The following is a 204298-nucleotide window of genomic DNA, read 5'->3' as shown; positions in this document are numbered from 1 at the left end:
GTGCGGCGGGGGTGATTTTGCGCGAGTAGCCACGCCAGTTGGCCTCGGGCAGGGTGGGGGTGTTGGAGTTTCTGTTTGGCAACGGCTGGGACCTGCTGCAGCGGGGGGGTTCGTGGGGGCGCCTGTGCGGCCGCACGCGGCCGCAGTGGCGCCGATCGATCAGCCAAGCATCTTCAGCAGCGCCTGCGCTGCCGGGGCGGAGGAGGCCGGGTTCTGGCCGGTGATCAGCAGGCCGTCGGTCACCACATATGGCTGCCAGTCACCGGCCTTGCTGTAGCTGCCGCCGTTCTGTTTCAGCATGTCCTCGACCAGGAACGGTACCACCCGGGTCAGGCCAACCGCCTCTTCTTCGGTATTGGTGAAGCCGGTGACCGACTTGCCTTGCACCAGGGCGTTGCCATCGGCCGACTTCACATGGCGCAGCACGCCCGGCGCGTGGCATACCGCGGCCACCGGCTTGCCTGCCGCCACGGTGGCTTCGATCAGCGCGATCGATGAGGCGTCTTCGGCCAGGTCCCACAGCGGGCCGTGGCCGCCCGGATAGAACACGGCGTCGAAATCGGCGGCTTTCACGTCCTGCAGTTTGTGCGTGCTGGCCAGTACGACTTGCGCTGCCTGATCATCCTTGAAACGACGCGTCGCGTCGGTCTGCGCCGACGGATCATCGCTCTTGGGATCAAGCGGCGGCTGCCCGCCATGCGGCGAGGCCACGGTGATCTGCGCGCCAGCGTCCTTGAACACGTAGTAGGGCGCGGCGAATTCCTCCAGCCAGAAACCGGTCTTCTGTCCGGTCTGGCCAAGCTGGTCATGCGACGTGAGCACCATGAGAATTTTCATGCGGGTTCCCGATTGATTGGCAGGGGCGATGGCGGATGCAGGCCCCGTGATCAGCTGAGATGGGGATGGCAGACGCGCAGGCCAAGTGGTTCACGCCGCGCGGGTGCGTGTGCGTCGGGCCGGGAGCTCGCTTGCGCAGGGCGAGTGGCAAAGGCGTGCGCCGTGACGAATGTCCCGCGCGATCGATCACCGGGACCCAAGGCTGCGCTACCGTGCTGGCCCGGGATTGGAGTAGACGATTCGGCCGCCGGGTCCAGGTCCATCGCGCGCGGCAGGTCAGCTGATCGAGCGCCGCGATGTCCGCCAGCACGCGCCTGGCACTACCAGATCAAGTCATCCGGCACTTCGAACTGCCTGTAATACTCATCATCAGCGGCGTTGCCGCTGACGGTTTCGGTGCGGCCGTGGTCGAGCACGATCATCGTGGCGTCGCGCTCGACCACCTTGTCTGCAGCGACCCGCGGCAGCAATTCGTAGCCCTGGCCATGGCGCACGATCACCAGCGTGCCGCTGGCGAGCTGGGCACGCAGGGCTTCGTTCACCAGTACGTCGCGGATCCTGTCGTCGTCGGTGAAACGGTAGGGGATCTCGCCTTCGCGCTTGATCTTGTGGGCTTCGACGATCTGCTGGATCTGCGCCCGCGCCTCGTTGGCCCGCGCCAGCGCATTGCGCTCGGCCGCGATGGCGCGATCGCGCTCCGCCTTCTCCGCCTGCAGCCGGCGCGCCTCCATCTCTTCGGCGCTCGGTGCCGCCGGTCCCTTGCCCTTGTGCTTCTTCGCCTGCTCGCGCACGACTTGCGCGGCCTTGGCCTTGTTGACCAAGCCGGCCTTGAGCAGTTGTTCCTGCAGCGGATTGCGCATGGGGCGGGCTATTCGTTGTGCGTAGGGGACCAAGTTTAACGCAGGCGTCGGAAGCGCTGACGAAGGTGCCGGCATCGGTCTCGCGAGCCGTGGCTCAGTCCGCGTTGTCCGGTTCGAAAAAGCTCCATTTCACATCCTCGAACTCCGCCTTCATCGCCGCCTCGACGGTGTTGATCGCGTCGATCAGCGCGCGGTCGCTGGCGACCTGCCGCATGCGCGCCTTTACCGCGACCATCACGTCGGGGCCCATCTGCAGGGTGATCAGATTGAGCACTTCGGCGACTTCGGGGCGATTTTTCAGGAAGCTCATCAGCTCGTCGCGGCGGCGCGGCTCCATGCCCTGGCCGATCAGCAATGCCTTGACCTCGATCGCCACCAGCACGGCCACCACGATCAGCAGGGCGCCGATCGCAATGGTGCCGGCCGCGTCGAACATCAGGTTGCCGGTGAGCATGGTCAAGCCGATCGCCAGCGCGGCGAGGCACAGGCCGATCAGTGCGGCCAGGTCTTCGCCGAAAATCACCAGCAGTTCGCTGGAGCGGGTTTCGCGGAACCACGTCCACAGGTTCTGGTCGCCACGCGCCTTGTTCACTTCCTGCAGGCAGCCGCGCATCGAGATGCCTTCGACGACGATGCCGAACACCAGCACGCCCATCGCCAGCCACGGCCACTTCAGTGGCTCGGGATGCGTCAGTTTGTGCACGCCTTCGTAGACCGAGAACATGCCGCCCACGCTGAACAGCAGGATCGCCACGAGGAACGACCAGAAGTACAGCGCGCGGCCCCAGCCCAGCGGGTATTCGTCCGACGGTGGGCGTTTGGTCTGACGGATGCCCAGCAGCAGCAGGCCCTGGTTGCCGCAGTCGGCCAGCGAGTGCACCGCTTCGGCCATCATCGCGCCGGAGCCGGTGATCACGGCGGCGACGAGCTTGGCCACGAAGATGGCGAAGTTGGCACCCAGCGCGAGCAGGATGGCCTTGATCGGGTTGGCGGCGTGGCCGGACATGTGCGGCTCCTTCGACAATGGCCGTGAAGTTTAAGGCACCCGACGCCGGAATGATTCGCTGCAGGGTTGGCTCAGTGGATGCCGACGCCCACACCGAGGCCGAAGTGGACGTTGTTGCGGCCCTTGTTCATCTCCTCGGTGGTCCACACGTGCGACTGCGCCACGCTGACCAGCGGGAACACGTAGTCCGCCTCGCCGACCTTGCCGGCACGGCTGCCGCTGAGCTTGCCGTTGACCGTCATCAGTGCACCGGACGGATAATCCAGCGGCTCCACGTAGCCGGGCATCACCGCGACGAAGCGGCCATTGCCGCTGTCGTTGGCCTTCGGCCGCTGCGAGGCATCGAGCGGGTAGGCCAGCACTTCGATCTCGCTGTGGTCGGCAAAGACCTTGACCTGCACGATGCGGCCACCCCAGACCACTTGGTTGCCGGTGAACTTCTCCGGTGTCTGGGCGACCTGGAACGGCGCGGCCGTGACCGCGCCGGTGGTGGTCTTGTAGATCGGCGCAGGGGCGCAGGCCGCCAGCAACAACAGGGCGGCGGGCATGGCGAAGCGGGTCAGCAGGAAAGCGGGACGGATGCGCATGGACGTGCTCCTGAAGGAAGCGGGATGGACGCCCGGAGCTTAGCGGCGACCCGGCGGCCGCGGTAGTCGCGAGGCGGGCAGCGGGCTGGGTACGTTCAGCTGGCTGCCCGCTTCGTCCAGCAGCCATTCGAGTTTCACCTCAGCCGGGCGGTCTTGCGCCAGCAGGCTGGCCAGTGCGCGCAGCGGCTCGCGCAGCGTGTCGTCGAGGTTCCAGGGCGCGTTGAGAATGACCATGCCCGACCCGTTGAGGCGCAGCGGTGAATCGTCCGCATGCACCAGCAACTCGGCGCGCAGGATGCGCTTGACGCCGCTGTGCTGCAGCTTGCGCAGGAACGGCTGCACCTGGCTGCGCAGCTTGATCGGATACCACACGGCATAGATGCCGGTGGGCCAGCGCAGCAGGGCCGACTTCAGCGCCTGCTCGATCAGCTTGTACTCGGCTTCCTGCGCTTCGTACGGCGGGTCGATCAGCACCAGTCCGCGCTTCTCCTTCGGTGGCAGCAGCGCCTTCAGCGCTTCGTAGCCATCGCGCTGGTGCACATGCACCTGCGGGTTGCCGCGGAACAGGTCGCGCAGCTTGGAGGCTTCCTCGGTGTGCAGTTCGCACAACTGGGCGCTGTCGTCCGGGCGCAGCAGCCGGGCCACCTGCAACGGCGAGCCGGGATACTGCTTCAGCCCCTGCTCGTTGCCTTCGCCGCCGAGGATGCTTGCACGCCAGCGCTGCAGCAGCGGCGGCACCTTTTCGGCCGGGTGCAGGCGTGTGATGCCGTCCTTGTGCTCGCCGGTCTTCTTCGCCTCGAAACCATCCAGCGGATAGTTGCCGCTGCCGGCGTGGGTGTCGATGTAGCAGAACGGCGCGGGCTTGGTCTGCATCGCCTCGATCAGGGCGAACAGCACGGTGTGTTTCAGGACATCGGCGAAATTGCCGGCGTGATAGGCGTGGCGATAATTCATGGCGGTCACGGCGGGCGGGGTGGTCAGTATAGATGCGCCGGTGCTCCGCTTCCGGCGCCGTATCACACAGCCATAACCTTTCCTGTACATCTGACGGCGCAGGGTCGCGCTGTTGCGCAGCTGCAACCGGTCAGGCATTCGCCCGACTGTCCCTCAAGCGGAGCACCGTCATGAAGTTTTCGCCGAAAATCATCGCTGCAACGGCTGCACTGGGCTTGTGCATGGCTGCCGCTACCGTGACAGCACAGGATACAGGCGGCATGAAGCCCGCGCCGGCTTCCAGCAGCATGGGCCACATGGACATGGGCATGATGCACAAGATGCATCACCCCAGGAACGGCAGCATGCACAAGATGGCGGCCTCGGTGACCTCGGTCGACGCCAAGACCGGGATGGTTGGTGTGGATGCTGGCGGGATGGCATTGACCGTGCATTTTCCGCCCAAGTCGATGACGAATCTCGAAGTCGGCGACAAGATCACCCTGCATATGGGCTTCACCAAGCCGTGAGGCAGCTGAACCCTCGTCCAGAGTTGAGGGTGTCCGGTCCGCACCGGTAAGCTCGCCGGATGGTCTTCTCGCTACGGCTGCTCGCGCGTTCACCTCGTCTTCGGACGATGGGCGTGCTGGCGTGGGTGATGCTTGCCTTCAACGCATTGGCCGCTGCACCGATGGGCACGACGGGAATGGCACCTTTCCACCCCGTCCAGACAGCGGTAGCGGCGGCTGGTGCGCGCTGTCACCACGACATGGCGGTCAAGCAACCTCCGCCGTCTTGTTGTCCCCAGGTCGGTTGCCACGGTGGCATGACTGAAGGCAGCTGCCATTGCGCAGCGGTGTGCAGTGCCACGCTGCCCGCCGCAACGGCCGTGGTTCCGGCGCCGTCCGCGATCAGCGTCAGCTATGCACCGCCGCCGCCGCGCAGCGCGCCCTTCGTGCATGGCTCCCCTCCGTTGCGGCCACCAGCGGTCTGACTCTCCCTGGTTCCTGATCGGGGCCTGCCCGTCGTGGTCGCGTGTCGACCACCGGCAGCCGGCCTTTTGTCGGTGTCCACACGGATATCGCTTGCCTCTGGAGAGTATTGATGTCTTCCTCATCACGATTCGTGATTGACCCGTCGCGGCGGCGCTTCGTCCAGGGCCTGGCCTTGGGGGGTGTGGCTGCTGCCGGCATGGGCTTGCCGCTCGGGCCGGGCGCGTGGGCGGCAGGCCGTGCGGACGCGTTGACCGGTGTCCACCACCCCAACGTGCTCAGCGGCACCGATTTCGCGCTGGAGATTGGCGAAACCCCGATGAACTTCACCGGGGTGCGGCGCTTGGCGACGACCGTCAACGACGGTCTACCCGGCCCCGTGCTGCGCTGGAAAGAGGGCAGCAGCGTCACCTTGCGTGTCACCAACCGGTTGCGCGTGCCGAGCTCGATCCACTGGCACGGCATCCTGCTGCCCTTCCAGCAGGATGGCGTGCCAGGCATCAGCTTTGACGGCATCGCGCCGGGTGAGACCTTTGTCTATCGCTTCCCGGTGCGCCAGTCCGGCACCTACTGGTATCACTCACACAGCGGTTTCCAGGAGCAGACCGGCCTGTATGGCCCGATCGTGATCGAGCCGGCCGGGCCGGAACGCTATCCCAGTGATCGCGATTACGTGGTGATGCTCAACGACTGGAGCGACGACGACCCCAAGCACATTTTCGCCACGCTGAAACGGCGAAGCGACTACTACAACTTTACCCAGCCGACCGCGCCGGAGTTCTTCCACGATGTGCGCGAGATGGGCTTGAAAGAGGCGCTGGCGAAACGGCGCATGTGGAACCGGATGCGGATGAGCCCCGGCGACCTCAGTGATGTCAGCGGTGCCACTTATACCTACCTGATGAATGGCAACGCGCCGGCCGGCAACTGGACCGGACTGTTCCGCCCGGGCGAGAAAATCCGCCTGCGCTTCATCAACGGTTCGGCGATGACGTACTTCGACGTGCGCATTCCCGGCCTGAAGATGACTGTGATCGCTGCCGACGGGCAGGATGTCCAGCCGGTGGCGGTGGACGAATTCCGTATCGGCGTGGCGGAGGTCTACGACGTGCTGGTCGAGCCGCAGGAGGACCGCGCCTTCACCGTGTTTGCCCAGTCGATCGATCGTACCGGCTACGCGCGCGGCACGCTGGCGCCGCGTGATGGCATGCAGGCCGAGGTTCCCGCGATGGATCACCGCCAGCGTCTGGCGATGACTGACATGATGGGTGCGATGACCATGGGCGCCGCGTCCGGCGTGCATGGCGGCATGCAGGGCATGGATCACGCGACCATGAAACATGGCGAAATGAGCGACGACACGATGACCAAGGTGCGCCATGCGCGCACCGAATACGGCGCCGGCGTGGACATGCGGGTCGACATGCCGCGCAGCAATCTCGACGATCCGGGCGTGGGACTGCGCGACAATGGACGCCGAGTGCTGAGCTATGCCGACCTTCACACGATAGGTGGCCCGATCGATAACCGCGAGCCATCGCGCGAGATCGAGCTGCACCTGACCGGCAACATGGAACGCTACATGTGGTCGTTCGACGGGGTGAAGTTTGCCGATGCGAAGCCGGTGCACTTCAGGCACGGCGAGCGGCTGCGCATCGTGCTGGTCAACGACACCATGATGAATCACCCGATCCACCTGCACGGCATGTGGAGCGAGCTGGAAAATCCGCAGGGTGCGTTCCAGCTGCGCAAGCATACGGTCACGGTGCAGCCGGCACAGCGCGTCAGCTACGCGGTGACCGCGGACGCGCCGGGGCGCTGGGCCTATCACTGCCACATGCTGTATCACATGGACGCGGGCATGATGCGCGAAGTGGTGGTGTCATGAGCGTGTCGACCCGGCTCCTTCGAGCACGCATTCGGCGTGTCGCCGTGGCCGCGACCATGCTGGCGATGTGGCCATTCGCGTGCCTCGCGCAAAGTGCTCCGGCTGTATCGGGCACGTCCATGTCGATGGACATGGGGGCGATGCCGGGCATGGATCACGGCAGCATGCCCGCAGCTGCAACGACGGTGGCGACGCCTGCAGCAGCTGCTGCCAGTGTCAAGCATCAGGCGGGCCACCACCCAACTGCTCCGATCAAGCCGGCCGCTCACATGCATGGCATGGATCGCGCGGGCATGCCTTCCGGATCGATTCCCGCCTTGCAGAGGCCGGCGCGCACGGCCAGTGCCGCGGCGGAGCCGGCAACGATGCCCGCGGTGGACGATCATGCCACGATGCCCGGCATGGATCATGCGGGCATGGATCACGCGCCGATGACCGGCATGACCGAAGCTGCGCCGCCGAGGCGTGACTCGATGTCCGACATGGACATGCGGGCGATGCAAGGCGGCAGCCCGCCAGCGGATGCGCGCAGCCCGGACTATTCCGGCGGCGTGGCGTATGGGCCGATGACGCCACACATGCACGGCGAGGGCGCCACAGGCATGCTGCTGCTGGATCAACTCGAAGCGGTTCACGGCCGCAGCGGCAACGCGCAGGCGTGGGAGGTCCAGGCTTGGTACGGCCGCGACGAGGACAAGCTGTGGCTGCGCAGCGAGGGCGAAGTTGGCAAGGGCAAGGTCGAGGAGGGTGACGTCGAAGCCTTGTGGAACCGCGCCATCGCCGCCCATTGGGGCAGCCAGCTTGGTGTCCGTCACGATTTCGGTGCCGGCCCGGCCCGCGACTGGGTGGCGTTGGGCGTGCAGGGGCTTGCACCCTACTGGTTCGAGCTGGAAGCGACCGGTTACGTCGGCTCCTCCGGCCGTACCGCGGCACGCTTCCGGGCCGACTACGAGGTGCCGTTCACGCAGCGGCTGATCCTGCAGCCGGAGCTGGAATTCAACCTGTACGGCAAGGACGATCCGGCGCGTGGCATCGGCAGCGGCCTGTCCGATGTGCAGTTCGGCCTGCGCCTGCGCTACGAGGTCCGGCGCCAGTTCGCACCCTACGCGGGCATCAACTGGGTGCGTCGCGTCGGTACCAGCGCAGACTACGCGCGTGCCGACGGGCAACCCGTATTCGACCAGCAGTTCGTTGCCGGTTTCCGCATCTGGTTCTGAGGAGATACGCCATGAAACAGCAAATCCGGCATCACGGCATCACGGTGGCCATCGTTCTGGGCGTGTTGGCTCTCGGCGCGGGGGCCTTCGTCTATTCCGGCACTTACAACATCGGCGCCGACGATCACCACAGCAAAGCGGTGTCCGTGGTGCTGCAGACTCTGCGCGATCGCTCGATACATGTCCGCTCGGAAAATATCGTGGTGCCGAATCTCGAGGATCCGCAGCTGATCCTCAAGGGCGCCGGCCAGTACGCGGCGATGTGCACGCAGTGCCATCTCAAGCCCGGCATGAAGGACTCGGAAATCCGCCCGGGGCTGTATCCGCAGCCGCCGGACCTGGCGCAGCTGCGCGTCGATCCGAAGGATGCATTCTGGGTGATCAAGCACGGCATCAAGATGAGCGCGATGCCGGCGTGGGGCTTCAGCCACGACGACCCCACGATCTGGAGCATGGTCGCCTTCCTGCAGAAACTGCCCGGCATGACGCCCGAACAGTACAAGGACATCGTGGCCAGGGCGCCGCCGGACGACGACATGGACATGGATGGTGCACAGCCGCCCGCACGGCGGTGACCGCGCCAGGCACGCACAGGTGACGCCGGACTGACCTGCCGGCGCGAGGCCCCTGCCATGGCGATAGCGTCGACCGTTTCCCGCTGCCGTTCCGGGCGAAGCATGGCGTGCCGCAGGGAATGCGCTTGACGGCAAGCCAGTGCGAACTCCGTTGCATGGCTGGTTGCGTCCTCGTCACTGGTCGGATCGTGGGCAGGGACCGCGCAGGCGCGGGCGGTGCGCGTGACCCGATCCAGCGTGTCGACCCATGCCCGCGTGTTGACGTATAACGATGCAAGTGCCGCGCATGGCAAGGGGCGTGTCGGCAGCATGAGCAAGCAGGCTTCGACCGGACAAGACGGAGAGGGGCTTCATTGATGTTGAGCAAGAGCCAGGCGCTGCTGCTGACGGCCGTGGTGCTGGTGCTGACCTCGCTGTCTGCGTCGGCGCAGCAGTATTCGCTGACCACCTACGACCGCAAGTCGGGCCTGGAAAGCCAGGTCATCAATGTGCTGCTGCAGGACCGGCGTGGCTTTGTCTGGGCCGGCACCGAGATGGGCCTGTACCGCTTCGACGGTGGCAACTTCGAGCGCATGGGACTCGCGCAGGGCTTCAACCAGGGCGAGTACGTCACCGCGATGGCGCAGAACCCGCGCAGTGGCCGCCTGTGGGTGGCCACCCAGTCGGGGTTGCGCGTCGGCGATGGGCTGCGCTTCCGCGAGGTGACACCGGCGGGAAAGCCGCTGGTGGTCGACGTGGGCCGCCAGATGCTGGCGCTGGACGATGGCCGGCTGCTGATCGTGAAGAACGACCGCCTGCTGCAGCTTTCCGGCGACGGCGCGCGGCAGCCCTGGCAAGTGCGACCGCTGTTCGACGATGCGCAACTGGCGCGCGTGCCGCAGTTGCGCAAGGTCACCGTGGTGCTGTCGGCGGCCGACCGTCTGTGGATCGGCTGCGACGGTGCGCTGTGCAGCGTCGATGCCAACGGCAAGGTGCTGGTGCACGGGAGTGCCGAGGGCGTGCCGGCCGACGCCTGGACCGGCCTGCTGCTGGATCGGCAGGGAACCTTGTGGTTGCGCGGCGTGCATCACGTACTGGCCTTGCCGCCCGGCGCGACGCGTTTCGTTGCGCGCGACCTGCCGGCGGGTGACATGGGTGTGGTCAGCGACAATGAAGTCCTCGTCGAGGACGCGCGCGGGCGCGTGCTGACGCCGACCAATCGTGGCCTGGCGCGCTGGGATGGTACCGGCTGGACGTCGATGGACAGCAGCAACGGCTTGCCCGACATCGAGCTCACCGCCTTGCTGTTCGATACCCATGGCACCCTGTGGCTGGGCACCTACGGGCGAGGCATCTCGCGCTGGAATGGTTACGGCCTGGTCGAGGGCTGGGGTCGCGGCCAGGGCTTTGAAAGCGTGCCCAACTGGTCGATCCTGCGCTTCGACGCGACGCACCTGTGGTTCGCCAACGAACTGGGCGGCAGCGTGCTGACGGATGGCGAGACCCGGCTGCGCTCATGGCCACTCCAGTTCACGCCGGCACCGCGGCAGATCCTGAGCATTGCCAAGGCCGCCGACGGCGCGATCTGGGCCGGCTTGTACGACCATCGCGTGCTGCGCTACGACCCGGCCAGCGGACGCACCGCGCTGGCGGCGCAATTGCCCGCGTTCGTGAAGTACCTGCATTTCGATCGGGAGGGTCGCTTGTGGATCGCCACGGTCAACGGGATTTACCGCATCGATCGCGCTGGCGCCCCGCCCGAGCGCATCCCGGCGGCGGCAACCACCGACCTGCAGTGTTCGGACATTGTCGACGGCGCGGATGGCAGCTTGTGGTTTGCCTGCAACAGCGGCGTGCTGCATTACGCCAACGGGCAGTGGACGCGGATGCTGACGGCGAACGCGTCGATCGCTTCGGGCTTCAGCGCCATCGCGGTGGACAGGGATGGCAGCCTGTGGCTGGGCGCCAACGAGCCGGGGCTGTTTCACGCGGCGGTGCATGGCGATCAGCTGGCACTCTCCCGCGTGGTGGACAACTGGCTGGACAACACGCTGGTCTACTTCGTCCGGTGCGATCATCGCGGCTGGATCTGGGTGGGCGGTGGTGGCGGCGTGGACGTGTTCGACGGCAAGCGCTGGGCGCACCTGTCGCAGGCCGATGGCTTGCTGTGGGACGAGACCAGCCAGAACGGCTTCTTCGAGGATCCCGACGGCTCGGTGTGGCTCGCCACGGCGATCGGCGCCAGCCACATCCTCAATCCGCAAGCCATGCTGGCCAGCGATCCCGGCAAGGTCCTGATCACCTCGGTGATGCACGGCAGCGAGCCTGTCAACCCGGGGGACAGCGTGCGTCTGGGTGGCCAGTCGGCTGCGCTGACCGTGCGTTACGCGCTGCTGGGCCTGGCTTCCGGCGGCAGTCCGCGCTATCACTATCGCCTGCAGGACTCCGGCTGGATCGAAACCGCCGCGAACGTGATCAACCTCACCGGCCTGCCGTCGGGTGACTACCGCCTGGAAGTCCAGGCGATCGATGACGACCATCGTACCGTCTCCGCGTCGGCGCATTTCGATTTCCGTATTCCGCCGCCATGGTGGCTGACCCGGTGGGCCGGCCTGTTGCTGGTGTTGCTGCTGATCCTGCTGGTGGGGTTCAGCTGGCGCTGGCGTTCGCGTCGGCTGCGCCGGCAGAACCGCCGTCTGGAAGCGATGGTTGCCGGACGCACGGTTGAACTCACCGAGGAAAAGCGCGAGCTGGAGCTGGCCCGCGCCGAGCTCTATCACCAGGCCACGCACGACAGCCTGACCGGACTGCACAATCGCCCGGCCATCCTCGAACAGTTGGAAGCGCTGCTGGAACCGGGCCAGCGTCCGCAGCCCGGTCTGGCCGTGGGGCTGATCGACGCCGACCATTTCAAGCGCATCAACGACACCCTCGGCCATCAGGCCGGCGACGCTGCGCTGCTGGCGATCGCGCGTTGTCTGCAAGCGCATGTGCGTGAGGGCGACCGGCTCGGGCGCTATGGCGGCGAGGAAATCCTGCTGTTGCTGCCGGGCATTGCCCGCGCTGATGCCGAGCAGCGCACGCGCGACATCCAGAGTGCGGTGAGCGCGATGTCGCATCAGTGGAACGGACATGCCTTTGCCGTGAGCCTGAGCATCGGCATGGTGTGGATCGGGAGCGAGGCCGCCTCGGTCGAGGATCTCATCCGTCGCGCCGATGCGGCGCTTTACCAGGCCAAGAGCGGTGGCCGCGACCGTGTCGTGGTCGAGCCGCCCGGCGCCGGCGCGGCCCGCTTCGCCCAGGTCCCGGCCGGCAAGCTTCAGTAGGCGACGCTGACGCGCTGGCGCAACGCATCGTGCTTTTCGATGCGGTCCAGCACGGCTGCCGCGTAATCGGCGACCGTGATGCGACTCACGCCGTCCGCATCGGCCAGCAGCTGATCACGGCCGAGGCGATAGCTGCCGCGGCGTTCGCCGTCCTCGATCAGTGCGGCGGGGCTGACATAGGTCCAGTCCACCTCGGCCCTGCTGGTGCGAAAGATCTCCAATGCCTTGCCCTGGGCTTCGGCCTCCGGCTTCCAGGCGTCCGGGAAGTCCGGATCGTCGAGCACCCTCACGCCGGGCGCGGTCTCCAGCGAGCCGGCGCCACCGACCCAGAGCAGGCGCTTCACGCCTGCTTCGGGCAGGCTGTCCAGCAATACGCGCGCGTTGGCCGGCAGGCTGTCGTTGTTGCCATCGCGACGGGCCGACAGGCTGGCCACCACGGCATCCGCGCCACGTACCGCGTCGAGCCAGCCGGCGGGTTGTGCCACGTCGCCAGTCACCACGCGCAAGCTGTCGCTGCGCCGGGTCAGTCGTGCGGGGTCGCGCACGATCGCGGTGACCTCATGGCCGCGCAGCAGCGCTTCTTCGAGGATGCCGTGACCAAGGTGACCGGTAGCGCCAAACAGTACGATTTTCATGCAGAGCTCCATGGGGAAGGTGCCGCGCGATCGCTCGCAAGCGGCTGGTGGGAGCAAGCATGCGCGGGGTCATTGGTTTGATAAACAGGCCAATGCATAATTCACTGTAAATCCATAGTTGACAGTGTCCTGCATGCCCAACGACGTCAATCTCAATCGGCTCGCCGTCTTCGTGGCGCTGGTGCGCGCCGGGTCGTTCACGGCGGCGGCGGAACAGCTGGGGCTGACCAAGGCGATGGTCAGCCAGCACCTCGCGCGGCTGGAACGCGAGCTGGGCGTCACCTTGCTGGTGCGTACTACGCGGCGCATGTCGCTGACCGAGGCCGGCACGCACTTCCACGCCGATTGCATGCGTATTCTCGCCGATGCCGAGGCGGCGATCGCGCGGGTTGGCGGCAACCGCGATACCGTCACCGGCACGCTGCGCCTTGCCACGTCCACCGATTACGGCATGGCGGTGGTGGCTCCGGCGCTGGCGGGTTTCTGCCAGATGCATCCGCAACTGCAGGCCGATCTGGTGATCGACGACCGCATCAGCGACCTGATCGCCGAACGCTTCGACCTGGCGATACGCGTGGGATGGCTGCGCGACTCCAGCATGCATGCCGCGCGGCTGGGCAGTTTCCGTCAGCTGGTAGTGGCCGCGCCGGCGTATCTGTCGCTGCACCGCGCGCCGCGTCGACCAGAGGACCTGGCCGATCACGGCTGGATCGCGATGTCACTGTTGGCAACGCCACTGCGCTGGACCTTCGTCAGCAGCGGCAAGCGACACGTCGTCCGCGTGCGGCAGGTCGCGCAGGCCAACAATGCCGCGGCGGTGAGGGCGATGGTGCTGGCCGGCGCCGGCGTGGGCGTGCTGCCGGACTACCTGGTCGAGGAAGATCTCCGCAGCGGTCGGCTGGTGGTTCTGCTGGCGCAGTATCGCTTGCCCGAGGGCGGCATCCATGCGGTCTATCCCGGCAAGCAGGCGCCGGCGAAAGTGCGCCGATTCATCGACCATCTGCGCGAGCACCTGGCACGCAACTGAGCCAGGTGTCAGTCGACGATGCCGTGGCTCTCGGAGGTGCCCAGCAGCTCGGGCTGTCCGGGAGCACGTTGGCGACGATGCAGCAGCGGGTGCACGAATACGGCTGCCAGGATCACCGTCACGCCGGCGTAGAACCAGCGGTCGAGCTGATGCTGCTCACCGAGCAGCACGACCGCCAGGATGATCGCGTAGACCGGTTCCAGATTGGTCACCATCTGGGTGCCGAAGGCACTCATGTGACGCAACGCGACCAGCGCCAGCGCGAACGGCAGCAGGGTGCAGCCGAACGACAACGCCAGCAGCAGCCAGGTGTCGTGCAGGTCCGGCAGCACGAACGCCGGCCCGACATGTGGCAACAGCGGCGCGAGCAGGCTGAGGAACACGGTGCCGGTGCCCAGTTCGATGAAGGTCACCGTGAGCGGATCGCCGTGCTCCACCAGCCGCTTGTTGAGCGAGCCGAAGAACGCCACGAACAGCGCCGACAGCACCCCCACCGCGATGCCCAGCCGCATGTCGTGCGGTACCCCGCCAACCACCATCACCACTCCCGGGATCACCGCCACACCGATCAGCAGTTCGCGCGGATCGAATTTCCTTTTCGCGATCCACGGTTCGATGAAAGCCAGGAAGACCGGGCCCAGCGCGATGCAGGTGGCGCCAACCGAGGCGTTCGACAGCTTGATCGCCGCGTAGAAACTGAGCCAATGCAGCGACACCAGCACGCCGATGCCGGCATACGCCCAGATCAGCCGCGCCGGCATGGCGCGCAGCCCGCGCCAGACTCGCGGCACCAGCAGCAAGGCAACGGTGACCAGCGCCATGCGCCACAACACCAGCGGCAGCGCGGGCAGGGTGATCAGCTTGCCGAGGATCGCGGTGAAGCCCCACAGCAACACGCAGAAATGGATCTGCAGGCGGGCCTGGCTGACGGGTTGCATGGAGGGCATCGCGCGGGGAGATGGCCCATTCTAGCGCCGCACATGGCCCGTCACCGCCGCAGCCCGCCCGCGAACGGGCGGCTACCGGGACTTCCGTTTGCTGGTCGCGGGCATCATTTTCCCGGACTGGCGTAGCTGCTGCAGCACGGTGCGGCAGGTGTTCTCGTCCTTGTCCTCGTGGCTGGGCGCCACCAGCGCGAGCAGGGCGACCGCCGGCGCGGCCACGATGCTGAGCGCCACCGCGCCGGCGCCGCGTGCAATCAGCGGGCCGGGGTGCACGCCGACGTTCGGATTCTTCAACGTGCCATTGATGTACAGCGGCGAGCGCAGCGAGAACACGCGGAAGCCCTTGGTGTGCGGTGTCACGTCGAGATCGAGCTTCTCGCTGGCGAGGTTCACCGTGCCGGTGACGTTGATCACCGCATCGTCGGTGTCGAACACGAACAGGCGCATGTCGAACACGCCGTTGGTGGCGGTCATGTCGCTGGCTGCGCAGTTGATCTGCACGGTCTTGTCGCCGAACAGCTTGCCGATCACGATGTTGCCGACGTTGAGGCCGGCCGTTTCCAGCAGGGTCTTGCTGATCGCGCCGTCATTCATCAACAGCTTCAGCTCGCCATTGGCGCTGCCCAGCAGCGCGGCGACGGAATTGCCGGTGGCGTTGAGCTCGGCGTCGCCGTTGATCTCGCCGAAGCTGGTATGCATCGGCTCGAAGGTGGGGAACAGCTGTTTCAGCTTGAGGTGGCGCGCGCTGAGCTTGAGCAAACCGTGCATCGGCGTGCGGCTGCCGTCCAGCGTGATGTTGCTGCGCACCTGGCCGCCGGCGACGCCGAAACTCAGCGGGTCGAGGTAGAGCGCGCCGTTGCTCATCACCAGATGCGTGCTCAGCGAATCGATCGGCAGCGCTTCGCCGTGCAGGATGCGTTCGCCGGTGAAGTTCACGTCGGCATCCATGGTCTGCCAGCGCGCGGTGCGGAACGGCGCTGCCGGCAGCAGCTTGTCGGCCGGCTGCGCGGTGCCGTTGCCGGATTTGGCGGTAGCCGAATCGCCCCCGATCAACGGCGCGAGATCGGCAAACTGGAGCAGTTTCGAGTGCAGGTCGCCGCTCAGCTTCGGCCGTTCGCCGCCGGTGACGAACAGCAAGTTGCCGGAAAGGTCGCTGCCGCCGACCCGGCCGCGAAAGTTCTGGTAGTGGTAGCGGCTGCCCTTGTGGTGCAGTTCGGCGGTGAGGTGGCCTTCGGTGGCATACGGCGGGGTGTCGGGCAGGGTGATGCCGGTGAGCGGATACAGCTTGGCCATGCTGGGGCCGGAAAGCCACAGTTGCACGTCCAGCGCGCCAAGATGCAGCGGATCGGTCAGCGTGCCGACCAGCGCAATGCGGGTGTCGCCGAGGTTGACGTCCGCCTGCAGCGGGAACGGTCGATCGGTGTCCTGCAGCGCCAGCACGGCACCGGTCTTGCCATGGCCCTTGAGCGCGCTGCCCTGGTAGCTGCCTTCGGCGGTCCAGCCGAACTGGTAGGTGATCGCTGCTTGCCGCTGGTCGCTCTTGGCGGGGGCGCTGGCTGTTTCCGCCGGCAATGCCTTGCCGGTGGTCTTGCCCGCCTGCTCGCGGGCGTCCGCGGTTTGCTGCGCCACGATCTGGTCATAGGGAATGGCGTTCTGCAGGGGTTCGACAGTCGCCTTGAGTTTGGTGCGGCTCGGCGCGTCGTTCAGCGTGACCAGCCCCCGATCGAAACCGACCGTGCCGACGTCAAGAGTCCAGCTCGACCGCCGCTCGCCTTGCGGAAAGCTGAAATCCCAGCTGGCCCGACCCTGCGTGTCGCGTTCCAGGTCGACGCTGGGCTGTACCAGCTGCAGCGAGGGCACTTCGATGCGATGCGCCAGCAAGGGCAAGGGCGACAGCCGGAAGCGCAGCGCCTGCAACGTGGCGAACTGCGGCTGCTGCGACCACGCGGGGTTGGCGATGCTGATTTCGCGTGCGGTGAACTCCGGCCACGGCAGCAGCGAGGCCAGCCAGCTGCCATCGCGGTCGCGCTGCCAGTCGACGGTGAGATCGCCGTTGATCGTGAACGGACGTCCGATCGCCTGGCTCACCCTGTCGCTGATGAAGGGCCGCATCCGGTTCCAGTCGAAGGTGGCGATCACCACCACCAGGAGCAGGATCAGCGCAAGCACGACTCCCACGATCCATGCGAGGACTTTGCGGCTGCGCTTCATGCTGGGCTCCTGTCACGGTTCGCGATGTCCATGCATAACCCCTTGCGTGACAAGACGTGGTGAACACCCGGCTGTCGTCAGCGGGTGTTCATGCGCCAGCCAGCGGCGCCGTTCCTCGTGTCGAACGCAAGCCGCAAGCCCGGCAGCCTCAGTGCCCCGGTTCGGACACCTTCACCGGCACGTCCATGCCGCACAGCTCGACCTTGCCCGGCGGGTGCGCATAGAACGCACTGCGACCGTTGCGCCTGGCTTCCACCAGGGCGGCGAAGGTCATGCTGTCGGTGCGCAACACCTTGACCGAGGGGCGTTCCGCGGCCGGGATGTCGGCCGCCAGCCGCACCGACTGGATGGCGACACGCTGGGCGGGGTCGGCGTAGAAGCCCATCGGCTCGGGTCCGCGCGGCAGGCCCGACAGCAACGGCATGCCATCGAGCACGCGACCGGCAACAGCCAGCGCGTGATCCAGTCGGCGTGCCTGGCCGATCACCGCGTACAGCGAGCTGCCACTGCCGCTGTCCGGCGCCACGTCGCGTGCCACGCCGACGGTGCCGTAGCAGTGCGCCACCCACTCCTGCCCGCTGGCCGGATCGCGCGCGACTGGAAAGCCTTCGGAAAAGCCGACCTGGGCTGCATAGACATCGCCGTCGGGCAGGGCCGTCCACGGCAGCTTCGGATCGATCGGGCGGGTGAATTCCGGCGGCAGGGTTTTGCGGGCCTTGCCCAGTGAGCGGATCTTGCTCTTGTCGCCGTTCTCGTCGTCGTTGGGGTCGCCCCACTGGGTGACGAAGTTGTCCTGCACGCGGATGATCGCCAGCCCGTCGAAGTAGTGCGCGCGCACCATCGTGCGGATGTTCGCCGCGTGCAGCGGGCTGAAGTCCTGCGCCAGCTCGATCACCACGCGGCCTTGCGGCAGCTGCATGAAGAGCAGGTTTTGTGGATCGGGCGTGCGCCACTCGGCCGGTGTGGACTTGGCCAGGATCTCCTTCGCTGTGGGGGTGGCCCTGGCCTGTTCGGCGGCGAGGGCGGGAAACGCCAGCAGAGTGCTGGTCAGCGCGAGCACGGCAACGAGAGGGCGACGAAGCATGGTGGTTCCCCTGGGCAACGACATGGCAAGACAGGCAACTTAGCAGGACAGACCCGGGCATGGCACCCAGCGGCAGGCATGTGCGGATATCCGCGGCCGTGGGGCTGGCGTGTGCGCGGCGGAGGTTGGGCGCCCGGCGCAGCGCGTCATCCCGAAAACCGGGAGAATCGGATATGGAATAGTCCGCAGAAGGGAAAGTGACGCGCCGTGACCCCCAATGATCGAAAAATCGAGAAGCTGCGCCAGCGCATTCCTTCCTTCACCTGCGTCGTCGGCTGTCACGACTGCTGCGGCCCGGTGACCGCGTCCGCGGAGGAGGTGGCAAGGCTGCCCGTAAAAACCGAAAGCGAACATGCCGCCGCGCTGGACCAGCTGAACTGTGTCTACCTCGGCCAGCACGGTTGCGAGGTCTACGGCCAACGCCCGCTGATCTGCCGACTGTTCGGAACCACCCCGCGCCTGGCATGCCCCAATGGCAAGCGGCCGGTGTACATGATCGATCCGCGAACCGAGCAGGACATACACCATTTCCTGGCCAATACGCGGCAGGTGTTGCTGTGAGTGCTCGTGGTTGAGGCTTCTTCGGCAGGATCACGCGCGACCGCATTCGCCATCGCCACGCGGCTGTGATCGAGGCACGGTCAGGCGTCCTTGACTACATCGAAGCTTCTTCCATTCCCGCATACGCGGATTTGCGAGCTGGCAGGCTATTCCCCGACACCGAACTGCCGACGCAATTCCATCTCCCCCAAGGCCGAGAAGGTCACCACGCGCGAATTCCTCGCGCGCCTGGCCCAGCCGAGTTCAAAGAAGCGGTCGAGCAAGGCCGCGCCGAGTGCGCCGGCCAGATGATGACGGCGCTCGCTCCAGTCCAGGCACGTACGGCACAACGCGCGACGGTGCTGCGAGAGAGCGGCAAGGTCGATGCCAAATGCATCGAAGTGATCCACGCCACGCCTGCTGAGTCCGACGCCGTCGTCAGCGTAGCGAAAAAATTTGCGCCGCTCGAAGCTGGCGAACATCTGCACGGCAGCCTCTCCGGCCAGATGGTCGTAGCAAACACGCGCAGCGCGCATCGCTGAAGCGCGTGGCCCGGTGCGCACTTCGGGGGCACCCCTGCGCGAGGCGATGCCCATCAAATGCTCCAGCAAACGCGCGACATCGCGCCCCGCCAGTCGGAAATAGCGGTGCCGGCCCTGGCTTTCCACCGCGATCAACTGCGCCGCGACCAGCTTGGCCAAGTGCGAACTGATCGTCTGTTTGGTCACGCCAGCCACGCCCGCCAGCTCGGTCGCGGTCAGGGCGCGGCCGCCGATCAGTGCCGCCAAAAGTTTCGCACGGGTCGGGTCGCCAATCAGTGCAGCGACACTGGCAATATCGGGCATCTCGTCCATGGTTCGATGGTAGGCGAACCATTGGCACGCCGCAACGGACTATGTTGAGCGCCCACTCTGCTTGAGCGTGCCGCCATGACCATCGCCTGTTTCATCCGCTACCGGATCGATCCCTTCCAGCGTGAGGCGTTCAGGGAATATGCCGAAAACTGGGCCCGCATCATCCCGCGGTGTGGCGGCGATCTGCTCGGCTATTTCCTGCCGCACGAAAGCAGCAACGATGAGGCTTGGGGCATCGTCGGCTTCGCCAGTCTGACGGCGTACGAAACCTACCGGACCACATTGAAGTCCGATCCCGAAGGTCGCGCGAATTTCGCGTTCGCGCAGGAGCATCGCTTCATCCTGCGCGAGCAGCGCACGTTCCTGAAAACCGTCACATCCACCGTCAGTCCCGCCAAGATCCATCAGGAGCCGTCGCGATGATCGTGGTGATCTTTGAGGCACTGCCACGCCCTGGCCGGAAAGACGCCTATCTCGATGCCGCCGCCCGCTTGCGACCCCTGCTGGAGGGGTTCAACGGGTTCGTCTCGATCGAACGCTACGCGAGCCTGACCGAGCCGGACAAGGTGCTGTCGTTGTCGGTCTGGCGCAACGAGGAAGCCGTCCGGCAATGGCGGAATGTCGAGATGCACCGCAACGTCCAGGCAGAAGGGCGGGATTCCATCTTCGCAGACTACCGTCTGCGCGTTGCTCAGGTTCTGCGCGACTACGGCATGGACAATCGCCGCCAGGCACCGCCGGACTCGTGTCGCGCACACGGATCGGGCGAGCGGACGGCTCTGGACGCCTATCTCGATCGACATTACCTGTCGGCCGAACCATTCGCTGCGGCGTGCGGAATCTCCACGGACGAGCTCTTCGTACTGATCAAGGATCGGCTTGTTCCGGCCCCGTCGTACGTAGTCACGGGATCCTCGGAGGTCACTTCACACGTCTTCGGAACCTTGTCGGCCCCCGGGGCGATTGACGGCAGCTACTTCCATCCCGATCACGTCCAATGGGTCCATCGGGCGCAGCGCGTGATCGCCGAGGCCGGGTACGAGCAGGCCGGCAACGCGCTCAAGGCGATGTTCGCCACGAACTTGCAGATCGCCCTTGGCCAACTCGATCGCAGCCTCTGGCGCCTGCACGACAGCTTCGACGCGGATGGCGCCCCCATCGAAGCAGGCCTTCGTGCGCGGATCGTCGCGATCTGGGCACATTTTCTGCAGGGCACCTATGGTTTGTGCGTCGCCCATCCCGACTGCGAAGCTGCGATCGCAAGAAAGGAAGTGCTGCAGGAAAAACTGGTCGCATTGACCGACAACGGCAGCACCGCCAGTTACCCGAATGACAAGGCGCAACAAATCCTCGAGCTGATCGATGCCTTTGCGCAGTCGGCCATGCCTTTTTCGCCTGTCGACTACGCGCTTGGCAGCCGCAAACGTCTGGTCGATGACCTGCGACAGCGTGTCGTTGCGACTGCGAAAAATTGAATGGGTGACGCCCATGCTGGTGTGCGCTTCTCTGGATAACGATCAGAGCGTTGCTCCCTCCGTCATCCGCATTCGGTTGCCGAACGGCGCGAATGGGTCGAATACGATCGTTCCAGCTTAGCCACTTGCTCGCAAGGCCAGCTGATCGCCGAAGGCAAACACCGCTCAGGCCTGCATGGCTATCTCAGCAACACCAAATGTCGGCGCCAGCTGCATCTGCTGAGACCCATGTTTGTCCGACGTGTGCATGCGTTGCTGCCATGCCCACCAGTCGCCTGCGCGCGCAGGCATGACTTCAGGCCCATGCACTAGTGTCAACTTCGTACTATCGTTCACTCAAGTCTAAGTGGCAGTGCAGGTGAGCGGGATGGAAGACAGTGCCAGCCAATTGAAGAAGTTCCAGAAGGAGCTTTCCAGCGGCACCGTGTCACTGGTGCTGCTGGCGGTGCTGGCCCAGTCGCGCCAGCCGATGTACGGCTACCAGATCGCCAAGCGGCTGGAGGAGACGGGCGAAGGCGTGCTGGCCGGCAAGCAGAGCGCGTTGTATCCGGTGCTGCGCAATCTTGAAGCCGCCGGGCTGCTGGCCAGCGAGGTCGAGCCCTCGGTCAGCGGGCCACCGCGTCGTTACTACCGCATCACCAAACACGGGCGCGAGTCATTGCGGGAGTGGACTGTCGCATGGAACGCCACCCGTGATTCCGTCGATAACGTCTTGCAAGGAGGGGTCTCATGAACGCGCCACGCAGCATCGCCGAATATCTTGAACAACTGCGCGGCGCCTTGCGCGGCGCCGATCCCGCGCTGATCCAGGACGCGCTGTACGACGCCGAGGAACACCTGCGCGCCGAGCTGGCCGAGCAGCCGCAGCGCGGCGAGGCGGCGATGCTGGAACACGTGGTCGGCAGCTACGGCGCGCCGGACGAGGTGGCCGAGATCTACCGCGACCAGGAGATCCGGATCCAGCGCGCGATCCGTCCGCCGCCACAGCCGGCGCGGCGCTCGCTGGCCGGGCGCTTCTTCGGCGTGGCGGCCGATCCGCGCACCTATGCGGCGCTGTTCTACATGTTGCTGTCGCTGGCCACCGGCATCTTCTACTTCACCTGGGCGGTGACCGGCCTGTCGCTGTCACTGGGCCTGTCGGTGCTGATCGTCGGATTGCCGTTCATCGTGCTGTTCTTCGGCAGCGTGCGCGTGCTGTCGCTGGTGGAAGGACGCATCGTGGAAGCCATGCTCGGCATGCGCATGCCGCGGCGGCCGGTCTATCCCACCACCGGGATGACCCTGCTGCAGCGCATCGGCCGGATGTTCACCGATGTGCACACCTGGACCACGCTTTGCTACATGTGGCTGATGTTGCCGCTGGGCATCGTCTACTTCACGCTGGCGGTGACCTTGCTGTCGGTATCGGTGGCCTTCATCGGCGCGCCGCTGATGCTGCTGTTCCACCCCGGCTGGATGCCCGGGCTGTACGTGGACCAGCAGGTGCTCGTGGACTGGGGTTTCGGTGCCCATGCGCCGGGCTGGGGCGATGCGATCGGGATGTGCCTGATCGGTATCGCGCTGTTGTTTGTCACCTTGCACCTGGCGCGGGGCCTGGGCCGGATGCACGGGCAGATCGCCAAGCACATGCTGGTGCCGCGGGCCGCCTGAGCGGAGCGGCCTGCATCACACCAGCCGCAGATCCCGCGGTTGCGCCTGCGGAAAGACCTGCTGCAGTTGCGCGCCGGACAATCCCCAGATGCGCGCCAGCAATCCGCCAAGAACGTCGCGGTAGTTGTTGAGCACCGGATAGTCGCGGTCCTGCAGCAGGCCGGCGGCGTTCACCGCCGCCTGCTCGCCGGCGATGCGGCCGCCATTGACCCTGCCGCCCAGCACCCAGTGCACGCTGCCATGGCCATGGTCGGTGCCCTTGTCGCCGTTCTCGCGGAAGGTGCGGCCGAACTCGGACAGCACCACCACGGTGGTGTTGTTCCACTCGTCGCCCAGCGTGTCTGCATAGGCGGCCAGTCCTTCGCCGAGGTTGCGCAGGTTGTTGGCCAGGCCACCGGCCACGCTGCCCTGGTTGACGTGGGTATCCCAGCCGCCGACGTCGACGAAGCCCAGCCGGTACTGGTCGCGCATCAGGGTGGCGATGCGCCGCGTCTCGGTGGCGAAGCTGCGGGCACTGGGCGCGCCCGCGCTGGCCTTGATCATTTCGTTGCGCAGGTCGTCGGAGATCGAGCCTGGCAAAGCCAGCCCGTCGGCGGTGGCGGCGGCCAGCGGCGTGCCCTTGTACATGTCGCTGAGGATGGTCGACTGGCGCGGATTGAAACGCGCCTTCGGCTCGGCCTTCATCGAGATGTTCGGGATGTCCTTGCCGGCGCCCTGGAAACTCAGCGGCAGGTTCTTCGTGAACGCGATCGCCGGCACGCCGGTGAGCTGGCCGGACAGACGTGCCAGGAAGCCCGAACGGAAGCTGCCGCGCTGCGCGGTAGGCTGGCCGGATTCGATATGGTTCTGCGTTTCGAAATGGCTGCGCGACAGGTCGTCGGTGCCGGCGAACGGCACGAACGCGAGCTGCTTCTTTTGCCACAGCGGCAGCAGCGAATCGCGCAGTACCGGGTTCAGCCCCCACTGCGCGTCCAGCGGAATCGCGCTGTCCGGATTGGCCGGGTCGGGTCGGGCGATCGCCAGGGTCGGTCGCGACTCATGGTAGAAATCACTGGCGTAAGGCACCAGCAGGTTGTTGCAGTCGTAGCCGCCGCGCAGGAACACCAGCAGGAACCGCGGTGAGCTGGTCGGTGCGGCAAACAGCCTGCCGCTGAAGGACAGGGCGGGCAGCGCGGCCGCGGCGGAGGTGGCGGCGAGCAGGAATTCGCGACGGTTCATGGTGGGCCTCGTGGACAGCTCAGCGGTAGTTGAAGTCAGGCGACGACAGCAGATAGGTGTTCCATTCCGCCGCCGAACCGGCCTTGCCCAGCGCCAACCGGGTAGCCGGCGACAGATGCGGTGCGATGACCGCGCGGTAGAGCGGCGAATCCAGCGCGGGCGCGGCAGGGCGTTCCCGCGGCATGGCTGGGTCCGAAGCGTCGGTATCCGCCATGAACAGCTTGTTGCGGCCGCTGCCGATCGCGCGAGCCACCTCGAAACGTGCCGCCAGCTGGCCCGAGCCCGACCAGCTGGCGCCGTCGAGTGGCCAGCCGTCGGGCGTGATCCGGCCGAACACCGGCTCGCCCATCTGGTTGAGCCAGTTGAGCAAGGGTCGCGCATTGCCGATCGGCTGGCCGTCGTAGGCCAGCTTCATCGCGGAAACCAGGAACCGGGTGGGATCCTTGAACTTGCGCGCCTTGCCGGCCACCAGGTCGGCGGAGTCGAACATCGTGCGCAGCACCGCGGCGATGTCGCCATCGCTGCGCAGGAAGGTTTTTGCCATCGCATCGACCAGCGCGGGCGGCGGTTGGTCGGCCACGAAGTATTCGGCCAGCTGGCGCGAGACGAATTGCGCGCAGGCAGGTTGCCGGCTGATCAGGTCCACCGCCTGCTCGATCTCGGCGTAACCGCTGCCGCGGATGGGCTGGCCGAGCAGAGTCTTGTCGCTGAAGTCGTGGCGGTCGGGGTTGAACACGAACAGGCCGTCGCGCACGAAGCCCGGCCGCATGCGGCCAAAACGCCCCGCTCGCCGAGGTGCCTTCGGCGCGATGCCGGCGCCGGTGAGGATCAGCGCCAGCTGTTGCACATCCTGCTGGGTATAGCCGGAGCCGACGCCCAGCGCATGCAGTTCCATCAGCTCGCGTGCGTAGTTCTCGTTGGTCTTGCCCTTGACGTTCTTCGCGTTGTCGAGGAACTCCAGCATCGCCGGGCTTTTCAGCGTGGCCAGCAGCAGGTCGCGGAACTTGCCCAGCGCATGCGGCCGGATCACGTGTTCCTCATAGTCCGCGGCGACCAGCCGCACGCGGCCCTTGGCGGCATACACGCTGAAATGGTTGAGCCAGAACCAGACCAGCTGTTCCTTCAGCGAGTTGCTGCCGTAGATCGCGTGCAGCAGTTCGGCCTGTTGTGCCTGCTGTGCCAGTTCGCGGGCCTGCTTCTGCAGATCCTTCTTCGCGGCGATCTTGGCGTCGCCATCGGGCATTGCCTTCAGCTGGCGGCGGGCCTCCACCTCTTTCGCCAGCAGTTCTTCCGGGGGCGTGCTGATCGCCGGGTAGCTGGCGATCAGCTGGGCAATGGCTGGCGGCAGCGCATCGTCACGGTCGGTCAGTTGGATGTCGAGCCAGCGCTGGCGGCCAAGCTGGCGGTAACTGGCCAGGCTGGCCGAGTCGATCCCGAACGTGGCCCGCTGCAGCCACTGGACGTCGCCCGGCGCCAACACCCGAACCGCGGGATCCGCTGCGCGGACGGATGCAGAGCAGGCCAGCAGCAAGGCGGCCATCAACGGAATCAGCCGCGGATGCCAGTGGAAACGCAAGCGCGAGAGACGGGCAGAGGCGAGGTTCATGGGCGCAGCCTGGCTGGTTGGAGCGCCGACTACCGCGGCGCCACAGACCGGATCAACGCAGAGCCCGGCCAGCGGATGACAAGCTTGCGCAGGAATCTTTGCCGCTGTTCAGAACTCGTCGACGAATTCAATGCCTGTGCCGGACTCGCTGGCCGCTTCTTCCGCGCGGGCCCGAACGTCGTCGGCCACGCTGTCGCCGGGCGCGTCGACCTCGATGCAGTAGACGTGGCCTTCGCCGTCGCCGGCCGAGTCGCTCGAGCTGGAGTCGTCACGCATCCCGGGCACCAGGTCGTCGATTTCCTCGACGTGTTCGATCTGGTCCAGGCCATGCAGGGTGGCGATGACGGCGTCGGCGTCGGCGCGACTGCCGATCAGGCGGAAGCGGACCATGGGCATGCGGTTCTCCTTGGACGATGGGTTCGGGTTCGCCAGAATGCTTGCATCGGCCACGCATGCAGAAGGTGATGCCGACCGAACCCCTGCCGCACTGGGGCTACCATGGCCACTGCTTCCTTTCGCGCAAGAATCCGCATGCCCAAGACCTACGACCGCGCCTATTTCGACAAGTGGTACCGCGATCCGCGACATTCCGTGGCTTCGCCGGGCGAGCTCAAGCGCAAGGTGGCGATGGTGGTGGCCCAGGCCGAGTACTACCTCGGCCGGCCGATCCGCAACGTGCTCGACGTGGGCTGCGGCGAGGCGACCTGGCGCGCGCCGCTGCGTGCGCTGCGACCCGGCATCGTGTATCGCGGCCTGGATGCCAGCGAGTACGTGGTGGCGCGCTACGGCCGCAGCCGCGGCATCGGGCTGGCCCGGTTCGGGCAACTGGAACAGCTGCGTTTCGACGAACGTTTCGACCTGATCGTGTGCACCGATGTGCTGCACTACCTGAAGCCTGCGGAAATCCGCGCCGGCCTGCAGGGCATCGGCGAGATGCTCGAGGGCGTGGCCTTCCTCGAAGTGTTCACCAGCCGCGATGATGTCGCTGGCGATCATCATGGGTTCGTGTCGCGTGCACCGGCCTGGTACCTGCGCACGTTTGCCGAAGTCGGCCTGCTGCCGTGCGGCTCGCATTGCTACCTGGGGCCGCGGCTGGAACGGCACATCGCGGCGCTGGAGCGGGCGCAACTGCCGACCTGATCGGACGACGTTCCGCGGTCAGTCTTCGACGGTCTTGTCCCTATAGCGGCACAAATCGCGGATCACGCAATGCGGGCAATCCGGCTTGCGTGCCTTGCACACATAGCGGCCGTGCAGGATCAGCCAGTGATGGGCGTCCTGCCTGAATTCGGCGGGCACCACCTTTTCCAGCTTGTCCTCCACCGCACGCACGTCCTTGCCCGGTGCCAGCCCGGTGCGGTTGGATACGCGGAAAATGTGCGTATCCACCGCGATGGTCGGCACGCCGAAGGCGGTGTTGAGCACCACGTTGGCCGTTTTGCGGCCGACGCCTGGCAGCGCTTCCAGCGCTTCGCGAGTGCAGGGCACTTCGCCGTCGTGCTGTTCGATCAGCAACCGGCACAGCGCGATCACGTTCTTCGCCTTGGCGTTGAACAAACCGATGCTGCTGATGTAACGCTTCAGCCCGTCTTCGCCCAGCGCAAGGATGGTCTGTGGCGTGTTCGCCACCGGATAGAGCTTTTTCGTGGCCTTGTTGACACCGACATCGGTGGCCTGCGCCGACAGCACCACCGCCACCAGCAATTCGAATGGCGTGGTGTAGGCCAGTTCGGTGGTGGGGTGCGGGTCCAGTTCGCGCAGGCGCGAGAACAGCTCGATCACGTCCGCACGCTTCATGATGGCCGCTCCTGCTGCTTCGCCCTGGCGCGGGCCAACGCCGCCAGCACCGGGTTGACCGGCCCTGCAGTCATTTCCACCGCGGCCTTGCGCGCGGCCAGTTCGGCGTCACGTTCGTCGCGCTGACGTTGCAGCCGCCGTTCGCGGCGCAAGAAATGGTCACGCGCGGCATCGGCATGTGCGACATCGACCTGCTCGATCGGCATCGGCTCGAGCACGATGCAGTCCACCGGGCAGGCCGGCACGCACAGCTCGCAGCCGGTGCAGTCGTCGGCAAGCACGGTGTGCATCAGCTTCGACGCACCGACGATGGCGTCGACCGGACAGGCCTGGATGCACTTGGTGCAACCGATGCAGTCGGCCTCGACGATGCGCGCCAGCATGCGCGGATGTTCGATGCCGTGGGCGGGATCCAGTGGCAGCACGGGTCGATCGAGCAGGGCCGCCAGCTTCCCGATGCCCGCGGCACCTCCGGGCGGGCAACGGTTGATCGGTGCCTCGTTGCGCGCGATCGCTTCCGCATACGGCCGGCAGCCGTGATAGCCGCATTGCTCGCATTGGGTCTGCGGCAGCACGGCATCGATACGGTTGCTCAGAAGGGTGACGGGATCACTCATGCGTGGTGGCGGGAACGGGCGATGATCGACGTCCATTGTCCCGCAATTGTCGTCGCTTGTCGGAGTGCTGCCATGAAATCGTCGTTGCTTGCTTCGTTATTGCTGGCTGCCGTGCTTGGCGCAGGTGGTTCGATCCTGTTGGGCCACGCCGCTCCGGCGCAGGCCGAAACGCCCGTCGCTTCGGGCGATACCGTGACCGTGTTTGTCGATGCCACATTCGGTTTCCGCAAGAAGCACATGGCGAGCCAGTTGACCAAGTCGCACGCCGACTATGCGGCGCGCGGCTATCGTTACATGGACATGGCACCGTACACCGAGAACGGCGATCTGGTCGGCTTCTTCGTGACCTATACGAAGCAGTAGCGGGTCGCTTCGCCGGCGGGGGAGGGCCCGACCTTGCCAGCCTCAGCGGACGGTGGCGCCGGGCTTCGCGCCCTGGTCGGCGTCAAGCAGGAACAGGTCGCTGCCGCCGTCGCCGGCGGACAGGATCATGCCTTCGGACAGACCGAAGCGCATCTTGCGCGGCGCCAGGTTGGCGATGAACACCACGTTGCGGCCGATCAGCTTTTCCGGCTCGGCGTAGGCGGCGCGGATGCCGGAGAAGATCTGCCGCTTGCCCAGTTCGCCGGCATCCAGTTCGAAGCGCAGCAATTTGTCCGAGCCTTCCACGAACTCGCATGCGCTGACCTTGCCGATGCGCAGGTCGAGTCTGGCGAAGTCATCGATGCCGATCGTGGCGCTGTCGTGCTGTTGCGGGTCAGGCGTCGTTGCGGTGGGCTGGGTGTTTTCGGTCATGGGCTTTTTCTTCGGGGCTTTGGGTGCCTCGGCGGGTGCGCCGAGTGAATCTTTCGAGGATTCGATCATCGCTTCGATGCGCGCGGGATCGATCCGACCCATCAACGCCTCGAAAGCCTGGATGGTGTGGTTGTGCAGCGTGCTGCGGGCGTCATCGAAATCGATGATGGGTGCAGCGAGAAAGCTTTCGGCGGCGGCCGCCGTACCGGGCAGAATCGGCTTGAGCATGCCCGCCAGCAGGCGGAACGCCGCCAGCGCGAACGAGCAGACATGGTGCAAGGCCTCGCGCCTGCTTTCGTGCTTGGCCATGGTCCACGGCGCGGTCGCCGCGATGTGCCCGTTGACGATGTCGGCCATCAGCACGAAACGGCGGGTGACTTCGGCGAAGTCGCCGTTGTCATACAGCTCGGCGATGCCGTCGTAATGCTCCAGCAAGCTGTTCCACAGCACGCCTTCCTCGGCGCCGAACTGTGATGAAAGACGACCCTCGAAGAATTTGTGCACGAAGCCGGCGGTGCGGCTGGCGATGTTCACCCACTTGCCGACCAGGTGCGAGTTGACGCGTTCCTCGAAGGCCTTCAGGTCGAGGTCGACGTCGACCGGCGTCTCGTTGAGCATGCTGGCGAAGTAGTAGCGCAGGAACTCGGGGTGCAGACCCGCATCCAGATAGGTGCGCGCCTGGATGAAGGTGCCGCGCGACTTGGACATCTTGGCGCCATTCACGGTCAGGTAGCCATTGACGTGCAGCGCGGTGGGCGTGCGGAAGTTCGCGCCATGCAGCATCGCCGGCCAGAACAGGCCATGGAAGTTGATGATGTCCTTGCCGATGAAGTGGTGCATCTCGGCGCGGCTGTCGGCGGCGAGGAAGTCGTCGAAGTTCAGGTTGCCCTGGTCGCACAGCGCCTTGAAGCTGGCCAGGTAGCCCACCGGCGCGTCCAGCCAGACGTAGAAGAACTTGCCCGGCGCGTCGGGAATCGGGAAGCCGAAATACGGTGCGTCGCGCGAGATGTCCCAGTCCTTCAGTCCGCCGTCCAGCCATTCGCGCAGCTTCGCGGCCACGCCGCTGTTGGCCACCGGCTTGCCGTCGGTGAACTTGCCGGCAAACCAGTCGCGCAGCAGCGGCTCGAACTTGCCCAGCTCGAAGAAGTAGTGCTCCGAATCGCGCAGCACCGGGGTGGCTCCGGACATCACCGAGTAGGGGTTGATCAGGTCGGTCGGAGCGTAGGTGGCGCCGCAGTTCTCGCAGTTGTCGCCGTACTGGTCCGGCGTCTTGCAGACCGGGCAGCTGCCCTTGATGTAGCGGTCCGGCAGGAACATCTGCTTTTCCGGGTCGAACAGCTGCTTGATGCTGCGCCTGGCGATGCAGCCGCTGTCACGCAGGCGCGTGTAGATCAGCGTGGCCAGTTCGCGGTTCTCGTCGGAATGGGTGGTGTGGTAGTGGTCGAACGCCACGCCGAAAGCCGCGAAGTCGGCCTCGTGGCCCTGGCGGATGCCCTCGATGTAGTGTTCCGGCGTCATGCCGGCTTTTTCCGCCGCCAGCATGATCGGGGTGCCGTGGGCGTCGTCCGCGCACACGTAAGCCACCTCGTTGCCCATCATTCGCTGCGCGCGCACCCAGATGTCGGCCTGGATGTAGCCCAGCAGGTGACCCATGTGCAGCGGGCCATTGGCATAGGGCAGGGCGTTGGTGACGAGCAGGCGGCGACTCATGGTGGGCGGGTACTCCGGAAAGACTGCGCATTATGGCATGGCCGTCCAAATCCCCGATCCGCGGGCCAGCGTGGCCCCCAACGAAAAAGCGCGCCGTAGCGCGCTTTCGTCGAGCACTTCGATGTGAGGCTCAGGGCTGGCGTTCCCACACCTGCGAACGGCCCACCCAGGAAAAGCCGATGTAGCCGCGCACGTTGAGCTTCTGCCCGCCGTCGAGCATCGACAGTTTCACCTTGTAGACCTTGCCGGACTTCGGGTCGAGGATCTTGCCGCCATCCCAGACATCGTCGTCCTGGTGCACGCCCCACATGATGTTCATGCCTTCGACCGGCTTGTCCTTGCGCTCGCCGTCGCACTTCTTGCACAGCGCCACGGCGCCGTCACGGGCGATGTCTTCCGCGCTGCGGTTGAGCAGCTTCACGATATGGGCCTGCAGCTCACCGTTGTTGCTGGTGATCTCCACGATCGACTTGGCCTGGCCGGACTCGTCGTCGATGGTCTTCCAGGTGCCGACCGGTGAGTCATTCGCTGCCATCACGGCACCCGTGGCGAGCAGCAGACCGGCGGCGATCACTAAACGAAACGCGTGCTTCATGGTGTTTCTCCCGTACGAAAGCGTATGGATGCAGACTGGCGAGGATCGGTGGGGGCGTCAAGCTGCATTGCGCAAACCCTTGCGGTGGCAGGCGGCAGAGCCTTGCCTGCTGATCTGGGTCAGCCGGCCGGCGCGGTCAGGCTGGCATAATGGCGGCCCCGCAGATCCCCCGAGCAGACATGACACAGGCGAATGAAGCCCTGGTCCGCCAGATCCTTGGCGACCTCATCGACACCCATACCGGCGCACCGCTGGCCGAGTCCCTGCGTGCCGTCGGCGTGGACGGTGCGAAGGTGTCGGTGGACTTGCAACTGGGCTATCCCGCGGCCGGCGCGATGGATGCGATCGGCGCGCGCGTGCGGCAGGCGCTGGAGCGCGATCCGGCGATCGAGTCGGCCACGGTGTCGATCACCAGCCGTATCCATGTGCACAAGGTGCAGGGCACGCTGGGCCCGCTGCCGAACGTGAAGAACATCATCGTGGTGGCTTCCGGCAAGGGCGGCGTGGGCAAGTCGACGGTGTCGGCCAACCTGGCGCTGGCGCTGCAGGCCGAGGGCGCCAAGGTGGGTGTGATGGATGCGGACATCTATGGCCCCAGCCAGCCGACCATGCTCGGCGTGCACGGCAAGCCGGCCTCGCCCGATGGCAAGAGCATCATCCCGATGCAGGCGCACGGCATGCCGGTGATGTCGATCGGTTTCCTGGTCGAAGAGGACACGCCGATGATCTGGCGCGGCCCGATGGTGACCCAGGCGATGATGCAGTTGCTCACCGATACGCGCTGGGAGCAGCTCGATTACCTGATCGTGGACCTGCCGCCGGGTACCGGCGACATCCAGCTCACGCTGTCGCAGAAGGTGCCGGTGGCCGGCGCGATCATCGTCACCACGCCGCAGGACATTGCCCTGCTCGATGCGCGCAAGGCGCTGAAGATGTTCGAGAAGGTCGAGGTGCCGGTGCTCGGCGTGGTGGAGAACATGGCCACGCATGTCTGCTCGAATTGCGGCCACGAGGAAAACATCTTCGGCGAAGGTGGCGGTGAGCGGATGGCCAGCCAGTACGGCGCGGCCTACCTGGGCTCGCTGCCGCTGGACATCCGCATCCGCGAGCAGGCAGACAGCGGCAATCCCACGGTGGCGGCGATGCCCGATTCCGACCTCGCCGCGCGCTATCGCGAGATCGCGCGCAACGCGGCCGGCCGCCTTTCGCGGCAGCCGCGCAACAAGTCGCTGGGGCTGGGCAAGATCGTGGTGCAGGGCGTGCCCGCGGCATGAGGGTGGTGGCGCAGGTGTTGTGCCTGTCCGGCAGCCTGCGTCGCGTGTCGTCGAACTCGGCTGCCCTGGAAGCGGCGTACCGGCTGGCGCCGTCCACGCTGGAATTCCTGTTCTATCGTGGGCTTGGCGAGCTGCCATTGTTCAATCCCGACGCGGATATCGATCCGTTGCCGCCCGCAGTTTCCGTGCTGCGCGAAGCGGTGGTCTCGGCGGACGTCCTGTTGATCGCCTGTCCCGAGTATGCGCACGGCGTGCCCGGCGCCTTCAAGAACCTGCTGGACTGGTTGGTGGGCAGCCCGGACTTCCCGGGCAAGCCGGTGCTGCTGCTGAACACGGCGGCGCGCGGTTCGTATCACGCACAGGAGGCGCTGGCCGAAATCCTGTCCACCATGTCGGCGCAGTTGCTGACCGCCCGGCCGCTGCCGGTGGCGCTGCCGGGGGCTGGCTGTTCGGTGACGCAGGTACTGGCAAGTGTCGAACGATGCGCCGAGTTGCAGGCGGCGTTGCAGGTGCTGGTCGAGGCATTTCCGGCGGCCTGAAGACCTTGGCTGGCGCCGCCATGCCCTGACCGTGTATTTTTGCCGTCTTGTGTCCGGTTGATCCGGTCCGTCCAGCCATCCAGCGGAGACAGCGTGAGCATCAAACCCGACAAGTGGATCCGGCGCATGGCCGAAAGCCACGGCATGATCGAGCCGTTCGAGCCGGGCCAGATCAAGTTGCGCGACGGCAACAAGCTGATTTCGTACGGCACGTCCAGCTATGGCTACGACGTGCGCTGCGCACGCGAGTTCAAGATCTTCACCAACATCAACTCCACCATCGTCGACCCGAAGGCGTTCGATCCGTCGAGCTTTGTCGACGTGGAGGCGGACGTCTGCATCATCCCGCCGAACTCGTTCGCGCTGGCGCGCACCGTCGAGTACTTCCGCATTCCGCGCAAGGTGCTGACGATCTGCCTGGGCAAGAGCACCTACGCGCGCTGCGGCATCATCGTCAACGTGACGCCGCTGGAGCCGGAGTGGGAAGGCCATGTGACGCTGGAGTTCTCCAACACCACGCCGCTGCCCGCAAAAATCTACGCCAATGAGGGTGTGGCGCAGATGCTGTTTCTCGAGTCCGACGAGGAATGCGAAACCAGCTACAAGGACCGCGGCGGAAAGTACCAGGGCCAGCAGGGCGTCACCCTGCCGCGCACCTGAACGCCCGGCTGAACGGGGGTTTTCTGCGCGCGTGGCCGCGTCAGTCCGCGTTACACTTCCGTCGATCCGGCCGTTCGATGGCTTCCACGTTTGATTGCTTCCAGGAGACCCGCATGATCCGTTTTTCCACGATGCTGAAGCGAGCCACGGCCGCGTTCATGCTGGGCGGCGTGCTTGTGCTCGCCGGTTGCCATTCCGGCAGCACCAAGAGCGACATCAGCACGGCCTCGGTGAAGGGCCAGTTCGATGCCACCATCGAGTCGTACAAGGATGGTCAATTCCTGCTGGACGGCGCGGTGCTTTCCGCTCTGGATGTGGGCAGTCATTTCGCCTATCTGAAGGACCAGGGCAAATTGCCCAGGACGGTACTCCTGTTGCCCAGCGACGATTCGAAGATCCGCAAGCGGCACCTGGAATACATGGCGCGCATGCAGATGGATTACGGCTTCACCGTGTTCTACGACAACAAGGGCACGCTGACCAAGATCAATCCGGTCGAGACCAAGGCTCGCGAGCTGGAAGATCATCGCGCACCGACGCAGTTGCCTGATTCGCAGAAGGGCAAGGACGCCAGCAGCGGCGGTTTCGATCCCCAGAATCAGCAACAACAGCAATACTGACGGTTCGCAGCCAGGTCGGCTGTTGCCGTTGAGCGCGGTTGCATCGGCAGTTCGGCGCCGTCGCTGGAATCGGCAAGAAGAAGGGCTGCAGCTTGCGCTGCAGCCCTTCTTTTATCCGGTGACCCGGTTCAACCCGCGAGTGTGTTGCGCAGCTCGGCGATCAATCGCTCGCGTCGCGCGTGGTCATGATCGAGCGCGCTGCCATGCCCCCACACCGGCCCCGGCCATGCCGCATCGCCCTCGCGACGGCCGACCAGGTGCACATGCAGTTGTCGCACGATGTTGCCAAGGGCGCCCAGGTTGAGCTTGTCGAACGGGACTGCCGCACGCAGCGCGGCTGCGGCAAGGTTGGCCTCTTGCCACAGCATGGTCTGCTCGGAGCTGCCAAGGTCGGCGATCTCGACCACACCGGCACGTCGTGGCACCAGGATCAGCCACGGGTAGCGCGCATCGTTCATCAGCAAGACCTCGCATAGCGGCAGCGAGGCCACCGGATACGTGTCTGCCGCCAGCCGCGGATCGAGGATGAAGCCCGCCTCGCTCATGCCAGGTATTGCTCGAAGAAGCCGAGCGTACGTTGCAGCGCCAGCCTGGCACTGGCCTCGTCGTGGCTGGGGCTGCCATCACGGTTGAACGCGTGGTCCGCCGGATAGGTGAAGACATCCATTTGCGGCAGCGCCTGGCGATGCTTGGCCACCGCATCGGCCGTAATGCTGTGGTCCTTCTCGCCGAAGTGGAACATGACCGGAGCCTTCGGCGTTTCATGCAGGAATGGCAGGTTGCGCGCGCCGTAATAGCTCACCGAAGGAAGGCCCAGCCGCAGCGCAGCGAGCAGGGCCACGGTACCGCCCCAGCAATAGCCGACCGTGCCGATCTTTCCCGCCGAGCGGATCGACTCGGCGGCACTGGCCACGTCCTCGAGTGCCCGCTCCAGCCCCAGCTCGGCCACCAGTTGCTTGCCGCGGTTGACTCCGGCCATGTCGCAGGACAATTCCACGCCGCTCTCGAGGTGATCGAAGAACGCAGGCGCGATCGCGGTGTAGCCATGCTCGGCAAAGCGGTCCGCCACGCTGCGGATATGTGCCGTGACGCCGAAAATTTCCTGGATCACCACGAGGCCGCCCCTGGGTTTGCCGGCGGGCTGGGCCAGATAGGCTCCAATGCACTGCGTGCCGGAGGTCGGAAGATTGATGGACTGGCCCATGCTGCGGCTCCTGCAGGTAAACAACTGATTCTAGGCAGTGCGGAGGGCGGGGGATAGCGACGTTACCGCGTGGCGACCGGCATGCGCCGGACCCTGGTCGGCCCGACTTGCGGATGTTCCCCTATAATCAACCGTTTACCCACCTGATTTCCGGTAACCCGCGCATGTCCACTCCCGCCCACAAGATCGGTTTTGTCAGTCTCGGCTGCCCCAAGGCGCTGGTCGATTCCGAGCGCATCCTCACCCAGCTCAAGGTCGAGGGTTACCAGATCGTGCCCAGCTACGGCGAAGCCGATGCAGTGGTGGTCAACACCTGTGGCTTCATCGATGCGGCGGTGCAGGAGTCACTCGACTCGATCGGCACCGCGCTGCACGAGAACGGCAAGGTGATCGTCACCGGCTGCCTGGGCAAGCGCGAGGCGCTGATCCGCGAGGCGTATCCGGACGTGCTGTCGATCAGTGGCCCGCAGGACTATGCCAGCGTGATGACGGCGGTACACAAGGCATTGCCGCCTCAGCGCAACAAGTTCATCGACATCGTGCCGGACACCGGCGTGAAGCTCACCCCGAAGCACTATGCCTACCTGAAGATTTCCGAAGGCTGCAATCACCGCTGCAGCTTCTGCATCATCCCGTCGATGCGCGGCAACCTGGTCTCGCGCCCGGTCGACGAGGTGTTGCTGGAGGCCGAGCGACTGGTCAAGGGCGGCGTGAAGGAGCTGCTGGTGATTTCGCAGGACACCAGTGCCTACGGCGTGGATCTGAAATATGCCGAGCGCGAATGGCGTGGCAAGGCGTATCGCACGCGCATGACCGAGCTGTGCGAAGGGCTGTCCGAGCTCGGCGTGTGGGCGCGCCTGCATTACGTCTATCCGTACCCGCACGTGGACGAAGTGATGCCGCTGATGGCCGCCGGCAAGCTGCTGCCCTACCTCGACATCCCGTTCCAGCACGCCAGCCCGCGCATCCTGAAACTGATGAAGCGCCCGGGAAATATCGACAAGACGCTGGAGCGCATCCAGAACTGGCGCAAACAGGTGCCGGAGCTGACCATCCGCAGCACCTTCATCGTCGGTTTCCCCGGCGAGACCGACGCCGAGTTCGAGGAACTGCTGGACTTCCTGCGCGAGGCCGAGCTTGACCGCGTCGGTGCGTTCGCCTACTCGCCGGTCGATGGCGCCAAGGCCAACGAATTGCCCGACCCGGTTTCCGAGGAGCTGAAGGAAGACCGGCTGGAACAGTTCATGGCGGTGCAGGCGGAGATTTCCGCGGCGAAATTGCAGCGCAAGATCGGCCGCACGATCAAGGTGCTGGTCGACGAGGCCGGCGCCGACGGTGCGATCGCGCGCTCGGCCGCCGATGCGCCGGAGATCGATGGCAGCGTGCTGATCGCCGATGGCCAGAAGCTGCGCCCCGGGCAGTTCGTCGAGGTGCTGGTCGAATCGGCCAGCGAGCATGACTTGCATGCACGCCTGGCCCATCCGCAGCTCCAGGTCGTGTAGAACCGGTCATGCGTTACGTCGCGCCGCCTCGCGAGATGGTCGATCCGGCGGTGTTCGCGCGGCCGCCGCTGGCCGCCTGGCGCGAGTATGCCGCGCTGCTCGAGGGCGCGGCATGGCCGTCAATCGACGCACTCAACCGTCATTGGCCGGCGGGGGCGCTCCGTCGTTTCGTGGCGCAGACGCCCGCCTTGTTGGCCGATGGCCTGCATTACGAACAACGCATCGCCGAGCGTGGCCAGATCGCCACTCGCGAACAGAACTGGCACGACCTGCTGAATGCGCTGGTCTGGCTGCGCCATGCCGACGTGAAGCAGGCGCTGAACCAGCGGCAGATGGACGAAGTGGCGCGGATGGGGCCGAAGCGGCGTTCCCGTGCCCAGTACGCATTGACCCATTTCGACGAGGGCGGCGTTATCGTGGGCGTCAGCGATCCGTCCCTGCTGGCAGCGTGGGATGCGCATGACTGGCACGAATTGTTCTGGCGCCGGCGGCAGGCCTGGCTGGATGGATCGATCCGGCTGGAGCTGTTTGGCCATGCTCTGCTCGAACTGGCGCTGAGTCCCGGCAAATTGCTGGTGGCCAAGGCACTGGTGTTCCGCGCCGATGCCATGGTTGACCTGGCATCGCAATGCGCCGCGGCGATTGGCTCCGGCCAGCTCTTGAACGATCCGCTGGAACTGCGACCGCTGCCGTTGTCCGGATTGCCCGGCTGGCATGCCGACAATGCCGATGAAGCCTTTCATCGCAGTACGCCTTGCTATCAGCCGCGTCGCGCCGGACGCGACTATCCACCCGCGTTCGCGGCGTCCTGAGCCAGTCACGCCTTGCCCCGCTGGTCGATCGCGACTATATACAGTGCTTCGGGACGTGCATCAGGGAGTGCACCGCATTGGCCGTCGCAAGATCCGGGTGGTGCCGTCGGCATGGCGGATGCTGGAGCGCGTCGCTTGTCGTTGCGCTGTGCTTGGTACTGCTTGGCATCGGCAGTGCGGCGGCCGCCGACCGGCCGTCCGCGCGGGAGACCCCGATCCGCTTCGGCATCCTGCCCATTGGCAGCGCAGCGGAATCCCTCGAACAATGGCGCCCGCTGCTGGAAGACCTGCAGAAGCGACTGGATCGACAAGTGACCACCGTATCGGTGGGCAGTTACGCCAGCCTGTCCAGTGCGATCGGCGGGCAGCGCGTGGACGTCGCGTTCCTTTCCGGCAAGCTGGCCGTTGAAGCGGTGACCCGCCAGAACATGCGGGTGTTTGCGCAGTTCCTCCGCAGCGACGGCGCGCCCGGCAACGTGGCCACCCTGGTGGTGCGCAATGACAGTCCGATCCGCAATCTCGACGATCTGCTCTCCACGCCCGGACAGGGCTGGCGCTACGCGCGCAGCGAGCAGTTGTCGGTGACCGGCTACATCGCACCGGAGGCTTATGTCTTCGCGCCCAATGGGCTCAATTCGGATACTTTCTTCGCCAGCGTGCGGGTAGGCGATCATCAGAGCAACCTGCTGGCGGTGGTCAATCGCGAAGCCGATGTGACCAGCAGCAACAATCCCGACATGGATCTGTTCCGGCGCAATTTCCCCAGCGAGGCGGCCCAGCTCAGGGTGATATGGCGCTCCCGGCTGATTCCCTCCGGCGTGCTGGTGATCCGCGAAGGCATGCCCAGGCAGCTGCGTCAGAAACTGACCAGGATCCTGCTCGACTACGGCAAGGCGCGCGGCGCGGGGGGCGAGCGCGAGCGCACCATACTGGCCCGCATTCCGGATCTCGGTGGCTTCGTGGCGGTGGACAGTCGCGTGCTGAAGCCTTTTGTGGACATGCAATACACGCTGTTGCAGCAGCAGGCCAGCCACGGTCAATGGGTGAGTCCGCGCGCCCTGCAGGATCAACTCGCCAGGATCGAGCGCGAACACCAGCAGACCTTGCGCCTGCTGTCGCCACGCGAGGATGCGGGCCAATAGACGTGGATCGATCGGTCTGCCGCGCTCTCGGCACGGGCCGCGCAAGCCGTCGTGAACGAGCTAGCGGGCGGTCCCGGCATCGTCGGTGTACGTCACCCCGACAATGGCAAACTCCGCCGGCCCCGCGGGCAATTCCGCCACGAATTCGTCGTCGACATGCCGTTTCAGGATTGCCCGCGCCAGCGGTGAGTCGATGCTGATCCAGCCTTGCCTGGCATCGGTCTCGTCGGGACCGACGATGCGGTAGCGCAGGACTTCGCCGGTGTCGACATTCTCCAGCTCGATGCGGGCGCCGAAGAACACCTGTCGGCGATCGCCTGGCGCGCCTTCGGCGACCTTCAATGAGGGTATGCGTTTGGTCAGATAGCGGGCGCGCCGATCAATTTCGGCGAGCTGCTTCTTGCGGTAGATGTATTCCGCATTTTCCGAACGATCACCTTCGGCGGCGGCGGCGGTGATTGCCTTGACCACTTCGGGGCGCACCGTATGCCACAGGTGGTCGAGTTCGGCCTTGAGCCGCTCGAAGCCCTCGCGGGTGATGATCGCGGTCGAGCCGGGTGAGGGTGGGCGCCAGCGGCTCACGCAACGAAACCCTTCAACGCTTGCCGCCGAAGATGCCGCCGAGCACGCCACGCAGGATCTGCCGGCCGAGCTGGCTGCCGGCCGTGCGCACCATCTGCTTGCCCATCGTCTCGATCATGCCCTGGCGACGCTTGGTGCCGAACAGCGCATCGTGCACGGCGCCGCCCCAGCCGCCCGCTTCCGTCGGCTTGTCGCCGCCGCTGGCAGGTGCATTGGCGGCGACCGTGGTGGCGTCGGCAGCCTTGTCTTCGGCGCGCTTGGCGAGCATCTCGGCGGCCGACTCACGATTGACCGTGGTGTCGTACTTGGCGCCGACCGGTGAACGCTGGCGGATGGTGGCGCGCTCGGCGTCGGTGATCGCGCCGATGCGGCAGCACGGCGTGGTCACCAGCACCTGTTCCACCGGCGTGGGCACGCCGCCATTGGCCAAAGTGGAGGCCAGCGCCTCGCCGACCGCCAGCTTGGTGATTGCCTCGGTGACGTCGAGCTTCGGGTTGGCGACGAAGGTTTCGGCAGCCGCCTTGACCGCTTTCTGGTCGCGCGGGGTGAACGCGCGCAGCGCGTGCTGGATGCGGTTGCCGAGCTGGCCGAGAATCACGCCAGGCACATCGTCGGGATTCTGCGAGCAGAAGTACACGCCGACGCCCTTGGAGCGGATCAGTCGCACCACCTGCTCCACCCTTTGCAGCAGTGCCGGCGAGGCGTCGTCGAACAGCAGGTGCGCCTCGTCGAAGAAGAACACCATCTTCGGCTGCTCCGGATCACCCACTTCGGGCAACTGTTCGAACAGTTCGGACAGCAGCCACAGCAGGAAGGTGGAATACAGCCGCGGCTTCATGATCAGCTGGTCGGCGGCGAGCACGTTGATGATGCCGCGCCCGCTCATGTCCTGGCGCATCAGGTCGGCCAGTTCCAGTGCCGGCTCGCCGAAGAACTGGTCGGCGCCGTCGCCCTCGAGTTTCAGCAGGGCGCGCTGGATCGCGGCAATGCTGGTCGTGCTGATCAGCCCGTACTGGGTGGACAGCGCCCTGGCGTTCTCCGCGGCGTAGGTGAGCAGTGCGCGCAGGTCGGCCAGGTCCAGCAACAGCCAGCCCTGGTCGTCGGCGGCCTTGAACACCACCTCCAGCACGCCTTCCTGGGTGTCGTTCAATTCCAGCACGCGGCCGAGCAGGGTCGGGCCCATCTCGCTGATGGTGGCGCGCACCGGATGGCCGAGCTTGCCGTAGATGTCCCAGAACACCACCGGGTTGGCCTGCGCTTTCCAGTCGCCGAGCTTGAGCTTTTCCAGCCGCGCCTTGAGCTTGTCGCCCGGCTCGCCAGCGGCCATCGCCAGGCCGGCCAGGTCGCCCTTGGCATCGGCGAGGAAACACGGCACACCCAGTCGCGAGAACCCTTCGGCCAGCACCATCAACGAAACCGACTTTCCGGTACCGGTGGCGCCGGCGATCATGCCATGCCGGTTGCCGTAGTGCGGGTCGAGGTTGACGCTGGTGCTGTCGTTGCGGCCGATCAGGATCTCGGTCATGGCGTTCCATCCGGTGGTGATCAGCCGATTGTAGCCAAGACCGCGCGACTGTCGCGCCGGTGCGATGCGTTGAGTCGAACCCCCGCGCCCGCTATGGTGGGCGTTTTCAAGGGGTGGCGTTTGTGATGTCGTCGTGTTCGGTGATTCGTTCCATCCGCCTGGTGTCGGTTGCCGTGGCGGTCAGTCTGTTGGGGGCCTGCGCCAGCACCGGTCCAGCCAGACCTTCGGCCCAGGTCAGCGCGCTGTACAGCGAGCTCGACGTCGCCAGCAAGGGGTACGAAACCGCGCTGCAGCAGTCGCGTGAAGGTGACCTGCAGGCTTCGCAGGCGACCCTCACCCGATCGCTCGATCGGCTGAAGAAGGCGTCGGCACAGTGCGGCAATAGCCCGGGCTGTGATCCCCAGCGTTTCTTCTCGACCTTCGATCATCTGCTGCGCCTGAAGGACGGCGACTTCGGCGGCGCGCAGGATCTGGACAGCGATGTCGATCCTGCGCAGGCGAGCCTGGCGATTGCCGGCAGGACCGGCGCGGCCAGCCTGCCGCAGGCCCAACGCAGCGTGACCCTGCTGCATGGCCAGAAGCTGTCGCAGCTGATCGCGATGAATGGCCCGGTCAAGGCCGCGCTGGAGATGTGGCTGACCCAGTGGCGACCGCAGCTGATGGATGCGTACGTCAATTACCAATACATGCGCTACCAGATGTGGCCGGCGTACGAGAAGGCCGACCTGCCCGAGGCGCTGCTGTTCGGCATCATGGCCAAGGAGTCCGGCGGCAAGGTCCACGCGGTGTCGCGTTCGGGTGCCGCAGGCCCGCTGCAGTTCATGTATGCGACCGGCATGCGCTTCGGCCTGGTCAGTGACGACGGCTTCGACACCCGTTTCGATCCGGCGGCATCGGCGCGGGCCAATGCCGAGTACATCAACCAGCAGTTGCGGATCTTCAACGACAACCTCGAGCTGACCATCGCGGCGTACAACGGCGGCGAGGGCCGCATCCGTCGGCTGGTCGGAGACGATACCTCGGTGAGCTTCTACGATCCGCGCATCTACAACGAGTTGTCGCAGGAAACCCGCGATTACGTACCGGCCGTGCTGGCCGCGGCCTGGCTGTTCCAGCATCCGGACAGCTACAACCTGCGTTTTCCAAGACTCGACATCGTGCCTGGCTCGATCACGCTGAAGCGGCCCGCTTCGCTGTCGGAGTTGACCGTCTGCCTGGGCTCGGCGGGCGGCATGAACGACGGCTGGTTCCGTACCTTGCGCAACCTCAATCCCCGACTCGATCCGCAGGTGAGTCAGCCGGCCGGTACCCGGTTGCAGCTGCCGAAATTGCTGGAGCAGGCCTATGCGTCGCGCTGCGTCGACGGTCCGTGGCCGATCCTGGCCGGCGATCTGCACAAGGCGGTCATTCCGGTGGTCGCGGCCCCGGTAGCCAGCGCACCGGTCAAGAGCCGTGGCACGAAGAGCTATCGGGTGCGGCGCGGCGATACCCTGATCAGCATTGTGCGCAAGCTGCAGTGCTCGAGTGTGCAGGAGATTGCCGAGATGAACGGGCTGCGCCACCAGCATCTGCGCATCGGCGAGAGGCTGAAAGTGCCGGTCTGTCGCTGAGCGACGCGACCGGAGCCTGGTCAGGCAACGGCGGTCTGCTGCATCCAGCTGTCGACCGTATCGCCTTGGCTGTGCACTTCCTTCAGTTCGCGCAACAGTTGCATCAGCTGGCGGTATTGCGGTTGCAGGCTCGGGTACGGGGAATTCTTGGTCTCGTGATAAGCCACCGCCAACCACAGCGCAACGCCGCGCATCGCCACCTCGGCATTGCCGGAGCGGGCGCGTTCGTAGCCGGCCTCGGTGCCCTGGCCCCACGGCAGGTAGCGCGCTTCCGGTGCCGTGCCGTGCAGGTGGGGGAAATCGCTGCGTGATGCCTGGCCGATTTCCCGCAGGGTGAGCGTGCTGAGGCGCTCGCGGCTGCGCTTGGGCAGCGCCCGCACGGTGCGTTCGATGTCGCGGAATTGGCGGCCAAGCTGGCGCGCGCGCATCATCACAAGCAGTGGCGTGAGTAGTTGCATGAGATCCCCTCGGCGCTTGAATTCGACCGTGCCCCCCGCACGACTCCGGCGCGAAGTATAGGCGGTGAGATCGAGCGATTGCGCGCAGGGCGTCACATACTGACGTGCCGCGTCAGGTCGGGTGGGCCGGTGAAAGGCGTCGCGACCGGCCGAGCGGGTCAGGCCAGCTGCTGGAAAAGCTTGGCAAGCACTTGATCTTCAAACCCATTGCAGGTGCAGTGGCCGCTTCCGGCAGCGTGGGCGCCGGGCCGGCTCACGCCGACTGACGGCCGAGCCGCTGGCCCACCTGCACAGCTTGCTGAGGGTCGAGCTGGTCCAGCTCGGTCGACCCTTCGGGCAGCAGCAGGATCACGGTGGAACCCATGTTGAAGCGCGCCATCTCGGCGAAACGCTCCAGCGTGATGTTCTGGCCGGCGAACGACTTGCGCCGGATCGAGGAGGCGTAGGGCGGTATCACCAGGCCGTCCCAGACGGTAGCCACTGAAGAGACCAGGATGGCGCCCACCATCACCACCACGAACGGGCCGTGCGCGCCGTCGAAATGGCAGACCAGCCGCTCGTTGCGGGCGAACAAGCGGGGGATCGCGGCCACCGCGAATGGCGCCACGCTGAAAATCCGCCCGGGTACGTGCACCGTTTCGCGCAGCGTGCCTTGCAGCGGCATGTGCACGCGATGGTAATCGCGCGGCGACAGGTAGACGGTGATGAATCGGCCGTTGCGGTAAGGCGCGGCGGCGGCCTGGTCGCCGCCCAGCAGTTCGGCGGCAGTGTATTCCTGGCCCTTGGCCTGGAAGATGCGTCCGTCGACGATCGCGCCAGACTGGCTGATGCGTCCGTCGGCGGGAGAGAGCAGGGCGGTTGCCTCGGCATCGGCCTGGCGCGCGCCTGGCTTCAGCTTGCGCGTGAAAAACGCGTTGAAATGCTGGTAGGCCAGCGGATCGGGCTGCGCGGCCTCGGCCATGTTCACGTTGTAATTGCGCACGATGGTGCCGATCAACCAGTTCTTCCACGGCGCGAAGGTCCAGCGTGTGGCCCAGTAGACGATCCGCGACAGGAAGCGGTGCGGCAGGATGTACTGCAGGAATACGTTGAAAGTCATCCGCCCAGTATACGGGCTGGAGTGCCCGCAGGCCTTATAATCGCCGGCCATTCCGTTGCACTCTGGATCGCCGTGACCGCCGAGCTCGCCACCATCATCGACTTCATCCGTTATGGCGCCAGCCGCTTTTCGGCCGCGGGGCTGACCTTCGGGCATAGCCACGACAACCCGATCGACGAGGCGACCCACCTGATTCTGGCCAGCTTGCACCTGCCGCCGGACATTCCGCCGGCCTACGGCGCGGGCAAGCTCACCGCGGCCGAGCGCGAAAACGTGTTGGCGCTGATCGAGCGCCGCGTGACCGAGCGGTTGCCGGTGGCCTACCTGGTCGGCGAGACCTGGTTCGCCGGGCTGAAATTCAAGAGCGATCGGCGCGCGCTGGTCCCGCGCTCGCCGATCGCCGAGCTGATCGAGTCGGGCTTCGCGCCGTGGCTGGACGAGCGCCACATCGAGCGTGCGCTGGACCTGTGCACCGGCTCGGGCTGCATCGGCATCGCGATGGCCGAATACAACCCCGCGTGGCGGGTCGACATCGTCGACATCAGCGAGGAGGCACTGTCGCTGGCGCGGGAGAACATCGTGTTCCAGCACGTCGAGCGGCGGGTCGAGGCGATCCAGTCCGACCTGTTTGCCGGGGTGAAGGATCGTCGCTACGACCTGATCGTCTCCAATCCGCCGTATGTCACCGAAGACGAATACGCGGCGCTGCCGGGCGAATATGCGCACGAGCCGAAGCTGGGCCTGACCTCGGGCGTGGATGGCCTGGATTTGTGTCTGCGCATGCTGGACGAAGCGGCCGATCAGCTCACCGAGGATGGCCTGCTGGTCGTCGAGGTGGGCGAGAGCGAGCACGCACTGGCCGCCCTGCTGCCGGAGGTGCCGTTCATCTGGATCGAGTTCAAGGTCGGCCAGATGGGTGTGTTCGCGCTGGAGCGTCGCGACCTCATCGAGCATGCGTCGGCGATCCGGGCGGCTGCCGCGGCGCGTCGCGCGGGCTGAATGGAACTGGTCACCGCGCGCCTGCACATCGACGCGCTGCGGCCAGCGGACGCGGCAGGACTGTTTGCCTGTCGTGCCGATCCTGCGGTGGCGCGCTATCAGGGCTGGTGTCCGGCGGATCTTGCCGCTGCCCGCGAGTTCATCCAGGCGCAGCCCCGGCATCCGTCGCACGGCTGGTTCCAGCGGGCGATCCGGCGCCGTGGCGACGGCACGCTGATCGGCGACCTCGGCGTGTGCCTGCCGCAAGATCCGCATGATTCGGTTGAATTCGGCATCAGCCTCGCACCCGCCTGGCAGGGCCATGGCTATGCCCGCGAGGCCATTCATGCGCTGCTCGCCAGCGTCTTTGGCGAGCTCGGTCGCCATCGCATCCATGCCTCGGTCGATCCGCGCAACCTGGCCAGCCTGGCCATGCTGCGTGCGCTCGGCATGCGCCAGGAGGCCCATCATCGCGAGAGCCTGTGGTGCAAGGGCGAATGGGTCGACGACGTGATTTTCGCGCTGCTCGACCACGAATGGCGCGCCCGGCAGGCAAGCAGGCCCCATCACGGTTAAGCTGTGCCGGTTATCCTGTGGACGTCCAAACCCCGTGTCCAGCAATTCGTTCGGCAAACTCCTTACCGTCACCACCTTCGGCGAAAGCCACGGGCCGGCGATCGGCTGCGTGATCGACGGTTGCCCGCCCGGGCTGGCGATCGCCGCGGACGAATTCCGCCATGACCTGGAACGCCGGGCCACCGGTCGCAGCCGCTACACCTCGCAGCGGCACGAGGCGGACGAGGTGGAAATCCTCTCCGGCGTGTACGAGGGCAAGACCACCGGTACGCCGATCGCGCTGCTGATCCGCAACACCGACCAGCGCAGCAAGGACTACGGCGACATCGCGTCGAGCTTCCGCCCCGGCCATGCCGATTACACCTACTGGCAGAAGTACGGCATCCGCGATCCGCGCGGGGGCGGGCGCTCCTCGGCGCGCGAGACGACCATGCGCGTGGCCGCGGCGGTGATCGCCAAGAAGTGGCTGGCCGAGCGCCACGGGGTGAGCGTGCGCGGCTGGCTGGCGCAGATCGGTGACCTCAGGCCCGATGCCTTCGATCGGGACGCCGTGGAGCAGAATCCGTTCTTCTGGCCCGATGCGGCGCAGGTGCCGGCGCTGGAGAACTACATCAACGCATTGCGCAAGTCCGGCGATTCCGTAGGCGCGCGCGTCAACGTGGTCGCCGAGGGGGTGCCGCCGGGCTGGGGCGAGCCGATCTATGGCAAGCTCGATGGCGACCTGGCCAGTGCATTGATGTCGATCAATGCCGTCAAGGGCGTCGAGATCGGTGATGGTTTCGCGGCGGTCGCCCAGCGTGGCAGCGAGCATCGCGACGAGATGCGTTTGGACGGCTTTACGTCCAATCACGCCGGCGGTATCCTCGGCGGCATCAGCAGCGGTCAGCCAGTGACGGCGTCGATCGTGCTGAAGCCCACCTCCAGCATCCTGATTCCCGGCCACAGCGTGAACCTGGGCGGTGAGCCGGTGGACGTGGTCACCAAGGGGCGCCACGATCCCTGTGTCGGCATCCGCGCCACGCCGATCGCCGAGGCGATGATGGCGTTGGTGCTGATGGATCACGCGCTGCGTCATCGCGCGCAGTGCGGCGACGTCGGTACCGTCGAGCCGCGCATCGCCTGACCTTCAACCGCAGCAACCGGAACCACGTTGATGACCGACAAGCCGCGCGTCTGGGTTTCCCGTCCCACCTTTCCCGGGGTCATCGCCCGGCTCGAAGCGCATTTCGAGGTGACTGTCGAGGCCGAGGAGCGCAAGTTCGGCCAGGCCGAGCTGGCCACCCGACTGGCTCAGGCTGATGCCGCCATCGTCGGCCTGAAGGACCGCATTGGCGCGGCCGAGGTGGGCGGTGCCGGGCGGCTGCGCATCGTCGCCAATCTCGGTGTCGGCTACGACAATATCGATCTGGACGCGCTGAGTGCCGCCGGCATTGCGGTGTCCAATACTGCCGATGTGCTCAACGAGAGCGTGGCCGACTACACCTGGGCGCTGCTGCTTGGCGCCGCGCGCCGCATGAGTGCCGCCGAACGCTGGCTGCGCGACGGGCACTGGCACGCCACCGAATTCAAGGCATGGCTGGGCAGCGACGTGCGCGGGCGCACCCTGGGTATCCTCGGCATGGGCCGCATCGGCCAGGCGATCGCCCGGCGCGCGGTCGGTTTCGGCATGCCGGTGATCTACCACAATCGCTCGCCGCTGCCCGAGGCGGACGAGCGCGTCTGCAACGCTCGCCATGTCGACAAGCGACAATTGCTGCGCGAATCCGATTTCCTGGTGCTGGCCTTGCCGCTGACCGCGCAGACCCGCCACGCCGTCGGCGCGCCCGAACTGGCGTTGATGCAGCCGACCGCGATGCTGATCAACATCGCCCGTGGCGGCATCGTCGACGACACCGCGCTCGCCGCGGCGTTGCGCGAGCGGCGCCTGGGCGGGGCCGCGCTGGATGTGTTCGAGGGCGAGCCGAAGGTGCATCCGGCCCTGCTTGCGCTCGACAACGTGGTGCTCAGTCCCCATATAGCCAGCGCCACCACCGAAACCCGCCGCGCGATGACCTCGGTGGCGGTCGACAATGTGCTTTCGATGTTCGGTCATGGGCCACATGCCGGGCGTCCGCCCAATCTCCTCAATCCCAACGTGCTGTGAACGGCGCGATCCTCATTCCTCCAGAGCAAGCCATCCCATGAGTCAGAAGAGCAGTTACAAGGTCGCCATGGTCGGCGCCACCGGCGCGGTCGGCGAGACCTTGCTGGCGATTCTCGCCGAGCGCAATTTTCCGGTCAGCGAACTGGTGCCGCTGGCCAGCGAGCGCTCGGCCGGCGGCAAGGTGAGCTTCGACGGCCAGGACGTCACTGTGCAGTTGCTGGACACCTACGACTTCGCCGGGGTCGACATCGCGTTCTTCTCGGCCGGCGGTTCGGTCAGCCGCGAACACGCCCCGCGCGCGGCAGCGGCCGGTGCGGTGGTGATCGACAACACCTCGGAGTTTCGCTACCAGGACGACATCCCGCTGGTCATCAGCGAGGTCAACCCGCATGCGATCGCGCATTACACCAACCGCGGCATCATCGCCAACCCGAACTGCTCGACCATGCAGATGCTGGTGGCGTTGGCACCGATCCATCGTGCGGTGCAGATCGAACGGATCAATGTGGCCACCTACCAGTCTGTTTCCGGTGCGGGCCGCAGCGGGATGGAGGAGCTGGGCAAGCAGACCGCGGCCCTGCTGAATTTCCAAAGCGTGGAGCCGGGCAAGAAATTCCCGGCCCAGATCGCGTTCAATGTGATCCCGCAGATCGACGATTTCCAGCCGAACGGCTACACCAAGGAGGAAATGAAGCTGGTGTGGGAAACCCGCAAGATCCTTGAAGACGAGTCGATCCAGGTGAATCCGACCGCGGTGCGGGTGCCGGTGTTCTATGGCCATTCCGAGGCCGTGCACATCGAGACCAGCGAGAAGATCAGCGCCGATGAAGCGCGCGCGCTGCTGAAACAGGCGCCCGGCGTGGTGCTGGTGGACGAGCGCAAGCCGGGCGGCTACCCCACGCCGGTCGGCGAGGCGGCCGGTGCCGATGGGGTCTTCGTTGGCCGCATTCGCGAGGACATTTCGCACGATCGCGGGCTGGACCTGTGGATCGTGTCGGACAACATCCGCAAGGGCGCAGCGCTCAATGCGGTACAGATCGCCGAATTGCTGATCGAGGACTATCTCTGAAATGCGTTTTATCCAGGTTATTGTATTTGTTTGCTTTGTATTGAGCGGCGCGGGCTGGGCGACGAGCCCGGCGCAGGTCCAGCCCACGGCTTCCCGAGCTGCCCATGCCGAGCTTCGGGTGCAGCGGAAACTGGCTCGCAGCGAGGCCGAAATCAGGCGTCTGCAGCAGGACGTGCAGCGGCAGGAATCGCATAGCAGGCAAGCCGGGCAACGCCTGCAGCAGCAGGACCAGACGATCGCCGAACTGCAAAAGCAATTGCAGGCATTGCAGTCCGGTCAGGCCAGTGGACAGCATTAGCAGGCGCCGCCGGGGTGAGAACACACCGCAGCAATGCATCGCAAGTATTCGCCGCACCTATTGTTGATTGGCCTGCATATAACTAAAGTGGCACCTCGTTTGGGGCAATAGTCGTCATCGCGGCAACGCCAACCTAGAGAGTTGCGTCAGGATCGTTCGGGGGAACACGCATGAATCGTTCGTTGAAATTGTCGATGCTGATCGCGTTGGCGCTGGGCACCAGTCAGGCGATGGCCATGGACATGGGCCAGATCCAGGTCAAGTCGGCGCTGGGGCAGCCGTTGCTGGCCGAGATCCCGTTGCATTCAGACAATCCGGCGGAACTGCAGAACCTTACCGTCCAGCTGGCTTCCAGCGAGGAATTCGCTCGCGCCGGCATCGTCGGTGGACGCACGGCGATTCCGCTGCATTTCAGCGTGGCCAATGCCGGCAGCCACCCGGTGATCCGCATCACCAGCAACGCGCCGGTGGACGACCCCTTTCTCGACCTGCTGATCGAGGTCAATGGCAAGGCCGGCAAGAGCGTGCGCGAATACGCGATCCTGCTCGACCCGCCGAATGCCGCCTCGCCAGCTGCCGTGGCGGCGACTCCCGCACCGGCTCGGCCGGCCCCCCGGGCGAAACCCGCTGCCCCGATGGCCCGCCAGCCAAAACCTGCCGCGCCCGCTGCCAAGCCTGTCGCGCCAGTGGCCAGCAATGGCCAGCTCGGCCCGGTCGAGCGCGGCCAGACCTTGTCGGGCATCGCGCGCAACGTGGCTCCGTCCGGAGTCGACGTGCAGCAGATGATGCTGGCGCTCAAGCAGGCCAATCCGGATGCGTTCTACCGCGACAACATCAACGCGCTGAAGAGCGGTGCGGTGTTGCGTGTGCCCACCTCATCCGAAGCCCAGGCCATGACCATCGCGGCTGCCGCAGCCGAGGTGCGGCGGCAGAACAGCGACTGGCGCGCGGGCGTTCCCGGCAAGCCGACGGTCGTGGCTGATGCCGCCACCCGCGCATCCAGCTCCAGTGCACCGATCAGCGCGGCCGATGGCGGTGACCGCCTGGCGCTGGTGCCAGCGAAGCAGGGCAGCGCTGCCGGAACCCAGGGCGCCGGTTCGAGTGACAAATCCGGCGCCAGCCTTCGTCAGGATTTGCTGCGGACCCAGGAAAGCCTGGCCAGCCTGCAGCAGCAGAGTACGGATCTGAAGACCCGCCTGAAGGACCTGGGCGACATCAACAGCAAGAACGAGCGTTTGCTGTCGTTGAAGGACAGCGAGATCGCCGAGTTGCAGGCCAAGCTTGCCGCCGCGAGAAAGAGCGCCGGCCTGCCATCGGCGCCCGCGGCCTCCACCAGCGCAGCCAAGGTGGTCGCGGCCCCCGCGCCAGCCGCGACCGAGCCGGCGGCGAAGAGCGAACTGGAGTCCGCGCGTGCGAGCACGGTGGCGCCGGTCGCGGCGGGCACGGTGGCCTCGGCTGCCACCACCAGGGCCAGTCTGCCTGCTTCCACGGCCACCACGGTGACCACGCCGCTGGCGGATTCGGCTGCGGGCAAGCCGGCCGAGCCGCCTGCTGCCAAGCCTGCGACCAAATCGCTCACCCGGCATTCCGCGCCGACGCCGGCGCCGGTGGAGGAGCAGCCGTGGTACATGCAGACCTGGGCATGGGCTGCCGGTGGCGGTGCCGTGGTGGTGTTGTTGCTGCTGGCCCTGCTGGGCCGTCGACGCAAGCCGGCCAATGCGGCATCCAAATCGGCCTCGTCGCTGGCAGATCGTTTCGGCTCCGCTCCGGGCGCCGCCGGGCAGGACCTGCTCGGCGACGACGTCGACCAGGAAGAGTTGCTCGACCAACTGGCCGAGCATCCGGATGACATCGATCTGCACCTGGAATTGGTGACGCTTTACTATTCGCGCCGCGACGTCGAACATTTCGAGGCCGCCGCCGAGGCAATGCACGCCCACATCACCAATCCGCAGCAGGACGAGTGGCAGGACGTGCTGCACATGGGCGAGGACCTGGTGCCTGGCCATCCACTGTTCGATCACCACGAAGAATCCGTGGCACACGACGATGCCGATGCCCATGGCGAATTCGACATCGACGACTACGCCGATGCAGGCGACGCGCCCACGGTGGTCTCCTCGATGCCGCCGCTGCCCGGCGCCGGCCCGAAGAAGGTCAGCGAATACAACTTCAACTTCGATCTGACACATGCCGCGGCTGCACCGCCGGCCCGTCCGGAAGCCGCGGCGGACGATGAAACGGTGATTGCTCCGCGGGTTCCCGCGGCACCGGCGGAGCCGGTATCCGAGTGGCATTTCGACGAGCCGGAGGCTGCGTCGAAGAACGTCGATGGCGCTCACGACCTCGGCGAGTTCAACGACGATCCGGTGGACACCAAGCTCGACCTCGCGCGCGCCTATGTCGACATGGGCGATGCCGAAGGCGCCCGCGCCATGCTGGGCGAGGTGATCAAGGAAGGCAGCCAGATGCAGCGTGACGTGGCCAAGCGTCTGCTCGACAGCCTGCACTGAGTTTTCTGTTCTGTTGTTTCGCATCGGGCCGGCCTAGCCGGCCCGATGCCGTTTCGGCCTGCTAATCTTCAGCGCTTCCGACCAGGTTCTGCACGATCCATGCGTATCGCTCTGGGCATCGAATACGACGGCACCGATTTCTGTGGCTGGCAGCGGCTGAAGTCAGACCCGAGCGTGCAGGGTGCGCTGGAGCAGGCGCTGTCCAGGGTGGCTGCACATCCGGTCGAAGTCAGTTGCGCCGGCCGCACGGACGCGGGCGTGCACGGTCGCTGCCAGGTCGTGCATTTCGACACCGAAGCACAGCGCGACGCGCGCGGCTGGATACTCGGGACGTGCTCCAATCTGCCCACCAGCGTGGCCGTGCTGTGGGCGCAGCCGGTGCTGGACAGCTTTCACGCCCGTTACGCTGCGCGCAGCCGGCGCTATCGCTATCACATCCTGAATCGACCGGTGCGCGCGGCCCTGGCGGCGCGTTACGTGACCTGGGAGCGGCTGCCACTGGACGCCCACCGCATGCATGCTGCCGCCCAGGCGCTGCCGGGCGAGCATGATTTCAGTGCGTTCCGCGCCTTGTCCTGTCAGGCCGCGCACCCGCGGCGCAGCGTGCTTGAAGTGAGCGTGCGGCGCGAGGGCGAGGACGTGTTCGTCGACATTGAAGCGAACGCCTTCCTGCACCACATGGTGCGCAATATTGTCGGCTCGCTGCTGCTGATCGGCCGCGGCGAGCAGCCGGTCGAATGGCTGGGTGAACTGCTCGCCGGACGTGATCGGCAGGTGGCCGGGCCGACTGCTCCGGCGTCCGGGCTCACCTTCATCGGCCCGCGTTACGAGCGGCACTGGGGATTGCCTGACGAGGTGTGCCTGGTGGATCGCGAACTGACGGGAGTGGCACCGTGACCCGCATCAAGTGCTGTGGCATGACCCGGGTCGAGGACGCGCTGCTGGCTGCCCGCCTGGGGGTCGATGCGATCGGTCTGGTATTCACCGAACGCAGCAAGCGCCGGGTCTCACTGGCCCAGGCGCGCGCGATCGTCGACGCGTTGCCGCCGTTTGTCGCGACGGTGGCCTTGTTCATGGACGACGAGGCAAGCCTGGTGCGGCAGGTGCTCGACGAGGTTCGTCCCACGCTGCTGCAGTTTCACGGCGGCGAAAGCGATGCCTGGTGCACGCAATTCGAGCGTCCCTTCCTGAAGGCGATCGCGATGGGTCAGGGCGCGGCGTCGCCGCCGCGTTTCGGCGAGCATCCGCACGCGGCGGCGATTCTGCTGGATGGCCATGGCATCGGCGAAGCGGGCGGCACCGGCAAGGTGTTTGACTGGCGGTTGCTGCCGGCCGAGCTGGGGCTGCCGGTGATTCTGGCCGGTGGCCTGCACGCCGGCAATGTGGGCGAAGCCATCCGGACCGCCAGGCCGTTCGCGGTGGATGTGGCCAGCGGCATCGAGTCAGCGCCGGGAGTCAAGGATCCGGTCAGGCTGGCGGCCTTTGTGCGCGCCGTTCGCGAAATCGATGCGGAACGACCGGCTTACATCCGCTAGGCGACCGGCGATGAACAGGCGGCAATTCAGCAAGGTTTGCCAACCCTGCCATGCCCGATGACGGCCACCGGTGCGCGCGATAGCATGAGCGAATGATCACTTCCGGCGACGGATGAACTGCATGCCTGTTGCCATCGAGGAATACCGCCCGTCCGGGCAAGCGCTCGGGCTGGAGGAGATCGCCGGCCACGATCGTCCGCTGGTTCTGCGCGGACTGTGTGCCGACTGGCCGCTGGTACGCCTGGCGCGCCAGTCGGATACCGCTTTCGCGCAGCAATTGGCCGGTTGGGACAATGGCGCCGACGTGAATGTGCTGCGTCTGCCGCCAGCCGAAGGCGGCGTGGTCGGCTATGACGCCAGCTGCACCGGCTTCAACTACGAGCACTTCCAGGTATCCGTCACCCAGGTGTTGCAGCGCCTGGCCAGCTACAGCCGGCAGCCGGATCCGCCTGGGCTGGCCTTGCAGAGTGCGCTGATCGCCGATTGCCTGCCGGGTTTCCTGCGCGATCACGCATTGCCGTTTCTGGACGCGCAGATCCAGCCGCGCTTGTGGCTTGGCAACCGGGTCACCACGCCGGCACATTTCGACGAATACGCCAACATCGCCTGTGTGGTCTGTGGCAGCCGGCGTTTCACCCTGTTTCCTCCCGGGCAGGTACGCAACCTTTACGTCGGGCCGCTGGATTTCGCGCCGACCGGCGCGGCGATCAGCATGGCCCGACTGGATCAGGTCGATGATCCACGCTTCCCGCGCCTGCGCGAGGCACTGGCCCACGCGCAGGTCACCGAGTTGCTGCCCGGTGACGCGATCTTCGTTCCACCGTTGTGGTGGCACCACGTGACTTCGCTGCAGCAGATCAATGCGCTGGTCAATTACTGGTGGATCCCGGGTAGCGGACGGGGTCGAGCCACACCGGCAGCGCTGGACGGACTGCTGCACGCGATCCTCAGTTTCAAGTCGCTGGACCCGGCCGATCGCGCCGCGTGGCGGGCCTTGCTTGAGCACTACGTGTTCGGCGAGGAGGACCCGGCGGCGCATATTCCCGAGCATGCGCGCGGCATCCTCGGCCCGCTGACCCCGGAGCGGGTCGAGCAACTGAAGGGCATGATCCGCCGCTATCTGTAGCGCGTTCGGACGACTCAACCGCCCGCGAGTTCCAGGCGCAGCCATTGCGCCAGCGCGGCCGCACGGCGGTCGCTCGATCGCTGCGGTGTGGCCAGGATCCAGTTGCCCGGGGTGGGCTGGAATCCCCACGGCGCCAGCAGGCGGCCCGCCGTCAGCTCATCAGCCACCAGCGGTGCCGGCGCAATCGCCACGCCAAGACCGGCGATCGCCGCCTCCAGCAGATGATAGAGATGCGGAAAGCCTGCGCCGCTGGCTGCCCGTGACGGCGGCAAGCCGGCCCCATGCAGCCATTCGGGCCAGGCTTGAGGACGCGAGGTGGTGTGCAGGACTGGTTCGTCAAGCAGGCATTCGGGCGGCTGGTGCTGCAGTCGCGACCAGCCCGGGTAACGCGGGCTGACCACCGGGCCGATCCGCTCCGGTGCCAGCGTGTCGACCTGCCAGCCCGCGGGCCAGGGCGGGGCCGACAGCAGCAACAGAGCGTCCAGGCTGCCCAGCTCCGGGACGGGCGACGACTCCTGCGCCGACAGATGCAGTCGCAATTCGGGCAGGTCGTGGGCAAGCCGGTCCAGTCGCGGGATCAGCCAGCGTGCCAGCAGGCTGCTGGCGCAGCCGAGCACGAACGGCGCCTGGGTGTCGCGCTGGCGCATCCCGGCCCAGCTGTCGCGCAATTGCTCGAAGGCGCTGCCGATGCCGTCGTGCAACTGCTGGCCGGCTTCGCTCAGCGCCAGCGCGCGCCCTTGCCGCGTGAAAAGCGTGCGACCCAGCGCCTCCTCCAGCAGGCGCAATTGCCGGCTGACCGCGCCGTGGGTGACGTGCAGTTCCGCCGCGGCACGGCTCACACTTTGCAGGCGGGCCACCGCCTCGAAGGCGCGCAAGGCATTCAAGGGTGGCAGCTCGCGTCCTGACATGATTGAGTTTTCCTGACGTGTCATGGCGATATTATCGCTTTTTTGCCGGATCATTGATGCGATAAGCTGCGGTTTGACCGTGCTCTCGACGGTCGCTTCGTCAGTTCTTCTACACCACAGGAATCCGCCCATGCCCACGATCCAGGACTACCACCGCTGGCCCGACGCCCACGGCCGTTTCGGTGCATATGGCGGCAGCTACGTGGCGGAAACCCTGATGGCGCCACTGGCCGAGTTGAGCGAGGCCTATGAGCGACTGCGCATCGATCCTGCCTTTCTCGCCGAGCTGGATCGCGACCTGAAGCATTACGTCGGGCGGCCCAGCCCGATCTATCACGCCGAACGGTTGTCGCAGCATGTCGGCGGGGCGCGCATCCTGCTCAAGCGCGAAGACCTGAATCACACCGGCGCGCACAAGATCAACAACACCATCGGCCAGGCGCTGGTGGCGCGGCACATGGGCAAGCAGCGGGTGATCGCCGAGACCGGCGCCGGCCAGCACGGCGTGGCCAGCGCCACCGTGGCCGCGCGTTTCGGCATGAAGTGCGTGGTGTACATGGGCGCGGTGGACATCGAGCGGCAGAAGATCAACGTGTACCGGATGAAGCTGCTCGGCGCCGAAGTGGTGCCGGTGACCTCCGGTTCGAAGACCTTGAAGGACGCGCTGAACGAGGCAATGCGCGACTGGGTCACCAACGTGGCCGACACCTTCTACATCATCGGTACGGTGGCCGGTCCGCATCCGTATCCGAAGATGGTGCGCGACTTCAACGCGATCGTCGGGCGCGAGGCGCGCGCCCAGATGCTGGAACAGTACGGTCGCCTGCCGGATGTGCTGACCGCCTGCGTCGGGGGTGGCTCGAACGCGATCGGCCTGTTCCACGAATTCCTCAACGATGCCGACGTGCGCATTGTCGGCGCCGAGGCGGCGGGCGAGGGCATCGCCACCGGGCATCACGCGGCATCGCTGGCGGCCGGGCGGCCGGGTGTGTTGCATGGCAATCGCACCTACGTGCTGTGCGACGACAACGGCCAGATCACCGAGACACACTCGATCTCGGCCGGGCTCGACTATCCGGGTGTCGGCCCCGAGCATGCGTTCCTGAAGGATGCCGGGCGCGCCGAGTATGTCGGCGTGACGGACGACGAGGCGATGGAAGCGTTCCATCTGCTGGCGCGCACCGAAGGCATTCTCGCCGCGCTGGAATCCAGCCATGCGGTGGCGCAGGCGATGAAGCTGGCACGCGAGCTGCCACAGGACGGCATCGTGCTGTGCAACCTGTCCGGCCGCGGCGACAAGGACGTGCACACCATCGCCGCGCGCGAAGGAGTCCAGGTATGAACCGCATCGACCGTCGCTTCGCCGCCCTCAAGCGTGCCGGCCGCACGGGGCTGATCCCGTTCGTCACCGCCGGTGATCCCGCGCCCGCCCACATGGTCGCGCTGATGCATGCGCTGGTCGACGCCGGTGCCGACCTGATCGAGCTCGGCATACCGTTCTCCGACCCGATGGCCGATGGACCGGTGATTCAGCACGCCAGCGAACGCGCCATTGCCAAAGGCATCGGCCTCACCGAAGTGTTGGACTGGGTCGCCGAATTCCGTCAACGCGACGCCGATACGCCGATCGTGTTGATGGGCTATCTGAATCCGCTCGAGATCCACGGTTACGCGCGCTTCGCGCAGGAGGCCGTCGCAGCCGGCGTCGATGGCGTGCTGCTGGTGGATTGCCCGCTGGAGGAATCGGCGGTACTGCAGCCGCTGCGCGCTGCCGGCCTGCAGCGGATCCTGCTCGCCGCGCCAACCACCGCACCCGTGCGTATGGCGCAGCTGTGCGGTGCGGCCGAAGGCTTCCTGTATTATGTGTCGTTCGCCGGCATTACCGGCGCGGCGCAGCTCAGTACCAGCGACATCGCCGTGCGGGTTGCCGAGATTCGTCGTCGCGCCAGTGCGCCGGTGGCGGTCGGTTTCGGTATCCGCGACGCGGCGAGTGCGTTGGCGATCGGAGCCTTTGCCGACGCGGTGGTGATCGGCAGTGCGCTGGTTGAAAGGTTGGCAGGCGCCACGGACGCGGCGGATATCGCGGCGCGTGCCCGGGATTTCCTGCAGCCGATCCGTGCGGCGCTGGATGCACACTGAGACGGTCACCTGACCGTTTCAGGTCAGGAACGTTCGAGGTGTTGCGATGAACTGGCTGCAGAAAATCATGAATCCGCGCACCCGTCCGCAGGGTGCCAACGGCGGCAAGGGTTCGGTGCCCGAAGGCGTGTGGGAAAAGTGCGGCGGTTGCGGCACCGTGCTGTACAAGCCGGAGCTTGAGCGCAACCTGATGGTGTGTCCGAAGTGTGGCCACCACCACTACATCAGTGCGCGGATGCGGCTGGATGCGCTGCTCGATGAAGGGTCGGCGCAGGAATTGTGGGCCAGTCTGGAACCTACCGATCCGCTGAAATTCCGCGACTCCAAGAAGTACCGCGACCGCATCACCGCGACCCAGAAGAAGCTCGGCGAGAAGGACGCGATGGTCGCCATGAGCGGCAAGCTCAAGGGCCGGCCGCTGATGGCGGTGGCGTTCGAGTTTGCCTACATGGGCGGTTCGATGGGTTCGGTGGTCGGCGAGAAATTCGCCCGCGCCGCCGAACGTGCGCTGGCCGACAAGAGCGCGCTGGTGTGCTTCTCCGCCACCGGTGGTGCGCGCATGCAGGAAGCGTTGTTCTCGCTGATGCAGATGGCGAAGACTTCGGCCGCGCTGGCGCGTCTGCGCGATGCCGGCGTGCCGTACATCAGCGTGCTGACCAACCCGACCACCGGCGGCGTGTCCGCGAGCCTGGCGATGCTCGGCGACATCAACATCGGCGAACCGAAGGCGCTGATCGGTTTCGCCGGCCCGCGGGTGATCGAACAGACCGTGCGCGAGACGCTGCCGGAAGGCTTCCAGCGTTCGGAGTTCCTGGTGGATCACGGCGCGCTCGACCTGATCGTCGACCGTCGCGAGATGCGCGACAAGCTGGCCGACCTGTTCGGCATCCTGACCCGGGCCGATCGCGCGGCCTGAGTCGGGATGTCCCGCCGCCTCGCTGCGATGCCGCCTTCGGGCGGCATCGTCGTATCCGCGTCGGGGTTTTCCACAGCCGCTGTGGAAGCGTTGTGGCAAAGGCTGTGGACAAGCACGATTGCGCGATTGTCGATCAGTGACTTGCCACGCGCTGGTCACGAACTGCCCACGCCGGTGGCGCGTGCCCGGCAAAGTTTTCCACAGCCAGTGTGGGTGGGTTCTGTACAAGCCTGTGGACAACCGCCGTTCGCCTTTGGCTGGCGGGCACTTGGCTTGCTTTGTCGCTTTTTTGCGCAGCCATGCATGGTTCTCCACAGCGATTGTGGAGCAGACCCGGTAAAGCCTGTGGACAAGTAGGCTATCTGTCTGAGCGCAAAGGAACTCGTGACGGCGTGCGCAAAGGTTGCGCAGCGGGGCGGTTCAAGCCACGGTCGATGCCAGCCACAGCGACAGGCCACCAAGCCCGCCGCCGAGGACAATCGCGGCGAGTACGTCGCTGGGGTAGTGCAGTCCGAGAACCACTCGCGACGCCGCGACCAAGGTGGTGAAGGTCAGCAGCAGGGGCGCCAGCTGCGGATACCAGGCGAGCGCCACGACAGTGAAGCTCACCGCCTGCATGGTGTGGCCGGACGGGAAACTGAATTCATCCAGTGGCGGCAGGTGGGCGTTGACGCCGGGGCAGGCGCGATACGGACGGGGACGTTTCGTCCAGCGCTTGAGCGCTTGATACAGCAGCAGGGCTGTCAGTCCGGTGGCCGCCATGTGCAGCGCGGCGAACAGGCCGCGCTGCCCCCCCAGCAGGCCCAGCGTGAGCATCAGCGTGTACCAGAACACGCCATCGCCCAGCCGGCTGACGCCGATGAAAAACAGTCCCACCGCGCGGCGCGCACCCCAGTGGTTGGCGATCACGCAGAGGCGGAGGTCCAGCGCGAAGCGCGGCCTCGGCGGGAAGTCAGAAGTGGGCGGTGACGGCGGCATGCTCATGCAGGTTCTCCTCGGCCATCTCGCGCAGCAGGGTTTCGAAATCGCGGATCACCGACTCCGGCGAAAGTCCGGCCACGCTGACCCGGGCGGCGCGGCCCATGTGCCGGATCAGCGCCGGATTGCTGGCCAGCCGCACCGCGGCGTCGACAAAGGCGCGGGCGTTGCCGGACTCGATGCAATAGCCATTGACGCCGTCTTCGACGTGCTCGCGCGCGGCGCCCTCGGCGTAGGCCACGACCGGCAGCCCGGCGGCCAGGCCCTCGATGATCACGTTGCCGAAGGTTTCGCTGAGACTGGGAAACGGGAACAGGTCGGCACTGGCGACGTGTCGGGCCAGCGCCTCGCCGCGCTGCATGCCGGCGAAGAGGAAATCCGGATGCGCCGCCTGCAGGGCCGGGCGTTCCGGGCCATCGCCGACCCACAGGTAACGTGCCTGCGGCACCTGCTGGCGAATCGCGGAAAAGGTCCGGATCGCCAGGTCGAGATTCTTCTCGGCGGCGATCCGCCCGACGTACAAAACCACCGGTGTGGCCGGGTCGACACCCCAGCTGGCGCGCAAGGCTTCGTTGCGCCGGCCGGGGTGGAACAATTGCGTGTCCACCGCGCGACGCAGCACGTGGGTATTGGTGATGCCCATGGTGTTCAATTCCCGTGCAAGTGCATGGGTCGGCACCAGCGTGGCGACCGTGCGCCGGTGGAAGCGGCGCAGATAGCCGCGCACCAGCGGCGCCAGCAAGCCCATGCCGTAGTGGCTGGCGTAGTGATCGAAGCGGGTGTGGAAACCGCTGCATAGCGGTATGCCCAGCCGCCTGGCTGCACGTGCCGCCGACCAGCCGAGCGGACCTTCGGTGGCGATGTAGATCACCTCGGGGCGTTGCCGCGACCAGCGCCGAAACAGCGCCCGCCCCGCCGGCAGCCCGAAGCGCAGTTCGGGATAGCGGGGCAGGGAAGCACCGCGCAGTTCGATCACTTCGATGCCGGGTTCGTCGCGATGCGGCAACTGCTGGCGTGGACGAACCAGTTCGATGTCGTGGCCGCGGGCCGCCAGGCCGGCGGCGAAGCCGTGCACGGTCAGCGCGACGCCGTTGATTTCGGGTGGATAGGTTTCGCTGACAATGCCGATGCGCATGACCATATCCGTGCTGGCTTGGCCCAGCATCGCGGCGTGGCGTTGCATCGGCATGGCGGGTGGGTGACGCTGCGCTTACACTGGGATTCGACCCTTTCGCTGGAGAAGATGATGAAGCGCATCCTGCTCGCCCTCGCGTTGACCGGGCTTACCGGAACGATCATGGCTGCCGACGCTACCGGCCTGCCGCGCACCCAGGCGCCGGCCGATGCCGAGGTCTACATCATCTCGCCGGTGGATGGCGCCGGCGTGGGTCGGGAGGTCACCGTGCGTTTCGGCCTCAAGGGCATGGGCGTCGCGCCGGCAGGTGTGGGCAAGGAGCACACCGGCCACCACCACTTGCTGGTCGACGTGGAGGCGTTGCCCGCCGCGGGCCAGCCGATTCCGGTTGATGCGAAGCACATCCACTTCGGCGGTGGGCAGACCCAGACCACGCTCAAGCTGGCCCCCGGAACCCACACATTGCAACTGGAACTCGGCGACCAGAACCACGTGCCGTTCGAGCCGGCGCTGGTGTCGAAGAAGATCACCATTCACGTGAAGTAGATTGCCGGGTTGCCGGGTCCTCTTGGGAGGGTTGCCATGAAGCTGCCGATTTTCGCGCTTGCCTTGTCCATGTCGCTGGCCCCGACGGTGTTCGCGTCATCCATGCAGCAGGAGCAGCCGGTGCGCGAATCGGCGGCTGCATCCGCGCCCGCTGCTCGGCACCATCCGCTGTTCACCGTCAAATATGTCCTGCTGCGCGAACCGCCGGAGGTGAAAGACAGCCCGCGGATCGATCTGACGGATGACCGGGCGGCGATCCATGCCGTGCCGCCGGGCGGGCCATGGCAATCCGTGCTGTTGGGTGGTGGTTTCGGCGACCCCAACGCCATGGTGTGCAGTGGCTGGGACTGCATGGACGCTCATTGAGCACATGGCGGGCGACGCGTTCGGCTAAAATGGGAGTTTGACGCTCTTCCAAGACGCCCATGACCGTACGTACCCGCTTCGCTCCCAGTCCCACCGGCTTCCTGCACATCGGCGGCGCCCGCACGGCGTTGTATTGCTGGCTGGAGTCGCGTCGTCGCGGTGGTGAATTCATCCTGCGCATCGAGGACACCGATCGCGAGCGTTCCACCGACGAAGCGGTGCAGGCAATCCTCGACGCGATGCACTGGCTTGATCTGGATGCCGACGAGGGTCCGTTCTACCAGACCCGGCGACTGGAACGGTACAAGCAGGTGGCCGACGAACTGGTCGCCGCCGGCAACGCCTACTACGCCTACGAGAGCAAGGCCGAGATCGAGGCGATGCGCGAGACGGCGATGGCGAACGGCCAGAAACCGCGCTACAACGGCTATTACCGCGACCGCAACGAGCCGTATCGCGAGGATCCGAACCGGGTGATCCGCTTCCGCAATCCGCACGAGGGTTCGGTGGTGTTCGAGGACAAGGTGAAGGGCCGCATCGAATGGGCCAACACCGAGCTGGACGATCTGGTGATCTTCCGTTCCGACGGCTGGCCGACCTACAACTTTGCGGTGGTGGTCGACGACATCGACATGGGCATCACCGAGGTGATCCGTGGCGACGACCATGTCAACAACACCCCGCGGCAGATCAACATCTACAGGGCGCTGGGCGCGCCGGTACCGGAGTTCGCCCACCTGCCGATGATCCTGGACAAGGAGGGCAAGAAGCTGTCCAAGCGCACCAGCGCGGTCAGCGTGATGGACTACCGTGCCGATGGCTTCCTGCCGCACGCGATCCTCAATTACCTGGTGCGGCTGGGCTGGTCGCATGGCGACCAGGAGATCTTCTCGCGCGAGGAGATGATCGCCTTGTTCGACATCGCCGATTGCAACAAGGCGGCCTCGCGCTTCGACACCGAGAAGCTGGCGTGGCTCAACCAGCATTATCTGAAGACCGACGAGCCGTCGTCCCTGGTGGCCGAATTCGAATGGCACCTGCATCGCGCCGGCATCGACTTCAGCCACGGCCCCGCACCGGCCGAAGTGATCGTGGCGTTGCGTGATCGCGTGCACACGCTGAAGGAAATGACTGAGCGGGCGAAGATCTGGTATGCACCAATCGCCGAATGGGACGACAAGGCGGTTGCCAAGCACCTGAAAAACGACACCGCGGTTGCCGTGCTCGAAGCGGCGAAGGCGTTGCTCGCAGAGTGTGCATGGCAGCCGGAGCCGATCCACCAGGTGATCGAGCAGGTGGCAGCGAAGCTCGAGCTGGGCATGGGCAAGATCGCCCAGCCGTTGCGGGTGGCGATCACCGGTAGTCAGGTGTCGCCGTCGATCGACCAGACGATCTATCTGGCCGGTCGTGCCGAAGCACTCAGGCGCATCGACGCGGCCATCGCGCGGGCTCGCGGTTGATCCGGCAATCCTGTCGATGACGCACTGAGCGCGGCATGGACGAACTGCTGGCCCGGGCCACCCAGGGCGTCGACCCCGACGCACCGGGCGCGTTCTGGCACGTTTTCTTCAACCTGTTGAATATGGTGCCGTGGGCAGCCATGTTCTGGTGGAACCTGCTGTTTGTTGCGGTGGGCGCCCTGCTTGGGTGGTGGCGCGGGCGATTGCTGGAAAGCATCGCCTGGGCCTGGGTGCTCGGTCCGATCGGCTGGATCGTGATCCTGTGCAAACCCCGCCGGCTGCCAAGCGCTAAACCACCGCCGCTGCCCCGTTGATGCCATCCGGCACCTGGTGGGCTGCGGTGTATGATCTCCACGAGGTGACATCTTGAGCCACGACGCCGCCAGCAATTCGCACTCGCACCACGGGCATCACCACGACGATGCGAAGGGCTTCGTGCGGGCGGTCGAGCACGCCAGCGAGGAGCGTGGCCTGCGCCTGACCCCGCTGCGCAAGGAAGTGCTGGAACTGATCGCCGCCGCGGACAAGCCGATGAAGGCTTACGACCTGCTCGACCAGCTGCGCGAAAAGCACGGGAACGCAGCACCGCCGACCGTCTACCGCGCTCTCGACTTCCTGCTCGAGAACGGGTTCATCCACAAACTGGAATCGATCAACGCCTTCGTTTCCTGCCATCACCCGGCCGAAGCGCACCAGGTGCCGTTCCTGATCTGCGATACCTGCCTGAGTGCGCAGGAAGTCTGCGATGAACGGGTGGCCGAACTGATCGAGGCGCAAGCCAAAGCACTGGGCTTCCGGCCGCAGGCGCAGACCCTGGAAGTGCATGGCACGTGCCGGAATTGCCGCAAGGCCTGAACACCAGCAGCAGGGGGATGGCGCCGGCTGATGTTACAATGTAACATTCGACCTGCCGGCTTCAGAGTCACCACGTCTGGTGATGCCGGGGCGAATCGATGACATCCGAGCAGTCGAGCAAATCCCGTTGGTGGCATCTTGCCGATCGCGTCGGCGCGACCGCGTCGTTCCTGTGCGCCATCCACTGTGCCCTGCTGCCCTTCGTGCTTGCCCTGTTGCCGCTGATCGGCATGGAATTTCTCGCTGACCATCGCTTCGAGCGCATCTTCGTGCTGTGCGCGTGTGTGCTCGCTGCCCTGGTGCTGGTGCGCGGCTATCGCCGGCACCGAAGTGCGTTGCCGCTGCGCATGGCTGTGCCGGGGCTGGCCCTGCTGCTGCTGGGCATTGCCTTCATCAACATCGGCTCGCCGGTGCTGCACAGCGTGCTGGTGACGTGTGGCGGCCTGATGCTGGCGGTGGCGCACTTCGTCAACCTGCGGCTGGACAGCCGTCGCGATCACCCGCATGTCCACGGCCCGCAGTGCGCGCATTGAGCCGGTGATTCTGTAACGGCCGCGCGCGTTTCCGGCATGTGCGCGTGGACGTGCCGCACCATCATCACGATCCCCCGCACGCATGCGATGACGCTCAGGGCCATGAGCGCGAAGCAACGACCCGCGGCAAATGCCTGGCGCAGCTATGGCTGCGGCCGGATGGGCGTGCTGGCCGGTTTTCGTCGATGCGTTGAGCCAGTTCGTGCTGGTGGGCTGGATCGTCCATCAGGCGGTGGCGCGTCTGTGCCCCCGGGGAGCCATCCTGTCCGACCTGATACCGCGCCGGGCATCGCCATCGCCGACTATCCCGCCACGCCGGTACGCTGCTATGATGGCAGGCCGTTCATCCAATAAATCAAGGAGTTCCCCATGGGCAAGGGCGATCGCAAGACCCGTCGCGGCAAGACCTATCGCGGCAGCTACGGCAATACCCGTGCACACGGCGTGCTGCCGGCCGTGGTGGGCGTCAAGTCGACCGTGACCAAGCCGGCCGCTGCCAAGAAGGCCGCGCCGAAGAAGAAGTCGGCCTGAGCCAGCTTTCTCTGCAGCTGCTGCACGAAACCCCCGCCTCGGCGGGGGTTTTTGTTTGGGGCGCGGCAGCGCGCCAGCCGATGCGGGTGGTCGGATACGGCCTGGACTTCGGTGGGGCCGATTGAATCATGCGTTGCCAACCGGTCATTCGTCGCGTATGCTTTGCATCATTGTGTTAATGCGTTAGTACATTATGAAGCGTCGATCGCTGGATCCTGAGTCCCCGCCGGGGGACGCCGAACAAAGTCTCTACGAGGCGTTGCTGTCCCTGCGCGACAGCGAGGAGATGGGCGCCTTCCTCAGTGACCTGTGCACGCCAGCGGAGCTCGAGGTGCTGGTCGACCGCTGGCGGGTGGTTCCCTACCTGCTGGAAGGGGTGTCTTATCGCGAGATCCACGAGCGCACGGCCGTCAGCATCACCACGATCGGGCGGGTGGCGCGCTATCTCAATCAAGGCAGTGGCGGCTATCTGGCCGCCGCTGCCCGGGCGGCGCGGCGGCACGCACAAACAGCCAGGAAGAAAGCATGAAGCCGCGGGATCGTTTGCGTATCGCGATGCAGAAATCCGGTCGACTGACCGAGCCCGCGCTGGACCTGCTGACCCGCTGCGGGCTCAGCTTCAGGCAGAGCCGCGACAAGCTGTTCTGCTTCGGCGAAGGCGAGCCGGTCGACCTGCTGCTGGTGCGCGATGACGACATTCCGGGCCTGATCGCCCAGGGTGTATGCGACCTGGGCATCGTCGGTCGCAACGTGCTGGGCGAGTTCCAGCTCACCGCCGGGCGCGACAGCGAGCCACTGGCCGAATTGCGGCCGCTCGGCTTCGGCCGCTGCCGATTGTCGATCGCGGTGCCGCAGGAGCTGGACTACCGCGAGCCGAAAGACCTGGCGGGACGGCGCATCGCCACCTCGTATCCCGGCCTGCTTGGCGAATGGCTGCGCACGCAAGGCATCGAGGCGGGCGTGGTGACGCTGGCGGGCTCGGTCGAGATCGCCCCCAAGCTCGGCACCGCCGACGCCATCTGCGACCTGGTCCAGAGCGGTGGCACGCTGGTGGCAAATCAGCTCCGCGAAGCCGATGTGCTGCTGGAGAGCGAAGCGGTACTTGCCGGTCCGCTGACCTTGCCGGTGGACGAGCGCGGCGACATGCTCGAATTGCTGTTGAAGCGGCTGGACGGCGTGATCCAGGTGCGCGAATCGCGCCTGCTGCTGTTGCAGACCTCCCGCCATACGCTGGAAGCGGTGATCCGCTTGCTGCCCGGCGGTCCGCAGCCGACGCTGTTGCCGGTGGCTGGTCAGCCCGATCAATTGATGTTGCAGGCGCTGTGCGCCGGCGAGGTGAGCTGGCGGCAGCTGGAAGAAATCAAGAAGGCCGGTGCGCGCGAGATGTTCGTGTTGCCGGTGGAGAAAATGCTGGCATGAAGCGTCTCGACTGGAATGCACTGGATGACGCGGGCCGCCGCGGGGCGCTGGCCCGACCGACGCAATCGCGTGCGGATGAATTGCGTCGTGACGTAGAGCAGATCATTGCCGCCGTGCGCGAACGCGGCGACGTGGCCTTGCGCGAACTCAGCGAAAAGTACGATCGCTGCACGCTGGATGTGCTCGAGGTGGGCGAGGCCGAGTTCGTTGCGGCGGAGGCGGCGCTGGCGCCCGAGCTGAAAGCCGCGATCCGCGAAGCCGCTGCGCGCATCGAGCTGTTCCATCGCGCCGCCGCCCTGCAGCCGGTGGCGGTGGACACCGCCCCGGGCGTGCGGGTGGAACGGATGCTGCGGCCGATCGGCCGGGTCGGCTTGTACGTGCCGGCCGGCAGCGCGCCGTTGCCGTCGACCGCGCTGATGCTGGGCGTGCCGGCGCAGATCGCCGGTTGCCGCGAGGTGGTGTTGTGCTCGCCCGCGCGCGCCGATGGCCGCTGCGACGAAGCGGTGTTGTATGCCGCGCGGCTGACCGGCATGCACAAGGTATTCAAGCTCGGCGGTGCACAGGCCATTGCCGCGATGGCCTACGGCACGGCCAGCGTACCCAAATGCGACAAGTTGTTTGGTCCCGGCAACGCCTGGGTCACCGAAGCGAAGTTGCAGGTGTCCGCCGATCCGGAGGGCGCCGGAATCGACATGCCGGCCGGTCCGTCCGAGGTGCTGGTGATCGCCGACGCCGACGCCAACCCGGTGTTCGTCGCCGCCGACCTGTTGTCGCAGGCCGAGCATGGACCGGATTCGCAGGTGATCCTGCTGAGTCCATCGGCGGATCTGCTGGACGCGGCGGCGCTCGAGGTCGAGCGCCAATGCGCGGAGTTGCCGCGCAACGCGATCGCCCGCCAGGCGCTGGCGCAGAGCCGCCTGATGGCGGTGGAATCGCTGGCCCAGGCGATCGAGGTGAGCAATCGCTACGCGCCCGAGCACCTGATCCTGCAGGTCGCCGTGCCGCGCGATCTGCTCGACGGCATCGAGAGTGCCGGCTCGATCTTCCTCGGACAATGGACGCCGGAATCGGTCGGCGACTACTGCAGCGGCAGCAACCATGTGCTGCCGACTTACGGCCACGCGCGCAGCTACAGCGGCGTGTCGGTGGCGAGCTACCAGAAGCAGATCAGCGTGCAGGAGCTCTCTGCCGATGGCCTGCGCAATATCGGGCCGTGCACCGCGACGCTGGCGGCCGCCGAGCAACTGGAGGCGCATCGTCGCGCGGTGACGTTGCGCCTGGCGGCGCTGGAGGCGACGTCATGAGCGTGCTCGAACTGGCACGGCCGGAGATTCGCGCGATGCAGCCATATTCCTCCGCACGCATGGAAGCCGCTGGCGGGCAGGTCTTCCTCAACGCCAACGAATCAGCGTGGGCGCCGTTGGGCGACGATGGCCTGGGCTGCAACCGTTATCCCGAGCCGCAACCGGCGGCGCTGATCGCGACCCTGGCGGCGCTGTACGGCGTGCGCCAGGAACAACTGCTGGTCGGCCGTGGCAGTGATGAGGCGATCGATCTGCTGATTCGTGCTTTCTGCCGCGCCGGCGAGGACGCGATCCTGATCCAGCCACCGACATTCGGCATGTACGGCGTCTGCGCCCGCGTCCAGGACGCCGCGGTGATCGAAGTACCGCTGGCCGATGACTTCACGCTGGACGTGGAGGCAGTGCTGGCTGCGGTCACCCCGGCGGTGAAGCTGGTGTTCATCTGCACGCCGAACAATCCCAGCGGCCAGTGCGTGCCGCGCGAGGCCATCGAGCGCCTGCTGCAGATGCTCGATGGTCGGGCCTTGCTGGTGGTCGACGAGGCGTACATCGAGTTCGCCTACGAAAGCAGCGTGGCTGAGCTGATCGACCGCTACGAGTACCTGGCCGTGCTGCGAACCTTGTCCAAGGCCTGGGCGCTGGCTGGCGCGCGCATCGGCTGCCTGCTGGCCAACCCCGAAGTGATCGCGCTGCTGCGCCGGATCATGCCGCCGTATCCGTTGCCGCTGCCGTGCGTCGCGGCCGCGATGGCCGCGCTTTCCGACGCGGGTCAGGCGCAGGCACGCGAACACCTGGCGGTGTTGCGCAATGAGCACGAACGCGTGCGCGGGGCGCTGGCTGCGCTGGCCTGCGTGCGCGCGGTGCTGCCATCGCAGGCGAATTTTCTCGCCGTGCGCTTCGATGACGCCGCGGCGATCCATCAGCGACTGCTGGCCGCCGGTGTCGTAGTGCGCGACATCCGCCGCTATCCGAAGCTGGGTGACGCCCTGCGCATTACCATCGGCACCCCCGCGGAGAACGACACGATGCTGGCTGTCTTGAAGAGTCCGGCCATGGATGACCGGGGTCTTGCGGGGGGATCGGCATGAAGCAGAGAAAGCTCCTGTTTGTCGATCGCGACGGCTGCCTGATCGAGGAACCGGCCGACCAGCAGATCGACAGCTATGAAAAACTGGCCCTGCTGCCGGGCGTGATCGCCGCCTTGCAGCGCTTCGTGGGGGCGGGCTATGAACTGGTGATGGTGACCAATCAGGACGGCCTGGGCACCGACAGTTTTCCGGAAGCGGACTTTACCGGCCCGCACGACTTGCTGCTGCGCATTCTCGCCTCGCAAGGCATCCGCTTTCGCGAGGTGCTGGTCGACCGCAGCTTTGCACATGAAGGTATGGACACGCGCAAACCCGGCATCGGCCTGGCGCGCCATTATCTCGCCGACGACAGTTGGAGTCGCGCCGCTTCGGCGATGGTCGGTGATCGCGAAACCGACCTGCAGTTCGCCGCCAACCTCGGCGTGCGCGGCTGTCGCGTCGGTCCGCTGGGCGTCAGTTGGGAAGCCCTTGCGCACGACATGCTCGACGCGCCGCGTACCGCCACGGTAGTCCGCCACACGAAGGAAACCCGCATCACCGTCAGCGTCGATCTGGATCGCGTGGCCGAGCCCAGGGCGCATACCGGGCTGGGCTTCTTCGACCACATGCTGGAACAGATCGGCAAGCACGGCGGCTTCGCGCTGGAACTGCGCTGCGATGGCGACACGCATATCGACGAACACCACACCATCGAGGATTGCGCGCTGGCTCTGGGCCAGGCGCTGCAGCAGGCGCTTGGTGACAAACGCGGCATCGGTCGCTACGGCTTCACCCTGCCGATGGACGAAACGCAGGCCAGCGCCGCGCTGGACCTGTCCGGCCGTCCGTACTTCGTGTTCGAGGGCAGCTTCCCGCGCGAACGCGTCGGTGAAGTGCCGACCGAACTGGTGCCGCATTTCTTTCGCTCGCTGTGCGAGACGCTGGGTGCGAACCTGCACTTGTCGGTGCACGGCGACAACGCGCACCACATGGTCGAAGCCTGTTTCAAGGTCGTGGCGCGCACATTGCGCCAGGCGCTGCATCGCCAAGGGAGCGAACTGCCCAGCACCAAGGGGACGCTGTAATGGGCGTGGTTCTCGTCGATGCCGGCGGCACCAATATCGGCTCGGTGCGCTATGCGCTGCAGCGTCTTGGCGTGGATGCCGCGTTGACCGCGGATGCGGCAACCATTCGAGCCGCCGACAAGGTGATCCTGCCGGGCGTCGGCGCCGCCGGTCCCGGCATGGCGCGGTTGCATCAACTGGGGCTGGTCGAGCTGTTGCGTTCATTGCAGCAACCGGTGCTCGGCGTCTGCCTGGGCATGCAATTGCTGTGCACGCATTCGGAGGAGGGCGACACCACCTGCCTGGGCGTGATCCCCGCCAGTGTGCGGCGCTTTCAGCAGGCGCCTGGCAGGCGTGTGCCGCACATGGGCTGGAACCGCTTGCGTTCAGTCCAGCCCCATCCGCTGCTGGCCGGTCTGGGTGAGGGCGATCAGGTGTATTTTGTACACAGCTACGCGGTGCCAGTGGGTGAATTCACCCTTGCCGGCACCGACTTTTCGGGAGAATTTTCAGCGATCGTGGCCCGTGGAAATTTCCACGGCATGCAGTTCCACCCCGAGCGCTCGGCTGCTGTCGGCGCGCGTCTGTTGAAGAACTTCCTCGACCTATGAGCTTCCATGTCATTCCCGCCATCGATCTGCGTGAAGGACGCGTGGTGCGTCTGCGGCAGGGCGACTACGAGCAGCAGACGATCTACACGCCCGACCCGCGGGAACTGGCCTTGCGGTACCTGCATGCCGGCGCGCGTTGGCTGCATGTCGTCGATCTCGACGGCGCGCGTTCGGGCAAGCTGGACAACCTGGCCGTGATCAAGGCGATTGCCGACCACGGCATCGATGTGCAGGCCGGCGGTGGCGTCCGCGACGAAGCCGACCTGCGCCGACTGTTCGATGTGGGCGTGCGCCGTGTGGTGTTGGGCAGCGTGGCCATCCGCGATCGGGATCGGGTTGCCGGCTGGCTGGAATCATTCGGCAGCGACCGCATCACCATTGCGCTGGATACCCGTCGTGTCGGCAACGACTGGTTATTGCCAAGCGCGGGCTGGACCCGGATCGAGCCGACTACCCTCGACGAGTTGGCGCCCTGGTATGCCGAACACGGCGCGCGCCACCTGCTGTGCACCGACATCGAGCGCGACGGCATGCTTGCCGGCTTCAACCTCGAGTTGTATCGGCACCTCACCGACTGCGTTCCCGAACTTGCCCTGCAGGCGTCTGGCGGGGTGCGCTCACTGGCTGACATCCGCGCGGCACGCGAAGCCGGGGCGAAGGCGGTGATTCTCGGGCGCGGGCTGCTGGAGGGGCGCTTCACCCTGGAAGATGCCCTGGCATGTTGAGTCGCCGCCTCATTCCCTGCCTCGACGTGCGCGATGGCCAGGTGGTCAAGGGCGTGCGCTTTCGCGATCACGTGGTGATGGGCGAGATCGTCGAGCTGGCGCTGCGCTATCGCGACGAAGGCGCCGACGAGTTGGTGTTCTATGACATCACCGCCAGTCCCGAGGGCCGCAGCGTGGATCGCGGCTGGGTGGAGAAGGTTGCCCGCGTGATCGACATTCCGTTTTGTGTGGCCGGCGGCATCCGCTCGGTCGAGGAAGCGCGCGCGGTGCTGCACGCGGGTGCCGACAAGATCTCGGTGAATTCGCCGGCACTGGAGCGTGCGCAATTGATCGACGAACTGGCCGCCGCATTCGGCGTGCAGTGCGTGGTGGTCGGCATCGATTCGTTGCGCGACACCGATGGCGAATGGCGCGTGCGCCAATACACCGGTGACCCGTCGAAGACCCAGGCCTTGTCGCGCCGTACGCTGGACTGGATGGTCGAAGCGCAGCAGCGCGGTGCCGGCGAGATCGTGCTGAACTGCATGGGCAGCGACGGCGTACGCCACGGCTACGACATCGAACAGTTGTCGCTGGCCCGCGCGATCTGCCAGGTGCCGTTGATTGCCTCCGGCGGCGCCGGTGCGCCGGAGCATTTCCGTGACGCCTTCGTGGAGGCCGACGTGGACGGCGCGTTGGCGGCCAGCGTGTTCCATTCCGGCGCGATCGCGATTCCTTCGCTCAAGCGCTACCTGCACGAACATGGCGTCCCGGTACGCCAGTGATCCACCATGGAAGCAACGCAATGACCGACACGACCGATACCAGCCGCCTCGACTGGGCCAAGGGCGACGGCCTGTTGCCGGCAATCGTGCAGCATTGGCGCAGCGGTGAAGTGCTGATGCTCGGCTACATGGATGCCCAGGCGCTGGCGCAGAGCCGGGCCAGCGGCCACGTCACCTTCTACAGCCGCAGCAGGCAGCGGTTGTGGACCAAGGGCGAGAGTTCCGGCCACGTGCTGGCGCTGAAATCGATCCGCGTCGACTGCGATGCCGACACCTTGCTGATCCAGGCTGATCCCCGCGGCCCGACCTGCCACACCGGCACCTCCAGTTGCTTCGGCGACAGCGCGCAGGTGCGGCCGCCGCTGGGCTTCCTGGCCGAACTCGACGCGCTGGTGGCACAGCGCCATGCCGAGCGACCCGCGGGCAGTTACACCACCACATTGTTCGAGGGCGGCATTCGCCGCATCGCGCAGAAGGTGGGCGAGGAGGGCGTCGAAACGGCGCTGGCGGCGGTGGTGCAGGACGACCAGGAACTGCTGGGCGAAGCCGCCGACCTGATCTTTCATCTCACCGTGGCGTTGCGGGCGCGCGGACTGTCGTTGGGCGATGTCGTGCAGGTGTTGGCGCAGCGGCATCAACCAGTGTAGTGGCCGGCGTTTCGGGTCCGGGACCGCGTTACTTCCGGCACTCATTGCGCCGATTCCTTTGCGTCGACACTGGCTGCCGATGTCCGCCGGGGCAAGCTGATGGATCGCAGGAAGCATCGCATGAGCAACGAAAGCAGGATGGCGCGGTGGGCGGGACTGGTCTATCTGGTGGTGGTCGTGACCGGATTTTTCAGCCTCGGCTATGTGCCCGGAAAGATCGCCGCGGCGGGTGATCCGCAAGCCCTGTTGACCCATGTCGTGGCGCACGAATACCTGTTTCGTGCCGGCCTCGCGTCCTTCCTCGTCGAGCAGGTCGCGTTCCTGCTGCTGCCGCTGTTGCTGTTCCGGTTGTTATCCGCGGCGCATCGCGGCGCGGCGGTGGTGATGGTGGCGCTCGCCGTCACCGCGGTGCCGGTGGCGCTGGTCGGGGTGGCACATCGACTGGATGCCTTGCGTTTGCTGACGGATGCCGGTGGCCTGCCGCTGGATACCACGCGCGCCCTGGCCCGGCTTTCGCTGCAAGCGTGGAGCCATGACATCTTCGTGGCCAGCCTGTTCTGGGGGCTGTGGCTGTTTCCGTTCGGCTTCCTGGTGATCCGCAGCGGTTTGCTGCCGCGCCTGCTTGGCGTGTTGCTGATACTGGGTGGCGCAGGCTATCTGGTTGACGTCGGCGGCGACTTGCTGCTGCCCGGATATGCGCAGACGGCGTTCTCCAGCTATGTGCATTTGCCGGCGGCGTTGGGCGAGGTATCCACCTGCCTGTGGCTGCTGATCATGGGAGCGCGTGTTCGGGATGAAAACGGGCGTGTGCCCCCGGATTCCTTCGCCACTGCTGATCAAGCTTCGACGGAGCGGGCGGGATGAAGCATGCCGCGCTGAGCGACATCAAGGTGCACACGCGATTCAGGCTGTCGGGGCTGTGGACGGCGCTGATGTTCTGCTACATCTACGGCGACTACTTCGGCCTGTATGTGCCGGGCAAGTTGCAGGGCATGCTGGCCGGTACCGGGCCGGTCGGGCCGGTAAGCGAGGCTTCGTTGGTCGCCACGGCGTTGTTGCTGGCGGTGCCGGGCGTGATGGTGTTCCTGTCGCTGGTGTTGTGGCCGCAACTGTGTCGCTGGTTGAACATCGGGCTGGGCGTGTTCTATACGGTGATCATGTTGCTGACCATGCCGGGCGCCTGGTGGTTCTACATCACGTTGGGCGTGATCGAGGTGGTCCTGTCGCTGCTGATCGTGGTTCAGGCGTGGCGCTGGCCGAAAAGCTGAGGCTGCCTGTCTATCGGCGCATCGGCGCGGTGCTTGCCGATGCCGGCGTCGCGGGCTTGAACGGTACCGCCGATCCGGGCGTGATGCCTTTGCGCCAAAGCGCCAGTTGTTCGCGGATACCGCTGCCGATATCGATCTGTGGTTCGGATGGGGTGAGCTTGTCCTGCCTTTCCCAGCTGGCGATGTCGCTGCGGGCCCGAGTGAATGCATCGACGAAGTTGTCGGTATGGTTCAGCGCGTCGACCAGCCAGGCTTTGCCGAAGTAGGTGATGTCCGAGTCGCTGCCGCAACCGAACGAACTGCGATCCGTGCGTGCGGCGGTGAGCACCAGGCTGCCGGGGCCGCGCAGCGGCGGCACGAAGCCGCCCGAGTAGCAGGCGTTGACCACTACCACTTTCCATTTGAACGGATGCAGGGCGAGGATGCCGGCCAGGTCGCTGGCGCCGATCTGGTCCAGCGGCAGCGGGTCCATGTCGACCAGCAATTCGTGATCCTCGCCGCCATGGCTGCTGACGTAGAGCAGCAGGATGTCCTGGTCGGGCTGCATCACCTGGCCCAGCCCGCCAAGTGCGGCTTCCAGATTGCTCCAGCTGGCCAGCGGATGCGTGGTCAGGGTGGCCGGGTTGTTTTCCAGCACCAGGCTGTGGGTGCTGGCGCCGAAGCGTTGCGTGAACAGTTGCGCGGCGTATTCCGCCTCGTTGCGGAACACGTCCTCGCCACCATCGCCGGCAAAGGTCAGCAGGTACAGGTTCGGTTTGCCCGGCACGCGCGGACCCAGTTCCGCCAGCGCCTGTCGCATCATGCGCGGCTGCGCATAGAGCACCTGCTCCGGCGTGGGGGCCTGCTCGGGCCAGTGGTCGCCTTCATCGACCTGGATGGCGGCATCCGTCACGTCCTGCGGCAGGATGGCGGACGTGGCTGATGCGGGCGCCAGATAGCTGCCCGGTGGCGATGCTGCCGACTGATCCGACCACCACGTGGTCAGCAGCGTGCCGGCAGCGAAGGCGAGCAGGATGGTGAGGGCGTTGCGCATGGGGGACTCGTGCGCGGTGCTATACGCTGATCGCTTCGAAATCGCGATGCACCGGATGGTGTGGCGAGTCGGGCAGCGGCTGCGGCTCGCGCACCAGCCAGCCGGTCTGGAAGCCGGCCGACTGTGCCGCGTCGAGTTCTGCCACGATGTCGGAAAGGAACAACAGGTGCTGCGGCTGCTCGCCGATGGCCTCGGCGATGCGCCGGTAGGATTCGGCTTCCCGCTTCGGCCCGGTTTCGGTATCGAAATAGCCGGCGAACAGCGGACTCAGGTCGCCCGCGTCGCTGTGCTGGAAGAACAGCTGCTGCGCCGGCACCGAACCGGAGGAATAGACATACAGGCGCAGCCCATCGGCGCGCCACGCCCGCAGCCGCGCAGCCACTTCGGGATACACATGGGCGCGGTAATCGCCCGCTTCATAGCCGTCTTTCCAGATCATGCCCTGCAGCGCTTTCAGCGCGGTGGACTTGCGGTCCTGGTCGATCCAGCCAAGCAGCAGCTCGATGATGTCCTGGCGGCTGGCCTCGATCAGTCCGGCTTCGCGGGCGGCCTCATGCAGCCAGTGTTGTACTTCCGGCCGGTCGCCGTGGGTTTCGACGAACGCGGGCAGTCGCTTGCGTGCATACGGAAACAGCACGTCGCGAACGAAGTCGATCGAGCTGGTGGTGCCCTCGATGTCGGTGACGATGGCGCGGATTTCGATCATGGGCATGCGGGCTTCGGAAAAGGCGGCGGGAACGGGCATCTACGCGACGGGGTCCATGCGCGGGAAGCGCGAGGCGATCTCGTCGCCGGTGAAATTCGCGACCCAGCCCTCCTTGTTGGTGAACAGGCGGATAGCCACGAAGTACGGCGATTCACTCATGTCGAACCAGTGGCGGGTGCCGTCGGGCACACCGATCAGGTCGCCTTTCTCGCACAGCACATCGTAGATCTTTCCTTCCACATGCAAGGTGAACTGACCGGACCCCGCGACGAAGAAGCGAACCTCGTCTTCGCTGTGGGTATGCTCGCTGAGGAATTTCTGGCGCAGCGTGACGCGGTCGGGATGGTCGGGTGTGAGGCTGATCACGTCGACGGCCTGATAGCCGGCTTCGCCCATCAAGCGATCGATGTCGCTGCGATAGGCCGCGATGACCGCATCCTGGCCGGCGCCCGGAGCGATCGGCTGGCTGGCCTCCCATTGTTCGAAGCGCACGCCGATCCGGGCCAGTTCGGCCGTGATGGCGGCGTGCTGATCCAGCACCGCCAGCGGAGATTGCGGATGGCGTTCGTCGAAGATGCGCAGTCGGCTCATGATGCCCTCATTCGTTGCAGATCCAGCTCGCAGCCGAGCAGGAATTCCAGTGCCTCCAAGTGGCGCTGTGTCTCGGCCATGTCGCGGCCCCAGGTATAGATGCCGTGGCCGTCGATCAGATAGGCATGCAACGGCTTGCCGGCATCCAGCCAGGCGTCCACCCGGGCCACCAGTTCAGGCATGTGCTGGGTGTTGGGGAACACCGGAATCTCCAGCACGCTGTCATGCGTGTGGTAGCCGGTGATCGCCTTCTGCAGTTCCCAACCCTGCAGGCGGATCACCCCGCCGCCGGCAAACAGCCGCGAGGCGACGCTCTGCGTGCGCGAGTGGGTGTGCAGCACCGCCTGCATGGCCGGCCAGCGACGGTAGATCTGGGTATGCAACGCGGTTTCAGCGCTGGGACGCGCGTCGGTGCCTACGGCGTGACCATCCAGGTCGATCAGCATGATGTCGTCGCGACCAAGCCGGCCCTTGTGCTTGCCGGAGATGGTGATCGCCGCGTGCGTGGCATCGATGCGCATCGAGAAATTGCTGCTTGTAGCCGGTGTCCAGCCCATGATCGACAGCTCGCGCGCAGCCTCGACGATGGCGTCGGCACGTTGCTCGAACAGACTGCTTGGAATCGTGGCGGGAAGTGTCTGGGGCATGCGATTTGGACGTCCAGATGGCGATCGAGTGTACCACGCGCACGTCATCCATCTGCTTGTAATGAGAGCCATTCTCGCAAGTCAGGAAAGGTTTTCCCGCAACGCGTAACATCGGCAGGAGTCCGGAGCAGGGTGCGCCGGATAGTTACGACGGAGGCTTGCCCATGTCGAAAGAACAAGATACCGAATCGCGTCGCCGATTCCTCAAGGTCGCCGCCGGCACCGCGGCCGCTGCCGTGGTTGTTGGTGGATTGCCCCGCTTTGCCCGCGCGGCCGACCTGCCGCCGGTGACCGAGGCCGATCCGACCGCCAAGGCGCTGGCCTATGTCGAGGATGCCGGCAAGTCGACCAATCCGAAGTACAAGGCTGGCGACGATTGCACCAACTGCCAGTTCTACAGTGGTGGCCCGAGCGGTCGTGGACCGTGCCAGTTGTTCCCCGGCAAGTCGGTCAATGCGAAGGGCTGGTGCGTGTCGCACACGCCCAAGAAGGCCTGATCGCTGGCGACCGCGAGGTCGCGAAGCTGCCCAAAGAAAAGGCCGGCGTCAGCCGGCCTCTTCTTTGGGCGTTTGCACCACCAGGAAGCCAGCAGAACTTCCGGACAAAAGTGCGGCTCGGACACATCAGGCTGAGGAGCTTACCCACCTGACACGCCGAGCCGCGATCCGGGGCCCACTGCCAAGTGATCAACCCGCGGACTGGCGATGATACTCCCGAGTTCGGCGATTGGGCGATCAACTCCTCGAATTCTCTTGAAAATTTATCGTTAAAATCAATTAAAACAGCAGGTTGCAGATGAATTTCTGAGAAAATTACTGAAGGAGGCGTCGCTCAACAGATTTCCCATGATTGGCACTTTTCACGGAATATACACGAAATTGCCGGGATTTTACCGCGTATGGACGAAGTTATTCTTTGGCGCCGGCCGCAATCGCCGCCAGCCGCAAGACGCTGTGGCGCCGGCCATACAGGAAGTAGATGGCGAAGCCGAGCAGGGTCCAGATTCCCAGAATCGCCCAGTTGAACCAGTCCAGACTGAAAAGCAGGGCGAAGCAGCTGCCTACGCCGGCCAGGCAGGTGAACCACACCCACGGCACGCGGAATGTGCGCGGCAAGTCGGGCAGGGTGTGACGCAGGATAAGCACGCCCGCGCACACCGCGGAGAAGGCGATCAAGGTGCCCATCGAGGTGAGATTGGCAAGCAGGTCCAGCGGGAACACGGCGGCCAGCAACGCAATCATCGCGCCGGTGATCAGCGTGTTGATGTGCGGCGTGCGATAGCGCGGATGCACCCTGGCGAACACCCGCGGCAACATGCCGTCGCGCGCCATGATCATGAAGATGCGCGGCTGCGCGATGATCATCACCAGGATCACCGAGGACAGGCCGATCATCGCGCCGATCTCCACGATCAGGCGCAGCCAGTCCAGCTGGGGATGCGCAGCCACCGCGGTGACCACGGGTTCCGAAGTATCGAGCACGCCGTATGGCACCAGTCCGGTCAGCACGGCTGCCATCGCCAGATACAGCACCGTACATATCGCCAGCGAGACCAGGATGCCGAACGGAAGGTCGCGTTGCGGGTTCTTGCATTCCTGCGCCGCGGTCGAGGTGGCCTCGAAGCCGATATAGGCGAAAAACACCATCGCCGCGCCGCGCATGATGCCGGACCAGCCGTACTTGCCGTCGCCTTGCGCCTCGGGAATGAACGGATGCCAGTTTTCCGGGTTCACATAGCGATAGCCAGCCACGACCACGATGATGATCAGGCCGACCTTGACCAGCACCATCAGCGCGTTGAGTCCGGACGACTCGCGAATGCCGATATAGCAGAGCCAGGTCAGCGCCAGCACGATCGCTACGGCAGGCAGATTGAACAAATGGCCGGTGGCGACCAGATGACCATCGGTGAAGGCCAGCGGCGCTTCAGTGAGCGCGATCGGCAGGTGCACGCCCATGTGGTCGAGCAGGCTGGTGAAGTAGCCGGTCCAGCTGGCGGCGACAGCGGACGCCGAGATGCCATATTCGGCAACCATGTTCCAGCCGATGAACCATGCAGCCAGTTCGCCCAGCGAGGCATAGGCATAGGAGTACGAGCTGCCGGAAATCGGAATTACCGTCGCGAATTCGGCGTAGCAGAGCGCGCTGAAGCCACTGCAGATTGCCGCAATGACGAAGGAGATCAGTACCGCTGGCCCGGCGTGCTCCGCCGCCGCCGTGCCGGTGACCACGAAGATGCCGGTACCGATGACTGCACCGATACCCAGGGCGGTGATGCCCCATGGCCCGAGGGTGCGTCGCAACGCCGGGCCGTGTCCGTGGTCGTCGTTGCTGAAATCGGTCTTGCGGGCTAGCAACTGATTGAGCATGCGCTGAACGTCTTGAAGTGGCTGGGTGCCTGGCGCCGACTATCGCGCCAGAAGCATTGCGGCCGGCGTCGTGGACGCCGGCCGCGATCTATCCGATCTGTCAGTTGGCGTTCTGGCGCAACTTGCTGTGGCGATAGCCGTAGAAGCCGTAGATCAGGAAACCGATCACGATCCAGCTGACCAGCAGCGGCCAACGCACCACGAAAGCCTGCCAGAACAGGAACAGGCAGGCTGCCGCGCCGAGCGGGCAGACCAGCCAGACCAGCGGTACCCGGAAGGCGCGCGGCAGTTCCGGCCGCGTGCGACGCAAGACCAGTACGCCAATGCAGACAGTGGCGAAGGCCAGCAAGGTACCCATCGAGACCAGGTCGCCCAGTACATCCACCGGAAACAGGCCGGCCAGGGCACAGGCGATCACGCCGACCAGGATGGTGCCGACATACGGTGTGCGGTGCTTGGGATGCAGGCGGCCCAGTGCCGACGGCAGCAGGCCATCGCGCGACATCGAGTAGAAGATGCGCGGCTGCCCCATCAGCATCACCAGCACCACCGAGCTCAAGCCGGCCAGTGCAGCGAACACCACCAGGATCTTCAATGCGCCCAGCAGATAGCTGGAGGTGCTGCCCGCGGCGACGGTGCCCAGTACATAGTTGATCGCGGTGGCAACCGGCTCGGGCGTGTTGAGCATGCGGAACGGCGTGGTGCCCGTCATCACCGCAGCCATGGCGATGTACAGCACGGTGCAGATCAGCAGCGAACCGAGAATGCCGATGGGCATGTCGCGCTGCGGGTTCTTGGCTTCACCGGCAGCGGTGGAGACTGCGTCGAAACCGATGTAGGCAAAGAACACCAGGGTGGCGCCACGATAGATGCCGCTCCAGCCGAACTTCGAGCCGCCCTCGTTCGCGGGAATGAACGGGTGCCAGAGTTCCGGGTGGACGTAGTTGAACATCACGATCAGGAACAGCACGATCACGGTCACCTTGATTGCGACGATGATGGCGTTGACCGTGGCCGACTGCGTGATGCCGACGTAGCACAGCCAGCTGATGGCGCCGACGATCAGGATGGCCGGCAAATTGATCAGGGCGCCGGTGAACACCAGCTTGTGGCCACCCTCGGCAAAGGTCAGCGGGGCCGACGAGAGCGCGGCTGGCAGGTTGAAGTTCACCCCGGTCATCGAGGTGAGCATGCGCAACATCTCGCCGAAGTAGCCAGACCACGCCACGGCCACGGTCGAAGCAGCGAACAGGTACTCGAGCACCAGCGCCCAGCCGACGAACCAGGCCACCACTTCACCCAGCGTGGCGTAGGAATAGGAGTAGGCACTGCCGGACACCGGCAGCATGGCCGCGAATTCCGCGTAGCACATGCCGGCCAGTCCACACGCGAAAGCGGCGATCAGGAAGCTGATGATCAATGCGGGACCCGCGAACTGGGCGGCCGCGGTGCCGGTGATGGCGAAAATGCCGGCACCGATCACGGCACCGATGCCAAGCATCACCAGATGCCGTGCAGTCAGTACGCGCTTCAGGGTGACTTCGCCCTCGGCGCTGCCCTCGACAGGTTCGCCGGCGTCCACGTGAGGCATGGCCTCGATCGTGTGAGTGGCAAATAGACCTTTTATCATCAACTTCCCCTCAGGTGATTTTGCCCGCGTCCGCTCTGCGGCGGATGGGTGGAACAGGTGGGCAATGGCGGGCCAACATAGCCCATGCGGCAAAGGTTGTACAAGCTTCATTCATGTTGCGGCGAAACATGTCGTGACCGATTTTCAGGCATTCATCAGGCCCAGCGCAGGACGTCCATGCAACAACCCATCACCATCATCTTCGATGCATTCCAGAGCTACCGTGACCAATGGCAGGGGGAGTCCGGGGCCGTCGACGATTTCGAGTCCTTCCTGCACGGGCATGCGGATGCATTCGAGCGCAGCAATCTCAGTGGTCACTTCACCGGTTCGGCGTGGCTGGTCAGTGCCGACGGCATGCGGGTATTGCTGATGCATCACCGCAAACTGGATCGCTGGTTGCAGCCGGGTGGGCATGCCGACGGCGATGCCGATCTCGCGCGCGTGGCCTTGCGCGAGGCAGCAGAAGAAACCGGCCTGACCGATCTGCGGGTCGAAGGCGGCATTTTCGATCTGGATCGGCACGCCATTCCCGCACGTGCGAACGAGCCGGGGCATTGGCACTACGACGTACGCCACGTGGTGCGTGCGGGGGCGGACGAGTCATTCGTGCCCAACGCCGAATCGCATGCGCTGGCGTGGCACTCGGTGGACGAGGTGGCGAACGACGAAACTCTCGACATGTCGCTGCGACGGATGGCCCGGAAATGGCTGAGGCGTGTGTAGGAGCGCACCCTGTGCGCGATGCTCTTCATCACGTGACGGAAAGCATCGCGCACAGGGTGCGCTCCTACAGGTATTTGTCCGGCGCGGGATGGACGTGGCCGCAGGCGTCGCACGTGCGTGCATCAAGCGAGCGATAGAAGCGCTGGAACACCGGCGGGAAATCGCTTTCGATGCTGTCGAGGGTGAAATATTCCTCGTACAGTTTGTGGTTGCACTGCTCGCAGAACCACATCAGGCCATCCTTCTCCCCGGTCGTGCGGCGACGCTCGATCACCAGCCCGATCGAGCCGGCGGCGCGGTTTGGTGAATGCGGCACGCGCGGGGGCAGGTAGAAGATTTCGCCGGCGCGCAGGGGGATGTCGCGGGCTACGCCATCGTCCTGGACTTTCAGCGTGATCGCGCCTTCAAGCTGATAGAAGAATTCGGGGCCTTCGTCGTAGTGATAGTCGGTGCGCGCATTCGGGCCGCCGACGATCATGATGATGAAGTCGCCGTCGACGATGCACTTGTTGCCCACCGGCGGTTTCAGCAGGTGGCGGTGTTCGTCGATCCAGCGCTGCAGGTCGAGGGGCGGCAACAGGGCCATGCGCAATGCTCGCGGGAAACCAGCTCGCACCATAGCGCCGCCATCGCCACAAAAAAAGCCGCCCGGAGATGCCCGGGCGGCTTTCACGTCACGATGGCAGGTTCACTGTTACGGCATCAGTACCTTGTCGATCACGAAGATCTCGCCGTTGGACTGGGTGACATCGGCGATCGTGATGTTGGCGACATTGCCCTTGGCATCGGTGACGGTCCACTTGCCGTTCTTGCCGGCGACGGTGATCGAGTCACCTTCGACCGTCTTCAGCATCGCCTTGCCGCCATGGGTCTTGGCCAGCTTGGCCAGGTCGTGCGCGGTGTATTTGCCCGGTACCACGTGATAGGTGAGGATCTTGGTCAGCGTGGCCTTGTTTTCCGGCTTCAGCAGATTGTCCACGGTACCGGCGGGCAGGGCGGCGAACGCCTCGTTGGTGGGCGCGAACACGGTGAACGGGCCAGTGCCTTCGAGCGTCTCGACCAGGCCGGCGGCCTTCACCGCGGCGACCAGGGTGGTGTGATCCTTCGAGTTCACCGCGTTCTCGATGATGTTCTTCGTGGGATACATGGCGGCGCCGCCAACCATCACGGTCTTCTGCATGCTCATCGATTCCATCTGGCCGGCCATCGCCATCGGCACCACGGCAGCGGTGGCCAGGGCCATGGAAAGGCCGACGGCCAGGGCACGCATGCGGGAAAGGGTCTTCATGAACGTTCTCCAGATTTTCCGCTTCGCGGATTGGAAGCAACTGGAGATACGCAGCATGCATCAGAACGGATGCATGGGAGCCGCCTGGCATTCAGTGACGTCAGGTCAAAGACGCGCGACGTTCAGACCTCGAGCGTGGCGAGGTCGCCTTTTTCTTCCAGCCACGCCTTGCGGTCACCGGCACGCTTCTTGGCCAGCAGCATGTCCATCAGCTTGCTGGTGCCATCGCTTTCATCGCCGATGGTCAGTTGCACGAGGCGGCGTGTATCCGGATGGACCGTGGACTCGCGCAGCTGCGGCGGGTTCATCTCGCCCAGGCCCTTGAAGCGGGTGGTGCTGACTGCACCTTTCATCTTCTCGCGCTCGATCCGCTGCAGCATAGCTTCCTTTTCGCTTTCGTCGAGGCAGTAGAACACCTGCTTGCCTACGTCGACGCGGAACAGCGGCGGCATCGCCACGAACACGTGGCCTTCGCTGACCAGTCGCCGAAAATGCTTCAGGAACAGCGCCGCCAGCAGGGTGGCGATGTGCAGGCCGTCGGAGTCGGCGTCGGCGAGAATGATCACCTTGCCGTAGCGCAGGCCGGAAAGATCGTCCTTGCCCGGGTCGCAGCCGATCGCCACGGCGAGGTTGTGCACTTCCTCGGACGCCAGCACCGAGGTCGACTCCACTTCCCAGGTGTTGAGGATCTTGCCGCGCAGCGGCAGGATCGCCTGGAATTCCTTGTCGCGCGCCTGCTTCGCACTGCCACCGGCCGAATCGCCTTCGACCAGGAACAGTTCGGTGCGGGTGAGGTCGGTGGCGGTGCAATCGGCCAGCTTGCCGGGCAACTGCGGCCCCTGGGTGATCTTCTTGCGCACGATCTGCTTGGCCGCTTTCAGGCGTGCACTGGCGCGCTCGATCGCCAGCTGGGCGATGCGCTCGCCGGTACTCACGTTCTGGTTCAGCCACAGGCTGAAGGCGTCGTGGACGACGTTCTCGATCAGTCCCGCAGCCTGGCGCGAGGACAGCCGCTCCTTGGTCTGGCCGGCAAACTGCGGATCCTGCAGTCGTGCGGACAGCACGAAGGCAAGCCGCTCCCACACATCTTCCGGTGCCAGCTTCACCCCGCGCGGCAGCAGGTTGCGGATGTCGCAGAACTCGCGGATCGCGGTGGTCAGGCCGGTGCGCAGGCCGTTGACGTGGGTGCCGCCCTGCGCGGTGGGAATCAGGTTGACGTAGCTTTCCTGCACCAGTTCGCCTTCGGGCAGCCAGGCCAGGGCGACTTCCATTCCCTCGGCATCGCGCGCCATCTGGTGCACGAACAACTCGTTCGGCAGCGCTTCATTGCCTTCGAGTTCGCCGCGCAGGTAGTCGCGCAGGCCGTCTTCGTAATGCCACTCGACGATTTCACCGCTGGCTTCGTCGGTCAGCTTCATGTTGAGCCCGGCGCACAGCACCGCCTTGGCGCGCAGCAGGTGCTTGAGCTTGCCCAGCGAGATTTTCGGCGAGTCGAAGTATTTCGCCTCGGGCCAGAAATGCAGGGTGGTGCCGGTGCGCTTCTTGCCGACCGTGCCGATCACTTCCAGCGGGCTCACCTTGTCGCCGTGCTCGAAGGCCATCGCGTATTCCGAACCGTCGCGACGGATCGTCACCTCGACCCGATCGGACAAGGCGTTGACCACCGACACGCCCACGCCATGCAGGCCGCCGGAAAAGCTGTAGTTCTTGCCGCTGAACTTACCGCCCGCGTGCAGCCGGGTCATGATCAGCTCGACGCCCGACACGCCTTCCTCCGGATGGATGTCCACCGGCATGCCGCGGCCATCGTCACTCACCGACACCGAGCCGTCGGAATGGAGCACTACCTCGATCGTGCTGGCGTGACCAGCCAGCGCCTCGTCCACCGAGTTGTCCACCACTTCCTGCACCAGATGGTTCGGGCGGCTGGTGTCGGTATACATGCCCGGACGGCGCTTGACCGGGTCCAGGCCGGAGAGCACTTCAATATCGGCGGCGTTGTAGCGACTGCTCATGCGTGTGTTTCGATCGAGACAAGGCGCGAAGCATGGGGCGCGCGGATGGCGATGGTCAAGCTGGATAATGACGGTGCCGCCAAGGGCGGGCGGGCGGGAATGGCGTCACGCCGGGGCTTGCGCTGCAGTCAGTCCGAACGCCTGCCAGATGCGCGCGTCGAGTTCGCGCGCCAACTGATCGGCTTCGGCGCCGGGCAGGGCGGCATGGATGGCCCGGACCATGGTCACGATCTCCCGGGCTTGCCGGCTCGCCGGGTCAGGCAGGGGGAACTGCTCCACATATTGGGTGATGAAGCGGCGGCGGCCGGCGTACAACTTGTTGTTGAAACGATGGTCGTAGAACGCCTCGATGAAGCTGGAATTGGCGACGGCGAGGGCGAGCCACAGCAGGTATTCCTCGTTCGCGTGCTCACACTGCAGCCAGTAGCACTCGCCGTTGACCACGCCGCCATCGGTGTCCATCCAGAACATCGGCTTCTCGGAGATGTCGGGAAAGACCAGCTTCGGCGACGACCAGGCTGCCGGGTCCTGCGGCACCCACAATTCATACCAGCGCCGACCGGCGGCGATGACGTAGCCGCGCGCTTCCAGCACGTCGCGATGTTGTTCCAGATAGGTCGCTGCCCGCGGATGACGCAACAGATCCACCGCGGCGCGCCTGCCGTCGACGACCTCATGCGGGTACAGGATTTCCTTGCGTCGCCGGGCGTGGATCGACGGATCGGCCTTGAAGCGGCGGGCCTCATGACGAGTGATCAGTGGGCGCAGCAGTTCCGGTCGCCCGCCGGGAAGCTGATCCCAGTCGTCGCGGATGAAGACCTTGTCAGCGGTGGATTTCACGCCGACCCGGATCTTGCCGATCCGACGGAACGTGGCCCAGGTGTGTCGCATGACGGTAGCCAGCCAGTGATCACCGGCAACAGTGGCGAGCCGCCAGACGCCTGCTGCATCGCCGCCGTTGTCGAGCAGGCCATGCCGGACATGGAAGCGGCGACCGTCGGCGATGCCCACCACGCTGTCGTCGTCGGCCTCCAGCGCCGACAAGGCGTCAGGTGCTTCGACGGTGGCGGGGTGGCGGCTTTCGTAGATGGACGAAAAGCGGATCGGGCCAGCGTGCGATTCATCGGCTGCAGCAGCGCGCGCCAGCAGCACCGAGGGCAGCACGGCTGCCTCGAAGGGCTTGCTGTCGCCCATGTCCCACACCTGCGCCAGCCGGAAGCGCGCCAGCAATTCCCGCCGCACCGCCTGGCCCGAGCGCGTGCTCATGAAACGGTTGGAAGTGATCATGCCGGCAACGCCCTCCTTGTCCAGCACCCGCGATATGCCGAGCAGGAACGGGTAGTACAGATCCACGCGCCCGCTGAGGCCGAACTCCCGCGCCAGTTGTTGCGCCTGGCGCGCGCCCATGATCTGGGTCCTTACGTAAGGTGGATTGGCGATGACCAGGTCGAAACGCGGTGCCGCTGCGGTATCGGCGGAGGGACGGCTGACCACGTCGAGAAAGTCGCCGTGTTCGAGCTGGATGTCGAGGCCCGGGTAGTCGAGGCGCAGGCGCTGTGCCGCCAAGGTGAGTGCCTGCCGGTCAATGTCGTAGCCGCGCACCTGCGTCCGCTTGCGCAACGCGGGCGGCAGCGCCTTGATCAGCGCATTCAGCAGAGCACCATCACCGGCGGACGGATCGAGGATGCGGATGGGGCCGCGCGGGCGCAGCTTGGCGATTTGCAACATCTGCCAGGCCACGAAGTCGGCGAGGGAGGTTGGCGTATAGGTCGCGCCGGCAGATTTTTGCGCGGTGACGCCGGTGTAGCGTGGGTTTCGCGCAGTGCGCCCGTCGACATCGTCCATGTGGCGCTTGGTCATTGGCAGAGGGCCGTCGTGTGATGGAAAGTGCGTGGCGCTAGTTGTCCGCGGTGAGCTCTACCGCGAGCTCCTGTCATCGGTCAATGATGATGCGGGTCACGCTCACTGCTGCCGTCACTTCACCGATACCCCTGCGCCTGCAATGAGAACAAGTGCGCATAGTGGCCATCTTCGGCCATCAGCTGCACATGGTTGCCGCGCTCGATGATGCGGCCGTCCTGGATCACGACGATCTGGTCGGCCATGCGCACGGTGGAGAAGCGGTGCGAGATCAGGATCGCGATGCGGCCGCCGGATAGTTCGCGGAAGTGTTCGAAGATGGTCGCTTCGGCCTGCGCGTCCATCGCGGCAGTGGGTTCGTCCAGCACCAGGATGTCGGCGCGTGAGCGCATGAAGGCGCGGGCCAGCGCGATCTTCTGCCATTGCCCGCCGGACAGCTCGCGGCCGTCGTTGAACCATTTGCCAAGCTGGGTCTCGAAACCGGCCGGCAGGCTGTCGATGAAGTCGCTGGCCATGCCCTTGTCGCTGGCCTCGCGCCAGCGCGCCTCGTCGTCGAAGTGGGTGACGTCGCCGGCGCCGACGTTTTCGCCCACGCGCATCTGGTATCGGGCGAAGTCCTGGAAGATCACGCCGATGCGCTGCAGCAGGGTGGCCTCGTCCCATTCGCGCAGGTCGGTGCCGTCGAGCAGGATGCGACCGCTGTCGGGCGTGTACAGCCGGGTCAGCAACTTGATCAGGGTGGTCTTGCCCGAACCGTTCTGGCCGACCAGGGCCAGCGATTCGCCCGGACGGATGTGCAGGTCGATGTCCTGCAATGCCGGTGCACCGGCGCCCGGATAGGTAAAGCTGACCTGCTCGAAGCGGATGCCGTCGTCGGGCTTCGCGCCATGCCGTGCGGCGCCGCTTGCCGGTGGCACCGGGGTTTCCAGATACTCGTACAGCGTCGACAGGTACAGGTTGTCCTCGTACATGCCGCCGATCGCCGACAGCATCGCCGAAACCGCCGATTGCCCCTGGCGGAACAGCATCAGGTACATCGTCATCTGGCCCAGCGTGATGCGGGCGACGACCGTGCTGGCGGCGATCCACGCATAAGCACCGTACAGCGTGACGGTACCAAGCAGGCCGAGCACGAAGCCCCAGCCGTCGCGGCGCACGGCGAGGTCGCGATCGGCGCGATACAGCGAGTGGAAGATGTCGCGGTAGCGCTGCAGCAGCAGCGGGCCGAGGCCGAACAGCTTCACTTCCTTGGCGTGGTCCTCGCGCGCGAGCACGGTTTCCAGATACAGCTGCATGCGCGTTTCGGGCGAGCGCCAGCGGAACAGTCGGAACGCATCGCCGGAGAACTTGGTTTCGGCAAAAAACGAGGGCAGGCCGGCCAGCAGCAACACCGCCACCGCCCACGGCGAGAACTGGAACAGCAGGCTGCCGTAGCTGAGCAGCGAGATCGCGTTCTGGATCAGGCCGAAGGTGCGGGTGACCAGCGACAACGGTCGGCTGGAAGCTTCGCGCCGGGCACGGGTGAGCTTGTCGTAGAACTCCGAGTCCTCGAAATGCGCCAGCTCCAGGGTCAGCGCCTTCTCCAGGATCATCACGTTGACGCGCTGGCCGAGTTGCGCACGCAGCAGCGACTGGCACAGCGACAGGCCGCGTTGCGCACCGGCCAGCGCCGCCACCAGCACGCCTTCCAGCACGACCCATTCGAAGACGGTGCGCAGTGGCGCGGTTCCATGCGCTGCCCACAACCTGCTGGCACTCACTACGGCGTCGACGATGTGGGCGCCAACCCAGGCGATGCCGGCCGGCAACAGGCCGGCGACCAGGGTGAGCAGGGCCAGCGCAAGGGTCAGTGCACGGCTGGTGCTCCAGACCAGCTCCAGGGCACGCCCGCTGTAGCGGAACACACCCAGAAAGCTGCGGGCGACTTCTTTCGGCGGAGCGGGAGGGGCTGCATGAGGCGGCACGTGGGGAGGGTATCGGAAGGCGCGTGACAGCACGCGAAGCTTCCGAGATGGGGGCCGTGCCGCCTCAGGCAAGCCGAGGCGTGGAACTGGTCAGTGGTTCAATGCAGCTGCACATCGACAACCTGCTGCCCGGCCTGGTAGATCTCGGGGAACAGCTTCTGCAGGCGGGCAACCTTGGGTGCATCGTTGAACACGATGTACGGGTTGTTCGGATGCAGGTCGTAGTAATGCTGGTGGTAAGCCTCCGCCGGGTAGAACGCTTTCAGCGGCACTACCTGGGTGACGATCGGCGCGTTGAAGGCTTTGGCGGCGGTCAGCTGGGCAATGTAATCGCTGGCGACTTTCTTCTGCTCGTCGTTGCCGTAGAAGATCACCGAGCGATACTGGGTGCCGCTGTCCGGTCCTTGCCGGTTGAGCTCGGTCGGGTTCAGCGCCACCGAGAAGAACACCTGCAGCAGCCGGCCGTAGCTGACCTGCGCCGGATCGAACACCACCCGAACCGATTCGGCGTGGCCGGTGTCGCCCTCGCTGACCTCGTCGTAACTGGCGGTGCCGGCAGCGCCGCCGGAGTAGCCGGCGGTGACCTTGCGCACGCCCTTGACGTGCTCGAACACCGCCTCGATGCCCCAGAAACAACCACCAGCGAGCACGGCAACCTGGTCGTGTCCGGCGCCGGTGCTGACGGCATCCACGCGGGGTGCGGGCAGTCGGGCGAGGTCACTGGCGGCCGCCACCGGCCCGCAGGCGGCAAGACCGGCCAGCAGAAGGGCGCCGGCCAGCGGGAAAAGACGGAATTTACGGGAGCGAACCATGGGCAACCTCGCTTTCGATAGGCATGCGCGAGCGCATGGGATGCATGGGTGGTTACGTGAAACTGGCGGGAACGGATGCGTACGCTGCCGGACGCGCTCATCAGGTCATTCGCCCGCAAGGCGTCCGCGGTTACCTGCAGCCGTACGGCACGATGGCTACCATGGGCGAGCCAACCAGCGGAGAGCGGCATGCCTGACGGAATCGACCTGGACGCCTACTTGCGCCGTATCGGCTGGCCGGGCGCTGTCGCGGCCGACCTGGCGACCCTGCGCGGTTTGGCGGTGGCGCACGTGGCGGCCATTCCGTTCGCGAACCTCAACCCGCTGCTCGGCCTGCCGGTGTCGCTGGAGCTGGCCGCGCTGCAACAGAAGCTGGTGCATGACGGTTGCGGCGGCTACTGCTTCGAGCAGAACCTGCTGTTCGAGGCGGTGCTGCGGATGATCGGCTTCGAGGTCAGTGGCTTGATCGCCCGGGTGTTGTGGGGGCATCCGGAAGAGGAGCTCACCGCGCAGACCCACATGCTGCTGCGGGTCGAGCTGGCGGGTGAAAGCTGGCTGGTCGATGTCGGTTTCGGCGGCCACGTGCTCACCGGCGCGTTGCGGCTGCAGCCCGATATCGAGCAGGACACCGGACATGAGCCGTTCCGGCTGCGCCGGCAGGACGCCGAGTGGCGCATGCAGTCGCTGGCGCGCGGGCAATGGCGAACGCTCTATCGCTTCGAGCTGCGGCCCACGCCGCTGATCGACTACGTGGTCGCCAACCACTACGTGTCGACGCATCCCTCGTCGCGCTTCGTGGGCAACCTGATCCTGGGTCGCACCACCGCCGACCGCCGCCTCAGCCTGCTCAATCGGGAGTTCACCGTGCGCCGGTCAGGGCACGAGCCTGAACATCGCCAGCTGGAGAGTGTTGCGCAGCTGCGGCAGGTGGTCGAACACGAATTCCGGCTGCGAATTCCGGTGGGGCCGGATATCGACCAGCGGCTGGCGACGCTGCCCGCGACCTAGCCCGGCCGGCTCGCCTGCGGACGGCCGTCATCGATGCCTTCGGGGTCGGCCAGCACATGGATCTCCACGTCGTCGATGGTCGCCACCTGGCCTGCGTGGATCTTGCAGGTCTTGCGCAGTTCGATCTTGCCATCCACCGACACCGCGCCGGTGGCGACGATCGCCTTGCCGGCGCCGCCGCTGTCGCACAGGCCGACCAGCTTCAGCAGCATGTTCAGCTCGACGTAGTCGCCTTCCAGTTCAAATTCGATGGTCTGCATGGTGTTTCCGTGGTGAATGAGGTGATGCGCTTTCAGGCGGACGGATGCGCCTGCTCGAAAGCACTGTCGGGCAGGGCCAGGAAGGCAAACCACGGCCGGTCATGTTCCTCGCCGAAGGTGGCCGCATCGTCCAGGATGCCGAGCAGGATGTCGTAGTCGGTGCCGGCCGCTACGCGCAATGCATCGGTGTGTTCGAACAGCAGCACATGACCCCATGCCGGCATCCAGCGCGGATCGCGCAGGCAATCGGCCAGCGCGTCCCAGTTGTAGCCGAAGCTGGCCGGCAACTTCAGCGAGAAGGCCAGGCGGCGCAGCAGTTCCTCCTTGCCGCTGCAGCCGGCCAGGTTGGTGCGGCATACGCCCAGTTCGTCGCGCGTGGCGTTGCGGGCCAGTCGATCGAGATCGTCGCTGCCGACGAAGTACACGCCGCTCTGGCTGGGCCGCGTCAGGTCGAGATCGAAACGGCGCGGGCTCACCGGGCCACCTCGACGCGGCGGAAGCTGCGGTAGTGGTCATCGGTGTAGTACCAGGCCACCGGCGGCGTGCCACCGGTGATGATGCGGCGGGCGCCGCGGTTGCGCGCGCCGGGAGTCTCCACCGTGTACTCGTGGTAGTAGCCGCGCGGCTGTTTCGGCAGCAGGCCTTCGTAGTTGCCGAACACCGCGCCGTCCTGGCTGTGTTCGAACGGACCGCCGTGCGTGATCCGCTGCAGCATCTGGCGGGCCTGCGCCGGCAGCCCCGCGGTGCCGTCGTCCGTCGGCGATGCCGGGCGCGCAAGCTCGCTGCCCGCACCGGTGACAGTGGCGGCAGGCAGGTCCGGATGGCCGGCATGGCGATTCCACATCATCACCGCAAGAATGACGATCACCAGCAGGATCAGTGGCTTGAGTTGGCGCATGGGGATTCGCGACGGTGGAATGCGCCGCGAGCTTAACAGGGCAGGGCGCGCAGTCGGGCCCGACTGCAGGCGCCCGGCTTCCCCGATCGCAGGAAATTACGCACACTCGGGATTCCCGTGGACGCAGCGCGCGCTGCTGCCTACCCGAATCGAAGGAGTACGGATGAGCACCACGCCCGACCACGCCGGGGGCCGTCTGCCGCGGCAGATCGCCTACATCATCGGCAACGAAGGCTGCGAGCGCTTCTCGTTCTACGGGATGCGCAACATCCTCACTCCGTTCCTGATCACCACGCTGCTGGTGTACCTGCCCGAGGGCCAGCGCATCCTGGCGGCGAAGGACATCTTCCATACCTTCGTGATCGGCGTGTATTTCTTCCCGCTGCTGGGCGGCTGGCTGGCCGATCGCTATTTCGGCAAGTACAACACCGTGCTGTGGATGAGCCTCATCTATTGCGCCGGCCATGCCTGCCTGGCGACCTTCGAGCACAACCGGCTGGGCTTCTTTGCCGGGCTGGGCCTGATTGCACTGGGGGCGGGCGGCATCAAGCCGCTGGTGGCGTCGTTCGTGGGTGACCAGTTCGACCAGTCGAACAAGCATCTGGCGAAGATGGTGTTCGACGCGTTCTACTGGATCATCAACTTCGGCTCGTTCTTCGCCTCGTTGCTGATGCCGCTGTTCCTGCACCACTTCGGCGCAGCGGTGGCGTTCGGCATTCCCGGCGGCCTGATGTTCATCGCCACCGTGGTGTTCTGGCTGGGTCGCAAGCAGTACGTGATGGTGCCGCCCGGGCCGCCGGATCGCGACGCCTTTTCGCGCGTGCTGCGCACAGCGTTGCTGGCGCAGCGGCCGGGGCAGGCGCGGCCGGGACTGTGGCTGGCGATCGCTGCCGTGGTGGTGGCGCTGGCCTCGTTCGCACTGGTGCCTGCGCTGGGTTTCGTGATCGCCGCGTGTATCGCGCTGGTGGTGCTGATCGGCGGCATCGGTGGTGGCGCCTGGCTGCAGATGGAGCGGGCCCGCGGGGTGCACCCGGATCACGCCGTCGATGGCGCGCGCAACGTGCTGCGCGTGCTGGTGATCTTCGCGCTGACCACGCCGTTCTTCTCGCTGTTCGACCAGAAGGCCTCGACCTGGGTGGTGCAAGGCAACGAGATGAGCATGCCCGCGTGGTTCCATTCCGCGCAGATGCAGGCGCTGAACCCGCTGCTGGTGATGCTGCTGATTCCGTTCAACAACCTGGTGCTGTACCCGTTGCTGCGTCGGCTCGGCTACGAACCCACCGCACTGCGCCGGATGACCGCGGGCATCGCGTTCAGCGGTCTGGCGTGGATCGTGGTCGGCGGCCTGCAGGTGGTGATCGATGGCGGCGATCCGTTGTCGATCCTGTGGCAGGTCTTGCCGTACGCATTGCTGACCTTCGGCGAGGTGCTGGTGTCGGCGACCGGACTGGAGTTCGCCTACAGCCAGGCGCCGGCGTCGATGAAGGGCGTGGTGATGAGTTTCTGGAACCTCACCACCACGGTCGGCAACCTGTGGGTGCTGCTGGCCAACGCGGCGGTGCGCAATGAAGCCGTCACGGGCTCGATCGCAAACACCGGACTGAGCGTCACCGCGTTCCAGATGTTCTTCTTCGCCGCGTTCGCGCTGCTCGCCGCGCTGGCGTTCGGACTGTACGCGCGGCGTTATCGCGAGATGGACTATTACCGGCCGGGCTGACCAGCCAAGGTGCTTCAAGAATCAGGCGGCGGTATCGACGCGTGCTTGCAGCGCCATCGCCGCGGCCGGATTGCGGTGCTTGGCCGCGCTGATGAAGAACACGAATACCTCGCGCGGCATCGCTTTCGGCCGTGGCGCGGCGACATGCGGCAACGCGGCGATGTCCTTGCCGGCAGCCCAGTCGCACGCGTATCCGGCCCAGCGATCCAGCTCGGCCGCCGCGTAGCCGGTGGGGATCTCGTCGGCGCTGCGCATCAGCCGCGCGTAACTGAAGTCGCCGGTGAGATCGGCCAGTGACGGATAGTCCGGCGAATCGGTGAACACCGTGGGCACGCGATGGCTGCGGGCGAGCTCCACGTAGTGTTCGCTGAGGAAGCTGGCGTGGCGCACCTCCAGCACATGGCGCAGCGGCTGGCCGTTCAATTCACGCGGCAGCGCGTCGAGAAACGCGCCGAGGTCATCCGCATCGAAGGGCCGCGACGGCGGCAATTGCCACAGGATCGGTCCCAGCCGGTCGCCCATTTCTGCCAAACCGCCATGGATGAAGCCGCTGACGCCCTTGCCGGCGTCAGCCAACCGCCTGCCCTCGGCGATGTAGCGCGGGGCCTTCAGCGAGAACACGAAACCCTCCGGCGTTTCCGCCGCCCACTTGGCATAGGTCGCCGGCTTCTGCGCGCCGTAGTAGGTGCCGTTGATCTCGATCGCGCGCAGCTGGCGACTGGCGTATTCCAGCTCACGCCGCTGCACCAGCTTTGGTGGATAGAAGTTGTCGCGCCAGGGTGCATAAGTCCAGCCGCCGATGCCGACGCGGATGGCGGAGCCGTGGTGAGCTTGAGCGGCAAACAGATCATTCATGGTGACGGCTCCGACGCAGACTGGCGCAAGTATTCCGCGCCGGCAATGCACAGCACCAGCCAGGCTCCGCCTGCCGCGTAGCCGGCCAGCACGTCGCTGAAATAGTGCACCTGCAGCAGGACTCGGCTGATCCCGATCAGCCCGATCAGCATCACTGCAGCGGCGATGATGGCGCGGTGGTGGCGTGGTGTCAGCCGCAGCAACACATAGGCCAGCATGCCGTAGAACACCATCGCACCGAACGCATGTCCACTGGGGAAGCTCCAGCCCGAGGCCATGCTGAAGCCGTGGTCGTGCAGCGGTCGGGCACGTTGGAACAGCGCCTTCAGGCCGCCGTTCACCGGCAGGGTGATGCTCCACGCGCCTGCCAGCCGCCCCTGCTTGTGCAGCAGCAGGGCGATCGCCACGGCGGCCGAAAGCGGTGCAATCCAGAGCAGGTCGCCAAGGTGGGTCAGCATGGCGATCACGCGCAGCACCGACGCTGGCAGCTGCGCGCGCAGCTGCTCGGCCAGATCGGCATCGAAGGCCGGCAGTCTGCCAGGCTGCTGCGCGAAGATATCCCGCGCAATGGTGACGAACAACAGACTCAGCGTCAGCCAGAGCAGCAGACCGATGTATCGACGCAAGACGACGGGTGGGTGGCCACGTTCTCTGGCGCGACGATGCCAACGTGCATTGTGTTGCCAGGCCAGGTCGCCGATCAGCAGGGCCAGCAGTAGCAGCAACGCCCACAGCCAGAGCGCGTGGGCGGCAATCCATTCCGCGATCGGTTCGATCATGCGGCCATCACCCGTCGATGCGTTCGAGACGCCCATGATCGGCGCTGGCCGGCCCGGCGTCGACCCGGCCGGCACCGGGCATGACTTCCAGCGCTGGCCTTGCGCCTGATTTGCCGCGATAGTTGGACGATAACCACTGGCGGAGCCTGCGATGTCCCAGCGACCCCTTTCCCTGCGTCTGGCCCTGTGCTGCGCGCTGCTTGTTTCAGCTTCCGCCACCTCGGCACAGAGCGCCGGCCAGAAGTTGCCGCCGCCGGTATCGACCGGCGACATCGTGCAGCCGCTGCTGCCGGCGCAGCTGCAAGACTTCACCGGCTACGTCGACAGTGCGCGCAAGACTTTCGATGTGCCGGGCATCGCGGTGGCGATCGTCAAGGATGGCAAGGTGGTGATGGAGCAGGGCTTCGGCCTGCGCGAGATCGGCAAGCCGGACAAGGTCGATGCGCGCACGCTGTTCGCGATCGCCTCCAACACCAAGGCGTTCACCGCGGCCGCGCTGCAGCAGCTGGCGGGCGAGGGCAAGCTGAAGATGGATGATCGGGTCATCGATCACCTGCCGTGGTTCCGAATGTCCGATGCGTACGTGACCCGCGAGATGCGCATCCGCGACCTGCTGGCGCATCGCAGTGGCCTCAGCCTCGGCGCGGGCGACCTGCTGTACTGGCCGCCGACGTCATACAGCACCAGGGAAGTGGTGCAACGGCTGGCCCAAGTGCCGATCAAGAACGGTTTCCGCAGCGGCTACGCCTACGACAACATCCTGTTCGCGGTGGCCACCCTGGTCATCGAGCAGGCCTCCGGCCAGAGCTACGCCGACTACGTGCGCGAGCACCTGTTCAAGCCGGTCGGCATGGACGAGTCGCTGGTCGACATGACCTACCTCAAGCCCGGCATGGACGTAGCGATGGGCCATGCCAAGGCCGACTTCAAGGACCTGCAGCCGGTGCCGCCGATGGCCTGGCTGAACGATCCGGGCGCTGGCGGCATCTATTCCAGCGTGCACGACCTGGCCAAGTGGATGAACGTGCAACTGGCTGGCGGCGTGCTGCCGACCACGGGCAGCGACGGCAAGTCCGAGCGGCTGTTCTCGGAGAAAGCCCATCAGGACATGTGGAGCATGTTGACGCCGATCAGGGTCGGCAAGCCGTCGATCCCGGAGCTGGCGTCGCTCACGCCGAATTTCTCCGGCTACGGCGAAAGCTGGTTCCTGTCCGATTACCGCGGGCAAAAGCTGGTCTGGCATACCGGCGGCTGGCCGGGCATGGTTTCGCGGGTGACCCTGGTGCCGGGGTTGAATCTTGGCGTGGTGGTGCTGACCAATGCCGAGTCCGGCGCTGCCTTCAATGCGGTGACCTATCGCGTGCTCGATGCCTATTTGAATCCGGAGCAGAAGACCGACTGGGTCGCTGTGTACGACAAGGCGGTGAAGAAGGCCGAGGCCAAGGCGGACGACAGCCTGGCCAAGCATGAGGCGGCGCGCGACAAGCGCAGCAAGCCTTCGCTGGCGCTGGCGAAGTACGCAGCGACTTATCGCGATCCGTGGTACGGCGACGTGATCGTCAGCAACGAGAATGGCAAGTTGCGCCTGCGCTTCTCCAAGACCGCGCAACTGGTCGGCACGATGACGCCATGGCAGCACGATACCTTCGTGGTGCGCTGGGACGACCGCACATTGAACGCCGACGCGTTCGTCAATTTCGACCTCGATGTGGACGGCCATGTCACGCAGATGCGCATGCAGCCGATCTCGCCGCTGACCGATTTCAGTTTCGACTTCCAGGATCTGCGCATGGTGCCGGTGGCTGAAAACGCCGACGCCGACGAACATTGATCGTCTGCCGGAGCGTTGGCGCTCCGGCCTTCACCGCCACAGCGAGGGGAATCGATATGCGTGATTTGCGACTTGTTGCAACGGCCGTGCTGGGTTGCTGCCTGTTTGCCAGCGTGGCGGTGGCGCGTACCGAGCCACCAGCGGCGCACAGCCGGTTCCATGTCGAACTGGGTGGTGGACTGGATCAGCCCGTAGCGGGCCGATTGCTGTTGTTTGCCACCGATGCCAAGGCGGCTGTCGCGGCAGCGAAGGATGGCAAGGTCGACGAGGTGGACACCAGTCCGTTCAGTCCGGAACAGGTCGCGGTGGCCGCGCGCGAGACAAGCCGACTGGTACCCGGGCAGGGCGTGGATATCGATGCGGATGCGCAGGCGTTTCCGGCCGGCTACTCGAAACTGCCGCCGGGCGACTATCTGGTGCAGGCCGTGCTCGATGTCGATCACAGTTACAACTATTCCGGTCGCGGTGCCGGCGACCTGGTCAGCGATGTGGTCGAGGTGCATCTGCCAGCCACGGATGTGCCTGCACTGACCCTGGTGAAGCAGCTGCCGGCGCGCGCACCGTGGACCTTCCCGGCGCGCGCGATGAGCGCTGCTTCGATGAAATATCTCGACGAGGCCAAGGCCCATACGCAGCCGATCGACTTCACCAGCCCGGCGCTCAGCGCATTCTGGGGCCGATCGATCGCCATGCGTGGCTGGGTGGTGACGCCGCCCGGCTATGACGCGAAGGCCAGCACCACCTATCCGACGGTGTATTACACCCACGGCTACGGCGGCAGCGCAAATTCGCTGACCGGCGTGGCGGCGATGGTTTACGGAAAGATGGCGAGCAAGGCGATGCCGCCGATGATCTGGGTGCTGCTCGATGAGTCGAGCCCCACCGGTACGCACGAGTTTGCCGACTCGGTCAACAACGGTCCGTGGGGACAGGCACTCACCACGGAACTGATCCCGCGGCTGGAAGCCACCTATCGCATGGACGGCAAGCCGAACGGCCGTTTCCTCAACGGCCATTCTTCTGGTGGCTGGGCGACGCTGTGGCTGCAGACGCATTATCCGAAGATCTTCGGCGGCACCTGGTCGACCTCGCCCGACCCCAGCGACTTCCACGATTTCACCGGTGTGGACCTGTATGCACCCAACGCGAACGTCTACCACCGGCCGGATGGATCGGCCTTTCCACTGGTGCGCGACAAGGGCAAGGTGATTGCCAGCTTCGAGACGTTCGCCAGGCTCGAACGCGCGCTGGGCGAGTACGGTGGCCAGATGGCCTCGTTCGAATGGGTCTTCTCGCCGCGAGGCGCGGACGGTCGGCCAGTGCCGATGTTCGATCGCGATACGGGAGCGGTCGATCCGGCGGTGGTGGCCTACTGGCGCGACCACTACGACATCGCGCACTTGCTGCAGGCGAACTGGCCGCAGCTGAAACCCGATCTGGATGGCAAGATCCATCTGGTCGTCGGTACCGCTGATACGTTCTACCTGGATGGCGCCGCGCACAGGCTGAAGGCGGTGCTGGACGGCCTGCACGCCAAGGCTGACTTTCGTTTCCTGCCCGATCGCACCCATTTTGATCTGTACGCGATAGGCAAGGACCGTCAGGGCCTGCTCAATCAATTCAGCTGGGAGATGTATGCGTTGGCGCGGCCGCACTCCAAGCTCAGGGCAGCGGCAACCGCGCCGTAACGGTGCGTGTGTCGGCACGGTGCAAGGCGTCGGGTTGTGGCCGCAGGGCGGACGCGCAAGTTCATTCGAAACAGCCGTCTATCGGATAAATGCCATGTGATGGCCGCGTACTTGCGGTCATGGTTTTGCGGCATAGTCGCGCGGCAAGCAGGGTCGTCAAGTCTGCTTGGGAAGCGTCGTCGCGAATTCACGTTGGAGGGAGTCTGATGAAATCGTCACCTTTGATTGTCGTCGCATTGGCTTGTCTGCTGGCCATGCCGGCGATTTGTGCGCAACAGGCGTCTGCGCCTGCCGGTTCGACCGGTCAGTGCAAGGACGGCAGCTACACCAGCACAGCAAGCAAGCGCGGTGCCTGCCGGGGACACAAGGGTGTCCAGCAGTGGTACGCCGCCGCACCGGTGAGCAAGGCCGCACCCGCCACGGCAGCCGCCACCGTGGCCGCTGCACCTGCACCTGCACCTGCAGTAGCCGCTGCACCGGCCGCGAACATGGCCATGAAGCAGCATCGGACGATGCCGGCGCCGGCCGCGAATGCCGCGCCAGGCGGCGGCCCCGGCATGGTGTGGGTCAACGACAGCAGCAAGGTCTACCACTGCGCCGGTGACAAGTGGTACGGCAAGACCAAGCACGGCGAATACATGAGCGAGGCCGATGCCAAGGCCAAGGGTGACCATGGTCCCCGCGGCAAAAGCTGCGCCGGCTAACTGCACCTCGTTCATAGCAGCAGGAGGCCGGCCGGGTGCCGGCCTTCTGCTTTTCAGCGGCGTGGTTTCAGACCTGTTCGGGCTGCCACGGGTCGTAGCTGCCGAAGTACCACAGGTGGCCTTCCGGATCGTGGCAGCTGTAACCGGCGCCGCCGTAGTCCTTTTCGGCGTAGTCGTCGACGATCACCGCGCCGGCGGATTTCGCCTGCAGGTAGTGCGCCTTGCAGTCAGCCACGGTCACGCAGGCACATTGCGTCTCGCGGCCGCCCATCTCGTCGGGCTGGGCGATGTGCCGGCCGAATTCATTGTCACTGACTTCGCCGAGCATGATCATGCCGTGGCCGTAAGTGAGCTGTGCATGCTCCACGCGGCCATGCTCGTTCTCGTGGACGGCGTGCCTGGCGAAACCGAATGCCTTGCACGCCTAACCGGGGTAGTCGTCGTCTTCCGTCAACGGCGGCAAGGTGCGCACCAGCATGCTCTGTGGCGTAGTCATCGGCATGTTCGCGTTGCGCAGCCGGGCCAGTATTTCGAACAGCAGGTCGCTCTTCACCCCGCTTGCCACGCGTGGACTGCTGACGTAGGCCACGCAGTTGAAGGTCATCGCCCCCGTGATCACGCTTTCCAGTTGCACCAGCGGCTCCGGCAGGGCCAGCGTGGCGTCGTGCGCGCGCAACACCTCGAGCACCAGTTCACGCACTTTGCCGGCATCGCTGCTCAGCGGCATCGGCAGCTTGATCTGCACCCGGCCCTGCGCGTTGGCCAGGGTCACGTTGCGCACGTTCTGGGTGATCAGTTGCGAGTTCGGCACGATCACGGTGGAGCGGTCGCCCATCTGGATTTCGGTGGCACGCACGTTGATCCGGCGGATGTCGCCTTCCACGTCGCTGCTCAGGCTGACCCAGTCGCCGACCTTCACCGGCCGCTCGACCAGCAGGATCAGCCCCGAGATGAAATTCTGCACGATCGCCTGCAGGCCGAAGCCGATGCCGACCGACAGGGCGCTGACGATCCAGGTGATGCTTTTCAGGTCCACTTCCAGCGCGGCCAGGGTCAGCACCACCACCAGCAAGCCGCCGACATAGCCGAGCAGGGTGGTGATCGAGTCCTGCATGCCGGGGTCCATCGCGGTCTTCGGCAGCAGTTGTTCGCGCAGCCAACGCTTGAGGGTGCGCAACACGACGATGCCCAGCAGGGCCACCAGCACGCCGCTGATGATGCTGCCCGGATTGATCGTCAGCGCGCCCAGGTGCAGATTGCCGAGGGTCTGCCTGGCGCTGGCCAGCAGGTCGCCCGGGCCGGCGCCGAACGGCGTCAACACGACGGCCAGCGCCAGCAGGATCAGCCCGACCCGCACGATGCCGGCGAGCAGCACGGCGCTCTGTTCGAGTTTGTGCGGCGCCACCGTGAATGAGGTCTGCAGGCGCCGGCCGCTGGGCCCGCGCGGCGAAAGCAAGGTGTCGATCAAGTCGGTGAGCAGATGGATCAGCAGGTAGACGGTGGCCACGATCACGCCGACCCAGAGCATCTGCACGGCGACGAAGAAGGCGAACGCAATGAAGCCGGTGGCGACGCCCAACCAGCTGATCGCCACGCCGAGCGTGGCGACGCCGATGAACAGGCCGGTCCACATCGGCCGCTGCACATCGTCCGCACTGCCTGCAACCACCTCGCGGCGACTGCGATGCAGCCGCCACAGCGCTGCGCCGATCAGACCGCTCACGAGCAGCGCGAACAGCCCGCGCGTGGCGACGGTGGCGGGCAGGCTGGTGCCGATCGTACGCGTGATCCGCTCGGTCATCCCGACCAGCAACGCGGCAGCGGCGAGCCACCAGGGGAATGGCCGCAGTCGCTGTGCCGCAAGATCCGACAGTGCCGGCAGCCGCCAGGACGGTCGACGCACCGATAACAGCGCGCGGCCCAGACCGGTCACGAAGGCGGCGAAGCAGACCAGGCGAACTGCGGCGGCGGCCAGGCCCTGGAGGTCATCGTCGAGGATGTCGTTCCAGTTCAAGCCCAGGTAGACCAGTTGCGCCGCCATGCCGGTGGTGAGGACCGCAGCCAGCGCCACGGCGCTGGCCATCGCGCTGCGCCGCAAATGGCCGTCCGGCACATGACGGGCGGCCAGCGTCAGCAGCAGCCGCTCCAGCGCCCAGCGGCCACCGCCCAGCAACAACAGCGCGGCGGCGAGACACCACAACAACGGCTGCCGGTTGGGTGCCTGCCATGCCTCGCTGACATCAGCGGCGAACCGTGTGCCCAGTCGCCTCAAGCGGACCAGGTCGTCGGGAAAGGTGTGCGCCGGATCTGCCCAGAACGCGCGACTGAACGGCGTGGCAGTGCGCGAGGCCATCCTGGCCTGGAACTGATCGTTGCGCAGGCCGGTGATCTGTGCCGCCAGCTGCATGGCGTTCTGGTTGAGCAGTTGTGCCTGCTTGATCTGCGCGTCGAGATCGGCCTGCGCCTTGTCCAGCTTGCGTCGCTGGGCAGCAACCTCGGCCGCCTCGGCCGCTGCGCCCTTGATTGGTGCCGGCCCCAGCACGGCAAGCTGGGCCTGCAGCGCGCTCATCTGCGGCGCCAGGCTGGCGGCCAGCTGGCGCGCCTGGTCCTGCACGGACAAGGCGGTTCCACGCAAGTCGGCCAGCGGTGGGCTGGATTTGCTGTCCTTCAGCGCGGCCTTGACGGTATCGAGCTGGCCACCCAACTGGTCCAGCGTCTGCGCCGGCGAGGCCGGCGGCGCGACGGGCTGATCGCTGTTCTGGGCGCGCAACGTGGAGCTGCCGAAGGTCAGCAGCAGGGTCAGCAGGAGTCGCGTGAGCGTGGGCATCCGCGCATGATCGGAGCGCGGCGCAAGGTGGTCAATCAAGTCGTCCGGTTTGGCGCAGCAGATCATGGCTGGCGTTCAGATTGGCAGCTCGGCCAGAGCTGCCGGTCCGTGCCGGACGGATGACCGCCCCTGTGGCCGTGACGTTCCGCGCATGCCTGCATGCGCGGCTTCGCGCACAATAGCCTGCCGCAAGCAGGGCCTGGGCATGATCTTCCGCTGGTTCGAATCCCTCATCGACGCCTTCAAGGAGCCGAACGACGGCATGCCGCCGCAGTCGGTCTGGCGCTTCTATGCGTTCTACCTGCGCCAGGTGTGGCCGGTGTTCGCGGTGGCGATCGTGGTGGGCCTGGTGGTGGCCATCATCGAGGTGTCGCTGTTCGGTTTCATCGGCAGCATCGTGGACATGGCCAGGGGGGCGCCGGCGGCGGACTTCTTCCAGCGCCATGGCAACGCGCTGTTGTGGATGGGTTTCGTGGCGTTGATCCTGCGGCCGTTGTTCATCGGCCTGCACGACCTGCTGGTGAACCAGACCATCGTGCCCAGCCTGACCAACCGCATCCGCTGGCAGAACCATCGCTACGTGATCCGCCAGAGCCTGGGTTTTTTCCAGAACGACTACGCCGGGCGCATCGCCAACCGCATCATGCAGACCGGTGGCGCGCTGCGCGAGTCGGCGGTGCAGATCGTCGACGCGATCTGGTATGTCACCATCTATACCGGCAGCGCGATCGTGCTGTTCGCGCAGGCGGATTTCTGGCTGGCCGCGCCGCTGTTTGCCTGGGTGTTTCTGTATGTGGGCCTGCTCTGGTTTTTCATCCCGCGCCTGAAGCAGCGTTCGTGGAAGGCCTCGGAGGCGCGCTCGAAGCTGATGGGGCGCATCGTCGATGGCTACGGCAACGTGCTCACGCTGAAGCTGTTCGCGCATACCCGCCGCGAGGAAGCCTATGTGGCCGAGGCGATGGAAGAGCAGACCGACAAGCTGCGCCGGATGACCCGCATCACCACCGCGCTGGACAGCAGCATCACCTTCCTCAACGGCATCCTGATCGTGGGCACCTCGGCGCTGGCGCTATGGTTGTGGAGCGAAGGGCGGATCACGGTGGGCGCGATCGCGCTGTCGACCGGGCTGGTGATCCGCATCAACAACATGTCCGGCTGGATCATGTGGGTGGTCAACGGCATCTTCGAGGACGTCGGCACCGTGCAGGACGGCATCACCACGATCTCGCAACCGCGCGCGGTGCAGGATCATGAAGGTGCGATGCCGCTGGAAGTGACCAGCGGCGCGGTGCGCTTCGAGCACATTCATTTCCATTACGGCAAGCAGGACGGAGTGATCGCCGGGCTCGATCTGGACGTGCGTGCCGGCGAGAAGATCGGCGTGGTCGGCCCGTCCGGCGCCGGCAAGTCGACCCTGGTCAACGTGCTGCTGCGGCTGTACGACCTCGAAGACGGCCGCATCCTGATCGACGGCCAGGACATCGCACAAGTTACGCAGGAGAGCCTGCGCTCGCAGATCGGCGTGGTGACCCAGGACACCTCGCTGCTGCATCGTTCAATCCGCGACAATCTTCTATATGGCCGTCCGGACGCCAGCGAGGCGCAGGTTCTCGAGGCCGTGCGCAAGGCGCGCGCCGACGAATTCATTCCACAACTGGTCGACGGCGAAGGCCGCATCGGCTACGAGGCGCTGGTCGGCGAGCGCGGCGTGAAGCTCAGCGGAGGCCAGCGCCAACGCATCGCGATCGCCCGCGTGCTGCTGAAAGACGCACCGATCCTGGTGCTCGACGAAGCCACTTCCGCACTCGACTCCGAAGCCGAAGCGGCGATCCAGGACAGCCTCGACATCCTGATGCAGGGCAAGACCGTGATCGCCATCGCGCACCGCCTGTCCACCATCGCCCGAATGGACCGACTGGTGGTGCTGGACAAGGGCCATATCGTGGAAACAGGCACGCATGCCGAACTGATCGCGCACGAGGGCCTGTATGCGCGCTTGTGGAAGCGGCAGACCGGTGGCTTCGTGGCGGCGGAAGACGCGGCGGCATGAGATCGCGACCATCGCCGAGCAATGACCATGGGAAATCCCGGGACAATCGCATGAGCCAGCCCGTCGTGATCCGCCCGGTGCAGAGGGCGGACTTTCCTTCATGGAAGCTGCTCTGGGACGGCTACAACGCCTTCTACGACCGCAGCGGACCGACCGCGTTGCCGGATGAAATCATCCAGACCACCTGGTCCCGGTTCTTCGACGTCGACGAACCGATGCACGCCATCGTGGCCGAGCGCGACGGCCATCTGCTCGGGCTGGCGCACTTCCTCTATCACCGCAGCACCATCCAGCTCGGGCCGAGCTGCTACATGCAGGATCTGTTTACGATCGAGGCCGCCAGAGGCATGGGAGTTGGCCGCGCGCTGATCAACACGGTATACGAGTGCGCGCGGCAGGCCGGTTCTGCGCGCGTCTACTGGCAAACCCACGAGACGAATACGTCAGCCATGCAGCTCTACGACAAGCTGGCCGAGAAGTCGGGGTTCATCGTGTACCGGAAGTTGCTGTAGACATTTTGCCTGAAACCGGCCACGCAACGGGCTTTGTGGGAGGGGGCGCTGCGGTTCGATCAGTCATCTCCAAGGTCACCGCCGACGAACAGGCCTTCTCCGCGGATAGGAGCAAGACCTGGGAGGTGAACTGGATTGCGACGGACACGCGGATCAAGGAGTGAAGCTGACCAGGCAGGGTGACCTGCACTGCGCGGCGCGGTGTCTTGAATCCCGCGATGGGCGACATGAGTGCGCAGCCTCTGGCCGCTCGCGCCGAGGCGGAGCCCGGCACATCGGCATGCATTCCCGGGCGTTCGTCTTCGGGGCATCGCTGCGCAGTTGTCCGGCGATTCCGCCTCCCGGCCGCGGTGGCGAACCCTGGTTCGGGCATGCCGATCGAGCGGAGCTACAGCTGCGATTCCAGCGGACGCACCAGCAGCTCGCCTGCCTTGTGCCGCCATGATCGCCGCTTCCACATCGCCAGCGTGTACGGACTGGCGTGGCGCAAGTCCGCTTCCATCACAGCCGTCATCTGCCGGCCGAATTCGCGCGAATAGACATTGAGGCTGGCCTCGTCGTTCAGATCGAACGAGCGCATGTCAAAGTTGGTCGAGCCGACCGACACCAGCTCGCCGTCGAGGATCAGCATCTTGTTGTGCATCATGGTGGGCGTGTACTCGTGGATCTGCACACCAGCGGCGAGCAGGCGGCCCCAACGGCGTCTGGACGCCATGCGCACCAGCACGGAGTCGATGTGGCGTCCCGGAACCAGCAGGCGGATGGCGACGCCGCGTTTCCGCGCGGCAACCAGGGTGTCGATCAGCAGACCATCGGGAATGAAATAGGCAGCCTGCAGATCGATCGAACGCACGCTGCCGGCCAGGGCGAGCAGGTACATCAGGCGCATGCTGGCGTTGCCGCCGGCCGGCGAGCTGACAAACAGATGCATGCCCTTGTCGCCGCCCGGTTGCAGCACGGGGTAGTACAACTCGCTGTGCAGAACGCGCCCGGTGGTCTTGATCCAGTTGTCCATGAAGCCGGACTGCAGCTGCGCCACGACCGGCCCTTCGACGCGAAAATGGATATCGCGCCAGTGTTGCGGGTCCTGCGCGCGTCCCTGCCACTGGTCGGCGATGCCGACGCCGCCGGTGAAGCCGACGTGGCCGTCCACGATGAGCAGCTTGCGATGCGTGCGATTGTTGAGTCGCGCCACGCTGTACCAGCGCAGCGGGTGATAACGCTCCACCTCGATGCCGGCGTCGGTGAGTTCGTCGAGCAAGCGTGCGTCCATCTTCGCGCTGCCCGCCCAGTCGAGCATCACGTGGATCGCCACGCCCGCCTGGCGGCGCTCCTTCAGCGCATCGGCGAACGCCTTGCCGGTGGCGCCGGACCAGTAGATATAGGTCTCGAAGGTGATGCTGCGGGTGGCAGCACGGATGGCCGCCAGCATCGCGGGGAAGATTTCCTCACCGTTTTGCAGGGCCGTGATCGTGTTGCCCTCCAGTATGGCCGGCCCGAGAATCGCGTCTATCTCCAGCCGGAACTGCGGGTCACTGATCGCATGACGGTGGCCGACATGGTGCCGCACGGATTTCTCGGGGCGGTGAAAGTTCATCGATACGATCACCACCAGCGCAGTCACCACCACGGTGGCGAGGATCACGATCCACATGCTGGCGGGTTCCTTCGGCGGTCGGCGGGATGCACCCTTGGAATGATCGTCAACGGCCGGTCGCGACGGAGTGAACGTGCTTCATGGCATAAGTTCCGTGGTGTCAGGCGGGTGGTTCCGGCGCGAGTCTCGTGAGCCGCGCTGGCAGCTACCTGTCCAGCAGGTCCTGCATGGCCAGTCCATTCCTGCGGCAGTAGCTTTCGTACTCCGCCAGCTGGGTATCGGCTGACGCGCGGGCAGTCACGATGCCGCCGGGACCGAGGAATTCCACCGTGCCCATCACGATCACCAGCGCGATCATCGGCTCGTCGCCGACGATCTTCCACCAGTCGACATTGCCGGGCGGTTCGTACACATAGTCGCCCGGGCCGATCAGCTCGCCGGTGCACAGCTTGCGTGTGCCGGCGAGGTTGTACGCGTGGATCTCGCCGCTGTGGCGATGCAACGGCATCACCACGCCGGGCTCCATCCGCAGCAGTTCGACGAAGCCGCGGTCGTCGGCGAAGAAGCGCAACGGGCTGGACGATTTGCCGGGCGTGGACGACGGCAGCCAGTGCCGTGTGGCGGCGGTGTTGAAGCGCGCGGGCAGGTAGTCGTGCAGGCGGGGGGACGGGCTGCTCATGTGGATGGACTCCATCAGGGTATCGGCTCAGTCGGCGATGGCCGACAGGTAGCGTTCGAACGAGGCGTCGACCGCCGAGCGGCCCGCGCCGATGATGTTGCGGCCCCAGGTGAAGCCGTAGACATCCTCGAAGTCGTAGCCGGCCAGGCGCTCCTGCATCCCGCGCACCGCAGTGGGCGGCATCGGCATGAAGTTGGGATAGCTGTGCATGAACGAGACGTGGCGACGGTCGCTCACCACATGCGGCGCGTCGCCGGAGAACAGTGCGCCGCCGGCACGTGGCCCGTCCTTCCAGTGCAGCACCGTGCTGCCGGGGAAGTGGCCGCCAGTGCGGATCAACGTCACCGCGTCGGACAGGCGGTGCGAGTCGCCGCGCCAGAAGCGCACGTTCGGCGAGGGCCGGCGCACCCATGCGCGGTCCGCTTCGTGCAGCAGGATCGGCACGTTGCCGAAGGCCTCGCTCCATTCCAGCATCGCGGCGTAGAAATGCGGATGCGAGATCGCGATCAGGTCGATGCCGCCACGCGCCGTGAGGTCGGCGACCACCTCGTCGGTGACCACGCTAAGGCATTCCCACAGGATGTTGCCCGCGTCGGTCGGCAGGTACAGCGCGCGCTGGTTGATCGCGAAATCCGGTGCCAGCCCGATGCCGAGCACGCCGGCCTCGTCCTGCATGCGCAGGGTGCGGGTGGCTTTCAGCGCCTCGTGCGTCGTCCAGAGCTGGCCGCCGCTGCCGACATACTGGCGTTCGTCCTCGCAGACCGCGCAATGGGTCGGGGTATCCGGGTACTGGGTACCGCAGGTTTCACAGATCGACAGGGTCATGGCCTGGCCTTCCTCGGTGGCGAGCTTCGGGGATGACTCTAGGAGTAATCTGGTTCCCTGATTGATCCATTACACGGATAATTCATGGAACCAGTTTTCCCGTTTCCCCTGGTGCTGCCGCGCACCCGGGGCAGGCTCACCCATGAGTTGCACCGACAGTTGCGCTCGGCGATCCTGGACGGGCGGCTGCCGGCGGATTCGCCGCTGCCCGCCACGCGCAGGGTCGCCGAGACGCTGGGCGTGGCGCGCAATACCGTCATCACCGCCTACGATCTGCTGACCGCCGAGGGTTACCTGCTGCCGCGCAGGGGAGCGCGGCCGGTGGTGGCCGCGCTGGCGCGTCGGCGCCCCGCATCGCCGCCGAAAATCGCCGGTGCCGAAGCCACCCGCCTGGCGCCGACCTGGCGCACGCCGTTCCTGCCGCCGTCGCCCGCGCGTGCGCTGCCCCAGCGCAACTTCCGCCTGGGCATTCCCGACCATCGCCATTTCCCCCACGACAGCTGGCGCCGGCTGATGGCGCAGGCGCTGCGTCGCAGTGCGCGCGAGCCGTTTGCCTATGCGCCGTCGGAGGGCATTCCGGCGTTGCGCGAGGCGATCGCCCGCCATGTCGCGTTTGCCCGCGCGGTGGCCTGCGCTGCCGACGACGTGGTCGTTACCTCCGGTGCGCAGCAGGCGTTCGACCTGATCGCCCGCCTGCTGGTCACGCCGGGGCAGACGAAGGTGGCGGTGGAGGAACCCGGCTACCCGCCGCTGCGCGCCGCGTTCGCCGCCGCCGGCGCACGGCTGCTGCCGCTGCCGGTGGACGACGAAGGCCTGTGCGTCGATCGACTGCCCGACGACGTGCGCGTCATCAGCGTCACGCCTTCGCACCAGTCGCCCACCGGCGTGGTCATGTCGCTGCGCCGGCGCGCCGCCTTGCTCGAGTTCGCCCGCCGCCATCATGCGGTGATCGTGGAGGACGACTACGATGGCGAATTCCGTTTCGGCGGGCGTCCACTGGATGCATTGCAGACGCTGGATCGCCATGCGCTGGTGTTCTATGTGGGCACCTTTTCCAAGAGCATGTTTCCCTCGTTGCGCAAGGGTTTCGTGGTCGCTCCGGCATGGGCGCGCAGCAGTCTGGTCACGGTCAAGCACTGCGCCGATTCGCATTGCGACACGATCACCCAATCCGTGCTCGCCGCCTTCATCCGCGACGGCCACCTCGCCCGGCACGTGCGCCACATGCGGCCGATCTACGCCGGGCGGCGTGAGGCCCTGCTCGAGGGCTTGCAAAGCGAACTCGGCCAATGGCTGCAACCGGTCCCGTCCGAGGCCGGGCTGCATCTGGCTGCACGCATCCGCGACCCGGCGCGGGCGGCGCAGATCATGCCGGTGGTGCTGCGCCACGCCCCCGGTGCGGAATCCATCGCCGACTACGCGATGACGCGCAACATCGCGCCGGCGGTGACGTTCGGCTACGGCGTGATTGACGCGGCGGACATCGCCGCAGCAGTGTCGCGTTTGCGCAAGGCGTTGAAGAAGCTGTAGGAGCCGCAGGGGCCTCATCGCGCTGCGCTTCGATGGCCAGGACACGCTGCAGGATGGGTGTCGGGTGGGCGCCCGCCCGGTCTGGACAGGTGAACGCCTCCGATCCATGGCGAAGAGTTCGTCAACCGTGCGGGCGCCGCGGTCCGTCATCTTCCGGCGAGGGGCTGTGCTGTGCCGGAGGCGCGGACGGATCATGATGATCCGGCGCGTGTCCGCCACGGGCGAGTTCGCCGCGCCAACGCGGCAGCGCCTCGGGATGGTGGCTCTGGATGAAGGCGATCAGGCCCTCGCGAACCAGGCAGCGCAGATCCCAGCCGCGGCCGGAATCCGCGGCACTGACCAGTGCCCGCAGTTGCATGGCATGTTCGTCGGCGTCGGTCACCTGCAGGATGCAGACACGGCGATCCCAGAGCTCGGACTCCCGACACAGCCGTGCCAGTTCCTCGCGCAACGGTGCCAGCGGGGTCCGATAGTCCAGCTTGAGATGGACCGTGCCGATCAGCCGTGAACTCTGGCGAGTCCAGTTCTGGAAAGGGTTCTCGATGAACCAGTTCAGCGGCACCACCAGCCGCCGCTCGTCCCAGATCCGCACCACCACATAGGTGCCGGTGATTTCCTCGATCCGGCCCCATTCGCCCTCGATGATCACCACATCGTCCAGCCTGATCGGCTGGGTCAGCGCAATCTGCAAGCCGGCGATCAGGTTGCTCAATACAGGTTTTGCGGCCAGTCCCATCGCCAGGCCCGCCACGCCCGCCGAGGCCAGCAGGCTGGTGCCGAGCTGCCGCACGCCGGGAATGGTCAGCAGGATGATGGATGCGCCGAGAACGATCACGATGACATCGGCGGTGCGACCAAGCACGCGTACCTGGGTCACCACGCGGCGCGCCTGCAGATTGTCGGCCACGTCGGTCGGGTGATGCCTGATCGCGGCATCCTCGAACGCACCGATGCAGCAAACCGTGAGCCAGGTGCAGGCGACCAGCAGCGCGATCAGCGACAGATGCTGCAACAAGGCGAACAGCGCCGCCGAGCTGGCCGGCCACAGGCGCAGCGACACCGTCACCGCGAGCAAGGGCAGCACCCATTCCATCGGGGCGCTGGCGCGACGCAGAATGTCGCAGAGCAGCGGCTGCCGCTTCGCCACACGCTTCAGTGCGGCATAGGCGGCAACGCGGATCAGCAGGGCGAGGACAAGGCCGGCCACCAGCGCCAGCCCAAGGCGCACCCACGGATCGCCGGCCCACAGGTACAGGAAGTCGGTGATCATGCCGCACATCCTGCCGCTTTTGATGTGGAGGAAATGTGGGGCATCGAACGAAGAGGGACGCCGTGAGGCGCCCTTCTTCGCAGGTCAGTGCACTGCGCGGGAATCAGTCCGCCTGGAAGGTCTGCTTGATGTCGCGCATCTGCGCATGACCGCTGCGCACGGACGTATATACGTCGGCGATCACGCTCAAGGTGTGCGGCGAGATATCGTCGTCCTTCATCGCGCTCTCGAACTTCGCCTTGATGTGGTCCTCGCCGCGTTCGACTTCGTCGACCACCGCCTTGTTGTCATTCGAGGTGATGCTGCTGCGCAGGTTGACGAACATGCGGTGCGCCGATGCCAGCACGGTGCCGTCGTCTTCCGGCTTGCCGCCCAGCGAACGCACGCAATTCTGCAGGGCGGACGCCGCGGTACGACGTTCGCCGGAACGCGAGCGGAACAGCGAGACGAGCGGCTCGCTCTTCGCATCCTTCGCGGCCTCGGCATAGCCGTCGGCGCTGTCCAGGGTGGTTTCGATCAGGTTGTTGAGAGTCTTGATGTCGTGTTCGTTGTTCATGGATGTCTCTCCTTGCTGATTCCGATGGGAACCGGGGTTGGCAGGGGAATCGCCGTGAACCAGTAAAGCGAGCCGGAAGTGACGAGGACGCCACAAGCTTGTTCAAGGCGGTGGCGGGCGTTCATGTTCCTGCCGCAGGCATGGCCGTCGCTTGACTCTTGACCTTGATCAAGGCTCTAGACTATCCGGCATGACCACACAGACGCTTTCCCTGACCATCGGTGCCGTCGCCAAGCGCGTCGGCGTGGCGATCGACACCATCCGTTACTACGAACGCGAGGGGCTGCTGCCCGAGCCGCAGCGACGAGCCTCCGGCTATCGCAGTTACGGCGAGGGCACGGTGGCGCAACTGCGCTTCATCCGCCGCGCCAAGGATCTCGGCTTCACGCTGGAAGAGATCCGCGAGCTGCTGGCGTTGTCGGCGGATCGCCAGCGCGGGGTGAAGGCGGTCAAGCAGCGGGCGCAAAAGCGGCTGGCAGCGATCGAGCAGCGCATTGTCGATTTGCAGCGCGTACGCGCTGGCCTGGCGCAGTTGGTGGACGCGTGCCCGGGACATGGCAAGCCGGAGGACTGTCCGATCCTGCGCGCGCTGAGCGATGAGCAGGTGTCGGCATGAGCGCGCCGGCGTGCTGTCATGGTGATGACAAGCATGGTGACGACAAGATGCCGGCGATGACGACCGATCCGGTCTGCGGCATGTCGGTGGACCCGAACACGGCGAAGCATCAAGCCACGCATGACGGGCAGCTGTTCCATTTCTGTGGCGGTGGCTGCAAGGCGAAGTTCGAGGCTGCGCCAGCGGCGTATTCGGGTGTCGGCGGGAAGAATGTGGAGGGAAGCTGTTGCGGCACGAAGCCCGCGGTGCACGAGCACACGCCTCACGACCACGCGAACATGGTGAAGGATCCGGTGTGCGGCATGACGGTGGAGCCGCACACCGCGACGCATCGCGCCGAGCACGCCAGCCATACCTATTATTTCTGTTCTGCGGGTTGCCGCGGGAAGTTCGTGACCGATCCATCGGCGTATCTCGAGCCGCGCGCGACACCACCGGCCGCACCCGGTGCGATCTACACCTGCCCAATGCATCCTGAGGTGCAGCAGGTCGGTCCGGGCGATTGCCCCAAGTGCGGCATGGCGCTGGAGCCGATGATGCCGAGCGCTGACGAGGACGCTGGCGGCGAACTGGGGGGCATGACGCGGCGTTTCTGGACGCTGCTGGCGATGACCTTGCCGGTGTTCGTGCTGGCGATGGGACCGCACCTGTTCGGCTGGCATCTGCCCGCGCCATGGGATGGCGCGGCGGTGTGGGTGGAGGCGGTGCTGGCCAGCGTGGTGGTGCTGTGGGGTGGCGCGCCGTTCTTCAAGCGTGGCTGGAACTCGCTCAAGCCGTGGTCGCCGAACATGTACACGCTGATCGCGCTGGGCACTGGCGTGGCGTGGCTGTACAGCGCGGTGGCGTTCCTGCTGCCGGGAATTTTTCCGGCCGGCTTCCACGACATGCATGGCCGCGTCGCGGTGTATTTCGAGTCCGCGGCGGTGATCGTCACCCTGGTCACGCTGGGTGATTTCCTGGAACTGCGCGCGCGCCGGCGTACCGGTGCCGCGCTGAAAGCGCTGCTGAAGCTGGCACCGAAAACCGCACGGCGGATCGCCGTCGACGGCAGCGAGAGCGACGTGCCGCTGGATGACGTGCATGCCGGCGACGTGTTGCGCGTGCGTCCTGGCGAGAAGGTGCCGGTCGATGGCGTGGTGCTGGAAGGTCAGAGCCATGTTGACGAGTCGATGCTCACCGGCGAACCAATGCCGGCGGCCAAGGCGAAGGACGATCCGCTCACCGGCGGCACGGTGAACCAGGATGGCGCGCTGACCATGCGCGCGCAAAAGGTCGGCGGCGAGACCATGCTGGCGCAGATCGTGACGCTGGTGGCGCAGGCGCAACGCAGCAAGGCGCCGCTGCAGCGCGTGGCCGACAAGGTGGCGACGTGGTTTGTGCCGACGGTGGTGGCGTTCGCGCTGCTGGCGTTTGCGGCGTGGGCGATCTTCGGGCCGGAGCCGCGGCTCACGCATGCACTGATCGCGGCGGTGTCGGTGCTGATCATCGCCTGTCCGTGCGCGCTGGGCCTGGCCACGCCGATCTCGATCATGGTCGCCAGCGGGCGTGGCGCGCAGCACGGCGTGCTGTTCAAGGATGCCGGCGCGATCGAATCCCTGCGCAACATCGACACTCTGGTGCTGGACAAGACCGGCACGCTGACCATCGGCAAGCCGGCGCTGAGTGAGCTGGTGATCCTGGGCGGCCAGTCGCGTGGACAGCTGTTGGCGCTGGCCGCCGCGCTGGAGCGGCCCAGCGAACATCCGCTGGCCCGGGCGATCGTCAGCGCCGCTGAACAAGAGGCCGCGGCAACCCTGGCCGCCAGCGGCTTCCGTGCGCTGACCGGTCGCGGCGTCAGCGCGACTGTGGAAGACAGCGAGGTGGCACTCGGCAATGCGAAGTTGATGGACGCGTTGTCGGTGGCCATCGACGCTGACGCCAGGACCCGCGCCGAGCAGCTGCGCGGGCAGGGCGCCACGGTGATGTTCCTCGTCGTTGACGGCGTCCTGGCCGCCCTGTTGGCGGTGGCCGACCGGATCAAGCCGGATACGCCGGCGGCGATCAAGGCACTGCGCGAGGCCGGCTTGCGCATCGTGATGCTGACCGGTGACAACGCCACTACCGCGCAAACGGTGGCGCGCACGCTGGGCATCGACGAAGTGCATGCCGACGTGTCGCCGGCGGACAAGGCCGGTGTGATCAACGCGCTGCGCGCCGAAGGTCGCCGCGTGGCGATGGCCGGCGACGGCATCAACGACGCGCCCGCGCTGGCCGCCGCCGACATCGGCATCGCGATGGGCGGCGGCACCGACGTGGCGATGGAGAGCGCACAGGTGACCCTGGTCAAGGGTGAGCTGGGCGCGATCCTGCGCGCGCGCAAACTGTCGCAGGCCACCGTGCGCAACATCCATCAGAACCTGTTCTTCGCCTTCGTCTACAACGCGGTCGGCGTGCCGTTGGCCGCTGGCGTGCTGTATCCGTGGTTTGGCGTCGTGCTGTCGCCGATGATCGCCGCACTGGCGATGAGCCTGAGTTCGGTCTCGGTGGTCAGCAATGCGTTGCGACTGCGCACCACGGCCTTGTGACGATTGTCACCGGCGATGGTTGACGGCTGCTTCTGTGAGCGCCGACGCTGGCGGGCGATCATTCTGCAGCACCCATCACGGGGCAGGAGAACCACCATGAACGTCAGCCAGGACACCCGCAGTACCCTCGACAAATACCTGCCACTGCTGCTCGGCCTGCTGGCTGCGCTGTTGGTCGGCAAGGCCCTGAAGAAAATCCTGTGGAGCGCCTTCGGGATGTACATGGCGCTGCACTACAGCGGCATTCATCCGTTCAGCTGAGGCGATGGCTTAGACTTCGCGCTTCCCGTCCGCGCGTGGGCGCGGGCGCCGCTCGATTCATCAGCACAAAGTCTCCGCATGAGCCGCACTCTCGCCGAATGGCTGGCCTACCAGGAACGCGTCAACGTCCACAGCATCGAGCTCGGCCTCGACCGCGTGCGCGAGGTGTGGCGACGGATGGGATCACCGCCGCCGGCGCGGCAGGTGATCACGGTGGGCGGCACCAACGGCAAGGGTTCCACCGTCGCCATGCTGGAGGCGATGCTGCGTGCCGCCGGCCTGCGCGTGGGTGCATTCACTTCGCCCCACCTGCTGGACTACAACGAACGCGTGCGGATCGACGGCGCGAATGCCACCGACGCCGCGCTGATCGCCTCGTTCGAGCGGATCGATGCGGCACGCGCGGTGACGCCGGACGATACCGTTCCGCTGACCTATTTCGAATTCGGCACGCTCGCGGCGCTGGAGCTTTTCGCGCGCGCAGGCGTCGACGTGGCGGTGCTCGAAGTGGGCCTGGGCGGGCGGCTGGACGCGGTGAATATCATTGACGCCGATGTGGCGATCATCACCACCGTCGACCTCGATCACATGGACTGGCTGGGGCCTGACCGCGACAGCATCGGTCGCGAGAAAGCCGGCATCGCGCGGACAGGGCGACCGGCGATCGTCGGCGAGCTGGATCCGCCCGCCGGCCTGCTGCTTGCGCTGGCGCAGTGCGGGGCGCGGGTGGAGCGGGCCGGGATCGACTTCAGGGTCGAACGCCATGTCGATGGCTGGCGCTGGCTGCATCGCGACGGCAGCGCGATGGAGCTGCCCGATCCGGCGTTGCCGGCGCCGGTGCAATACGCCAACGCGGCGGCGGCGATTGCCACCCTGCATGCGCTGAGCGACGTGGGGCTGGCGCCCAGCGCCTTCTTTGCCGCGATCAGCGCCGGCCTGCATGACGTGCGCGCGCCAGCGCGGTTGCAGGTGATCGGTGGCGATTTTCCGGTGGTGGTGGATGTCGGGCACAACCCGCAGGCAGCCCGCGCACTGGCCGAGTGGCTGGACGCGCAACCGCCGAGCAGGGTGCACGCGGTTTACGGGGCGTTGGCCGACAAGGACGCCGCCGGTGTGATCGCCGCGCTCGGCACCCGGGTCGACCACTGGCACCTGGCCGGGCTGGACCAGGCCAGCTCGCGCGGACTGACGGTCGCCGCGCTGGCCGAAATCCTGCGGCAGACCTTGCCGCAGGCCTCGCATACCGAGCACGCGAACGTGGCCGATGCCCTGCTGGCGGCACGCGGCGCGGCGCAGGCGGGAGAATGCATCCTCGCCTTCGGTTCATTTTTCGTGGCCAGTGCGGTGCTTGCTGAACACCTCGCGCAGCCGCCAGCGGCCAGCGGTTCATGACCTCGGCTGCCGGCAGGTATAATCGTCGCGTTGTGCACTGCCTTTGCCGCACTGGAGCGAAAACTTGAAAACACGCCTGCTGGGAGCCGCCGTCCTGATTGCCTTGGCGGTTCTGTTCGTGCCGATGTTCTTTTCCAGTACGCCGCCCGCTCCCGGCGGCGACCAGGCGGTGAATCTGGCGATTCCTCCCGCACCGGACCGCGACCTGCAGACTCGCACGATGAGCTTGTCGCCGGATGCGGCCAACGCATCCAGCGCCGCCAGCCCGCCGGCCGAGTCGGTCACGCCGGGCTCGGGTGACAAGCTGGCCACGGTGAATATCGGTTCCAGCCGCCCGCGTGATGTGGAAACCGATCCGCAGGCGGGCCAGCCGCCGCAGCCCACCACGATCACCACCGGTTCGGGCGCGTCGCCGAGCCAGCCGGTGATTCCGCAGCAGGACAAGCCGGCAATCAGCAAGGCGGTCGCCGCGGCGCCAGCGTCGACCAAGCCGCCGGTGAGCAAGCCGGTCGCCGCTGCGGCGCCGGCCAGGCCCACGGTTGCCTCGGTGCCGCCCGCGACCGCGCCGGTCACGGGTCGCGGCAGCTACACGCTCAACCTCAGCGCCTATGCCAGTGCCGCCGGTGCCGCCAACCTCGAGCATCGCGTGCGCGCACTGGGTTATCCGGTCAGCAGCCAGGTGATCAGCCAGGCCGGCAAGCCGCGCACCCTGGTCACCGCCGGTCCGTTCGAGACCCGCACCGCGGCCGAAGCCGCGCGCCTGAAAATCACCCAGTCGATTCCCGGTGTACCGGCTCGCCTTGAGCAGGATGCCGACCACGAAAGTGCGGCGCCCGGTGCGCCGGTGGCGCACGGTTCGGCCAAGGCCGGTGGTTGGGCGGTGCAGCTGGCAGCGATGAGCAACCAGGCGGACGCGACCGCCTTGCGCGACAAGTTGCGCGCGAACGGTTTCGATGGCTTTGTCGATTCGGTGCAGTCCGGCGGCAAGCGTTTGTGGCGCGTGCGTGCGGGCCCGCAGACCCAGCGCAGCGATGCCCAGCGCGTGCACGACCAGATCAAGGCGAAACTTGGCCTCGACGGCAACGTCGTCCCGGTGCCCTGAGTTCACCCGAAGCCGACGCCGACCAAACCCATGAACTGGACCGACTACATCATTCTGGGCGTGCTGGGCCTGTCGATCCTGGTCGGGCTCTGGCGCGGGCTGATTTCCGAAGTGCTGGCGCTGGTGATCTGGATTGCCGCGTTCTGGGTGGCGTGGACCTTCGGCCCGCTGGTGGCGCGGCACTTCGAGCACGTGATCCAGCTGCCCTCGGCGCGCATCATCGTGAGTTACGGACTGTGCTTTGTGGCCGTGCTGGTGCTGGGTGCACTGCTGCGTTTCGCGATCGGCAAGCTGGTGCAGGGCACCGGGCTGTCCGGCACCGACCGCTTGCTGGGCATGCTGTTCGGCTTCGCGCGCGGCGTCCTGCTGGTGACGCTGCTGGTATTCCTGGTCGGCTTCACCGCCTTCACCCGCGATCCGTGGTGGCAGCAATCGTTGCTGCTGCCGCAGTTCCAGCACGTGGCAGCATGGCTGGGCCAGCAGGTACCGCCGAATGTGCGCGACTACCTGCACCCGCCCGCGGTGCTCGATCACCTGTCGGGCTTGCCGGCAAGCTTGTCGGCCTCCATATCGGGCATGGTGCCAGCGCCGGCAGCGACCAGCGTGCGGCCGGCCCTGCCGGCGACGGCGAGCTCCTCCGCGCCGCCCCGGAAATTCTGAACACACCTCTAGAAGCAGGCAGCAAACCATGTGCGGAATCATCGGCATTGTCGGTACCACCGAAGTGGCATCGGCGCTTTATGACGGACTGACGGTGCTGCAGCACCGCGGCCAGGACGCTGCCGGCATCGCCACGGTGGATGGCGCGCGGCTGCGCCTGCACAAGGGCAACGGGCTGGTGCGCGACGTGTTCGGGCAGAGCGCGATGGCCGGCCTGCGCGGGCGCATCGGCATCGGCCATTGCCGCTACCCGACCGCCGGTTCGGAAGGCTCGGCTGAAGCGCAGCCGCTGTATGTGAATTCGCCCTATGGCATCGCGATCGCCCACAACGGCAACCTGGTCAACACCGAAACGCTGCGCCGCGAGATGTTCGAGGACGACCGCCGCCACATCAACACCGAATCCGACTCCGAGGTGCTGCTGAACGTGCTGGCGCACGAGCTGCAGATCCAGGACCGGATGGAGCTGACCCCCGATCACCTCTTCAAGGCGGTGGCTGGCTTGCACGCGCGCGCCCGCGGCGGCTACGCCTGCGTGGCGCTGGTGCTGGGCTACGGCCTGCTCGCGTTCCGCGACCCGAACGGCATCCGTCCGCTGGTGCTGGGCGAGCGGGTTACCGCCCAGGGCCACGAGTACGCGGTGGCGTCCGAGTCGGTGGCGCTGGATATCCTGGGCTTCAAGCGCATGCGCGACGTGGCGCCGGGCGAAGCGGTGATCATCACCGACGATGGCCAGCTGTTCAGTCGCCGCTGCGCCGAGGGCGCGCCGCACACGCCGTGCATCTTCGAATACGTCTACCTGGCGCGGCCCGATTCGATGATCGAGGACGTCTCGGTGTACAAGGCGCGCCTGCGCATGGGCGAGAAGCTGGCCGAGAAGATCCTGCGCGAGCGTCCCGACCACGGCATCGACGCGGTGATCCCGATCCCCGACACCGCGCGCACCGCGGCCAGCGCGCTGGCCGGCGCGCTCGGCGTGCCGTTCCGCGAGGGCTTCGTCAAGAACCGCTACATCGGCCGCACCTTCATCATGCCGGGGCAGGGCGAACGGGTGAAATCGGTGCGCCGCAAGCTCAACGCGATCGACCTGGAATTCCGCAACAAGAACGTGCTGCTGGTGGACGACTCGATCGTGCGCGGCACCACCTCGAAGCAGATCATCCAGATGGCCCGCGATGTCGGCGCGAAGAACGTCTACTTCGCTTCCGCCGCGCCGCCGGTGCGCTATCCGAACGTCTACGGCATCGACATGCCGTCGGTCACCGAGCTGGTCGCCGCCGGCCGCACCGAAAAGGAAGTCGAGAAGGAACTGGGTGCCGACTGGCTGATCTACCAGGACCTGGCCGACCTGATCTGGGCGGTGCAGGACGGCAACGAGGAGCTCAGGCAGTTCGACACCTCGTGCTTCTCCGGCGAATACGTCACCGGCCTGGACCAGCGCTACCTGGAGCAGATCGAGATGCTGCGCTCGGACGATGCCAAGGCGGCGCGGCGGGGTTGAAACCCGTGCAGGAGCCCGCTAGCGGGCGATGCTTTTGCGGGATCAGAGCAAGCGCGTCGCCCGCTAGCGGGCTCCTGCGGGAAAATCTTCCATGACCGATCTTCACGCTGCCGCCAAACGCTGCCTCGATGCGAACGAGCCGGAAGAAAAGCTGCGCCTCACTCGTGAAACCTGGCGGGCATTTCTTGCCGGTCAGCTGCAAGCCGATCCGGCTTCGCCACCGGCGGCGCCGATCGGGCCGCCAGGACGTCCGGAGAAGCCCGTACTGGTCAACGCCCGCCAGGTGCCGCAGCGCGGCCTCGGCAGTGCGGAAGGTCGTGCCGCGCTGGTGCATGCGGTGGCGCATATCGAGTTCAACGCGATCAACCTGGCCTGGGACGCGGTCTATCGCTACCGCGGCAAGCCGGCGGACTACTACCGCGACTGGGCCAGTTGCGCCCACGACGAAGCCCGTCACTTCACCCTGCTGGCCGCGCGACTGGCCGAGCTTGGCCACGTTTACGGCGACTTCGACGCGCACGACGGCCTGTGGGCGATGGCCGAGAAGACCGCGGCTCATGACACCGCGCGGATGGCGCTGGTGCCGCGCGTGCTGGAAGCGCGCGGGCTCGACGTCACCCCCGGCATGATCGAGCGCCTGCGCAAGCTGGGCGACGAGCGCACGGTGGCGATCCTCGAGCTGATCCTGCGCGAAGAAGTGGCCCACGTCGCTGCGGGCACGCGCTGGTACCGGCACTGCTGCGAGCGCGACGGCGTCGATCCGATCGAGACCTTCTTCGTGCTGCTGCGCGACTACATGGGCGTCAGCCTGCGCGGCCCGTTCAACCGGCCGGCGCGGCTGGAGGCGGGCTTCCTGGAGGAAGAACTGGATCGGCTTGCGGCGCTGTCCCCGGCAAACTGAACCCGTCGCGCAAGCCCACAAAAAAGCCGGCCAAGGGCCGGCTTTTTCATCGAATTTGGTCGGGGTGACAGGATTCGAACCTGCGACTTCTACGTCCCGAACGTAGCGCTCTACCAGGCTGAGCTACACCCCGTGGGAAGCCGCGTATCTTAATCGCCGATCGGGTGCTTGGCAACAGGTTTGCGCCTTCGGCCTGATCAGGCGGCTGGGGAAGGCGGGCGGCGTTCTGTTAATCTTGACGGCTGCCGTCGTGCGGCCTGCTGCGCGACGGAATGCCCCCCATCGTCAGTAGAGGATTCCATGGCGCTTACCCCGGCCCGCACCATGCCCGGCGTGCTCGAGCTGCTGCCGCTCGACCAGATCGCGTTCCAGCGCATGCTCGACGTGATCCGTCGCAACTACGAGCGTTTCGGCTTCCTGGCCATCGAGACGCCGGTGATCGAGTACTCCGACGTGCTGCTGACCAAGAGCGGCGGCGAGACCGAGCGCCAGGTCTATTTCGTGCAGTCCACCGGTGCGCTGAACGCCGCCGGCAAGGTCGACGAAGGCATGCCGGAGCTGGCGCTGCGTTTCGACCTCACGGTGCCGCTGGCGCGCTATGTGGCCGAGCACGAGCGCGAGCTGAGCTTTCCGTTCCGTCGTTACCAGATGCAGAAAGTGTACCGGGGCGAACGTGCCCAGCGCGGACGCTTCCGCGAGTTCTACCAGTGCGACATCGACGTGATCGGCAAGGATTCTCTGTCGGTGCGTTACGACGCCGAGATCCCGGCGGTGATCCACAGCGTGTTCCGTGAACTGGACATCGGCCCGTTCACCATCCACCTGAACAACCGCAAGCTGATGCGCGGTTATTTCGAGAGCCTGGGCGTGGTCGACGCCGAGCAGCAGATGCTGGTGCTGCGCGAGGTGGACAAGCTGGACAAGCGCGGCGCCGACTATGTGCGCGACACGCTGACTGGCGATGCCTTCGGCCTCAGCGCCGAGGTGACGGCGAAAATCCTCGCCTTCGTGCAGGTGCGGTCGACTTCGCTGCAGGATGCCCTCGACAAGCTCGATGCGCTGGGCGCCGGACCCGAGGCGATGGAGCAGGGCCGCGTCGAGCTGAAGGAAGTGCTGAATCTGATCCACGCATTCGGCGTGCCCGAAGCTGCGTACGCGCTGAACCTGTCGATCGCGCGCGGTCTCGACTATTACACCGGCACGGTCTACGAGACCACCTTGAACGATCACCCGCAGATCGGCTCGATCTGCTCCGGTGGCCGCTACGAAAACCTGGCGGGCCAGTACACCAAGTCGCACCTGCCCGGCGTCGGCATTTCGATCGGTCTGACCCGGCTGTACTGGCAGCTGCGCGATGCTGGCTTGCTCAATACCGCCAACAGCACGGTCGACGTGCTGGTGACCCAGATGGACGAGGCGCAACTGCCCGCCTATCTGGCGCTGGCCAGCGAGCTGCGCGGTGCCGGCATCGCCACCGAGGTGGTGCTGGAAGGCGGCAAGCTGGGCAAGCAGTTCAAGTATGCCGACCGCGCCGGCATCCGCTTCGTGATCGTGCTGGGTGAAGACGAGCTCGCCAAGGGCGTGGTGACGGTGAAGGATCTGCGCCGCGAAGACCAGTTCGAGGTGGCGCGTGGCGAACTGATCAAGACGTTGCGGGTGGAGCTGGAACAAGCTGCCGCGATGGGCTGAACGCGACAAGCGTTTTCTTCGCCACCTGCCGTGCCGGCGAAGGCGCTGGCGGGGGCCGGTGCACAAACATCTCTGGAGCAATCTTGGTGAGCGAAACCATTCTTCTCGACGGCAGCAGCCTGACCCGTGCGCAGCTGGTGGCGGTGGCGCGGCATGCGGCGCCGGTGGCGCTGGATCAGGCCCAGCTCAAGCGGGTGCAGCGCGCTGCCGACTTCCTGGCGGAAAAGGTCAGTTGCGGCGAGCCGACCTATGGCGTCACCACCGGCTTCGGCAGCAATGCCGACAAGCTGCTCGGTGCACACCGCGTGCGCGACGAGCTGCCGGGAAGCCAGGTCACCGTGCCTGAAGGCACGCTGATGGAAGAGCTGCAGCACAACCTGATCATCACCCACGCCGTATGCGTGGGCAAACCGTTTGGCGAGGATGTGGTGCGCGCGATGCTGGTCATCCGCATCAACACGCTCATGCGCGGGCACTCCGGCATTCGCGTCAGCACGCTGGAGGCGCTGGTGGCGATGCTCAATGCCGGCGTGGTGCCGGTGGTGCCGGAAAAAGGTTCGGTGGGCGCCAGCGGCGACCTGGCGCCGTTGTCGCATCTGGCGATCGTGTTGCTGGGCGGCGGCGAGGCGTTCCATCGTGGCGAACGGATGAGTGGTGGCGAGGCACTGAAGCGCGCAGGACTGAGCCCGATCCGCCTGTCGTTCAAGGAAGGCCTGGCGCTGAACAACGGTACGGCGCAGATGCTGGCCACCGGGGTGCTGGCGCTGGACACGCTGGAGTACCTGCTGGACACCGCCGACCTGGCCGCGGCGATGACCCTGGACGCCTTCGCCGGACGCAGCGGTGCGTTGCGTGCCGAAGTGCATGCCCTGCGTCCCCATCCGGGACAGGTGGAGGTGGCTGAGCGCGTGCGCGAACGGCTGGCCGGGTCCACCTTGCTCGACATTCCCTACCACCTGGTGCCGCGCTTCAAGTCGTGGACGGCCGAGGCCTGGAGCGAGCCGGACGACCAGGCGCTCAGCTTCGACATTGGCTGGGACTGGGTGCCGGCCAACCAGCGCCATGGCCGCGAAGCCTTCTACAGTCGCTTCCTGCCGTTCAAGGGCGGCAAGAAACACCAGCCGCAGGATGCCTACAGCCTGCGCTGCATGCCGCAGGTGCACGGCGCGGTGCGCGATGCGTGGGCGCAGGCGTGCCGGGTGTTCGACATCGAACTGAACTCGGTCACCGACAACCCGCTGATCTTTCCCGACAACGAGGACGCGCAGTTCATCGAGGAGCAGGTGATCTCGGCCGGGCACTTCCACGGCATGCCGCTGGCGCTGGCGATGAGTTACGTGAAGGCGGCGATTCCGGTGCTGGCGTCGATCTCCGAGCGCCGACTGAACAAGCTGGTCGATCCGGCCACCAATGACGGCCTGCCGGCCTTTCTTACCGGCAACGAGGATGGCACCGATTCCGGCTTCATGATCGTGCAGTACACCGCCGCCGCGCTGGTCAACGACCTGGCCACGCGCGCGCATCCAGCCAGTGTGTACTCGGTGCCGACCAGCGCGAACGCCGAGGATCACGTGTCGATGGGCGCCAACGAAGCGCGCCATGTGCTGGAGATGACCGAGGACCTCAGCCACGTGCTGGCGCTGGAGTTGTACACCGCGGCGCAGGCGCTGGATTACCGCCAGGAAATGCTCAATGCCGCGCGCCGGCTGGCCGCTCGCGGTGGCTGGCAGGCGCTGGCGGCGAAGGTCGCCAATGCGCCGCGCGAAGGCCAGCCGCACTATGAGCAGTTCGTCACCGAAGTGCAGCAGCTCGCCACGGCGCTGGCCGGTGCGGGCGACTTCCATGCCGGCGTCAGCGTGCGCCACGCCCATGCCGTGGTGCGCGAGCAGATCGCCTTCATGCATCGCGACCGTGCGATGGACGGCGATGTGCGAACGGTGTGCGCACTGGTGCAGCAGGGCGCGTTCCGTGCCGTCCACTGATTCAACCTCCCAAGGGAAACGCATTCCATGAGCCTGATCCAGACCCCGGTGTCCTACGGCGAGCTGATCGACAAGATCACCATCCTCGAAATCAAGTCGCGACGCATCAACGACGACGCCAAGCTGGCCAACGTGCGCAACGAGCTCGATCTGCTCAACGCGACCTGGGCCAACGATGCCGCCGCGCAGACCGATATTTCCGACGAACGCGCACGCCTGCTGGCGGTCAACGAGTTGCTGTGGGACATCGAGGACAGGATCCGCCTGAAGGAGCGTGCGCAGGCGTTCGACGCCGAGTTCATCGAACTGGCGCGCGCCGTGTACTTCCGCAACGACGAGCGCGCCGCATTCAAACGCGAGATCAACCTCAAGCTTGGTTCACAGCTGGTCGAGGAAAAGTCGTACCAGGATTACCGACAGCAGAAGTGAGGGAATAGCAGCAAGAAGCGAGAGAGAAGCCACGGATTGCGAGCCTTTCTCTCGTTTCTCACTCCTCTTCCCTCACTCCTCGCTCTTCGCCGCGGCTTCGTAGCGTTCGATCACGTCATCCACGCCGATCAGGTCCATCACGCCGGGATGCTCGATCTTCGTGCCCCACGGAATGTCGCTGGCGGATTTGCCCAGATACTTGCGCGCGGCCTCGTCGTACTTGTTCACGCACCAACGGCGGTCGGAGTAGGGACCGGAACGATCGGGATTGCTGGCGGCGTGCAGCCCCAGCACCTTGGTGCCCACCGCGTTGGCCATGTGCATCGGGCCGGAGTCGGGCGTCAGCAGCAATTGCGCGCGGCTGCACATGGCCAGCAGCTTCTTCAAGGTGTCCTTGCCGGTCAGGTCCAGCGGCTTGCGCTGGCAGGCGGCCAGCACGGCATCGGCCATCGCGCGCTCGCCGGCGGACGGGCCGCCAATCAGCACGACGCGCCAGCCGCGCGCGGCGGCGTGATCCATCACTGCGGCATAGCGTTCCGGCCGCCAGTTGCGCAGCGCGTGGCTGGAGGTCGGGCTGACCAGCAGGGTGGGGATGTCGCCGGGTACCTGTTCGGCGGCCCAGAGGTGTGCTTCGTCAGGAATCGGGATGTCCCAGCGTACCTGCGTCTGTCTCAGCCCGAGCGGTTCGCAGAAGCTGCCGATCGCGTCCAGTACGTGTTCGCCGCTGCGTGCGGGAATGCGCTCGTTGATCACCAGTCCGTGCAGATCCTTTGAACGCGCGCGGTCGTAACCGATGCGGCGGTCTGCCTTGATGCCGATGCTCAGAAGGTTGGACCGCATGGCCACCTGCATCTGCAGCAAGGCGTCGAAACGCCGGCCGCGCAGCGCGGCATGCACCGCGCGCATGCCGGCCCAGCCAGCGGCCTTGTCGAACGTGACGAACTCCACGCCGGGCAGGTCACCGACCAGCTTGCGTTCGAGCTTGCCGACGATCCAGGTGATCGCCGCATCCGGCCATGCCTGCTGCAGGCTGCGCAGCAGCGGTACCACATGGGTGACGTCGCCGATGGCGGAGGTGCGCAACAGGCAGATCGAGCTTGGCGTCGGGTTCGGGGTCATGGGGCCTGGGTTAGAATCGGGAACGGTCACCGGGCATGATGATGCAGGAACGAATCCACAGCGATGCCAGCGGCGCGATTCTGTTCGACGCGGCGGTATCGCCACAAGTCGGACACGAATGGTTTGCGCCGGGTTACTGGCGCGAGCGGGATGCGTTGCGCACGCAGGCTGGTGGTCGCGGCGGTGTCGCGATCGTTGCCACACCTGTGGGTGAGTGTGTGTTGCGGCATTACCGTCGTGGCGGCCTGGTTGCCGCGTTGATGGGTGACCGCTACCTGTGGACCGGCGCGAATCGCACACGGCCGTTTCAGGAATTCCGGCTGCTGGCCGAGATCACCCGACTGGGATTGCCCGGCCCGCAAGTGGTGGCGGCACGCTATCGCCGCCGCGGCCTGTTTTACGGCGCGGACCTCATCACGCGCCGGATTGCCGACGCGCAAACCCTGGCCGAACGCCTGGCGGCAGGTCGGCTCGATGGTGAGCTGGCGGAGGAGGTCGGTGCGTTGGTGGCGCGTTTCCATCGCGCTGGCATATGGCATGCCGATCTCAATGCGCACAATGTGCTGGTGACTGCGGCTCAGTTGTATCTGATCGACTTCGATCGCGGGCGCAGGCGTGCCGCCGCCGATGCGTGGCAACAGGCCAATTTGCAACGACTGCGTCGATCGCTGCTGAAGCTGGGCGCAGCAACTGACGGCGAGGCGGCCTTCGAGCAAGATGTCTGGCAACCCTTGCTGTATCGCTACGGGCGTACGCTCAACCCATGAACTGGCATCTGAATTTTCTCGGCGTCGGCGCCGCGCATGCGGTGGAGCTCGGCTCGTCGTCCGCGGTATTCGAGCGCGATGGCATACCGGTGCTGCTGGTGGACTGCGGCCCTGACACGCTGGATCGCTATCTGGCCACCTATGACGCGCTGCCCACGGCGCTGTTCATCACCCACACCCACATGGATCATGTCGCCGGGCTGGAGCGCTTGTTCATCAAGCTGTGGTTCGACCAGCGCCTGCGCGGCACCACCCGCGTGTTCATCCACGCCGGCTTGCTGCCCTGGCTGCAGGCGCGAGTGGCCGACTATCCTGGCGCGCTGGCCGAAGGCGGCGTGAATTTCTGGGAGGCATTCCGGCTGGTTCCCTGCTCGCGTGGCTTCTGGCTGGACGGCCTGTGGTTCGACGTGTTCGCCACCCGTCATCATGTACCCGGCACCTCGTACGGCCTCGCCCTCGATGGCAGCTTCGCCTACACCGGCGACACCCGACCGATTCCGGAAGTGCTGGCCCGTCATGCCGGGGGCGACGCATTGATCGCCCACGACTGCAGCCTGGTCGGCAATCCCTCGCACACGGGCATCGACGACATCGAGCGGGAATACCCCGAATCGCTGCGCCGGCAGTTGGTTCTCTACCATTACGGCAGTGCTGCCGATGGCGCTGCCCTGGCCGCACGTGGCTATCGCATCGCCACCGCGGGCGAACGCCTGGCGCTGGCAACGCCTTCCGCGCCGCGCGCGGATGCCGGTTGAATCCCTGCGTTCCGCTTGCCTGTACCAGGGCCTGCAGCTATCCTTCCGCTTCTTTGTCGGGCAGCAGCATTCCCGGCAGGGGCGGTTTCACCCATGCGGAGAGGTGTCCGAGTGGTTGATTCGGGATGGTCTGGAGTTGTGTATAGGGTAAAACCTATCGCGGGTTCGACAAATTCGTCTGGAACGAATTTGGACAGCCGCAGGCTGGCCCCGAACACCAGTGAGGGGTGAGGGTCAGGATGAGCCGAACAATCCCGCTCGTTCGAGTCGCAAGTGTGATTGCAAATACAAGTGGAGAGGTGTCCGAGTGGTTGAAGGAGCACGCCTGGAAAGTGTGTATAGGGTAAAACCTATCGCGGGTTCGAATCCCGCTCTCTCCGCCAACTTGTAGCCATAAACAGTTTCAGGGCTGAACAGCCCACGTCCATGGTGGCCCCGTCGGTCCCCCCGCGACGATAGTTCGCAAACTCCGCCAGGTCCGGAAGGAAGCAACGGTAGCGAATGATTCGGGTGCCGGGGTGTGGCTGGCGGGGCTGCCGCCATTTCAGGGGTGCGGTTTACTGACTTGGCCGCCCCGACTTGGCACAATCGGTCTTTGCCCCCACGTTGGTAGCCATGTCCTATCAAGTACTCGCCCGCAAATGGCGTCCGCGCAAGTTCGCCGAGCTGGTCGGACAGGAACACGTGGTACGCGCGCTGACCAATGCGCTTGATACCGGCCGCATGCACCATGCCTACCTGTTCACCGGCACCCGCGGCGTGGGCAAGACCACGATCGCCCGCATCTTCGCCAAGTCGCTGAACTGCGAACGTGGCCAGTCGGCAGATCCCTGTGGCGAATGCTCGGTCTGCACCGCCGTGGACGAGGGCCGTTTCGTCGACCTGCTGGAAATCGACGCGGCCAGCAATACCGGCGTGGACGACGTGCGCGAGGTGATCGAGAACGCGCAGTACGCACCGTCGCGTGGTCGTTTCAAGGTGTACCTGGTCGACGAGGTGCACATGCTGTCGAAGAACGCGTTCAACGCGTTGCTGAAGACGCTGGAGGAGCCGCCGCCGCACGTGAAGTTCCTGCTCGCCACCACCGATCCGCAGAAGCTGCCGGTGACGGTGCTTTCGCGCTGCCTGAAGTTCAACCTGAAGCGGCTGTTGCCGGAGCAGATTTCCGGCCAGATGCGGCACATTCTTGGCGCCGAGAACATCAGTTACGACGACAGCGCGATCGGCGAACTGGCACGTGCGGCCGATGGGTCGCTGCGTGATGGGTTGTCGCTGCTGGATCAGGCGATCGCCTACGGCGGTGGTGCGCTGCATGCCGATGACGTACGCATCATGCTCGGCAGCGTGGCGCGCGGCCAGGTGCTCGGCGTGCTCGATGCGCTGGCTGCCGGCGACGGCGAACGATTGCTCGCCGAGTGTCGGCAGATTGCTTCGTATTCACCGGACTTCGGCGGTGTGCTGGACGACATCGCCAGCGTGCTGCACCGCTTGCAGCTGATCCAGCTGATTCCCGACTACCGTCCGGATGAGGAGAGCGAGGACGACAACACCTTGGTGCTGCTGGCTGAGCGGATCCCGCCGGAAGACGTCCAGCTCTATTACCAGATCGCCATATCCGGTCGCCGTGACCTGGCCTTGGCGCCGGATGCGCGCACGGGTTTCGAGATGGCCTTGTTGCGGATGCTGGCGTTCCGTCCCGGTGACGGCGAGACCACGGCACGCATCGAGCGAACACCGGTGAACAGTCAACCGACCGCGCCACGCTCGGCCGCCACGGCGCCAACCCGCCAGCCGCCCGCTCCGCCGCGAGTGGCGGAAGCCCCGGCTCCGCGAGCAGCGCCTGCCCCAGCGATGGCTGCACCGGTGGCGCTGGATGCCCGTGGCCTGCCGGATTGGGAGGCACTGATCCAGCGGGCCGGCTTGCGTGGTCCGTTCAGTGTGCTGGCGCAAAACGCGGTACTGCGCGAACGCGATGGGCAGACCCTGGTGCTGGCCTTGCAGCCGGCGCACATGAGCATGGCGGTCGAGCCGATGGTCAGTCAGATGGAAGAGCGCATCGGCCAGGCCCTGGGTGAACATGTTCGCCTGCGTTTTGTCAGCCAGAATCAGGCAGCAGCGACGCAGACGCCGGCTGCGCGCGCCGCGCAGGCCCGCGACAACGCGCAGACGGCGGCCGAGCAGGCGATCGAAGACGATCCGCTGGTGCAGATGCTGAAGCGTGATTTTGGTGCGCGCGTGGTGCCGCAATCCATCAAGCCTTTTGACAATGAATCCGGAGCAACGTGATGAGAGGACAGATCGGTCAGCTGATGCAACAGGCGCAGCGCATGCAGGACGACATGAAGCGCGCGCAGGAGGAAATCGCCAGGGTCGAAGTCACCGGCAGCGCTGGCGGCGGTCTGGTCAGCGTGGTGATGACGGGCGCGCACGAAGTACGCCGGGTACAGATCGACCGGCAGACCTTTGCCGATGATCCCGAGATGGCCGAGGACCTGGTTGCCGCAGCGGTCAACGACGCGGTGAACAAGGTCGCTGAAGTCAGCAAGAACAAGCTCGGTGGCGTCACCGCCGGGATGAACCTCCCGGCCGGGTTCAAGATGCCGTTTTGAAAGCAGGAGTGAGGGACGAGGAGTGAGAAGTGGGAGAGAGCATCAGCTTGCCGCTCACCGCCTTTCTCTCACTTCTCACTCCTCTTCATTCACTACTCGGATCTTCCATGTCATCCGGCTCCCCCCTACTCGCCGATCTGATCGAAGCGCTGCGCTGCCTGCCTGGCGTGGGCGGCAAGAGTGCGCAGCGGATGGCCTTCCATCTGCTGGAACGCGAGCGTGATCGCGGGCTGAAACTTGCCGCGGTGATGGAGCAGGCGATGCAGCGCATCGGTCATTGCGAGCGCTGCCGCAACTTCAGCGAAGATCCGCTGTGCGTGCTGTGCGCCAGCGCCAGTCGGGACCGGCAGGTGCTTTGCGTGGTCGAGTCGCCAACGGATCTGGCAGCGATCGAGCAGGCTACCGGCTATCGCGGCCAGTACTTCGTGTTGATGGGACGCCTGTCGCCACTGGACGGCCTGGGGCCGGAGGAACTGGGCTTGTCGCAGCTGAGCCAGCGGCTGGGCGAAGGCGAGATCGAGGAATTGATCATCGCCACCAATCCCACCGTCGAAGGCGAAGCCACCGCGCATTACCTGGCCCAGCTGGCGCGCGCCGGTGGGGTGCGGCCGACACGGTTGGCCCATGGCGTACCGCTGGGCGGCGAACTGGAATACGTCGATCGCAGCACGCTGGCGCACGCCTTCGGCGGTCGGCAGTTGCTGGATTGAATCTTCACCCGAAGGAGCCCGCCATGAGCGACACGATTTTCAGCAAGATCATCCGCCGCGAAATTCCGGCTGACATCGTCTACGAGGATGAGGACGTGCTGGCCTTCCGCGATCTCAATCCGCAGGCCCCGCTGCATGTGCTGTTCGTCCCGAAGAAGCCGATCGCCACGCTCAATGATGCGGTGAGCGCTGACGCGGAACTGCTCGGCAAGCTGCTGCTGGCCGCGGCAGCCTATGCCAAGTCGGAGGGCCTTGCCGAACAGGGTTACCGCACCGTGATCAACTGCAACGAAGATGGCGGACAGACCGTGTTTCACCTGCACGTGCATCTGCTGGCGGGAAGGCGGTTGCACTGGCCACCCGGTTGAACATCCGGCATCGATCCGTCGCGGGACAGGAAAACGCCGGCTTCGCGCCGGCGTTTTTCATGGACGATTACTTCTTTGGCGGCGGTGGCGGCGGGCGCACCACGATCACCCGACGTGGATAGTAGCCGCCGTAGGGGTAGCCGCCCCAGTAAGGACCAAAGCCCGGACCCCAGAACGGGTCGTAGAAGCCCGGCGGATAGTCCACCATCACCGGCCGCTTCGGCCACAGGTAGACAACGTCAGCCTCGACTCGCGGATAGGCGTAGTCGAATTCGCCGACCTTCTGCGAGACGGTGCCGTGCAAGGTACCGGTGACGGTCAGCTCGCGACCGCGAACGAAGACTTCCGGATCGTAGAACCCCGTGCGGCAGGCCACGAAGCGACCAAGGTTCTCGCCATTGCTGCCAGCCTCCGGGCGCGCCTGGCTGTCCAGCGGTCGCGACAACACGTAGAAGCAGGTCTGCTGCGGGCCGGGCTCGGTCTTGATGATCTCGCCGCCCCAGCGCACACGGTTGCCGCCAGCGCCACCTTGCTGGGCACTCGCGGTGGAAATGTCGGTGTAGGTGCCTTCCAGCGGTTTCGGGATCGTCGCGCAGCCTGCCAGAAGGGCGAGGGCCGCGGTGAGTGTCAGCGGGCGGTACAGGGACATGGGGATCTCTCCATACATGGGCAACGATGGCTGCCTTTGGTTCGACGGCTATTTGACCACGCGGGCGATGCGGAAATCCCGTACTGATCGAATGAAGCTGCGCAGTGGTTCAGTTGGTGGTTCGACATGGGCGTAGCGCAACTCAAGATAGCTCCTCATCAGCCCGGCAATCGCTTCGCGCTGGTCGGGCAAGGCGCGGGCCGCGCGACCGAGGTAATGCTTCGGCCCTTCGCCGGGCCGGCGCGCGATGCCCTTGCGTGCCAGTTTGCGCTCCAGCTCGCGCAACGCCTCCCGCAGGGGATCGCGTGTTTGCCGCCGCAGCAATGCCCAGCCCAGGCCGATCCCGATGAACAGCATGCTGCTGATCGCAAGCAGCCAGCCCAGCGTGGTCGTATCGGTATCGCGGATGCCGAACGGCTTGAGCAGCCCACGTTGGCGCAAGGCATCAAAACCTGTAACGCCCTGGTCCCACCAGCGGTTGACAATGTCCCAGTGATTGCGCAGTCCCTGCAGCCAGTCGCTCTGGTACCAGCCCAACTGTTCGCCGGCAGCCGCTGCCGCACCCTGCGACACGCGTTCGGGACGCACGGCGGCGGTGGGATCGACGCGCACCCAGCCGCGCCCGGCCAGCCATGCCTCGCTCCACGCATGCGCATCGGAGTTGCGCACCAGCAGGTAATTGCCCAGCTTGTTCCAGTAGCCGCCCTGATAGCCGGTGACCACCCGTGCAGGGATGCCCGCCGCCCGCATCAGCACGGTGAATGCGGAAGCGTAGTGTTCGCAGGACCCCTGGTGGGTGTCGAACAGGAAGTCGTCCATCGCATCGCGGCCCAGCGGTGCCGGCGCCAGCGTGTAGCTGAAGCCGCCGTCATGGAACAGCGCAAGGGCCTCGCGCACGATGGCACCGTCGTCGCTGCCATGGCGCTGGCGCCACTGCTTGCCCAACGCCAGCGCCCGCGGATTGAAGCCGGAAGGCAACTGCAGCCAGCGGCGTCGATGTTCCAGCGGTTCGGGTTCCAGCCGATAGCGGGTGGCCGAGCTCAGGCGGTAAGTGAGCGCGTCGTTGACCGGCTTGTCCGCGATCACCACGCGGTCGCTCCGCATGCGGGCGCCTTTCGGCGCATCCACGGGTACATCGAGGGTCGGCAGCACGTTCTGGTGGGTCGCCACCAGGCTGATCTGGTAGCGGGTGGAACCGGCGACTTCCAGCGTTGAGGGCGCCAGGGTGGCGAGATCGCGAAACTTCCAGGTGAATCCGTCGTAGCCCGCCATCACATAGGCGCGGAAATAGCGCTGGCCACGGGGCGGCGGAGCGCCGTCGAAACTGACCCGCATCGCGGGGCTCTCATCGAGCAGCAGCTCGGCAAACTTGCCCGGCGACATGCTGTCGGCCAGGCCGGTGCTTGCCTCGTTTTGCGTGGGCGCGCCCCACAGCGGCGAATCCAGCCGGGGCACCAGCAGAAAAGCCAGCAGGGCCAGCGGCAACGCCGCGGCGGTCAGCACCAGCCCCGGCAGCAGGGACCGTGGCAGACTGTCGGCCCCCTCCTGCGCCGGCTCCAGCGCCCGCAGCGTGGCGAGTACCGGCAGCAACCCCAGTGCGACGATGAACGTGACCAGCATGCCCTGATCGAACAGCAGCGCGGTCATCAGCGCGAAACAGGCGAAGCTGATGCCGACGCGCGCGTCCCGGGTGGTCTCGGTTTCAAGCAGTTTCAGGATCAGCAGGCCGACGGCCAGCGCCGTGCCGGGCTCGCGGCCGAAGATGTTGCCGTACTGCAGGACCACCGCCAGTGTCAGCAGCGCCAGCAAGGGCAGCTTCAGCCAGCGCGGTACCCGGCCGATCCGCCGCTGCCGTTGCCACCAGCGCCAGCCGAGGATCACGCCCAGGGCAGCCACCAGCCACCACGGCAGATGGGCCGCGTGCAGGCCCAGCACCATCGCCAGGGTCATGCTCAGCAGGTCGAACGCGCGGGCGTCGATCGGCCGCTCCGCCGTGCTGCCGCGCAGGCGCGTCATGGCAGTTGCGCCAGCGCGCTCATGCAGCGTGCGTAGTGCAGCGGTCCGCTGCTGCTGGCGATGTCGTCGCCGGGCAGCCACAGGCTGTAGCTGCAGCGGCGCGCCTCGGCTTCGTTCAACCAGCGGGCGAGCCGGGCGATGCGGGCCTCGTTGTCCATGCCGCCGAGTTGGCGCCAATCGAGCTGCCATTGCGGGCGACTCTGCGGTTGCTCGAAATCCTTGACCAGCAGATTTTCGTGGCGGGCGCTGGTTTTCCACGCGATGTGCCGGCGCGGATCGCCGACCCGGTAATCACGCAACGCCGCCAGTTCGTCGCCGCGGTGCAGGCGCATGTGGCGAGCGTCGCCGGAGGGAGCCTGCGGCGCGGGGCCGGCAGGCTCCGGTCGCGGCCAGACCAGCACGGATTGCTCGGGTCGCAGCCAGCTCCATGCGCGGAACATGCCCAGTGGCCAGCTGGTCCACACGCGCAGCCGTGGCAAGGGTTGCCAGCCGCGCCTTTCGGTGGCCACCGACAATCGCACGACCGCGCTCACGCGGCCATCGAGCGCGAAGGCCGTGGTGGCATCACCGAGATCGACGCGGATCGCCTGGCGTGGACGGGCCGAGTCGAAGGCGAGCGCGAGCAGCAGCGGGTCGCCGGCCACCGCGTGGCCGGCACCGATATGTCCCAGTCGCAGGCCGTCAAGATTGCGGAAGGCCACCAGCATGCTGGCGGCGCTGGCCGCACCGAGCAGGCAGGTCAGCAACAGCGCGGCGTTGTTGCTGTAGTTCAATGCCCCGGCCAGCATGACCAGCAGCAGCACGGAGAAGCCAAGGCCGAAGCCGGTCGGCACGATATAGATGCGGCGCCGATGCAATTCGATCGGCAGGTTTTCCGGCAGGCGATAACGGGTGAGCGCGGGCAGCCGGCCCTCGGCCCATCGCTGCAGGCGTTGCAGCTGCTTGCGCATCAATCCACCGCCACCTCGGCCAGCAGCTGTCGCGCCAGCGTGTCGCCGTTGGCGCCGCGCGCCGGCAACAGGCGATGGGCGGCCAGTGGAACAAACAGCGCCTGGATGTCTTCCGGCAGCACATGATTGCGCCGGTGGAGCAGGGCCCACGCGCGCGCCGCGGCCAGCAACGCCAGACCGGCGCGGGGCGACAGGCCCACGCGGATGTCGGCGTGCCGCCGGCTGGCCCCGAGCAGGGCTTGCAGATAATCGAGCAGTGCACTGCTGGCGGTGATCGCCTGTGCCTGGTGATGAAGTTCCAGCAGTGCGGCCGCATCCAGCTTCGGGGTCAGTTGCGCAAGCAGGTCGCGCCGATCGCTGCCGCCGAGCAGGGCGCGTTCCGCGCCGGCATCGGGATAGTCCAGTGACAGTCGCAGCATGAAGCGGTCCAGTTGCGAGTCGGGCAGCGGGAACGTTCCGTGGAGATCCAGCGGATTCTGCGTGGCGACCACGAAGAACGGCTGTGCCAGCGCATGCGTCTGGCCATCCACGGTGACCTGTCCCTCGGCCATCGCCTCCAGCAGCGCGCTTTGCGTTTTCGGGCTGGCGCGGTTGATTTCGTCGGCCAGCAGCAGACCGGTGAAGATCGGGCCGGGATGAAAACGGAACTGCGCGGTGTCGCGCTCGTACACGCTGACGCCAATGATGTCCGAGGGCAGCAGGTCGCTGGTGAACTGCACGCGCTGGAATTCCAGCGCGAAGGTGGCGGCGAGTGCGTGCGCCAGTGTGGTCTTGCCCACGCCCGGCACGTCTTCCAGCAACAAGTGGCCGCCGGCGATCAGGCAGGCAAAGGCCAGTTTCACCTGACGCGGTTTGCCGAGCAGCACCAGATTGACCTGGGCCATCGCGGCATCGAGTCGCTGCTGCAGGGATGCATCGTGGGACTGGGTCATGGCGGACACGGAGGCCTGGTTCTTCGCTGGAGTGAAAGACGCGGGGTGATGAGGTCGCAGTGATGGCCCAGTGTAGCGGGCCGGTGCCGGCGTTCTGCCCGATGCTATGGCACCGTGACGCCGGCTTCGCGCAGCAGTCGCGCCAGCGCGATCAGCGGCAGGCCGATCAACGCGCTGGGGTCCTGGTTGTCGATGCGGTCGAACAGGCTGATGCCAAGCCCTTCGCACTTGAAGCTGCCGGCACAGTCCAGCGGTTGCTCGCGTTCCACATAGCGGCAGATCGCGTCAGGCTGCAGCTGGCGGAAGCACACCCGGGTGAGATCGAGATGGGTGTATTGCCGATGATGACGGGTATCGATCACGCACAGGGCCGTATGAAAGTCGACCTCGCGACCGGAGCTGGCGGCGAGCTGCGCGCATGCGCGCTCCACGCTTCCGGGCTTGTCCAGTACCAGGTCACCGAGCGCGGCGACCTGGTCGGAGCCGATGACGAGCGCACCTGGACACAGCTGCGCCACGGCCTCCGCCTTGGCGATGGCCAGACGCAGGGCGCGTGCGCGGGGCTCTTCGTCCGGCAGTGGCGCTTCGTCGGTGGCCGGGGCGACCTGCTCGAAGTGCGGGATCAACCGACGCAGCAGGTCGGCGCGGTAGCGCGAGGTGGATCCCAAGACGATCCGCGGAAGTTGCTCGGGCAGGCTCATGCGTCCGACTCGCGCCGGATGTGTTCGCGCATGGCGCTGTCCAGATCGGTCTGGGCCTGAACCAGCGCTTGCAGCAGCGGCTGCAGGCGACTGCGGGTATCGCGCATGGAGGTGGCGGCTGCGTCCAGCTCGCGCTGGCTGGCACCAGGCGAGTGGTCGCGGATCCACAGGCGCTGTTGCAGCAGGGCACGCAGCCCGGCATCAATGGCGTGGCGCGCCTCCTGTTCGCTGGCGGCGGGCAGGTCGGGGTTGAGCGACATCACCGCATGCGCCTGTTGCAGGCCGGCTCGGCAGGTCTTCAGGTCGGCCTCGAGGCGGTCGGCCAGGTCCAGCAGGGTCGTCAGGCTGCTGCCGCGCAGGCCCTGGCGCCGCCGCAACAGCAAGGCGGTGCCGGCAAGACCGAGCAGCAACAGCAGCAGGGCGACGAGACCGAGCGTCAGGAAGAAGTTCACGGGCGGCGGCTCAGGTGGCAAAGAGATTCAGTCTGCCGCATCGGGGGCGAATCAGGCAAAATATGCCGACAGCGGGTGTCCATCAGGCGGCGGAGCGGGTGTCCATCAGGCGGCGGAATGACGCGCCAGTTGACTTCGGTCGTGCTGGAACCTAACATTTACCGATTATGTCCGTGACACTGCCAGAGTCCGTGGACGCTTGGCGCATGGTTTCGGCGCGGCGTTCGTTCGAGGGAACGCTTCCTGTAGCGACCATGCCCCGCCTGTGCGAGGCGTTGGCCGATACCGAGGGATTGCTGCATTTCGAGCTGGACTTCGGGCGTGACGAACTTGGCATCAGTTATGTCGATGTTCGCGCCACGGCATCGCTGAACCTGCTGTGCCAGCGTACGCTTGAGCCGTTTGCATTGCCGGTGACGGTGGACACGCGGCTTGGCCTGATCAGACTGGAGCGCGACGAGGCGGGTTTGCCGCCGGATTGCGAACCGCTGCTGGTGGCCGAGGATGGCCGGCTGAACCCGCGCGATGTGATAGAAGACGAATTGTTGTTGGCGTTGCCGCTGGTGCCGGTCAATCCGGATAGCAGCCTGCCCGACGAGGTGATCAGCCAGGAGCCGGAAACGTCCGGTGAAGGGCAGCGAGAAAACCCGTTCGCGGTGTTGCGCGAACTGAAGAAGTAAACGCCGACCCGAGTCATCCGGCCCGGGTCACCAAGCCACACATCATTCAAGTTTCCGTTGGAGAACTACCATGGCAGTTGCCAAGAGCCGCCGTACCCCGTCCACCCGCGGCATGCGCCGTTCGCACGATTCGCTGAAGACCGTGCAACTGTCGACCGATCCGACCAGTGGCGAGGTGCATCTGCGCCATCACGTCACCAAGGATGGCTACTACCGCGGCAAGAAAGTGATCGAGACCAAGGGTGCGGTGTCGGTCGAGGATTGATCTCCTTTCGGAAGTCTCGCTGGATTTCCGGACGTGATCAGCAAAAAACGGCGCGGCGACGCGCCGTTTTGCGTTGTCGAACAGCCGAACGCCGGCTGAGGCGGTTGCGCTGGCGCCGCCCAAGGCGTTCAATCCCTTGTTTACGTTGATGGACAGCTGAATGGCCCAGATCTACTCCCGCATCATTGCCACCGGCAGCGCGCTGCCGGAGCGCGTGGTAACCAACGCCGATCTGGAAAAGATCGTCGAGACGAGTGACGAGTGGATCCGCAGCCGCACCGGCATCCGCCAGCGTCATATCGCTGCCGAAGGCCAGACCACCGGCGATCTGGCGTTCCAGGCTGCGCAGCAGGCGCTGGAGACGGCTGGGGTCAAGGCGTCCGAGCTCGACCTGATCATCCTGGGCACCACCACACCCGACATCATTTTTCCGTCGACCGCCTGTCTGGTGCAGCATCGCCTCGGTGCGAACGGCTGCGCCGCGTTCGACGTCAATGCGGCCTGCTCGGGCTTCGTCTACGCGCTGGGCATCGCCGACAAGTTCATCAAGAGCGGGCAGTCGAAGAAGGTTCTGGTGATCGGCGCGGAAACGCTGACCCGCATGGTCGACTGGACCGAACGCGAGACCTGCGTGCTGTTCGGCGACGGTGCCGGCGCCGTGGTGCTCGAGGCATCGGATGAGCCGGGCATTTATGCGACCTGCCTGCATGCTGACGGCGGCCACAAGGAGCTGCTGTACAACCCGGTAGGTGTTTCCGTCGGCTTCAAGGACGAGCCCAACCACGGCGTGCGCATCCGCATGGCGGGGCGCGAAGTGTTCAAGGTCGCGGTGAAGACGCTCGACTCGCTGGTCGAGGAAACCCTGGCCGCTGCCGGCATGAACGAGTCGCAGATCGACTGGCTGATTCCGCACCAGGCCAACTTGCGCATCATCGAGGCGACGGCCAAGCGGCTCAGCATGTCGATGGAGCGCGTCATCGTGACGGTCGACAAGCACGCCAACACCTCGTCCGGTTCGGTGCCGCTGGCGCTCGACTACGCGGTGCGCTCGGGCAAGGTGCAGCGTGGCCAGAACCTGCTGCTGGAAGCGTTCGGCGGCGGTTTCACCTGGGCTTCCGCACTGCTGCGCTACTGATCGAGCAAGCTGCGCAAGGCTTGCCGCGGTGCCGCCTTCGGGCGGCATCGTGCGTTGGGATCGTGCCGCGTCACTGAATACAGCTGCGTATGGCGGCCAAGGCATGGCACCATGTTCGCTTTCGCCGACGGGATTCGCCCATCCATGAGTTCATCCGCTTCCTCGCTCGCTTTCGTCTTCCCCGGTCAGGGATCGCAGTCGGTCGGCATGCTGGCCGAACTGGCCGCCGCACACGGAGAAGTCCGGGCCGCTTTCGACGAAGCCTCGCAAGGTGTCGGTCTTGATCTGTGGAGCCTGAGCGCAGATGGCCCGGAAGATCGGCTCAACAGCACCGAGAACACGCAGCCCGCCTTGCTTGCGGCGAGCGTGGCGGTGTGGCGCGTATGGCGGAAGCTGGGCGGTGCACAGCCGCAGCTGATGTCCGGTCACAGTCTTGGCGAATACAGTGCGCTGGTGTGTGCCGGCGCGTTGTCGCTGCACGACGCCGCCGCGCTGGTCGCCGAGCGTGGCCGTCTGATGCAGGCCGCGGTGCCGGCCGGGGTGGGCGCGATGGCGGCGATTCTCGGCGGCGACGACGCGCAGATCGCGGCGGTGTGCGACGAGGTGGCGCAAGGCCAGGTCGTTTCACCGGCGAATTTCAATTCGCCCGGTCAGCTGGTGATTGCCGGCAACGCCGAGGCGGTCGACCGCGCACTGGCCAGGCTGGCGGAGCTGGGTGTGAAGAAGGCGATCAAGCTGGCGGTATCGGTGCCGTCGCATTGCGCACTGATGCGCGAGGCAGCCGACCAGTTGGGCGCGCGGATGGCCACGATCGATTGGCAACTGCCGTCGCTGCCGGTGATCCAGAATGCGGAGGCGCGCAGCTACACCACGGTCGAGGAGATTCGCGGCGCGCTGCAACGTCAGCTCTACCTGCCGGTGCGCTGGACCGAATGCGTGCAGGCGCTTGTCGCTGGCGGTGCCAGCCGCGCTGCCGAATGCGGTCCGGGCAAGGTGCTGAGCGGCCTGATCAAACGCATCGACAAAAGCATCGAAGCGCGCGCGATCGGTGCGCCGGCGGACCTCGATGCCGCGCTTGCCGAGTGGGCATGACCGCGCATCATCAACCGATTTCCGAAGGAATGATCCAAATGAGCAAACCACTGCAAGGTGAGGTCGCGCTGGTCACCGGTGCCAGCCGCGGCATCGGCGCGGCGATCGCCGACGAACTGGCGGCCATGGGCGCCACCGTGATCGGCACCGCCACCAGCGATGGCGGGGCGGCCGCCATCGGCGAGCGCATGGCCGCCCACGGCGGTCACGGCCGCAAGCTGGACGTGACCGATGGCGCCGCGGTCGAGGGTCTGGTCGACGCGATCACCAAGGAGTTCGGCGCGGTGTCGATCCTGGTGAACAATGCCGGCATCACCCGCGACCAGTTGCTGATGCGGATGAAGGAAGAGGACTGGCAGGCCATCATCGATACCAACCTCACCTCGGTCTACCGCACCTCCAAGGCGGTGATGCGCGGCATGATGAAGGCGAAGAAGGGGCGGATCATCTCGATCGCCTCGGTGATCGGCCTCACCGGCAATCCGGGCCAGTCCAATTATGCGGCGGCCAAGGCGGGCATCATCGCGTTCTCCAAGTCGCTGGCGCGCGAGATCGGCAGCCGAGGCATAACCGTCAACGTGGTGGCGCCTGGCTTCATCGATACCGACATGACCCGCGCACTGCCGGAAGAGGCCAGGACGGCGATGCTGGGGCAGATTGCCCTGGGGCGTCTGGGTGAGGCGGCGGACATCGCCAGCGCGGTAGGCTTCCTGGCTTCGCCAGCGGCTGCCTACATCACCGGAGAGACACTGCACGTCAACGGCGGCATGTACATGCCGTGACGTGTGTTGACGCCATTGTCGCCAGCAGCTTCGTTTTAGGCGACAATTGGACTTTCGTGCCGGTGAGCGGGGGAGTCTCCCCGCGCCATCGGCTCCTCGTGGCAGCCTTGCGGTTTAGCCACTACAATGCGCCGGCCTTTTGCAGGCATCGAGCCGGCACAGACAAATCAATTTCTTCTTGAGAGGTATGGGCAACATGAGCACCATCGAAGAGCGCGTCAAGAAAATCGTCATCGAGCAGTTGGGCGTGAAGGAAGATGAAGTCACGGCGAACGCTTCGTTCGTTGACGACCTGGGCGCAGATTCGCTGGACACGGTGGAACTGGTGATGGCGCTCGAAGAAGAATTCGAGACCGAGATTCCCGACGAAGATGCCGAGAAGATCACCACCGTGCAGCAGGCCGTTGATTACATCAAGGCCCACTCCAAGGATTGATCGGCAGGGAATTGACCGCCGTTGACCGGATGGGCCCGCCTGGCGCGAGCCGGTTTGTTCACGTGGCGGTACCGAACGCTGCGCCATCTTGGCGCAGTTTTCGTTTCTGCATTTTGTAACGTCCGACCCCGTATGGTGGCCCGGGGACACGCGTCGGCTGCGCGCGGGCGTCACGGCATTACCTGCGCTGGCTGTCGGCAGTGGCAGATCCACGCAATCACGTAAGGAAATCAGCATGAGCAAGCGACGTGTGGTAGTGACCGGCATGGGCATCATTTCGCCGGTCGGCAACGACCTCGCCAGCGCCTGGGATCGGGTCGTCCAGGGCGTCAGCGGGATCGGTCCGGTCACCCATTTCGACACCTCCGCTTATTCCACGCGCATTGCCGGTCAGGTCGGCGGCTTCGATCCGGCGGACTGGATGCCGGCGAAAGACATCAAGAAGATGGACCCGTTCATCCACTACGGCGTGGCGGCCGGTACCCAGGCGCTGCGCGATTCCGGGCTGGAAGTGACCGAGGCGAATGCCGCGCGCATCGGCGTGGCGGTAGGCGCGGGTATCGGCGGCCTCTACACGATCGAGGCGACCGCGCTGGAACTGGCGGCCAAGGGGCCACGTCGCGTCTCTCCGTTCTACGTGCCCAGCTCGATCATCAACATGGTTTCGGGCCAGCTGTCGATCATGTTCGGTTTGAAGGGGCCGAACATCGCCTGCGTGACCGCCTGCACCACCGGCACCCACAACATCGGTCTGGCCGCGCGGATGATCCAGTACGGCGACGCCGACGCGATGATCGCCGGTGGCGCCGAGTTCGCCACCACCGGTACCGCGATGGCCGGTTTCTGTTCGGCGAAGGCGATGTCCACCCGCAATGACGAGCCGACCAAGGCCAGCCGTCCGTGGGACAGGGACCGCGACGGCTTCGTGCTGTCCGATGGTTCCGGCGTGCTGATGCTTGAAGAGTACGAACATGCCAAGGCACGCGGCGCGCGCATCTACGCCGAGCTGGTCGGTTTCGGCATGAGCGGCGATGCGTTCCACATGACCGCCCCAAGCGAGGGTGGCGAAGGTGCCGCGCGTTGCATGCAGACGGCATTGAATGACGCCGGCCTCAACCCTGCCGATGTGCAATACGTCAATGCGCATGGCACCTCCACACCGTTGGGCGATCTGGGCGAGGTGATGGCGGCGAAGAAGGTGTTCGGCGACCACGCCTACAAGCTGGCGATGAGTTCGACCAAGTCGACCACCGGTCACCTGTTGGGCGCTGCCGGCGGCGTCGAGGCGATTTTCACGATACTGGCGCTGCGCGATCAGGTGCTGCCGCCGACGATCAACCTGGACAACCCCGGTGAAGGCTGCGACCTCGACTTCGTGCCGAACACCGCGCGCGAGGCGAAGTTCGACGTGGCCATCTCCAATTCCTTCGGCTTCGGCGGCACCAACGGCACGCTCGCCTTCCGTCGCCTCTGATCGACCAGGCGTGACTTGCCATCGTCGTATGCTGCCCGGCCGGCGCGATCTGCTCGCGCCGGCCGCTTCATTTCCCGGGCGCTATCCGTGCCTGCTGGAAAGCGTGGTGCATGGCACCGCGCAATCGCGGCACGATCTTCTTTTCGCGTTTCCGCAGGGGCGCCTGAGCCTGCAGGCGGACGGTCGCCTGCAGGATGGCGAGGGTCACTTCCGCGAAGGGCGCTTTCTCGACGCACTGGATGCAGCCTGGCAGGCCGAGCGTCTGCCGCCGGCGGACGATGATTTGCCGTTCCACGGCGGCTGGGTATTGCTGCTGGCCTACGAACTGGCCGGCGAGATCGAGCCCGGGCTGAAGCTGCAACCGCCGACGGGATTGCCACTGGCGCTGGCGCTGCGCTGTCCGGCAGCGGTGATCGTCGACCATGCGCGTGACTGCACGTACCTGGTCGCCGAAGCTGGCCATGAACACCTGCTGGACTTGCTGGAGTCCGACCTGGCTCCGGCACCGTCGATCCCGCCGCTGGCCGTTGTCAGCGCCTGGGACGAAGATGCTCCGGGGCAGTTCCTCGACGGCGTGGCGCGCATCCACGAGCACCTTTACGCTGGCGATATTTTCCAGGTGAATCTGTCGCGGGCATGGCGCGCGCGGTACGAACAGCCACCCACGCCGGCCGCGCTGTACTCGGTATTGCGCCGGGCCAACCCGGCGCCGTTCGCCGGTCTGTTGCAGCAGCCGGGCTGGGCGGTGGTGAGTTCCTCGCCGGAGCGGCTGGTCGAGGTGCGCGGTGGCGTGGCGCAGACCCGGCCGATCGCCGGCACCCGCGCGCGGATGCCCGGTGACGACGAGGCGGCACGCATCCGCGAACTGAGCGCGCATCCGAAGGAGCGCGCCGAGCATGTGATGCTGATCGATCTGGAGCGCAACGACCTCGGTCGGGTGTGCATGCCGGGCACGGTCGAGGTGGACGAGTTGATGGTGGTGGAGAGTTACGCCCACGTTCACCACATCGTCTCCAATGTACGCGGGCGCCTGCGTGCGGAGGTGACACCTGGCGAAGTGATCGCCGCCACCTTTCCCGGCGGCACCATCACCGGCTGTCCCAAGGTGCGCTGCATGGAAATCATCTCCGCGCTGGAAGGTGCCCCGCGCGGCGCGTACACCGGCGCGCTGGGCTATCTCGATCGCAACGGCGAGCTCGACTTGAACATCCTGATCCGCACACTGACCCTGCTTGGCAACGAAGTGAGCCTGCGCGCCGGCGCGGGCATCGTTGCCGATTCGCAGGCTGCCAGCGAGCTGGAGGAAACCCGCGCCAAGGCGCGCGGGTTGCTGCGTGCACTGGGAGTGCCGGACTGATGTCCGCGCGCATCCTCGTCGACGGCATCCCGACGCCGCAGATTTCCGTACTCGATCGCGGCCTGGGCTATGGTGACGGCCTGTTCGAAAGCATTCGTCTGATCGGAACCGTCGCGCCGTTGTGGTCGCGCCACATGCAACGACTGGCCGACGGTTGCGCACGCCTGCGGATTCCGCCGCCCGACCTGCAGCAGTTGTGGCAGGAGACGCTGCAAGTGAGCGCCGACATGGATACGTCGGTGGTCCGCATCACCGTCAGCCGCGGGCAGGGCGAGCGCGGCTATGCGCTGCCGGCGCATCCCCGGCCCAGCCGCGTGGTGTCCGCGTTCGTGCCGCCACATGTGGACAGGCATGTTTATGCGCAGGGCGTACAACTGCGCATCTGCGATATCCGCCTGTCCGAACAGCCACTGCTGGCCGGCATCAAGCATCTGAATCGACTGGAACAGGTAATGGCCCGTGCCGAGTGGGACGATCCGGCGATCGCCGAGGGTGTACTGCTGGATAGCCACGAGCGGGTGATTTCGGCGACCATGGCCAATCTGTTTGCGGTGATCGACGGTGAGTTGCGGACGCCCTCGCTGGACCGGTGCGGTGTGGCCGGGGTGGCGCGGGCCGAGGTGCTGGCGGCTTGCCCGGGTGCGCGGGTGGGTGACATGACGCTGGCGGAATTGCGTGCGGCGGACGAGTTGTTTCTCAGTTCCAGTGTGCGCGGCATCGTGCCGGCAAACTCGCTGGAAGGCCGCCATTACCCGCCTGGGGCACTCACGCGCCGGTTGCAGCGGCATTGGCAGGATCTGGGTTTCACGATGGAGCAGGCTGGATGAGTCACAAACTGATGCGCGGTCGTGCATGGCCGACGCTGGTATTGCTGCTGTTGCTGGCGGCCGCCGGCGCCGTGTTCTACTTCGGAAACGCGTACAGCCGGTTCAGTTCGACGCCGTTGAACGTGCCGGCTGGTGGCGACAGCATCGACGTGGCTCGCGGCAGCAGCTTCAGGAACATCGTCGCCGACCTGCGCCAACGCCAGTTGAGCACGGCAAACCCGTTGTACTGGCGCGCGCTTGCTGCGCAAATGCGGGTGGCTGGCAAACTGCACGCCGGCGAGTACGCACTCCAACCCGGTGTCACGCCGCGGCAGCTGCTTGCCAACATGGCTGCAGGCAAGGTCCTGCAGCGCAATTTCACCATCGTCGATGGCTGGAGCTTTGCCGAGCTGCGGCAGGCGCTGAGCCGGGCTGAAAAGCTGCGACACGACAGCGCGAACCTGGACGACGCCGCGCTGATGCAGAAGATCGGAGCCGGTGGCGAGGCACCGGAGGGGCGCTTCCTGCCCGAGACCTACGCCTATGTGAAAGGCGACACCGACCTGGACATCCTGCGCCGCGCGCATGCCGCGATGGTCAAGACCCTCGATGAATTGTGGCCATCGCGCGCGCCGGACCTGCCGCTGGCCACGCCGTACGATGCGCTGATCCTGGCCTCGATCGTGGAGAAGGAAACCGGACTTCCGGCCGAGCGGGCGCAGATCGCCGGCGTGTTCGTGCGGCGCCTGCAGGATCACATGCTGTTGCAGACCGATCCCAGCGTGATCTACGGCATGGGGACGACCTACGCGGGCAACATCCGCAAGAGCGACCTGACCACCGACACACCATTCAATACGTATACGCGCCCGGGTCTGCCGCCCACGCCGATCGCCTTGCCGGGCAAGCCGGCGCTGGTCGCCGCGCTGCACCCGGCTGCGGGGGATGCGCTGTATTTCGTGGCCCGTGGCGATGGCGGGCATGTGTTCGCCAAGACGCTGGAAGAACACAATCGCAATGTCGATTGCTACCAGCGGAAGCGCTGCCGATGACGGCGCTCCGCGGAAAATTCATCAGCCTCGAAGGCGGCGAAGGCGCCGGCAAGAGCACCTTGCTGGCCGGCCTGCGCGATTACATCGAGCGAGGCGGCATCGCCGTCGTGCAGACACGCGAACCCGGTGGCACCGCCGTGGGCGAGGCGGTACGCGCGATCGTGCTCGACCCGACCCAGCGCGGCATGGCTGGCGAAACCGAACTGCTGCTGATGTTCGCCGCGCGTGCGCAACTGGTGCGCGAAGTGATCGAGCCGGCGTTGGCGTGCGGAAAATGGGTGCTGTGCGATCGCTATGCCGATGCCAGCTATGCCTATCAAGGTGGTGGCCGTGGCCAGCCGATCGAGCGCATCGCAGAGCTTGAACGCTGGGCCTGCATCGGCGTGCAACCCGACCTGACCCTGCTGCTTGACCTGCCGGTGGCCACCGGGCGGGCGCGCGCCGCCGGTCGCGGCGACGCCGACCGTATCGAGGTGGAAGAAGATGCGTTCTTCGAACGGGTACGCGCCAGCTACCGTGCGCGTGCCGCGGCCGAGCCGCAACGCTTCCGGATGATCGATGCCAGCCAGCCGGCGGCCGGCGTGCTGCAGGCGGCCACCGCGGCGTTGGCGAGCCTGCGGGTGGATGCGCAGCCATGAGCAGCATGCCCTGGCAAAGCGAACCCTGGGCGCGACTGCAGGCAAGCCGCCAACGTGGTGCGTTGGCGCATGCCTTGCTGATCTGTGGTGCCGCCGGCCTGGGCAAGCGTGCGTTTGCGCAGCGCTTCGTGCATGGGCTGCTGTGCGGCGAGCCGGCAGCTGGCGAGCCTTGCGGGCATTGCCGCAGTTGCCTGTTGATCGCGGCTGGTTCGCATCCGGATCTGGTCCTGCTGGGCTTCGGCCTGCGCAAGGATGGCGTGCAGCGCAGCGAGATCGTGGTCGACCAGATCCGCGAACTGTCGGCCCGGCTGGCGATGAACAGCCAGTTCGGCGGCTGGCAGGTGGCGATGATCGATCCGGCCGATGCGATGAACCCCGCCGCGGCCAACGCCTTGCTGAAGACGCTGGAGGAACCCGCCGCGCAAACCATGCTGATCCTGCTGGCGGATGCGCCGTGGCGTCTGCCGCAGACCATCCGCAGTCGCTGCCAGAAGATCGAATTCCAGCTGCCCGCCGAGGCCGACGCATTGACCTGGCTGCAGGCCGAAGGTGTGCGTGACCCCGCCGCCGCGCTGGTCGCTGCCGGTGGCAATCCTGGCCTGGCCCGAGCCTGGGCCGGGGAGGGCGCGCTGGAACGGCGACAGGAAGTGCGCAAGGATCTGGCGGCGCTGGCGGCCGGTCGTGGCCAACCCAGCGAAGTGGTCAAGCGCTGGCTGGACAGCGAGCCGGCGCAGCGCTTGTGGTTCGCCGCGCAGGCCACGGCGGACGAGATCCGGGCGCGTTCGGGCGCCGGCATCGGCCCGCTCGCCAGCACGATGGATGTCGAGGCACTGGGCCACTGGTACGACGCGGCCAATCGCACCCGTGAGGGCCTGCGCGGGCCGCTGCGTGGTGACCTGCTGTTGCTGGAGTTGCTGGCGCAGTGGCGATGAGCCTGGCTGGTACGACCGGTTCTGCGCCTCCGCTGGCGATGCATGGCCTGCCGGCGTTTTCTGCGCAGACCCGACTGCTGGTGATCGCACCGCATCCGGACGACGAGACCATCGCCAGCGGCGTATTGATCCAGCGCGTGCGTGCGGCCGGCGGCGAGGTGGTCATCGTGTTGCTCACCGCCGGCGACAACAACCCGTGGCCGCAACGCTGGCTGGAGCGGCGCCTGCATATCGGTGCTGAGGATCGACGGCGCTGGGGGCGCCGCCGGCAGGCCGAAATGTTGCAGGCGCTGCAGCGCCTGGGCCTGGCCAGGACGTGTCTGCAGTCGCTGGGCTGGCCGGACATGGGGCTGAACGACCTGTTGCTGCAGGAGCCAGTGACTTCCGTGACGACGCTGGCTGCGGCCATCGAGGCTTTTCGTCCCAGCCTGGTGCTGGCACCCGCGCTGTCCGACCATCATCCCGACCATGGCGCAGCGCATGTGCTGGTGCGTCTGGCGCTGGCCAGTCAGGCCGAGCCGCCGCCGCTGCTGACCTATCTCGTGCATGGCGCCCGGGATGATGAGCATGCCTTTGAAGTGGCTGGCAGCACCACCCAGTTGGCCAGCAAGCTCGCTGCGCTCGACGCCCATGGCAGCCAGATGGCACTCAGCGCCAAGCGCATGCGACATCTGGCCAGCCGACCCGAGTGCTGTGCCTGGCCGGCGCCGCCGCTGGGCGCGCTGCCATGGCAGCCGCCGGCCTGGTGGCGTCCCTGGCTGCGCCTCAGCGTGGTCGGCGCGGCGGGCACACACAGCTGGCGCTGGCGTGAAGCGCCACTGCAGCGCGACGAGGTGGGCGCCTGGCACTTGCTGCCTTCGACGTATTCGAAGGCCGCGCCGACTTTTGCGCGCCTGCAGTCGAGCTTGCCCAGCCCGTGGATTTTCGACCACTGGGGCTGGTGCGAGTTGTCCTGACCCGCTGCGGGAGCAGAATCGGCTCTTGCGCGGGTCGATTGACCGGGCTAGCTTGATGGGAGGGGGAAGATGACGGTGGTCTGGTCTGTCATCACGTCCCGCCACGCAAGCCCGGTGGTGGCGGCAATTCCAGTGGATCCAGTCGCTGCCTGGAAGGGCAGACGTCATCGCAGCCGTCCATCTGGCGGGCATCCGAATGCGCATATCGGAGCAGAACTCGACGCAGGCGGCAGCCGATGCCGCATCAGGCGAGAGTTTGCATGCCGCGTTGTTCGAGATCGGGCAGTTGTTGGGGCGCTCGCTGGAACCGGTCGTGCTGTACGAGGCGGTGATCGAGGTATTGCAGCGGCGGATCGGTGCATGTCGGGTGATGGTGGGTGAACTGGATCGCCGCCGCGGCTGGATGCAGCGCATTGCGCCGGCCCAGGTGCCTGCTGGGATGGCCGATTTCTATCCCGAGCGGATTGCCTTCTCGGCGGCACCACCCTCGTTCTGGCGCGGCGAGCCGCAATTGGAGGCGGACCTCCATCGCGGCGAGGCGCTGCAGATGCTTCGGCCCGCCTGCGAGCGGCACGGCGTGCAGGCGGCACTGGCGGTGCCGGTGTTGAAGTTCGGCGAGGTCGGCGCGGTGCTGGTCATCCGCTCCGCCCATGCCGATTTCTTTTCGCCACGGATGATCGAACTTCTCCAGCAGGCAGCAATCAGCATCGGCTTCGGCCTGGAAGCGCACGAGCAGCGCACGCGACTGCTGCTGTCGGCGCAGGACGAGGCGCGGCAGCGTCGCGCGCTGCGCTTGCTCAGCGAGATGATCAAGCTGGTCACCCATAGCGAAAGCGAGCAATCGCTGCTGGCGGGTGCCTGTCACGTGGTGCGTTCCATCGGCGGTTATCGCGCCGCGTGGATCGGCCTGTTCGAGTCCGCTCAAGCGGACCGCTTGCAGCAGCGGGCGCAGGAGGGGCTGGATGATCTGGTCCTGCTGGACCTGCAGTCCGGCCAACCCGGTCGCACCGCTGCCGGCGCCCTGGTGGCGAGGGCGCTGGCCACCAGCTTGCCCCAGTCGCACCAGCCGGCTTCCCCCGCGAATCCACCGCTTGAGCCAGGCAGTGCCGATGTGCCGTCGCTGCTGGCCTTGCCGCTGCGCGTCACCGGGATGATTGCCGGCTGTCTGCTGCTCGAGGCGGGCACCGTCGATGCCTTCGGCGAAATCGAAATCCAGGTATTTGCGGAAATGGCGGTGGAACTGGGCCTGGGTATCCAGATGCAGCGCGCGCAGGCAGCGCGGCTGGCGGCGGAACAGGATCTGCGCTTCAACCTGCAGTATTTCCGCACGGTGCTGTCCAATCAGCACGCCGGCATCCTGGCGATGTCCGAGGACGACTGCGTGGGTTTTGCCAATGAGGCCTTCTGCACGCTGTTCGGCTTGACCGAACCGCCTGCCCGGCTGGAAGGCAAGCCGGCGGATTGGCTGTACGCCCGGCTGCGTTCGGCGTACCGGGATCCGGATGCCGCCGAATTGCGGAGCCGGCAGATCCTGGCGCAGGACCGGCCCGTCAAGGGCGACGAAGTGGCGATGAGCGACGGGCGCATCTTTCTGCGTGATTTCACGCCGGTGCAGATTGGCGGCGTGCCAAGCGGACGCCTGTGGCATTACCGTGATGTCACCCAGCAGAAGATGCACGAAGCGCGGGTGGAGCGGCTGGCGTTCTACGACGTGGTGACGGGTTTGCCGAACCGTCGGTTGCTGTTCGAGCTGCTGGAGCAGGCGCGCACTCGCGCCCGGACGCAGGGCAGCCTGCTGGCCGTGGGCGTGCTCGACCTCGATCGCTTCAAGAGTGTCAATGACACGATCGGCCATGGCGGCGGCGACCACGTGTTGGCCGAAGCGTCGGCGCGCGTCGTGGGCATGTTGCGCGAGGCCGACGTGCTGGCGCGTTTCGGTGGGGACGAGTTCGCGCTGGTCATCCCCGGACTGGACAGCCGCGAGCAGCTCGACGTGATCAGTCGCTGCATCCTGCAGGTGTTGCGCGCTCCGTTCAATCTGATGGGCGAGCAGCTGTACCTGTCGGCCAGCGTGGGCTGGACCCTCTTTCCGCTGGACGCATCGGATGCGGAAGGCCTGGTGCGGCACGCTGACCTGGCGATGTACCAGGCCAAGGACGAAGGCAAGGATCGCGGCATGCTGTACGAGCCGGCGATGGAGCTGGAGCAGGTCCGGCTGCAGGCGATGCGCGAGCGGGTGGCGCAGGCGCTGCAGCAAGGTCAGCTGCGCCTGCTGTTCCAGCCGATCGTCTACATCGACGGTTTGCCCGGCCTGCATGGGGTGGCGGGGATGGAGGCGCTGCTGCGCCTGGGCGACAGCGATCAGCTGATCGAGCCGGGCAAGTTCATGCACGTGCTGGATGATCCGCAACTGGCCCGGCCGATCGGCCGCTACGTGCTGGACGAGGCGCTGCGCTGCTGCCAGTCGTGGATCCGCTCCGGTGTCTCGATTCCCGTCTCGGTCAACATCAGCACCCGCCATCTGCTGCATCCGGCCTTCTTTACCGATATTGATGCCGTGCTCGACAACTACCCTGACGTGATGGACGTCGGCTTCGGCATCGAGGTGACCGAAACCGGCCCGACCATGGACCACACCCGGGCCAAGGACGTGATCGAGGAATGCCGCCGTCGAGGCATTCGCGTGGGGCTGGACGATTTCGGCACGGGCAGTGCCTCGCTGAGCCACATCCAGAAGCTTGATATCGAACACATCAAGCTGGACCAGAGTTTCGTGCGTGACATCATCAGCAACGATCGCAACATGGCGATCGCGGCGGGGGTGATCACCACCGCGCGCATGCTGGCCAAGGCGGTGATCGCCGAGGGGGTGGAGACGGCCGAGCAGGGCGACCTGCTGGCGTCGCTGGGATGCCATCAATTGCAGGGTTTCTGGATATCGCGGCCGATGTCCTGCGAACGGGTGCCGGCGTGGGTTGCCGGCTGGGTCCCGCCGGCATCCTGGGACAACCTGGTCACCGAGCGCCAGTCATTGCTGGCGGGTTAGCCGGGCGTGCGTGGCGATGCCGGCATGGGCTCGTCGCATGCCGGCGGAGCGGCCGACAGTGGTGCGCCCGGATGACAGCATCTAAGATTCGTTTCATTGATCGGGCGTTTCGGGCGTCCGGCAGGAGTCAAGCATGAAACCCATGGGCGCCCGCCAGGGCATCATCTCGTTGAAAATCAAGGACGCGGCGTCGCTGTACAACGCGTACATGCCGTTCCTCAAGCATGGCGGCCTGTTCGCCGCGACGGCGCAATCCTATTCGCTGGGCGACGAGGTGGTGCTGCTGGTGACGCTGGCCGAGGAAACCGAGCGCATTTCGGTGGTCGGCAAGGTGGTCTGGGTCAGTCCGGTCGGTGCACAGGGCAACCGCACCGCCGGCATCGGCATCCACTTCAACGAGTCCGGCGACGCCGAAGCGGCGCGCAGCCGGATCGAGAACATCCTGGCCGGCACCCTCAACTCGGAGCGTCCCACGCACACGATGTGATGCGTGCGGGTGGCGCTGTCGACGTTTCGCGACACGCGTTTTCCTGCCGTTAGTCGGCACGCGACTGGTCGTCAAGGCTTGTTGTACCCCTGCGCACTGATACAATGGCGGGATTCGCGAATCCATTTCGCGAAACGTCGGACGTCCATGGCAGCAACGCCTGCGGACGGGGCTGGACAGCCCGCGGCCTGCAAGGCCTGCCGAATCGAAATCGCCGGACCGTGAGTTGCCCGATCACACCCCACGGTCACTGATGCGCCATCGAGGCGCGGAGGTAAGTTGCATCGTGCTTGCCGAATACTGGCCTGTCCTGTTGTTCATCGGCGTCGCTGCCGGCCTTGGCGTGGTGCTGCTGGCCATTGGCCTGCTGGCTGGCCCGCGTCGACCCGAGGCCGAGAAGCTGGCGCCCTACGAGTGTGGTTTCGAGGCTTTCGAAGACGCCCGCATGCGCTTTGACGTGCGCTACTACCTGCTCGCCATCCTGTTCATCATTTTCGATCTGGAAATCGCCTTCCTGTTTCCCTGGGCGGTGGTCTTCCAGCAGCTTGGCGTGATCGCGCTGATCGAGATGGGCCTGTTCCTGCTGCTGCTGGTCATCGGTTTCGCCTACGTGTGGAAGAAGGGAGCACTCGAATGGGAGTGATGGATTCCGTCAGCCGGGTGATGCACAACCCGGAGCCGTTGAACCTGGTCGACGACATCCTGCTGCCGGCCGGTGACAATCCGGTGGTGCAGCGTGGCTTTGCCACCACCAGCATCGATGCATTGATGAACTGGGCGCGCACCGGCTCGATGTGGCCGATGACCTTCGGCCTGGCCTGCTGCGCGGTCGAGATGATGCACGCCGGCATGGCGCGACTGGACCTGGACCGCTACGGCGTGATCTTCCGTCCCAGCCCGCGCCAGTCCGATGTGATGATCGTGGCCGGCACCCTGGTCAACAAGATGGCCCCGGCGCTGCGCAAGGTCTACGACCAGATGCCCGAGCCCAAATGGGTGATCTCGATGGGCAGCTGCGCCAATGGCGGCGGCTATTACCACTACTCCTATTCCGTGGTGCGCGGCTGCGACCGCATCGTGCCGGTGGACATCTACGTGCCGGGCTGCCCGCCCACGGCCGAAGCGCTGATCCACGGCATCCTGCAGTTGCAGAAGAAAATCCGTCGCACCAGCACCATCGCGCGCTCTTGAACGGCACACTCTGAAGGCGCAGCCATGACTGATACCTCCCCCAAGACCTCGCTGGCCGCGCAGCTCGCCGCACGATTCGGCGACACGCTGGCCATCAGCACGGTCCGCAACGAGACCGTTGCCGAATTGGCTGCCGCCGACCTCATCGCCGTGGCTACCGCGCTGCGCGACGAGCCGGCGTTCCGCTTCAGCGAGCTGATCGACCTGTGCGGCATCGATTATCTCGGCTACGGCCAGACCGAGTGGGATACCCAGACCGTCTCCGGCACCGGGTTCTCGCGCGGCGTGGAAGGCGAGGCGCAGGGTCGTTTCGACTGGGCCGGCCGGCCGCGCGGCGACGGCGAGAACCAGCCACGACGCTTCGCCGCGGTGGTCCAGTTGCTCTCGATCGAACACAACCGTCGCCTGCGCCTGCGCGTGTTCTGCGCCGACGACAGCCTGCCGATGGTGCCGTCGCTGACCCTGGTGTGGCCGGGCGTGAACTGGTTCGAGCGCGAAGCGTTCGACCTGTACGGCATCATCTTCGATGGTCACCCGGACCTGCGCCGCATCCTCACCGACTACGGTTTCGTAGGTCATCCGTTCCGCAAGGACTTCCCGCTGATCGGCAACGTCGAGGTGCGCTACGACCCCGAACAGAAGCGGGTGATCTACGAGCCGGTGTCGATCGAGCCGCGCGTGCTGGTGCCGCGCACCATCCGTGACGATGCCGATCTGGTGCAGGCCAAGGCCGAAGCCGTCGATCACTGGCGGGAGAACTAAGCATGTCTCGACTAACGAATTTACAGCGAGCCTCGCGGCGGCTTTGCGTGCCATGCGTCGTTGCTCGTCGGCGCCATAGTGACCACTATGGCTTCTCCTCGCGCCTAGCCTGGCGCGCAAATCCACTCGCGATTTCTCGCTGAAATCCGTCAGTCGAGACATGCCCATGCAAGAGATCCGCAACTACACGATGAACTTCGGCCCGCAGCATCCGGCCGCGCACGGCGTGCTGCGCCTGATCATGGAGATGGATGGCGAGACCATCGTCCGCGCCGATCCGCACGTGGGCCTGCTGCATCGCGGTACCGAGAAATTGGCCGAGTCCAAGCCGTTCAACCAGTCGATCGGCTACATGGACCGGCTCGACTACGTGTCGATGATGTGCAACGAGCACGCCTACGTGCGCGCGATCGAGACCCTGCTGGGGATCGAGGCGCCGGTGCGCGCGCAGTACATCCGCACCATGTTCGACGAGATCACCCGCATCCTGAACCACCTGATGTGGATCGGCTCCAACGCGCTCGACCTGGGCGCGATGGCGGTGATCCTCTACGCGTTCCGCGAACGCGAAGAGCTGATGGACGTCTACGAGGCGGTGTCGGGCGCGCGCATGCACGCCACCTACTACCGCCCCGGCGGCGTCTATCGCGACCTGCCTGCACAGATGTCGAAGTATCGCGAGTCGCCCTGGCACAAGGGCGCCGACCTGAAGCGGATCAACAGCTGGCGCGAAGGCTCGATGCTGGACTACCTCGAGGCTTTCACCGCCGACTTCCCGTCGAAGGTGGACGAGTACGAGGAACTGCTCACCACCAACCGCATCTGGAAGCAGCGCACCGTCGGCATCGGCGTGATCAGCCCGGAACTGGCCCAGCAGTGGGGCATGACCGGCGCGATGCTGCGCGGCTCGGGCGTCGAGTGGGACCTGCGCAAGAAGCAGCCGTATGCGAAGTACGCCGAGATGGATTTCGACATTCCGGTCGGCGTCAACGGCGACTGCTACGACCGCTACCTGGTGCGCGTGGAAGAAATGCGCCAGTCGAACCGGATCATCCAGCAGTGCGTGAAGTGGCTGAAGGCCAACCCCGGTCCGGTGATGGTGAAGAACTTCAAGGTCGCCCCGCCGTCGCGGGTCGAGATGAAGGAGGACATGGAAGCCATGATCCATCACTTCAAGCTGTTCACCGAAGGCTATTGCGTGCCGGCCGGCGAAACCTATTGCGCGGTCGAGGCGCCGAAGGGCGAGTTCGGCTGCTACCTGGTTTCCGACGGCGCCAACAAGCCGTTCCGCGTGCACCTGCGCGCACCGGGCTTCGCCCATCTGTCATCCATGGACACCATCGTGCGCGGCCACATGCTCGCCGACGTGGTGGCCATGATCGGAACCTATGACCTCGTGTTCGGCGAAGTGGATCGCTGAGCCGGCACGACGGAGAAACGCATGAAAGCCACCGGACATTTCGAGCAGGTCAGGAACGTCGATCCGCTCGCCGTACTCACCGAGCACACCCGCCAGCACATTGATGCCTGGGCCGCCAAGTTCCCACCGGACCGCAAGCGCTCGGCGCTGATCCAGGCGCTGTTCGGCGCGCAGGAACAGAACCGGGGCTTCCTCACCGACGAACTGATCACCGCAGTGGCGAAGTATCTCGACCTGCCGGCGATCTGGGCCTACGAGGTGGCCAGCTTCTACTCGATGCTGGAGACCAGGCCGGTCGGCCGCAACAACGTGGCGATCTGCACCAACATCTCGTGCTGGCTCAACGGCGCGGAAGACCTGCTGCGCCACTGCGAGAGCAAGTTCGGCATCAAGGCGGGCGAGAGCACGCCGGATGGCCGGATCTACCTCAAACTGGAAGAGGAGTGCATCGCTGCGTGCGTCTACGCGCCGGCGATGACCGTGAACGGGCACTACCACGAGCGCCTGACGATCGAGAAACTCGATGCGATTCTCGATGGCCTGAGCATGGATGGCCCCGCGCATGGCCACGACGCCGAGGAGACGCACTGATGCCCGTCGGACCCGCTCCCCAGGAACACCAGGTCGTCTACACGACCTTGCATTTCGACAAGCCGTGGGCCATGGAAAGCTACGAGAAGGTCGATGGCTACAAGGCGTGGAAGAAGATCCTTGCCGAGAAGCCGGACCCGGCCTCGCTGATCGACGAGATCAAGAAGAGCAGCCTGCGCGGCCGTGGCGGCGCGGGCTTCCCCACCGGTCTGAAGTGGTCCTTCATGCCGAAGGGCGAGATGCAGAAGTACATCCTGTGCAACTCGGACGAATCCGAGCCGGGCACCGCGAAGGATCGCGACATCCTGCGCTACAACCCGCATGCGGTGATCGAAGGCATGGCCATTGCGTGCTATTGCACCGGTTCCACCGTGGCCTACAACTACCTGCGTGGCGAATTCCATCACGAGCCCTACGAGCACATCGAAGAGGCGCTGAAGGAGGCCTATGCCGCCGGCCTGCTGGGCAAGAACGTGCAGGGCAGCGGCATCGACGTGGACATCTACAACGCCCTCGGCGCGGGCGCCTACATCTGCGGTGAGGAAACCGCGTTGATGGAATCGCTGGAAGGCAAGAAGGGCCAGCCGCGCTTCAAGCCACCGTTCCCGGCCGGTTTCGGCCTGTACGGCAAGCCGACCACGATCAACAACACCGAAACCTATGCCTCGGTGCCGGCGATCCTGCGCAACGGCGCGGACTGGTTCCTCGACCTGGGCAAGCCGAACAATGGCGGGCCGAAGATCTTCTCGGTCTCCGGCCACGTCAACAACCCCGGCAATTTCGAGATACGACTGGGTACGCCGTTCTCCGAGCTGCTGGCGATGGCCGGCGGCGTGCGCAACGGCCACAAGCTGAAGGCGGTGATCCCCGGCGGCTCGTCGATGAAGGTGCTGCCGGCCGACATCATGCTCGAGAGCACGATGGACTATGACTGCCTGCAGAAGGCGGGTTCGGGGCTGGGCTCGGGCGCGGTGATCGTGATGGACGAGACCACCTGCATGGTCAAGGTCTGCCATCGCATCTCGCGCTTCTACAAGGCCGAATCCTGCGGTCAGTGCACGCCGTGCCGCGAGGGCACTGGCTGGATGTACCGCGTGCTCAGCCGCATTGTCGAAGGCAAGGGCACCGCAGAGGATCTGCATCGTCTGAAGGCGATTGCCGGCCAGATCGAAGGCCATACCATCTGCGCGTTCGGTGAAGCCGCCGCCTGGCCGGTACAGGGCTTCCTGGCCCGCTTCTGGAACGAATTCGAATACTTCGTGCAGCACGGTCGCTCGATGGTCGAGGACAGGCTTGCACAAGCCAACTCTGGAGTTGCTGCATGAGTGCGCAGCCGACCGGCACCGCGCCGGACCTGATCAACATCGAGGTCGACGGCAAGCCGACGCAGATCCGCAAGGGCGCGATGATCATCGAGGCGGCCGACGCGATCGGCGTGTCGATTCCGCGTTTCTGCTACCACCGCAAGCTGCCGATCGCCGCGAACTGCCGCATGTGCCTGGTCGACGTGGAAATGGGCGGCAAGCTGATGCCCAAGCCGCAGCCGGCATGCGCCACTCCGGTGGCGGAGGGCATGAAGGTGACCACGCGCTCGGACAAGGCGCTGAAGTTCCAGAAAGACGTGATGGAATTCCTGCTGATCAACCATCCGCTGGACTGCCCGATCTGCGATCAGGGTGGCGAGTGCGAGCTGCAGGACGTGGCGCTGGGCTATGGCCGCAGCGTCTCGCGCTTCACCGAGCGCAAGCGCACCGTGGCCGACGAGAACATCGGGCCGCTGGTCGCTACCGAGATGACCCGCTGCATCCATTGCACCCGCTGCGTGCGCTTCACCAGCGAGATCGCGGGCACCTACGAACTGGGTGGCATGAATCGCAGCGAAGACCTGCAGATCGGTACCTACATCGGCAAGACGATCGAGACCGAACTGTCCGGCAACATCATCGACGTGTGTCCGGTCGGCGCGCTGACCAACAAGCCGTTCCAGTTCAAGGCGCGCGCGTGGGAGCTGATTGCCAAGCCGTCGATCGGCTACCACGATGCGCTGGGTTCCAACCTGTGGCTGCACGTGCGCCGGGGCGAGGTGCTGCGCACGGTGCCGCGCGACAACGAATCGGTCAACGAATGCTGGCTGTCCGACCGCGACCGCTACAGCCATCAGGGCCTGTACGCCGACGACCGCATCGGCGTGCCGGAAGTGAAACGCAACGGCCAGTGGCGGGCCACGACCTGGGAAGACGCCCTGCAGTTTGCCGGCGAAGCGCTGAAGAAGGCGTCGGGCAGCGAGCTGGGCATGCTGTTGCACCCGGCCACCTCGAACGAGGAGGGTGATTTGCTGATGCGCTTGGCCCGCGGGCTGGGCAGTGCGCACATCGATCATCGCCTGCGTCAGCTTGATTTTGCCGACAACGCCGTGGCGGTCCCGTTTGCGCTGCCGGTGGCGGAAGTCGACCAGATCCGGGCAGCCTTGCTGATCGGCTCGGACCTGCGCCACGAGATGCCGCTACTGAACCATCGCGTGCATCAGGCGACCAAGAAGGGCGCCAAGGTCTACGCGGTCAATCCGGCGCATTTCGATTTCAACTACAAGCTGGCTGGCGAGTCCGTGCTGGCGCCCCCGGCGCTGGTCGATGGCTTGCTGGCCCTGGCCAAGGCGGCGGTGGCAGCGGGAGCCACGGCCCCGACGACACTGGCTGAAGCGATCGGTACGGCACAGAGCAAGGATGCGGACCGCGACGTGATCGCGGCGCTGCAGTCGGGCAAGGCGGTGGTGATCCTGGGGGAAGCGGCGGTGACCCATCCGCAGGCATCCTGGTTGCGCGCGATCGCGCGTTTCATCGCCGCCGCCACCGGCGCGGGCTACGACGAGTTGCCGGTTGGCGCTAACGCGATCGGTCTTGCCCAGCTCGGCGTGGTGCCGGGCAATGGCGGGCTGGATGCGCAGGCGATGCTGGCCCAGCCGCGCAAGAGTTACCTGTTGTACGGTGTCGAGCCGCCGCATGATTTCGCCGACGGTGCCGCCGCGCTGAACGCGCTGCGCCAGGCGGAGCAGGTGGTGGCGTTCAGCGCCTACGCCAGCCCGGCGCTGCGCGAGGTTGCCGATGTGATCCTGCCGATCGCCTTGCTGCCGGAGTCCGAGGCTACCCTGGTCAACGTCGATGGTCTGGCGCAGGGCGTGACTGCCGGTGCGAAGGCCGCAGGCCAGGCCCGTCCGGGCTGGAAGGTGCTGCGCGCGCTCGGCGGCGCGCTGCAGCTGGGCGGATTCGAATTCGACGACCTGGCCGGTTTGCGCGACGGTATCGCCGCGCGCGCCGTAACCGGGCGCAGTGGACTGGCCGAGCGCGCCACGGTCAGCGGTCTCAGCCGCCTGGCGACCTGGCCGATCTATCGCATGGACGCCGTGCTGCGTCGTGCCACCGCGCTGAATGCGCATCCGCTCAATCGCGCCCCGGCGGCGCGTCTGAATGCGGATGAGGCGGGGCGGCAGGGGCTTGCCGCCGGCAGCCAGGTACGCATCGGCGAAGCGCCGCTGTCGGTGGTGATCGATGCCGCCGTGCCCGATGGTGCGGTGTGGATCGAGGCCGCGCACGATCTCACCGCCGCGTTGCCGCCGTATGGCGCGTCCATCACCCTGAGCAAGGCTTAAGCAGATGCTTGATCAACTCATCCATCAGCTCGTCGTGCCGGTCCTGTACATCCTGGCGATCGTGTTGCCGCTGGTGCTGGCGGTGGCGATGTTCGTCTACTGGGAGCGCAAGGTTCTCGGCTGGATGCACGTGCGCATGGGACCGAACAAGATCGGTCCGTTCGGCATGCTGCAGGCCTTCGCCGACGTGGTGAAGCTGCTGATCAAGGAAGTGATCCTGCCGACCAAGGCAAACCGCTTCCTCTACTACATGGCGCCGATGATCGCGCTGGTGCCGGCGCTGGCCGTGTGGGCGGTGGTGCCATTCAGCAGCTCGATGGTGCTGTCCAATGCCAACGCCGGCGTGCTGTACCTGCTGGCGATGACCTCGATGGGCGTGTACGGCATCATCATCGCCGGCTGGGCGTCGAATTCGCGCTATGCATTGCTTGGCGCGATGCGTTCGGCGGCGCAGGTGATCTCCTACGAGCTGGCGATGGGCCTGTGCCTGGTCTGTGTGCTGGTGCTCGCCGGTTCGCTGAACCTCACCGACATCGTCAACGCGCAGGCCGGCAGCAAGGGCTTCTTCGACTGGTTCTGGTTACCGCTGCTGCCGGTGTTCGTGATCTATTTCATCTCCGGCGTGGCCGAGACCAACCGCGCGCCGTTCGACGTCGCCGAAGGCGAGTCGGAGATCGTCGCCGGTTTCCACGTGGAATATTCCGGCTCGGCGTTCGCGCTGTTCTTTCTGGCCGAATACGCCAGCATGATCCTGGTCAGCTTCCTCGCCGCGATCCTGTTCATGGGCGGCTGGCTGTCGCCGTTCCCGACCTCGTGGGGCTTCATCGGCCATGGCGGCTTCCCCTGGCTGCTGCTCAAGGCTTTCCTGTTCTCCTTCATGTTCCTGTGGTTCCGCGCCACGTTCCCGCGCTATCGCTATGACCAGATCATGCGGCTGGGCTGGAAGGTGTTCATTCCCATCGCCATCGCGTGGGTTTTCGTGGCGGGCCTGATGAAGTATTACGGCCTGGTCAGCATCGGCACGGGGGCCTGAGCATCCAATGAATCGCATGACCGCCTATTTCAAGAGCCTGCTGCTGATCGAGCTGCTGCAGGGCATGAGCGTGACCATTCGCTACATGTTCAAACCCAAGTACACGATGCGCTACCCGATGGAGCACATCCCCAAATCCAACCGCTTCCGCGGCCTGCACGCGCTGCGTCGTTATGCGAACGGCGAGGAACGCTGCATCGCCTGCAAGCTGTGCGAGGCGGTGTGTCCGGCGCTGGCCATCACGATCGACTCGGCGCCGCGCGAAAGCGACGGTCAGCGTCGTACCACCCGCTACGACATCGACCTGTTCAAGTGCATCTTCTGCGGTTTCTGCGAAGAGAGCTGCCCGGTGGACTCGATCGTCGAGACCTCGATCCACGAATACCATTTCGAGAACCGGGGCGAGAACGTGGTGGACAAGCAGAAGCTGCTGGCCATCGGTGACCGCTTCGAACAGCAGATCGCCGCCGACCGCGCGCAAGATGCGGCGTACCGCTGAGGCCTATCGATGAATCCCCAACTGCTCCAACTCATCTGCTTCTACGCCTTCAGCTTCGTCACCGTGGCGGCGGCCCTGTCGGTGATCACCCTGAAGAACTCGGTGCATGCCGTGCTGGCGCTGGTGCTCACGTTCTTCAGTGCCGCTTGCCTGTGGCTGCTGCTGGAGGCTGAATTCCTTGCCCTCGCACTGATCGTGGTCTATGTCGGTGCGGTCATGGTGCTGTTCCTGTTCGTGGTGATGATGCTCGACATCGACCAGGAAAAGATGCGCGAGGGCTTCGTCAAGTTCCTGCCGATCGGCCTGTTCGTGGCCGTGGTGATGCTGGCCGAGATGCTCGGCCTGATCGGCGTGCGCGCGCTGCAGTCGCACGTGATGGGCGCCGATCCGGCGACCGCCGCCGGGGTGTCCAATACCGCATGGCTGGGCCGTGCGCTGTACACCCGCTTCCTGTTGCCGTTCGAAATTGCCGCGCTGATCCTCACCGTCGGCATTGTCGCGGCGGTGGCGTTGACCCTGCGCGAGCGTCGCGACGCCCGTTATGAGTCGGCCAGTCAGCAGGTCAAGGCAGACCCGACCCGGCGCGTGCGCATCGTGAAGATGGCGGCGGTGCGTCCCGACGAATCGACCGAATCCCAGGAGCCGCAGCCATGATCACGCTTGCGCACTACATCGTGCTTGGCGCGGTGCTGTTCTGCATCGCCGTCGCCGGCCTGTTCATCAACCGCAAGAACGTGATCGTGCTGCTGATGTCGATCGAGTTGATGCTGCTGGCCGTGAACATGAACTTCGTGGCGTTCTCGCGCTTCCTCGGCGACGTGTCGGGGCAGGTGTTCGTGTTTTTCATCCTCACCGTGGCTGCGGCAGAAGCTGCCATCGGCCTGGCGATCCTGGTGCTGCTGTTCCGTACGCGCAGCACGATCAATATCGCCGACATCGACAGCATGAAGGGTTGATCCGATGCAGCTTTCAACATCCATCCTGCTGACGATTGCGCTGGCGCCGCTGGTCGGTTGCCTGCTGGCCGGTTTCTTCGCCAGGTTCATCGGTCGCGCCGGTTCGCACAGCGTGACCATTCTGGGTCTGCTGGTTTCCTGCGTGCTGTCGTTCCTGGTGCTGTATCAGTTCACCATCGGTGGCGCGGCCGAGTACAACCAGAACCTCTACACCTGGTTTCAGATCGGCCCGTTCAATGCCAGCGTCGGCTTCATGGTCGACCGCCTCACCGCGATGATGCTGGTGGTGGTGAGCTTCGTGTCGCTGCTGGTGCACGTGTACACCATCGGCTACATGCGCGATGACCCGGGCTATACCCGCTTCTTCAGCTACATCTCGCTGTTCACCTTCTCGATGTTCATGCTGGTGATGAGCAACAACTTCATGCAGCTGTTCTTTGGCTGGGAAGCGGTGGGCCTGGTGTCGTACCTGCTGATCGGCTTCTGGTACAAGCGGCCGACGGCGATCTTCGCCAACCTGAAGGCGTTCCTGGTCAACCGCGTGGGCGACTTCGGCTTCCTGCTCGGCATCGCCGCGGTGCTGTATTTCCTCGGCACGCTGGACTACGCCACGGCGTTCACCGCGGCGCCGGGCCTGGTCGGCAAGACCCTGCAGATCACCGCGCACACGCAGTGGGACGCGGCCACGGTGATCTGCATCTGCCTGTTCATCGGCGCGATGGGCAAGTCGGCGCAGGTGCCGCTGCACGTGTGGCTGCCCGATTCGATGGAAGGCCCGACCCCGATCTCGGCGCTGATCCATGCGGCGACCATGGTCACCGCCGGCATCTTCATGGTGGCGCGCATGTCGCCGCTGTTCGAGCTGTCGTCGACCGCGCTGAGCTTCGTGCTGGTGATCGGCGCGACCACGGCCCTGTTCACCGGCTTGATCGGCATAGTCCAGAATGACATCAAGCGGGTGATCGCGTACTCCACGCTGTCGCAGCTGGGCTACATGACGGTGGCGCTGGGCGTGTCGATGTATTCGGGCGCAGTGTTCCACCTGATGACCCACGCGTTCTTCAAGGCGCTGCTGTTCCTGGGTGCCGGCTCGGTGATCATCGCGATGCACCACGAGCAGGACATGCGCTACATGGGCGGCCTGCGCAAGTACATGCCGATCACCTGGATCACCATGTGGATCGGTTCGCTGGCGCTGGTGGCGATCCCGTTCACGTCAGGCTTCTATTCGAAGGACGCGATCATCGAGGCGGTCGGCGAGTCGCATCGCTGGGGCGCGCATTACGCCTATTTCTGCGTGATGGCCGGTGCTCTGGTGACCGGGCTGTACACCTTCCGCCAGATGTATCTGACCTTCCACGGCAAGGAGCGCTTCACCGTGGTCGAGCAGCATGGTCATGGCCACGACGGGCATGACGATCACGGCCACCACGAGCCGGGCGTGCTGGCGCATGCACCGAAGGAGTCGCCGTGGGTGGTGACCCTGCCGCTGGTGCTGCTGGCGATTCCGTCGCTGCTGGTGGGCTTCTTTACCGTCGGACCGATGCTGTTCGGCAACTGGTTCGGCAGCGCGATCCATGTGGACGAGGCGAACAACGTGCTGGCCGAACTCGGCCAGGAATTCCACGGGGCTTCGGCGATGGCGCTGCACGGATTCACCCAGCTGCCGTTCCTGCTGGTGCTGATCGCCTTCATCACCTGCACCTACATCTACCTGTTCAATCCCGCGCTGGCCGGGCGCATCAAGTCCGCGTTGAAGCCGCTGTGGACGGTGCTGGATCGCAAGTACTGGGTCGACAATCTGTACTTTGCCGTTTTCGCCCGCGGTGGCGTGATGCTGGGTCGCCTGTTCTGGAAGGCTGGCGACACGGCGGTGATCGATGGCGCGATGGTCAATGGCTCGGTGAGCCTGGTGCATCGCGTGGCCGCGACCGTGCGCCGCCTGCAGTCGGGTTATCTCTATCACTACGCTTTCGCGATGATTCTCGGCCTGATCCTGCTGCTTGGCGGGTATTGGTTCCTCGGTTCCATGCCGGTCGGGCAATAAGGGAAACAGATCCATGTTCAATCATTTGCTCAGCCTGCTGATCTGGCTTCCTGTCCTCGGCGCCATCCCGGTGTTGCTTGCCGGTTCGGCCCGCCCGAACCTGGCGCGCTGGCTGTCGCTGCTGGTGGCGGTACTGACCTTCGTGGTCAGCCTGTTCCTGCTGGTGCAGTACAACCCGGCCGGCAGCGCGATGCAGCTGGTCGAAAGCCATCTGTGGATTGCCTCGTGGGGCGTCCATTACGGCTTGGCGGTGGACGGCATCTCGGTGGCGCTGATCGTGATGACCACCTTCGTCGGCATCCTGGTGATCGCCGGCGCCTGGGAGGTCATTCAGGACAAGCCGCACCAGTACATGGCCGCCATGCTGATGCTGGAAGGCCTGCTGATCGGCGTGTTCTGCGCCACCGACGCGCTGCTGTTCTACGCGCTGTTCGAGGCGATCCTGATTCCGATGTTCATCCTGATCGGCATCTGGGGCGGGCCGCGCCGCGTGTATGCGACGCTGAAGTTCTTCATCTACACGTTCTTCGGCTCGGTCTTCATGCTGATCGCGCTGCTGTACCTGTACCAGAAGGCGCATACGTTCGACCTGGCCACGCTGGCGGCGCTGCCGCTGACGATGAAGGAGCAAAGCTGGCTCTTCTTTGCGTTCCTGATCGCCTTCGCGATCAAGGTACCGATGGTGCCGGTGCACACCTGGTTGCCGGACGCCCACGTGGAGGCGCCGACCGGCGGCTCGGTGGTGCTGGCAGCGGTGATGCTGAAGGTCGGGACCTACGGCATGCTGCGTTTCATCCTGCCGATCGTGCCGGATGCCGGTGCCCACTTCGCCTGGATCATCATCGCGCTCAGCCTGGCCGCGGTTGTCTACATCGGCTATGTCGCGCTGGTGCAGGAGGACATGAAGAAGCTGGTGGCGTATTCGTCGGTAGCCCACATGGGCTTCGTCACGCTCGGCATCTTCATCGCGTTTGCGCTGGTGCGCGAGCGGGGCAACACCGACATGGCCCAGCTCGGCATGCAGGGCGCGATGATCCAGATGATTTCGCACGGCTTCGTTTCCGGTGCGATGTTCACCTGCATCGGCGTCATGTACGACCGCCTGCACACCCGGGCAATCAAGGACTACGGTGGCGTCATCAACGTGATGCCGTGGTTCGGCTTCTTCTACGTGCTGTTCGCGATGGCCAACTGCGGCCTGCCGGGCACCAGTGGTTTCGTCGGTGAATTCATGGTGATCCTGGCCAGCTTCAGCGCCAATCCGTGGATCGCGTTGTTCGCCGCGTTCACCCTGATCATCGGCGCGGCCTACACGCTGTGGCTGGTCAAGCGCGTGCTGTGGGGCGAGATCACCAATCCGCACGTGGCGCAGATGAAGGAAATCAACGGTCGCGAGACCTTCGTGCTGGCATCCTTTGCCGCCGCCGTGCTGGCGCTGGGCATCTGGCCGCAGCCGCTGGTCCACTTGATGGACGGCTCGGTGGCGCAGCTGGTGCAGCAACTCGCCATTCACAAGATTTGATCGGGACCCGACATGCCAACACTGAATGACATCCTGATCCTGCTGCCGGAGTTCTATCTGGTGGCGGCGGCGTGCCTGCTGCTGTTGCTGGACGCCTTCATGAAACCCGCACGGCGCCCGCTGCTGCACTGGATCTCGATCGCCGTGCTGCTGGTGGCGATCTACCTGGTGATCGCCGGGCAGCCGCCGCAGGCGGTGAGCGCGTTCGGCGGCATGTTCCTGCGCGACGACGTGGCCGAGATTCTCAAGGTGTTCGCGCTGGGCACCACCGCACTGATGTTCGTCTACGCCCGCCCGTACCTGATCGACCGCAAGCTGCTCGGTGGCGAGTTCTATACGCTGATGCTGTTTGCGGTGATCGGCATCATGCTACTGGTCTCGGCCGGCAACCTGGTCACCATCTATCTGGGACTGGAGCTGCTGTCGCTGTCGTCGTATGCACTGGTGGCGCTCAATCGTGACGCGAAGCTGCCGCCGGAAGCGGCGATCAAGTACTTCGTGCTGGGTGCGTTGGCCTCCGGCATGCTGTTGTACGGCATGTCGATGGTCTACGGCGCGTCGGGCATGGGCGGCACGCCCACGCTGGAACTGGCCCAGCTGCATGACGTGATGAGCTACACCACCGCACCGACGTTGCTGCTGTTCGGCCTGATCTTCATGATCGTCGGCATCGGCTTCAAGCTGGGCGCGGCGCCGTTTCACATGTGGATTCCGGACGTCTACCAGGGCGCGCCCACGCCAGTCACCGCTTTCATTGCTTCCGGTTCGAAGCTGGCGGCATTCGGCATGGCCTGGCGCCTGCTCGACGGTGGCATGGGCGATCTGTCGCAGCATTGGCAGCTGATGCTGGCGGTGCTGGCAGTGTTGTCGCTGGCGATCGGCAACCTTGTGGCGATCGTGCAGACCAACCTCAAGCGCATGCTGGCCTATTCGACCATCTCGCACATGGGCTACCTGCTGCTGGGCCTGGCGGCCGCCGGGCCGGAAGGTTATGCGGCTGCGCTGTTCTACGCGATCTGCTACGCGTTGATGGGCGTGGCGGCGTTCGGCGTGATGCTGGCGATGAGCCGGGCCGGTTTCGAGTGCGAGGAAATTGCCGATCTGAAGGGGCTCAACCAGAAGTCGCCGTGGATGGCTTTCCTGATGTTGCTGGCGATGTTCTCGCTGGCCGGCGTGCCGCCGCTGTTCGGTTTCTGGGCCAAGGTGCTGGTGCTTGAGGCCGCGATCCACGCGAACATGCTGTGGCTGGCCATCGTCGGTGTCGTGTTCGCGATCATCGGCCTGTATTACTACCTTCACGTGGTCAAGGTGATGTACTTCGACAAGCCGGCCGAAGGCAGCCTGCTGCAGGCACAGGCCGACAAGCCGCTGCGCGTGGTGTTGTCGATCAATGCATTGTCCTTGCTGGCACTGGGCTTGTATTGGGGGCCGTTGCTGGGGTGGTGCCGTCGCGCGTTTGGTCTTTGAATGGTCGATTGATGTATCGGTGACAGATTGAGGCTTGCAAGAAACCGGCCACCCCGGTAAACTCTTCGGACTCTGATGCGGGGTGGAGCAGTCTGGCAGCTCGTCGGGCTCATAACCCGAAGGTCGCAGGTTCGAATCCTGCCCCCGCTACCAGATCTTTCTTGTTGCAAGAAAGCCTCCTAGTGAGGCTTTTTTGTTGGGCGCACGGATGCGTCGTGCCTGGTTGCCTGGCAGCCACGCGCACCGGAAAGAGCTGTACGAGGAGGAACATCGGCGTGATAAGGAAATGGGCCGTTGGAGCCCATTTTTTGTTTCTGCAGTTCTGACGCAGTGGGTCGGGAAGACGATCATGGATACACAGGCACTTGCACAGCGATTCACCGAGGTACTGACCGATCTGGGTCTGGAATGCCTTGGCGTGGAGTTCAATCCGTCGAGCGGGCAGAGTACCCTGCGCGTCTACGTGGACTTGTTGAACAAGGACGCCGGTGACGGTGAACGCCGCGAGGTGGGTATCGAGGATTGCGAGACCGCCAGCCGCGAATTGTCCGCTCTGCTTGATGTGGAGGATCCGGTCCCGGGTCACTACGTGCTGGAGGTTTCCTCGCCGGGTCTGGATCGTCCGCTGTTCACGGCCGAACAGTTTGCGCGTGTCGATGGGCAGGAAGTGAAGTTGCTGTTGAAAGCGCCGCTGGAGGGGCGTCGTCGCCTGCGCGGCAAGCTGGTTTCGGTGGAAGGCGAGCACATCGTGCTGGAAGCTGAAGGCAAGACTTTCGAGTTGGAGCATTCGCTGGTGGAAAGTGCACGTGTGGTGCCGGACTGGGTGGCGCTGGGTTATGCGCCGCAGCCCAAGCCCGGCGGCAAGGTTCCCGGCAAGAAATAATTTGATGCGGCCATTCGTGGCCGCGTTCCAGGTTTTGTGTTCCGGGATGAACACAACAATTTAACCATCGGTATCCGGACTGGATGCCTACGGAGTTGCAGCAATGAGCAAAGAACTTTTGCTGGTCGTCGACGCGGTCGCCAATGAAAAGGGTGTGCCGGAAGAAGTGATTTTCGAGGCGATGGAAGCCGCGCTGGCTTCGGCCGCGAAAAAGCGCTATCCCGACGAAGAGCCCGACGTTCGCGTGTCGATCGATCACGACACTGGCGAGTACCAGACCTTCCGTCGCTGGGAAATCATTGCCGACGACGGCGAGATGGAGTCGCCCTCGTACCAGCTGCGCCTGATGGATGCGCTGGATGAGCGCGCCGACGCACAGGTCGGCGAATACATCGAGCAGCAGGTCGAGAATGCCGAGTTCGGTCGCATCGCCGCACAGGCCGCCAAGCAGGTGATCGTGCAGCGCGTGCGCGAAGCCGAGCGCCAGCAGGTGGTCGACGCATTCGCTGATCGCGTCGGCGAGCTGGTTACCGGCATCGTCAAGCGCGTCGAGCGCGGCAACATCTACCTCGACCTGGGCAGCAATGCCGAAGCTTTCATACCGCGCGACAAGACGATTCCCCGCGAGTCGGCCCGCGTCGGCGACCGCGTGCGCGGTTATCTGTATGAAGTGAAGTCCGAAGCACGCGGCCCGCAGCTGTTTGTGTCGCGCGCCGCACCTGAATTCATGATCGAACTGTTCAAGCTGGAAGTGCCGGAAGTCGGCCAGGGCCTGGTCGAGATCAAGGGCTGCGCTCGCGATCCGGGTGACCGCGCCAAGATCGCCGTGCTGGCCCACGACAGTCGCACCGATCCGATCGGCGCCTGCATCGGCATGCGCGGTTCGCGCGTGCAGGCGGTGTCGAATGACCTCAACGGCGAGCGCGTCGACATCATCCTGTGGCACGAGAACCAGGCGCAGTTCGTCATCAATGCGATGGCGCCGGCGGAAGTGCAGTCCATCATCATGGACGAGGAAAAGCACTCGATGGACATCGCGGTCGCCGAGGACAAGCTGTCCCAGGCGATCGGCCGGGGCGGCCAGAACGTGCGTCTGGCAAGCAAGCTGACCGGCTGGCAGCTCAACGTGATGACCCAGGACCAGGTCACCGCCAAGAGCGAGTCCGAGCAGGAGGCCGCGCGCCAGTTGTTCATGGACAAGCTTGAAGTGGACCAGGAAATCGCGGTCATCCTCGTGCAGGAAGGCTTTTCCAGCATCGAGGAAATCGCCTACGTGCCCAGCGCCGAATTGCTGGCCGTGGAAGGTTTCGACGAAGACATCGTCGAGGAGCTGCGTGCCCGCGCCCGCGATGCGCTGCTGACCGAGGCACTGGCGGCGGAGGAGGGCGTGGACGAACATCAGCCTTCCGCCGAGCTGCTGGCGCTCGACGGGATGGATGAGGCCACGGCTTACGCCCTGGCTTCCCGCGAGGTGACCACGGTGGACGACCTGGCCGATCTGGCGGTGGACGACCTGATCGATATCGAAGGCATGGACGAGGATCGCGCGGCAGCGCTGATCATGGCTGCACGAGCGCCGATGATCGCGCGATTGGAGAAAGGCGGCTAACCGCGGACGGCAACGCCCTGGATGGGTGTGCCGCGAAAGGCCAGACAGGCCTTTCACCACGGATGGAGGTGGCGGTAGCGATAATGCCGCACAGATGATAAGCGCGGGAACGGCGGAGCAAAGAACACGATGTCGGACGTCACGATCAAACAACTCGCCCAGGTACTGGGCATGCCGGTCGACAAGCTGCTGACGCAGCTTGGCGAAGCGGGCATGAAATTCTCCGACCAGGAGCAGGTCATCAGCAGCACCGAGAAGGTGAAGCTGCTTGGCTTCCTGCGCCGCACGCACGGCAAGAGCGAGGCTGCGGCCGAGGTCGACGACAGTGCGCCCAGACAGATCACCCTGAGGCGACGCACCGTCGGCGAACTGAAAGTCGCCACGCCGGGTGGACGCGGTGCGGCAGCGACGGCCAAGACGGTCAACGTCGAAGTCCGCGCCAAGCGCACCTACGTCAAGCGCAGCGTGATTGCCGAGGAAGCCAGCGCCGAGCCCGAGCGCGAAGATGCCGTGCGCAAACTGCAGGAATCGCAGCAGCAGCGCGAGCAGGAAGAGCTCGAGCGCAGCGAGGCCGAGCAGCGTCGCCAGGCTGAAGCGCAGCAGCGCGCCGCGGACGAACAACGTCGCAAGGCCGAGCAGGACCAGCGCGAGGCGGCAGCCGTCGCGGCCGTGGTCGACGAGCCTGCCGCAGCCGAGAAGATCGAAGTGGCAGCCGAATCTGAAGCCGCCGTTGAGGCGCCTGCGGCTGCCGTGGACGATCCCTCCGCCGTGCAGCGCATGGACCAGCGTGAGCTGGGCATGATCCTGCCGCGCATCCATGAGCCACGCAAACGCGAAAAGCTGGTCAAGCCGGTGGCTGCTCCGGCTCCCGCTCCCGCACCCGCTGCAACGCCGGTTCGCCCGGCGGCAACGACTGCAACGGCGACCACCACCGCAGCAGCTGGCGGCGACGCCGCTCGCGGCAAGCCCAAGCATTCGCGCGAGCGCGCCGAAACGCCGGGCAACAAGGAAGATCGCGAGGCCGGCAAGCGCTTTGCCGGTGGCCAGATGCACCTGAGTGAAGCCGATCGTGCCCGTCGCTCGTCCTCCAGCGGCAAGCGTGGCAAGCCCGGTCGCAGCAATGGTCGCGACACCATGCGTGGTGGTTCGGCTGCGCCGAGCGGCCCGCACGGCTTCTCCCGCCCGACCGCGCCGGTGGTGCGTGAAGTGGTGGTGGGCGAGGCCAACGTCGTCGCCGAACTGGCGCAGAAGATGGCGGTCAAGGGTTCGGAGGTGGTCAAGGCGCTGTTCAAGATGGGTGTCATGGCAACCATCAACCAGACCATTGACCACGATACCGCCGTACTGGTGGTCGAGGAACTCGGTCATGTGCCGGTGGCGGACAGCCAGAACAATGCCGAGGAAACCCTGGCAGCACATACCCAGAACATCGAGCTGGAGGGCGACAAGGTCACCCGTCCGCCGGTGGTGACGATCATGGGTCACGTCGATCACGGCAAGACCTCGTTGCTGGACTACATCCGTCGCACCAAGGTGGCCTCTGGCGAAGCCGGCGGCATCACCCAGCACATCGGCGCGTATCACGTGGAAACCTCGAAGGGCGTGATCACCTTCCTGGACACCCCCGGCCATGCCGCGTTCACCTCGATGCGCGCCCGCGGTGCGCAGTCGACCGATATCGTGATCCTGGTGGTGGCGGCCGACGATGGCGTGATGCCGCAGACGGTGGAAGCGGTGAAGCATGCACGCGCCGCCAAGGTGCCGCTGATCGTCGCCGTCAACAAGATGGACAAGGACGGCGCCAACCCGGACAACGTCAAGCAAGGTCTGGTGCAGTACGAAGTGGTACCGGAAGACTGGGGCGGCGACGTCCAGTTCATCCCGGTATCGGCCAAGACCGGCATGGGTGTCGAGGATCTGCTCGATGCGATCTCGGTGCAGGCCGAAGTGATGGAATTGAAGGCGGTGGCCGATGGTCGCGCCTCCGGCGTGGTGATCGAATCCAGCCTGGATCGCGGTCGCGGCCCGGTCGCCACGGTGCTGGTGCAGCAAGGTACGTTGAAGAAGGGCGACTTCATCGTCTGCGGTATCGAATACGGCCGCATGCGCGCGCTGATCGATGAGACCGGCAAGCAGGTCACCGAAGCGGGTCCGTCGATTCCGGTGCAGGTGCTCGGCTTGTCCGGCGTGCCGGAAACCGGCGACGACTTCGTCTGCGTCGAGGACGAGCGTCTGGCCCGCGAAGTGGCGCAGGAGCGTGAGCTCAAGCGTCGCGAAACGCGCATGGTCAGCAAGAGCAACCGGCTTGAGGACATCATCGCCAAGATGGGCCAGGGCGTGGAGCAGCAGACGCTCAACATTCTGGTCAAGGGAGACGTGCAGGGCTCGGTCGAAGCGCTGCGTGAATCGCTGACCCAGATCGGCAACGAACGGGTCCGCGTCAACGTGGTGGCCTCGGGCGTCGGCGGCATCACCGAATCCGACGCCACCCTGGCAGCGGCCTCGAAAGCGCTGGTGATCGGCTTCAACGTGCGTGCCGACGCCTCGGCACGCAAGGTGATCGAAACCAGCGGCCTGGACGTGCGCTACTTCTCGATCATCTATGACGTGATCGATCAGGTGACCCAGGCGGCCACCGGCCTGCTCGGCATGGAAGTGCGCGAGGACATCATCGGCCTGGCCGAGGTGCGCGACGTCTTCCGCAGTTCCAAGTTCGGCGCCGTGGCTGGTTGCATGGTTACCGAGGGCTACGTCAAGCGCAGCAAGCCGATCCGCGTATTGCGCGATAACGTGGTGGTGTTCGAGGGCGAGCTGGAATCGCTGCGCCGCTTCAAGGAACTGGTCGACGAAGTGCGCAACGGCATGGAATGCGGTATCGCCGTGAAGCAGTACAACGACGTCAAGCCGGGCGACCAGATCGAGTGCTTCGAACGCACCGAAGTGGCACGCACGCTTTAAAGCAGAAACAAGTGTGCAGGAGTGAGAAATGACTGGGCGCAGATGCTCTCTCTCGTTTCTCACTCCTCTCCACTCACTACTCAGGTTTTCCCCATGCCCTCCCGCGACTTCAAACGAACCGACCGCATCGGCGCCGAGCTGCGTCGTGAGCTCGGCTTGCTGGTGCACGCCGCCGTGCGTGATCACGGCTTGCCGTCGGTCAGCGTGTCGGACGTGGAGATCACCCGCGACCTGGACTGGGCCACGGTGTGGGTTACCGCGCTGATGCCCGACCAGGGCTTGCCGGCGGTCAAGGCGCTGAACGAGATCAGCCACGAAATCCGCCACGCGCTGGCGCACAGCGGCATGCGCATGCGCCGGGTGCCTGAACTGAAGTTCAAGTACGACGATTCGGTCGACAAGGGCGAGCGGATCGAATCGCTGCTGCGCGAGCAGGCGCGCAACATCGCCCCGCCGGACGGCGAACAGCAGGATTGAACGGGTGTCCGGGGCATTGCTGAATCGATGAGTCGCCAGTCGCGTATCCAGTTCCGTGATCTGCACGGCATCGTCTTGCTCGACAAGCCGCCGGGCCTGAGTTCCAACCAGGCACTGCAGGCGGTGCGCCGCTTGCTGCGTGCGTCCAAGGGTGGGCATACCGGCGCGCTGGATCCGTTGGCGACCGGCTTGTTGCCGCTGTGTTTCGGCGAGGCGACCAAGCTGGCCGGCAGCCTGCTTGGTGCGCGCAAGGCCTATCTGGCCGAGTGCCGACTGGGCATCACCACCGACACCGCCGACAGTGAAGGCGAGATCGTTCGGCAGCGGCCGGTGCCCTCGTTCGACGGGGCAACGATCGAAGCTGCGCTGGACAAGCTTCGTGGCCGCATTCTGCAAGTGCCGCCGGTGTATTCGGCGCTGAAGCAGGATGGCGAACGGCTTTATGCCAAGGCACGCCGGGGTGAAATCGTTGACGTGCCGGCGCGAGAGGTGGAAGTGCATCGCCTTGAGCTTCTGGGGCACGACGGCGACAGGTTGCGGCTGCTGGTGGAGTGCGGGTCGGGCACCTATATCCGTTCGCTGGCAGTCGACCTGGGCGAGGATCTGGGCTGCGGCGCCCACGTGACTGCATTGCGGCGGATCTGGGTCGAGCCATTTCGTGAGCCGCAAATGGTGACCGTGGAGCAGCTTGAACAGGCGGCGGAGCAGGGCGACGAGGCCTTGCTGGCCTGGTTGCGGCCGGTATCGGCCGGACTCGCCGATCTGCCGGTGTTGCGCCTGGATGAAGCGCAAAGCATGGCCATTTCGCGCGGCCAGCAGATCAGTCTGCCCGGCTTGCAGGAAGCAGGTCGCTGCGCCGTCTACGCCAGCGATGGCGCCTTGCTGGCGCTGCTGGAGCCGGATGCGGAGGGACGGGCCCGCATCATCCGCGGCTTCAACCTCCCGCCGGACTGACCGATTTGCCTCGAAACGGCCTCGCACACTTGTTGTAACAGCACTCCGGTCAGTAGAATAGACAAGTTATTTCAACGCTTTCATTCAACTAGGCGAAGCTTGCGCTTGCGTCATCAACGATGATGCAAGCGCAAGCTTCGCATCGCCTTCTCAAGGAAACGTACTTCATGTCTCTCACCGCAGAACAGACCGGCAAGATCATCGCTGATTTCGGCCGCGTGCCGAACGACACCGGTTCGACCGAAGTCCAGGTCGCGCTCCTGTCCGCCCGCATCGACCACCTCACCGGCCACTTCAAGGAACACAAGCAGGATCATCACTCCCGCCGTGGCCTGCTGAAGCTGGTCAACCAGCGCAAGCGCCTGCTCAGCTATTTGAAGGATCGCGATCTGGCGCGCTATCAGGCCCTGATCGAACGCCTTGGTCTGCGCCGCTGATCCGCGTGCGGAATTAGTTTGTGCGTTCCTCCGTGAACGCTGAGATCAAAAAGCGGCCATCCTTGGCCGCACTCTCAAATAGAACTCAGGAATTCCAACGTGGCAAAAGTAACCAAGTCATTCCAGTACGGTAATCACGAAGTCACACTGGAGACGGGCGAAATTGCCCGCCAGGCATCCGGTGCGGTCATGGCCAGCATGGGCGGCACCGTGGTGCTGGTCACCGCGGTGGCTGCGACCAAGCAGAAGGAAGGCCAGGATTTCTTCCCGCTCACCGTCGACTACGTCGAGAAGTTCTATTCCGCCGGCCGCATTCCCGGCGGCTTCTTCAAGCGCGAAGGCCGCCCGACCGAGAAGGAGACGCTGACCTCGCGCCTGATCGATCGCCCGGTGCGCCCGCTGTTTCCGGAAGACTTCAAGAACGAAGTGCAGGTGATCGCCCAGGTCGTCTCGCTCAACCCGGAAATCGACGGCGACATCGTCGCGCTGCTCGGCGCCTCCGCGGCACTGAGCCTGGCCGGGATTCCGTTCAAGGGCCCGATTGGTGCCGCGCGCGTCGGTTACGCCAACGGCCAGTACCTGCTGAACCCGACGGCCACCGAGCTGAAGACCTCCGAGCTGGACCTGGTCGTCGCCGGTACCGCCGGCGCCGTGCTGATGGTCGAATCCGAAGCGCAGCTGCTGTCCGAGGACGTGATGCTCGGTGCGGTGATGTTCGGCCACCAGCAGATGCAGACCGCCATCCGCGCCATCGCCGAACTGGCCACCGAGGCTGGCAAGCCGTCGTGGGACTGGCAGGCACCGGCACGCAACGAGTCGCTGGTCGCCGCCGTCAAGGGCGCGGTCGGTGACAAGCTGGCTGCCGCGTTCCAGGTGCGTGACAAGCTGGAGCGTCGCGACGCGATCTCCGCGATCAAGTCCGATGTGCTTTCCGGGCTGAAGGCGCAGGCCGAAGAGAACGGCTGGTCCAACGCCGCGATGGCCAAGGAATTCGAGGAGCTCGAATACCACACCATGCGCGACAGCGTGCTGAAGACCAAGGTGCGCATCGATGGCCGTCAATTGGACGACGTGCGCGCGATCACCGCCCGTGTCGGTGTGCTGCCGCGTACCCATGGCTCGGCGCTGTTCACCCGCGGTGAAACGCAGGCCTTGGTGGTGATCACGCTGGGTACCACCCGCGACGCTCAGATCATCGACGCGCCCGGTGGCGAGTCGAAGGATCCGTTCCTGTTCCACTACAACTTCCCGCCGTTCTCGGTGGGTGAGGCCGGTCGTTTCGGTGCGCCGAAGCGTCGCGAGATTGGCCACGGCCGTCTTGCCAAGCGTGGCGTGCAGGCAGTCAAGCCGAGCATCGAGGAGTTTCCGTACGTGGTGCGCGTGGTCTCGGAAATCACCGAGTCCAACGGTTCCTCGTCGATGGCTTCGGTGTGCGGTTCCTCGCTGGCGATGATGGATGCCGGCGTGCCGCTGAAGGCGCCGGTGGCTGGCATCGCCATGGGCCTGGTCAAGGAAGGCAACGACTTCGTCGTGCTGTCCGACATCCTGGGCGACGAGGATCACCTCGGCGACATGGACTTCAAGGTGGCCGGCAGTGCCGAAGGCATCTCCGCGCTGCAGATGGACATCAAGATCGACGGCATCACCGAAGAGATCATGAAGGTCGCGCTGGCCCAGGCCAAGCAGGGTCGCCTGCATATCCTCGGCGAGATGAGCAAGGCGCTCACCACCGCCCGTACCGAGATGAGCGAGTTCGCTCCGCGCCTGATCACCATCAAGATCCACCCGGACAAGATCCGCGAAGTGATCGGCAAGGGTGGCGCCACGATTCGTTCGATCACCGAAGAAACCGGCACCACGATCGACATCAGCGACGACGGCACCATCATCGTCGGCTCGGTCAATCGCGAGGCGGGCGAGGCGGCGAAGAAGCGCATCGAGCAGATCACCTCTGACGTCGAACCGGGCCGCATCTACGAGGGCAAGGTCGCCAAGCTGATGGACTTCGGTGCATTCGTCACGATCATGCCGGGCAAGGATGGTCTGGTGCACGTGTCGCAGATCTCCGACGAGCGCGTCGAGAAGGTCTCCGACAAGCTCAAGGAAGGCGACATCGTCAAGGTCAAGGTGCTGGAAGTCGACAAGCAGGGCCGCATCCGCCTGTCGATGAAGGCGGTGACCGAGGAAGAACGCGCTGACGGCTGAGTTCGCCTCGCGGCAGCAGCAATGCAACAAGGCCCGGCTCATGCCGGGCCTTGTTCGTTGTGAGCTGACGATTTTGTGTCGCATGCTTTTGCTAGGATGGATGAACCTTGCACGAGGATGTACCGATGGCTGACCCGGCGAACGATTTCATGAGGGATTATCAGGCGCTGGCACAGCAATCCTGGGACGCCTGGACGCGGCAATTCCAGCAGCAGCCCGCGGCCAACCCGTTTGCGCCACCACCGGCCCAGGGCGTTGGCCATGACACGCTGGAACGCACGCTGGCGGGCCTCAAGGGTTATTTCGACTGGATGCAGGCCGCGGCCAGCGGTGGCGTCACCCAGCAGCCTTCCAGCAACTGGCAGCAGCAGTTGCAGCAGATGTTCGGTGGCTCCGCCCAACCTTTTACGCAGGCCTTCGGCGGCATCGACGGCGCGGGTGCGGAAAGCTTTGCCCGACAGTGGCAGTCATGGTCGCAGGCGGCTCAGCGCAGCGGCTTTGGCGACATGCCCGGCGCGCATGGCCCGATACCGGCATTTGGCCAGGATCGCGAGCAGCAGATGCAGCAGCAGGAGCTGGGCATCGCCTTGCTGGCCTCGATGCAGGCATCCGCGAAATATCAGGAGCTGATCCAGCGTGCCAACACGCAAGGCATGCAGCGCCTGCAGGAAAAGCTGGTCGAACATGCCGCGCCCGGCCGCCAGGTCGACTCGTTGAAAGGCCTGTACGACCTTTGGGTCGACGCCTCCGAGGAGGCCTACGCGGGCATCGCGCTGTCGGACGAGTTTCGCGAAGCCTATGGCGAAATGGTCAATACGCAGATGCGCGTGCGCCAGTTGCAGCAGCAGCAGACCGAGCAGATGTGCAAGCAACTGGGCGTGCCCACGCGCAGCGAGGTTTCGAGTCTGGGTGAGCGGTTGCAGGCGCTGCGTCGTGAATTCCGCGCCAGCCAGGCCGGTTCATCGGACGAACTGGCCGATGAAATCACCGCTTTGCGCCGTGATGTCGCAGCATTGAAGCGGCAACTGGCCAACGCGCCTGCGGCGAAGAAGGCCGCCCCGGCCAGATCCCCAGCCGTCGCGAAGAAACCCGCCGTCCCGAAGAAGCCTGCCATGGCGAAGAAGACGGCGGCAAAAGGCCTGCGCAAGCCCGCCGCTTCATCCCGATCCACGGCCAGCCCGCGCAAGCGCAAATAAGGAGCCGCCATGCAGACCCCGATGCAGATCGATCCGGCCAGGGCCCTCGCCGACATGGCGGTGTTCCAGCGCAAGCTGGCCGCCGGCATGACCAACCTGCGCGGCATGCGCGAGCCCGAGTACGCCAACACGCCGCGCGAGCTGGTTTACAGCGAGGACAAGCTCAAGGTCTGGCACTTCACCGGTCGCGGCAAGGCGACATCGAAAACGCCGCTGCTGATCGTCTACGCGCTGGTCAACACGGTGTGGATGACCGATCTGCAGGCCGACCGCTCGATGGTGCGCAACCTGCTGGAGCAGGGCGAAGATGTCTACCTGATCGATTGGGGCTACCCCGACGGCGCCGATCGCTGGCTGACCCTGGACGATTACATCAACGGTTATCTTGATCGTTGCGTCGATGCCGTGCGCGCGCGCCACGATCTGGATGCGATCAACCTGCTTGGCATCTGCCAGGGCGGCGCGTTCTCGCTGTGCTACACCGCGCTGCACCCGGACAAGGTGAAGAATCTGATCACCATGGTCACGCCGGTGGATTTCCACACACCGGACAACATGCTGTCGAGCTGGTGCCGCAACATGGACGTGGACTTGTTCGTCGACACCATGGGCAATATCCCCGCCGGGCTGATGAACTACGTCTACCTCACGCTGAAACCGGTGCGGCTGAACCAGCAGAAATACATTGGCATGGTCGACATCCTCGACAACCCGACCGAGCTGGAGAATTTCCTGCGCATGGAGCGCTGGATCTTCGATTCGCCCGATCAGGCGGGCGAGGCGTTTCGCCAGTTCATCAAGGATTTCTACCAGGGCAACAAGCTGGTCAAGGGCACGCTCGAGATCGGCGGCCGGGCGGTCGACCTGGGCATGATCACCCAGCCGGTGCTGAACATCTTTGCCGAGCAGGATCATCTGGTGCCGCCGGACGCCTCGCGTGCACTGGGCAAGCATGTCGGTACCACCGACTACACCCAGCTTGCGTTCAAGGGTGGTCACATCGGCATCTATGTCTCCGGTCGCGCGCAACGCGAAGTGCCACCGGCGATCCACCAATGGTTGCGTCAGCGCGGGTGAATCGCGTGATCGTGCGGCATGACCTGCCGTGCGCAGTCGCGCGCGGCAGGCGATAATGCGCGGATGAAAACGTCCAACGAAACCCACGACTCCATCCGTGCCGTGCAATGGCGAGGCGATCATCTGCGTCTGCTCGACCAGCGCTTGCTGCCTGCCGAAGAGTGCTGGATCGACTGTCGCGATGCCGGCCAGGTGACCCAGGCGATCCGTGATCTGGCTGTTCGCGGTGCACCGGCGATCGGCATTGCCGCGGCCTGGGGCGTGGCAATGGCGGCGCAGCAGGGTGTCGCGCTGGACCCGGTGCTGGCCCAGCTCGGTGCAGCTCGCCCGACCGCGGTGAATCTGATGTGGGCGCTGGAGCGAATGAAGCGGCGCATCGCCGCTGGCGCCGATGCCGATGCCCTCGTACGCGAGGCGCAGGCGATCCAGGACGAGGATCTGGCCGCCAATCGCCACATGGGCGAGCTTGGCTCGTCCTTGATCAGCCCGGGCTCGGGCGTACTGACTCATTGCAACACCGGGTCGCTGGCGACCGCCGGCTATGGCACCGCGCTGGGCGTGATTCGCGCCGGCGTGGCGGCAAACCGGATCAGCCGGGTCTACGCCGGTGAAACGCGTCCATGGCAGCAAGGAGCGCGACTGACCATGTGGGAGCTGGTGCGTGACGGCATTCCGGCCCAGCTGATCGCCGACTCCGCAGCCGCGCACCTGATGAAGTCCGGCGCGGTGCAATGGGTGATCGTCGGCGCCGACCGGATTGCCGCCAATGGCGACACCGCGAACAAGATCGGTACCTACCAGCTGGCGATCGCGGCGAAATACCACGGCGTGAAGTTCATGGTGGTGGCGCCGTCCTCGACGGTGGACATGGCCACCAGCACCGGCGAGGAAATCGAGATCGAGTTGCGTGATGCCGCCGAACTGTTGAGCACGGCGGGTCGGCGCACGGTGGTCGAGGGCGCACAGGCGTGGAACCCGGTCTTCGACGTGGCGCCGGCCGAACTGATCGATGCGATCGTGACCGAGCGCGGCGTGATCGAACGGCCCGACAGCATTTCGATGCAGGCGATGTTCGGCGGATAGGACGCATTGGCAGGCGCTGCGGCGTTGCTGCCGCCGTCACCGGTTCAGCGCGTAGTGCCATGATCAAAAACCGCTTCGACCCGGCCGGGTCGGAAGTTGCGCCGCGCACGCCGCTGTTCATTTTTTCAGCAGTTCGGGAGACGCTTCGCGCGAACTCCGAAGCTCTATCGTAAGTTGTTGATTGCAATAAGTTAAATCCTGTCGTTTTGTGGTCGCTCGTGCTACAATCGACAGGTTGATTTCGGGTCGCTTGCGCATGCGCTGGAGGCGCGGCGCCAGCGTCCTTTTTTTGTCATCAAGGAAGCCGATTCATGGCAGAACTCGCCAAAGAAATCATTCGCGTCAACATCGAAGACGAGATGCGCCAGAGCTACCTCGATTACGCCATGAGCGTGATCGTGGGGCGCGCGCTTCCGGATGTGCGCGACGGTCTGAAACCCGTGCATCGCCGCGTGCTGTTCGCGATGAACGAGCTGGGCAATGTGTGGAACAAGCCGTACAAGAAGTCGGCCCGCGTGGTCGGTGACGTGATCGGTAAATACCATCCGCACGGCGACCAGTCGGTTTATGACGCGATCGTGCGCATGGCGCAGCCGTTCTCGCTGCGCTACATGCTGGTCGACGGCCAGGGCAACTTCGGTTCGGTCGATGGCGACAATGCGGCAGCGATGCGTTACACCGAGGTGCGCATGTCGCGCCTCACCCACGAACTGCTCGCGGACATCGACAAGGACACCGTCGATTTCGGTTTCAACTACGACGAGAGCGAACGCGAGCCGCTGGTGCTGCCTTCGCGTGTGCCTACCCTGCTGGTGAACGGCTCGGCCGGTATCGCGGTGGGCATGGCCACCAACATTCCGCCGCACAACCTCAACGAGGTGATTGCCGCGACGATGGCGCTGATCGACGAGCCCACGCTGGGCATCGACGAGTTGATGCATTACATCCCGGGCCCGGACTTCCCGACCTACGGCATCATCAATGGTTCGTCCGGCATCATCGAGGCCTACCGCACCGGCCGCGGTCGCATCCTGGTCCGCGCCAAGGCCGAGGTCGAGACCGAACCGAACGGTCGCGAGACGATCATCGTCCACGAGCTGCCGTACCAGGTGAACAAGGCGCGGCTGATCGAGAAGATCGCCGAGCTGGTCAAGGAGAAGAAGCTCGAGGGCATCAGCGAGCTGCGCGACGAGTCCGACAAGGACGGCATGCGCGTGGTCATCGAGATCCGCCGCGACGCGATGGGCGACGTGGTGCTGAACAACCTGTTCCAGCAGACCCAGCTGCAGGTCACCTTCGGCATCAACATGGTGGCGCTGCTCGACGGCCAGCCGAAGCTGCTGAACCTCAAGGACATCCTCGAGGCGTTCATCCGGCATCGCCGCGAAGTGGTCACCCGCCGCACCATCTTCGAGTTGCGCAAGGCGCGCGCCCGCGCGCACATCCTCGAAGGCCTGACTGTCGCACTGGCCAACATCGACGAGATGATCGAGCTGATCAAGACTTCGGCGTCGCCGGCCGAGGCGCGTGAGCGCATGCTGGCGCGCAAGTGGCAGCCCGGCATGGTGGGCGCCTTGCTGTCCGCCGCCGGTGCCGATGCTTCGCGACCGGAAGACATGGATCCGCGCGAAGGCCTGAAGGCCGACGGCTATCAGTTGTCCGAAGTCCAGGCCCAGGAAATCCTGGCGATGCGCCTGCATCGCCTTACCGGCCTGGAGCAGGAAAAGCTTTCCGACGAGTACCGTCAGATCCTCGAAGCCATCCGCGCGCTGATCGAGATCCTGGAGAACCCGGCTCGCCTGCTCGAAGTGATCCGCGAGGAGCTGCTGGCGATCAAGGCCGAGTTCGGCGATGCGCGTCGTACCGAGATCCAGCATTCGCAGGAAGATCTCAACGTGCTGGACCTGATCGCGCCGGAAGACGTGGTGGTCACGCTGTCGCATACCGGTTACATCAAGCGCCAGCCGGCCAGCACCTACCGCGCGCAAAAGCGCGGTGGCAAGGGGCGTTCGGCGTCCGCGTTGAAGGACGAGGATTTCGTCGAGCAGCTGTGGGTGGTCAATACCCATGACACGTTGCTCACCTTCACCAGCACGGGTCGTGTCTATTGGCAGAAGGTCTACCAGATTCCCGAGTCCGGTCCCGGTGCGCGCGGCAAGCCGATCATCAACCTGCTGCCGCTGGGCGAGGGCGAGAAGGTGCAGGCGCTGTTGCCGATTCGCGAATATGCGGAAGATCGCTTCGTGTTCTTCGCCACCAAGCACGGCACGGTCAAGAAGACCCCGCTGAACGAATTCGCTTTCCAGCTGCAGAAGGGCAAGCAGGCAATCAAGCTGCATGACGACGATGCCCTGGTCAATGTCGAGCTGACCGACGGCAACAGCGACATCCTGTTGTTCGCCTCCAACGGCAAGGTCAATCGCTTCGACGAGAACACCGTGCGTTCGATGGGCCGCACGGCCGCCGGTGTGCGCGGCATGAAGCTGATCGGGGGCGCCGAAGTGGTGTCGCTGATCGTCGCGGCGGAAGGCGATATCCTCACCGCCACCGCGCGTGGTTACGGCAAGCGCACCGAGCTGGCCGAGTTCACCAAGAAGGGGCGTGGCACGCAGGGCGTGATCGGCATTCAGTGCTCCGAGCGCAATGGTGCCCTGGTGGCTGCGGTGCAAGTCACCGAGGCGCACGAGCTGATGCTGATTTCGGATCAGGGCACCCTGGTGCGTACCCGCGTGGCTGAAGTCTCCCAGCTCAGCCGCAATACCCAGGGCGTCACCCTGATCAAGTTGCCGGCCGACGAAACCCTGGTCAGCGTGATGCGGCTGGATGCGGAGGAGGACAACGGCGAGGATGTCGAAGTCGTCGGCGCTGATGCACCGGCCGGTGACACGGGTTCCGGCGAGGTCGATCCTGCGGCTGCCGACGAGTGATCCTGGTGCCAGTCTGAATCGAAAAACCCCGGCGATGCCGGGGTTTTTCGTTGCCGGATCCGGCATGCGTCAACTCAGCGGGTGACTGCCTCCAGCATCGCCTCGGCGCTGGAAACCCGAAACTCGCCCGGCGCCTCCACCTGCAGCAGACGCACCACGCCATCCTCCGCATACAGCGCAAACCGCCGGGTGCGCAGGCCCATGCCGAAGGCACTGCCGTCCAGCTCCAGCCCCAATGCCCGGGTGAAACTGCCGTTGCCGTCAGCCAGCATCAGCAGGCCGGCGGGCACTTGCTGCGAGGCGGCCCAGGCCTGCATGACGTAGCCGTCGTTGACAGCCAGGCAGATCACCTCGATACCCCGTTGCCGGAACTCGGCGAAATGCGCCGAATAGCCGGGCAGATGCTTGTTGGAGCAGGTGGGAGTGAAGGCGCCGGGTACGCCGAACAGCAGCACCTTGCGGCCTGCGAAGAGGGCCCGGGTCTGGGCCGGCTGGATGTCGCCGTCGATGCGCTGGACGGTGACGTCGGGAATCGTGTCGCCGGGTTGAATGCTCATGCGGACCTCGGGTGGGGAAGCGAGCCGCCATGCTAGAGCGGCGCTGCCGGCTTGTCGCCTTGAATCGCCGGCGACAGCACCTATTTTCTGTGTCAGGCGGTAATCGACCGCAAACGCATTCGAGGAGACACACAATGAACCTGAGTCGTCATGGCCTCTGGAACGCGGGCAATGGTCTGCCCGAGGAAATCCGTCAGGCGTTCGACCGCTTCCTGCAGCCGGAAGACGCGGACGCTTCCAACGTGGTCACCAGCCAGTGGGCGCCACGGGTCGACATTCGCGAGGACGAGCAGCGCTTCGTGATCCTGGCCGATATCCCGGGTGTCGATCCGGCACAGATCGAGGTGAGCATGGACAAGGGCATCCTCACCATCAAGGGCGAGCGCGAGGCCGCTGCACCCGAAACAAGCGGCAAGTTCACCCGGGTCGAACGCGCGCGCGGTGCCTTCCATCGCCGCTTCGCGTTGCCGGACAGCGCCGATGCCGATGGCATTACCGCGACGGGCAAGCTGGGTGTGCTGGAAATCGTGATACCGAAGAAGGCGCAGGCGACGCCGCGGCGCATTACCATCAACGCAAGCCACTGAGTTCGAGGTGGGCTGTCCCGCGGCGGAGTCGATCCGCCGCGGGTTTTGCGTGAGTCGGGGAGTGGTAAGTGGAATTCAAAGACTATTACGAGATCCTGGGTGTGAAGCCCGACGCCAGCGAGGCCGAGATCAAGACGGCGTATCGCAAGCTTGCGCGCAAATACCATCCGGACAAGAACAAGGAAGCCGGCGCCGAAGAGAAATTCAAGGCAGCGAATGAGGCCAACGAGGTGCTCAAGGATGCCGAGAAGCGCCGCTCCTACGACCAGTTGCGCGCAGGCGGCTATCGGCAGGGTGAGCAGTTCCGTCCGCCGCCGGGCTGGCAGGGTCAGCATGGTGGTGGCGACGATGGCGACTTCAGCGACTTCTTCGAGAGTCTGTTCGGTCGTGGTGCCGCTGCCGGCGGCCACCGCGGCCAGCCGCGTCCGCGTCGCGGCCAGGACGTGCAGGCCTCGGTGCAGATCGACCTGCAGACCGCGTTCGACGGTGGACGCACCCGGTTGGCGATGCACGATCCGGCCGGTGGTGAGCGCGTGCTGGAAGTGAAAATCCCTGCGGGCATCCAGCCGGGGCAGGTGATTCGTCTTTCCGGTCAGGGGCAACCCGGCATGGCCGGTGGGCCGAACGGCGACCTGCTGCTGGAAGTGGGCATCCGCGACGATGCGCGCTTCCGGCTGGATGGCCGCAACGTGACCAGCATCCTGCCGATCACGCCGTGGGAAGCCGCACTGGGCGCCACGCTGCCGGTGCCGACCCTGGCCGGCACCGTCGACCTGCGCATTCCCGCCGGTTCACAGTCCGGCCGCAAGCTGCGCCTGAAGGGGCGCGGCATGCCGGGGGCTCATCCGGGCGACCAACTGGTGGAGCTGTCGATCCGCACGCCGCCGGCCGCTACCGATGAGCAGCGGGCTGCGTACGAGGCGTTGCAGGCGGCTTTCAGCGAATTCAACCCGCGCTAGCCGAAGCCCGGAGTCTGCAAACGAAAACGGCGCCTTGCAGGCGCCGTTTTTGCGTTGCGTTGGATGTCCCAATCAGCCGGGCAGGAATTCCTGCAGCGCCTTGACCAGTTCTTCTTCCCGGATTGGCTTGGTCACGTAGGCCTTGGCGCCCTGACGCATGCCCCAGACCTTGTCGGTTTCCTGATCCTTGGTGGTGACCAGGATGATCGGGATGTGCGCTGTCTCGGCGTTCTTGCTGATCGTGCGGGTCGCCTGGAAACCGTTGAGGTTCGGCATGACCACGTCCATCAGGATCAGATCGGGCTTTTCGGCCTTGGCCACTTCCACGCCGGCGGCGCCGTCTTCGGCGGAAAGGGTTTCATGCCCGAGTTTTTCGACGATGCGCTTGATGCCAAGCAGCTGTGAAGGGGAGTCGTCGACGATCAGGATGCGTGCCATAAAAAAATAGTCCCCTGCGAGTTTCGTTGATTCTAAGCCGTGACGCTGGTAGTTCCAAGCGCAGTTTCGTCAAACCGTGCTGTCGATGCGCACGACGGTGCGCCCGAAGGACTCGCCTGCGAGCATACGCGCAAACACGCCTTGCAGTTCGTCCAGGCCCACTTCCAGCGTGGCGATGCGCTCCAGATGCCGCGGCTTCCAGTCGCCAGCCAGCTGCTGCCAGATGCGGTCGCGCAGCTCGCGAGCGGTTCCGGCCGAGGCGATGCCCAGCAGGCTGGTGCCGCGGATGATGAACGGCATGACCGTGCTGTCGAAGGCGATGCCGCCCGCATTGCCGCAAAGGGCCACATTGCCATACGGGCCGATCAGTGGCAGCAGGCCGCTCAGCGTACTGCCACCGACGTTGTCCAGCGCGCCGCCGAAACGGACCGAATCCATCGGCTTGCCGCTGAAGGCCAGTTGGTGGCGATCGATGCACTCGCTGGCACCGAGGCTGCGCAGGAAATCGAAATGGTCGACCTTGCCGCTGATTGCGTGCACCGCGTAGCCGGCGCGGCTGAAGATGTCGAGCGCCAGCATGCCGACACCGCCGCTGGCGCCGGTCACCGCAATCGGCCCCAGCGCCGGCGTCTGCCGATTGTCCTGCATGCGCAGCAAGGCCAGCGCGGCGGTAAAGCCGGCGGTACCGATGATCATGCTCTCGCGCAGGTTCAGTCCGCTCGGCAGCGGGATGGTCCAGCGTGCATCCAGCCGGGCGTATTCGGCGTAGCCGCCATCGCGTGTCTCGGACAGGCCGCTGCCGGTGCACAGCACCGCGTCGCCCTCACGGAAGGCCGGGTCAGTGGAAGCCACCACCCGGCCAGCCACATCGATGCCGCCATTCAACGGGTACGTGCGCAGGATCCGGCCCTTGCCGGTGCCCGCCAGCGCGTCCTTGTAGTTGACCGAGGAGTAGGCAACCTTGATCAGCACCTCGCCGGGTGACAGCGCTTCCGCGGGCATCTGTTCGATGCCGGCGCGGTAGCCGCTGTCGTCGTCGTGGATGCGAAAGGCACGCAGGGTGGTCATTTCGAGTTCCCGGGCATGAGGTCAGGCATCGACACTGCGGGTGTCGATCCATTTTGGCACGTAGGTTCCCTGGTATTCCTGCATCCAGTCGAACAACGCGGCCATGCTGTCGCCGAACCAGATGCTGTCGCGCTGTTCGGGGCGCACGAAGTTCTCCTCGACCATGTGTTCCATCATCGAGCGCAGGTCGCGGTAGTAGCCGCGCACATCGAGGAACGCGCACGGATAGCGATGCAGGCCGAGCTGGGCCCAGGTCAGCATCTCGAACATCTCGTCCATGGTGCCGAAACCGCCGGGCAGGGCGACGAAGGCATCGGACAGCTCGTACATGCGGGTCTTGCGCTGGTGCATGGTCTCCACCACGACCAGTTCGCTCAGGCCCGGGTGCGCCACTTCCAGTTCGACCAACTGGCGCGGGATCACCCCGATGACCTTGCCGCCACCGGCAAGTACCGCATCGGCCACCACGCCCATCAGGCCGACGTTGCCGCCGCCGTAGACCAGCGCCATGCCACGTCGCGCCATTTCCGTGCCAAAGGCGCGTGCCTGCTCGGCGTACTCGGGATGCCTGCCGCTGCTGGAGCCGCAGTAGACGCAGATGGCGGTGGGTTGGGTCATAAGGCGAGGAGTGAGTGGAGAGGAGTGAGAGGGTATGGTGCGAGGCGGCCGGAAAGATCGAGGCGATAGTGATGAGGCAGGAAAAAAAACGGGCGAAGCGAGGTTTTGCCTTCTCCCACTTCTCAGAAAGCGACAGCCCGCCCATGTCGCCACGAGCGGGCCGTTGCGGATCGGTCTGACCGACCGATCAGTTGCCCTTGTGGATGGCGCGCTTGTCGACCGACAGCGCGGCCTCGTGCACGGCTTCCGACAGGGTCGGATGGGCGTGGACGATACGTGCCAAGTCCTCGGACGAACCCTTGAACTCCATCGCCACCACGCACTCGGCGATCAGCTCGGAGACGCCCGGACCGACCATGTGCACGCCCAGGATGCGATCGGTTTCGGCGTGGGCAATCATCTTGACCATGCCGACGGCCTCGTTCATCGCCACCGCGCGGCCGATCGCAGCAAACGGGAAGGTGCCCACCTTGTACGGCACGCCTTCTTCCTTCAACTGCTTTTCGGTCTTGCCGGCCCAGGCAATTTCCGGCTCGGTATAGATCACCCAGGGAATCGTGTCGTAGTTGACGTGACCGGCCTTGCCGGCGATCCACTCGGCCACCGCCATGCCTTCCTCGAAGCCCTTGTGCGCCAGCATCGGCCCGCGCACGGCATCGCCCACGGCCCAGACGCCATCGACGCCCGTGTGGCAGTGCTCGTCGACCGCGATGCGACCGCGCTCGTCCAGCTTCACGCCGCAGTCGTCGGACAGCAGGTCCGCGGTATAGGCGCGACGGCCCACGGCCACCAGCAGCTTGTCGACCACCAACTGGTGTTCGCCGTCCTTGTCGGTGTAGCTCAGGTGGACTTCATTCTTCTTCACCTCGGCCTTGCCCAGCTTCGCGCCCAGCTTGATGTCCAGGCCCAGCTTGCCGAGTTCCTTCAGCGCGACCTTGGCGACGTCTGCGTCGGCAGCGCCCAGGAATTCGGGAAGTGCCTCCAGTACCGTCACTTCGGCGCCGAGTCGGCGCCACACGCTGCCCAGTTCAAGACCGATCACGCCAGCACCGATCACGCCCAGGCGCTTCGGCACTTCGCTGATGTCCAGCGCGCCGGCGTTGTCGATGATGTACTTGCCGTCGAACCTGGCGAACGGCAGCTCGATCGGCACCGAGCCGGAGGCCAGGATCACATTGGTGGCGCTGATGATCTGTTTGGCGCCGTCGTTGCCGGTGATCTCCACTTCATTGCCCTTCAACAACTTGCCCTTGCCGAAGAAGCTGGTGATCTTGTTGGCCTTGAACAGCTGGGCCACGCCGCCGGTGAACTGCTTGACGATCTTGTCCTTGCGGCCGATGAAGACGCCCAGGTCGACCTTGGCATTCTCCACCGTGATGCCGTGCACCGGCAGGTTGTGCGCGATGTTGTAGAACTGCTTGGACGAATCGAGCAGCGCCTTGGACGGAATGCAGCCGACGTTGAGGCAGGTACCGCCCAGCGCGGCCTTGCCGTCCTTGCCGGCCCAGGCGTCGACCACGGCGGTCTTCAGTCCGAGCTGCGCGGCGCGGATGGCGGCGTGATAGCCGGCCGGGCCGCCGCCGATGACGATGACGTCGAATTTGTCGCTCATGGTTTGGGTGTCCTTGAAAACGGGAACAGGGAACGGGGAACGGGAAACAGGGGCCGCGGCTTTTGCCGCTCCCTGTCACCTGTTCCCCGTTCCCGCATCATTAGAGGCCCAGCAGCATCCGCTGCGGGTTCTCGAGCTGGTTCTTGATGTCGACCAGGAACAGCACCGCGTCCTTGCCGTCGATGATGCGATGGTCATACGACAACGCGATGTACATCATCGGCGCGGCGATGATCTGGCCGTTCTCGACGATGGCGCGATCCTTGATCGTATGCATGCCGAGGATCGCGCTCTGCGGCGGGTTGACGATCGGCGTGGACAGCAACGAGCCGAAAGTGCCGCCATTGGTGATGGTGAACGTGCCCCCCTGCAGGTCGTCCAGCGACAGCTTGTTGGCGCGCGCCTTGACGGCGTAGTCGGCGATGCCCTTCTCGACGTCGGCGAAGCTCATGTCCTGCACGTCGCGCAGCACCGGCGTCACCAGGCCCTTGTCGGTCGACACCGCGATCGAGATGTCCTGGTAGCCGTGGTAGATCACGTCGTTGCCATCGACCGAGGCGTTGACGAACGGGTAGCGCTTCAGCGCTTCGGCGGCGGCCTTGACGAAGAAGCTCATGAAGCCGAGTTTGACGCCGTGTTCCTTCTGGAACGCTTCGCCCAGCGATTTGCGCATCTTCGTCACTTCGGCCAGGTTCACTTCGTTGAACGAGGTGAGCATGGCGATCGAGTTCTTCGACTGCATCAGGCGCTCGGCGATGCGCAGGCGCATGCGGGTCATCGGCACGCGCTCTTCCGGGCGCGAGCCCGGCGTCGGCTTGGCAGCCGGTGCTGATGTTGATGCCGGGGCAGCGCTTGGCGCGGTGTTGCCGCCCTTGCCGTAGTTGACCAGGTCTTCCTTGGTCACCCGGCCGTCGCGGCCGGTGCCGGCGACCTTGGACGGATCGATCTTTTCCTCGGTGGCCACGCGCAGGCCGGCCGGCGACAGATCGCCGCCCTTGCTGCCGGTGACGGCAGCTGCGGCCGGCGCGGGCGCGGCAGGTGGCGGGGCGGGTGCTGCGGCGGCCGGGGCCGGGGTCGCCGCGGCGACGCCTTCCTCGATGATCGCGATGACCTGCTCGCTGTTCACCGTGTCGCCCACTTCGTGGCGAATTTCCTTCAGCACGCCGTCGACCGGCGAGGGTACTTCCAGCACCACCTTGTCGGTTTCAAGGTCGACCAGGTTCTCGTCGCGCTTCACCGCGTCGCCGGCTTTCTTGTGCCAGGTGGCGATGGTGGCATCGGAGACCGACTCGGGCAGGACGGGGACTTTGAGTTCAATGGACATAACGATCCTTGGGTGTCTTTATTCTGCAGAGTGGTCAGTGCCAACCGGCGCAACGAGCGCCTGTTCGACGAGGGCTGCCTGTTCGGCGACATGGGTATTGTGATGGCCTGCGGCCGGCGCCGGCGAGCGCGCGCGTCCCGCGTACGAGAGCGAGTGCTTGCTGCCCGTGCAGGCCTGCAGGTGATGCCGGATCTGGAACCAGGCGCCCTGGTTCATGGGTTCTTCCTGGCACCAGATCACTTCCTTCGCTGCCGGGTACTTGTCCAGTTCCGCCGTCACTTCCTCGCGCGGGAAGGGATACAGCTGCTCGACGCGGACGATCGCCACGTCGCCCAGCTCGCGTTTCCCGGCTTCTTCCAGCAGGTCGTAATAGACCTTGCCCGAGCACAGCACCACGCGCTTGACCTTCTTGGCGGCCAGCTTGCGATGCTCGCCGATCACCAGCTGGAAGCTGCCGTTGGCCAGCTCGTCCAGCGAGGACACCGCCAGCTTGTGGCGCAGCAGCGACTTCGGCGTCATCACGATCAGCGGCTTGCGTGCGGCACGCAGCATCTGCCGGCGGATCATGTGGAAATCCTGCGCCGGCGTGGTCGGCACGCAGACCTGCATGTTGTCGAACGCGCACAATTGCAGGAAGCGTTCCAGGCGCGCGGAGGAATGCTCCGGACCCTGGCCTTCGTAGCCGTGCGGCAACAGCAGCACCAGGCCGCACAGGCGATTCCACTTCGATTCGCCGGAGCTGATGAACTGGTCGATCACCACCTGGGCACCGTTGGCGAAATCGCCGAACTGGGCTTCCCAGATATTCAGCGTGTCCGGATCGGTGGTGGAGTGGCCGTACTCGAACGCCATCACCGCTTCCTCGCTGAGCAGCGAATCGATCACCTCGACGTCGGCGGTGGCGCGCAGGTTGGCCAGCGGCATGTAGGTATGGCCATCCTTCTGGTCATGCAGCACGGCATGACGATGGAAGAACGTGCCGCGACCGGAGTCCTGACCGACCAGGCGCATGTCGAAACCGCCCTCGACCAGGCTGGCGTAGGCCAGGTTTTCGGCGAAGCCCCAGTCGGCGGGCAGTTCGCCGGTGGCCATCTTGCGACGGTCGTCGTAGATCTTCGCCACGCGCGCCTGCAGGGTGAGGTCGGCGGGCAGGGTGAGGATCCTGCTGGTCAATTCCTGCAGTTTCTGCTTCGGCACCGTCGTGTCGGTGGGCAGCGAGAGCTTGCCGCCGAGGAAGCGCGCCCAGTCGACGTGGCCGTCGCGCGCAGGCGACGGGTCGAGGTCGGTCATCGGCGCGCCTGCTTCCAGTCGCTCACGGTAGGCCTCGAACTGTTTCTGCGCGTCGCCTTCGGCCAGCACGCCCTGCTTGACCAGTTGCTGCTGGTACAGGTCGCGGGTGGTCGGACGCTTGCGGATGATCTGGTACATCACCGGCTGGGTGGCGGACGGTTCGTCCGCCTCGTTGTGGCCGTGGCGGCGGTAGCAGACCAGGTCGATCACCACGTCGCGGCGGAACTGCTTGCGGAAATCGTAGGCGAGGCGGGTGGCCAGGATCACTGCCTCCGGATCGTCGCCATTCACATGCAGCACCGGCGCGTTGACCATCTTGGCCAGGTCGGTGCAGTACATGGTGGAGCGCGCGTCCTGCGGATTGGAAGTGGTGAAACCGACCTGGTTGTTGACCACGATGTGCAGGCTGCCGCCGATCTTGAAGCCACGGGCCTGCGACATGTTCAGCAGTTCCATGTTCACGCCCTGTCCGGCGAACGCGGCATCGCCATGGATCAGCACCGCCATCGACTGCGTGTGCGAGGTGTCGCGGCGGCGCGTCTGGCGCGCATGGACCGAGCCGCAAACCACCGGGTTGACGATCTCCAGGTGCGACGGGTTGAACGCCAGCGCCACGTGCACGCCGCCCTTGGGCGTCTTGACGTCGGCGGAGAAGCCCATGTGGTACTTCACATCGCCGGAATGCGCCGGGTCGTCCGGATGCTCGAACTTGCCCTCGAATTCGTCGAACAGGGTCTTCGGCGGCTTGCCGAGGATGTTGACCAGCACGTTGAGGCGGCCGCGATGGGCCATGCCGATCACCAGTTCCTTGATGCCGTTGTCGCCGGCGGCGCGCACCACGTCGTCGAGCATCGGGATCAGGCTGTCGCCGCCTTCCAGCGAGAAGCGCTTCTGGCCCACGTATTTGGTATGGAGGTAGCGCTCCAGGCCTTCGGCGGCGGTGAGTCCGTCCAGCACGCGTTGCTGACCGGGCTTGTCCAGCCCGCTCTGGCCGGCCGCCTGTTCCAGGCGGCTGTAGATCCAGTTGCGCTGCTCGTGGTTGCTGATGTGCATGAACTCGGCGCCGATCGTGCTGGCATAGGTCTTCTGCAATCGGGCCAGCAGCTCGCGCAGCTTCAGGCGGTGGCCGCCACCGGCGTAATTGCCGGTGTCGAATTCGGTATCGAGGTCGGCATCGGACAGGCCGTGGAAGGCCAGGCCCAGGTCGGGCGCGGTCATCTTTTCGGTCAGGCCGAGTGGGTCGAGATCGGCGGCGAGGTGGCCGCGCGAGCGGTAGGCGGTGAGCAGGCGCAGCACGCCAGCCTGCTTGCGCGCATGTTCGTCGCTGACCGGCGTGGCGGTGGTGGCGTTGCGGCGCTGTTTCTGTGCCGCCTCGATGCGCGCAATGGCGACGGTGTGGGAAACGTCCCCCGACTCGCGCCCCTTGAATGATGCGAAATACGTGGCCCATTCGGCGGGTACCGACGAAGGGTCGGCCAGCCAGGCGTCATACAGCGATTCCACGTAATCGGCGTTGCCGCCTGCGAGTTGGGAAGATTCGAAGAACTCGCGGATCAGGTTTGTAGTCACGTCACCACCGGCAGGGAAGGGATGCTTGCGGTCATCCGAGTGACTTTGAAGTCGCGGTTTCCGGTCGGTTTTCAAGCCCGACAGGCCGCTGATACGGATGACTGGGGAGAATCCGGACGATTATAGCCTTTGCCTGCTGCGACGCGGCAACCCGTGAGTGGCCTGGAATGGCTTGGGCGCGGCCTTCTCCGACCAAGGTCGAAGCCCGGCTCGGGGGTGAGTGAGCGATTTCATGCGGTTTGGATCGCGCGTTGGCGGATGGAAGGCCGCGGCCAGCGGGCCAGCTGCGGTTCATCCCGCTCAGATGTTCAGTGACTGCAATTCGCTGGCCCGCTCGGCACGCTCCCACACGTCCTCGAAATGCTGTTGCAGCGGCGCCTGGCTGGCGCGGTCGCAGCGGGCGGCGCGGCCTGGTGTCCGATCGGCCTCGGGCAGGAACAGGTAGCCGCCGACATCATTGAGCAGATAGGCCGAGACATAGGCGCGGTCGGCTTCCTCCACTGGCGTGCGGATCTGGACCGTGCTGGGCAGGCGCTGTGCCAGGGCGACCAGCCGATGGTCGCCGCGCAGGGCGGCAGCCGGGTCGTGCAGCAGGATGCGGATCTGCGCGCCGCGGCCGGAGATCGCGATGCGCCGCAATTCGGCCAGCTCTTGTGCGCTGGCGTAGGCGTCGTTGCCCAGCAACGGCAGGTAGATGTCCAGTCGATGGCGGGCGTCCGACAGCAACTGCGCGCGCGCGGCGGCCACCTCGCCGCGCGTACCGGTGGCAAGCGCGCCGATGTCGCGCAGCGGTGCCGGTTCGTCGGTGTCCACGGGCAGGGCCAGGCGCATGGCCCGGTGCGCCAGACCAGCGTCCTCGAACTCCTCGCCGTAGGCGTCGAAGCCTTCGCGCTCGTAGAAGCCCATGGCGCTGACCTGGGCGTCCAGCGCCACTTCCGGCCAGCCCTGCGTGCGGGCGCGGGCCACCAGTTCGCGCAGCAGTGCCACGCCAACGCCACGCCCGCGCCAGTCGCGCAGTACCGCCATGCGACCGATCTTGTGCGCGGGCGTGAGCCGGCCGCAGCCGATCGGTTGGCCGGCTTCGTTGCGCGCCAGCAGGTGCCAGCAATCCCCATCGAGTCCGTCGCGTTCGCGCTGCTCGGGCACGCCCTGTTCGCGGATGAACACGGTTTCGCGCAGGTCGAGCAGAGCGGCCCGCTGCTCGTCGTTCGACCAGTCGGCCACCTCGATGTGGAAGTCCTGCAGTTTCATGGGCGGATGCTCAGCGGCGCTTGCGGGATTTTCTCGGGATCAGGTGACCATCGTTGACCAGTGCCAGCAGCAGGTTGCGTTCGGTCGCGGTGAGCTTCTTCGCGGGAGTGAATGCGCGCTCCTCGCACAAGGCCTGCGCCAGCGCGGGCGTGGCCGGGTAGGCGTGGCCGCTGACGTACAGCGTGCAGCCGGACTTGTCCCGATACCAGGCCAGCCGTGACCACGGGTGACGCAGCAACTGGGCGCCGGCATCGAGCTGCCTGGTCAGCGCAGCTTCGGCCAGTGGTTTCTCCAGCGGCGCCGGAATCTGCGCGTTGCGGTAACGGGTGATGAAGCGGCCGAACCAGTCGTGCAGCAGGTCCTCGCGCAGGGCTGCGGCAAACGGCAGGGCGTCCTTCAGTCGCGCCAGCGCGGCGCGGTCGATTTCGCCGGGGGCCCTGGCCGGCTTCAGGTCCGGGTCGGCATAACGCAGTTCATCGGGCAACTGTTCGGCGATGTAATCAGCCAGGTCGCCGGTCAGTTCAGCCTGCGACGGCGCACGCATGCCCACCGAGAAGGTCATGCACGGACCGCCGAAGGCTACGCCGTCGTGCGGCACGCCGGGCGGCAGATACAGGATGTCGCCCGCGTCCAGCAGCCATTCGTGGGTGGGCTCGAACTGCGCCAGCTGCTTCAGTTCCACGTCGGGGCGGAACGCCTTCGGTGCCAGCGGATCATCGCTGATCGCCCAGTGCCGCTGGCCCAGGCCCTGAATCAGGAAGACGTCGTACTGGTCGACATGGGGGCCGACGCCGCCACCGGGCTCGGCATAGGAAACCATCACGTCGTCCACCCGCCAGCTCGGCAGGAAACCGAAGTGCTGCAGCAGGCCGGCGACGTCGGCATCCCACTTGTCGACATCCTGTACCAGCAAGGTCCAGTTGCGGTCGGGCGTGCTCGCAAAATCGGCTTCGCCGAGCGGGCCGGGATGGACATGCCAGCGATCGCGCTTCTCGTCATGCACGATCAAGCGGGCCAGCGCAGCCGGTTCGCAGGCCAGGCCGGCCAGGTCGTCCGGTTGCAGCGGTGGCTGGAAGTCGGCGAAGGCCTGGCGAATCAGCAGCGGGCGCTTCTGCCAGTAGTCGCGCAGGAACCGGGCGGGGGGCATGCCCAGCGGCTGCCTGGCGGAACCGCGGACTTCAATGGGGAAAACAGTGGGCTTGGTCATGCGCCCATTGTAGCGGTGTGCGCGGCTGCCAGATCAGCGCAAGGCCTGCGCCACGCCATGCAGTCCCAGTCCGAGCACCGCGGTAGCTGCCAGCAGGGTCGCGGCGCGCGGCGGCAGGCGACGGGTGAGCAGGGCGCCCAGCGGAGCGGCGACGACGCCGCCGGCGATCAGGCCAGGCACGGCGGCGCCGTGGCTGGCACCGACGTGCAGCAGAAAGCTGACACTGGCGGCGGCGCTGACCACGCACTTGGCCAGGTGCACCGTACCGATCACCTGTCGCGGCGCAGCTCCCTTCGCCACCAGCGCGGTCACGGTGATGGCGCTCCAGCCGCCGCCGGCAACCGCGTCGGCGAAGCCGGCAAGCAATCCCAGCGGGCGCGCCACTGGTGGAACGTGCTCGTCATGCGCAACCGTCTGGTGCCGGCCACGCCACAGCAGGCATACGCCCATACCGAGCAGGTACGGCGTCAGCGCCAGTCGCATCCACGCCGCCGGCACATGGCTGAGCAGCAGGGCACCAATCACCGCACCGGCCACGCCGGGGATCACCAGCGCCCAGAACAACGTCCTGCGCACGTTGCCCGCTGCCAGGTGGCTGAGGCCGGAGGCGCCACAGGTGAAGGTCTCCGCGTAGTGGACGCTGGCGCTGGCCACCACCGGTGGCAGCCCGAGGCCGAGCAGCATGCTTGCCGCCGTGATGCCGTAAGCCATGCCCAGCGCGCCATCGATCAGCTGGGCCAGTGCGCCCACGGCGGCGAAGGTCAGGAATTCGGTGAGTGGCGGCATGCGGCGCGAGGCTCCGTGCGCAGGGCAGGTGCGGAAAGTATTGGAGCCGGCGCGGGCACGCGGAAATAAGGCCTGGGCATATGCACATGGCCATGCATCCTTTCACCTTGCCTGGCTGTGTGGATAACGTGGATGGCAAGACGTATAGACGTCCAAATGGAGTTGTCGTGAATTCTGTCGTTGCCAGGAACCTTGCTGATGCCGCCCCGCCCGCGGACAAGCTTGCACAGCTGAGCCGCGGCATCGCTGGCTTGAGTGCGGCCCAGCTGTACTGGGTGGCCGCCTGGAGCGCGGCGCAGGCGGCGCAGGCCGCCCGGGGCGGCGTGGTGGCGGCCAGGGCGACATCGATCGGTGAGCAGCTGACCATCCTGTATGGCAGCCAGACCGGCAACGCCAGGCGCATCGCCACCGAGCTGGCCAGCCGCAGCGAGGCGCTGGGGCTGCCGGTGCGCCTGTTGCGCGCCGACGCCTATCCGCAGCGCGAGCTGGCGCAGGAACGTCATCTGCTGGTGGTGATCAGCACCCAGGGCGATGGCGAGCCACCCGACGATGCGCGCGGCCTGTTCGAATTCATCAACAGCAAGCGCGCGCCGAAACTCCCGGCGTTGCGGTTCGCCGTGCTCGGCCTGGGCGACTCCAGCTATCCGCAGTTCTGCACGATTGGTCGGCAGCTGGATGCGCGGCTGGCCGAGCTGGGCGGCGTTCGCCTGAGCCCGTTCGGCGAGGCGGATCTGGAGTTCGAACTGGTTGCCGAAGCGTGGGCCGGGCAGGTGCTCGAGCATGCGCGCGAGGTGGTGAAGCAGGTTGCGCCACCGGCGCGCGTGACGCCGCTGCATGTCGTGCCGCAGTCCGACGCGCATTCCCGCGAACAGCCATTCAGCGCCGTGGTGCTGGCCAACCAGCGCATCGTGGCGCGGGACAGCGCGCGCGATATCCGGCATCTGGAGTTGTCGCTGGAGGGTTCGGGTCTGGCCTATCAGCCCGGCGACGCGCTGGGCGTGTGGCCGCGCAATCCACCGGCGCTGGTCGACCAGTGGCTGGACGTACTGCAACTGGATGGCTCAGGCGAGACGACCTGGCAGGGTCGCTGCATGCCGCTGCGGCAATGGCTGGAGCGCGATCGCGAGATCACCCGGCTGCACCGCGGGTTCATCGCCGCACTGGCCGCCGCTGGCAGCCATGCGGAACTGGCCGAGCTGCTCCAGCCGGAACAGGCGGAGCGCCTGGCGGCAACGCTGGCTGACGATCAGCCGATCGATCTGCTGCGCCGCTACCCCGTCGCGTGGCAGGCCGAGGCTCTGTTGGGTGCGTTGCGACCGTTGACGCCGCGGCTGTACTCGATCGCCTCCAGTGCCGCGGCGGTGGGTGAGGAGGTGCATCTGACGGTGGCAGTGGTGGATTACCAGCGTGAGGGTCAGGCGCACTGGGGCGCGGCATCGAGCCTGCTGGCAAGCAGTGGCGAGGACGCCCGACTCGACATCTTCATCGAGCCGAACGAACGTTTCCATCTGCCTGCCGATGATTCGCGCGACATCATCATGATCGGTCCCGGCACCGGCGTGGCGCCGTTCCGGGGCTTCGTGCAGGAGCGCCGCGAGCGCGCCGGCAGTGGCCGCAACTGGCTGTTCTTCGGCAACCGGCATTTCGCCAGCGACTTTCTGTATCAGCTCGAATGGCAGCAGGCGCTGCGGGATGGGGCGCTGAGTCGGCTCGACCTGGCGTTCTCGCGTGATGGCGCCGACAAAATCTACATTCAGCATCGCCTGCTGCAGCATGGCGCCGAGTTGCACGCCTGGCTGGAAGGGGGCGCTCATGTGTATGTCTGTGGTGATGCGAAGCACATGGCGCGCGATGTCCACGCCGCCCTGGTCGAGGTGGCGGTCACCCATGGCGGCCGCTCCGTCGAAGCCGCCCAGGCGTGGCTGGACGACCTGCTGCAGCAAGGACGCTACGCCCGTGACGTCTACTGACCCGGCTCGATCCCCATGACCGACGAACTCTCCCATCTCGAACACATCAAGGCGGCCAGCCGCTTCCTGCGCGGCGGCATCGTCGAGGGCCTGGCCGATCCGGTCACCGGTGCCATCAGCGACGACGACACCAAGCTGCTGAAATTCCACGGCAGCTACCAGCAGGACGATCGCGACCTGCGCGAGGAACGCCGCCGGCAGAAACTGGAGCCGGCGTACACCTTCATGCTGCGTGCACGCCTTCCCGGTGGCGTGGTGACGCCGGCACAGTGGCTGGTGTTCGACCGCATCGCCCGCGACTACGCCAGCGGAACGCTGCGCATCACCACGCGGCAGACCTTCCAGTGGCACGGCATCATCAAACGCCGGCTGAAGCCGACCATCGCCGCGATCCATGAGTCGCTGGCCAGCACCATCGCCGCCTGCGGCGACGTGGTGCGCAACGTGGTCAGCACCGCCAACCCGATCGAGTCGACGGCGCATGCCGAAGCCTATGCCTGGGCCACGCGGCTGTCCGCGGAGTTGGCGCCGAAGACGCGGGCGTATCACGAGATCTGGCTGGACGGCGAGCAAGTGGCGGGTGGTGCGCCGCCGGTGGAAGAGCACGAGCCGTTGTACGGTGCCACCTACCTGCCACGCAAATTCAAGATCGGACTGGCGATCCCGCCGCTCAACGATATCGACGTGTTTGCGCAGGACCTGGGTCTGATCGCGATCGTCGAGCAGGGCGTATTGCGCGGTTTCAACATCGCCGTCGGTGGCGGCATGGGCGCCAGCCATGGCGACGCCAGCACCTACCCGCGGCTGGCCAGCGTGATCGGCTTCGCCACACCGGAGCAACTCTTCGCGGTGGCCGAGGCGGCGATCGGCGTGCAGCGTGACTGGGGCGATCGCGTCGAGCGCAAGCATGCGCGACTGAAATACACACTCGACCGCTACGGGCTGGAGGTGTTCAGGAGCGAGCTGGAATCGCGGCTCGGCTTCGCGCTGGCCCCGGCGTGCGACTACCGTTTCGCCCACAATGGCGACCGCTACGGCTGGGTCGAAGGCCACGACGGCCGCTGGCACCTCACCTTGCATATCGAGTCCGGGCGACTGGCCGACGTGGGCGAGCGGCGCTGGCTCAGCGGCCTGCGCGAGTTGGCCCGGGTGCATGACGGCGACTTCCGCCTGACTTGCAACCAGAATGTGATCGTGGCGAATGTCGCGGCCGACGAGCGCCAGCGCATCGACGCGATCGTGCAGGCGCACGGGCTGGGCGACTACCTGGCGCAGAGCGGCATCCGCCGCCACGCGATCGCCTGCGTGGCGCTGCCCACGTGCGGTCTGGCGATGGCCGAAAGCGAGCGCTACCTGCCCGCGCTGCTGCCGAAGCTGGAGTCGCTGCTGGCGCGTCATGGCTTGAGTGATGCGCCGATCCTGCTGCGCCTGTCCGGCTGCCCGAACGGCTGCTCGCGGCCGTATCTGGGTGAGATCGCGCTGGTTGGCCGCGGGCCGGGTCGCTACGACCTGCGCCTCGGCGCCGACTTCAGCGGCCAGCGGCTGAACCAGGTATATCGCGAGAATATCGACGAGGTGGCGATTCTCGACGCACTCGATCCGCTGTTTGCGCGCTACGCCAGCGAGCGCGGCGACGGTGAGGGCTTCGGCGACTTCCTGCTGCGTACCGGCATGCTCAAGCCGGCTGCGATCCGGCCGATACCGCTGGTGTTGCGGGCATGACTGCCGTTCCGCAAGCACTGGCATCGCATGAGCCGCAGGCATTGGCCGAACTGAATGCGCGGCTGGGCAGACTCAGTGCGGAGCAACGCGTGGCCTGGGCGCTCGAGCACATTGCCGGCGAACACGTGCTGTCCTCCAGCTTCGGTGCGCAGGCGGCGGTGTCGCTGCATTTGCTGACCCGTCAGCGTGCGGGGATGCCGGTGGTGCTGATCGATACCGGCTACCTGTTTCCCGAAACCTACCGTTTCGTCGACGAGTTGACCGAGCGGCTCGCGCTGAATCTCAAGGTCTATCGCGCGTCACTCAGCCCCGCCTGGATGGAGGCGCGCCATGGACGGCTATGGGAGCAGGGCGTGGCGGGACTGGATCATTACAACCGCCTGCGCAAGGTCGAGCCGATGCGGCGGGCACTGGCCGAGCTGGGCGCCAGCAGCTGGTTTGCCGGCCTGCGTCGCGGGCAGTCGCGCAGTCGCCAGGCAATCGAATTTGCCGAACATCGCGATGGGCGCTGGAAATTCCATCCACTGGCCGACTGGAGCGATCGCGACATCGGCCAGTACCTCGCCCGTCACCAGCTGCCGTATCACCCGTTGTGGCAGCACGGCTACCTCTCGATCGGCGATATGCATACCAGCCATCGCTGGGAGCCGGGCATGGCCGCGGAGGACACCCGTTTCTTCGGACTCAAACGCGAATGCGGACTGCACGGCATCGCCTAGCAAGCCGCCTGCGGTCGCCTCGCCCAGGCGTCCTTCGGATGCCTGGGAGCTGGCGAATCCGAGTCACGCCGCGCTCACTGACCAGAGTCTTGCCTGGTCGCGCAACGGGATCCCGATCGGCCTCTCGGCAGCGGCGGGCGCGGGAGCCGGTGATGGATGCCGGCGGTCTTCAGGCGGCGGCGGACAGCGCGGGGAACGATCGTTCGTCCCAGTGTGGTACCCCGTCCCATTCGCTGACGGCGGGATCTCCGGCAAGCATGCGCACCACGTCACGACGATCCAGGTGCGGCGCGAACTGCGTGATGAACTCCAGCATGTACTCGCGCAACACGCTCTCGCGGCGCAGCACGATCCAGGTCGTGCACCGCGGAAACAGGTGGTCGGCCGGCAACGCCGCCAGGTCGGTGTCGCTGTCCAGTATCGCCATCTCGGCCAGCACGCCGATGCCCAGTCCGGTGCGCACGTAGGTCTTGATCAGGTCGGCATCGCCGGCAGTCATCACGATCTGCGGTTGCAGGTCGCATGTCTCGAACGCGCGCCGCAGCGAGGAGTCGGGCTTCAGCGACGATTCGTAGCTGACCAGCGGAAGCCTGGCCAGCGCTTCCAGCGAAGCGGGTTGGTCGCTGGATGCCAGCGGATGCCCCTGCGGTGCCAGGATGACCCGATGCCAGTGGTAGGCCGGCAACGCGATGCCGGTGTTTGGCGGGGCCCCGGCTGTGCTGATCACGGCCAGGTCGACCCGGCCCGTTTCCAGTTGCGCCAGCACTTCGCTGTCGCGACCCGGCTGCAGGTGCACGCTGACTTGCGGATAGCTCTGGCTGAGCGCGCCGATCGCCGCGGGCAGGGCGAAGCGCGCCTGGGTGTGGGTGGTGGCAATACGCAATTCGCCGTGCGCATCGTTGCGCAGGTTCGCGGCGATCGAGCGGATGTTGGCCGCCTCGGCGAGGATCGTGCGTGCGCGATCCAGCACCTGCCGGCCGGCGTGCGTCACCATGTCCAGGCTCTTGCCCTTGCGCACGAACAGCTGGAAGCCCAGCTCGTCCTCAAGCTGCCTGAGCTGTTTGCTCAGGCCGGGCTGGGTGGCGTGCACGCGTTCGGCAGCCACGGTGATGTTGAGGCCGGAGTCGGCGATCGCCACCAGGTAGCGCAGTTGGGTCAGGGTCATGGCGATGTTCTCGTGTGCGGTCGGGATCGTGGGGGCGAGGCGCGAGCGAAGCACGGTGACATCGCGGGATACGGGGCATGTTCATGGCTGGCACGCAGGTGCAATCGGTCGACGGAAGGCGACGGTGGATTCGACATGGCTTGTGATTGCAATCATGATCAGACGTCTATACGTCCATTCGGCGCATTGGTCAAGTCCGGCAGGCTCATGCCGTGAGGGCATATGACCCGAATGCCGGATCATTTGTCGGGCCACGGCGGGCCAGGTAGCGTGGCGGCTCCGTCGAACCGTGGCCGAACTCCGCATGAAGTTGTATCCGCTGTTTGCCGACCTGTCCCGTCGCGCCGTACTGGTGGTGGGCGGCGGCGCAGTCGCCGAGCGCAAGGTGGCTGCATTGCTCGATGCACGGGCGCAGGTCACCGTGAACGCGCCCGAGCTGACGCCACGGCTGCAACAGTGGGTGGCTGCCGGCCGCGTCGCGCATTGCCGCGAGGCATTCCGCGAGAGCTGGCTGGACCGGGTCTGGCTGGTGGTGGCGGCCACCTCGGATGTCGAGTTGAACCGGTTGATCGCAACCTTCGCCGGCTTGCGGCGGATCTTCGTCAACGTGGTGGACGATGCGACGTTGTCGAGCTTTCATGTGCCGGCGGTGATTGATCGCTCACCGCTGATCATCGCGATTTCCAGCGGTGGCGAGGCGCCGATGCTGGCGCGACTGCTGCGCGAGCGGCTGGAAACGCTGCTGGATCACTCGCTAGGGGCGCTGGTCACGCTGGCCGCCAGCCTGCGCACGCGCATTCGCACCAGCTTCCCGGGCCTGTCTGCGCGCCGGCGCTTTTACGAAACGCTGTTCGCCGGGCCGGTGGCTGCCCTGCTACGCAAGGGGCAGCCGGAAGCGGCCCGGCAGGCGGTTGAAGCGGCCTTGCTGGCCGAGCCGGATGCCGTGACCGGTTCGGTGATCCTGGTCGGCGCCGGTCCCGGCGATCCCGGCCTGCTCACCTTGCGCGCGCTGCGCGCGCTGAACGAGGCCGATGTAATCCTGCACGATCGGCTGGTCAGTGCCGAGGTGCTGGGGCTGGCCAGGCGTGACGCCGAACGAATCGAGGTCGGCAAGCAGGCCGGCAATCACCATACGACGCAGGATGGCATCCACGCCTTGCTGCTGCAGCATGCACGGGCCGGGCGACGCGTCGTGCGCCTGAAAGGCGGCGATCCGTTCGTGTTCGGCCGCGGTGGCGAGGAGCTGGAATTCCTGCGTGATCACGCCATTCCTTATGAGGTGGTGCCGGGGATTACCGCGGCGCTGGCCTGCGCCGCCTATGCCGGCGTGCCGTTGACCCATCGCGATCACGCGCAATCGGTGCGCCTGCTTGCCGCGCATTGCCAGGCCTCGCGCGAACGACCCGACTGGGCTGCATGGGCACAGGAACGACAGACGCTGGCGGTGTACATGGGCGTGGCGGAACTGGGCACGCTGCAGGCGGGGCTGATCGCTCATGGCCGGGCGGCCTCGACGCCGTTTGCACTGGTCGAAAACGGGTCACGCGCCGACCAGCGGGTGGTCACCGGCACCCTCGCCAACCTGGTCGAGCGAGCCACCTTCCATGCCGTGCGCTCGCCGGCCCTGCTGATCCTGGGTGAAGTGGCGGCATTGGCGACGTCGTTGGCATGGTTCGGCCAGCCGCCGCTGGGGGCTACCGTGCATGCCCTGCCCACAGCAGCAAATCGGGCATTGACGACGTCGCCGGACGTACTGCGCGCCGTGCATCATGGCTGACGACTATTTTCACCTGCTCGGGCGCATGATGTTCCCCCATTTTCCCGCACTTCCTGGCAGAAGGTGATCCTCCATGATCTATGAAAGCATCCTCGATACCATCGGCAAAACGCCGATCGTCCGTCTCCATCGGCTGGCGCCGAAGCACGTCGAGCTCTACGTCAAGGTGGAGTCGTTCAATCCCGCCGGCTCGGTAAAGGACCGGTTGGCGCTGGCGATCATCCTCGACGCCGAGCAACGCGGCCTGCTGCAGCCTGGCCAGACGGTGATCGAAGCCACGTCGGGCAACACCGGCGTGGCGCTGGCGGCGGTTTGTGCGGCGCGCGGCTACCCGTTCGTGGCGGTGATGGCCGAGACGTTCTCGATCGAGCGGCGCAAGCTCATCCGGGCCTATGGTGGCAAGGTGGTGCTGACGCCCGCCGCCGCACGCGGCACCGGCATGGTCGAGAAGGCACTTGAGCTGTCGCGCAAGCATGGCTGGTTCTTCACCAACCAGTTCGAGAATCCTGCCAATCCGGCCTATCACCGGCAGACCACGGCACCGGAGATCCTGGCGGACTTCGCCGGCCGCCGGCTGGACTACTTCGTCAGCGGCTGGGGTACCGGCGGCACGCTGACCGGCGTCGGTGAGGTGTTGAAAGTGGCACGGCCGGGCGTGCAGGTGATCGCCACCGAGCCGAGTGTGGCGGCGTTGCTGTCGGGCAAGGAATGGCAGCCGCACAAGATCCAGGGTTGGACCCCGGACTTCGTCCCGGCGGTGCTGAATCCACAGGTGGTCGACCGGATCGTGCTGATCGACGACGTGCTCGCACGCGACACCTCGCGCGCCCTGGCACAGCGCGAGGGCATCTTCGCCGGCATTTCCTCCGGTGCCACGCTGGCAGCTGCGCTCGAGGTGGCCAAGGAGGCGCCGGCCGGTTCGGTGCTGCTGGCCATGCTGCCGGACACCGGCGAACGCTATCTGTCGACGTTCCTGTTCGAAGGCGTCAATGAAGGGTCCGACGAGATCGAATGAGCAGGCGGGCGGCGCGCGCCTGGCGATGACGTGTTCGTGCCCGGCTCGCGTCGGCGCGGACGGTCCGTCACTTGTCGCGTGCGCCGACCTTTACCCGTGCGCGTTCGGCCACACCCCATTGCGCGATCAGTTTCTGCCCCACGCCGGCCAGTGCGTGGATCGCCGGCAGCAGCTCGCGCCCCAGTTCGGTCAGGGCGTATTCGGCCGAAGGCGGTGAGGTATTCAGCAGCTGCCGCGTGACCAGGCCGCGGGCTTCCAGTTCGCGCAGCCGCGCACTGAGCACGCGCGCGGAGATGGGCGGGATGTCATGGCGCAACTCGCCGAAACGTCGCGGCTCGGCGCTGAGATACCAGATGACATTCGGCGCCCAGGCGCCGCGCAGCAGGTTCAGGCTCTCGGTAAGCGGGCAGGCTGGCGGCGGGATTGCAACCTTGCTCCTGCGGACGGGCAGACCCATGCGGGGGTTCCTCCGGCCGACGCCGGTAACTGGGTGGATACCGCATTCTGCACTAACGACAGGTTACCTGGTATCCATCAGTAACCATGCTGGCTAAGATGCTTGCTTCCGCGGACAACCACGCGTTTGCATGGTGTCACAGTTCATCCACTCCCCGTTTCATTTGCAAAGCTGGAGAAACGCATGAAGCTCTACTACATGCCTGGTGCATGCTCGCTCTCGCCGCACATCGTGGCGCTGGAGGCGGGTATTCCGTTGCAACTGGTCAAGGTCGACGGCAAGACCAGGCGCACCGAGAACGGCGACGACTTCCTGCAG

General features: G+C 65.7%; 195 protein-coding genes, 3 tRNA genes, 1 other RNA gene and 1 pseudogene (1 of these 200 only partly in view). 130 read left to right on the top strand and 70 right to left on the bottom strand.

Annotated features, from left to right (window positions below; genetic code table 11):
* Positions 1 to 159: 159 nt before the first annotated feature.
* From ACQGNJ_RS11095 to ACQGNJ_RS11075, 5 genes are all read right to left on the bottom strand, one after another.
* Positions 160 to 837, bottom strand: a complete 678-nt coding sequence (locus tag ACQGNJ_RS11095) for a type 1 glutamine amidotransferase domain-containing protein (protein WP_426689300.1) — start codon at positions 835 to 837, stop codon at positions 160 to 162.
* 320 nt (positions 838 to 1157) lie between these two features.
* Complete coding sequence (locus ACQGNJ_RS11090) at positions 1158 to 1697, bottom strand: DUF2058 domain-containing protein (protein WP_426689299.1); 540 nt, start codon at positions 1695 to 1697, stop codon at positions 1158 to 1160.
* 94 nt (positions 1698 to 1791) lie between these two features.
* Positions 1792 to 2703, bottom strand: coding sequence for a cation diffusion facilitator family transporter (locus ACQGNJ_RS11085; RefSeq protein WP_426689298.1), 912 nt, complete (start codon positions 2701 to 2703; stop codon positions 1792 to 1794).
* Positions 2704 to 2774: 71 nt separating this feature from the next.
* A complete protein-coding gene (locus ACQGNJ_RS11080; RefSeq protein WP_426689297.1) occupies positions 2775 to 3290 on the bottom strand; it encodes a Slp family lipoprotein in 516 nt (171 codons plus the stop codon).
* A gap of 39 nt (positions 3291 to 3329) precedes the next feature.
* On the bottom strand, positions 3330 to 4244 hold the full coding sequence (locus ACQGNJ_RS11075) for a 23S rRNA (adenine(2030)-N(6))-methyltransferase RlmJ (RefSeq protein WP_426689296.1): 915 nt from the start codon (positions 4242 to 4244) through the stop codon (positions 3330 to 3332).
* 260 nt (positions 4245 to 4504) lie between these two features.
* Between ACQGNJ_RS11075 and ACQGNJ_RS11070 the strand changes: the two genes are divergently transcribed.
* From ACQGNJ_RS11070 to ACQGNJ_RS11050, 5 genes are all read left to right on the top strand, one after another.
* Positions 4505 to 4753: a hypothetical protein gene (locus tag ACQGNJ_RS11070; RefSeq protein WP_426689295.1), complete on the top strand. Its 249-nt coding sequence runs from the start codon at positions 4505 to 4507 to the stop codon at positions 4751 to 4753.
* A 574-nt stretch (positions 4754 to 5327) separates the two neighbouring features.
* Positions 5328 to 7103, top strand: coding sequence for a copper resistance system multicopper oxidase (locus ACQGNJ_RS11065; protein ID WP_426689294.1), 1776 nt, complete (start codon positions 5328 to 5330; stop codon positions 7101 to 7103).
* Positions 7104 to 7396: 293 nt separating this feature from the next.
* Positions 7397 to 8320 carry a copper resistance protein B gene (locus ACQGNJ_RS11060; RefSeq protein ID WP_426689293.1) on the top strand — a complete coding sequence of 308 codons (924 nt, stop codon included), beginning with the start codon at positions 7397 to 7399 and terminating at the stop codon, positions 8318 to 8320.
* An 11-nt stretch (positions 8321 to 8331) separates the two neighbouring features.
* Positions 8332 to 8895 carry a c-type cytochrome gene (locus ACQGNJ_RS11055; RefSeq protein ID WP_426689292.1) on the top strand — a complete coding sequence of 188 codons (564 nt, stop codon included), beginning with the start codon at positions 8332 to 8334 and terminating at the stop codon, positions 8893 to 8895.
* 356 nt (positions 8896 to 9251) lie between these two features.
* Positions 9252 to 12200 (top strand): ligand-binding sensor domain-containing diguanylate cyclase, encoded by a 2949-nt coding sequence (locus tag ACQGNJ_RS11050; protein WP_426689291.1) that lies wholly within the window; start codon positions 9252 to 9254, stop codon positions 12198 to 12200.
* Here ACQGNJ_RS11050 and ACQGNJ_RS11045 read toward each other — a convergent pair.
* Complete coding sequence (locus ACQGNJ_RS11045) at positions 12194 to 12835, bottom strand: NAD(P)-dependent oxidoreductase (protein WP_426689290.1); 642 nt, start codon at positions 12833 to 12835, stop codon at positions 12194 to 12196. The genes ACQGNJ_RS11050 and ACQGNJ_RS11045 overlap by 7 nt on opposite strands.
* A 133-nt stretch (positions 12836 to 12968) precedes the next feature.
* Between ACQGNJ_RS11045 and ACQGNJ_RS11040 the strand changes: the two genes are divergently transcribed.
* Complete coding sequence (locus ACQGNJ_RS11040; protein WP_426689289.1) at positions 12969 to 13862, top strand: LysR family transcriptional regulator; 894 nt, start codon at positions 12969 to 12971, stop codon at positions 13860 to 13862.
* A gap of 8 nt (positions 13863 to 13870) precedes the next feature.
* Here the strand turns inward: ACQGNJ_RS11040 and ACQGNJ_RS11035 are convergent, their stop codons facing one another.
* The 3 genes from ACQGNJ_RS11035 to ACQGNJ_RS11025 all read right to left on the bottom strand — a co-directional run bounded on the left by ACQGNJ_RS11035 (position 13871) and on the right by ACQGNJ_RS11025 (position 18101).
* A complete protein-coding gene (locus tag ACQGNJ_RS11035) occupies positions 13871 to 14800 on the bottom strand; it encodes a DMT family transporter (RefSeq protein ID WP_426689288.1) in 930 nt (309 codons plus the stop codon).
* An 81-nt stretch (positions 14801 to 14881) separates the two neighbouring features.
* On the bottom strand, positions 14882 to 17017 hold the full coding sequence (locus tag ACQGNJ_RS11030) for an AsmA family protein (protein ID WP_426689287.1): 2136 nt from the start codon (positions 17015 to 17017) through the stop codon (positions 14882 to 14884).
* 148 nt (positions 17018 to 17165) lie between these two features.
* The gene (locus ACQGNJ_RS11025) at positions 17166 to 18101 is read right to left on the bottom strand and encodes a peptidylprolyl isomerase (RefSeq protein ID WP_426689286.1); all 936 of its coding nucleotides are present in this window, start codon (positions 18099 to 18101) and stop codon (positions 17166 to 17168) included.
* A gap of 207 nt (positions 18102 to 18308) precedes the next feature.
* On the opposite strand from ACQGNJ_RS11025, the gene ACQGNJ_RS11020 reads away from it, so the two are divergent.
* Positions 18309 to 18662 (top strand): YkgJ family cysteine cluster protein, encoded by a 354-nt coding sequence (locus tag ACQGNJ_RS11020; protein WP_426689285.1) that lies wholly within the window; start codon positions 18309 to 18311, stop codon positions 18660 to 18662.
* Between the two features lie 146 nt (positions 18663 to 18808).
* Here ACQGNJ_RS11020 and ACQGNJ_RS11015 read toward each other — a convergent pair whose 3' ends face one another.
* Complete coding sequence (locus tag ACQGNJ_RS11015) at positions 18809 to 19495, bottom strand: ArsR/SmtB family transcription factor (RefSeq protein ID WP_426689284.1); 687 nt, start codon at positions 19493 to 19495, stop codon at positions 18809 to 18811.
* Positions 19496 to 19570: 75 nt separating this feature from the next.
* Between ACQGNJ_RS11015 and ACQGNJ_RS11010 the strand changes: the two genes are divergently transcribed.
* From ACQGNJ_RS11010 to ACQGNJ_RS10995, 4 genes are all read left to right on the top strand, one after another.
* The gene (locus ACQGNJ_RS11010) at positions 19571 to 19918 is read left to right on the top strand and encodes an NIPSNAP family protein (RefSeq protein ID WP_426689283.1); all 348 of its coding nucleotides are present in this window, start codon (positions 19571 to 19573) and stop codon (positions 19916 to 19918) included.
* Positions 19915 to 20970 carry a DUF6058 family natural product biosynthesis protein gene (locus ACQGNJ_RS11005; RefSeq protein WP_426689282.1) on the top strand — a complete coding sequence of 352 codons (1056 nt, stop codon included), beginning with the start codon at positions 19915 to 19917 and terminating at the stop codon, positions 20968 to 20970. The genes ACQGNJ_RS11010 and ACQGNJ_RS11005 overlap by 4 nt, the downstream gene beginning before the upstream one ends.
* A 367-nt stretch (positions 20971 to 21337) precedes the next feature.
* Positions 21338 to 21703 carry a PadR family transcriptional regulator gene (locus ACQGNJ_RS11000; protein ID WP_426689281.1) on the top strand — a complete coding sequence of 122 codons (366 nt, stop codon included), beginning with the start codon at positions 21338 to 21340 and terminating at the stop codon, positions 21701 to 21703.
* The gene (locus ACQGNJ_RS10995; RefSeq protein WP_426689280.1) at positions 21700 to 22620 is read left to right on the top strand and encodes a sensor domain-containing protein; all 921 of its coding nucleotides are present in this window, start codon (positions 21700 to 21702) and stop codon (positions 22618 to 22620) included. The genes ACQGNJ_RS11000 and ACQGNJ_RS10995 overlap by 4 nt, the downstream gene beginning before the upstream one ends.
* A 15-nt stretch (positions 22621 to 22635) precedes the next feature.
* On the opposite strand, the gene ACQGNJ_RS10990 is transcribed toward ACQGNJ_RS10995, so the two are convergent.
* The 3 genes from ACQGNJ_RS10990 to ACQGNJ_RS10980 form a co-directional block, all read right to left on the bottom strand.
* A complete protein-coding gene (locus ACQGNJ_RS10990; RefSeq protein WP_426689279.1) occupies positions 22636 to 23838 on the bottom strand; it encodes a DUF1501 domain-containing protein in 1203 nt (400 codons plus the stop codon).
* 19 nt (positions 23839 to 23857) lie between these two features.
* Complete coding sequence (locus ACQGNJ_RS10985) at positions 23858 to 25444, bottom strand: DUF1800 domain-containing protein (RefSeq protein ID WP_426689278.1); 1587 nt, start codon at positions 25442 to 25444, stop codon at positions 23858 to 23860.
* 108 nt (positions 25445 to 25552) lie between these two features.
* A complete protein-coding gene (locus ACQGNJ_RS10980) occupies positions 25553 to 25840 on the bottom strand; it encodes a hypothetical protein (RefSeq protein WP_426689277.1) in 288 nt (95 codons plus the stop codon).
* Positions 25841 to 25975: 135 nt separating this feature from the next.
* Here ACQGNJ_RS10980 and ACQGNJ_RS10975 point away from each other — a divergent pair, with 135 nt between their 5' ends.
* Entirely contained in the window at positions 25976 to 26584 is a 609-nt protein-coding gene (locus ACQGNJ_RS10975) for a class I SAM-dependent DNA methyltransferase (RefSeq protein ID WP_426689276.1), read from the top strand.
* Positions 26585 to 26602: 18 nt separating this feature from the next.
* Here ACQGNJ_RS10975 and nth read toward each other — a convergent pair whose 3' ends face one another.
* Entirely contained in the window at positions 26603 to 27241 is a 639-nt protein-coding gene (nth, locus tag ACQGNJ_RS10970) for an endonuclease III (RefSeq protein ID WP_426689275.1), read from the bottom strand.
* On the bottom strand, positions 27238 to 27858 hold the full coding sequence (locus ACQGNJ_RS10965) for an RnfABCDGE type electron transport complex subunit B (protein WP_426689274.1): 621 nt from the start codon (positions 27856 to 27858) through the stop codon (positions 27238 to 27240). Before ACQGNJ_RS10965 ends, nth begins: the two co-directional genes overlap by 4 nt.
* Before the next feature lie 72 nt (positions 27859 to 27930).
* On the opposite strand from ACQGNJ_RS10965, the gene ACQGNJ_RS10960 reads away from it, so the two are divergent.
* A complete protein-coding gene (locus ACQGNJ_RS10960; RefSeq protein ID WP_426689273.1) occupies positions 27931 to 28221 on the top strand; it encodes a hypothetical protein in 291 nt (96 codons plus the stop codon).
* A gap of 42 nt (positions 28222 to 28263) precedes the next feature.
* Here ACQGNJ_RS10960 and metG read toward each other — a convergent pair whose 3' ends face one another.
* Entirely contained in the window at positions 28264 to 30363 is a 2100-nt protein-coding gene (gene metG / locus ACQGNJ_RS10955) for a methionine--tRNA ligase (RefSeq protein WP_426689272.1), read from the bottom strand.
* Positions 30364 to 30493: 130 nt separating this feature from the next.
* The gene (locus tag ACQGNJ_RS10950) at positions 30494 to 30958 is read right to left on the bottom strand and encodes a DUF2147 domain-containing protein (protein ID WP_426689271.1); all 465 of its coding nucleotides are present in this window, start codon (positions 30956 to 30958) and stop codon (positions 30494 to 30496) included.
* A gap of 179 nt (positions 30959 to 31137) precedes the next feature.
* Here ACQGNJ_RS10950 and apbC point away from each other — a divergent pair, with 179 nt between their 5' ends.
* The 4 genes from apbC (at position 31138) to ACQGNJ_RS10930 (ending at position 34051) form a co-directional block, all read left to right on the top strand.
* A complete protein-coding gene (apbC, locus tag ACQGNJ_RS10945; protein ID WP_426689270.1) occupies positions 31138 to 32232 on the top strand; it encodes an iron-sulfur cluster carrier protein ApbC in 1095 nt (364 codons plus the stop codon).
* Positions 32229 to 32771, top strand: coding sequence for an NADPH-dependent FMN reductase (locus ACQGNJ_RS10940; protein WP_426689269.1), 543 nt, complete (start codon positions 32229 to 32231; stop codon positions 32769 to 32771). Before apbC ends, ACQGNJ_RS10940 begins: the two co-directional genes overlap by 4 nt.
* A 93-nt stretch (positions 32772 to 32864) precedes the next feature.
* A complete protein-coding gene (gene dcd, locus ACQGNJ_RS10935) occupies positions 32865 to 33431 on the top strand; it encodes a dCTP deaminase (protein ID WP_426689268.1) in 567 nt (188 codons plus the stop codon).
* A gap of 113 nt (positions 33432 to 33544) precedes the next feature.
* Entirely contained in the window at positions 33545 to 34051 is a 507-nt protein-coding gene (locus ACQGNJ_RS10930) for a hypothetical protein (RefSeq protein ID WP_426689267.1), read from the top strand.
* Between the two features lie 128 nt (positions 34052 to 34179).
* Here ACQGNJ_RS10930 and ACQGNJ_RS10925 read toward each other — a convergent pair whose 3' ends face one another.
* Both ACQGNJ_RS10925 and ACQGNJ_RS10920 read right to left on the bottom strand, forming a co-directional pair.
* Positions 34180 to 34596 (bottom strand): HIT domain-containing protein, encoded by a 417-nt coding sequence (locus ACQGNJ_RS10925; RefSeq protein ID WP_426689266.1) that lies wholly within the window; start codon positions 34594 to 34596, stop codon positions 34180 to 34182.
* A complete protein-coding gene (locus ACQGNJ_RS10920) occupies positions 34593 to 35255 on the bottom strand; it encodes a dienelactone hydrolase family protein (RefSeq protein ID WP_426689265.1) in 663 nt (220 codons plus the stop codon). Before ACQGNJ_RS10920 ends, ACQGNJ_RS10925 begins: the two co-directional genes overlap by 4 nt.
* A gap of 164 nt (positions 35256 to 35419) precedes the next feature.
* Between ACQGNJ_RS10920 and rimO the strand changes: the two genes are divergently transcribed.
* The 3 genes from rimO to ACQGNJ_RS10905 all read left to right on the top strand — a co-directional run bounded on the left by rimO (position 35420) and on the right by ACQGNJ_RS10905 (position 38711).
* Positions 35420 to 36757: a 30S ribosomal protein S12 methylthiotransferase RimO gene (gene rimO / locus ACQGNJ_RS10915; protein ID WP_426689264.1), complete on the top strand. Its 1338-nt coding sequence runs from the start codon at positions 35420 to 35422 to the stop codon at positions 36755 to 36757.
* Between the two features lie 8 nt (positions 36758 to 36765).
* Positions 36766 to 37569: a DUF3025 domain-containing protein gene (locus tag ACQGNJ_RS10910; protein ID WP_426689263.1), complete on the top strand. Its 804-nt coding sequence runs from the start codon at positions 36766 to 36768 to the stop codon at positions 37567 to 37569.
* 77 nt (positions 37570 to 37646) lie between these two features.
* Positions 37647 to 38711, top strand: coding sequence for a phosphate/phosphite/phosphonate ABC transporter substrate-binding protein (locus ACQGNJ_RS10905; protein WP_426689262.1), 1065 nt, complete (start codon positions 37647 to 37649; stop codon positions 38709 to 38711).
* Positions 38712 to 38771: 60 nt separating this feature from the next.
* Here ACQGNJ_RS10905 and greB read toward each other — a convergent pair whose 3' ends face one another.
* Complete coding sequence (gene greB, locus ACQGNJ_RS10900) at positions 38772 to 39293, bottom strand: transcription elongation factor GreB (RefSeq protein WP_426689261.1); 522 nt, start codon at positions 39291 to 39293, stop codon at positions 38772 to 38774.
* Positions 39294 to 39306: 13 nt separating this feature from the next.
* The gene (locus tag ACQGNJ_RS10895; protein ID WP_426689260.1) at positions 39307 to 40818 is read right to left on the bottom strand and encodes a helicase HerA-like domain-containing protein; all 1512 of its coding nucleotides are present in this window, start codon (positions 40816 to 40818) and stop codon (positions 39307 to 39309) included.
* A 125-nt stretch (positions 40819 to 40943) separates the two neighbouring features.
* On the opposite strand from ACQGNJ_RS10895, the gene ACQGNJ_RS10890 reads away from it, so the two are divergent.
* Positions 40944 to 42428 carry a lytic transglycosylase domain-containing protein gene (locus ACQGNJ_RS10890; RefSeq protein WP_426689259.1) on the top strand — a complete coding sequence of 495 codons (1485 nt, stop codon included), beginning with the start codon at positions 40944 to 40946 and terminating at the stop codon, positions 42426 to 42428.
* Between the two features lie 20 nt (positions 42429 to 42448).
* On the opposite strand, the gene ACQGNJ_RS10885 is transcribed toward ACQGNJ_RS10890, so the two are convergent.
* Positions 42449 to 42886: a hypothetical protein gene (locus ACQGNJ_RS10885; RefSeq protein WP_426689258.1), complete on the bottom strand. Its 438-nt coding sequence runs from the start codon at positions 42884 to 42886 to the stop codon at positions 42449 to 42451.
* A gap of 253 nt (positions 42887 to 43139) precedes the next feature.
* On the bottom strand, positions 43140 to 43985 hold the full coding sequence (asd, locus tag ACQGNJ_RS10880) for an archaetidylserine decarboxylase (protein ID WP_426689257.1): 846 nt from the start codon (positions 43983 to 43985) through the stop codon (positions 43140 to 43142).
* A 72-nt stretch (positions 43986 to 44057) separates the two neighbouring features.
* On the opposite strand from asd, the gene prmB reads away from it, so the two are divergent.
* The 10 genes from prmB to ACQGNJ_RS10830 all read left to right on the top strand — a co-directional run bounded on the left by prmB (position 44058) and on the right by ACQGNJ_RS10830 (position 54223).
* Positions 44058 to 44984: a 50S ribosomal protein L3 N(5)-glutamine methyltransferase gene (gene prmB / locus ACQGNJ_RS10875; protein ID WP_426689256.1), complete on the top strand. Its 927-nt coding sequence runs from the start codon at positions 44058 to 44060 to the stop codon at positions 44982 to 44984.
* Entirely contained in the window at positions 44985 to 45539 is a 555-nt protein-coding gene (locus tag ACQGNJ_RS10870; protein ID WP_426689255.1) for a GNAT family N-acetyltransferase, read from the top strand.
* Between the two features lie 34 nt (positions 45540 to 45573).
* Positions 45574 to 46662 (top strand): chorismate synthase, encoded by a 1089-nt coding sequence (gene aroC, locus ACQGNJ_RS10865; protein WP_426689254.1) that lies wholly within the window; start codon positions 45574 to 45576, stop codon positions 46660 to 46662.
* A gap of 30 nt (positions 46663 to 46692) precedes the next feature.
* Entirely contained in the window at positions 46693 to 47682 is a 990-nt protein-coding gene (locus tag ACQGNJ_RS10860) for a 2-hydroxyacid dehydrogenase (protein WP_426689253.1), read from the top strand.
* Positions 47683 to 47719: 37 nt separating this feature from the next.
* Positions 47720 to 48751: an aspartate-semialdehyde dehydrogenase gene (locus ACQGNJ_RS10855; RefSeq protein ID WP_426689252.1), complete on the top strand. Its 1032-nt coding sequence runs from the start codon at positions 47720 to 47722 to the stop codon at positions 48749 to 48751.
* A gap of 1 nt (position 48752) precedes the next feature.
* On the top strand, positions 48753 to 49049 hold the full coding sequence (locus tag ACQGNJ_RS10850) for a DUF3450 domain-containing protein (RefSeq protein ID WP_426689251.1): 297 nt from the start codon (positions 48753 to 48755) through the stop codon (positions 49047 to 49049).
* A gap of 170 nt (positions 49050 to 49219) precedes the next feature.
* Complete coding sequence (locus ACQGNJ_RS10845; RefSeq protein WP_426689250.1) at positions 49220 to 51562, top strand: motility hub landmark protein FimV; 2343 nt, start codon at positions 49220 to 49222, stop codon at positions 51560 to 51562.
* Between the two features lie 99 nt (positions 51563 to 51661).
* Positions 51662 to 52459 carry a tRNA pseudouridine(38-40) synthase TruA gene (gene truA, locus ACQGNJ_RS10840; RefSeq protein WP_426689249.1) on the top strand — a complete coding sequence of 266 codons (798 nt, stop codon included), beginning with the start codon at positions 51662 to 51664 and terminating at the stop codon, positions 52457 to 52459.
* On the top strand, positions 52456 to 53097 hold the full coding sequence (locus tag ACQGNJ_RS10835) for a phosphoribosylanthranilate isomerase (protein ID WP_426689248.1): 642 nt from the start codon (positions 52456 to 52458) through the stop codon (positions 53095 to 53097). Before truA ends, ACQGNJ_RS10835 begins: the two co-directional genes overlap by 4 nt.
* 121 nt (positions 53098 to 53218) lie before the next feature.
* The gene (locus ACQGNJ_RS10830) at positions 53219 to 54223 is read left to right on the top strand and encodes a cupin-like domain-containing protein (RefSeq protein WP_426689247.1); all 1005 of its coding nucleotides are present in this window, start codon (positions 53219 to 53221) and stop codon (positions 54221 to 54223) included.
* Positions 54224 to 54237: 14 nt separating this feature from the next.
* On the opposite strand, the gene ACQGNJ_RS10825 is transcribed toward ACQGNJ_RS10830, so the two are convergent.
* Positions 54238 to 55131 carry a LysR family transcriptional regulator gene (locus ACQGNJ_RS10825; RefSeq protein WP_426689246.1) on the bottom strand — a complete coding sequence of 298 codons (894 nt, stop codon included), beginning with the start codon at positions 55129 to 55131 and terminating at the stop codon, positions 54238 to 54240.
* 130 nt (positions 55132 to 55261) lie between these two features.
* Here ACQGNJ_RS10825 and trpB point away from each other — a divergent pair, with 130 nt between their 5' ends.
* The 3 genes from trpB to accD are packed head-to-tail and all read left to right on the top strand — an operon-like array spanning position 55262 to position 58186.
* On the top strand, positions 55262 to 56473 hold the full coding sequence (trpB, locus tag ACQGNJ_RS10820) for a tryptophan synthase subunit beta (protein ID WP_426689245.1): 1212 nt from the start codon (positions 55262 to 55264) through the stop codon (positions 56471 to 56473).
* The gene (gene trpA, locus ACQGNJ_RS10815) at positions 56470 to 57270 is read left to right on the top strand and encodes a tryptophan synthase subunit alpha (RefSeq protein WP_426689244.1); all 801 of its coding nucleotides are present in this window, start codon (positions 56470 to 56472) and stop codon (positions 57268 to 57270) included. The genes trpB and trpA overlap by 4 nt, the downstream gene beginning before the upstream one ends.
* Positions 57271 to 57316: 46 nt before the next feature.
* Positions 57317 to 58186 (top strand): acetyl-CoA carboxylase, carboxyltransferase subunit beta, encoded by an 870-nt coding sequence (gene accD, locus ACQGNJ_RS10810; protein WP_426689243.1) that lies wholly within the window; start codon positions 57317 to 57319, stop codon positions 58184 to 58186.
* A 420-nt stretch (positions 58187 to 58606) separates the two neighbouring features.
* Here the strand turns inward: accD and ACQGNJ_RS10805 are convergent, their stop codons facing one another.
* Together ACQGNJ_RS10805 and ACQGNJ_RS10800 are read right to left on the bottom strand one after the other, a co-directional pair.
* Positions 58607 to 59170, bottom strand: a complete 564-nt coding sequence (locus tag ACQGNJ_RS10805) for a phosphatase PAP2 family protein (protein WP_426689242.1) — start codon at positions 59168 to 59170, stop codon at positions 58607 to 58609.
* The gene (locus tag ACQGNJ_RS10800) at positions 59139 to 60299 is read right to left on the bottom strand and encodes a glycosyltransferase family 4 protein (protein ID WP_426689241.1); all 1161 of its coding nucleotides are present in this window, start codon (positions 60297 to 60299) and stop codon (positions 59139 to 59141) included. Before ACQGNJ_RS10800 ends, ACQGNJ_RS10805 begins: the two co-directional genes overlap by 32 nt.
* 111 nt (positions 60300 to 60410) lie before the next feature.
* On the opposite strand from ACQGNJ_RS10800, the gene ACQGNJ_RS10795 reads away from it, so the two are divergent.
* From ACQGNJ_RS10795 to ACQGNJ_RS10710, 18 genes are all read left to right on the top strand, one after another.
* Entirely contained in the window at positions 60411 to 60845 is a 435-nt protein-coding gene (locus tag ACQGNJ_RS10795) for a DUF4399 domain-containing protein (RefSeq protein ID WP_426689240.1), read from the top strand.
* A gap of 36 nt (positions 60846 to 60881) precedes the next feature.
* A complete protein-coding gene (locus ACQGNJ_RS10790; RefSeq protein ID WP_426689239.1) occupies positions 60882 to 61211 on the top strand; it encodes a hypothetical protein in 330 nt (109 codons plus the stop codon).
* 59 nt (positions 61212 to 61270) lie between these two features.
* A complete protein-coding gene (gltX, locus tag ACQGNJ_RS10785; protein ID WP_426689238.1) occupies positions 61271 to 62671 on the top strand; it encodes a glutamate--tRNA ligase in 1401 nt (466 codons plus the stop codon).
* Positions 62672 to 62706: 35 nt separating this feature from the next.
* Positions 62707 to 62985 carry a hypothetical protein gene (locus ACQGNJ_RS10780; RefSeq protein ID WP_426689237.1) on the top strand — a complete coding sequence of 93 codons (279 nt, stop codon included), beginning with the start codon at positions 62707 to 62709 and terminating at the stop codon, positions 62983 to 62985.
* A gap of 52 nt (positions 62986 to 63037) precedes the next feature.
* Positions 63038 to 63526 carry a transcriptional repressor gene (locus ACQGNJ_RS10775; RefSeq protein WP_426689236.1) on the top strand — a complete coding sequence of 163 codons (489 nt, stop codon included), beginning with the start codon at positions 63038 to 63040 and terminating at the stop codon, positions 63524 to 63526.
* A gap of 98 nt (positions 63527 to 63624) precedes the next feature.
* On the top strand, positions 63625 to 64059 hold the full coding sequence (locus tag ACQGNJ_RS10770; protein ID WP_426689235.1) for a MerC domain-containing protein: 435 nt from the start codon (positions 63625 to 63627) through the stop codon (positions 64057 to 64059).
* A 369-nt stretch (positions 64060 to 64428) separates the two neighbouring features.
* Positions 64429 to 64590 (top strand): 30S ribosomal protein THX, encoded by a 162-nt coding sequence (locus tag ACQGNJ_RS10765; protein ID WP_426689234.1) that lies wholly within the window; start codon positions 64429 to 64431, stop codon positions 64588 to 64590.
* Between the two features lie 193 nt (positions 64591 to 64783).
* Positions 64784 to 65119: a YerC/YecD family TrpR-related protein gene (locus ACQGNJ_RS10760; protein WP_426689233.1), complete on the top strand. Its 336-nt coding sequence runs from the start codon at positions 64784 to 64786 to the stop codon at positions 65117 to 65119.
* Positions 65116 to 66009 carry an ATP phosphoribosyltransferase gene (gene hisG / locus ACQGNJ_RS10755; RefSeq protein WP_426689232.1) on the top strand — a complete coding sequence of 298 codons (894 nt, stop codon included), beginning with the start codon at positions 65116 to 65118 and terminating at the stop codon, positions 66007 to 66009. The genes ACQGNJ_RS10760 and hisG overlap by 4 nt, the downstream gene beginning before the upstream one ends.
* The gene (hisD, locus tag ACQGNJ_RS10750) at positions 66006 to 67313 is read left to right on the top strand and encodes a histidinol dehydrogenase (RefSeq protein WP_426689231.1); all 1308 of its coding nucleotides are present in this window, start codon (positions 66006 to 66008) and stop codon (positions 67311 to 67313) included. Before hisG ends, hisD begins: the two co-directional genes overlap by 4 nt.
* Positions 67310 to 68401, top strand: coding sequence for a histidinol-phosphate transaminase (gene hisC, locus ACQGNJ_RS10745; RefSeq protein WP_426689230.1), 1092 nt, complete (start codon positions 67310 to 67312; stop codon positions 68399 to 68401). The genes hisD and hisC overlap by 4 nt, the downstream gene beginning before the upstream one ends.
* Positions 68398 to 69465, top strand: coding sequence for a bifunctional histidinol-phosphatase/imidazoleglycerol-phosphate dehydratase HisB (gene hisB, locus ACQGNJ_RS10740; protein ID WP_426689229.1), 1068 nt, complete (start codon positions 68398 to 68400; stop codon positions 69463 to 69465). Before hisC ends, hisB begins: the two co-directional genes overlap by 4 nt.
* Positions 69465 to 70055 (top strand): imidazole glycerol phosphate synthase subunit HisH, encoded by a 591-nt coding sequence (gene hisH / locus ACQGNJ_RS10735; RefSeq protein WP_426689228.1) that lies wholly within the window; start codon positions 69465 to 69467, stop codon positions 70053 to 70055. The genes hisB and hisH overlap by 1 nt, the downstream gene beginning before the upstream one ends.
* Complete coding sequence (locus ACQGNJ_RS10730; protein WP_426689227.1) at positions 70052 to 70780, top strand: 1-(5-phosphoribosyl)-5-[(5-phosphoribosylamino)methylideneamino]imidazole-4-carboxamide isomerase; 729 nt, start codon at positions 70052 to 70054, stop codon at positions 70778 to 70780. Before hisH ends, ACQGNJ_RS10730 begins: the two co-directional genes overlap by 4 nt.
* Positions 70774 to 71544 (top strand): imidazole glycerol phosphate synthase subunit HisF, encoded by a 771-nt coding sequence (gene hisF, locus ACQGNJ_RS10725; RefSeq protein WP_426689226.1) that lies wholly within the window; start codon positions 70774 to 70776, stop codon positions 71542 to 71544. The genes ACQGNJ_RS10730 and hisF overlap by 7 nt, the downstream gene beginning before the upstream one ends.
* Positions 71545 to 71564: 20 nt before the next feature.
* A complete protein-coding gene (gene hisIE, locus ACQGNJ_RS10720) occupies positions 71565 to 72191 on the top strand; it encodes a bifunctional phosphoribosyl-AMP cyclohydrolase/phosphoribosyl-ATP diphosphatase HisIE (RefSeq protein WP_426689225.1) in 627 nt (208 codons plus the stop codon).
* Positions 72192 to 72311: 120 nt separating this feature from the next.
* On the top strand, positions 72312 to 73055 hold the full coding sequence (locus tag ACQGNJ_RS10715) for a DUF4386 domain-containing protein (protein WP_426689224.1): 744 nt from the start codon (positions 72312 to 72314) through the stop codon (positions 73053 to 73055).
* Entirely contained in the window at positions 73052 to 73459 is a 408-nt protein-coding gene (locus tag ACQGNJ_RS10710) for a DUF6326 family protein (protein WP_426689223.1), read from the top strand. The genes ACQGNJ_RS10715 and ACQGNJ_RS10710 overlap by 4 nt, the downstream gene beginning before the upstream one ends.
* A 10-nt stretch (positions 73460 to 73469) precedes the next feature.
* On the opposite strand, the gene ACQGNJ_RS10705 is transcribed toward ACQGNJ_RS10710, so the two are convergent.
* The 4 genes from ACQGNJ_RS10705 to ACQGNJ_RS10690 are packed head-to-tail and all read right to left on the bottom strand — an operon-like array spanning position 73470 to position 76436.
* Positions 73470 to 74492, bottom strand: coding sequence for a C13 family peptidase (locus ACQGNJ_RS10705; RefSeq protein WP_426689222.1), 1023 nt, complete (start codon positions 74490 to 74492; stop codon positions 73470 to 73472).
* Positions 74493 to 74511: 19 nt separating this feature from the next.
* Positions 74512 to 75198 carry an acireductone synthase gene (gene mtnC / locus ACQGNJ_RS10700; RefSeq protein ID WP_426689307.1) on the bottom strand — a complete coding sequence of 229 codons (687 nt, stop codon included), beginning with the start codon at positions 75196 to 75198 and terminating at the stop codon, positions 74512 to 74514.
* A 39-nt stretch (positions 75199 to 75237) separates the two neighbouring features.
* Complete coding sequence (locus ACQGNJ_RS10695; protein ID WP_426689221.1) at positions 75238 to 75789, bottom strand: 1,2-dihydroxy-3-keto-5-methylthiopentene dioxygenase; 552 nt, start codon at positions 75787 to 75789, stop codon at positions 75238 to 75240.
* Complete coding sequence (locus ACQGNJ_RS10690; RefSeq protein ID WP_426689220.1) at positions 75786 to 76436, bottom strand: methylthioribulose 1-phosphate dehydratase; 651 nt, start codon at positions 76434 to 76436, stop codon at positions 75786 to 75788. The genes ACQGNJ_RS10695 and ACQGNJ_RS10690 overlap by 4 nt, the downstream gene beginning before the upstream one ends.
* Positions 76437 to 76600: 164 nt before the next feature.
* Between ACQGNJ_RS10690 and ACQGNJ_RS10685 the strand changes: the two genes are divergently transcribed.
* Positions 76601 to 76933, top strand: coding sequence for a high-potential iron-sulfur protein (locus ACQGNJ_RS10685; protein ID WP_426689219.1), 333 nt, complete (start codon positions 76601 to 76603; stop codon positions 76931 to 76933).
* Between the two features lie 411 nt (positions 76934 to 77344).
* Here the strand turns inward: ACQGNJ_RS10685 and ACQGNJ_RS10680 are convergent, their stop codons facing one another.
* Together ACQGNJ_RS10680 and ACQGNJ_RS10675 are read right to left on the bottom strand one after the other, a co-directional pair.
* Complete coding sequence (locus ACQGNJ_RS10680) at positions 77345 to 78805, bottom strand: amino acid permease (protein ID WP_426689218.1); 1461 nt, start codon at positions 78803 to 78805, stop codon at positions 77345 to 77347.
* Positions 78806 to 78905: 100 nt separating this feature from the next.
* Positions 78906 to 80435 carry an amino acid permease gene (locus ACQGNJ_RS10675; protein WP_426689217.1) on the bottom strand — a complete coding sequence of 510 codons (1530 nt, stop codon included), beginning with the start codon at positions 80433 to 80435 and terminating at the stop codon, positions 78906 to 78908.
* 177 nt (positions 80436 to 80612) lie between these two features.
* Here ACQGNJ_RS10675 and ACQGNJ_RS10670 point away from each other — a divergent pair, with 177 nt between their 5' ends.
* Positions 80613 to 81161, top strand: a complete 549-nt coding sequence (locus ACQGNJ_RS10670; protein WP_426689216.1) for an NUDIX hydrolase — start codon at positions 80613 to 80615, stop codon at positions 81159 to 81161.
* Positions 81162 to 81225: 64 nt separating this feature from the next.
* Here ACQGNJ_RS10670 and ACQGNJ_RS10665 read toward each other — a convergent pair whose 3' ends face one another.
* From ACQGNJ_RS10665 to msrA, 6 genes are all read right to left on the bottom strand, one after another.
* On the bottom strand, positions 81226 to 81747 hold the full coding sequence (locus ACQGNJ_RS10665; protein WP_426689215.1) for a 3-hydroxyanthranilate 3,4-dioxygenase: 522 nt from the start codon (positions 81745 to 81747) through the stop codon (positions 81226 to 81228).
* Positions 81748 to 81855: 108 nt separating this feature from the next.
* A complete protein-coding gene (locus tag ACQGNJ_RS10660) occupies positions 81856 to 82449 on the bottom strand; it encodes a fasciclin domain-containing protein (protein ID WP_426689214.1) in 594 nt (197 codons plus the stop codon).
* A 122-nt stretch (positions 82450 to 82571) separates the two neighbouring features.
* The gene (gene parE, locus ACQGNJ_RS10655) at positions 82572 to 84464 is read right to left on the bottom strand and encodes a DNA topoisomerase IV subunit B (protein ID WP_426689213.1); all 1893 of its coding nucleotides are present in this window, start codon (positions 84462 to 84464) and stop codon (positions 82572 to 82574) included.
* 105 nt (positions 84465 to 84569) lie between these two features.
* Complete coding sequence (locus ACQGNJ_RS10650) at positions 84570 to 86324, bottom strand: Eco57I restriction-modification methylase domain-containing protein (protein ID WP_426689212.1); 1755 nt, start codon at positions 86322 to 86324, stop codon at positions 84570 to 84572.
* Between the two features lie 119 nt (positions 86325 to 86443).
* Positions 86444 to 88228 carry an ABC transporter ATP-binding protein gene (locus ACQGNJ_RS10645; RefSeq protein ID WP_426689211.1) on the bottom strand — a complete coding sequence of 595 codons (1785 nt, stop codon included), beginning with the start codon at positions 88226 to 88228 and terminating at the stop codon, positions 86444 to 86446.
* 158 nt (positions 88229 to 88386) lie between these two features.
* Positions 88387 to 89100: a peptide-methionine (S)-S-oxide reductase MsrA gene (gene msrA, locus ACQGNJ_RS10640; RefSeq protein WP_426689210.1), complete on the bottom strand. Its 714-nt coding sequence runs from the start codon at positions 89098 to 89100 to the stop codon at positions 88387 to 88389.
* Positions 89101 to 89289: 189 nt separating this feature from the next.
* On the opposite strand from msrA, the gene ACQGNJ_RS10635 reads away from it, so the two are divergent.
* Positions 89290 to 90108, top strand: coding sequence for an arylamine N-acetyltransferase family protein (locus tag ACQGNJ_RS10635; protein WP_426689209.1), 819 nt, complete (start codon positions 89290 to 89292; stop codon positions 90106 to 90108).
* Here the strand turns inward: ACQGNJ_RS10635 and ACQGNJ_RS10630 are convergent.
* From ACQGNJ_RS10630 to ACQGNJ_RS10620, 3 genes are read right to left on the bottom strand one after another with little or no spacing between them, the layout of a single operon-like run.
* The gene (locus ACQGNJ_RS10630; RefSeq protein WP_426689208.1) at positions 90105 to 90368 is read right to left on the bottom strand and encodes an RNA-binding S4 domain-containing protein; all 264 of its coding nucleotides are present in this window, start codon (positions 90366 to 90368) and stop codon (positions 90105 to 90107) included. The two genes, ACQGNJ_RS10635 and ACQGNJ_RS10630, sit on opposite strands and share 4 nt — an antisense overlap.
* A gap of 32 nt (positions 90369 to 90400) precedes the next feature.
* Positions 90401 to 90844 carry a barstar family protein gene (locus ACQGNJ_RS10625; protein ID WP_426689207.1) on the bottom strand — a complete coding sequence of 148 codons (444 nt, stop codon included), beginning with the start codon at positions 90842 to 90844 and terminating at the stop codon, positions 90401 to 90403.
* Positions 90841 to 91266 carry a guanyl-specific ribonuclease gene (locus ACQGNJ_RS10620; protein WP_426689206.1) on the bottom strand — a complete coding sequence of 142 codons (426 nt, stop codon included), beginning with the start codon at positions 91264 to 91266 and terminating at the stop codon, positions 90841 to 90843. Before ACQGNJ_RS10620 ends, ACQGNJ_RS10625 begins: the two co-directional genes overlap by 4 nt.
* 163 nt (positions 91267 to 91429) lie before the next feature.
* Here ACQGNJ_RS10620 and ACQGNJ_RS10615 point away from each other — a divergent pair, with 163 nt between their 5' ends.
* Entirely contained in the window at positions 91430 to 92983 is a 1554-nt protein-coding gene (locus tag ACQGNJ_RS10615; protein WP_426689205.1) for a POT-type proton-dependent oligopeptide transporter, read from the top strand.
* A 21-nt stretch (positions 92984 to 93004) separates the two neighbouring features.
* Here the strand turns inward: ACQGNJ_RS10615 and ACQGNJ_RS10610 are convergent, their stop codons facing one another.
* The gene (locus ACQGNJ_RS10610) at positions 93005 to 93838 is read right to left on the bottom strand and encodes a DUF72 domain-containing protein (protein WP_426689204.1); all 834 of its coding nucleotides are present in this window, start codon (positions 93836 to 93838) and stop codon (positions 93005 to 93007) included.
* Positions 93835 to 94617 carry a phosphatase PAP2 family protein gene (locus ACQGNJ_RS10605; protein WP_426689203.1) on the bottom strand — a complete coding sequence of 261 codons (783 nt, stop codon included), beginning with the start codon at positions 94615 to 94617 and terminating at the stop codon, positions 93835 to 93837. The genes ACQGNJ_RS10610 and ACQGNJ_RS10605 overlap by 4 nt, the downstream gene beginning before the upstream one ends.
* A 151-nt stretch (positions 94618 to 94768) precedes the next feature.
* On the opposite strand from ACQGNJ_RS10605, the gene ACQGNJ_RS10600 reads away from it, so the two are divergent.
* The 3 genes from ACQGNJ_RS10600 (at position 94769) to ACQGNJ_RS10590 (ending at position 98840) form a co-directional block, all read left to right on the top strand.
* Positions 94769 to 96448, top strand: coding sequence for a serine hydrolase (locus ACQGNJ_RS10600; protein ID WP_426689202.1), 1680 nt, complete (start codon positions 94769 to 94771; stop codon positions 96446 to 96448).
* A gap of 56 nt (positions 96449 to 96504) precedes the next feature.
* Positions 96505 to 98136, top strand: a complete 1632-nt coding sequence (locus tag ACQGNJ_RS10595; protein WP_426689201.1) for an alpha/beta hydrolase — start codon at positions 96505 to 96507, stop codon at positions 98134 to 98136.
* Positions 98137 to 98342: 206 nt separating this feature from the next.
* Positions 98343 to 98840 carry a DUF3761 domain-containing protein gene (locus tag ACQGNJ_RS10590; protein ID WP_426689200.1) on the top strand — a complete coding sequence of 166 codons (498 nt, stop codon included), beginning with the start codon at positions 98343 to 98345 and terminating at the stop codon, positions 98838 to 98840.
* A gap of 67 nt (positions 98841 to 98907) precedes the next feature.
* On the opposite strand, the pseudogene ACQGNJ_RS10585 reads toward ACQGNJ_RS10590, so the two are convergent.
* Positions 98908 to 99249, bottom strand: a pseudogene (locus ACQGNJ_RS10585) (VOC family protein); the annotation flags it as partial.
* 15 nt (positions 99250 to 99264) lie between these two features.
* Positions 99265 to 101667 carry a DUF3772 domain-containing protein gene (locus ACQGNJ_RS10580; protein ID WP_426689199.1) on the bottom strand — a complete coding sequence of 801 codons (2403 nt, stop codon included), beginning with the start codon at positions 101665 to 101667 and terminating at the stop codon, positions 99265 to 99267.
* Positions 101668 to 101875: 208 nt separating this feature from the next.
* On the opposite strand from ACQGNJ_RS10580, the gene ACQGNJ_RS10575 reads away from it, so the two are divergent.
* Together ACQGNJ_RS10575 and ACQGNJ_RS10570 are read left to right on the top strand one after the other, a co-directional pair.
* Positions 101876 to 103717, top strand: a complete 1842-nt coding sequence (locus ACQGNJ_RS10575; protein WP_426689306.1) for an ABC transporter ATP-binding protein — start codon at positions 101876 to 101878, stop codon at positions 103715 to 103717.
* A gap of 50 nt (positions 103718 to 103767) precedes the next feature.
* The gene (locus ACQGNJ_RS10570; protein WP_426689198.1) at positions 103768 to 104229 is read left to right on the top strand and encodes a GNAT family N-acetyltransferase; all 462 of its coding nucleotides are present in this window, start codon (positions 103768 to 103770) and stop codon (positions 104227 to 104229) included.
* Positions 104230 to 104617: 388 nt separating this feature from the next.
* Here the strand turns inward: ACQGNJ_RS10570 and ACQGNJ_RS10565 are convergent, their stop codons facing one another.
* From ACQGNJ_RS10565 to ACQGNJ_RS10555, 3 genes are all read right to left on the bottom strand, one after another.
* Positions 104618 to 105883 carry a phospholipase D-like domain-containing protein gene (locus tag ACQGNJ_RS10565; protein ID WP_426689197.1) on the bottom strand — a complete coding sequence of 422 codons (1266 nt, stop codon included), beginning with the start codon at positions 105881 to 105883 and terminating at the stop codon, positions 104618 to 104620.
* A 148-nt stretch (positions 105884 to 106031) separates the two neighbouring features.
* Entirely contained in the window at positions 106032 to 106505 is a 474-nt protein-coding gene (locus ACQGNJ_RS10560; protein WP_426689196.1) for a cupin domain-containing protein, read from the bottom strand.
* A 27-nt stretch (positions 106506 to 106532) separates the two neighbouring features.
* The gene (locus ACQGNJ_RS10555; protein WP_426689195.1) at positions 106533 to 107330 is read right to left on the bottom strand and encodes an MBL fold metallo-hydrolase; all 798 of its coding nucleotides are present in this window, start codon (positions 107328 to 107330) and stop codon (positions 106533 to 106535) included.
* 84 nt (positions 107331 to 107414) lie between these two features.
* Between ACQGNJ_RS10555 and pdxR the strand changes: the two genes are divergently transcribed.
* Positions 107415 to 108860 (top strand): MocR-like pyridoxine biosynthesis transcription factor PdxR, encoded by a 1446-nt coding sequence (pdxR, locus tag ACQGNJ_RS10550; RefSeq protein WP_426689194.1) that lies wholly within the window; start codon positions 107415 to 107417, stop codon positions 108858 to 108860.
* 121 nt (positions 108861 to 108981) lie between these two features.
* Here the strand turns inward: pdxR and ACQGNJ_RS10545 are convergent, their stop codons facing one another.
* Positions 108982 to 110139, bottom strand: a complete 1158-nt coding sequence (locus ACQGNJ_RS10545) for a mechanosensitive ion channel family protein (protein WP_426689193.1) — start codon at positions 110137 to 110139, stop codon at positions 108982 to 108984.
* A 94-nt stretch (positions 110140 to 110233) separates the two neighbouring features.
* Positions 110234 to 110686 carry a PA2169 family four-helix-bundle protein gene (locus ACQGNJ_RS10540; protein WP_426689192.1) on the bottom strand — a complete coding sequence of 151 codons (453 nt, stop codon included), beginning with the start codon at positions 110684 to 110686 and terminating at the stop codon, positions 110234 to 110236.
* 190 nt (positions 110687 to 110876) lie between these two features.
* Here ACQGNJ_RS10540 and ACQGNJ_RS10535 point away from each other — a divergent pair, with 190 nt between their 5' ends.
* From ACQGNJ_RS10535 to ACQGNJ_RS10500, 8 genes are all read left to right on the top strand, one after another.
* The gene (locus ACQGNJ_RS10535) at positions 110877 to 111302 is read left to right on the top strand and encodes a heavy metal-responsive transcriptional regulator (protein ID WP_426689191.1); all 426 of its coding nucleotides are present in this window, start codon (positions 110877 to 110879) and stop codon (positions 111300 to 111302) included.
* On the top strand, positions 111299 to 113866 hold the full coding sequence (locus ACQGNJ_RS10530; protein ID WP_426689190.1) for a heavy metal translocating P-type ATPase: 2568 nt from the start codon (positions 111299 to 111301) through the stop codon (positions 113864 to 113866). Before ACQGNJ_RS10535 ends, ACQGNJ_RS10530 begins: the two co-directional genes overlap by 4 nt.
* A 96-nt stretch (positions 113867 to 113962) precedes the next feature.
* Positions 113963 to 114127 (top strand): hypothetical protein, encoded by a 165-nt coding sequence (locus tag ACQGNJ_RS10525; RefSeq protein WP_426689189.1) that lies wholly within the window; start codon positions 113963 to 113965, stop codon positions 114125 to 114127.
* A 78-nt stretch (positions 114128 to 114205) separates the two neighbouring features.
* Entirely contained in the window at positions 114206 to 115519 is a 1314-nt protein-coding gene (folC, locus tag ACQGNJ_RS10520) for a bifunctional tetrahydrofolate synthase/dihydrofolate synthase (protein WP_426689188.1), read from the top strand.
* Between the two features lie 64 nt (positions 115520 to 115583).
* The gene (locus ACQGNJ_RS10515; protein ID WP_426689187.1) at positions 115584 to 116621 is read left to right on the top strand and encodes an SPOR domain-containing protein; all 1038 of its coding nucleotides are present in this window, start codon (positions 115584 to 115586) and stop codon (positions 116619 to 116621) included.
* Between the two features lie 30 nt (positions 116622 to 116651).
* Positions 116652 to 117281 (top strand): CvpA family protein, encoded by a 630-nt coding sequence (locus tag ACQGNJ_RS10510; RefSeq protein WP_426689186.1) that lies wholly within the window; start codon positions 116652 to 116654, stop codon positions 117279 to 117281.
* A 28-nt stretch (positions 117282 to 117309) separates the two neighbouring features.
* The gene (gene purF / locus ACQGNJ_RS10505) at positions 117310 to 118782 is read left to right on the top strand and encodes an amidophosphoribosyltransferase (protein WP_426689185.1); all 1473 of its coding nucleotides are present in this window, start codon (positions 117310 to 117312) and stop codon (positions 118780 to 118782) included.
* A 91-nt stretch (positions 118783 to 118873) separates the two neighbouring features.
* Positions 118874 to 119683, top strand: coding sequence for a ferritin-like domain-containing protein (locus ACQGNJ_RS10500; RefSeq protein WP_426689184.1), 810 nt, complete (start codon positions 118874 to 118876; stop codon positions 119681 to 119683).
* Between the two features lie 56 nt (positions 119684 to 119739).
* On the opposite strand, the gene ACQGNJ_RS10495 is transcribed toward ACQGNJ_RS10500, so the two are convergent.
* A tRNA-Pro gene (locus tag ACQGNJ_RS10495) sits at positions 119740 to 119816 on the bottom strand.
* Positions 119817 to 119983: 167 nt separating this feature from the next.
* Here ACQGNJ_RS10495 and hisS point away from each other — a divergent pair.
* From hisS to ACQGNJ_RS10480, 3 genes are all read left to right on the top strand, one after another.
* Positions 119984 to 121372: a histidine--tRNA ligase gene (gene hisS / locus ACQGNJ_RS10490; protein ID WP_426689183.1), complete on the top strand. Its 1389-nt coding sequence runs from the start codon at positions 119984 to 119986 to the stop codon at positions 121370 to 121372.
* Positions 121373 to 121458: 86 nt separating this feature from the next.
* Complete coding sequence (locus tag ACQGNJ_RS10485; RefSeq protein WP_426689182.1) at positions 121459 to 123354, top strand: HAL/PAL/TAL family ammonia-lyase; 1896 nt, start codon at positions 121459 to 121461, stop codon at positions 123352 to 123354.
* 27 nt (positions 123355 to 123381) lie between these two features.
* The gene (locus ACQGNJ_RS10480) at positions 123382 to 123783 is read left to right on the top strand and encodes a DUF6165 family protein (protein ID WP_426689181.1); all 402 of its coding nucleotides are present in this window, start codon (positions 123382 to 123384) and stop codon (positions 123781 to 123783) included.
* Positions 123784 to 123855: 72 nt separating this feature from the next.
* Here the strand turns inward: ACQGNJ_RS10480 and ACQGNJ_RS10475 are convergent, their stop codons facing one another.
* Positions 123856 to 124902, bottom strand: a complete 1047-nt coding sequence (locus ACQGNJ_RS10475) for a glycosyltransferase family 9 protein (RefSeq protein ID WP_426689180.1) — start codon at positions 124900 to 124902, stop codon at positions 123856 to 123858.
* Between the two features lie 35 nt (positions 124903 to 124937).
* Between ACQGNJ_RS10475 and ACQGNJ_RS10470 the strand changes: the two genes are divergently transcribed.
* From ACQGNJ_RS10470 to ACQGNJ_RS10435, 8 genes are all read left to right on the top strand, one after another.
* Positions 124938 to 125669, top strand: coding sequence for a 3-deoxy-D-manno-octulosonic acid kinase (locus ACQGNJ_RS10470; protein WP_426689179.1), 732 nt, complete (start codon positions 124938 to 124940; stop codon positions 125667 to 125669).
* Positions 125666 to 126424: an MBL fold metallo-hydrolase gene (locus tag ACQGNJ_RS10465; protein ID WP_426689178.1), complete on the top strand. Its 759-nt coding sequence runs from the start codon at positions 125666 to 125668 to the stop codon at positions 126422 to 126424. Before ACQGNJ_RS10470 ends, ACQGNJ_RS10465 begins: the two co-directional genes overlap by 4 nt.
* Positions 126425 to 126717: 293 nt before the next feature.
* Positions 126718 to 126807: transfer RNA gene (locus tag ACQGNJ_RS10460), tRNA-Ser, on the top strand.
* Between the two features lie 53 nt (positions 126808 to 126860).
* Positions 126861 to 126957, top strand: an RNA gene (gene ffs / locus ACQGNJ_RS10455) — signal recognition particle sRNA small type.
* 82 nt (positions 126958 to 127039) lie between these two features.
* Entirely contained in the window at positions 127040 to 128710 is a 1671-nt protein-coding gene (dnaX, locus tag ACQGNJ_RS10450) for a DNA polymerase III subunit gamma/tau (protein WP_426689177.1), read from the top strand.
* Positions 128710 to 129033, top strand: a complete 324-nt coding sequence (locus tag ACQGNJ_RS10445) for a YbaB/EbfC family nucleoid-associated protein (protein ID WP_426689176.1) — start codon at positions 128710 to 128712, stop codon at positions 129031 to 129033. Before dnaX ends, ACQGNJ_RS10445 begins: the two co-directional genes overlap by 1 nt.
* Positions 129034 to 129140: 107 nt before the next feature.
* Positions 129141 to 129743 (top strand): recombination mediator RecR, encoded by a 603-nt coding sequence (gene recR, locus ACQGNJ_RS10440; protein WP_426689175.1) that lies wholly within the window; start codon positions 129141 to 129143, stop codon positions 129741 to 129743.
* Positions 129744 to 129766: 23 nt separating this feature from the next.
* A complete protein-coding gene (locus ACQGNJ_RS10435) occupies positions 129767 to 130111 on the top strand; it encodes a histidine triad nucleotide-binding protein (RefSeq protein ID WP_426689174.1) in 345 nt (114 codons plus the stop codon).
* A 67-nt stretch (positions 130112 to 130178) separates the two neighbouring features.
* Here ACQGNJ_RS10435 and ACQGNJ_RS10430 read toward each other — a convergent pair whose 3' ends face one another.
* The 6 genes from ACQGNJ_RS10430 to ACQGNJ_RS10405 form a co-directional block, all read right to left on the bottom strand.
* Positions 130179 to 130760: a Slp family lipoprotein gene (locus tag ACQGNJ_RS10430; RefSeq protein ID WP_426689173.1), complete on the bottom strand. Its 582-nt coding sequence runs from the start codon at positions 130758 to 130760 to the stop codon at positions 130179 to 130181.
* A 48-nt stretch (positions 130761 to 130808) separates the two neighbouring features.
* A complete protein-coding gene (locus tag ACQGNJ_RS10425; protein ID WP_426689172.1) occupies positions 130809 to 132776 on the bottom strand; it encodes a transglutaminase TgpA family protein in 1968 nt (655 codons plus the stop codon).
* Positions 132773 to 133726, bottom strand: a complete 954-nt coding sequence (locus tag ACQGNJ_RS10420) for a DUF58 domain-containing protein (protein WP_426689171.1) — start codon at positions 133724 to 133726, stop codon at positions 132773 to 132775. Before ACQGNJ_RS10420 ends, ACQGNJ_RS10425 begins: the two co-directional genes overlap by 4 nt.
* On the bottom strand, positions 133726 to 134658 hold the full coding sequence (locus ACQGNJ_RS10415) for an AAA family ATPase (RefSeq protein WP_426689170.1): 933 nt from the start codon (positions 134656 to 134658) through the stop codon (positions 133726 to 133728). The genes ACQGNJ_RS10420 and ACQGNJ_RS10415 overlap by 1 nt, the downstream gene beginning before the upstream one ends.
* Positions 134659 to 134762: 104 nt before the next feature.
* Entirely contained in the window at positions 134763 to 135359 is a 597-nt protein-coding gene (locus ACQGNJ_RS10410; RefSeq protein WP_426689169.1) for a Maf family protein, read from the bottom strand.
* The gene (locus ACQGNJ_RS10405) at positions 135356 to 135811 is read right to left on the bottom strand and encodes a hypothetical protein (protein ID WP_426689168.1); all 456 of its coding nucleotides are present in this window, start codon (positions 135809 to 135811) and stop codon (positions 135356 to 135358) included. The genes ACQGNJ_RS10410 and ACQGNJ_RS10405 overlap by 4 nt, the downstream gene beginning before the upstream one ends.
* Positions 135812 to 136017: 206 nt before the next feature.
* Here ACQGNJ_RS10405 and ACQGNJ_RS10400 point away from each other — a divergent pair, with 206 nt between their 5' ends.
* The 41 genes from ACQGNJ_RS10400 (at position 136018) to gyrA (ending at position 181889) form a co-directional block, all read left to right on the top strand.
* Positions 136018 to 136491 carry a YceD family protein gene (locus tag ACQGNJ_RS10400; protein WP_426689305.1) on the top strand — a complete coding sequence of 158 codons (474 nt, stop codon included), beginning with the start codon at positions 136018 to 136020 and terminating at the stop codon, positions 136489 to 136491.
* 70 nt (positions 136492 to 136561) lie between these two features.
* On the top strand, positions 136562 to 136756 hold the full coding sequence (gene rpmF / locus ACQGNJ_RS10395; RefSeq protein ID WP_007081784.1) for a 50S ribosomal protein L32: 195 nt from the start codon (positions 136562 to 136564) through the stop codon (positions 136754 to 136756).
* Positions 136757 to 136916: 160 nt separating this feature from the next.
* On the top strand, positions 136917 to 137891 hold the full coding sequence (locus ACQGNJ_RS10390) for a beta-ketoacyl-ACP synthase III (protein WP_426689167.1): 975 nt from the start codon (positions 136917 to 136919) through the stop codon (positions 137889 to 137891).
* A gap of 144 nt (positions 137892 to 138035) precedes the next feature.
* Complete coding sequence (fabD, locus tag ACQGNJ_RS10385) at positions 138036 to 138983, top strand: ACP S-malonyltransferase (protein WP_426689166.1); 948 nt, start codon at positions 138036 to 138038, stop codon at positions 138981 to 138983.
* A 38-nt stretch (positions 138984 to 139021) separates the two neighbouring features.
* The gene (fabG, locus tag ACQGNJ_RS10380) at positions 139022 to 139765 is read left to right on the top strand and encodes a 3-oxoacyl-ACP reductase FabG (RefSeq protein ID WP_426689165.1); all 744 of its coding nucleotides are present in this window, start codon (positions 139022 to 139024) and stop codon (positions 139763 to 139765) included.
* A 196-nt stretch (positions 139766 to 139961) separates the two neighbouring features.
* Positions 139962 to 140201 (top strand): acyl carrier protein, encoded by a 240-nt coding sequence (gene acpP / locus ACQGNJ_RS10375; RefSeq protein ID WP_007805185.1) that lies wholly within the window; start codon positions 139962 to 139964, stop codon positions 140199 to 140201.
* Positions 140202 to 140436: 235 nt separating this feature from the next.
* Entirely contained in the window at positions 140437 to 141675 is a 1239-nt protein-coding gene (fabF, locus tag ACQGNJ_RS10370) for a beta-ketoacyl-ACP synthase II (protein WP_426689164.1), read from the top strand.
* 28 nt (positions 141676 to 141703) lie between these two features.
* On the top strand, positions 141704 to 143032 hold the full coding sequence (locus ACQGNJ_RS10365; RefSeq protein WP_426689304.1) for an aminodeoxychorismate synthase component I: 1329 nt from the start codon (positions 141704 to 141706) through the stop codon (positions 143030 to 143032).
* Positions 143032 to 143859: an aminodeoxychorismate lyase gene (gene pabC / locus ACQGNJ_RS10360; RefSeq protein ID WP_426689163.1), complete on the top strand. Its 828-nt coding sequence runs from the start codon at positions 143032 to 143034 to the stop codon at positions 143857 to 143859. Before ACQGNJ_RS10365 ends, pabC begins: the two co-directional genes overlap by 1 nt.
* Positions 143856 to 144890, top strand: coding sequence for an endolytic transglycosylase MltG (gene mltG, locus ACQGNJ_RS10355; RefSeq protein ID WP_426689162.1), 1035 nt, complete (start codon positions 143856 to 143858; stop codon positions 144888 to 144890). The genes pabC and mltG overlap by 4 nt, the downstream gene beginning before the upstream one ends.
* A complete protein-coding gene (gene tmk, locus ACQGNJ_RS10350) occupies positions 144887 to 145528 on the top strand; it encodes a dTMP kinase (RefSeq protein WP_426689161.1) in 642 nt (213 codons plus the stop codon). The genes mltG and tmk overlap by 4 nt, the downstream gene beginning before the upstream one ends.
* Positions 145525 to 146460, top strand: a complete 936-nt coding sequence (holB, locus tag ACQGNJ_RS10345; protein WP_426689160.1) for a DNA polymerase III subunit delta' — start codon at positions 145525 to 145527, stop codon at positions 146458 to 146460. The genes tmk and holB overlap by 4 nt, the downstream gene beginning before the upstream one ends.
* The gene (locus ACQGNJ_RS10340) at positions 146457 to 147416 is read left to right on the top strand and encodes a PIG-L deacetylase family protein (protein ID WP_426689159.1); all 960 of its coding nucleotides are present in this window, start codon (positions 146457 to 146459) and stop codon (positions 147414 to 147416) included. Before holB ends, ACQGNJ_RS10340 begins: the two co-directional genes overlap by 4 nt.
* Before the next feature lie 196 nt (positions 147417 to 147612).
* Complete coding sequence (locus ACQGNJ_RS10335) at positions 147613 to 150462, top strand: bifunctional diguanylate cyclase/phosphodiesterase (RefSeq protein WP_426689158.1); 2850 nt, start codon at positions 147613 to 147615, stop codon at positions 150460 to 150462.
* A 133-nt stretch (positions 150463 to 150595) separates the two neighbouring features.
* Complete coding sequence (locus ACQGNJ_RS10330) at positions 150596 to 150949, top strand: PilZ domain-containing protein (protein ID WP_007805201.1); 354 nt, start codon at positions 150596 to 150598, stop codon at positions 150947 to 150949.
* A gap of 286 nt (positions 150950 to 151235) precedes the next feature.
* Entirely contained in the window at positions 151236 to 151592 is a 357-nt protein-coding gene (locus tag ACQGNJ_RS10325; protein WP_007805203.1) for an NADH-quinone oxidoreductase subunit A, read from the top strand.
* The gene (locus ACQGNJ_RS10320) at positions 151583 to 152140 is read left to right on the top strand and encodes a NuoB/complex I 20 kDa subunit family protein (protein WP_426689157.1); all 558 of its coding nucleotides are present in this window, start codon (positions 151583 to 151585) and stop codon (positions 152138 to 152140) included. Before ACQGNJ_RS10325 ends, ACQGNJ_RS10320 begins: the two co-directional genes overlap by 10 nt.
* A 24-nt stretch (positions 152141 to 152164) precedes the next feature.
* Complete coding sequence (locus ACQGNJ_RS10315) at positions 152165 to 152902, top strand: NADH-quinone oxidoreductase subunit C (RefSeq protein ID WP_426689156.1); 738 nt, start codon at positions 152165 to 152167, stop codon at positions 152900 to 152902.
* A 166-nt stretch (positions 152903 to 153068) separates the two neighbouring features.
* A complete protein-coding gene (locus tag ACQGNJ_RS10310) occupies positions 153069 to 154322 on the top strand; it encodes an NADH-quinone oxidoreductase subunit D (protein WP_426689155.1) in 1254 nt (417 codons plus the stop codon).
* Positions 154323 to 154343: 21 nt separating this feature from the next.
* Complete coding sequence (gene nuoE / locus ACQGNJ_RS10305; protein ID WP_426689154.1) at positions 154344 to 154913, top strand: NADH-quinone oxidoreductase subunit NuoE; 570 nt, start codon at positions 154344 to 154346, stop codon at positions 154911 to 154913.
* Positions 154913 to 156238, top strand: coding sequence for an NADH-quinone oxidoreductase subunit NuoF (nuoF, locus tag ACQGNJ_RS10300; protein ID WP_426689153.1), 1326 nt, complete (start codon positions 154913 to 154915; stop codon positions 156236 to 156238). The genes nuoE and nuoF overlap by 1 nt, the downstream gene beginning before the upstream one ends.
* A complete protein-coding gene (nuoG, locus tag ACQGNJ_RS10295; RefSeq protein ID WP_426689152.1) occupies positions 156235 to 158559 on the top strand; it encodes an NADH-quinone oxidoreductase subunit NuoG in 2325 nt (774 codons plus the stop codon). The genes nuoF and nuoG overlap by 4 nt, the downstream gene beginning before the upstream one ends.
* Positions 158560 to 158563: 4 nt before the next feature.
* Complete coding sequence (gene nuoH / locus ACQGNJ_RS10290) at positions 158564 to 159592, top strand: NADH-quinone oxidoreductase subunit NuoH (protein ID WP_426689151.1); 1029 nt, start codon at positions 158564 to 158566, stop codon at positions 159590 to 159592.
* 7 nt (positions 159593 to 159599) lie between these two features.
* A complete protein-coding gene (nuoI, locus tag ACQGNJ_RS10285) occupies positions 159600 to 160091 on the top strand; it encodes an NADH-quinone oxidoreductase subunit NuoI (RefSeq protein ID WP_426689150.1) in 492 nt (163 codons plus the stop codon).
* A 9-nt stretch (positions 160092 to 160100) separates the two neighbouring features.
* Positions 160101 to 160745, top strand: a complete 645-nt coding sequence (locus ACQGNJ_RS10280; protein ID WP_426689149.1) for an NADH-quinone oxidoreductase subunit J — start codon at positions 160101 to 160103, stop codon at positions 160743 to 160745.
* Positions 160742 to 161047 carry an NADH-quinone oxidoreductase subunit NuoK gene (nuoK, locus tag ACQGNJ_RS10275; RefSeq protein WP_007805214.1) on the top strand — a complete coding sequence of 102 codons (306 nt, stop codon included), beginning with the start codon at positions 160742 to 160744 and terminating at the stop codon, positions 161045 to 161047. The genes ACQGNJ_RS10280 and nuoK overlap by 4 nt, the downstream gene beginning before the upstream one ends.
* A 4-nt stretch (positions 161048 to 161051) precedes the next feature.
* Positions 161052 to 163094 (top strand): NADH-quinone oxidoreductase subunit L, encoded by a 2043-nt coding sequence (nuoL, locus tag ACQGNJ_RS10270; RefSeq protein WP_426689148.1) that lies wholly within the window; start codon positions 161052 to 161054, stop codon positions 163092 to 163094.
* A 13-nt stretch (positions 163095 to 163107) separates the two neighbouring features.
* Complete coding sequence (locus ACQGNJ_RS10265; RefSeq protein WP_426689147.1) at positions 163108 to 164616, top strand: NADH-quinone oxidoreductase subunit M; 1509 nt, start codon at positions 163108 to 163110, stop codon at positions 164614 to 164616.
* A 12-nt stretch (positions 164617 to 164628) separates the two neighbouring features.
* Positions 164629 to 166083 carry an NADH-quinone oxidoreductase subunit NuoN gene (nuoN, locus tag ACQGNJ_RS10260; RefSeq protein ID WP_426689146.1) on the top strand — a complete coding sequence of 485 codons (1455 nt, stop codon included), beginning with the start codon at positions 164629 to 164631 and terminating at the stop codon, positions 166081 to 166083.
* Between the two features lie 76 nt (positions 166084 to 166159).
* Positions 166160 to 166236: transfer RNA gene (locus ACQGNJ_RS10255), tRNA-Met, on the top strand.
* A 196-nt stretch (positions 166237 to 166432) separates the two neighbouring features.
* Entirely contained in the window at positions 166433 to 166966 is a 534-nt protein-coding gene (locus tag ACQGNJ_RS10250) for a ribosome maturation factor RimP (protein ID WP_426689145.1), read from the top strand.
* Between the two features lie 103 nt (positions 166967 to 167069).
* Positions 167070 to 168575, top strand: coding sequence for a transcription termination factor NusA (gene nusA, locus ACQGNJ_RS10245; RefSeq protein WP_426689144.1), 1506 nt, complete (start codon positions 167070 to 167072; stop codon positions 168573 to 168575).
* A gap of 129 nt (positions 168576 to 168704) precedes the next feature.
* Positions 168705 to 171533, top strand: coding sequence for a translation initiation factor IF-2 (gene infB, locus ACQGNJ_RS10240; RefSeq protein WP_426689143.1), 2829 nt, complete (start codon positions 168705 to 168707; stop codon positions 171531 to 171533).
* Between the two features lie 93 nt (positions 171534 to 171626).
* Positions 171627 to 172010: a 30S ribosome-binding factor RbfA gene (gene rbfA, locus ACQGNJ_RS10235; protein WP_426689142.1), complete on the top strand. Its 384-nt coding sequence runs from the start codon at positions 171627 to 171629 to the stop codon at positions 172008 to 172010.
* 27 nt (positions 172011 to 172037) lie between these two features.
* Positions 172038 to 172964 carry a tRNA pseudouridine(55) synthase TruB gene (truB, locus tag ACQGNJ_RS10230; protein WP_426689141.1) on the top strand — a complete coding sequence of 309 codons (927 nt, stop codon included), beginning with the start codon at positions 172038 to 172040 and terminating at the stop codon, positions 172962 to 172964.
* Between the two features lie 167 nt (positions 172965 to 173131).
* On the top strand, positions 173132 to 173401 hold the full coding sequence (gene rpsO / locus ACQGNJ_RS10225; RefSeq protein WP_426689140.1) for a 30S ribosomal protein S15: 270 nt from the start codon (positions 173132 to 173134) through the stop codon (positions 173399 to 173401).
* 99 nt (positions 173402 to 173500) lie between these two features.
* Positions 173501 to 175606 carry a polyribonucleotide nucleotidyltransferase gene (gene pnp / locus ACQGNJ_RS10220; RefSeq protein WP_426689139.1) on the top strand — a complete coding sequence of 702 codons (2106 nt, stop codon included), beginning with the start codon at positions 173501 to 173503 and terminating at the stop codon, positions 175604 to 175606.
* Between the two features lie 125 nt (positions 175607 to 175731).
* Complete coding sequence (locus ACQGNJ_RS10215) at positions 175732 to 176802, top strand: poly(R)-hydroxyalkanoic acid synthase subunit PhaE (RefSeq protein WP_426689138.1); 1071 nt, start codon at positions 175732 to 175734, stop codon at positions 176800 to 176802.
* Between the two features lie 9 nt (positions 176803 to 176811).
* Positions 176812 to 177879, top strand: coding sequence for a class III poly(R)-hydroxyalkanoic acid synthase subunit PhaC (locus tag ACQGNJ_RS10210; RefSeq protein WP_426689137.1), 1068 nt, complete (start codon positions 176812 to 176814; stop codon positions 177877 to 177879).
* A gap of 63 nt (positions 177880 to 177942) precedes the next feature.
* Entirely contained in the window at positions 177943 to 178962 is a 1020-nt protein-coding gene (mtnA, locus tag ACQGNJ_RS10205) for an S-methyl-5-thioribose-1-phosphate isomerase (RefSeq protein WP_426689136.1), read from the top strand.
* Positions 178963 to 179273: 311 nt separating this feature from the next.
* A complete protein-coding gene (gene gyrA / locus ACQGNJ_RS10200) occupies positions 179274 to 181889 on the top strand; it encodes a DNA gyrase subunit A (protein ID WP_426689135.1) in 2616 nt (871 codons plus the stop codon).
* Between the two features lie 74 nt (positions 181890 to 181963).
* Here gyrA and ACQGNJ_RS10195 read toward each other — a convergent pair whose 3' ends face one another.
* Positions 181964 to 182446, bottom strand: coding sequence for a peroxiredoxin (locus tag ACQGNJ_RS10195; protein WP_426689134.1), 483 nt, complete (start codon positions 182444 to 182446; stop codon positions 181964 to 181966).
* Positions 182447 to 182580: 134 nt separating this feature from the next.
* On the opposite strand from ACQGNJ_RS10195, the gene ACQGNJ_RS10190 reads away from it, so the two are divergent.
* Complete coding sequence (locus tag ACQGNJ_RS10190) at positions 182581 to 183033, top strand: Hsp20/alpha crystallin family protein (RefSeq protein WP_426689133.1); 453 nt, start codon at positions 182581 to 182583, stop codon at positions 183031 to 183033.
* A 68-nt stretch (positions 183034 to 183101) separates the two neighbouring features.
* The gene (locus tag ACQGNJ_RS10185) at positions 183102 to 183992 is read left to right on the top strand and encodes a DnaJ C-terminal domain-containing protein (protein WP_426689132.1); all 891 of its coding nucleotides are present in this window, start codon (positions 183102 to 183104) and stop codon (positions 183990 to 183992) included.
* Between the two features lie 72 nt (positions 183993 to 184064).
* Here ACQGNJ_RS10185 and pilH read toward each other — a convergent pair whose 3' ends face one another.
* From pilH to ACQGNJ_RS10140, 9 genes are all read right to left on the bottom strand, one after another.
* On the bottom strand, positions 184065 to 184430 hold the full coding sequence (gene pilH, locus ACQGNJ_RS10180; RefSeq protein WP_426689131.1) for a twitching motility response regulator PilH: 366 nt from the start codon (positions 184428 to 184430) through the stop codon (positions 184065 to 184067).
* 69 nt (positions 184431 to 184499) lie between these two features.
* Positions 184500 to 185498: an acrylyl-CoA reductase family protein gene (locus ACQGNJ_RS10175; protein ID WP_426689130.1), complete on the bottom strand. Its 999-nt coding sequence runs from the start codon at positions 185496 to 185498 to the stop codon at positions 184500 to 184502.
* A 21-nt stretch (positions 185499 to 185519) separates the two neighbouring features.
* Positions 185520 to 186116 carry an LOG family protein gene (locus tag ACQGNJ_RS10170; RefSeq protein WP_426689129.1) on the bottom strand — a complete coding sequence of 199 codons (597 nt, stop codon included), beginning with the start codon at positions 186114 to 186116 and terminating at the stop codon, positions 185520 to 185522.
* A 187-nt stretch (positions 186117 to 186303) separates the two neighbouring features.
* A complete protein-coding gene (lpdA, locus tag ACQGNJ_RS10165; protein ID WP_426689128.1) occupies positions 186304 to 187728 on the bottom strand; it encodes a dihydrolipoyl dehydrogenase in 1425 nt (474 codons plus the stop codon).
* Positions 187729 to 187828: 100 nt separating this feature from the next.
* A complete protein-coding gene (gene odhB, locus ACQGNJ_RS10160; protein WP_426689127.1) occupies positions 187829 to 189052 on the bottom strand; it encodes a 2-oxoglutarate dehydrogenase complex dihydrolipoyllysine-residue succinyltransferase in 1224 nt (407 codons plus the stop codon).
* Between the two features lie 18 nt (positions 189053 to 189070).
* Positions 189071 to 191911 (bottom strand): 2-oxoglutarate dehydrogenase E1 component, encoded by a 2841-nt coding sequence (locus ACQGNJ_RS10155; protein WP_426689126.1) that lies wholly within the window; start codon positions 191909 to 191911, stop codon positions 189071 to 189073.
* A gap of 300 nt (positions 191912 to 192211) precedes the next feature.
* The gene (locus tag ACQGNJ_RS10150) at positions 192212 to 193162 is read right to left on the bottom strand and encodes a GNAT family N-acetyltransferase (protein ID WP_426689125.1); all 951 of its coding nucleotides are present in this window, start codon (positions 193160 to 193162) and stop codon (positions 192212 to 192214) included.
* A 10-nt stretch (positions 193163 to 193172) separates the two neighbouring features.
* A complete protein-coding gene (locus ACQGNJ_RS10145) occupies positions 193173 to 194369 on the bottom strand; it encodes a JmjC domain-containing protein (RefSeq protein WP_426689124.1) in 1197 nt (398 codons plus the stop codon).
* A 33-nt stretch (positions 194370 to 194402) separates the two neighbouring features.
* A complete protein-coding gene (locus tag ACQGNJ_RS10140) occupies positions 194403 to 195155 on the bottom strand; it encodes a sulfite exporter TauE/SafE family protein (protein WP_426689123.1) in 753 nt (250 codons plus the stop codon).
* Positions 195156 to 195322: 167 nt separating this feature from the next.
* Between ACQGNJ_RS10140 and ACQGNJ_RS10135 the strand changes: the two genes are divergently transcribed.
* Genes ACQGNJ_RS10135 through ACQGNJ_RS10125 form a run of 3 tightly spaced genes read left to right on the top strand, consistent with a single transcriptional unit; the run spans position 195323 to position 199566 of the window.
* Positions 195323 to 197125, top strand: coding sequence for an assimilatory sulfite reductase (NADPH) flavoprotein subunit (locus ACQGNJ_RS10135; protein ID WP_426689122.1), 1803 nt, complete (start codon positions 195323 to 195325; stop codon positions 197123 to 197125).
* 15 nt (positions 197126 to 197140) lie between these two features.
* Complete coding sequence (gene cysI, locus ACQGNJ_RS10130) at positions 197141 to 198847, top strand: assimilatory sulfite reductase (NADPH) hemoprotein subunit (RefSeq protein WP_426689121.1); 1707 nt, start codon at positions 197141 to 197143, stop codon at positions 198845 to 198847.
* On the top strand, positions 198844 to 199566 hold the full coding sequence (locus tag ACQGNJ_RS10125; RefSeq protein ID WP_426689120.1) for a phosphoadenylyl-sulfate reductase: 723 nt from the start codon (positions 198844 to 198846) through the stop codon (positions 199564 to 199566). The genes cysI and ACQGNJ_RS10125 overlap by 4 nt, the downstream gene beginning before the upstream one ends.
* 169 nt (positions 199567 to 199735) lie before the next feature.
* Here ACQGNJ_RS10125 and ACQGNJ_RS10120 read toward each other — a convergent pair whose 3' ends face one another.
* Complete coding sequence (locus ACQGNJ_RS10120; RefSeq protein ID WP_426689119.1) at positions 199736 to 200731, bottom strand: LysR substrate-binding domain-containing protein; 996 nt, start codon at positions 200729 to 200731, stop codon at positions 199736 to 199738.
* A 304-nt stretch (positions 200732 to 201035) separates the two neighbouring features.
* Between ACQGNJ_RS10120 and cysG the strand changes: the two genes are divergently transcribed.
* Complete coding sequence (gene cysG, locus ACQGNJ_RS10115) at positions 201036 to 202508, top strand: siroheme synthase CysG (RefSeq protein WP_426689118.1); 1473 nt, start codon at positions 201036 to 201038, stop codon at positions 202506 to 202508.
* Positions 202509 to 202581: 73 nt separating this feature from the next.
* Positions 202582 to 203523, top strand: coding sequence for a cysteine synthase A (gene cysK, locus ACQGNJ_RS10110; RefSeq protein ID WP_426689117.1), 942 nt, complete (start codon positions 202582 to 202584; stop codon positions 203521 to 203523).
* A 67-nt stretch (positions 203524 to 203590) separates the two neighbouring features.
* Here the strand turns inward: cysK and ACQGNJ_RS10105 are convergent, their stop codons facing one another.
* Positions 203591 to 203980, bottom strand: a complete 390-nt coding sequence (locus ACQGNJ_RS10105; protein WP_426689116.1) for a winged helix-turn-helix transcriptional regulator — start codon at positions 203978 to 203980, stop codon at positions 203591 to 203593.
* 183 nt (positions 203981 to 204163) lie between these two features.
* Here ACQGNJ_RS10105 and gstA point away from each other — a divergent pair, with 183 nt between their 5' ends.
* On the top strand, positions 204164 to 204298 hold the 5' end (the start) of the coding sequence (gene gstA / locus ACQGNJ_RS10100; protein ID WP_426689115.1) for a glutathione transferase GstA. It continues 477 nt past the right edge of the window; only the first 135 of its 612 coding nucleotides appear in the window; its start codon is at positions 204164 to 204166; its stop codon lies beyond the right edge, outside the window.

The sequence above is a fragment of the Rhodanobacter ginsengiterrae genome, from assembly GCF_050026815.1.
GTDB classification, from domain to species: domain Bacteria; phylum Pseudomonadota; class Gammaproteobacteria; order Xanthomonadales; family Rhodanobacteraceae; genus Rhodanobacter; species Rhodanobacter ginsengiterrae.
Note: the sequence above shows the minus strand (reverse complement) of the source record. Positions and strands in the feature narration are given on the sequence as shown.

Excerpts from the sequence above, each read along its gene's own strand:
- ACQGNJ_RS11045 (WP_426689290.1), bottom strand. The coding sequence starts at position 12,835 with ATGAAAATCGTACTGTTTGGCGCTACCGGTCACCTTGGTCACGGCATC.
- rpmF (WP_007081784.1), top strand. The coding sequence starts at position 136,562 with ATGGCAGTTGCCAAGAGCCGCCGTACCCCGTCCACCCGCGGCATGCGC.
- ACQGNJ_RS11010 (WP_426689283.1), top strand. The coding sequence starts at position 19,571 with ATGACCATCGCCTGTTTCATCCGCTACCGGATCGATCCCTTCCAGCGT.
- hisIE (WP_426689225.1), top strand. The coding sequence starts at position 71,565 with ATGACCGACACGACCGATACCAGCCGCCTCGACTGGGCCAAGGGCGAC.
- hisS (WP_426689183.1), top strand. The coding sequence starts at position 119,984 with ATGGCGCTTACCCCGGCCCGCACCATGCCCGGCGTGCTCGAGCTGCTG.
- trpA (WP_426689244.1), top strand. The coding sequence starts at position 56,470 with ATGAACCGCATCGACCGTCGCTTCGCCGCCCTCAAGCGTGCCGGCCGC.
- ACQGNJ_RS10415 (WP_426689170.1), bottom strand. The coding sequence starts at position 134,658 with ATGACCCAGTCCCACGATGCATCCCTGCAGCAGCGACTCGATGCCGCG.
- ACQGNJ_RS10615 (WP_426689205.1), top strand. The coding sequence starts at position 91,430 with ATGAGCACCACGCCCGACCACGCCGGGGGCCGTCTGCCGCGGCAGATC.
- rpsO (WP_426689140.1), top strand. The coding sequence starts at position 173,132 with ATGTCTCTCACCGCAGAACAGACCGGCAAGATCATCGCTGATTTCGGC.
- trpB (WP_426689245.1), top strand. The coding sequence starts at position 55,262 with ATGCCCACGATCCAGGACTACCACCGCTGGCCCGACGCCCACGGCCGT.
- mltG (WP_426689162.1), top strand. The coding sequence starts at position 143,856 with ATGAGTCACAAACTGATGCGCGGTCGTGCATGGCCGACGCTGGTATTG.
- nuoL (WP_426689148.1), top strand. The coding sequence starts at position 161,052 with ATGCAGCTTTCAACATCCATCCTGCTGACGATTGCGCTGGCGCCGCTG.
- ACQGNJ_RS10535 (WP_426689191.1), top strand. The coding sequence starts at position 110,877 with ATGACCACACAGACGCTTTCCCTGACCATCGGTGCCGTCGCCAAGCGC.
- hisC (WP_426689230.1), top strand. The coding sequence starts at position 67,310 with ATGAGCGTGCTCGAACTGGCACGGCCGGAGATTCGCGCGATGCAGCCA.
- ACQGNJ_RS10710 (WP_426689223.1), top strand. The coding sequence starts at position 73,052 with ATGAAGCATGCCGCGCTGAGCGACATCAAGGTGCACACGCGATTCAGG.
- ACQGNJ_RS10730 (WP_426689227.1), top strand. The coding sequence starts at position 70,052 with ATGAGCTTCCATGTCATTCCCGCCATCGATCTGCGTGAAGGACGCGTG.
- ACQGNJ_RS11040 (WP_426689289.1), top strand. The coding sequence starts at position 12,969 with ATGCCCAACGACGTCAATCTCAATCGGCTCGCCGTCTTCGTGGCGCTG.
- ACQGNJ_RS11095 (WP_426689300.1), bottom strand. The coding sequence starts at position 837 with ATGAAAATTCTCATGGTGCTCACGTCGCATGACCAGCTTGGCCAGACC.
- ACQGNJ_RS10330 (WP_007805201.1), top strand. The coding sequence starts at position 150,596 with ATGAAACCCATGGGCGCCCGCCAGGGCATCATCTCGTTGAAAATCAAG.
- ACQGNJ_RS10975 (WP_426689276.1), top strand. The coding sequence starts at position 25,976 with ATGCCCAAGACCTACGACCGCGCCTATTTCGACAAGTGGTACCGCGAT.
- cysK (WP_426689117.1), top strand. The coding sequence starts at position 202,582 with ATGATCTATGAAAGCATCCTCGATACCATCGGCAAAACGCCGATCGTC.
- ACQGNJ_RS10650 (WP_426689212.1), bottom strand. The coding sequence starts at position 86,324 with ATGACCAAGCGCCACATGGACGATGTCGACGGGCGCACTGCGCGAAAC.
- ACQGNJ_RS11050 (WP_426689291.1), top strand. The coding sequence starts at position 9,252 with ATGTTGAGCAAGAGCCAGGCGCTGCTGCTGACGGCCGTGGTGCTGGTG.
- ACQGNJ_RS10120 (WP_426689119.1), bottom strand. The coding sequence starts at position 200,731 with ATGACCCTGACCCAACTGCGCTACCTGGTGGCGATCGCCGACTCCGGC.
- ACQGNJ_RS10690 (WP_426689220.1), bottom strand. The coding sequence starts at position 76,436 with ATGCCCCAGACACTTCCCGCCACGATTCCAAGCAGTCTGTTCGAGCAA.
- ACQGNJ_RS10525 (WP_426689189.1), top strand. The coding sequence starts at position 113,963 with ATGAACGTCAGCCAGGACACCCGCAGTACCCTCGACAAATACCTGCCA.
- ACQGNJ_RS10580 (WP_426689199.1), bottom strand. The coding sequence starts at position 101,667 with ATGCCCACGCTCACGCGACTCCTGCTGACCCTGCTGCTGACCTTCGGC.
- truB (WP_426689141.1), top strand. The coding sequence starts at position 172,038 with ATGAGTCGCCAGTCGCGTATCCAGTTCCGTGATCTGCACGGCATCGTC.
- ACQGNJ_RS10175 (WP_426689130.1), bottom strand. The coding sequence starts at position 185,498 with ATGACCACCCTGCGTGCCTTTCGCATCCACGACGACGACAGCGGCTAC.
- ACQGNJ_RS10620 (WP_426689206.1), bottom strand. The coding sequence starts at position 91,266 with ATGCGCCAACTCAAGCCACTGATCCTGCTGGTGATCGTCATTCTTGCG.
- ACQGNJ_RS10320 (WP_426689157.1), top strand. The coding sequence starts at position 151,583 with ATGGGAGTGATGGATTCCGTCAGCCGGGTGATGCACAACCCGGAGCCG.
- ACQGNJ_RS10845 (WP_426689250.1), top strand. The coding sequence starts at position 49,220 with ATGAATCGTTCGTTGAAATTGTCGATGCTGATCGCGTTGGCGCTGGGC.
- metG (WP_426689272.1), bottom strand. The coding sequence starts at position 30,363 with ATGAGTCGCCGCCTGCTCGTCACCAACGCCCTGCCCTATGCCAATGGC.
- ACQGNJ_RS10780 (WP_426689237.1), top strand. The coding sequence starts at position 62,707 with ATGGACGAACTGCTGGCCCGGGCCACCCAGGGCGTCGACCCCGACGCA.
- tmk (WP_426689161.1), top strand. The coding sequence starts at position 144,887 with ATGACGGCGCTCCGCGGAAAATTCATCAGCCTCGAAGGCGGCGAAGGC.
- ACQGNJ_RS10420 (WP_426689171.1), bottom strand. The coding sequence starts at position 133,726 with ATGCGCAAGCAGCTGCAACGCCTGCAGCGATGGGCCGAGGGCCGGCTG.
- rimO (WP_426689264.1), top strand. The coding sequence starts at position 35,420 with ATGTCCACTCCCGCCCACAAGATCGGTTTTGTCAGTCTCGGCTGCCCC.
- odhB (WP_426689127.1), bottom strand. The coding sequence starts at position 189,052 with ATGTCCATTGAACTCAAAGTCCCCGTCCTGCCCGAGTCGGTCTCCGAT.
- ACQGNJ_RS11030 (WP_426689287.1), bottom strand. The coding sequence starts at position 17,017 with ATGAAGCGCAGCCGCAAAGTCCTCGCATGGATCGTGGGAGTCGTGCTT.
- gyrA (WP_426689135.1), top strand. The coding sequence starts at position 179,274 with ATGGCAGAACTCGCCAAAGAAATCATTCGCGTCAACATCGAAGACGAG.
- ACQGNJ_RS10910 (WP_426689263.1), top strand. The coding sequence starts at position 36,766 with ATGCGTTACGTCGCGCCGCCTCGCGAGATGGTCGATCCGGCGGTGTTC.
- ACQGNJ_RS10950 (WP_426689271.1), bottom strand. The coding sequence starts at position 30,958 with ATGAAGCACGCGTTTCGTTTAGTGATCGCCGCCGGTCTGCTGCTCGCC.
- ACQGNJ_RS10365 (WP_426689304.1), top strand. The coding sequence starts at position 141,704 with ATGCTGCCCGGCCGGCGCGATCTGCTCGCGCCGGCCGCTTCATTTCCC.
- parE (WP_426689213.1), bottom strand. The coding sequence starts at position 84,464 with ATGAGCAGTCGCTACAACGCCGCCGATATTGAAGTGCTCTCCGGCCTG.
- ACQGNJ_RS10310 (WP_426689155.1), top strand. The coding sequence starts at position 153,069 with ATGCAAGAGATCCGCAACTACACGATGAACTTCGGCCCGCAGCATCCG.
- ACQGNJ_RS10715 (WP_426689224.1), top strand. The coding sequence starts at position 72,312 with ATGAGCAACGAAAGCAGGATGGCGCGGTGGGCGGGACTGGTCTATCTG.
- ACQGNJ_RS10630 (WP_426689208.1), bottom strand. The coding sequence starts at position 90,368 with ATGCAGACCATCGAATTTGAACTGGAAGGCGACTACGTCGAGCTGAAC.
- ACQGNJ_RS10150 (WP_426689125.1), bottom strand. The coding sequence starts at position 193,162 with ATGAAACTGCAGGACTTCCACATCGAGGTGGCCGACTGGTCGAACGAC.
- ACQGNJ_RS10965 (WP_426689274.1), bottom strand. The coding sequence starts at position 27,858 with ATGAGTGATCCCGTCACCCTTCTGAGCAACCGTATCGATGCCGTGCTG.
- ACQGNJ_RS10430 (WP_426689173.1), bottom strand. The coding sequence starts at position 130,760 with ATGTCCCTGTACCGCCCGCTGACACTCACCGCGGCCCTCGCCCTTCTG.
- ACQGNJ_RS10340 (WP_426689159.1), top strand. The coding sequence starts at position 146,457 with ATGAGCCTGGCTGGTACGACCGGTTCTGCGCCTCCGCTGGCGATGCAT.
- ACQGNJ_RS10500 (WP_426689184.1), top strand. The coding sequence starts at position 118,874 with ATGACCGATCTTCACGCTGCCGCCAAACGCTGCCTCGATGCGAACGAG.
- ACQGNJ_RS10920 (WP_426689265.1), bottom strand. The coding sequence starts at position 35,255 with ATGGGCCAGTCCATCAATCTTCCGACCTCCGGCACGCAGTGCATTGGA.
- nuoG (WP_426689152.1), top strand. The coding sequence starts at position 156,235 with ATGAGTGCGCAGCCGACCGGCACCGCGCCGGACCTGATCAACATCGAG.
- ACQGNJ_RS11015 (WP_426689284.1), bottom strand. The coding sequence starts at position 19,495 with ATGGACGAGATGCCCGATATTGCCAGTGTCGCTGCACTGATTGGCGAC.
- ACQGNJ_RS10995 (WP_426689280.1), top strand. The coding sequence starts at position 21,700 with ATGAACGCGCCACGCAGCATCGCCGAATATCTTGAACAACTGCGCGGC.
- ACQGNJ_RS10555 (WP_426689195.1), bottom strand. The coding sequence starts at position 107,330 with ATGACCCTGTCGATCTGTGAAACCTGCGGTACCCAGTACCCGGATACC.
- ACQGNJ_RS10895 (WP_426689260.1), bottom strand. The coding sequence starts at position 40,818 with ATGACCGAGATCCTGATCGGCCGCAACGACAGCACCAGCGTCAACCTC.
- ACQGNJ_RS11035 (WP_426689288.1), bottom strand. The coding sequence starts at position 14,800 with ATGCAACCCGTCAGCCAGGCCCGCCTGCAGATCCATTTCTGCGTGTTG.
- ACQGNJ_RS10930 (WP_426689267.1), top strand. The coding sequence starts at position 33,545 with ATGATCCGTTTTTCCACGATGCTGAAGCGAGCCACGGCCGCGTTCATG.
- ACQGNJ_RS11055 (WP_426689292.1), top strand. The coding sequence starts at position 8,332 with ATGAAACAGCAAATCCGGCATCACGGCATCACGGTGGCCATCGTTCTG.
- ACQGNJ_RS11060 (WP_426689293.1), top strand. The coding sequence starts at position 7,397 with ATGCCTTCCGGATCGATTCCCGCCTTGCAGAGGCCGGCGCGCACGGCC.
- pabC (WP_426689163.1), top strand. The coding sequence starts at position 143,032 with ATGTCCGCGCGCATCCTCGTCGACGGCATCCCGACGCCGCAGATTTCC.
- ACQGNJ_RS10635 (WP_426689209.1), top strand. The coding sequence starts at position 89,290 with ATGCCTGACGGAATCGACCTGGACGCCTACTTGCGCCGTATCGGCTGG.
- mtnC (WP_426689307.1), bottom strand. The coding sequence starts at position 75,198 with ATGATCGAAATCCGCGCCATCGTCACCGACATCGAGGGCACCACCAGC.
- ACQGNJ_RS10315 (WP_426689156.1), top strand. The coding sequence starts at position 152,165 with ATGACTGATACCTCCCCCAAGACCTCGCTGGCCGCGCAGCTCGCCGCA.
- ACQGNJ_RS10565 (WP_426689197.1), bottom strand. The coding sequence starts at position 105,883 with ATGTGGATCGTGATCCTCGCCACCGTGGTGGTGACTGCGCTGGTGGTG.
- ACQGNJ_RS10445 (WP_426689176.1), top strand. The coding sequence starts at position 128,710 with ATGAGAGGACAGATCGGTCAGCTGATGCAACAGGCGCAGCGCATGCAG.
- ACQGNJ_RS10265 (WP_426689147.1), top strand. The coding sequence starts at position 163,108 with ATGTTCAATCATTTGCTCAGCCTGCTGATCTGGCTTCCTGTCCTCGGC.
- ACQGNJ_RS10860 (WP_426689253.1), top strand. The coding sequence starts at position 46,693 with ATGACCGACAAGCCGCGCGTCTGGGTTTCCCGTCCCACCTTTCCCGGG.
- ACQGNJ_RS10670 (WP_426689216.1), top strand. The coding sequence starts at position 80,613 with ATGCAACAACCCATCACCATCATCTTCGATGCATTCCAGAGCTACCGT.
- ACQGNJ_RS10675 (WP_426689217.1), bottom strand. The coding sequence starts at position 80,435 with ATGATAAAAGGTCTATTTGCCACTCACACGATCGAGGCCATGCCTCAC.
- nuoE (WP_426689154.1), top strand. The coding sequence starts at position 154,344 with ATGAAAGCCACCGGACATTTCGAGCAGGTCAGGAACGTCGATCCGCTC.
- nuoH (WP_426689151.1), top strand. The coding sequence starts at position 158,564 with ATGCTTGATCAACTCATCCATCAGCTCGTCGTGCCGGTCCTGTACATC.
- fabF (WP_426689164.1), top strand. The coding sequence starts at position 140,437 with ATGAGCAAGCGACGTGTGGTAGTGACCGGCATGGGCATCATTTCGCCG.
- ACQGNJ_RS10760 (WP_426689233.1), top strand. The coding sequence starts at position 64,784 with ATGAAGCGTCGATCGCTGGATCCTGAGTCCCCGCCGGGGGACGCCGAA.
- ACQGNJ_RS10435 (WP_426689174.1), top strand. The coding sequence starts at position 129,767 with ATGAGCGACACGATTTTCAGCAAGATCATCCGCCGCGAAATTCCGGCT.
- recR (WP_426689175.1), top strand. The coding sequence starts at position 129,141 with ATGTCATCCGGCTCCCCCCTACTCGCCGATCTGATCGAAGCGCTGCGC.
- dnaX (WP_426689177.1), top strand. The coding sequence starts at position 127,040 with ATGTCCTATCAAGTACTCGCCCGCAAATGGCGTCCGCGCAAGTTCGCC.
- folC (WP_426689188.1), top strand. The coding sequence starts at position 114,206 with ATGAGCCGCACTCTCGCCGAATGGCTGGCCTACCAGGAACGCGTCAAC.
- ACQGNJ_RS10475 (WP_426689180.1), bottom strand. The coding sequence starts at position 124,902 with ATGACCCCGAACCCGACGCCAAGCTCGATCTGCCTGTTGCGCACCTCC.
- ACQGNJ_RS10410 (WP_426689169.1), bottom strand. The coding sequence starts at position 135,359 with ATGAGCCTGCCCGAGCAACTTCCGCGGATCGTCTTGGGATCCACCTCG.
- ACQGNJ_RS10685 (WP_426689219.1), top strand. The coding sequence starts at position 76,601 with ATGTCGAAAGAACAAGATACCGAATCGCGTCGCCGATTCCTCAAGGTC.
- nuoN (WP_426689146.1), top strand. The coding sequence starts at position 164,629 with ATGCCAACACTGAATGACATCCTGATCCTGCTGCCGGAGTTCTATCTG.
- ACQGNJ_RS10425 (WP_426689172.1), bottom strand. The coding sequence starts at position 132,776 with ATGACGCGCCTGCGCGGCAGCACGGCGGAGCGGCCGATCGACGCCCGC.
- asd (WP_426689257.1), bottom strand. The coding sequence starts at position 43,985 with ATGACTTTCAACGTATTCCTGCAGTACATCCTGCCGCACCGCTTCCTG.
- holB (WP_426689160.1), top strand. The coding sequence starts at position 145,525 with ATGAGCAGCATGCCCTGGCAAAGCGAACCCTGGGCGCGACTGCAGGCA.
- msrA (WP_426689210.1), bottom strand. The coding sequence starts at position 89,100 with ATGGTTCGCTCCCGTAAATTCCGTCTTTTCCCGCTGGCCGGCGCCCTT.
- ACQGNJ_RS11085 (WP_426689298.1), bottom strand. The coding sequence starts at position 2,703 with ATGTCCGGCCACGCCGCCAACCCGATCAAGGCCATCCTGCTCGCGCTG.
- ACQGNJ_RS10660 (WP_426689214.1), bottom strand. The coding sequence starts at position 82,449 with ATGAAGACCCTTTCCCGCATGCGTGCCCTGGCCGTCGGCCTTTCCATG.
- ACQGNJ_RS11065 (WP_426689294.1), top strand. The coding sequence starts at position 5,328 with ATGTCTTCCTCATCACGATTCGTGATTGACCCGTCGCGGCGGCGCTTC.
- nuoK (WP_007805214.1), top strand. The coding sequence starts at position 160,742 with ATGATCACGCTTGCGCACTACATCGTGCTTGGCGCGGTGCTGTTCTGC.
- ACQGNJ_RS11075 (WP_426689296.1), bottom strand. The coding sequence starts at position 4,244 with ATGAATTATCGCCACGCCTATCACGCCGGCAATTTCGCCGATGTCCTG.
- cysG (WP_426689118.1), top strand. The coding sequence starts at position 201,036 with ATGAAGTTGTATCCGCTGTTTGCCGACCTGTCCCGTCGCGCCGTACTG.
- ACQGNJ_RS11080 (WP_426689297.1), bottom strand. The coding sequence starts at position 3,290 with ATGCGCATCCGTCCCGCTTTCCTGCTGACCCGCTTCGCCATGCCCGCC.
- ACQGNJ_RS10215 (WP_426689138.1), top strand. The coding sequence starts at position 175,732 with ATGGCTGACCCGGCGAACGATTTCATGAGGGATTATCAGGCGCTGGCA.
- ACQGNJ_RS10105 (WP_426689116.1), bottom strand. The coding sequence starts at position 203,980 with ATGGGTCTGCCCGTCCGCAGGAGCAAGGTTGCAATCCCGCCGCCAGCC.
- ACQGNJ_RS11005 (WP_426689282.1), top strand. The coding sequence starts at position 19,915 with ATGATCGTGGTGATCTTTGAGGCACTGCCACGCCCTGGCCGGAAAGAC.
- ACQGNJ_RS11090 (WP_426689299.1), bottom strand. The coding sequence starts at position 1,697 with ATGCGCAATCCGCTGCAGGAACAACTGCTCAAGGCCGGCTTGGTCAAC.
- ACQGNJ_RS10605 (WP_426689203.1), bottom strand. The coding sequence starts at position 94,617 with ATGATCGAACCGATCGCGGAATGGATTGCCGCCCACGCGCTCTGGCTG.
- ACQGNJ_RS10140 (WP_426689123.1), bottom strand. The coding sequence starts at position 195,155 with ATGCCGCCACTCACCGAATTCCTGACCTTCGCCGCCGTGGGCGCACTG.
- hisH (WP_426689228.1), top strand. The coding sequence starts at position 69,465 with ATGGGCGTGGTTCTCGTCGATGCCGGCGGCACCAATATCGGCTCGGTG.
- rbfA (WP_426689142.1), top strand. The coding sequence starts at position 171,627 with ATGCCCTCCCGCGACTTCAAACGAACCGACCGCATCGGCGCCGAGCTG.
- ACQGNJ_RS10765 (WP_426689234.1), top strand. The coding sequence starts at position 64,429 with ATGGGCAAGGGCGATCGCAAGACCCGTCGCGGCAAGACCTATCGCGGC.
- ACQGNJ_RS10790 (WP_426689239.1), top strand. The coding sequence starts at position 60,882 with ATGAAGCTGCCGATTTTCGCGCTTGCCTTGTCCATGTCGCTGGCCCCG.
- ACQGNJ_RS11025 (WP_426689286.1), bottom strand. The coding sequence starts at position 18,101 with ATGCTTCGTCGCCCTCTCGTTGCCGTGCTCGCGCTGACCAGCACTCTG.
- fabD (WP_426689166.1), top strand. The coding sequence starts at position 138,036 with ATGAGTTCATCCGCTTCCTCGCTCGCTTTCGTCTTCCCCGGTCAGGGA.
- truA (WP_426689249.1), top strand. The coding sequence starts at position 51,662 with ATGCGTATCGCTCTGGGCATCGAATACGACGGCACCGATTTCTGTGGC.
- ACQGNJ_RS10925 (WP_426689266.1), bottom strand. The coding sequence starts at position 34,596 with ATGAGCGAGGCGGGCTTCATCCTCGATCCGCGGCTGGCGGCAGACACG.
- ACQGNJ_RS10400 (WP_426689305.1), top strand. The coding sequence starts at position 136,018 with ATGGTTTCGGCGCGGCGTTCGTTCGAGGGAACGCTTCCTGTAGCGACC.
- ACQGNJ_RS11000 (WP_426689281.1), top strand. The coding sequence starts at position 21,338 with ATGGAAGACAGTGCCAGCCAATTGAAGAAGTTCCAGAAGGAGCTTTCC.
- ACQGNJ_RS10540 (WP_426689192.1), bottom strand. The coding sequence starts at position 110,686 with ATGAACAACGAACACGACATCAAGACTCTCAACAACCTGATCGAAACC.
- ACQGNJ_RS10940 (WP_426689269.1), top strand. The coding sequence starts at position 32,229 with ATGAGGGTGGTGGCGCAGGTGTTGTGCCTGTCCGGCAGCCTGCGTCGC.
- nuoI (WP_426689150.1), top strand. The coding sequence starts at position 159,600 with ATGAATCGCATGACCGCCTATTTCAAGAGCCTGCTGCTGATCGAGCTG.
- ACQGNJ_RS10695 (WP_426689221.1), bottom strand. The coding sequence starts at position 75,789 with ATGAGCCGACTGCGCATCTTCGACGAACGCCATCCGCAATCTCCGCTG.
- ACQGNJ_RS10600 (WP_426689202.1), top strand. The coding sequence starts at position 94,769 with ATGTCCCAGCGACCCCTTTCCCTGCGTCTGGCCCTGTGCTGCGCGCTG.
- ACQGNJ_RS10530 (WP_426689190.1), top strand. The coding sequence starts at position 111,299 with ATGAGCGCGCCGGCGTGCTGTCATGGTGATGACAAGCATGGTGACGAC.
- ACQGNJ_RS10990 (WP_426689279.1), bottom strand. The coding sequence starts at position 23,838 with ATGAACCGTCGCGAATTCCTGCTCGCCGCCACCTCCGCCGCGGCCGCG.
- ACQGNJ_RS10960 (WP_426689273.1), top strand. The coding sequence starts at position 27,931 with ATGAAATCGTCGTTGCTTGCTTCGTTATTGCTGGCTGCCGTGCTTGGC.
- hisF (WP_426689226.1), top strand. The coding sequence starts at position 70,774 with ATGTTGAGTCGCCGCCTCATTCCCTGCCTCGACGTGCGCGATGGCCAG.
- infB (WP_426689143.1), top strand. The coding sequence starts at position 168,705 with ATGTCGGACGTCACGATCAAACAACTCGCCCAGGTACTGGGCATGCCG.
- ACQGNJ_RS10170 (WP_426689129.1), bottom strand. The coding sequence starts at position 186,116 with ATGACCCAACCCACCGCCATCTGCGTCTACTGCGGCTCCAGCAGCGGC.
- ACQGNJ_RS10560 (WP_426689196.1), bottom strand. The coding sequence starts at position 106,505 with ATGAGCAGCCCGTCCCCCCGCCTGCACGACTACCTGCCCGCGCGCTTC.
- ACQGNJ_RS10190 (WP_426689133.1), top strand. The coding sequence starts at position 182,581 with ATGAACCTGAGTCGTCATGGCCTCTGGAACGCGGGCAATGGTCTGCCC.
- ACQGNJ_RS10665 (WP_426689215.1), bottom strand. The coding sequence starts at position 81,747 with ATGGCCCTGTTGCCGCCCCTCGACCTGCAGCGCTGGATCGACGAACAC.
- ACQGNJ_RS10570 (WP_426689198.1), top strand. The coding sequence starts at position 103,768 with ATGAGCCAGCCCGTCGTGATCCGCCCGGTGCAGAGGGCGGACTTTCCT.
- gltX (WP_426689238.1), top strand. The coding sequence starts at position 61,271 with ATGACCGTACGTACCCGCTTCGCTCCCAGTCCCACCGGCTTCCTGCAC.
- apbC (WP_426689270.1), top strand. The coding sequence starts at position 31,138 with ATGACACAGGCGAATGAAGCCCTGGTCCGCCAGATCCTTGGCGACCTC.
- ACQGNJ_RS10795 (WP_426689240.1), top strand. The coding sequence starts at position 60,411 with ATGAAGCGCATCCTGCTCGCCCTCGCGTTGACCGGGCTTACCGGAACG.
- fabG (WP_426689165.1), top strand. The coding sequence starts at position 139,022 with ATGAGCAAACCACTGCAAGGTGAGGTCGCGCTGGTCACCGGTGCCAGC.
- ACQGNJ_RS10595 (WP_426689201.1), top strand. The coding sequence starts at position 96,505 with ATGCGTGATTTGCGACTTGTTGCAACGGCCGTGCTGGGTTGCTGCCTG.
- lpdA (WP_426689128.1), bottom strand. The coding sequence starts at position 187,728 with ATGAGCGACAAATTCGACGTCATCGTCATCGGCGGCGGCCCGGCCGGC.
- ACQGNJ_RS10680 (WP_426689218.1), bottom strand. The coding sequence starts at position 78,805 with ATGCTCAATCAGTTGCTAGCCCGCAAGACCGATTTCAGCAACGACGAC.
- ACQGNJ_RS11070 (WP_426689295.1), top strand. The coding sequence starts at position 4,505 with ATGAAGCCCGCGCCGGCTTCCAGCAGCATGGGCCACATGGACATGGGC.
- ACQGNJ_RS10465 (WP_426689178.1), top strand. The coding sequence starts at position 125,666 with ATGAACTGGCATCTGAATTTTCTCGGCGTCGGCGCCGCGCATGCGGTG.
- ACQGNJ_RS10610 (WP_426689204.1), bottom strand. The coding sequence starts at position 93,838 with ATGAATGATCTGTTTGCCGCTCAAGCTCACCACGGCTCCGCCATCCGC.
- ACQGNJ_RS10195 (WP_426689134.1), bottom strand. The coding sequence starts at position 182,446 with ATGAGCATTCAACCCGGCGACACGATTCCCGACGTCACCGTCCAGCGC.
- nusA (WP_426689144.1), top strand. The coding sequence starts at position 167,070 with ATGAGCAAAGAACTTTTGCTGGTCGTCGACGCGGTCGCCAATGAAAAG.
- nth (WP_426689275.1), bottom strand. The coding sequence starts at position 27,241 with ATGAAGCGTGCGGACGTGATCGAGCTGTTCTCGCGCCTGCGCGAACTG.
- ACQGNJ_RS10770 (WP_426689235.1), top strand. The coding sequence starts at position 63,625 with ATGACATCCGAGCAGTCGAGCAAATCCCGTTGGTGGCATCTTGCCGAT.
- ACQGNJ_RS10125 (WP_426689120.1), top strand. The coding sequence starts at position 198,844 with ATGACTGCCGTTCCGCAAGCACTGGCATCGCATGAGCCGCAGGCATTG.
- mtnA (WP_426689136.1), top strand. The coding sequence starts at position 177,943 with ATGAAAACGTCCAACGAAACCCACGACTCCATCCGTGCCGTGCAATGG.
- cysI (WP_426689121.1), top strand. The coding sequence starts at position 197,141 with ATGACCGACGAACTCTCCCATCTCGAACACATCAAGGCGGCCAGCCGC.
- hisB (WP_426689229.1), top strand. The coding sequence starts at position 68,398 with ATGAAGCAGAGAAAGCTCCTGTTTGTCGATCGCGACGGCTGCCTGATC.
- ACQGNJ_RS10830 (WP_426689247.1), top strand. The coding sequence starts at position 53,219 with ATGCCTGTTGCCATCGAGGAATACCGCCCGTCCGGGCAAGCGCTCGGG.
- pilH (WP_426689131.1), bottom strand. The coding sequence starts at position 184,430 with ATGGCACGCATCCTGATCGTCGACGACTCCCCTTCACAGCTGCTTGGC.
- ACQGNJ_RS10890 (WP_426689259.1), top strand. The coding sequence starts at position 40,944 with ATGTCGTCGTGTTCGGTGATTCGTTCCATCCGCCTGGTGTCGGTTGCC.
- ACQGNJ_RS10805 (WP_426689242.1), bottom strand. The coding sequence starts at position 59,170 with ATGAGCATGCCGCCGTCACCGCCCACTTCTGACTTCCCGCCGAGGCCG.
- purF (WP_426689185.1), top strand. The coding sequence starts at position 117,310 with ATGTGCGGAATCATCGGCATTGTCGGTACCACCGAAGTGGCATCGGCG.
- ACQGNJ_RS10280 (WP_426689149.1), top strand. The coding sequence starts at position 160,101 with ATGAATCCCCAACTGCTCCAACTCATCTGCTTCTACGCCTTCAGCTTC.
- ACQGNJ_RS10885 (WP_426689258.1), bottom strand. The coding sequence starts at position 42,886 with ATGCAACTACTCACGCCACTGCTTGTGATGATGCGCGCGCGCCAGCTT.
- ACQGNJ_RS10850 (WP_426689251.1), top strand. The coding sequence starts at position 48,753 with ATGCGTTTTATCCAGGTTATTGTATTTGTTTGCTTTGTATTGAGCGGC.
- nuoF (WP_426689153.1), top strand. The coding sequence starts at position 154,913 with ATGCCCGTCGGACCCGCTCCCCAGGAACACCAGGTCGTCTACACGACC.
- ACQGNJ_RS10980 (WP_426689277.1), bottom strand. The coding sequence starts at position 25,840 with ATGCCCATGGTCCGCTTCCGCCTGATCGGCAGTCGCGCCGACGCCGAC.
- acpP (WP_007805185.1), top strand. The coding sequence starts at position 139,962 with ATGAGCACCATCGAAGAGCGCGTCAAGAAAATCGTCATCGAGCAGTTG.
- ACQGNJ_RS10825 (WP_426689246.1), bottom strand. The coding sequence starts at position 55,131 with ATGTCAGGACGCGAGCTGCCACCCTTGAATGCCTTGCGCGCCTTCGAG.
- ACQGNJ_RS10590 (WP_426689200.1), top strand. The coding sequence starts at position 98,343 with ATGAAATCGTCACCTTTGATTGTCGTCGCATTGGCTTGTCTGCTGGCC.
- accD (WP_426689243.1), top strand. The coding sequence starts at position 57,317 with ATGAACTGGCTGCAGAAAATCATGAATCCGCGCACCCGTCCGCAGGGT.
- ACQGNJ_RS10250 (WP_426689145.1), top strand. The coding sequence starts at position 166,433 with ATGGATACACAGGCACTTGCACAGCGATTCACCGAGGTACTGACCGAT.
- ACQGNJ_RS10545 (WP_426689193.1), bottom strand. The coding sequence starts at position 110,139 with ATGTGCGGCATGATCACCGACTTCCTGTACCTGTGGGCCGGCGATCCG.
- ACQGNJ_RS10480 (WP_426689181.1), top strand. The coding sequence starts at position 123,382 with ATGAGCCTGATCCAGACCCCGGTGTCCTACGGCGAGCTGATCGACAAG.
- ACQGNJ_RS10390 (WP_426689167.1), top strand. The coding sequence starts at position 136,917 with ATGGCCCAGATCTACTCCCGCATCATTGCCACCGGCAGCGCGCTGCCG.
- hisG (WP_426689232.1), top strand. The coding sequence starts at position 65,116 with ATGAAGCCGCGGGATCGTTTGCGTATCGCGATGCAGAAATCCGGTCGA.
- ACQGNJ_RS10335 (WP_426689158.1), top strand. The coding sequence starts at position 147,613 with ATGCGCATATCGGAGCAGAACTCGACGCAGGCGGCAGCCGATGCCGCA.
- ACQGNJ_RS10210 (WP_426689137.1), top strand. The coding sequence starts at position 176,812 with ATGCAGACCCCGATGCAGATCGATCCGGCCAGGGCCCTCGCCGACATG.
- ACQGNJ_RS10855 (WP_426689252.1), top strand. The coding sequence starts at position 47,720 with ATGAGTCAGAAGAGCAGTTACAAGGTCGCCATGGTCGGCGCCACCGGC.
- ACQGNJ_RS10985 (WP_426689278.1), bottom strand. The coding sequence starts at position 25,444 with ATGAACCTCGCCTCTGCCCGTCTCTCGCGCTTGCGTTTCCACTGGCAT.
- ACQGNJ_RS10470 (WP_426689179.1), top strand. The coding sequence starts at position 124,938 with ATGATGATGCAGGAACGAATCCACAGCGATGCCAGCGGCGCGATTCTG.
- ACQGNJ_RS10145 (WP_426689124.1), bottom strand. The coding sequence starts at position 194,369 with ATGACCAAGCCCACTGTTTTCCCCATTGAAGTCCGCGGTTCCGCCAGG.
- ACQGNJ_RS10800 (WP_426689241.1), bottom strand. The coding sequence starts at position 60,299 with ATGCGCATCGGCATTGTCAGCGAAACCTATCCACCCGAAATCAACGGC.
- pdxR (WP_426689194.1), top strand. The coding sequence starts at position 107,415 with ATGGAACCAGTTTTCCCGTTTCCCCTGGTGCTGCCGCGCACCCGGGGC.
- ACQGNJ_RS10705 (WP_426689222.1), bottom strand. The coding sequence starts at position 74,492 with ATGCGCAACGCCCTCACCATCCTGCTCGCCTTCGCTGCCGGCACGCTG.
- ACQGNJ_RS10510 (WP_426689186.1), top strand. The coding sequence starts at position 116,652 with ATGAACTGGACCGACTACATCATTCTGGGCGTGCTGGGCCTGTCGATC.
- hisD (WP_426689231.1), top strand. The coding sequence starts at position 66,006 with ATGAAGCGTCTCGACTGGAATGCACTGGATGACGCGGGCCGCCGCGGG.
- ACQGNJ_RS10870 (WP_426689255.1), top strand. The coding sequence starts at position 44,985 with ATGGAACTGGTCACCGCGCGCCTGCACATCGACGCGCTGCGGCCAGCG.